Origin of the sequence: Rahnella sp. EDr1-12, assembly GCF_049206505.1 — a bacterium.
Classification (GTDB): Bacteria; Pseudomonadota; Gammaproteobacteria; order Enterobacterales; family Enterobacteriaceae; genus Rahnella; species Rahnella rivi.
This window is the reverse complement of sequence record NZ_JBLZNY010000001.1, coordinates 1,319,873-1,550,558: the sequence shown is the minus strand read 5'-3', so window position 1 is coordinate 1,550,558 and position 230,686 is coordinate 1,319,873. Positions and strand designations below refer to the sequence as shown.

Sequence of the window (230,686 nt, the reverse complement as noted above, 5' to 3'; positions counted from 1 at the left end):
CGAGCCTGTTCATCTGACATCTGCACGTATGAACAGATGATCAGCAGATCGCCGACGCAGGCACAGCGCGCTGCCGCACCGTTGACCGAAATAATCCGCGAACCGCGTTCTGCCGCGATGGCGTAGGTCGAAAAACGCTGACCGTTATCAACGTTATAAATATCAATCGCTTCGTATTCCAGAATGCCTGAGGCATCGAGAAAATCCTGATCGATGGCGCAGGAACCTTCATAGTGCAAATCTGCCTGAGTGACGTGAACCCGGTGCAATTTGCCTTGCAGCATAGTGCGAATCATTGCTTCTACCCTTACTGACGTAAAAAGTCTGAGAATCTGCCGGGCTGAATACTAAAAATCCGATATCCAGCCGGCCAACATCTTTGCTGATTTGATCCGCGCTGTCTACTGCGTCAGATCAACCTGCTGGTTATCAATCAGCCGTGCCTTGCCCAGCCAGGCAGCCATCAGGATCACCGCTGATGTGCTGTCCACCGACAATTCCTGCAAGGTTTTCGCATCACGGATAAACAGTTCGTCCGGTGTGAAACCCGCCTGACGAAGTTGCTGTGCCGTGTCCTGCAACATCTCATCGATATGGCGCTCGCCCTGGCTCAGACGTTCCGCCAGCGCGTTCATGATCCTGTTCAGCTGCGGTGCGAGTTTACGTTCATCACTGGTCAGATAACCGTTACGTGAGCTCAGTGCCAGGCCATCTTTGGCGCGCACAATCGGCACACCGATAATCTCGATGTCATAGCCCATGTCTTCCACCATGGTGCGCAGCAGCGCCAGTTGCTGGAAGTCTTTCTGGCCGAAACAGGCCACCTGCGGTTGCACCAGATTGAACAGCTTGCTGACGATGGTCGAGACGCCACGGAAATGCCCCGGACGGCTCGCACCTTCCAGAATGGTGGAAATTACCGGCACATCGACCTGCGTTTGCGTCGCTAAACCTTTCGGATAGATTTCCGCAGGCGAAGGAGCGAACACCAGATCCACGCCGCGTTTATTCAGCTTCTCGCAGTCTTCCTGCAAGGTGCGCGGGTAGCGTTCGAGATCATCCGGGCGCTCGAACTGCATCGGGTTGACGAAAATACTCACCACCACCACATCGCCACGCGCTTTAGCTTCTTCCACCAGCGTCATGTGGCCTTCGTGCAGATTGCCCATGGTCGGCACAAGGGCGATGCGTTTGTTATTCTTACGAAAATCCCGGATTTCGCGACGCAGCAGCGCCACGCTGTCAATGATCAACACGGATAGTGTCCCCGATTATTTAAAGGAATGTTCTTCGCCCGGATACACGCCTTGCGCGACCTGATCGACGTAAAGGCGGACTGCGCCACGAATATCACCGGCTTCGCTGAGGAAGTCTTTGGCGAATTTCGGCGTGTGACCGCCGGTGATGCCGAACGCATCATGCATCACCAGAATCTGGCCGTCGGTGACGTTACCGGCGCCAATGCCGATCACCGGAATGCTCAGCTCCTCGGTCACGCGGCGCGCCAGTTCAACGGGCACACATTCGAGCACCAGCAGTTGTGCGCCAGCTTCTTCCAGCATCATCGCATCTTTGATCAGCTGGTTAGCGGCAACTTCATCGCGGCCCTGCACCTTATAGCCACCGAAGATATTTACCGACTGCGGCGTCAGCCCCAGATGGCCGCACACCGGCACGGCGCGCTCGGTCAGCATGCGGACTGTGTCACACAGCCAGCTGCCACCTTCAAGTTTGACCATATTGCCGCCCGCGCGCATCAGCACAGCAGCGCTTTCAAACGCCTGCTCCGGCGTGGCGTAACTCATGAACGGCAGGTCAGCCAGCAATAACGCGTGAGGTGCGCCACGACGCACGCAGCGCGTGTGATAAGCAATCTCTTCTACGGTGACCGGCAGCGTGGAATCCTGACCCTGAACGACCATGCCCAGAGAATCGCCAATCAGCATGACGCTGATACCCTGTTCTGCGAACAGTTGCGCGAAACTGGCGTCATAGGCGGTAATGGTCGCAAATTTATGTTTTTCCTGCTTCCATTGGCGAAGCTGGCTCAGCGTGGTTGGTTTCATGAACACTTTCCTTTGAATAATTCATCGGATGAATATGATGCCGGTATTCTACTGTATGTGCTGAAAGGCAAACAGCACGATCAATGCGTGACTCATTGATCCAGCTCTTAAGAAATGATTAAGAAGCGTCACCTATAATGGGAAAAACGGAGGGAACCATGCGAATTCTGTTAGTTGAAGACGACAAAATGATCGGTGACGGTATTAAGGCCGGGCTGACGAAACTGGGGTTTACGCTCGACTGGTTCACCGACGGGCTGACCGGCAAAGTTGCGCTGGACAGCGCGCCTTACGATGCCGTGATCCTTGATTTAAGCCTGCCGGGAATGGACGGGATGCAACTGCTGCGCGAATGGCGAAATGCCGGACGCGATACGCCGGTGCTTATCCTCACCGCGCGGGATGCGCTGGAGCAACGCGTCGGCGGGTTGCAGGCCGGTGCCGATGACTATCTGTGCAAACCCTTTGCGCTGGTGGAAGTGGCGGCGCGTTTACAGGCGCTGATCCGCCGACGTCACGGCGTTGTCACCTCAAAAGTGATCCACGGCGGTATCGAGTTTGATCCTGCTGCGCGCAGCGTCACGCTCAACGGCGACACCGTCACCCTGACGCCGCGCGAAGTGGCGGTGCTGGAACTGTTTCTTAATAACAAAGGCCGCGTGCTGGCCCGTACGCTGATTCAGGAAAAACTCTATAGCTGGGACGATGACGTCAGCAGCAACGCGGTCGAGGTGCACATTCACCATCTGCGCAGCAAGCTCGGCAAAGGGTTTATCCGCACCGTTCACGGCGTCGGTTATACGCTGGGCGATGCGCAATCAGGGGAACCGGTGTGAAAGAGCTGAAAAACCTCAGTCTGCGCCTGCGGCTGATCCTGATTTTTTCAGTGCTGGCGCTGCTTACCTGGCTGATTGCCAGCGGCGTGGCATGGCATCAGACCCGTAAACACATCAACGAAGTGTTCGACACCCAGCAAATGCTGTTTGCCAAACGCCTTGCTGCCACCGGCCTCGGTGAGCGTCTGAATGAGCAGAAAAATACCGAACTGCCGGACACCAAAAAATGGGTGCACAAAGGCTCACGCGGCCATACCGATGATGACGCGCTGACGTTTGCCATCTTCAACCGGCAGGGCGATATGTTGCTCAACGACGGGGAGAAGGGCAGGCACATCCGTTTTGACCGCGACACGCTGGGCTTTAAAGATGTCGAGCTGAAAGGCGATGACGATCTTTGGCGGATGGTCTGGCTGACCTCGCCGGACGGGCAATACCGCGTTGCCGTCGGGCAGGAATATGATTACCGCAATGATATGGCATGGGGGCTGGTCAGCGGCCAGCTGACGCCGTGGCTGGCGTCTCTGCCGGTGCTGCTGCTGGCACTGATTTTGATGGTGACGCTGGAATTGCGGCCGCTTCGCCGTGTGGCAGAAGGCCTGCGGCAGCGTTCGCCGGAAGACGCCACGCCAATCAGTACCGATAAATTGCCGGGTGAAGTCTTGCCGCTGGCGGATGCGCTGAACTCACTGTTTACGCGAACCGGTGAAATGCTGGTTCGCGAGCGTCGTTTCACGTCCGATGCCGCGCATGAGTTGCGCAGCCCGCTGGCCGCGCTGCGGGTGCAAACCGAAGTGGTACAGCTTTCCGGTGACGACACCGAAATGCGCGAACATGCGCTGGAAAATCTGACCACCAGTATCGATCGCGCCACGCGGCTAGTGGATCAGTTGCTGACGCTTTCACGGCTGGAAAGCTTTGCGGAACCGGAAACGCTCGAGCGTGTCGACTGGTCTTCGCTGGTCGTGCAAAGTCTGGCGGAACAGGATCACCGTGCGCACAGCAAAGGGATCGAACTGCGTTTTGAGGATCATGGCACGCCACCGGAAATGCGCGGGCAATCGCTGCTGTTATCGCTGATGGTGAGAAACTTGCTGGATAATGCGATCCGCTATTCGCCTGCCGGGACTTACATCACCATTACGCTGGATGCGCAGGGTTTATGCGTCGCCGATCAGGGGCCGGGGATCACCGGTGAACATCTTGCCAGGCTGGGCGAGCGTTTTTACCGGCCACCGGGACAGGAACAAACCGGCAGCGGGCTGGGGATTTCGATCGTGCAACGGATCGCACAGTTACATCAGATGAAGGTGGTCTACAGGAACAGGGCAGAAGGGGGGCTGGAAGTGCGGGTAAGTCGCTGAGCGACTTACCATTTCGTCAGGCCATTCAGGGGAACGCGTGCGAGCAGGCTTTGCAGCGTTTCACCGTCCGGGAACACCAGTTCGGGTGCCAGATCCGCCAGCGGATAGAGCATGAACTCGCGGTTTTTCATGTCGTAATGCGGCACGATCAACCGCTCGGTGTTGATCACCTGATCGCCGTAAATCAGCATATCGAGATCTAGCGTCCTCGGCCCCCATCGCTCGGCTTTACGCACGCGCCCCTGGTTTTTTTCAATCGCCTGTGTGCAATCGAGCAATTGTTCAGGAGGGAGAAGGGTATCAAGCGCCACCACGGCATTGAGATAATCCGGCTGATCTTGCGGCCCCAGCGGTTTACTGCGGTAAAACGGTGAGGCGGCCACAAAATGGGTGCGCGGCATGTGTGCCAGCGCCTCCAGTGCGCAATTTACCTGGTCCAATGGACGGGCAAGATTACTGCCCAGAGCCAGGTAAACGCGGATCATTGACCGCTATCCTTACGCGGAGCAGCCCGTTTGCGCGGACGGCGGGTGCGTGCACGGCGTGCCGGCACGGCATCTTCACCCAGCGTACCCAGCATCGTTTTCTGGGAGGCCGGAGTGGCTTCCTGGAATTCGCTCCACCATTCGGTCAGGCTTTGCAGCTCGCGATGCTGTTCTACGTCGGCACGCAGTGCCAGTAAATCGAAGGCGGCACGGAACTTAGGATGCTCCATCAGTTTGTGCGCACGCTTGCCCTGACGGCGTGAAAGACGCAGCTGCAATGCCCAGATATCACGCACCAGCGTGGTGATACGTTTAGGAATGGCCAGCGTGCGGCATTGCTCATCCAGCACATCGTTCATCGCCAGAGAGAAGGCGTCGTAATAGGTCAGACCGCCTTCCTGCGCCAGTTTCTGGGCATGTTCAATCACCGGATACCACAGCATGGCAGCGAACAGGAACGCCGGATTGACGCGCTGATCGTTGTGCAAACGGTGATCGGTGTTTTTCAACACCTGCAACAGGATGTGTTCCATCGGGCTGTCGCCGGCTTCAGTAAACTGGCGGGCAATCAGCGGGAACAACGGCTGGAACAGCTGGTATTCGCAAAGCTTCTTGTAGGTGGCGTAGCCGTAACCGGCCTGCAACAGCTTCAGGGATTCTTCGAACAGACGCGCTGGCGGAATTTCCTGCAACAGCGTGGCCAGACGTGGGATCGGCTCGGCAGTTTCCGGGCTGATTTTCATGTCCAGTTTTGCCGCGAAACGTACCGCACGCAGCATACGCACCGGATCTTCGCGATAGCGGGTTTCCGGATCGCCAATCAGACGGATAATGCCGTTTTGCAGATCGCGCAGACCGCCGGTGTAATCACGCACCGTAAAGTCGGCAACCCCGTAGTACAGGCTGTTGATGGTGAAGTCACGGCGCTGGGCATCATCTTCGATGGTGCCGAAAATATTGTCGCGCAGCAGCATTCCGTTCTGAGCCTGCTGGGACACATTCTTGTCGTCAGTTTCTTCGTACTGTTCGTGATGACCACGGAATGTCGCGACTTCGATGATTTCCGGGCCAAACATGACGTGCGCCAGACGGAAACGGCGACCGACCAGACGACAGTTACGGAACAGCTTACGAACCTGATCCGGCGTGGCGTTGGTGGTGATATCGAAATCTTTCGGTTTTTTATCCAGCAGCAAATCGCGCACGCCGCCACCGACCAGGAAGGCTTCAAAGCCAGACTTGTTCAGGCGGTACAGCACTTTCAGCGCGTTTTCGCTGATGTCACGACGAGAGATGTTGTGCTCATCGCGTGGAACAATAGTGATGGCGCGGGTTTCACCGGCATAGTCAAACGACGGACGAGGCTTCTGTACGTGCTCGACGGGGGCGCGTGGCTCACTGCGCTCACCGCGTTGATCGTTGCGTTCGCCGCGAGGCTGATAAGGCGTGGAGCGGCGATTGTTGTTGTTACGGCGCTCGCCCCGGTTCGCGTTGTCTTCCCGGCGGCCGCGATTTTCACGGCGTTGGTCGTTGTCACGACGCTCAGGATTTTTTGCCTTCACATTGCCTTCAGCCACAGGGGAAGGATCACGACGGGAAGTCTCCTCGCGATTAACTTCTGCATGAAGCGGGGCGTCGTCATGAACAGCCTTTTCTTCACGAATGACTTTATCTTCACGAACTAGCACCTTACGGCAAAAATTGGCTACTCGGGTAAAAATGGTACACCTCGATAGTGACTGAAAAATGGCGTGACGCAAAAACAGCGGCTAATCATAGCTCACGACAGGCTCTTTGAGAATGCCGATGTGCTTTTAAGCGTTCTGACGCGGGATATCTGCTGGCGTCCAATGTGTTATCGCCCAGCGTAATAATAAAGGCAACGTATAATCCTGCCAGTTTTCCGGCGAGGTTTGCCCTAAAAAATTCAGTGCGTTAATGATTACCGGACGTGGATCGCCTTCCGGCAAGGCGGGCGCATGATTCTGCTTCGAAAGCTTATCGCCTTTTTCATTGACCGCCAGTGGCAAATGCAGATAACCCGGTTGCGGGTAGCCAAGATGACGATACATCGAGATCTGGCGCACCGTCGGTTCGATCAAATCTGCTCCGCGCACAATGTGATTCACGCCCTGGAAATGGTCATCGACCACCACCGCAAGATTATAGGCGAACAGCCCGTCGCGGCGGCGGATAATAAAATCTTCTTCGGCAAGCGCCGCATTTGCCTGCAAGTGCCCCTGAAAATCATCGTCAAAACCGTATACCGGCAAGGTCTGATGCAGGCGGATCGCGGCGTTCTCTGGGCCTGACCCGAGCGTGCGGCAATGGCCATCATACACGCCGCCGGTGTGCGCAATGCGCTGACGGGTGCAGGTGCAATAATAACTTTTCTGTTGCTGATACAGTGCGTCGAGTACCGCCCGGTAAGCGTCATGCCGCGCCGACTGCCAGAGCACCTCGCCATCCCATTCCAGACCGTAACGCTCAAGCGTCGCTAAAATCCGGCCAGCAGAGCCCGGGACTTCGCGCGGCGGATCGATATCGTCGATGCGAACTTTCCATTGTCCGTGCTGAGCGCGGGCATGCAGATAACTGCCGAGTGCGGCAATCAGCGAACCAAAATGGAGATCACCGGAAGGTGAAGGTGCGAAACGACCAATGTAGGGTTTCAAAGACATGGCAGGGTTTCAAAGAAATCAGCGTGAAGAACGGCTTTATAAAGGAAACGCGGTGCATGACGCACCGCGTGGAACCCTGAATTAACCAGCCATCTGCTTTTCGCGGATTTCTGCCAGAGTTTTACAGTCGATACACAAATCAGCAGTTGGACGTGCTTCAAGACGGCGGATACCGATCTCAACGCCACAGGAATCGCAGTAACCGAAATCCTCGTCTTCTACTTTCTTCAGTGTTTTTTCAATCTTTTTGATGAGCTTGCGTTCGCGATCACGGTTACGCAGTTCAAGGCTAAATTCTTCTTCCTGAGCGGCACGGTCAACCGGATCAGGGAAGTTTGCAGCTTCGTCCTGCATATGCGAAACGGTACGGTCTACTTCATCCCTGAGCTGATTGCGCCATGCTTCAAGAATCTTTTTGAAGTGAGCCAGCTGAGCGTCGTTCATGTACTCTTCGCCCGGCTTCTCTTGATACGGCTGCACCCCAGCGATAGCGAGAATGCTCAAGGACGACGTCTTACGGGTTTGGCCTTCTTGCATGATGCTTCTCCTACATAACACGCACTATGTTCATCCGCCTGTAGATTGCAGTTTTGCTGCAAAGAATCGGGCTTCGAACATTTCGATCCCCAAAGGGGGAAAAAATCAGGCCGCTATAAATAACAGAAGGCAACGAGGTTAGCAATTATTCCTGACAGGTGCTTGACAAGCCTGTGAGGAAAAGCGTATTCGCGACCTGTTTTTTATGCCGCCGACGACGATTAACAGGGTTATCCGAACTGGGTTTATCCGTTTAGTACTTCGTGTCCAGCGGTAATCGTTCTGTGAGGCGGATACCCTCAGCAGAAAGTGCAGCACCGTAGCACATCACTTCTACACCATTATTCTGAACATGTTTGAGTAAATCAGAATATCGCGGATCAATATGGTGTGCGGCGGACACGCTTTCAATGCCTGAATGTAAAACAGCGAAGAAAAGAACGGCTCGCTGCCCCTGTTCTGCCATCGACTGTAACTCGCGCAAATGCTTCTGACCGCGCAGTGTGACTGCATCCGGGAAATATCCCTGCCCTTGATGCAGCAACGTGACAGATTTCACTTCAATATAGCAGTCAGGTTGATTTTCTGCCTGTAACATCAAGTCTATACGGCTATTTTCGGCGCCGTATTTTACTTCTGAAGTCAGTTTACTGTAACCGGATAATTCCGGAATGCGGTCCTGGGTGATGGCTTCGCGCACCAGCTGATTGGCGCGCAGCGTGTTGACGCAAATCCAGTGGTGTTGCTGAGTTTCGGTGAGTTCCCAGCTGTGGGCATACTTGCGTTTTGCGTTGTCAGAGGTGGAATACCAGACGGTATCGCCCGGCGTGGCGCAGCCGGTCATAGCGCCGGTATTGGCGCAGTGCAGCGTGATTTCGCGCCCGTCTGGCGTGATGACGTCAGCAAGAAAACGTTTGTAACGCGTGATCAGAGTGGCAGGTTGCAGCGCAGGCTCGAAGTGCATGACAGTTTCCAGTGAAATAAATTAAAGGGCAGGCGCATCAGCCAGCGGCCAGGTTTGCAGGCAGCGGTAACGCGTGCGCCCCCGCTCCCAGGTGGATTCATACAGGCTGAAGGCGTCGGCCTCCAGCAGCCAGTCGGGCGTCGCCGGAGGAATGGCGACCGGCCGCGTGGCGTTGCGATAAAGCGAAACGTGCGGATGAAACGGCAATGCACTTTGATAACAACCATTGCGCGCCGCGTGGGAGCGCAGCACCGAGGCCAGTTGCAGCAGCGCGTTGGGTGCCCGCCGGGTGCCGACCCACACCACGCCGGAGCCCGGCCAGTGGCCGATGTCATCAAGCCGCAGACTGAATTTATGCGCCTGAATGCGCCCGGCGATGCGGGTCAGGGCGTCGGCTTTCAGCTCACTGATTTCGCCGAGAAACGCCAGGGTGATATGCAGATTAGCGGCCGCAACGGGGCGTCCTGTCTCCGCCGGAAACTGCGCTGCGCGCCACTTTATCACCTGCTTTTGCAGTGCGGGCGGCAGTGACAAAGCGAAAAACAGACGGCGTTCGACAGACATATTCATTCCTGTGGCGGGCATTGCGGGTCATTCACGGCAACATGCCGGATGTGGGGCTAAATGCTACAATGCCCGCCGTTTAAAGTTAACTCTCATGGAGCATTCATTGTCTTCTTTGCCGGTCAGCGCCGTACTCGAACCGCTTTTAGCCGCACTGCAACAGGCGTCGCAGGTACTTTTGCTTGCGCCCACCGGTGCGGGGAAATCCACCTGGCTGCCATTGCAGTTGCTGAAACAGGCGAATCTGCCGGGTAAAATCCTGTTGCTGGAACCGCGCCGTCTGGCGGCGAAAAACGTCGCTTTCCGTCTGGCTCAGCAACTGGGGGAAACGCCGGGGCAAACAGTCGGGTACCGTATGCGCGCCGAAAGCAAGACCAGCGCAGCGACCCGCCTTGAAGTGGTGACCGAAGGCATTCTGACCCGCATGGTGCAGGCTGATCCTGAACTGACCGGCGTGTCGATGGTGATCCTCGATGAGTTCCATGAGCGCAGTTTGCAGGCCGATCTGGCGCTGGCGCTGCTGCTTGATGTGCAAAATGCGCTGCGTGATGATTTAAAACTGCTGATCATGTCGGCCACGCTCGATAATCTTCGCCTCTCTTCTTTACTGCCGGAAGCGCCGGTCATTGAATCCGCAGGCCGCAGTTTTCCGGTCGACCGTCAGTATCTTTCTCTCGCCACGCACGAACGGCTGGACGACGGTGTGGCACGCGCAGTCAGCCGCCTGATGGCGGAAAATCACGGTTCGATGCTGCTGTTTTTACCGGGCGTCGCTGAAATCACCCGCGTTCAAAATCTGCTTAACGGCAGGCTGGCAGATGATGTGGATCTCTGTCCGCTTTACGGCGCGTTGTCGCTGGATCAGCAGCAGAAAGCCATTCAGCCCTCACCGGCCGGACGCCGTAAAATCGTTCTGGCGACCAATATTGCTGAAACCAGCCTGACCATTGAAGGCATCCGTCTGGTGGTGGACAGCGGTCTGGAACGCAGCGCGCAGTTTGACCCGCGCAGCGGCCTGACGCGGCTGGTGACGCAGCGTATCAGCCAGGCGTCGATGACTCAGCGGGCGGGCCGCGCGGGCCGTCTCGAACCGGGGTTGTGCTGGCATCTGTTCAGTAAAGAGCAGGCGGAGCGCGCCAGTGCGCAGGCCGAAGCCGAAATTCTGCAAAGCGATCTCAGCAGCTTCTGGCTGGAGTTGTTGCAGTGGGGCTGTCAGGACGTCGGGCAATTGCAATGGCTGGATACGCCGCCCGTGGCCGCGCTGTCTGCCGCAAAACATCTCTTACACCAGCTCGGCGCGACCGACGGGCAGGGAAAACTCACTGCCGCAGGCCAGCGCATGGCGCAACTCGGCTGCGATCCGCGTCTGGCGGCCATGCTGATTTCTGCTGCGGCGCAGAGCCCGGACGCGCTCGCCACCGCGGCGTTGCTGGCCGCGATGCTCGAAGAACCGCCGCGCGGGGGATTGCCGGATATTGATTACTGGTTCAGCCGTGCGCAGGGAAACTGGCAGCGGCGGGCAAAACAGCTGGCGCAGCGTACCGGTGCGAAAAGCGGAGAGCCGGATGCCTCCCTGGCGCCGTGGCTGCTGGCCCGCGCCTTCAGCGACCGTATTGCCCAGCGCCGCGGTGAAGAGGGGCGTTATCTGCTGGCCAACGGATTAGGCGCGTCTTTGCCGCAGGACGACGGTTTAACCCGCGCGCCGTGGCTGGTCGCGCCGCAATTATTGCAGGGCAACAACAGCCCGGACGCCCGTATTCTGCTGGCGATCTCGCTGGATATTACCCAACTGCCGTCGCGCCTGCCGGACGTCGTTAACGAGCAGACGGCGGTGGAGTGGGATGAAGAAAAAGGCACGCTGCGCGCCTGGCGTCGCTGGCAGATCGGCAGGCTGGTGCTCAAAGCCAGTCCGCTGGCGAAACCGGATGACGACGAACTGCAACAGGCGCTGATTGACTGGATCCGCACGCAGGGATTACAGGCACTCAACTGGTCGGTAGCGGCAGAGCAATTGCGGCTGCGGCTGATGTGTGCAGCAAAATGGCTGCCGGAAGCCCCGTGGCCCGCAATGGATGACGATGCCCTGCTCGACGGGCTGGAAAACTGGTTACTGCCCTCGTTAAAAGGCGTGCGTTCGTTAAAATCGCTGCAACAGGTCGATCTGCATGAGGCGTTGTTAAGACTGCCGGACTGGCAACAGCGGCAGCGTCTGGACAGCGCCTTACCGACTCATTACACCGTGCCGACTGGCAGTCGTCTGCCGATCCGCTATCATGCAGACCTGCCACCGGCGCTTTCGGTGCGGATGCAGGAGATGTTCGGCGAAGAGCGCAGCCCGAGCCTGGCGGAGGGAAGGGTGAATGTGGTGCTGGAATTATTGTCCCCGGCACAGCGCCCGTTGCAAATCACCGCCGATCTGGCGGCGTTCTGGCAGGGCTCATACCGTGAAGTGCAAAAAGAAATGAAAGGCCGGTATCCGAAACATCCGTGGCCGGACAATCCGGCGCAAGCGCTGCCCACGCGGCGTACCAAAAAATATTCAGCGCAATGACGAAATGTGCAGAAAGGAAACAATTTTTCAGACATTTCTTCTGGGCGAAATCCAAAGCGGGGCACAGAGTAAGCGCCTTGCGGTCTGTTTTGCAGGCTTTTTACAGTATCCTTTTGAAATACAATGTTTTTTGAAATTAAAAATGACAATGACTCAGCAAAGCAGAATCATTATGACGAACACAGCAGCACGTTGGGAGAATGACTGATGTCTGGCGATGATCGCGAGCCGATTGGCCGCAAAGGTAAACCTGGCGGACGCAAGCCTTCGCGGGAGCGTCCTGTCCGCCGTAACCGTCGGGATGACGATTACGATGACTATGAAGAAGAAGTGGATGAAGACGTTGAGGATGACGATGACTACGAAGAAGAGCGGGAGTCGCGCATGACCCGTAAAGCTGCACCGCGCAAAGCGAAAAAAGGCGGCAAAAAAAGCCTTAAGCGTCGTTTGTTCTGGCTGATGGTCAAACTTTTCGTCGTTTTTGCCATTCTGCTGGGCATTTACGCGGTGTACCTCAACCGTGAAATTCACAGCCGCATTGATGGCGGCAAAGTCTGGCAACTTCCGGCGGCGGTCTATGGCCGTCAGGTGAATCTCGAGCCGGACATGTCGATCAGTAAAGCGGAAATGGTCGGGCTGCTGGAAGGCACGCAATATCGCGAAGTGACGCGCATCACCCGTCCGGGCGAATTTACCGTTCACGCGAATTACATCGATATGCTGCGCCGGCCGTTTGATTTCCCGGAAGGCAAAGAAGGACAGGTTAACGCCCGTCTGATGTTCGACGGCAACAGCCTGTCAGAAATTAAGAACCTGGATAATCAGCGTGATTTCGGGCTGTTCCGCCTCGATCCGCGTTTGATCACCATGTTGCAGGCGTCCAACGCCAACGGTGAACAGCGCCTGTTCGTGCCGCGTTCCGGCTTCCCGGATTTGCTGGTGGATACGCTGCTGGCCACGGAAGACCGTCACTTCTATGAACACGACGGGATTAACTTCTATTCCATCGGGCGTGCGGTGCTGGCGAACCTGACGGCCGGTCATGCGGTGCAGGGCGGTTCAACGCTGACACAGCAGCTGGTGAAAAACCTGTTCCTGACCAACGAGCGTTCACTGAGCCGAAAAGCGCGTGAAGCCGTGATGGCCGTGCTGCTGGATGCGGATTACAGCAAAGATCGTATTCTCGAGCTGTATCTCAACGAAGTGTATCTCGGCCAGAGCGGGTCGGATCAGATCCGTGGTTTCCCACTGGCGAGCCTGTATTACTTTGGTCGTCCGGTGAACGAACTGAGTCTGGATCAGCAGGCGTTGCTGGTCGGCATGGTGAAAGGGGCGTCGCTGTACAACCCGTGGCGTAACCCGAACATGGCCTTGCAGCGCCGTAATCTGGTGCTGCGCTTGCTGGTCGATCAGAAAGTTATCGATCAGGAACTGTATGACATGCTCAGCGCGCGTCCGCTCGGCGTACAGCCGAAGGGCGGGGTGATTTCACCTCAGCCGGCGTTTATGCAGATGGTGCGCCAGGAGTTGCAGGCGAAACTCGGCGATAAAGTGCAGGATATGTCCGGGGTGAAAATCTTCACCACGCTGGATCCGATTTCACAGGATGCGGCGGAAAAAGCGGTCGAAGAAGGCATTCCGTTACTGCGTAAGAAAAGCGGCCTGAATGACATCGAAACCGCCATGGTGATCGTTGACCGTTATACCGGCGAAGTGCGCGGTATGGTGGGCGGTGCGGAAACGCAGTTTGCCGGTTTCAACCGTGCCATGCAGGCACGCCGTCAGGTCGGTTCTCTGGCAAAACCGGCCACCTATCTGACTGCGCTGTCTCAGCCGGATAAATACCGCCTGAACACTATTCTGGCTGACCAGCCGCTGACGCTGAAACTGGCGAACGGCCAGACCTGGTCGCCGAAAAACGATGACCATCAGTTCCGCGGTCAGGTTCTGCTGGTGGATGCACTGGCACGTTCCATGAACGTACCGACGGTCAATCTGGGTATGGCGGTGGGCCTGGATAACATTACCAAGACGCTGATTGATTTAGGCATTCCGAAAGAATCCCTGAACCAGACTCCGTCGATGTTGCTGGGGGCAATCGCCCTGACGCCGATGGAAGTGGCTCAGGAATACCAGACCATTGCCAGCGGCGGTAATAAAGCGCCTCTGTCGGCAGTGCGTTCGGTGATTGCGGAAGACGGCACCGTGCTGTATCAGAGCTTCCCGCAGGCTGTCCGGGTGATCCCGGCGCAGGCCGCGTATCTGACGCTTTACGCCATGCAACAGGTTGTGCAGGAAGGGACATCGCGCGCGCTGGCGAACAAATTCCCGAAACTGCATCTGGCGGCGAAAACCGGGACCTCGAACGAACTGCGCGACAGCTGGTTCGCCGGTATCGATGGTAATCAGGTCGCCATCACCTGGGTTGGCCGTGATAACAACGGCCCGTCGAAACTGTGGGGCTCAACCGGTGCGCTGGTGCTTTACGGACGTTATCTGGAAAACGGCACACCACAGCCACTGAATCTGCAAATGCCGGAAGGCATCAGCACCATGAACATCGACGGCAGCGGTAACTTTGTTTGCGGCGGCGGTTCAGGTTCAGGCATGCTGAGCGGCGGCGGCGCGGTGCGCTCCATTCCGGTCTGGACCGATTCTCCGGATGCGATGTGTCAGGCGTCTGTGAGCGCTGTTCAGCAGCAGCAACAACAGATGCAGCAGCAGCAACAACAGCAACCTTCCTCTCAGGGGCAGCAGCCACAACAGCAGCAGCAGGATGAGAAGAAAGACAGTAATGGTGTCGCTGGCTGGATCAAGGATATGTTCGGGTCAGGTAACTGATAAACAGCGGATTCGTTAAAGTGAAAAGGCGCAATGAGAGTTGCGCCTTTTTTATTTGTTATTCTTAACCCAAATTCACGCACGCAGATTTACATTCTCCGCAAGCTGGTTACATCCATTCCCGTTTAATTTATAGGCACTTTTACCCATATTTAACATGGGGATAATTTTTATTCATTCAGTCAATCTATGAGTTAAATAGGCTTGCAGATGCGCAAGCATTGCGCATATTATGCGATGTTCATAATAATAATTATCGTTTACATTCCCATTAATAAACATTCCAGAGATAACGCAATGGCTTTTCAGCGCTCCCTTTCTTCATCTAAAGACGTCTTTACACGTCGCACTTTGGCTTTGACTATCACGGCAACGTTGAGCTCCACGTCTTTCTATGCAGGCGCAGCCGTCACGGCTCCCGCAAAAGAAGATACGATCAACGTCACCAGTTCAGCCGCTGCCGAAGCCGCGCCGGAATCTGCGTGGGGCCCTGCGGCGACAATCGCAGCAAAACACAGTGCGACCGGCACCAAAACCGATACGCCGCTGGTGAAAACGCCGCAGTCAGTTTCCGTCGTCACCCGTGAAGAAATGGACATGAAACAGCCTGCTTCGGTAAAAGAAGCGCTGGGCTACACGCCGGGCGTTTTCGCCAGCCGTGGCAGTTCTAACACCATCGACGCCATGGCAATCCGTGGTTTCACCTCGGTGAACACCAATCAGTATCTCGACGGCATCAAACTTCAGGGTGACAACTATTCTGAAGTGTCGATGGATCCGTACATGCTGGAGCGCGTTGAACTGCTGCGCGGGCCGTCTTCCGTTCTCTACGGTAAAAGCAATCCGGGCGGCGTGGTCAGCATGGTCAGCAAGCGTCCGACCACTGAACCGTTGAAAGAAGTACAGTTCAAAATGGGTACGGATAACCTGTACCAGACCGGTTTTGATTTCAGCGATGCCATCGACGATGCGGGCGTGTATTCCTACCGTCTGACCGGCGTGGCGCGCAGTCAGGATACGCAGCAGGAGATGGCGAAAGAAAAACGCTATTCGATTGCGCCGTCTTTCTCATGGCGCCCTGATGATAAAACCGACTTCACCTTCCTGAGCAATTTCCAGAACGATCCGGATGCCGGTTATTACGGCTGGTTGCCACGTGAAGGCACCGTGGTGCCGTACTACGATGCCAACGGTAAAGCACATAAACTGCCGACAGATTTCAACGAAGGTGAAGCGGGCAACCGTATGTCACGCAACCAGAAAATGGTCGGTTACAGCTTCGCACATCAGTTTGATGATACCTGGACGGTTCGCCAGAACCTGCGCTACACCAAACTCGATACCCAATATAAATCAGTTTACGGCTTCGGCTACCTCGGTAACGGCAACATCACGCGCAGCTACGTTCAGTCCAAAGAGAAGCTGGCGAACTTTGATGTCGATACCCAGGCTCAGGCTAAATTCGGCACCGGCGCTGTCGATCACACCCTGCTGATGGGTGTCGATTACATGCGTATGCGTAACGATATTGATGCGGATTACGGCAGCGCAAGTAATCTGAATCTGGCAAATCCGCAATACGGTAACGGCAATGTCTCATTGTACTTCCCGTATGAGATCCTCAATCGTCAGGAGCAAACCGGCCTGTACATGCAGGATCAGGCGGAATGGAATAAGTGGATCCTGACTGTTGGCGGCCGTTACGATTTCGCCAAAAGCTCAACCTTTACGCGCACCACCAACAGCGCTTCGCAGATCAACGATCAGCAGTTTACCTGGCGTGGTGGTCTGAACTATCTGTTCGACAACGGTATTTCTCCGTACTTCAGCTACAGCGAATCCTTTGAACCGAACGCAGGCGCCACCAAACAAGGCCAGCCGTTCGATCCTTCAATAGGTAAACAGTACGAAGCGGGTGTGAAATACATCCCGAACGATCGTCCGATCAGCCTGACGGCAGCGGTGTATCAGCTGACCAAAGATAAAAACCTGACTGCCAACCCGTCTGACGCTAACTTCAGCGTTCAGTCTGGTGAAATCCGTTCCCGCGGTCTGGAACTGGAAGCCAAAGCCGCGGTTAACGCCAACATTAACCTCACGGCGTCTTATACCTATACCGATGCAAAATACACCCACGACACCAATTTCGAAGGCAAGCGTCCTGTTGAAGTGCCGGCAAATATGGCGTCTCTGTGGGCGGATTACACCTTCCACGAAACCGCGCTCAGCGGCCTGACAGTCGGTTCGGGTGTGCGTTACGTCGGGGCCAGCTCCAGCTTCTACACCGCAAACGGTGTGAATGCAGACAAAGCGAATGAAGCCTTTAATGTGTCTTCCTACACGCTGGTGGATGCCACGATCAAATACGATCTCGCGCGCTTTGGCCTGCCGGGCTCTTCCGTTGGCGTGAACGTCAATAACCTGCTGGATCGTGAATACGTCGCCAGCTGCTATCGCGATTACGCCTGTTACTGGGGTTCAGATCGCCAGGTTGTCGCCACCGCGACATTCAGATTTTAATCGTTAGTTTGCATTAACGCTGTGAAATCCGGGCACGCTGGTCGTGCCCGTTTCCTGTTCTTAACCAGATGTCGACGCAGAAAATCTTATGCTTAATAACAACGTACCTCCGTCTTCCTCGCTGCCAGAAAGCGTATTCCGCCTGCAGGATGTCAGTTTTTCTGTCACGGGACGCACACTGCTGGCTCCGCTGTCACTGACGTTCCCCCAGGGACAAGTGTGTGGCCTGATTGGTCACAACGGCTCGGGTAAGTCGACGTTGTTAAAAATGCTGGGGCGGCATCAGTCTGCGACATCCGGCACGATTTTCCTCAATGACACGCCGCTGGCTCAGTGGGACAGCAAAGCCTTTGCGCGTCAGGTGGCGTATCTGCCACAACAACTTCCCGCCGCAGAAGGCATGACCGTGCAGGAGCTGGTGGCAATTGGCCGCTACCCGTGGCACGGCGCATTGGGGCGTTTCAAACATCAGGACAAAGAAAAAGTCGAAGAAGCGATCTCTCTGGTGGGCCTGAAGCCTTTCGCGCACCGTCTGGTGGACAGCCTCTCCGGCGGCGAGCGTCAGCGCGCCTGGCTGGCGATGATGGTGGCGCAGGACAGCCGCTGTCTGCTGCTTGATGAACCCACCTCCGCACTTGATATCGCCCATCAGAAAGACGTCTTGGCGCTGATCCAGCGTCTGAGCCGCGAAAAAGGCTTAACCGTGATTGCGGTTCTGCACGATCTGAACATGGCGGCGCGCTATTGCGACCAGCTGATGGCGCTGCGTGGCGGCGAGATGATCGCTCAGGGCACACCGGAAGAGATGATGCGCGGCGACGTCCTTGAACAAATTTATGGTATTCCGATGGGCATTCTTCCGCATCCGGCGGGCGGTGCGCCTGTGAGCTTCGTATACTGATATGTCTGATTTTCCTCATTTTTCAGGAATAACGCGTCGCCGGATTTTACAGGCGCTGGCGTTATCCCCGCTGCTGGCTTCTATGCCGACGTTTTCCGCATCAACACCCGATCTCAGCCGAATTATTGCGCTGGAATGGCTGCCTGCCGAGTTGCTGATTGCGCTCGGTATCATGCCGATGGCGATTGCTGATATTCCCAATTATGAACTCTGGGTCGAAGAGCCAAAGCTGGCGCCGACGGTCATTGACGTAGGTCAGCGCACTGAACCCAATATGGAGTTTATCCAGCAACTTAAGCCGTCTCTGCTTGTGGTGACTCAGGGCTACGGCCCGAAAACCAGCCAGCTGGAATCCATCGCGCCGGTGGTGGATGTGAAAGCCAACGACGGCAGCGCCAAACCTCTGCAACTGGCGATCCGTTCCCTGCACAAACTGGCGGATTATCTCGGTTTGCCGGAACGCGCGGAACAGCATTTGCAGCTCTATCACCAGCAACTGGCGAAAACCCGCGAGCTGATGAAACCGGCCGCCGGACAGCCGGTGCTGTTAATCACCTTTATCGACACCCGCCATGTGCTGGTGTTCGGCCAGGGAAGCCTGTTCCAGGAAGTGATGGAGGAGGTCGGGCTGACCAATGCCTGGCAGGGCGAAGGCAGCTTCTGGGGCAGCGTGTCTGTCGGGATCGAACGTCTGGCGGCCATCAAAAATGCCCGCGTGCTGTGCTTTGATCACGGCAGCGCCGACATCATGGACGCCGTTGCGCCCACGCCTTTGTGGAAATCGATGCCGTTCGTTCGCAATAATCAGTTCACCGTGGTGCCCGCGGTCTGGTTTTACGGCGCGACGTTTAGCGCCATGCATTTTTGCCGCATTCTTAACAGCACTCTGGGGAAACCGGTATGAACCGCCGCGCACTCAGCGTTTCGCTGATATTTTTGATTCTGCTGACGCTGGCGGCAGGTCTGCTCAGCGTTTACAACCTCCATCAGCAACTGCCTTATCACCAGTGGCGCAGCGCGTTGTGGCAGCCGGACATCGATGATGTTCAGCAGATGCTGTTCCATTACAGCTCGCTGCCGCGTATTGCCGTCGCACTGCTGGCCGGTGCCGGTCTGGGGCTGGTCGGTTTACTGTTTCAGCAGGTTCTGCGCAATCCGCTGGCAGAACCGGCGACGCTCGGTGTTTCTGCCGGTGCCCAGCTCGGTCTGACCATTGCCACGCTGTGGGCGCTGCCGGGGGGCCTTATCACCCAGCAGTTCGCCGCCATGCTTGGCGCGGTGGTGATCGGCGTGCTGGTCTTCGGGATCGCCTGGGGTAAACGACTTTCGCCGGTGACGCTGATCCTCGCCGGGCTGGTGCTCGGTTTGTATTGCGGTGCGGTCAATGGCCTGCTGGGGCTGTTCAACTATCAGCGCCTGCAAAGTTTGTATATGTGGAGCAGCGGGGCGCTGAACCAGCAGGACTGGAATATTGCTTCCTTCCTGTTGCCGCGCGTGATCATCGTCTGGCTGCTGGCCTTCCTGTTGCAACGTCCGATGACCTTACTGGGGCTGGATGACGGTGTGGCAAAAAATCTCGGTCTGGGATTATCCGCTGCCCGCCTCGCGGTGCTGGCGCTGGCGATCCTGATGAGCGCCCAGCTGGTTAACGCCGTAGGCATGATTGGCTTTATCGGTTTATTTGCGCCGTTGCTGGCGAAAATGCTCGGCGCACGTCGCCTGTTTTCGCGGCTGGTCATGGCGCCGGTGATCGGTGCGCTGCTGCTGTGGTTCACCGATCAGGTGATGCAGTGGCTGACACAATACTGGATGGAAATACCGACCGGTGCAGCCACCGCGCTGGTCGGCGCGCCGTTGCTGCTGTGGCTGTTGCCGCGGCTGCGTAACAGCATGACGCCACCACCGATGGATCAGGGCGACAACGTGCCCGATGAGCGTCAGCATCTGGTGCGCTGGGTGTCGCTTGCGCTGCTGGTGTTACTGGCAGGGCTGGCCGTCGCGCTGATGGCCGGGCGCAATGCCACGGGCTGGAGCTGGTCAACGGGCGCAGATTTACAGGCGCTGCTGCCGTGGCGTATGCCGCGGGTGATGGCGGCGCTGGCGGCAGGAATTATGCTGGCGTCATCAGGCGTGCTGATTCAGAAACTGACCGGCAACGCGATGGCCAGCCCCGAAGTGCTGGGGATAAGTTCCGGTGCGGCATTTGGTGTGGTGCTGATGATGTTTATTGTGCCCGGTGATGCCTTTGTCTGGTTGCTGCCCGCGGGCAGTGCCGGTGCGGCGATCACCCTGCTGGTGATCATGCTCGCCTCCGGTTTACGCAGCTTCTCCGCCGAGCGGATGCTGCTGACCGGTATCGCGCTGAGCACCGCGTTCAGCACGCTGCTGACGCTGTTACTCGCCAGCGGTGATCCGCGTATGGGTGGCCTGCTGACCTGGATTTCCGGTTCAACCTATTCCGTGACTTCTGATACCGCATGGCGAACGCTGGTGCTGGCTGCGGTGCTGATGGTGCTGGTGCCGTTCCTGCGCCGCTGGGTCAATATTCTGCCGCTCGGCAGTGTGACCGCGAAGTCTGTCGGAATGGCGCTGACGCCAAGCCGTATGGCGATCCTGATGCTGGCCGCAATCATGACAGCCGCCGCCACGCTGACCGTCGGGCCGCTGAGTTTTATCGGGCTGATGGCACCGCACATGGCACGCATGATGGGCTTTCGACGGGCGATGCCGCAGTGGATGGTCGCCAGTATTCTCGGTGGCTTGCTGATGGTGTTCGCCGACTGGTGCGGCCGGATGTTCCTGTTCCCGAACCAGATCCCGGCAGGGCTGCTCGCGACCTTCATCGGTGCGCCGTACTTTATCTACCTGCTGAGAAAACAGGCGAAATAACGCCGGGACTGATGCAACAAAAAGGGGCCAGAAGGCCCCTTTACATTTCAGTGTCTCCCCTGCACAGGGGCGAGCTGATCTTACAGCTTCGCGAAACAGCGACGTGCCGCGCTGACGGTGCGCTGGATATCTTCTTCGCTGTGCGCCAGCGACATGAAGCCTGCTTCGAAGGCGGAAGGTGCGAGATAAACGCCTTCTTCCAGCATCAGGTGGAAGAAATTTTTGAAGCGCTCAACGTCGCACTTCATCACGTCCTGATAGCAGGTCACGGTGTCTGCATCGGTAAAGAACAGGCCGAACATGCCGCCGACGTGGTTCACCACAAACGGAATGTTTTCCGCTTTCGCCGCATGCAGTAACCCTTCAGCCAGCTGGGTGGTGCGCTCATTCAGAGTCTGGTGCACGCCCGGTTGTGCGACCTGTGTCAGGCAGGCAATACCGGCCGCCATGGCAATCGGGTTACCGGAAAGCGTCCCCGCCTGATACACCGGGCCGGTCGGTGCCAGTGCGTCCATCACGTCGCGGCGGCCACCGAATGCGCCTACCGGCATCCCGCCGCCGATGATTTTACCCAGACAGGTCAGATCCGGCACCACATTGTAATATTCCTGAGCACCGCCGAGCGCGACGCGGAAACCGGTCATCACTTCGTCGATGATCAGCAGCGCACCGAATTCATCACAGAGTGCACGCAGACCCGGCAGGAACGCCGGCAGTGGCGGGATACAGTTCATGTTGCCCGCTACCGGCTCAACAATGATACAGGCGATATCGTCAGGGAACTGTTCGAAAGCGGCGCGTACGGAATCCAGATCGTTATAAGTGCACGTCAGGGTGTGTTTGGCGAAATCCGCCGGTACGCCCGGAGAATTTGGCTGGCCGAGGGTCAGCGCGCCGGAACCGGCTTTCACCAGCAGGCAGTCGGCGTGGCCGTGATAGCAGCCTTCGAATTTGATGATTTTATCGCGATGGGTAAAGCCGCGGGCAAGACGAATGGCGCTCATGGTGGCTTCGGTACCGGAGTTCACCATGCGCACCATGTCCATACTTGGCACCAGTCCGGTAACCAGTTCGGCCATTTTCACTTCCATCTCGGTTGGCGCACCAAAGCTCAGGCCGCGCTGTGCCGCTTCAATCACCGCATTGCGAATGTCAGCGTTGTTGTGGCCGAGCACCATCGGACCCCATGAACCGACGTAGTCGATGTAAGCTTTACCATCGGCATCAAACAAAAAGGCACCGTCAGCGCGCTCGATGAATAGCGGGACGCCGCCGACGCCGGAGAAGGCACGTACCGGCGAATTCACACCGCCCGGGATTAGCGCTTGCGCCTGCGTGAACAGACTTTCTGACTTACTCATTACTCGGCTCCTGGTTTTCTTGATGCTGTATGACATAAGGGATAGCAATGCGCCCATTCTAGTGAACTGCGCGAGGTTATCAAACCGTAAACCGTCGCGGATTTTGTCCTGAGTCCTGTCAGGCGGCCATGTTGTATGATTTAATCCATAAATATTCCATTACCTTTTCTGTATTCCTCCTGATCCGATGAATGAATCAAATACTGATATGCCTGAGCCAGCCTCTGCGCATGGCCCGCGTAAACGCAGTGAAGTGCTGCGTATGTTCCTGCGCCGTGATAAAACGCCGGTCGCAATTCTGATTGTTGCTGCTGTGGTGGGAACCGTCGCCGGTCTGCTTGGCGTGGCTTTCGAAAAAGCGGTGAACGGGGTGATGGCCATGCGGCTTTCGGGCCTCAGTATTTTCAGCGATTACTGGATTTTAATGTGGCCGCTGACCTTTGTGGTGTCAGGCCTGCTGGCGATGTCCGGCTATTATCTGGTCCGGCGTTTCGCGCCTGAAGCGGGCGGCTCCGGCATTCCTGAAATCGAAGGTGCGCTGGAAGAGTTACGTCCGGTGCGCTGGTGGCGGGTGATCCCGGTGAAATTCTTTGGTGGTATAGGCACGCTGAGCGCCGGCATGGTGCTGGGCAGGGAAGGGCCGACCGTGCAGATGGGCGCAAACGTCGGCAAAATGATGGCGGATATTTTCAGGCTGCGCAGCGCCGAAGCCCGCCACTCGCTGCTGGCTACCGGGGCGGCGGCAGGGCTTTCAGCCGCCTTTAACGCGCCGCTGGCCGGTATCCTGTTCATTCTCGAAGAGATGCGCCTGCAATTTCGCTACAGCCTGATTTCTATAAAAGCGGTGTTTATCGGCGTGATTATGTCGAGCATCGTTTTCCGGATTTTCAACGGTGATACGGCCGTGATAGAGGTCGGTAAACTGGCGAATACTTCGCTGAATACCCTGTGGCTGTTTCTGGTGCTGGGGATGGTATTTGGCGTGGTCGGCGTCAGCTTTAACGCGCTGATCTTTCGCACGCAGGATATGTTTGCCCGCATCCACGGTGGTAATCTGCGCAAAATCCTGATTATCGGCGGCGTGCTGGGCGGCGTCTGCGGCCTGATCGGGCTTGTTCAGCCAGAAGCGGCAGGCGGTGGTTTTGCGCTGATCCCGCTGGCGGCGGCAGGGCAATACGGTCTGATGATGCTGCTGTTTATCTTTTTTGTCCGCGTGGTGACCACGGTGCTTTGCTTTGCTTCAGGTGCGCCGGGTGGCATATTTGCCCCGATGTTAGCGCTCGGCACCTTGCTGGGTACGGCATTTGGTACCGCCGCGCTGGTCTGGTTCCCTGAATACGATATTCAACCGGCGACCTTCGCCATTGCCGGAATGGGCGCACTGTTTGCCGCCAGCGTGCGTGCGCCGCTGACCGGCATCGTGCTGGTGCTGGAAATGACCGACAACTATCAGCTGATTTTACCCATGATCATCACCTGTCTGGGCGCGACCCTGCTGGCACAGTTTTTGGGCGGTAAGCCCTTGTATTCAACCATCCTGACCCGCACCTTACAGAGGCAGGAACGCGAAAATGCAGAAAAAGCGCAGGCAGAATCTGTGGGTGAGAGCACCAATAAGCAGGACAGCGCCGCGAAAAATGCCCATACTTGAAGCATCAACTCAGGTATAAGATAATGAGTTCATTATTCAGACAGTCAATCTGGCGGCCTGAACAAATGCGGATTGGGAGTGAGAAATGATGAGTGAAGCGTTAATGAATGAAACAACCGCGTTGCCGTTACAGTTTACTGAGGCTGCGGCGCGTAAGGTGCAGAACCTAATTTCTGATGAAGAAAATCCGAATCTGAAGCTGCGTGTTTACATCACCGGCGGCGGTTGCAGCGGATTCCAGTACGGTTTTACGTTTGACGATAAAATCAACGACGGTGATATGACCATCGAGAAAGCCGGTGTGGCGCTGGTGGTTGACCCGATGAGCCTGCAATATCTGGTGGGCGGTTCGGTGGATTACACTGAAGGTCTGGAAGGTTCACGTTTTATCGTGACCAACCCGAATGCCAAGACAACCTGCGGCTGCGGTTCGTCATTCAGCATCTGATACGCGGCTGAGAGTTTCAGCAGCGTCAAAAAAGCCCGTCTGTGTATGCAGACGGGCTTTTTTAATGGGCTTATTTCCACTCCTAAAAGGCACTCAGGGTAAGTAAGTGCTTACAAGAGGATTACCATTCGACGGTCACCAGCGTGGAATCCACCTTGATGCCGGGCGCTGCTGCCAGTACCGTTTCACTGATATGTGGCGGGCTCATGCTGCGGTTGGTGCAGATCACGGAAGTGCCCGAATGCGCTGCGTTCACCTGGCATGAAGGTAAAATAGTCAGACTGATGTGGATCTCGCCACTTGTCATGCCCGCGACAGCCGCCAGCGGGCTCAGGGCGAGTAACGCACTGAGTAATAAAGCTTTCATTTCTGTTTCCTGCTGGTGTCGTTCAATTTTTAGAGCAATAAAATCAGCGTGGCTGATTAAGGTTATCGGTCTTATTTTTGCGGTCTTTAATCCAAAACGTTTCCGTCCGGGAGCGTCGCCGCTGAGTCGTCGTATCAGATACCGTTATTTTATTATTTCGTTTGTATAACAAAGAGATAATCTTAAAGCGAAGGCAGTCATCGTACGAAGGATTTGACGACGCACATACTAACAGATAAAAGTGGCGGTTCATTGATTTTGGTTAATAAAGCAACGATTCAGAAAAGTGCCATAGCGGCGAGGGGCAAGAAAGTCACTGTACTGTTAGTGAGTATTCACCTCTGAGGCAGGGCCGCAATCCGGGGGCAAAGCTGTTGTGCTGCCAGTAAAATTCGCGGGCCTGCGCGGCTGAACCAGTCTGAATCCAGCGTAATGACCTGTGCGCTGAGCAGGGAACGCCAGTAATCTTCAATGACCTGCTTTTGTGATGGTCCGCCCGCAACCACAATCACCTGCGGATGGCGGTTCAACACCTGCTCCCGGCTGACCTGAGGCCAGGGAACACTGCTGTCTGCGAAAATGTTTTTGGCACCACAGAGTTCCAGCACTTCACTTTGCATCGTCGCCGATGAGGCGGTAAACAGCGGCTGTGTGCCGAACTGAATAAAAGCCGGCACCGGTTTCTCACGGTGATATTTCAGCTTAAGCGCCTGCCATTGCTGACGGAAATCCGTTGCAGCGTGCTGCGCGGTGGCGGGATCGGCACTGTAGGGCGCCAGTTGTTCCAGCGCCTGGGCAATCTGCGCCGCATTTTGCGGATCGAGATACACCACGTTGATACCCAGCGAAGCCAGTTGCTCCAGTGGTCGCTGCGGATTGCCGCCGCGCCAGGCGAGCACCAGATCAGGTTTGAGCGTCACGATGCGTTCAACGTTGATGCCCTGCCAGTTCGCCACCTGCTCAATCTTTGCAGCCTGAGGCGGGTAATCGGAGTAAGCACTCACGCCAACCAGCTTATCGCCCAAACCGGCGGCAAACGCCAGTTCTGTCAGATTAGGTGCCAGAGTGATCACCCGTTGCGCCGGGGCCGCCGCGGCCACCCACGGCAGCATCAGAAAACCCAGAACCAGACAGAACCGGCGCATCATCACTCTTGTGAATCAGCCAGCGTTTTGAGCATAGCATCCACCATCAGGGTGGATTGCTGCGCCGCGGTGACCAGAAACTCTTCGAAGCTCAGGTGCGATTCGCCGTCGGCGACATCAGAAATGGCACGCACCACCACAAATGGTGTATCGAACAGATGACACACGTGGGCGATGGCTGCGGCTTCCATTTCGACGGCTGCCACATTCGGGAAGGTGGCGCGAATGCGGGCCAGCGGGGCGGCGCCGTTGATGAATGCGTCGCCGCTGCACACCAGACCGCGCACGGCGTTCAGATCCAGCTGACGGATACAGGTTTCAGCCAGTTCGATCAGCGCCGGATCGGCCTTGAACGCCGCCGGGCAACCTGCCATCTGGCCGGGTTCGTAACCGAAAGCGGTAACGTCGGCGTCGTGATAACGCACTTCGTCAGACACCACGATATCGCCCACTTTCAGGGTTTTCGCCAGGCCACCGGCGGAACCGGTATTGATGACGACGTCTGGCTGGCAATGCTCCAGCAGCAACGTGGTACCCATCGCCGCCGACACTTTACCGATGCCGGATTTCAGCAGGGCAACGTCCACGCCGTGCAACTGGCCGGTATAGATTTCGCAGCCCGCGCGTTCGATAGTCTTGCGGTTAATGATTTTGTCGCGCAGCAGAGTCACTTCCTGCTCCATAGCGCCGATGATGCCTACTTTCATATGAATACTCGCAGATGTGGGTGAAATGGGCCGCAGCAGAGGCGGAATTGACGCTTTAATACCGAAAACAATGCGCGATAGTCTATCATGGCTAAAGGTAAGAGATAATGCGTTTGGGATGCGGGTTCCGCGTCTGCCGGGCGCGTGAGTGGCTGAAAGGGTGGAAAAGTATGTCCGGGATCGATTTTAAAGCGAAATTCAATTTTCAGCGTCCTTTCAGCTCGCCCATTGAGGCGCGGGATGAGTACGATGTCGTGCGTCAGTTTGAAAGCGATCGTGGCCGTATTATCAACTCCGCCGCGATCCGCCGTTTACAGCAAAAAACCCAGGTTTTTCCGCTGGAGAAAAACGCTGCCGTCCGCAGCCGTCTGACCCATTCTCTCGAAGTTCAGCAGGTAGGCCGTCACATCGCCAAAGATGTGCTGCACCGTCTGCGCAAGCAAGGAAAGCTGGACACCTACGGGCTGACGGAGGTTACCGATCCTTTTGAAAGTGTGGTCGAAATGGCCTGTCTGATGCATGACATTGGCAATCCACCTTTCGGGCATTTTGGTGAATCGGCGATCAACAACTGGTTTGGCAAACGCATGGATACCGCCAGCTGCGGCAAAGAATTTCAGCTGACGGATGCCTGCACTATCGGCTGTCTGCGTCTGGAAAAGAGCGCCGAACCGCTCAATGAACTGCGCAGTAAGATCCGCTACGATCTTTCCAATTTTGAAGGCAACGCCCAGGCGATCCGTCTGGTGTATACCCTGCTTAAACTCAACCTGACCTACAGCCAGACCGCCTGCATCCTGAAATACACCCGCCCGGCCTATTCCACTGAAAAATTGCCTTCGCATGATTATCTGATGAAAAAGCCCGGTTTTTATCTGGCGGAAGAGCCGTTTATCCAGCGTCTGCGCAGCGAGCTGGGGCTGGGCGAGTTCAATCGTTTCCCGCTGACTTACATCATGGAAGCGGCGGATGACATCTCCTATTGCATCGCCGACTTAGAAGATGCGGTAGAAAAGAACATTTTCAGCGTTGAACAGTTGTACGCCTATCTTTGTCGCGAATGGGGGGAGATCGAAAAGGGCGATTTCTTCGATAAAGTGGTGCGCACCGCCTATGAAAAAATGGATAAAGCCAAAACGTTCCGTAATCCGGTGGATTATTTCTTTATGGAGCTGCGGGTACAAACGGTGAAACAACTGGTGCCCCACGCGGCGCGAAGATTCATTGAAAACGTGCAGGAAATTTATGAAGGCACCTTTAACCATGCGCTGCTGGAAGATGACAGTCAGGCAAATCGCTTGCTGGAAATTTATAAACGCGTGGCCTTCAAACAGGTATTCAATCACCCGGAAGTAGAAGAGCTGGAATTACAGGGTTACCGGGTCATCAGCGGTTTGCTGGATATTTACAGCCCGCTTCTCGATATGTCTTTGAAAGACTTTACTCAGTTGGATCAGGAAGATACGCACCGTGCTTATCCGATTGAAACCCGGCTTTTGCATAAGATATCGGCCAAGCATCGTTTAGCCTATACCAATGCAGTGGTGGGGCTGGAAGGCAAACCGGAGAAAGTGTTTGCGGCGCTGGAATTTTATTACCGGGCAAGAATGTTACAGGATTATATCAGCGGGATGACCGATCTCTATGCGTATGATGAATATCGCCGCCTGATGGCCGCAGAGTAATTATCATTCACATCAAAAAAGGAAGACTTCTTTATTCTTCTTTACGAATCTGTCTGAAAAACCATCTTTTGTAAATATCGACAATACTTTTTTACTATTAACCGATCGACCCTGATGAACTTCGCGCTATTAATTACATCTCAGTATCACGACTACCAAGCAATGCAACTATTTTGGTTGCCACAATAATTTTAAGAGATCCTGAAAATGAAAAAATCGAGTTTATTCCTGAGCGCATTAGCGTTAAGTATCGGTATGGCAATGGCCCCGGTTTCTTCTGCACTGGCTGCTGAAACAGCCTCTTCCAGCACGTCACAGCTTCCAAGCCTGGCGCCTATGCTGGAAAAAGTCATGCCCTCCGTGGTGAGCGTGAACGTTGAAGGCAGCGCCCCGTCCAAGACGCCGCGTATGGGCCAGCAGTTCCAGCAATTCTTTGGTCAGAACTCGCCGCTGTGCCAGGACGGCTCGCCGTTCCAGGGTTCACCTGTTTGTCAGGGTGGCGGTCAGGAAGGCCAGCAGCAAGCGCCTGAGCAGAAAGAAGATTTCCGCGCTCTGGGTTCCGGCGTCATCATTGATGCCGCCAAAGGCTATGTCGTGACCAACAACCACGTGGTTGATAACGCCACCAAAATCAGCGTTCAGCTGAACGATGGCCGTAAATTTGATGCCAAAGTGATCGGCAAAGATCCACGTTCTGACATCGCGGTTATTCAGCTGCAGGATGCTAAAAACCTGACCGCCATTAAAATGGCCGACTCCGGTCAGTTGCGCGTCGGTGATTACACCGTGGCCATCGGTAACCCGTATGGTCTGGGTGAAACCGTCACGTCCGGCATCGTTTCTGCGCTGGGTCGTTCTGGTCTGAACATCGAAAACTACGAGAACTTTATCCAGACGGATGCGGCGATCAACCGTGGTAACTCCGGCGGCGCGCTGGTTAACCTGAACGGCGAACTGATCGGTCTGAACACTGCGATCCTGGCGCCGGACGGCGGCAACATCGGTATCGGTTTTGCGATCCCAAGCAACATGGTGCAGAACTTGTCCAAACAGATGATCGAGTACGGCCAGGTGAAACGTGGCGAACTCGGCATCATGGGGACTGAGCTGAACTCCGAGCTGGCGAAAGCGATGAAAGTTGACGCACAGCGCGGCGCGTTCATCAGCCAGGTTATGCCGAAGTCTGCGGCAGAAAAAGCGGGCATCAAAGCTGGTGACGTGATCCTGAGCATGAACGGTAAACCGATCAGCAGCTTTGCGTCGTTCCGTGCGGATATCGGCACCATGCCAATCGGCACCAAAGTGACCCTCGGCCTGCTGCGCGACGGTAAACCGGTGAACGTCGATGTGACCATTGAGCAAAGTACACAGACCGCGAAAGTCGAATCCGGCAATATCTATACCGGTATTGAAGGCGCTGAGCTGAGTAACAATGCCGCTGCCGATAAGAAAGGCGTGAAAGTGGACGAAGTGAAAGCCGGTTCCACCGCGGCGCGTATCGGCCTGAAAAAAGGCGATGTGATCCTGGGTGTTAACCAGCAGAAAGTCGCTAATCTGGGCGAACTGCGTAAAATCCTCGACACCAAACCTTCGGTGCTGGCGCTGGATATCTTACGTGGTGACACCTCAATTTACCTGTTAGCCCAATAATTCTTCCTCCGTGAAATGATAAGGCACGCTCCGGCGTGCCTTTTTTATTTCTGCTTTGCCCCCGCCTCTCATCTTCGGTCCCGCGCGTATCTGTGCAGGTGCATAAAACTGTGACTTTCCCCGCAACTTCAACGGGTTCTCCTGCTCTTTGGGCATTTGCATAATGTCTGGCTGACGGCGACTGAGTATGCTGGTCAAACTAACAAGAACAGCCAAGGCAGGAACCCCATGTCGGCGTATCATCTCGATGCAAAACTGGCGCAGCAAATTGTTGCCCGCACGATGCAAATTATTGATAGTAATGTGAATGTCATGGATGGCCGTGGAAAAATCATTGGCAGCGGCGACGATCAGCGTCTTGGCGAATTGCACGAAGGTGCTTTGCTGGCCATTTCACAGGAACGCATTGTCGATATTGATGAAGGCGTCGCACGGCATTTGCACGGTGTGCGTCCGGGTATCAACTTACCTCTGCGCATCGACGGCCAGATTGTCGGTGTGATCGGCCTCACCGGTAATCCGTTACAGTTGCGTCAGTACGGCGAACTGGTGTGCATGACTGCCGAAATGATGCTCGAACAGGCGCGTTTGCTGCACATGCTGGCGCAGGACAGCCGCTTGCGCGAAGAGCTGGTGCTTAATCTTATCCGGGTAGACGAACTTTCTCCGGCATTGAAAGAGTGGGCGCAGCGTCTTGGTATTGATTTGAACCGTCCACGGGTGGCGGCGGTGGTTGAAGTGGACAGCGGACAGCTGGGCGTGGATTCGGCGATGGCCGAACTGCAACAGCTGCAAACCTTGCTGACCACGCCGGAGCGCGACAACCTGATCGCGATCGTGTCCCTGACCGAAATGGTGGTGCTGAAACCGGCGCTCAACAGCTATGATCGCTGGGATCCGGACGGTCATCGCCAGCGCATCGATCACCTGTTGTCCCGCATGACCGAAACCGGGCGCCTGCGTGTGCGTATTTCTCTCGGCAACTTCTTCACCGGCCCCGGCAGCATCGCGCGTTCATACCGCACAGCGCGCACCACCATGACGGTCGGCAAACAGCGAATGCCGGAACAGCGCTGTTATTTCTATCAGGATCTGATCTTACCCGTGCTGCTCGACAGCCTGCGCGGCGGCTGGCAGGCCGACGAACTGGTGCGTCCGCTGGCGCGTTTAAAAGCCACCGACAGCAACGGCTTACTCCGGCGTACCCTGGCGTCGTGGTTCCATAATAACGTCCAGCCGACAGCCACGTCGAAAGCGTTATATATTCACCGTAATACACTGGAATATCGCCTCAACCGCATCTCGGAATTAACCGGATTAGATTTAGGAAATTTCGACGACCGTCTCCTGCTGTATGTGGCGCTGCAATTAGATAATGATCAGATTTAAATATTATTCCGTTCTGAAAATATTCTCCCTGAGGGTATTTTCAGGATGGTTTATCTTTTCGCTTTTTTATCGGTGTGATGCTCATCACAGCCGTTTCATTTTTTGTGAAACAACTCGCATGGCGCTGGGCATTCGCCTCAAGATAAATGCAAATATGCGCTGATGCCTGGCATTTTGCCTAATGAGTTGGTCACGGGTTGTTCTTATACTGGCAGCGTTCCTTCCTCTCTGAACCCTACAGTTCTGTCGTGCGGAGGAATGGCTTGCCCTTCGGGTCGAGGCATTGTCATTAATTCCGGAGAACACCATGGAAACAATCGTTTCATCAGCCAGTGCCGTAAAAAAAAGAACGAATGCGCGCTACTGGATAGTGGTGATGTTATTTATTGTCACCTCATTTAATTACGGCGACCGTGCGACATTATCTATTGCCGGTTCGGCAATGGCGAAAGATATTGGCCTGGATTCCGTCGGGATGGGCTATATTTTCTCTGCATTTTCCTGGGCCTATGTTATTGGGCAAATACCCGGCGGATGGTTGCTGGATAAATTTGGTTCCAAGAAAGTTTATTTCTACAGTATTTTTATTTGGTCTTTATTTACCTTACTGCAGGGCTTTGTCGATGTATTCAGCGGCTTTGGCATTGTGGTTTCCCTGTTCGCTTTACGTTTCCTGGTAGGGCTGGCGGAAGCGCCGTCTTTTCCGGGCAACAGCCGCATCGTTGCCGCCTGGTTTCCGGCGCAGGAACGCGGCACTGCCGTCTCGATTTTTAACTCCGCACAGTATTTTGCCACCGTCATTTTCGCGCCAATCATGGGCTGGTTGACCCACGAAGTGGGCTGGTCACACGTGTTCTTCTTTATGGGTGGGCTCGGGATCATCCTGAGTTTTATCTGGCTGAAAGTGATCCACGATCCGAAAGATCATCCGGGCGTCAACCAGGCCGAACTCGACTACATGGAAGCCGGTGGCGCGCTGATCAACATGGATCAGAAAACCACTAAAAAAGCCGCCGTCAAAGGCGAAAAACTCTTCCAGATTAAGCAATTAATGAAGTCGCGCATGATGATTGGCATCTACATCGGCCAGTATTGCATCAACGCGCTGACCTACTTCTTCATCACCTGGTTCCCGGTATATCTGGTGCAGGCGCGCGGCATGTCGATCCTCAAAGCAGGCATGGTGGCGTCGGTTCCGGCGATCTGTGGTTTCCTCGGCGGAGTGCTCGGCGGGATCATTTCCGACTGGCTGATGCGCAGAACCCGCAACCTGACGCTGTCGCGTAAGGTGCCGATTGTGGTTGGCATGCTGCTGTCGATGTCGATGATTGCCTGTAACTACGTCGATACCGAGTGGATGGTGGTTGGCATTATGGCCTTCGCCTTCTTCGGCAAAGGTCTGGGTGCACTGGGCTGGGCGGTAATGGCTGACACCGCACCGAAAGAGATCAGCGGGCTGAGCGGCGGGCTGTTCAACATGTTCGGCAACGTTTCCGGCATCGTGACGCCAATCGCTATCGGTTACATCATCGGCACCACAGGATCCTTCAACGGCGCATTGATTTACGTCGGGATCCACGCACTGCTGGCAGTGGTGAGCTATGTATTTATCGTCGGCAAAATCGAACGCATCCAGCTACGCCCGTTCTGATCCCCGGCACAGAAAAGGAGACACATGATGAATACGCAATCCTCGCCGATCATCACTGACATGCAGGTGGTCCCTGTGGCAGGGCACGACAGTATGTTGATGAATATCGGTGGCGCACATGGCGCTTACTTCACCCGCAATATTGTGATCCTCAAAGACAGCGCCGGGAATACCGGCGTGGGGGAAGCGCCGGGCGGTGAAGTGATTTACAACACGCTGATGGAGGCGGTTTCCCAGGTCAAAGGCCAGGAAGTGGCGCGGATGAACCGCCTGGTGCATCAGATTCATACCGGCAATCAGTCGTCGGATTTTGATTCGTTCGGCAAAGGTGCCTGGACGTTTGAGCTGCGGGTCAACGCCGTTGCCGCGCTGGAAGCGGCCCTGTTGGATCTGATGGGCAAGTTTCTCGGCGTGCCGGTGTGCGAACTCCTCGGGCCGGGCAAACAGCGTGATGAAGTGACAGTGCTCGGTTACCTGTTCTATATCGGCGACCGTCAGAAAACCGATTTGCCCTATCAGGAAGGAGAACGCGGCAGCCACGACTGGTATCACCTGCGCCATCAGGAAGCGATGAGCAGCGAGGCGGTAGTGCGGCTGGCCGAGGCGGCGCAGGATCGTTATGGCTTTAAGGATTTCAAACTCAAAGGCGGCGTGCTGCCGGGCGAGCAGGAGATCGACGCGGTGAAAGCGCTGGCAAAACGTTTTCCGGATGCACGTATCACCGTTGATCCCAACGGGGCGTGGCTGCTGGATGAAGCCATTGATTTATGCAAAGACCTGCACGGGATCCTCAGCTATGCGGAAGATCCGTGCGGCGCAGAGCAAGGCTTCTCGGGGCGCGAAGTGATGGCGGAGTTCCGCCGCGCCACCGGTTTGCCGGTCGCCACCAATATGATCGCCACCAACTGGCGTGAGATGCAGCATGCGGTGATGTTGCAGTCGGTGGATATTCCGCTGGCGGATCCGCATTTCTGGACCATGCACGGTGCGGTGCGCGTCGCCCAGCTGTGTGACGACTGGGGCCTGACCTGGGGCTGCCATTCCAACAATCATTTCGACATTTCACTGGCGATGTTTACCCACGTCGGTGCTGCCGCGCCGGGTAAACCCACGGCCATCGATACGCACTGGATCTGGCAGGAAGGCAATCAGCGCCTGACCAAAGAGCCGCTGCAGATCGTCAACGGAAAAATCAAAGTGCCGGAAAAACCGGGGCTGGGCGTGGACGTCGACATGGATCAGATCCATCGCGCTCACGCGTTGCACAAGACGCTGCCGACCGGGGCGCGCAACGATGCTGCCGCGATGCAGTATCTGATCCCCGGCTGGACATTCGATCGTAAGCGCCCGGCAATGGGGCGCGGTTAACGGAATCTGAATTCACTAAGGAGTAAGCATGACCTCTTCATCTGCACCTAAAATTGTCTCCATGCAGGTCATCCCGGTGGCCGGGCACGACAGCATGTTGCTTAACCTCAGCGGTGCGCACGCGCCGTTTTTCACCCGTAACATTCTGATCCTCAAAGACAGCAGCGGCAACACCGGCGTCGGTGAAGTGCCGGGCGGCGAGAAAATCCGCCAGACGCTGGATGATGCCGCGCTGCTGGTGATCGGCAAAACGCTGGGCGAATACAAAAACGTGATGACTGCGGTACGGGAGAAATTCGCCGATCGCGATGCCTCCGGTCGTGGACTACAGACTTTTGATTTGCGTACTACTATCCACGTGGTCACCGCCATTGAAGCGGCGATGCTGGACCTGCTCGGCAAGCACCTGGGCGTGACCGTGGCGTCGTTGCTCGGCGACGGTCAGCAGCGTGATGAAGTCGAGATGCTCGGTTATCTGTTCTACGTCGGTGACCGCAATAAAACGTCGCTGGGCTATCAGAGCCAGCCGGGCGAGAGCTGCGACTGGTATCGCCTGCGCCACGAAGAAGCGCTGACACCCGCAGCGGTAGTGCGGCTGGCGGAAGCCGCGTACGAAAAATATGGCTTCAATGATTTCAAACTCAAAGGCGGCGTGCTGGCGGGCAGCGAAGAAGCGGAAGCCGTGACGGCGCTGGCGCAACGCTTCCCGCAGGCGCGGATCACGCTCGATCCAAACGGTGCCTGGTCGCTGAATGAAGCCATCGCGCTCGGTAAACAACTGCGCGGTGTGCTGGCGTATGCCGAAGATCCGTGCGGCGCAGAGCAGGGCTTCTCCGGGCGTGAAGTGATGGCGGAATTCCGTCAGGCGACCGGCCTGCCGACGGCGACGAATATGATCGCCACCGACTGGCGTCAGATGGGGCATACCATCCAGCTTAAATCGGTGGATATCCCGCTGGCGGATCCGCATTTCTGGACCATGCAGGGGTCAGTGCGCGTGGCACAAATGTGTCACGAATGGGGTCTGACCTGGGGCTCGCATTCCAACAATCACTTTGATATCTCGCTGGCGATGTTTACCCAGGTGGCCGCTGCCGCACCGGGCAAGATCACCGCCATCGACACGCACTGGATCTGGCAGGAGGGCAATCAGCGCCTGACCAAAGAGCCGTTGCAGATCAAAGGCGGCAAAGTGCGGGTGCCGGAACAACCGGGTCTGGGCGTTGAGCTGGATATGGATCAGGTGATGAAGGCCCACGAACTCTACAAAGGCATGGGCCTTGGGGCGCGTGACGATGCGCAGGGCATGCAGTTCCTGGTGCCGGACTGGAAGTTTGATCCGAAAAGGCCGTGTCTGGTGCGTTGATCGCCGGGTGGATCCGCGCCATTAAAAAAGCCTCTCGTCTGAGAGGCTTTTTGTATTCATCACGCGGGGCTAACTGCGCGCATGTACCGCTGCCGCTTCAATCTGTTCATCTGACGGGCGCACGCCGGTGTACAGGACGAATTGCTCGACGGCCTGTAATGTCGCGACTTCCGCGCCGGTGATCACTTTCTTACCGTGATCGCGACCATAACGGATAAGCGGCGTTTCTGCCGGTAAGGCAACAACGTCAAAGACGATGCTGGCGCGGTCGATCACCGCCGGTTCGAAGGCCAGTGAATCCACTTCCGGGCCACCGGCCATGCCGATTGGCGTGACGTTCACCACCATATCGACGGCCAAATCGCCGACTTCTGCTTTCCATTCGTAACCGTATTCTTCTGCCAGGGCGCGGCCATTGGCTTCATTGCGGGCAATAATGTAGCCCTTTTTGAAACCGGCATCACGGATGGCGGCAACCACCGCTTTGCCCATACCACCGCTGCCGCGCAGTGCGAAAACGGCATCACGCGGGACTTTGTGGCTGTCGAGCAGTTTAGCGACCGCAATGTAATCGGTGTTGTAAGCGCGCAGGAAACCCTCGTCATTGACGATGGTATTCACCGACTGAATGGCGGTGGCGGAAGGATCCAGTTCATCGAGGAAAGGAATGCAGGCTTCTTTAAACGGCATCGATACCGCGCAGCCGCGGATGCCCAGCGCACGCACGCCTTTAACTGCGGCTTCGATGTCTTTGGTGGAAAAGGCTTTGTAGACGAAGTTCAGGTCTAACGCCTGATACAGGCTGTTATGAAAACGGGTACCGAAATTTCCCGGACGACCGGAAAGGGACATACACAACTGCGTGTCTTTATTGATTTCCCGACTCATCATGTTCTCCTGATAGGGTATTTAAATCTTCTCGAACCATAGCTGAAACGATACAACCCTACAATAATCCTCTTCCCCGCACGGCTGAATAATGGCGGCGCTAAGCGTGGATGATTACGTTAAAACCTTCTTCCGGTTGCGGCGCAACAAAGTGACGGGATATCAGCTCAAACTGCTCATCGGTGACGCTAAACGGGTGCGTTCCGGCCTGATTGCGTGCCCGCAGCCGGGCTTTACACTCGTCTTCCGGCACGTTCAGATAATGCAGGCGGTGGTCTGCGCCTGACGCCGTGATGAGGCTCATCATCCACTCGCGGTTCGCCACCGTATTGGCCGGGAAATCCAGCACGACCGAGACACCGGCTTTGAGCAGGGAAATGGCATGAGGCGCAATGGCTTGCCTGAGTCTGGCGGCACAGCGCAGATAATCCGCCACGGTGTGCATCTCATCCTGATAAAGATGAGCAAGCCAGGTGTCTTCACTCAGCACCACCGTGCCGGGCTGGCTTGCCAGATTGCGGGACAGGGTGGATTTCCCGGAGGCTATTTTCCCGCATAAGATATGCAGAACCGCCTGATTTTCGGGCATGACATTGTCGGGTCGGGCTGTGGAATTCATGTTACCTCTCATGTTCAGTCGGGGTCTGCGTCGTTAAAACATCGCATTAATTTCTGAATAAGGCGCGGCTTTTTCCAGCATCGGCATCATTTTATCGTGTTGTAAAAATCCGCTGACTAACTGCGCATGGTGCGCCCATAAGGTTTGCGGCAACCAGGAACCGGCGCTCAGGCGGCGTACGCCAAGGGCTGCGAGATCGCTGACCGGCGGCAGTCCCGGCCAGACCGCCACGTTGAGCAGCAAACTTGTGCCCTCGGCAATGGCGCGCATTTCTCCTGCCTCCGTCAGCCCGAGCACGAAAAGCCCGTCGGCACCGGCACTGCGGTAACTCTGCGCCCGCGCCATCACTTCATCCGCTTTATCCGCGGCGCAAACCAGGTGACGCGCGTACACATCGGTGCGCACGTTGATATACAGATCTACGCCGCTTCGGACACTGGCGGCTCTGATGGCCTCTATTTTCCGGCACAACACATGCGGATCGCCTGCGCCGTCCTCAATATTGATGCCCACCACGCCCGTATCCATAAACCGTGAGACGGTTAACGCCACCGTGGCCGGAATATCGCTGTAGCCACCCTCAATATCCGCAGAAAGCGGCACCGAAATCACCCTGGCGATAGACGCCGCGCGGGCGACATAGTCTTCCACCGGCAACTGATTACCGTCGCGATACCCCAAAGACCACGCGACGCCTGCGCTGGTGGTGGCAATTGCGGTGGCACCCAGACTCTCTGTCTGGCGTGCGCTGCCCGCATCCCAGACGTTGGGCAATTTCAGCGGAGCTGCTTGCAGATGAAGTTCGCGAAAGACGCTGGCAGACGTGGTTTTCATAAAATGTTCCTCAAAAAAGAAACATTCTAATCATGCTGAATTTTCTTGATAATAGCCGGAAATAACATTCATTCATTCCGTGAGAGCATCAATGAACGCGCCGTCGCTGCACTTAGTTCAAACGTTTGTTGCGGTTGTTGAACACCATAGTTTTGCCCGTGCGGCCCACGCGCTCGGCATTACGCCGTCGTCGGTCAGCCGTTTTATCAAGACGCTTGAACGGCAACTGGGCGCGACGTTACTCAACCGCACCACGCGGGCGATGTCGCTGACCGAAAGCGGAAAACGGTATTTTGCCGAATGCCATCAGGCACTTTCGCAACTCACTCAGGCAGCTGACATGGTGCGTGACGAACAGACGTTACCCTATGGCGCACTGGTGGTCAGTGCGCCGGTGGCGTTCGGTCATACCCATCTGGTGCCTTATCTGAGTGAGTTTCTGGCGGCGTACCCGCAGGTGCAACTGGATCTGCATCTGACCGATGACTACGTGGATTTGGTGAGTGAAGGCATCATGCTGGCATTTCGCATCGGGCGTATGAAGGATTCGTCGCTGATCGCCCATAAATTGCTGGAGAACCGGCGGATCCTGGTGGCCGCGCCCGCCTACCTGAAAAAGCGTGGCGTGCCTGAGGTGCCGGAAGATCTTTATCAGCACGAGTGCATCGTCTCTTCGGCCAGTCAGGACGGTGTGCTGTGGCGATTATTTTCTGCCGGTGAGGAGCGCACGCTGGCGCCGAAAGGATCGGTCAAGGTCGATAATGCCGATGCGGCACGCAGGCTGTGTATGGATGCGCACGGCATCGCTTTTCACTCGGCGGTCACCATGGCAGCGGCCATAGACGCAGGGGAATTGGTGCAGATATTGCCACAATGGACCGGGCGTGAAACCGGCGTTTACTGTGTGCGGCCAAACCGGCGTATCGGCCCGGCAGCACAGGGGCTTCTCGATTTTTTAACTGCCCGCTGGCAGCAAAAATGACGATCTGGCGACATCCGTTATACTTAACGGACAGGCAAACGCGGAGGCTGACATGAATTTAGATCTTTTTGATCACCCCGATTTCCACCCCAACTGGCGCGAAGATCTGTGCCCCGGCGCGGTGGTGCTGCGCGGTGCGGCGCTGGCAGAGGATGTGGCGTTGCTGGCGGAGATCGACCGCATCGCCGGGCTGGTGCCTTTTCAGTATCGCGCGACGCCGGGCGGTTACGCGATGTCGGTGGCGATGACCAACTGTGGCGATGTCGGCTGGGTGACGGATAAAGCCGGTTACCGTTATCAGGCCATGTCGCCGGAAAGTCATCAGCAATGGCCGCCGATGCCGGAGTTGTTTCGTGCTGTTGCGGTGAAGGCGGCGGAGCAGGCAGGGTTTGCGGGGTTTGACCCGGACGCGTGCCTTATCAACCGCTATCAGCCGGGGGCGAAAATGAGCCTGCATCAGGACAAAGACGAGCACGATTTCGGCCAGCCGATTGTGTCTGTCTCGCTGGGTTTACCGGCTGTTTTCCAGTTTGGCGGCCTGGAGCGCAGCGATAAAACCCAGCGCGTGCCGCTGCTGCATGGCGATATTGTGGTGTGGGGCGGGCCGTCGCGGCTGCGTTATCACGGCGTGTTGCCGCTCAAAGCAGGCGAACACCCGCTGACCGGATCCTACCGGTTTAACCTCACGTTCCGTAAAGCGACGTAATTCCGCAGGCATCAGGCTGTAAAGCACAGGACTTTGTTCTCATTCTGCTTTACACTGCCGCCCTGCAAAAACTGACATGTTGAATAAATAATTACTTAGGCGGTAAGCGATGAACGGCGTAATCACAACCTGGTTTGAAGATAAAGGTTTCGGTTTTATCAAAGATGAAAACGGCGATAACCGTTATTTCCACGTGATTAAAGTTGCAAACCCTGAGCTGATTAAAAAAGATGCAGTGGTCACCTTCGAGCCGACCACTAACAACAAAGGCCTTTCTGCCTTTGCGGTGAAAGTCGAGCCGGAGAGCAAATACATCTTTATCGCCGGTGAGCGCATCAAAATCACCAGCATCAAATCTTTCCTGGCGTTTAACGAAGAAGTGCCGGGAGAGGCGAAGATCGACAAAGAAAACGCCGTGCTTTCTGTTGGCCTGCTGATGAACCGCATCCGCCCGCAGGAAGAAGAGAAAAAAGCGGAGATGCGCACCATGAAAAAGCTGCTCATCACCACCTTCCAGAACAGCACTTATGTGTTCACGGAAGATGAAATTGATGTGGATGCCACCATCAAAACGCTGAAAGCGCTGTAAAAACGGCGTTAAAACCGGTGCACACTCGCTGCACCGGTTCTGTTTTCCCCTTTCTTACTATCCTAATAAGTTACCGTGACTGTCACCGTATCGCTGTACGCGCCCGCGGGCTGATTGCTTTGTGCCAGATTCACCGACGCGGTATACGGGAACGACTGTGATGTGCCGGAGCCGGTCGCGCTGCTGTTGGTTGACGCGCTCCACACCGTGCTGTCGCTTTTAAATATCTGATATTGCAAATAACTGGTGGTGCCGTTGACCGTTGAGGCCATCTGCCGGTACTGGCCGGACCCCGTTACGCTGCTGGTCAGGTTGACGGAATAGCTGGCGTTGAGCGTACAGCGCACACTGAGGGTATTGGCGACCACCGTCGTCAGCCCGGAAGGCAGGGCGGCGCTGCCAAAACCCACGTTCGGCGCGCTGTCGATATAGCAAAAGTTGGTGATGTTGAGCGTCAGGTTGACGGTACCGTTCACGTTGCCGCTGTCGGCAATGCACAATAATGTCCCGATGGCGACCGAACAGATGTTCCACGTCCAGGCGATGGGGACAGTGTCGGTATACGTCCCGGCGGCCAGATTGGACAACGTTTTTGGCATCACATAAATCGGCAGTGTGCTGTTCGGGCCGGTAAACAGCCCGAGCAGGCCGAGTGCGGTGGTGCTGTTCCAGGTAATCACGTCACCCTGGTTATAGACGGTGCCACAACTGCCGTCCTTGCACAGGCTGTACGGCAAATACTGATTGGTGGCTGCACTGTAAAGCCGTGGCTGGGTGCCGCTCGGATGTAGCGTGGCGCCAATTGTTGCCGTCACGATATTGGTGCCGCCAATACTGAGCAAGGGACCGTTACAGCTCAGTCCGCTGCTGCCTTGCGTAATCAGCGGAGAAGTGCTGACCGCAAAGGAGTTCTGTGTGCCGAGCGTAATGGTGCTTGCCGCCGTGGTACAGGCCGCCATCACCTGCCACGATGCGCCCAGCAGCCACATCAGCAATATGCCATGACGTACCCACGGCCTGAAAATTTTCATGATTTATCTCCTGGCGTTGCGCCACCCGGACATGCCAGCGGGCCAACCTGCTCAATGCTGTGACGTTTAGGATCTAAAGTGAAACTGATCCGGCATACCGAACGGTCTTCCTGCCTGATATTCAGCACGTTGTTTTCCTGTAAGTGCGAGAAGTACACCAGCCCGTCGTAACCGGTGACGGTGGTTTGCTGCGTATTCTGTTCGGTGACCAGCGTGCCGGGCTTCAGCGGTTGTCCGGCGGCATCGTGCAGCCTGATATTCGCCGACAGCACTTTCTCGACGTTGAATTTCACCACCACGCCGCTGCCTTGTTTCACTGCGATGCGGTCATTGACGTTATTAGCAACCACATCGGCGGGCAGCGGCAGGGTGTCGATTTCCACTTTGGCCGGATAATACGAACTGACGGTCGGGATCAGCAGGTGACCATTTTTATCGGTTTCGCCCATTTTCTGATTCTCAAACAGGACGGGCACACCGGCGTAGTGATCGGTATCAACCACGATAAAGGCGTCGTTGATCTTGTCGGAAAGGAACCAGTCATTGGCCATAAACACCACGGATCCGCTCAGATCTGCCCAGTTGGTGTAATCGCCCTGATTGCCGTAGAACCCGCCCTGAATCGTCGCGACGCGGGATTTCCAGGTGGCATCGGCCTGCTGATACGGATTATTGCCGCCGCTGTAGGCCAGATTCCAGCCGAGGCCGCCGTCGGTTGGCGTGGCTTTGCTGGCGCCAATCTGCTCCTGATAATTGCCCGCACTGTCACGCTGCACGCCAGCGTTCATGTTGATATTGGTGCCAAGCGGAATGATGAATTGCAGCTGCGCACTGTAACCGTTATCGCCCAGCGTTTTATTGAGCGATAAAAACATGCTGCTTTGCCCCCACAGCGAGCGGCTGTAGGAGAAATTCACCAGACGGGTATGCGAATTGTCATAGGCTTCGACGTCGTAATAGCCGATGCCCATGGTGCCGTTGGCCGGGCCGAACGGCGAGGTGCTGAACGTCACCTGATCCGACTGACGGCTTAAGCGCGTGTCGCTGGTGTAAGAGGTGATGTCCTGATAACCCACCGTGCGTTTTGAGCGCAGCGCCGAGAGGCTGAACACCGTCGAATAGTAGGAATAACCCAGCGTGTACTGGCTGCCGTCTTTTTTATCCGTCACGCTTTCGCCTGTCGGATTGAGGATCTGACCGCCTGAATTCGGGATGCCCGGCATCTGGCCGTTGTTATCGTAATCCGGCGTGTTGAGCGGAGTATCGCCGCTGACCGGCGGGTGATCGGCTTTACTCTGGCTGCCGGAAACGCTCAGCGTGCCCCAGGTGCCGACCGCGATATCTGCGCCGGCACCGCCCAGCGTCAAACCCTGAACCATTTCGGTATGGCCGGAGAGCGTCAGGTAATTGGTCAGCCCGTAACGGTAAATACCGCTGAAGGCCGCATCTGAATAATCGCCGTTGGTGACGCCATAATTGTTGCGCACCGCCCCGAGGGACAAATCGAAATCGCTGAGGTTTTTACGCAGCAGCGTGTTGGAGACGTAAAAAGGGACGCTGGTGGAAATCTGACGCCCGACTGCGTCGGTGGTCACAATGGTCGCTTCACCGGCACCGTTGATATAAGGCACGTTGGTCAGGGTAAACGGCCCGGAATTCAGGTTGTTACTGCTGGCCTTGTAGCCATTAAGGAACAAATCCACCGTGGTTGGCACCGCCGCCGACCCGCTGTATTGCAGTAACGGATAGGTCACCAGATCCGGGCGCACGCCAAAGTTACGGCTGATCCGCACACCGCCCATGCGCGCCGAATTACTCCACGTCAGGGAATCGCTGACGAAATCCCCGACCTGATAGCTGATCAGGTTTTTCTCGTCGGTAAACCGCCAGAAGGTGTCGTAACGCAGATAGCCGTCCTGCGCGGTGCTGCCGCCCGTGTTGCCGTTGCCCGCACTGTCGATGTTATAGCGGTAAGTGCCGGTATTGGTGAGCAACCCGAGGCTGCTGAATAACCGCTGTTCCATCCAGGTGGCGACGGATTTCGGGCCGCCGGGTGGATCGGTGTAGTACGAATCATAGTTAAACAACAGGCCGGTGCTGCTTTGCGACGGCGTGTAGTTCATCAGCGGATCGCCGCTGACAGTCTGATTGGGCAGCCAGGCATCCGGCACGGTTAACACCAGCTGCTGGCTGGCTGAATCGTATTTCGCTTTCACGTCCGGCAGTTCACCGACGTTAATCAGCCCCTGCTGGCCGTTAATGTGGATGTGGTTTTTTGCCAGCACCCCGGCTTCGACGAAATAGGCGTTATTGCGATAGGTCACCGGCACCACCTGATTATCCGTCTGGCCGTTGACCACAATCGACAGATAAAACATGGCGTCCGTGACCACCGGTGCCGCTCGCGGGGCATCGGGCAGGGAACCGTATTCCTGTGCCTGCGCGCTGAACGCACTCAGGCAGATCAGGCACAGGCTTCCCCGGAAACAGAGCGGTCGCTGCTGACCTTCACGGGGAAGACGTCTGATTGGCATGCGTTGCGGCTCCTGCTGTTATTCGCCGCGCGCAATGACAATCGGTTGGGTGTTGTCGGCAATCTGCGCATTCAGCTGCGCCCCCGGCGTCACGCCCGCCGGCACCGGCCAGCGCATCTGCTGCCCCGGCAACACGTACCCCATAAAGCCGCCGACCATGGTTTTTACACCCTGTTTCTGGTTGCAGCTGGCTGACCAGAACACGTTGCTCAGACGTGCGTGAACGATGCCGGTATTGCGCACCTGCAGATAGTTTTTGCCGCCTTCCGAAACGGTGCGCCAGGTGAGGACAGGGCGCGTGGCGGTGGAGGCATCGCGCTTCACATCCGCGCGGTCGTTGGTCCACAAACCGCCGCCATCCATAAACAGCGGCAGCAGATAACGCATCTGCAATTGCAGCCCGACCACCGCTTTGTCCTGACCTTCACCGGCGCTGTTTAGCGGAGAGGGGATCTCGTCAATGATAATCCGGTACGCCTGCTCGGTATTGGCGGGCACCGGCGTGTTGCGGATCAAACGGATCAGCTGGCGCTGGCCCGGCGGCACGGTGGCAAAAGGCGGGCTGGCGACCACGTTGCTCTGATCGGCATACTTCTCATTAAAATTCTCCTGCTTCCAGGCCAGCACGCGCACCTGCAACGACACCGGTTCCGCGCCCCGGTTTTCCAGCCACAGGGCGGATCCGTTCTGATCGGATTCAATAATCTGGTACACCGGCCAGACGAGCACCGAACTGGCGGCGTGCACCGCCGTACCGGAAAACAGCGCCACCGTCAGGGCCGTGGTGGCAATCATGCGTGAGAATATCGTCGTCATAGCTCATATCCTGATGATTAATAAGTGAGAGTCACGGTCACCGTGTCGGTGTAAGTTCCCGCAGTGGGTGACGTCGTGAAAGAAAACAACCGGCCATACACCGGATACGTTTGGGTGGTGGAGGGAAAGCTGCTGATGGTCATTGCCTGCGCGCCGGTTCCCCAAACCACGGTGCGCGCAGCATTCTGATAAAGCTGATAGGCCAGCGTTGCCGTCGCCCCGCTGTTGGCCATATAACGCCGGGCGGCAGATCCGCCGTGGATGCCGTAATCCATGCCAATCGCCACAGTGGTGCCGGGGGTGCAGGTCACCACAACGGAGCCTGCGCCCGACGTACTGACCACATCGACATTGGTGGGAACGGAAGGAAAAGAGCCGAAATTGAGGGTGCCCAGATTGGTGGTCGGGCTGGAAAGCGAGCTGCCGAAAACGCAGCCATTGGTCAGCGTTGCCGTCACGGTAAAGGTGGTGGTGGCCGTGGCGGCCAGCGCTGAGCCGCACAGCATCAGCAGCGGCAACAGCAGCAGACGGCCAGGCATGAACACCTCTACCAGGATACGGTGACATTCACCGTATCCTGATAAACCCCGGCAGCGGGCGTGACCTGCCCCGGAACGCGGCCATACACCGTGCTCCACTGGTCCGCGCCGTTGCCGGTTCCGCTCACGCCGGTGACGTTATCCCACACCGTCGTGCGTGCCGCCGTGGTGTAAAGGTTGTACTGCAGAGTTGCTGCGCTGTTGGTGGTGTTGACCATTCTGCGGGCAGTGACCACGCCGCTGCTGCCGCCATCCATCACGATTTTGTAGGTCAGCCCGTTCACGCAGTTCACGCGGATCGAGCCCGCCAGCTGCGCGCTGGTGGCATTGATGGCGCTGGTGAGCGACGCGTAATTACCAAAGTTCAGCGTACCAAAGCTGGTGCTGCCGGACGTCGTGGTGCCCGCGCTGCAGGCGGGCAGCAACGTGGCACTGATGCCTATCGTGGCTGCCGGACTGAACGGGATGCGCAACTGCATCGACACCAGCAGGGCAGCTGGCAGGAGCAGCAGTACCTTGATGTCCATGATCTTTCCTTCCTTGAATCAAAAGCCAGTCAGAGGCGCAACCGACTCTGATGGAAAACGCTTACCAGGAAAGAGTGGCAACAACGGTATCGTTATAGGTGCCCGCAGCCGGTGTGGTGCTGGTCTGGTCAGCAGGCAGCACGCGGCCATAAATCGGGATATTTTGTGCAGCGGTGCCCGTACCGAGCGTGATCGGCGTATTGATAGCGATCTCGGTGGTGCGTGCGGTATCGGAATAGAGGCGGTAAGGAATGCTGTTGCCGCTGGAGGTCATGGTGCGCAGCCCGCCGGTTGCCGCCAGTCCGCCGTTGAGTGACAGCGTCGGGGTCAGCCCGGTGCTGCAGGTGATGGTGACCACGCCGGTGCCGTCCGCACCAAACACCGTACCGTTGATGACGCTGGTCAAATCGGCGTAATTACCGAAGTTCAGCGTACCCCACTGGTTGGTGCCGCCGGTGGCCGTGCCATTACCGACGGTACACCCGGTACTGATGGTTAACTGAACGCCCACTTGCCCTGTTAAAGTACCGGCCGCCTGTGCGCCTGCGGACAGCGCTAAGGTTGCCGCGGCCAGAATAGCCGGAAATAAAGAATGTTTATCGCCCATGATGACTCCCAATAACTGCTTATACACTGGTGTGCATTCATGCAATCGCGTTGCGGCTGCATGTGGAAATCCTCTGGTGGTCAATTTAAAAGCATAAAAAAAATAAAAAGCATCCGTCATTCAGCCGGGATTTGCGTTTTACCCTCAAGCAAAAGGGATCCCTGACCGCAGGCGCGTGGTGTCCCACGTCGCTACAGTTAAATATAAGTTAATAAATTTACCTTAAGAGGATCTTTACGCCATTTCGATGAATAAGGATAAAAAGACTAAGAAAACAAAATTAATGGTTTTTTATTCCGGTTTAATGGCTTTTTTTATGTTTAATGATGGGCATCACGCCGCGTAACCGTGAGTTTTTTTAACCATTTTTTGAGTGGTGTTATAGGTTTATGATGGCTGCCCTTATCCGACGGAGGCTGCAAATGTTTTCTGACGCTGTGATTAACGATATAAACCGGCTGGCGCGTTTTCTCTCTTTTGATCAGACCGGGGGAAGAGGGCCAGCGGGAACCCCTTCGCTGCTGATCCTGCTGGGTAACGCGATTTTACCGACCGCCGAAGCGGCGTTTCAGGCGCTGGCGCAGGGCCGGGTTTCACGTTTGCTGATTGCCGGAGGCGTCGGCCATTCCACGCAATTACTCTGTCAGACGGTGCAGGCGCATCCGCGTTACCGGCACATTTCCACTGCCGGGCGCAGTGAGGCGGACATTCTTAATGACATCGGCGTGCAGTGTTTTGGCCTGTCGGCGGACCAGATATTGCTGGAAACCGCGTCAACCAATTGCGGCGACAATGCGGTGCAGGCGCGCCGCGTGCTGGAAGCCGCGGGCGATACCCACACCCGGATTACCCTGACGCAGGATCCGCTGATGCAGCTGCGTACCGACGCCAGTTTCCGCCACGTCTGGCGCGACAGGCCGGACATCACCTTCACCAGCTGGCCGACGCTGATCCCGCAGCTTGAGCTGGCAGGCGACGGGCTGCGGTTTGCCGGCGGTCATCAGCAGGGGATGTGGTCGCTGCCGCGATTCGCGTCGCTGCTGCTGGGGGAAATCCCCCGTCTGCGCAATGCGCCGGGCGGTTATGGCCCGCGCGGTGCGGGCTTTATCGCTGAGGTCGACATCCCCGCCGACATCGAAGAAACCTATGCCCGGCTGCGGCCGGTACTGGAAGCCGATTACGGCGACAGATCTTTCTGACCGGCGGCGGTGACCTCGTCGCTTTCCTGATGATTGCCTTTCAGCGCCAGCAACACCACCAGCGCCGAAAACAACGTGATCGCCATCAGGCACAGCAGTAACGGATGCAGAGAGGCGGCATAAAGCTGCTGAAGCTGGGCGGTGCTGGCTTCAGGGATCAGCTGTTGCGTCACCTCCAGATTACCGGTCGCCAGCCGCTGCGCCGCCTGACTGAGTTCGCCGGAGCTGAAATGTGCCGCCAGCGCGCGGTGGCTCATGGCCGCCAGGATCGCCCCGACGATCGCCAGCGAAATGCCTTCTCCCGCCACGCGTGTGGTGCTGAAAATACCGGTCGCCATTCCCGCCCGCTCTTTCGGCACCACGCTGACCGACAATCCATCCATCAGCCCCCACGGCAGGCCGGTGCCGATGCCGATAAGCAGCATCGGGGCGATCATCGCCGTGACGTTTTGCGCCAGCACCGCCTGGCTCAGCCAGCCTAAACCGGCGGCGGCAATCACCAGCCCGGCGGTGCACAGCACGCCGGCTGAAATCCAGCGCGTCAGCCACGCCGCCAGCAACGGCACAATCAGCATCGGCACGGAAAGCGCCATCATCATTAGTCCGGCGCGCTCTTCGCTCAGGCCTCTCACGCCGATGAACAGCATCGGTAAAATCACCAGCAACACCACAAAACAGAAACCGGTCGCCAGCGGCAGCGCCTGTACGCCGATGAAGCGGATATAGCGAAAAAGAGAGAGATCCAGCATCGGCTGTTTGACCCGCAATTCCACCCCGACAAATATCACCAGCAACAGCGCCGCACCCGCCAGCAGCGCAACAACCTGTGTGCTTTGCACGCCGTATTGCGGGATCGCCATCAGCGCCCAGGTGAGCAGCGCCAGCATCGCGGTAAAGGTGACGGTGCCCGGCCAGTCGATGCCGGACGCCTGCGGATTGCGGGTTTCCCGCATTTTCGATGCGCCGGTCAGCAGGGCGATCAGCGCAATCACCGTGGCGGAGAAAAACACCGCGCGCCAGCCGAAATGAGCAATCAACAGGCCCGCGAGAAACGGCCCGAAAGCCAGACCAACGCCAAAACTGCTGCCCATCAGGCTGAACGCGCGGGTGCGCGCCGCGCCGTCGAACTCCTGCGCCAGTGCCGCCGCGCCGCCCGCCAGCGCACCGGCGGCGGCGATGCCTTGCGCGCCACGCAGCACATCCATCCACAGCAAACTGTTGCTGAACGCCTGCAATAACGACAACAGGGCAAACAGCGAAACACCGCTGATGAACACTTTTTTACGGCCAATTTCATCGGCCAGCGCCCCGGCGGCCATCAGAAAACAGCCAAAGGTCAGCATAAAGGAATTGGTTATCCAGCTCAGCGCCTGCGCGCTGCCGCCGAGTTCGCGGGCAATCGCCGGTGTGGCTACCGCGCCGCTGACAAAATTGAGCGGCAGGATCACAGCGGCGATGCACACCGTTACCAGCACCCTGAGGCTGCCAGCCGGATGGGACGAGGATGTATTCATGATTTCTCCAGAAAGTGGTGTATAACGAGGATGATAAAATGTCGGCAATCTGGCGGAAACAGGCTGGAAGTCCGATGATTCAGGACGAAAACGCTCGAATAAACGGGAGTGGAAAATGGAAAACCTGAACGGCCTGCTGGCCTTTGTGCGGGCGGCGCAGAGCCAGAGTTTTGCGGCGGCGGCGGAGCGCATGGGCATATCGGCGTCGGCGGTCGGCAAAAGTGTGGCGCGGCTGGAGGAAAAACTCAGTGTGCGGCTGTTCAACCGCAGCACGCGACGCATCAGCCTGACGGATGAAGGCCAGCTGTTTTTCGAGCGCTGCCAGAATATTGTCGCGCAACTGGAAGACGCCGAGCAGGAGCTGGTGCGGATTTCCGCCGTGCCGCGCGGCAAGTTACGCATCACCGCGCCTGCCATCGGTTACCGCATGTTGTTGCCGCACCTGCCGGAGTTTCGTCAGCGCTACCCGGAGGTCGAACTGGATCTGGATTTCAGCGACCGGATGGTGAATGTCATCGACGAAGGGTTTGATATCGCCATCCGCAGCGGGGAACTGAACAGTTCGCAGATGATGTCACGCCGCCTCGGGCCGTTCCGTTTTGTGATTGTCGGCGCTGCCGGTTATTTTGCCGAACATCCTGTACCGCTTACCCCTGACGATCTTTATCAGCATGCCTGCCTGCGCTACCGGTTTCCGGGCAACGGCCAGTGGCAGGAATGGGAGATGACCAGCGCGATGCCGCCGGAGCTGCCGCTGGCGCTGAGCAGCAACAATCTGGAATCGATTTTACAGGCGACGGTGCAGGGCCTCGGGCTGGCGTATGTGCCGGAATTTATCGTGCGGCCTTATCTGGCCTCGGGCGAGCTGATCCCTGTGTTGTCACCCTATCTGAAAGAGGGCGGCAAATTCTCGGTGGTGTGGCCGAGCAGCCGCCATATGCTGCCAAAAGTGCGGGTGTTTATTGATTTTCTGACTGAAAAGCAGGTGCTGGACTGAGCCGTTTCCCCCTACTGTTTATCCAGCCATTTGCCCATTTCGCCCAGCGCATCGTCGAGATTCTCCCGCCCGAAACCGATGCGCAGGAAATCTTCAGACACGGCGTTGAGCGCTGAACCGTAGGCCACGGAAGGGATCACCATCACTCCGGTTTCATCCACCAGCCGCGTGGCGAACGCTTGCGCCCCTTCTGCGCCGGTGTAACGGGGAAAGGCGAGCACACCGGCTTTCGGCACGCTGAGCGTAAACAAGTGCGGGTATTTCGCCAGAAACGTCGTGAGCGTCGCCAGCTGACGGCGCGAACGTTCCATCACCCGTTCCAGAATGGGCGCACGGGCGTTGAGCGCGAGGGCCGTCAGGAACTCACCGGGCATGGAATTACAGATCGACAAATACTGCTTCATGCGCTCCAGCTCCAGCATCCAGGCTTTATCCTGACAGGCTACCCAGCCGATACGCAGCCCCGGCAATCCGTAAGCTTTCGAGGTCACGTTCAGCGAAATGCCGCGTTCGTAAAGATCAGCGAGCTGCGGCAGCCGGTCAGCAGGGTCAAATTCGGTCAGCCGGTAGACTTCGTCAGAGAAAATCCAGATCCCCCGCTCGCGGCACATTGCGACCAGTTCGTCGAGTTGCGCGCGGCTTATCAGCGCGCCGGTCGGGTTGTGCGGGAAATTTATCACCAGCACTTTGGTGTTGGCGCGCAACGCTGCCCGCACAAGACCGGTATCCAGTGCCCAGTGGTTATTTTCATCCAGCGCCACGCCGGTCACTTCGCAGCGCGACATCGGTACGCTTTCCAGCGACTGATAATTCGGTGTGATGACCACCGCGTGATCGTCCGCGTTCAGCAGCATCTGGAAACTGGCGTAAATCGCTTCATCGGCCCCGGCAAAACTGATCACCTGCTGCGGCGTGATATGCCGGTACGTGGCGGCGATCGCTTCGAGCAGTTCCGGCGTACCGCGCAGGGGCGGGTAATCCAGCTGGGTTTGCATAAACGCCGCGCGATGCTCTTTCCCCGCCAGTTCAAACAACGTATCGATGCTCATCGATTCAGGATAGGAGGAGGACAACGGGAAACGGACGGCGTGTTCGAGGCGCGAGAGATAGCTGATTAAACGAAAATCTTCAGGAAAAGACATGGCGTATCCGTGATGAAAAAGGGCGAAATTAGCGGCGATGGCCTTGTGCAAAACGGCGCTCGAGGCGGCTTTGCAGCAGTTCTAACACAATCGACATGATCCAGTATATCGCGGCGGCGGTGGCCAGCATTTCCATATACCGGTAGGTGCTGCGGCCATAAGACTGCGCCAAAAAGTTAAGTTCCCACAGCCCCATCAGCGACACCAGCGAGGAATCTTTCAGCATCGAGATAAACATCGACCCGGCGGGCGGAATAATGATGCGCAGCGCCTGTGGCGCGGTAACGTGCACGGCCACCGTCCAGCGCGAGACGCCGAGCGCCAGTGCGGCTTCCTGCTGACCGCGCGGCACCGAGAGCACACCGCTGCGGATCGTTTCCGCCAGATACGCGCCGTAGTTCATCGACAGCGCGATAATGCCGGAACTGAGTGCGCCGAGCACAATCCCCACCTGCGGTAACGCCAGATAGATAATCAGTACCTGCACCAGCAGCGGTGTGCCGCGAAACAGCGAGGCGTAAAAGGTCGCGCAGCCAAATGCCAGCGCGTTATCGGACATCCTGCCGAGCGCGGTGATAAGGCCAATCAGCAGACAGAAAAACATCGAGCAGGCGGTGATCATAATGGTCAGCGCCGCGCCCTGAATAAAGCCGTCCGGCGACAGGCGCAGGCCGAGCAGGAACGGCAGTTTCTGGCTAATCAGGCTCCAGTCCAGCCCCATTTTGCTGAACGTGCCGAGCAGCAGGCTGAGCAAAATCAGCCACGTCAGCCCGGTTTTGAATTTAAACGCGTGTGCCTGGTGCCAGCGTTCGGGCGTTTCCACTTTCGGCTGGCTGTCCGGGATTTGTGGCATCAGGGTACCTCGTGGGTGATATCTTCACCCAGCCAGTGCTGGGAGATTTTAGCCAGCGTACCGTCGTCGCGCAGCGATTTGATGGTGTCCGCCACTTTCTTATCCCACTCGGCGTCGCCTTTGTCGGTCGCGACCCAGTTTGGTTCCGCATACAGTTCGGTGACGATTTTGAACATCGGCGCGCGTTTGATGCGTGCGTTAGCGGTGGCTAAATCGGACACCACGCCGTCAAGGCGCACACCCGGCCCGAGTGCCAGATTCTGGAACGCCACTTCTTCATCGCTTGGAATGACATGAACGTTATCAAACGGGAAGTTGATGGACTTGCTGCCGGGGATCACCAGCGTTTTTTGCAGATACGTTTCGTAGGTTGAGCCGATGCCGACACCAATCTTTTTATTGCTCAGGTCGGCCGCCGATTTTATGCGGTCGTCTTTCTTATTGACCACTAACACTGCCGGAGAGTTGTAGTACGGCGTCGGGAAATCCAGCACTTTGGCGCGCTCGCTGTTTGGCGTCATTGAGCAGATACAGGTATCCCAGCGCCCCTGCCATTTACCGCCGACAATGGTTTCCCAGCCCGGCGCGATGATCTCAAGTTTCACGCCCATGCGCTGTGCCACGGCTTTTGCCACATCAACGTCAAAACCGGCCAGCTGGTTGTTGTCATCAATAAAGCCGAACGGCGGATAGTCATTCACGATGGCATTGCGCAGCACACCGGTTTTCGTGACGCGATCCAGCGTGGTGCCTGCCAGCGTGGTGGCGGAAAACAGCGTGGTGGCAAGGAGTGTCAGAGCAACAAACGAAGTGCGCATAAGCAGATCTTTCCTTAAATGTAACCAAACCAGGAGAATATTGTAAAAACCTACACTAAGTTTTAGACGTATAGAAGTCTGAATGCACGGTTTTCCGGCTTATAGTGATCTCTGCCGGAAATTTACCTGATGACAGTGAATTGCTTTGCGCCGCTAGTTTAACAACCCCGCGCCCACGTTAATCGACAGCCCCAGGATCGCCAGATTAAAGACGAAAGAAATCACCGACTGTAACAGGGCAATCTGCCGCATGTCGGTGGTGCCCGTCTCCACGTCGGCAGTCTGCGAGGCCACGGCAATGGTGAAAGAGAAATAGAGAAAATCCCAGTAGCCGGGCAGTTCGGGCTTCTCCGGGAAAATCATCGGCGTCACCTCTTTGCTGCGGCGCAGATAATGATGATGGGCGTAGTGCAAGGCGAAAGAGGTCGGCAACAGCGCCCACGACGCGATAAGTGTGGTCGCAGTGAGCAAAATGTGCAGCACGCGCGGCGTGCCGGTCAGATCTTTCAGCGTACCGAGCTCCATCAGGATCGCCAGAATACTCACCAGACAGGTGAGGGTGACCATGCTCAGCACCAGCGTGGCGCTCTCATCCTGCGTTTTGGCGATGTGCGCAATATCCTTCGCTTCGGTGCGCAACATGCGAAACCACAGGAAAAACAGATACAGCCACGCCAGCACGTTCCAGCTAATCAACAGCCGCTGCAACAGCCCGAGCTGGGCAGGAAGAATAAAAAAACAGACCAGCCCGGCCAGAATCGAGAACAGCAGCCGGGTACGCACCTGAAGGTAATGTTTGAGAGAAAAGCTCATGGTGTTAAGCGCTTAGCAAGGAGGAACCTGTGCTTCAACTGTAGTCGCAGATTGCGGTGTTGTAATGCCACCGGGTGACACTTCCTGACGTCTGCGCAATTTCTTCCAATACCCGCTGTGATGACAGTGATGTAGTGAACTACCTCTCACGCGTACACAGGATTGGAAATCATGTTTACTACGTCATTCTGGCCAGCTGCGGCGGCCTATCAGGTTTCAATGATGGACCTGGATGTTCCGCATCATATCAATCCTAAAGCGGTGCAAACGATCCACTATTGTCTGCGCCTGACCGAGGCGATCAATCAGCTGGAGGTCACCTGCGAAAGTCGTTTGCTGGATGCTTTGCGTGAGGAAATGGCTATCCAGTGTTTCCGCCTCGCGCCGCTGTTTGACGATCCGGATACCCGGCGGGGGCTGTTTCTGCGCGCCGAAATCCTGGCGGACGAATCAAGTGGCAAAACGTTGCTGCCGCAAATTGCCGGTCTGAATGAACAGCAGCTGGTGCTGGGCATTGGCAAAACCTCAACGTGGATTGGAAAATCGAAGCAAAGTTATTACTCGTCGTGGTTCGGCGAGCCCGCGCCGGTGTTGCAGGAAATCTCTGACGTGATGGACAGTCTGTTTCCGGAAAGCCTGCTGTTTCTGCAAAAAGAGATCGCCGCCGATTTACTGGCGCTGCCGGGCTGCGCCTACAAAATCATCACTCTTTTCGGCATTGCCGGAGAAGCCAATACCTATCCGAAACACTTCGCCTATTTCTTCCCGGAGGACGAAGGGCTGAAGCATTCCCCGGTCAAACGCACCGTGGTGTTTGCCAATACCTACCTGCAACTGTTCGAAATGTTCTCCCGTACCGAAGCCGTGCGCCTTGGCTGGGCGGAAGAGGATTTGCCGGAAAGCCACGTCTGCCAGCGTTATCTGATCGCCTGGTTCCGCGGGCATGATCTGGGGCATTCGCTGGTGCGTAACGAAAACGTCTTCCCGATGCTCAGCAAGATTGATCGCTGGGGATCGATGATGGTGCAGGAAGCGCTGGCGGATCAGTTTGGATTGCTGATGTGCCTGACGCCACAGGTGGCTGACGGATTACAGCTCGACAGAAATGTGCTGGCGCGGATCTACTTCCTGGAAATTCTGCGCTATTTGCGTCGCGGGCCGTCGAGCTACCCGGATGCCGGAGCGGCGTGGATCCAGTTTAACTATTTACGTGAGCACGGTTGTATCGAACTCTCGGCGGAGACGATCGGTTTCCACCCTGAGCTGTTCTTTACCCAGATGGCAAACCTGACCCGCATGATGAGCGAAGAATTGCTGGGCGGCGACGCCGCGCGCGCAAAAGAGTTTATGCAGCAGTATTGCCCTCACAACAATCCGGAAGATGTGGAGATCCTGATGGCGCGTCTGGGCACCACCAACGACATGATTGAATACAACCAGATGATCAAGAGAGTCCCGCTATGATGCCGTTTTCCAATGGCTTTTTACTCAGCCTGTCGCTGTGTCTGGACATCGGCATCGCCAATATCGCCATGATCACGCTGGCAATGCAGCGCGGCTATTTTCACGGTTTCTGGCTGGGGATCGGCACCTGCATTGGTGATCTGATCTACGCGGTGCTGGCGCTGGCGGGCATGACGATTTTGCTGCAATACCAGAGCGTGCGCTGGGTGCTGTGGGTGGGCGGCTCGATGATGCTGATGTGGTTCACCTATAAAATGATCCGCGCGGCGATGGCGCCTGCGGAGGATATGTCCGCCGGGGATAACGGCCAGCCGCGGTCGGTGATGCGTAATTTCGGGCGCGGCGTGGTGCTGGCGATGTCATCACCGACGGCGATCCTGTGGTTTGCGGCGGTAGGCGGCGCGCTTATCTCGCGCATGGGGCAGGGCGGCACAGCGGAAGCGTCCTGGTTCCTGACCGGTTTCTTTATTGCCGGTGTGTTCTGGACCATCGTGCTGTGCTGCGTTGGCAGCTGGGGCGGGAAAATGCTCGGCACGAAAATGCTCAAATACTCTTACGTGGCCTCGGCGATCATCTTCTCGTATTTCGCCATCTACGTGGTGATTTCCGGCTATCGCGAATTTATTCTGGTGTGATCAGCCGCGCGCGGCAGAGCCATTGAGCGACTGCGAATACAGGTGGGGAGTGATCCCCATCATTTTTCGGAACGTGTTGATGAAATGGCTTTGATCGTAAAAACCCAGGCTGATGGCGACATCCAGCGCATTGTTATTTTTACGCAACTGATTACGGGCCTCGAGTAAACGCAGCTGCATATGGTATTGCAGCGGCGGCATGCCGATGTGCTGGCGGAACAGCCGCACAAAATGGAACTTACTCAGCCCGCTGACCTGCGCCAGCGTGTCGAGATGGATCTTGCGGGTCAGGTGGTCGCGCATAAAATCGAGCGCCAGCGTGACCGGCCGCAGCGACTGCTCCTGCTCTTTCGCCGGTTCTTCCAGCAATGCGCCCAGCAACCACAATAAATTTTGCTCCTGATCGTCGTCGTTCAGCGTGCGTTTGTAATGGCGCAGCGCGGAAAACAATGCGGGATTACTCAGCACGCCTTCGGTCAGCACCGGCGCGCAGTGATCGGATCGCAGATTGTGATCGACGGATATCTGCCGCAGCAAAGACTGGGGGATGTGCACGCTGAGAAATTCCACTTTCTCATCGCCAAACAGCGATGACTGAACGGTGGACGGATTGTAGATGGTGATTTCGCCGGCACGGACCAGCTCGGTTTTGCCGTGCAGCCAGATCTCTTCCGTTCCCGTCAGATTGGCGCTGATCACGTATTCGTCGTGAGTGTGGCGCGGGAATGAGGAATTGCTCGCGGTCAGATGCGAGCACTCGATATCGTTTGCCATCGTCCATTCAGAAATAGAAAGAGACACGTTACGCTCCACGAAAGATTGCTGTGCTAAAAAGACGACTCAGACATGGCATGGGTTTTTCTTATGCGAAATTTATAGCACAAACTTTTAACAACAAAAGTGAGGAACATTCATCAGGGCCGCCTTACGCCTGCAAACGGATGTCTTCAGTACCCAGCATCACGCCATTCTTTCCGTGATGTTTTATCGCGTACATGGCACGGTCGGCGAGCAGCAGCGCCTCGCTGAAATCACTCTCGCCGGACACTTCATCAATCCCAATCGATGCGCCAATGTGTGCGTTGCCGTTATCAAGTTCAAACGGGATGGTGGCGGCATCCAGACAGGCCTGCGCTACCCGTTTGACCAGCGGATGGTTCAGCCCGTAGGGCATCAGCAACACAAATTCATCGCCGCCCAGCCGCCCCGGAATAATGCCCGGCGGGCAGGCTTCCCTGAACCGCTGACTCAGCCGCATCAGCACCTCGTCACCGCTGCGATGCCCGAGGGTGTCGTTCACATGCTTAAAATTGTCCAGATCGATAAACGCCACACACAACGGACCGCTGTTTTTTAACGCCGTAAATTGCTGGTGTAACGCGTGGCGGTTGGCCAGACCGGTGAGCGGATCGTGATTGGCCAGCGTCGCCAGTTGCTGTTCGTAATGCTTCTCTTTGGTCATGTCGATGTGCGTGCCGGTCACTTTCAGCGGACGCCCCTGGTCATCCCACTCGGTCACCCGGCCACGATCCAGCACCCAGGTCACGGTGCCATTTTTGGCCTGCATCCGGTGCAGCGCTTCGTAAAACGGCGTCTTCCCTTCCAGATGATTGTAAAAAGCCGCCAGCACATCGTCTTTATCCTCAGGGTGTAAATGTTCGCGCCAGACTTCAAAGCGTGCGCTCAGTTCTTTTGGCTGATAGCCCAGCATAGCGCCCCAGCGGCGGTTAAAGATCACCAGTTTCCCGCTGGGCACGTCGAGCTGCCACAGGCAGAGCCCGGTGCCGTCCAGCGCCGCACTGAGCTTATTTTTGGCATCGTGCGCAATCCGTTTCAGCCGGGCGTTATGCTTTTTCAGGTTCTGGAGTTGAAGCTTCAGTGAGGATTCAGACATTTCTTACTTTTAGAGCAAATAATTTTCATTCTTGCCACATGTCTGTCTTTTGTAAACCGGGAAGCCCAAAAAGAGCGTGTCGCGCCAGATTTTCAGATTTTGCCCATACCCTGGTCTGAGGTGGCTGAAGGCGCGGGGGCACAGATGCAATGTTAAATAATGCGTGCGGAGGTTATTTTTTAATGTCCAATGCTGCCGCTTTATAAAAGCAATAACCGGACAATTCTTTTTGTTTTACATATTAAAAACAATTAATAAACCCGCAGGGAAAGGTATTTGGCAATACGTGCCAGATTTCGCTGAGTATTTTATTTAATCCCGGTGTGAGGCCTTCTTCATCTTGTCATTTCCCTGGTTATTAGGGCAAAATATGCGCCCCGCGAATCGGGGATGACCCGTTTAAAAACTTCATTCAAGTACACATTCTTCTTACAAGAAAACATTCAAAAACCAGAGGCCGGGCTTCGTACCGGATAGATATTTACTTTCAAATACCGACAGTCATGTCGCAAGGAAACATAAATGGTGCATCACTCTTTTTATGTGGCGTTCTCCGTCATGGGAATTAAACATCATGTCAGATAACGTCGTCACAGGCAGCACTTCCCGCGTGGAACTGCGTAAAACGCTTACGCTGATTCCGGTTGTGATGATAGGCCTGGCCTACATGCAGCCCATGACCCTGTTTGATACGTTCGGTATTGTCTCTGGCCTGACCGACGGCCATGTGCCTACGGCTTACGCTTTCGCGTTAATCGCCGTGCTGTTTACCGCCCTGAGCTACGGCAAACTGGTGCGCCGCTACCCTTCGGCGGGGTCGGCGTACACCTACGCACAAAAAGCCATTCATCCGGTGATCGGCTTTATGGTCGGCTGGTCGTCATTGCTGGATTATTTATTTGCCCCGATGATCAATATCCTGCTGGCAAAAATCTATTTTGAAGCGCTGGTGCCTTCCGTACCTTCGTGGATATTTGTGATTGTGCTGGTCGGGTTTATGACGATATCGAATTTACGCAGTATTAAAACCGTCGCCAATATTAATACGCTGGTGGTGGTATTGCAGATCATTCTTATTACGGTCATTACCGGCATGGTTATTTACGGCGTGAATCACGGCACCGGCTATGGCACGCTGGCCAGCACCAAACCTTTCTGGGGCGAGCACGCGCATACCGTACCGATGATTACCGGCGCGACCATTCTGTGTTTCTCGTTTACCGGTTTTGACGGTATCAGTAATTTATCCGAAGAGACGAAAGACGCCGAGCGGGTTATCCCGAAAGCGATATTCCTGACGGCGCTGATCGGTGGCGTGATTTTCATCGGCGCGACCTATTTCCTGCAACTCTATTTCCCGGACATTTCCAGCTTCAAAAACCCGGACGCCTCTCAGCCTGAAATCATGTTGCAGGTGGCGGGCCGTGCGTTCCAGTTCGGCGCGCTGATTTTTTCCAGCATCACCGTGCTGGCTTCCGGCATGGCGGCGCACGCGGGGGTTTCCCGCCTGATGTATGTGATGGGGCGCGATGGCGTATTCCCGAACCGCTTCTTCGGTTATGTCCATCCGAAATGGCGCACGCCGTCATTCAACGTGATTCTGGTGGGCGCGATTGCTCTGCTGGCGATCAACTTTGACCTGGTGACTGCCACGGCGCTGATTAACTTCGGTGCGCTGGTGGCGTTTACCTTCGTGAATCTGTCGGTAATTTCCCAGTTCTGGATCCGTGAAAAGCGCAACAAAACGTTGATGGATCACCTCCAGTATCTTTTCCTGCCAATGTGTGGCGCACTGACGGTCGGCGCGCTGTGGCTGAATCTGGAACAAGGTTCGATGATCCTCGGTCTGATCTGGGGCGCTATCGGATTCATCTATCTGGCCTGTGTCACCAAAAGCTTCCGCAATCCGGTGCCGCAGTATGAGGATGTGGCGTAACTTTGCTGCTTTAGAAAATGGCTCCTGAAACGGAGCCATTTTTGTTTCTGCTATTCCACACCGAGCCAGCGCATCAGCGCCGTGACCACCGCCGCCGCAAGAATAATCACGATAAGCGGTGCCTTCCGCCATGCTAAAAACAGCGCCACGCCGACCCCCGTGATGCGGGCGAATCCGGCAAAATGTGCCCCCTCAAACAGTGCCGACGTGGCGGCAACGGCCAGTAATAAAATGGTCGCGGAATCCGATAACATTGTCTGCGTCGCGGGCGACAGCGTCAGGCGCGAACCGAGTCGGTAACCGGCCACGCGCAGGATAAAAGTGCCGGCTGCCAGCAAAGCGATACCGGCCATCCAGAGCGAATGCTGCGTCATTTTTTATGCCTCCAGGCCAGTAATCCGAGCAGGGAAAACAGCACCGGCATGCCGGCTGCCACAAAAGGGACGGCCATCACCGAGATCAGCGCGCCGCAGGACGCCGGGATCAGCGTTCTGCGTTGCTTCAGTGCCGGAAAAATCAGCGCCAGCAGGATGGCCGGGAATACCGCATCAAGGCCGATCGCCCTGATATCGGGAATAAACTGCCCGATGAAAGCGCCGGCAATCACGCTCAGCGGCCAGAACAGGGCGATCCCCAGCCCGCACAGCCAGTAAGCCATTTTACGTTTTTCATGCGAGGGCTGGGAGATGCCGAACACGACGCTTTCGTCGTTCATGAGGTGGCACCCCAGCCAGCTGACGTGTTTGCGGCCAACCAGATCTTTCACGGCAATACCGAAAGGCAAATGCCGTGCGTTAACCAGTAATCCGGCCGCCGCCGCGGCAAACGGGCTGCCGCCACCGCCGACGATGGCGATAAACAAAAATTCCGAAGCGCCGGCGAGCACCAGCAAAGAGAGCGCCAGAGGCACCCACAGCGGGAAGCCACCGGCCACCGCCAGAGAACCATAAGAAATACCGACCAGACCGTCGGCCAGGCAAACCAGAAAGATGGCTTTTACCACATCATTGCCGAGAGGCGCAAAGAGCTGCTTACGCATGATTAAATCCCATAACGAACGAATATCCATTATAATGAACGTATCTGAATCGTTCTTCAAGTCGAACGATCGTTCGTTATGTAAATCAGGGTGTCGCCATGTCTCAACCTATCAGCGTTATTTCTAAAGGTCTGGTGCGCGAACGTCAGCGTACCGGGTTATCACTGGCAGAAGTGGCCCGCCGGGCCGGGATTGCCAAATCGACGTTGTCGCAGCTGGAAGCCGGGAACGGCAATCCGAGTCTGGAAACCCTGTGGGCGCTGTGCGTCGCGCTGGATATTCCTTTTGCGCGGCTGATGGAGCCGGAACTGAGTAAAATGCAGGTGATCCGTCGTGGCGAAGGCCCGACGGTGATCGCAGAAATGGCCGATTACAAAGCGGTATTGCTGGCAACGTGCCCGCCGGGCGCACGCCGGGATATCTATCTGCTGACCACTCAGCCGGGCGCTGACCGCATTTCCAGCCCGCATCCGTCGGGCTCGGTGGAGCACATCATTATCACCCAGGGCCGCGCGCTGGTCGGGCTGGTGGGATCGCCGGTCGAGCTCAATGCCGGCGACTATATTTCCTATCCGGCAGACGTAGCGCACATCTTCAGGGCGCTGGAGCCGGAGACGATGGCGGTGCTGGTGTCGGAGCAGAACTGAAGGCCAGGCTTTTTAAATAGTTCGTGATGCTCCTCGCAAAAAGTCATTTTCGCTGTTGCTGACCTGACAAGGGTATGGCGATACTTCAGGCGCAACGGGTTATCACCGGTTGCCAACGCATTTTTATTGAGGCGTGTTACTGCTCAGGCAGGCAAGACCAAAATAAGAATGCACTTCTCCTTAGGGGAGGTGCATTTTCATTTTGGTCTTTTTTTTTGCTTTTTTTCACCGGGGAAAACCTATGGATTACACACAGCTGGGCAGTGAAATTTTAACGCACGTCGGCGGCAGGCAGAACGTCAATAAACTGACGCATTGCGCCACGCGTTTACGGATGGAATTCAATGATGACGCGAAGGTGAATGCGCAAGCTATCGAAGCGTTGCCGGGGGTGATCAGCGTGGTTCAGCGCGGCGGTCAGTTCCAGATTGTGGTGGGTAACAACGTGCAGCAAACGTTTCGCGCAATGCAAAAAGAGATCGGGGATCTCAGCGGGCAGGCGGGCGGACAGCAAAAACAGAAAGCCAAAGGTGGGATCATTTCGCAGATCATCAGCGTGATTTCCACCACCTTTACGCCGGTTATTCCGGCCATCACCGGTGCGGGGATGATCAAGGCGCTGCTGGCTATTTTGAAACTCACCGGCGTCATGAGCGCCGCCAGCCCGACCTATCATCTGCTCGACACCATCTCTGACGCGGCGTTTTTCTTCCTGCCGGTGCTGCTGGCCTACGGCGCGTCGATCAAATTTGAATGTAACCCAATCCTCGCCATGACCATCGCCGGGGCGCTGTTACATCCCAATCTGGCGCAGATGATGGCCGCCGGAACGGCGATCGATTTCATCGGCATTCCGGTACGTCTCGCCGATTATGCCGGTTCAGTATTGCCGATTATTTTCACCGTCTGGCTGATGTCGTATATCGAACGCTTCGCCGAGAAAGTCTCGCCGACCATGATTAAATTCTTCACCAAGCCGATGATCATTTTACTGGTGACGGCACCGCTGGCGCTGGTGGTGGTCGGGCCGTTCGGCATTTTCCTCAATGACGTGGTTGCCAGCGGCGCGGCCATGATTGATGGCAAAGCCAGCTGGCTTATCCCGATGCTGATGGGCGGATTGCAGCCATTCCTGGTGATCACCGGTACTGCATGGGCCATGACGCCAATTGCGACCGGCCAGCTCAGCAAGAATGGTTTTGAGATGATCAACGGCCCCGGCATGCTGGCTTCCAACATCGCTCAGGGCGCGGCAACGCTGTGCGTGGCGTTTCGCACGAAAAACAAAAACCTGCGTCAGTTAGCTTCTTCGGCCGGGTTTACCGCACTGCTTGGGATCACCGAACCTTCGTTATACGGCGTGACGTTAAAACTGCGCAGGCCGCTTATCGCCGCGATGATCGGCGGCGGATGTGCCGGTATTTATGCCGGGCTGAGCGGGCTGGTGCGCTACGCGTTCGTTTCTCCGGGCCTTGCCGCGTTACCGGCGTTTATCGGTGAAAACCCGATGAACATCGTTCATGCCCTGATTACCTGTGCCATCGCCATCGTGGTGACCTTTGCGCTGACCTGGATTTTAGGCTTCGATGATCCGGTGGAAGAGGCGACTGAACCGCAGGATACGGCACGCCTTTCCGGCGATGCGCAGCAGATCCTCAGCCCGCTGGCCGGTGAAGCCGTGGCGCTGGATCAGGTCAGTGATGATGTGTTCTCACAAGGGCTTCTGGGGCAGGGCATCGCGATTATCCCGCGTGAAGGGCTTTTGCGCGCGCCGGTTGATGGCGAAGTGGTGACCTTCCTTCCCTCCCGCCATGCGGTCGGTATTCGTGGTGATAACGGCGTCGAGATCCTGATGCACATCGGTATTGATACCGTCAGTCTGGGCGGTAAGCATTTTACTTCCGCCCTTCAGGTCGGGGACCGGGTGAAAACGGGCGATGAGCTGGTGCGCTTTGATATTCCTGCTATCACCGCGCTGGGATACGAGATCATCACGCCGGTTCTGGTGGTGAACAGTGAAGCTTATCCGCAGCTGATGTGTCGCCAGCCGGGTGACGTCAGTTTCGGAGAAACCATCATCACGCTGAATACCGCGAAGGAGAACGCATGATTTATCAGAAGCTGCAGGGGTTTCCGGAAGATTTTCTGTGGGGCGCATCAACGTCGGCTTATCAGGTGGAAGGCGCATGGAACGAGGACGGCAAAAGTCCGTCGGTGGTCGATATGCTGGTGCATCCGGCTGACACGGCAGATTTCACCGTCGCCAGCGATCATTACCATCGTTTTCGTGAAGACGTTGCGCTGTTCGCTGAGCTTGGGCTGAAGGCCTACCGCTTCTCGGTGGCCTGGACGCGCATTCTGCCGCAGGGCACCGGCGAGGTTAATCAGGCCGGGCTGGCGTTTTATCAGCAACTGATCGACGAGTTACGCCATCACGGTATTGAACCGGTGGTCACGCTCTATCACTTTGACCTTCCGTATGTGCTCGAACAGCAGGGCGGATGGGCGAACCGGGCGACGATTGAAGCCTTTGTGCAATATGCCGACGTGCTGTTCACCGCGTTTGGCAGCAAAATAAAATACTGGCTGACCATTAATGAACAAAATACGCTGATTCTGCATCCGGGCGCGATCGGCTTGCCCGAGGGCGGGGAGTTACCCACGAAGCAGGTGTTGTACCAGCAAAATCATCACATGATGGTGGCGCAGGCCAGAGTCATGGCGCTGTGTCATCAGCGGTGCCCCGCCGCGAAAATCGGCCCGGCGATCAACACCACCTCGATGTATCAGGAAACCTGCCATCCGCTGGATGCCATCGCCGCCCATAACTGGGAAACCCTGCGCGGCTGGAGTTTTCTGGATGTCGCGGTGCATGGCCGTTACAACGCGCTGGCGTGGCGTTATCTTGAAGATCGCGGCCTGACGCCGGTGATGGCACCGGAAGATGCCGCCATACTGTTGCAGGGGAAACCGGATTACGTCGCCATCAATTACTATTCCACCGCGACCATTGCCGCCAGCCGTGGCGATGCGTCTGATATCAGCGCGCGGGCAGGCGACCAGCAAATTATGCTCGGTGAGCCGGGCGTTTATCGCGCGGCTGACAATCCGTTTGTGGATAAAACGCCGTACGGCTGGGTGATTGACCCGGTGGGCCTGCGGCTGACCTTACGCAAGGTCTGCGAACGCTACCATCTGCCCATTCTGATCACGGAGAATGGCATTGGCGCACCGGACACCTTGCTGCCGGACGGATCGGTGAATGATGATTACCGCATGACGTTTATGCGTCAGCACATTGAGCAGATGCAACTGGCGATTAACGACGGCGTGGCGCTTATCGGGTATTGTCCGTGGGCGGCCATTGATGTGGTCAGCACCCATCAGGGTTACGCTAAACGCTACGGGTTTATCTACGTCAACCGGGGTGAAAAAGACCTGATGGATCTGCGGCGTATCAGAAAAAACAGCTTTGGCTGGTATCAGCGAGTCATTGCCTCAAACGGCGTGCAGCGCGATTAACACAGAGGATGATGGCTGAGAAGATGAAGGTCATTAAGGTACTCAATAATAGCCTGGTGCTATCAACGGATCACGATAACAACGAAGTTATCGTTATGGGCAAGGGTATTGGCTTTGGCAGCAAAGTGGGTGACGTTCTCGACCCGGCCAGCATCGAGAAAATCTATGCAGTACAAGATAATCAGAAAGGCCGTGAATATCTTCGTCTGATTGAAGATACGCCGGAAGCGCATATTGAGATTGTGCAGACGATCTTAAGCCTGGCAAACGCCGGGCTGAAGGGGCGGATCAACGAGCAGATTTTTTTCACGCTGGTCGATCACATCAGTTTTGCCATTGAGCGTTATCACAAGGGCATCACGATCCAGAACCGGCTGCTGTTCGAGGTAAAACGCTTTTATCCGCATGAGTTTAGCGTGGCCACACAGGCGCTGGTGTACATCAACCAGCGCCTGAATATCCAGCTCCCGCAGGAAGAGGCGGGGAATATTGCCTTTCATCTGGTTAACGGTCAGACCGATGTGCAAAACATGGAGCACACCCTGCTGGCGGTGAAAATGCTGAAGGATATTTTCAATATTATCCAATATCACTTTCGTCTCACGCTCGACACGGAGTCGCTCAATTACGCCCGTTTTCTGGTTCATATGCAGTTCTTTATTCAAAGAATGGTGGAGAAACAGCAGGTTGTCTCAAAGGATGATTTTATCTTTTCACAGGTCATTAAAGAGTATCCGCACGTTTACCGCTGCGCTCTGCTGATCCGCGATTATATTAAAAATCTGCTGGAGATGGAGATGTCCAACGATGAGCTGCTGTATCTGGTCATCCACCTGACGCGTATTACGCAAAGTGACGTCTGAACCCTCTCTCATTGCGGCAGTAACGCCGGCGTCAATGAGTCAATAACGTGACCAGGCTGCTGGCCACGTTATTGACTGTCAGCAGGATGGCTCAGGCCAATTTTCCCGCCCGGTAATGTCTCTTTTCCCTTCAATAATCTCCCACCCCGGTTTTATCTCTGTGAGAATATTCATTTGATTATAAAATCCTGAAAATTCTAATAAACAGCAGAACCCCCCTCCCTAAATGAATTTTTATATTAAGAATGCTCTTAGTATTTCACTGACAGATGAAACGACTTATTTCGCCTGACGCCATGAAATAATGGCGAAAATAGCTGATCTCTGCTTAATAAGAATGCTCTTATAAAACAGCCGCTGTTTCAAAATGTCACATCTGTGGTCATAAACAGCATTAAAAGGCTAATGAATTCTGATTCTAAATACTTTTTTAAGAATGTTACCCAGTATCGATAATTTTGTGATTAATTTGCGTAAAAACTTAAACTAAAATTCCGTCTAAAAAAGTTCATTATCCTGTACTAATCAAAAAATACAGTCTAAATCGCGTGTTAATAAAATTATTCTGACCCTGTGAATTGCGCTTAAGAAAGGTCTTAGATTTCAAGCCTTATTAATGCTAAAAGCGTTACATGGCTCACAATTCGAGTGAGAATACGAATGATTACTAGGACAACGCCTAGTGTTGAGTGGGGTAAATAACGATAATAAAGCGTAAATCGATCGGTGAAACCTATTGTTGGGTGTAATAGTGAGCGAGATAAACGATTTGAAGAGTTTTGGCTGCGTATTACTCTACTGGAAGTCACTGGGAAGGAATAAATATGATGTGAGCAATGATGAATAATTTCGTTTTTTTAAGCGTTATGAAAGTGCTCTATTCTTCCCGCTCTGTTAGAGAAGTGTCTGAGCGTTTTTAAAAACCACACTATTAGGCGGCCCAATGCCTCGGGTAATAATCTGGAGTGAGTGCCAGTTTACTAAATTGGCGATAAAAGAAATAATCTCCAAGAAACTGCCTTACGTTAACGGTGTCATTTTTTTTAACCGTGACGATGAGGTGAACTTGTATACAAAAGATTATCTGATTATTGATCCATCGGGAGGCGGCTTTCACAAGTGTTATGAGTTTTTAAACGAAAATATCAATGTGCTGGATCCGGAACGAATACTTATCATTTCTTCAGAAGTAGACATGCTGATGCTGGGGTTACTGCTTAAAAAACAATTCAAATTTCTTAAAAAGAAAAAAGGGCTGTCAGAGATAGTCAGTGCAATACAGCAGTTTATTCAGCTTCAGAACATGACCAGTAACAAGGAGTCGTTTGATTATAAAATCACAAAAATGGAAGAAAAGGTTTTAGTCATGATGATGACCGGTCTTTCTGTGACCAGTATTTCAAACATACTCAAACTTAGCGTTAAAACGGTCAGCGTACATAAGTGTAATTCTCTAAGAAAGATAGGTGTTGATGCCAGCAGTAGTTCGGCTTTGTTCTTTCTGCATAAGCATGCTGTAGGTAACAGAATAACCTGATTGAATTTTAACAGACCAGGCACCTATTGCTGGTTTGGATAATGTCTCTTTGTATTATTTTTACCATGGGGTAAGGGATGCGTACGGTCAAAAGAAGTGATTCCAGTTATCTCTTTGAACCGATAGTGACAGTATCTGGCGGGATACTGGGTTTTGAACTGGTAAAAAAGTCAGCGCATCAGGCTGCCAATAAACAACATCCGCACGACGCGGGGAGCCAGACATTTCATTTATCTGCCGAAGAAAGAATCAAAAACTTCTTCGACGCGGTGACGCTGGCCTGTATTAATGCCGATATCTTTATCCACAATAATTTTTTACTTTCAATACGAGTCGACTACGAGATTGCCAGCCATATCGTGAATAACGCAGCGATGCGCAACGTGTTACAGCAGCACAATTATATAAGACTCACGCTGGATGCGTTTTTCCCCGAGTTCAGTGCCGAACAGGACCGCCCGGTTCTGCACGCGCTGTCAGAGCATGGCCCCTTATGGCTTGACCATTTTGGGGAAGGCAATACCAGCCTTACACTGGTCATGAATGAGAAGTTTGAACATATAAAAATAAGTCAGCATTTTTTTTGGCAACACCAGGGAACCTTATCTTTTCGACAAATTATTGAGCACCTTCAGCCATACAGTCAGGGCGTTATTATTGGCGGCATTGAAAGCGCCCGCCACCTGGAATATTTGAAAGGCAGTCAGATCCAGGGGATGCAAGGCATATTATGGTCGGCCTACAGTCAGGAGGAATTCATCCAGTCTTTTTTCTGACACTGTAAATATCAATAGGCATCAATTTTTTAATTCATTAAAGCAAGAATCGCCATCATCTGAATGCCCAAGGTGAGGGGATCCTGCTGCCCGGATAATTGCACTCTTTTTTTGGCAAATTGGTGGCCGTAAACCAGGGGCGGTAGCGTAGCTGAAAATAACGGCACAATCAAAAAACATGATTATAAAAAAATCCATGCTGACGCCCTGAATCTCAGCATCTTATTCACCATCATATCGTCTCTTTTCGGCTCACTGAAAAGGGAGGTTGATTATTTATTGTGGGGGGTATATGAAATTTCTCACCAGAAATGTTTGCGCCAGTTTATTTCTCGCTTTATCTGACTTCCTCAGTTTCACCCTTTCGCTTTATATAGCGAAGGGCATCCTAAATAATGTCATGACTCACTTTGAGCAACGTATTCCTGATGCTCAGACCGCCGGCTGGATTGTCCTGCATGGCGTACTGGCATTCTGCTGCGTTGCGTGGTTTCACCTGCGCCTCAGGCACTATTATTATCGCAAAACATTTTGGTTCGAGCTGAAGGAGATCCTTCGTACATTGCTGATTTTTGCTCTGATCGAAATCGCGGTGATCGCCTTCGCCAAATGGTATTTCTCGCGCTATCTGTGGGTCCTGACATGGATACTTGTTTTGATTGCGGTCCCTGTGGCGAGAATGCTGACCAAACAGGCGCTGCATGCCTTTGGCTTCTGGCAACGCGATGCCATCATTATTGGCAGCGGCAACAATGCCCGCGAAGCGTATAGCGCCATCAAAAGTGACAGGAATCTGGGTTTACGCGTCACCCAGTTTATTTCCAGTGAAGGTACTGATCAGCCGGGAGATATGATTGAAGGCATACGTATCATGCCCTCTGACGAGAACTGGGTACGGACGCATGTCGATAAAAAAACGCAGTTTATTGTCGCGGTGGAGTCGCATCAGAGCGGCATCCGTAATGCATGGCTGCGGGTATTTATGATCCACGGTTACAGTTCGGTGTCCGTTATCCCGACGTTACGCGGTATGCCGCTGGATAACACCGATATGTCGTTTATTTTCAGCAAGGAAGTGATGATCTTCCGCGTGCATCAGAATCTGGCAAAATTTTCTTCGCGCGTCACCAAACGGCTGTTCGACATCGTCACATCTCTGAGCATCATCATCCTGTTATCGCCTCTGCTTATCTACATTACCCGTAAGGTCCGCAAAGATGGTGGCCCGGCCATCTATGGTCATGAACGCATTGGGCAGTCAGGCAAACCCTTCAAGTGCCTGAAATTTCGCTCGATGGTGATTAATTCCAAAGAGGTTTTGGAAGAGTTGCTGGCAGGTGACGCAGAAGCCCGGGCGGAATGGGACATGACCTTCAAACTCAAAAACGATCCGCGCATAACGTCGATCGGTCATTTCCTGCGAAAAACCAGTCTCGATGAGTTACCGCAACTGTTTAACGTACTTAAAGGTGAGATGAGCCTGGTCGGTCCGCGGCCCATTATTACTGCGGAGCTGGTGCGTTATTACGATGAGGTCGAGTATTACCTGCTGAGCAAGCCGGGAATGACCGGATTGTGGCAGGTCAGTGGTCGCAGTGAGGTGGATTATTCCACGCGGGTTTATCTTGATGCCTGGTATGTTAAAAACTGGTCCATGTGGAATGATATTGCCATTCTGTTCAAAACCATCGGCGTTGTATTGAAAAAAGAAGGGGCCTATTAATTATCCTGTGATCATGGCAAGCATTGAATAACGCATTACCATAATGAGATCTGCAAAATAAATAATCTGACTTTTATTTCATGTCAGCAGAGCTTCTCTGTCTTGGACATGAATTTTTTGATTGTTTTTTAATATCTTCACACAGGAATGATGATTCGCGACTGCCGGAAGGGAATACGGAATTACTCTGGAAGGCAGATTTAACACTAAATAGCAGATGATGTGAGATAATGAAAAATAGCTTTTTTAATATTTCTTTAGTGATATTAACGTCCGGTGTATTGAGTGCGTGCACCGTCATACCCGGACAAAGTTTAAATACAGGGGACAAGCACGTAGTTGAACAACCGGACAGCAATTTTGATATTGATAAACTGGTCAATGTATATCCGTTAACGCCACGACTGGTTGACGGATTACGGCCAGATGCTGTCACGGCGCGCCCCAATCCGGAATTAGATCAGCAGCTTAAAGCCTATCAGTATCGTATTGGTGTGGGCGATGTGCTGATGGTCACGGTGTGGGATCACCCGGAACTCACCACCCCTGCCGGGCAATACCGCAGTGCCAGTGATACCGGCAACTGGGTGAATGCCGATGGCACGATTTTCTATCCCTATATCGGCAAATTAAAAGTCACGGGTAAAACGGTCAGTCAGATCCGGGAAGATATCAGTACCCGCCTGGCGACCTATATAGAGAGCCCGCAGGTGGACGTCAGCATTGCGGCTTTCCGCTCACAGAAAATTTACACCACCGGTGAAGTCATAAAATCCGGTCAGCAGCCCATCACTAACATTCCTCTCACGGTGATTGATGCGATTAACGCGGCGGGCGGATTAGCGCCGGACGCTGACTGGCGCAATGTGGTGCTAAACCACAACGGTAAAGACACGCAGATTTCGCTGCATGCGCTGATGCAAAAGGGTGACCTGACCCAGAACCGCCTGCTTTATCCCGGCGATATTTTATTTGTGCCGCGTAATGATGATCTGAAAGTGTTCGTGATGGGCGAAGTTGTCAAACAAAGCACGCTCAAAATGGATCGCAGCGGCATGACGCTGGCGGAAGCGCTGGGCAGTTCAGACGGTATTTCACAGAGCATGGCTGATGCCTCGGGGATCTTTGTTATCAGGCCGCTGAAAGGCAGCAATCAGGGCAAGATCGCTAACATTTACCAGCTTAACGCCAAAGATGCGGCATCGATGGTAATGAGTACCGAATTCCAGCTGCAACCCTACGATATTGTCTATGTCACCACCGCGCCGATCGTGCGCTGGAACCGCGTGATTTCCCAGATTGTCCCGACCATTACAGGCGTGCATGACATGATTGAGGCCGGTCGTTTCGTGCGGCAGTGGAATCCATAATGTTTGATGCCATTTTGATTGTCTGCACGGGCAACATCTGCCGCTCACCGATAGCTGAAAGGCTGCTGAGGCAGATGTTACCCGATAAGAAAATAGACTCGGCTGGTATGGCGGCGCTGGTGAGTAACCCGGCTGACCCCGGAGCGATACAGGTCGCCAAAAAGCACCTGTTAGCGCTTGAAAACCACCACGCCACCCAGTTCACCTCTGCCCTTGGCCGCCAGTACGACCTGATCCTGGTAATGGAGAAATCTCACCAGGAGCAAATCAGCCGTATCTCACCTGAGGCGCGCGGCAAGATTATGCTGCTGGGGCACTGGCTCGGACAGAGGGAGATCCCCGACCCTTACCGAAAAAGTCAGGAAGCCTTTGAGTCTGTTTACCGGCTAATCGACCAGGCCTGTCAGTCCTGGTTACAAAAACTGAACGGATAACTCCATCAGGGAAATCAACGCATGTCTCCAGTCATATCAAAAACGCCCGCTTCACCCGATTCCGATGAAATAGATTTAAGTCGTTTAATTGGCGAACTTATTGACCACCGTAAATTAATTATTGCCATCACCTCGGTGATTACTGTGCTGGCTATTATTTATGTTCTCTTTGCCACACCGATTTATCAGGCTGATGCTCTGATTCAGGTGGAGCAGAAACAAGGTAATGCGATCCTCGAAAGCCTGAGCCAGGTATTGCCGGACGCCCAGCCTCAGTCAGCGCCTGAAATCGCGTTATTGCAGTCGCGAATGATCCTGGGAAAAACGGTAGATGATCTGAACTTACAGGCCGTGGTGAAACAGAAATACTTTCCGCTGCTGGGCCGGGGATGGGCAAGATTAACCGGCGAAGTACCGGGTAAGCTGTCGATCAGTCGTTTGTATGTGCCTTCGGGCGGCGGCGATGTCCCTAAATTAGTGATTACGGTTATAGATAAAAATAATTATCGGGTCGAAGGCGATAATATCGACATCAAAGGCGTGGTCGGCAGTCTGCTTAATGAGAAAGGGATTTCATTGCTGGTCAATGATATTCAGGCTCCGGCGGGCAGCCGTTTCAACGTCTATTACCTGAGCAGATTACGGGCGATAAACGATTTGCTTGATGCCTTCAGCGTCACTGACCAGGGAAAAGACACCGGCATCCTGAACCTTTCGCTGAACGGCGATAATCAGGAACTGATCTCAGCCATCCTCAACAGCATCAGCCAGAACTATCTCGATCAAAATATCGCCCGTCAGGCTGCGCAGGACGCCAAGAGTCTCGATTTTCTTGATCAGCAATTACCACAGGTGCGCACGGATCTGAACACGTCTGAAGATGCCCTGAATACTTACCGTCGGCAGAAAGACTCCGTCGATCTTTCACTTGAGGCGAAATCCATCCTCGACCAGATAGTGAATGTCGAGAGCCAGTTGAATGAGCTGACATTCCGCGAAGCTGAGATTTCACAGCTCTACACTAAAGATCATCCTACCTACAAAGCACTGTTAGAAAAGCGCCAGACCTTACTGAAAGAACGGGATCGGTTGAACAAAAGTGTTTCCGCCATGCCCGCGACCCAACAGGAAGTGGCCAGACTTAGCCGTGACGCAGAGTCCAACCGCGCCATCTACATGCAACTGCTTAACCGTCAACAGGAACTGAGCATCGCCAAATCCAGTGCAATTGGTAATGTGCGGATCATCGACACGGCCGTGACTGAACCGAAAGCGGTAAAGCCGAAGAAAGTGCTGATTGTATTAATTGGACTGATATTGGGTGCTCTGATTTCAGTTGGATTGGTGCTTCTGCGCGTATTCCTGCGTAAAGGCATTGATTCACCTGAGCAGCTGGAAGAGAAAGGGATCAATGTTTACGCCAGTATCCCGCTTTCAGAATGGCTGACCAGAAACAATAAGTCAGACAAAAAGCGGTCATTGAAGGCAAAAAGAAAAACATCGGCCACTAATTTTCTGGCGGTCGAGAACTCCGCCGATCTGGCGATTGAAGCGATTCGAAGTCTGCGAACCAGCCTGCATTTCGCGATGATGGAAGCCAAGAACAATGTGCTGATGATTTCTGGCCCGAGCCAAAGTGCCGGTAAAACCTTTATCAGCAGCAATCTGGCGGCGGTTATTGCTCAGGCAAACAAAAAGGTTCTTTTCATCGATGCGGATATGCGAAGAGGGTATGCCCACAAATTATTCAAAGTAGATATTGATGAGGGGCTTTCAAGTATTTTATCCGGCAAGACAAGCCCTGATAAAGCCGTCAAGAGTGTTTCCTCCGTGAATATTGATTTCATATCAAGAGGGGAATTACCTCCTAACCCGGCCGAACTTCTGATGCACCCGCGCTTCGAGACACTGATGACCTGGGCATCTGAACATTATGATCTGGTTATTGTGGATACACCGCCAATTCTGGCCGTGACAGATGCAGCAATTATCGGACGTTACGTCGGTACCACCTTGTTGGTTGCGCGTTTCGAAATGAATACCGTCAAAGAAGTGGAAGTCAGTATCAGGCGTTTTGAACAAAGTGGTATACGCGTGAAAGGGTGCATCCTTAACAGCGTTATCCGAAAAGCCAGCAGTTATTATGGCTATGGTTATACAAATTATGATTATTCTTATTCAACCAAAAATGATTAAGTTGATTTGTAAACCAGAAATAACATTGGGTATGATATGAATATTGAAAGATTTGCATTTCCAACTTTCATTTTTTTCATCTTTGTTAAAGCTTTTTCTGGCCCCATTGGCATGGTCGTTCCGTTGGTTAATTACAGTGCCGTGCTTATTATGCTCGTGCTGTTAATTTACAAGTGGATAAAAAATCTGCTGGTTATGCCATCGCTGATCATTATGTCCTGTCTGTTCATCTTTTATATCATGCTGGGCACACTTAACAGTGGCCTGATTCAGACACTGTTTGGTGTGTATATATTTATACCCTTTATGTTTAGCGTGGCGTTTTCCGGTGCAATATTTGATGGATTACTGAATTATTCAAATAAGTATTTCGTTTTTTTTGCTGCCACAAGCGTAATGGGTGTTATGTATGTGAGCAGTTTTGGTGCCCCCTGGCTAGGGGGCATTATGGATATTGGTAGTTATTCTAAGGTAGTATCGCGAGACTGGACAGCGGGAGGGGCTTTACGTAATCCCGGCTTCACCGCAGCATCATTTGATGCTGCGACATTGATGTTAATCAGCTTCTTCTTTTTATTGTATAAGCTGAGAAGTAAAAAAAGATGGATAAGTTACGCGTTGATTTCCGTTATCCCTCTCTATCCAATTTATCTTACAACCACGAAGACCACCATTTTAACCTATGCAATATTAGCATTGGTGATGATCTTACCCTCATTCGCCGCCATAGCTTTCTCAAGAATATCTATCGTATTCAGCGTGTTGTTTTCATATTTTTATATGTTACCAGGACAAGGGCAGACACGTTATGACGAAACCAATACGTTTTTGCAGCGAATGTATGAAACTTGGCCCAAAGCTATGGGGTTACTAAAGGATAATTATGCTTATCTGATAGGTAAGGGTATCGGCGGAATAGGAACACCCTCATTATTATTTTCACCTCAAAGTTATAATCCGGCAGACAATGCATTAGTGTATCTGTATGTGATAAGCGGATCGGTCAGCGTTGTGTTTATTATTCTTTTTCTGTTTAAGTTTTTACTCTCCAGTTTTCATGATAAATATGCCAGAACGGCTTATTATCTGTTTGCCTTTTGCATCTTTACAGGTGGTGTGACGTACAATCTGTTTGAATCTGTATTTTATGCTCCATTTTCAGGAGTATTGGTCGGTGTCATTTTTAATAGCAGGTTCTGTGTGATGCGCAAGTTTAACTCGGTGAATTCGACCAGTGTCAAAATGCAGTAAAAATCATCATCACTGGTTTTACTTATATCCATTAAGGAGTCGATGTGATCCCCAAGGTCATACATTACTGTTGGTTTGGCAGGGCGAAAAAACCAAAATCAGTACAAAAGTATATTGATGCTTTTCATCGTCTTAAACCCGAAGGATATGAAATCATTGAATGGAATGAAGAGAGTTATCCGCTTGAAGGCAACACTTACCTTCTTAACGCGTACAAGCAAAAAAAATGGGCTCACGTGTCCGATTTTGTCAGGCTAGACGTGTTATATAATTATGGGGGAATTTACCTTGATACCGATATTGAAATTGTGGGTGGTTTCGAAGATTTGTTGAATCTTAATCTTTTCATGGGATTTATGTGGGATTGCAATTTGGGAACGGCTGTCATCGGTGTGGCCAAAGGAAACCCGATTATTCAAAACCTCAGGGAAAAGTATCTGAAAGAAGAAATATCGTTGTCTTCACCGAACAATGATTTATTTACCCGATATTTCCTAAGCTCAGTATCCGGGTTTAAACTCAATGGTAAAGAGCAGGTACTGCCAGGAAATATCAAGATATTTGAAAAGTGTGTTTTTGAACATCCTTCATTATTTAAAAGAAAAAACAAAACGATACATCACTTTTCGCAATCCTGGAAAAAAACAAACAAGTTTAAATCCAGACTTAAAGGAATGGTGGTTTCAGTTATGGGGCTATATTTATACAGAAAGTACATATGTAAAAAATCGCTCCGCATTTCACCTTTTTATGAACGCTACAAACATGACCTTAGCACTAAGTGAGTAATAGTATTCAATTAAAGAGAATGTAATGATAACTTGTTACTTATTAGATGAACGATTATGAAAAAATATTTAGCAAACTCACTTTGGGTCTTATCAGAAAAAGTGATACGACTGACCGTCGTATTCTGTCTTTTTTCATACATCTCACAGAAGCTTTCAGTTTACGACTTTGGTGTATTTTCTCTGGCTCAGACCATAGCCTCATTAATGATCGGGATTGTTGCATTTGGATTTGATAATGTACTGATAAAAGAATTTGCAATTTCTGAGAAAGTTAATGAGGTTTTCTCGACCTCTTTCATCTTTAGAATGATGCTTTCAACATTAGTTGTTTTAATTTTCCTAATCTATATTTTGATATCAGATTACAAGGATGTATATAAGGCTGTTTTTTTAATTTCTTCTTTCAGTGTTTTTTTTCAGGTTCAGACAATTTATTACTCTTACTATCAGGCGATATCACGCTCAAAAGTCATTACAAAAACAAGTGTTATAGCATTAGTTATTTCTTCGTTGATTAAACTTGTCATAATTTATCTTAATTTGGGGTTGGTTTACTATACTCTATCATTTTGCCTTGATTACTTATTTTCTTTCTTATTGATTTTTCTTGTTTCCAGAAAAGGTGGATTAATTCTTAGCTTCAAGTTTTTCAATAAAAAGACATTAACCTCTTTATTACGACAGTCATCACCTATTCTCATTTCTACTTTAATCGTAATGATTTATACACGGGTAGATCAGTTCATGATCGCCAAAATGACAGGGATGGAAGATGTTGCCAGATTCAATGTGGCGGTAAGAATCTCAGATGCTTACATGTTTATTCCTCTTGCAATATCAGCCTCATTTTTCCCGATGGTGGCAAACGACAGTTCAGCCAGTAACATAAGAAAATATTTCAACATTACACATTTTTTCACTGTGATATCAGGATTGCTGGTGATTTTGCTAACACCATTTATCGTTAATGCGTTTTTTGGTGAGCGTTATCATGATTCTATTTCTGTGATCTATATTATCGTCATAGCAAATATTATCTCTTCATTAGGTTCTGTCAGTACCAACATACTTATCATCCGTGGAATTACCTATCTGAGAATATACAGAGCGATATACGGTTTAGTGATCAATGTTGTGTTGAATTTTTTCCTGATCCCTAAGTATGGCATGCTCGGTGCAGCCTATGCCTCCCTCTTTAGCCAGATAATTGCAGCATGGGTAAGTAATGCATTCACCAAAAAAACGAGAGACTGTTTTTATTATCAATCGCTTTCTCTGATGACGTTTGGCATTCCTGCAATAAGAGATATTATTAGGGCAATGAGAAAGGTTTAATTCAGTGAGTACGACTCGTAAAGAGTTCACGTAAACAATTATTTGGAAGAAACATGAAGAATGTTCTTTTTGTTATGCCATTTCTTGGCAGGACAGGTGCTGAGCGCGTGATTTGTAATCTCATTAATAATATTGACCCAGGGCTATACCGTCCTCATGTTCTTCTTTATGCCAAGGATCCAGTACGTAATACACTTTTGAAAAGTTTACCAGATGATATTCCTGTCAGTTACCTTAATGTGAGAGGCCGCGCCCGGTATAATTTGCATAAGATTATTTTTGGTATCAGACGTTATTGCAAAGAAAATGACATTGAGACGATGCTAATCAGTGATGGCACAGCGAATGCCTTTATATCACCATTTTTGTTTATATTGGGCAGAAACGTCAAGAAAATTGCCAGAGAATCTAATCTGCCAAGTCTTTACGAAAAAAATCCTCTGGCGAAAATGCTGTATAAATTATGTTATAAAAACTATGACGTTATCATCGTTCAAAGTGATGACATGCTGGCAGATCTCACTTTAAAAATGGGGATACCTGATTCAAAGGTGGTTAAAATAAATAACCCATTAGACATTAAGGTGATAAGGGAAATGTCTTCCCTGAAACTGGAGCATTCATATCCAAAACATAAAGTTAATCTTTTGACTATAGGCAGGCTGACCTACCAAAAAGGTTTTGATATTTTAATTAATGCATTTTCAAAAATTAGTAATGACAATTTTCATCTTACTATTGTAGGTACAGGCGAAGAAAAAGAAAAATTAACTCAGCAGGTAAAATTATTAGGCTTACGTCAAAAAATAACATTTATCCCTTCAACAGAGAATCCTTACGCATTGATGAAGCACGCAGACGTTTTTATCTCCAGCTCTCGCTGGGAGGGATATCCTAATGTCGTTATTGAATCACTAGCCTGTGGTACCCCTGTCGTAGCAAATAACTATCCCGGCGGAATTAACGAGATAATCCACGAAAAAAATGGCTTTATATGTAATTTGGAAACGGAGTTATCCCTGGGGTTAGAGTATGTTACACATTTAACAGACATAGAGTTTGACAACCAAAAAATAATCAAGATATTTAAAGAGTATGAATCATTACTCTAGCTGAATTTTGACGTTTAAAGAGAGCAACAGCGGATGGAACAGATATGATGCCAGCCAAAATTTTAGCCTTAATACTGTTTGTTATCCCCGCCTTTACTAATGCAAGTATGGATATTGGTGTGGCAACCCATCTTAGCGATTACAACCAATCCTCAGATGATTACAGAGATATAATCAAAAGTTTAGGTTTTGATTCTGTGAGAGATGGCTTTTCATGGAATTCTGTTCAAAATGAAGCAGGCAAACTGAATATTTCGAAGCAACGAATAAATTCAGATAACTTTTTTGCTATGAATAGTCGCCAATCTGATGATATCTCGACCCTTTTTGTTCTGGGATATGGCAACAATCTCTACACACATGGTGGGTACCCTCAGAACCGGGAGCAAGTCGATAAGTTTGTAGACTATGTCGCCTGGGTTGCCACACGCTATAAAGGAAAAGTTAAATACTACGAAATATGGAATGAATGGTTGCTTGGAACCGGAGTAGGATCAAAAAGAAATAAACCCGATGATGAAATATTTCTTTATCTTGTTAAAAAATCCTCTGAGAAAATAAAACAAATAGACCCAAGTGCTGTTGTTCTTACCGGCTCTGTTAATCCATTACACAAGAATGAAGTTAATTGGCTAAATGGTCTGATTGATAAAGGATTAATGAATTATGTCGATGGGATTTCAATTCATCCCTATGCCTTCAATGAACCTGCTAGTGTCCGAGATCCGGAAGGGAGTTTTATTGCCCTTGATAGTTTCGAGGCTTCGTTGACAAACAGAGTGGGTAAAGCAGTGTCACTCTATATCACTGAGATGGGCTATCCCACCGGATCAGGATTTACCGGTGGTGTATCGAATATTATTTCTGCACAGAACATGGTCAAATATACGCTTTTAGCGGTTTCAAAAAACTATGTCAAAGGACTGTGGTGGTACGATTTAATGGACGATGGTCCCGACAAGAAAAATAAAGAGCATAATTTCGGATTACTATACCGTGACGGGAGTGAGAAGGAGTCAGCTCAGTTGATCAAAAAACTTCTTCCTCTTATCAGAAATAAAAACTTATTACTCACCAGTAGTGAAAATCAGCACTATGTTATTACCGCGCAAGAAGGTGGCCAGTTGGTATGGGAGCGTGGTCAGAACTATTCTGTTCAGCAATGGCTGATAAAGATAAACGGTCTTAATCATTAACTTCGAGGTGGTTATCGTTGAGGAATATACTGCGTGGACTCTATTTAATAGTGATGAAGTTTTTTAAAGTTATTTACTGTATGTACCATTTCAATGACGGCCGTATAGCACTTTATAGTGAACTTACTATAGGGCTTAAAGTTTTAAAAAATAACAGAACCACACTTCCACATCCCTTCGGCGTAGTTATCGGTAGAGGCGTCAGTATTGGTGTGGACTGCCGAATTTATCAAGGGGTCACCATTGGGTCTAAATTTGAAGATGGTGTCACCTATCCGGTTATTGGTAATAACGTAACAATATACGCTAATAGCGTCATTATTGGGGATGTGAGAATTGGTGATAATGTCATTATTGGCGCGTCGACATTGGTTATACAAGATGTTCCTGAAAATTCAATCATTGTAGGCAACCCTGCAAGAATAATAAGTAAATCTATCTGATATTGCGATGCTTATTTAATTCTCATCAAATTTAATTTAAATAACACTGGGTTAATTTTGTGATGATATATATTAATGGCCGTTTTTTGACTCAAAATATGTCGGGTGTACAGAGATTTGCCGAAGAGATCTCATTGCAGATTGAACATATCAGAGATGATGTGGTTTTTCTTGTGCCTGATATCAAAGCTATAAAGAAACAGTCTTTGCTAAAACGTATCAATGTTGAGGAAGTACCGGGTTTAAAGGGGCACTTGTGGGAGCAGATTACCCTGCCACTCTATTTGTTGAGAAGAAAAAGTCCTTTATTGATCAACTTGTGTAATACAGCACCTGTTTTTTATTCTCATCAGCTTGTCACACACCATGATATCACCTATCTGAAGTATCCAAAGAGTTTCCCTTTCTCTTTTCGTTTGTTATATCGGATTATTTCACCGCTCATAATACGCAACAGTAAGCAGGTTATCACGGTTAGCCAATTTTCTCGTTCTGAAATAGCAAGTCGCTATCGGTGCCCGGATGAAAAAATCAAAATAATTTACAACGCTGTTTCTGATATATTTAAACCCCCAAAAGAGTTAGCGTCTCATACAGATAAACAACGTTATTTGTTGGCAGTATCATCCACTAATTACCATAAAAATTTCCATGGGTTAATTGATGCTTTTTCAGATGCCAATTTAGATATTGATTTGAAAATCATCGGTGGAAGTGCTGATGTTTTCTCAAAATTAGAACTTAAACGTAATCATCCGCGCATTCACTTTGTGGGTAGGGTTAATGATGATGAGTTAGTTAAACTTTATCAGCATGCTACTGCGTTCGTGTTCCCTTCTTTTTACGAAGGATTTGGTATTCCGCCTTTGGAAGCTCAGGCATGTGGTTGCCCTGTAATATCGTCAAATACCGCCTCAATGCCGGAAGTGTTAGGTGAAAGTGTCTTGTATTTTAATCCTGAATCTAAACGCGAATTAATCAATGCATTACGCTTAATTGTCACCGATGCGGAATTAAGGGCACAGTTAGTTGAAAAAGGCTTTAAAAATACAGAGCGATTTTCCTGGGCTAAGTCGGCAGGTAAATTAAACGACATTATCCGGAAATTTAATTTTTAACTATCAACTGTCAAATTTACCAACCGAGGGTAATCATGATCCTTCCCGTCATTATGGCCGGTGGTACCGGTAGCCGTTTATGGCCAATGTCCCGCGAGCTTTATCCCAAACAATTTTTACGCCTTTATGGCGAGCAATCTATGTTGCAGGAAACAGTTACCCGTTTAAAAGGTTTAGAGACTTCTAACCCCCTGGTGATCTGTAATGAAGAGCATCGGTTTCTGGTGGCGGAACAATTACGACAAATTAATCAGCTGTCGAATAATATTATTCTTGAACCTGTCGGAAGAAATACGGCTCCGGCCATTACACTGGCGGCACTTAGCGCTATCGATGAGGATTATGATCCTTTATTACTGGTACTGGCGGCTGACCATGTTATCGAGAATATCGAAGCCTTTCATCAGGCGGTTAACAACGCCATACCTTTTGCCGAACAGGGTAAATTAGTCACCTTTGGTATTGTTCCCACCGGGCCTGAAACCGGCTATGGCTACATTCAACGCGGCACGGAATTTAACAACCCGTCTGCCCCCGTTTTTCGGGTGCAGCGTTTTGTCGAGAAACCTGATTTACAGACCGCTCTGCAATATCTGGAAACCGGAGAATATTACTGGAACAGCGGAATGTTTTTGTTCCGCGCGAAACGCTTTCTGGAAGAGATGGCAACATACCGGCCGGATATTCTCGATGCCTGTCTCAAAGCCATTGAGACAGCGCAACCTGATGAGCAGCAGGAATTTATCCGTGTGGATAAAGCGGCCTTTATCGCCTGCCCGGACGAGTCTGTCGATTATGCCGTGATGGAGAAAACCACCGAGGCTATCGTTGTGCCGCTGGATGCAGGCTGGAACGACGTAGGTTCCTGGGCGGCGCTGTGGGAGGTCAATAATAAAAATCTGAACGGCAATGCTGTGACCGGTGATGTCTTCACTCATAACGCCACAAATTGTTATATCAATACTGATGAGAAATTTATCGCTGCCATTGGTGTTGAGAATCTGGTGATTGTGAATACCAAAGATGCCGTATTGATTATTGATAAATCTCAGGTGCAGGACGTTAAAAAAGTCGTTGAGTTTTTAAAAAATCAGGAGCGCAGGGAATATCGTGTGCATCGCGAGTCATATCGCCCGTGGGGACGAAATGACAATGTGGTGAATACGGTTCGATATCACGTAAACCGTTTAACCGTAAAACCCGGCGGCAAGTCCTCTTTGCAAATGCATCACCATCGCGCTGAACATTGGGTCATTCTTTCCGGAACAGCAAAAGTCTCGCTGGATGATAAAACATATTTACTGACCGAAAACCAGTCCACGTTTATTCCTATCGGTTCGCAACATATGCTGGAAAATCCCGGAAAGATCCCTCTGGAAATATTAGAAATACAGTCCGGCGCCTATCTGGAAGACGACGATATTATTCGTATCAAAGACCATTATGGCCGTTGTTAATTTGAGGGTTAATTATGTCTGGGAAATTGACGTGTTTTAAAGCGTATGACATCAGGGGCGAACTGGGTACTGAATTAAATGAAGATATCGCTTACCGAATCGGACGGGCTTACGGGCAATATTTAAAGCCGACCAAAATGGTTGTAGGGGGCGATGTCCGTTTAACCAGCGAAGCATTAAAACTGGCTCTGGCAAGGGGATTACAAGATTCAGGTACGGACGTGGTGGATATTGGCGTCACGGGGACGGAAGAGATTTATTTCGCAACGTCATACCTCAGTCTTGATGGCGGCATTGAAGTGACCGCCAGCCATAATCCGATGAACTATAACGGCATGAAACTGGTGCGCGAAGAATCAAAACCTGTCAGCGGCGATACCGGGCTTCACGAAATACAGCGTCTTGCCGAGGTGAATCAGTTTACTGATATTGCCCCTGAAAAACGCGGCACCTATGAGCAGGCATCGGTACTTGATGCTTATGTCGATAAACTGATCGGCTATATCGATTTTTCACATTTTCGCCGCCCGCTCAAATTAGTGCTTAATTCAGGCAATGGTGCTGCCGGGCATGTGGTGGATGCGATTGAACAACGTTTTATCGCTGCGGGTGTGCCGGTAGAGTTTATTAAGGTTCATCACAACCCTGATGGCAATTTCCCCAACGGCATTCCTAACCCGTTATTGCCGGAGTGCCGTCAGGATACTACAGATGCCATTATCAAATATCAGGCTGATATGGGTATCGCCTTTGATGGGGATTTTGACCGGTGTTTTTTGTTTGACCACACAGGCGAATTTATTGAGGGTTATTATATCGTCGGCTTGCTCGCCGATGCATTTTTGGAAAAACACCCGGGTTCGCGCATTATTCATGATCCGCGCTTAAGCTGGAATACCATCGATATTGTCACTCAGGCGGGCGGTGTGCCGGTGATGTCTAAAACCGGACATGCTTTTATCAAAGAGCGTATGCGCCTTGAAAATGCCGTTTACGGCGGTGAAATGAGTGCCCATCATTATTTCAGGGATTTTTATTACTGCGACAGCGGCATGGTTCCGTGGCTGCTGGTGGCTGAATTATTGTTAGTGAAAGGCCAGTCATTAAGAACCCTGATTCATGACCGGATCAAGGCCTATCCTGCCTCCGGGGAAATCAACAGCGTTATCCTTCAGCCGAAAGAAGCCATTGGCCGGGTACTGGCCGTGTATGAAAGCGACGCACTGCACGTCGATTATACCGACGGTATCAGCCTTGAATTTGAAGAGTGGCGTTTTAATCTTCGCAGTTCAAACACTGAACCCGTGGTGCGTCTGAATGTGGAGTCACGCGGCAATATCCCCCTGATGCAAAAGCAGACACAAAGTATTCTGGCTATTTTGTGCAAAGAATAATAAAAATTCTGAGGTTTGATTATGTCAAATGATGTAAGTGTTGGAATTGTCGCCGACTGGCTGGTGACATTTGCCGGGGCAGAGAAAGTTATCGCGGAATTTATTAAAATATACCCGGAGTCTGAACTCTATTCCGTGGTGGATTTTTTATCAGATGAGTCGAGAAAATTATTTTATGGCAAAGACTCCACCACCTCTTTTATTCAGCGTCTACCCTTCGCCAAAACAAAGTATCAACACTATCTGCCCTTAATGCCCTTGGCCATTGAACAACTCGACGTGACTAAACATGACATTATTTTGTCCAGCAGCCATGCGGTGGCAAAAGGGGTATTAACCGGCCCTGACCAGTTGCACATCAGCTACGTGCATTCTCCGATACGTTACGCATGGGATTTTCAGCATCAGTATTTACGTGAGGCGGGGTTAAACAAGGGGCTGAAAGGTAAACTGGCCCGCTGGTTTTTACACAAGATAAGGATCTGGGATTACCGCACGGCGAACGGCGTTGATCACTTTCTGGCGAACTCACAGTTCATTGCCCGCCGGATAAAAAAAGTCTACGGGCGTGATGCGGATGTTATTTATCCGCCGGTTGATGTGACGCGTTTTCTGTTGCAGGAAGAGAAAGAGGACTTTTATTTTACCGCGTCCCGCATGGTGCCTTATAAGCGTATTGATCTGATTGTTGAGGCGTTTAGCCAGATGCCGGATAAAAAGCTGGTGGTGATCGGTGATGGCCCGGAAATGGCAAAAATTAAGGCTAAGGCCGAAAAGAATGTCGAGATTTTAGGGTATCAGCCCGATGCCGTTATGCAGGATCATATGCGGCGCGCCAAGGCATTTGTCTTTGCTGCGGAAGAAGATTTTGGCATTACGCCGGTGGAAGCGCAGGCCTGTGGCACACCGGTCATTGCCTTTGGCAAAGGCGGCGTACTCGAAACCATCAGACCTTACGGCGAAACGAAGGCGACCGGGCTGTTTTATGCCGAACAGAGTGTGACATCGGTGATACAGGCCGTGCGGCAGTTCGAGATGATTGGAAATTCTATTCTTGCGCAAGACTGCCGGGACAATGCAATGCGATTTTCTGCAGAACGTTTTCACCGCGAGCTGGAGGAATATATAAAAGGGAAATGGAATGAATTTAGCGAGAGCAAAAAAATAATCTATTAGGTTTTTTATTACGTTCACCTTGTCTTATTTCACCTCTTACGTCTGGTTTGTATTTGTTATTTTTAAGACCTTACAATTCTAATCGTGCATCCAAAAAGATGTGTTCTTTTTAATTGTAATCCAAGGATCCTGTATGTCTAAAGTTGCACTTATTACCAGTATAGCTGGACAAGATGGTTCTTATTTGGCTGAGCTTTTATTAAAAAAAGGCTATACAGTCCATGGTATTAATCGACATATTCCTGTGGTGGCGGGAGAGCAAAATGAATTTCCCGCTGAAGGGCTGATGTTTCAGTCCCCGGATTTTCATCTTCACGATGAAAATTTTTCTGATGATGCCAGTCTGAATGATTTGTTAGCTACCCTGCGGCCAGATGAAATTTATAATCTGGGCAGTCTGCGCCAGACCACCGCGGAATGTCTGCGCGCCTGTTATCCTCCCATGAGGGCGAATATCAGTGCGCTGCGCATGCTGGAAGGGATCCGTTCTCAGGGACTGGCGAATAAAACCCGTTATTATCACGCCTCGCCCTCCGAACTGTGCGGCCTGGTTAACGCCATGACCATCAATGAAATGGTGACCTCCGGGCTTTGTGCGCCACAAACCATTGCGCTGATCTCTGATTTCTGGACCGTGGTGAATTACCGGGAAACGTTCGGCATGTATGCCTGCAACGGCATTCTTTTTAATCATGAATCCCCGCGCCGCAGCGAACATTTTGTCACCCGTAAAATTTCCATCGGGCTGGCGAACATTACGCAGGGGCTGGAGCAGTGTTTGTATCTCGGTAATCTCAATGCGTTGCGTGACTGGGGCCATGCCAGAGATTACGTCAAAATGCAGTGGTCGATGTTGCAGCAGGACAGCCCGGAGGACTTTGTGATCGCCACCGGCGTCCAGTATACGGTGCGTCAGTTCGTCACCTTCGCGGCGCTGGAGCTGGGTATTAAACTGCGTTTCGTCGGGAAAGGCACCGAGGAGAAAGGGGTGATTGCGGCCATTATCAGCCCGATTGCCGCGGCGTTAAAAGTCGGGGATGTGGTCGTGGCCGTTGACCCCCGTTATATCCGCCCGGCGGAAAAGTGCAAAGCTTCCGCCAACCCGGTGAAGGCGCGCCACAAGCTGGGCTGGGGGCCGGAAACCTCATTGCAGGATCTGGTGATTGAGATGGTACAGGCCGATCTGGCCTCTGCCAAAGCCATGGCCCGGCTTAAACTCTATGGATGAAGCACGCTGACTGCTCAACGAACCTTTTCAAAAGCCGAAGAATGCACCTACATTCTTCGGCTTTTTTTATGCCCGTTCAGCCGGTTTCACGGCGGATATTCTCAGAAGGTAATCAGCTTTTTCGTCAGGTTATTTTTCAGCAGCAAGGTGGAAGACACCACCGAGAGCAGGAACGTCAGCAGGATGACGAAGAGTTTCGCGGTCAGTGAGTGAATCGGGATCCACTGGATCAGGATGTTGAAAAAGGTGTAGTGGAGGATATACACGCCGGTCATGGTTTTGCCGAGCGCGCCGACCATTTCGCCGACCGGCCTTTTCACTGCGTCTGCTTTCACGCCGTTGGCCGCAATGATGATCAGCACCACCAGCAGATACACCTGCGAACCGGTCAGGATGAAGCTGTTGCGCTCGAGCCTGAACAGCGAGAAGAAAAAGTGCTTCTCATACAGCCAGGTGAAGATATACACGAAAGGAATGGCGATTGCGGCGAAGGTCGCCACGCGCGGGCGGCCATAAAGCCTGGAAACCGCCGGGTCGAAGAGCAGCTGGCCGGTCAGGTAATAAAGGATCCACGTCCAGATGCGAAACTGCGCGGGCACGGATAACGCCTGATGCGCCGGATAATAGAGCGCCAGCAGATCGTAAGCGAAAGAGAAAATCAGTAAGACGGCAATCACGCACGCCAGCACGCGCGTGCGCTGAGCCAGCCAGTCCACCAGCGTGTGGAAGGTGTAAATGATCACCAGCGAAAAGATAAACCATGGCTGGATCAGATACCCCTTCTGATACGGCTCCCACAGGTAATAGAGGGAGAACCAGAAAATAAACAGGGTTAATATCCCGCGGATCTTTCTCATCTGCCATTCAGAGGTGGTGTCCTCAGAGCAGGAACCGGCGTCCATGTAGCCGTTGACCACAAAAAATAACGGTGTGGCGATGGTGGAGATAAACGTCAGAAAGGCCAATACGGTGTCGTAGTTATAGTTGTAATCGTCGTAAGTGTTGTACAAGGTGAAAAAGGTGACGGCGGTCAGGCAGCCGAGGGTTTTAATAATGTTGAGTCCCGTGGTGTTCATTGTTGGCTGCGTTGTCCTTCACGATGAAAACAGTTGTAAATCACAGGCAGAACCAGAAGTGTCAGCACTGTAGCGAATCCCAGCCCGAACATGATAACAACTGCCATGCTTTGGAAAAATACATCAAGTAACAACGGTGCCAGCCCCAGCACGGTGGTAAAGGCGGTCAGCAGAATAGGGCGCAGGCGCGAGGTGGCTGCGTAAACAATGGCTTCGGCCTGACTCTTCACTTTTTTCTGCTGGTTGATCTCCTCGACCAGCACGATCCCATTGCGGATCAACATGCCGCTCAGACTGAGCAAACCAATCAGCGCCATAAATCCAAACGGAATGCCGGTCAGCAGGAAACCAAAGGTGACGCCGATCAGCGCCAGCGGAACCGTAAGCCAGATGGCGATGGCGTTTTTCAGCGAGCTGAACATCAGTACGGTAATGATAAACATCATCAGGAAGCCGATCGGCAGCGTGGTGAATAACCCCTGTTGCGCCTCGGCGGAGTTCTCCGCATCACCTCCCCACTCAATGCTGTAGCCGTGCGGCAGTTTCAGGGCCTCGACGCTGGGTTTGATGCGCGCCAGCATGTCGCCGGAGGTTTCCCCGGTGGCCGCATCCGGGTCTGTCTGTACCGTCAGCATGCGCATACGGTCGCGGCGCATGATCAGCGGATCTTCCCACTCCACGCGGAACTCACTCACCACATTGCTCAGCGGAATAAACTGCTGACGCGTCTGGCTCCACACCATGATATTGGCCATGTGATCCACATCCAGCCGTTCATCCGCCGGCGGGCGTAACACCACGGGCATCAGCGTGGAACCGTCGCGGTAAATCCCCGCCGTGCTGCCGCTGAAATTCAACTGCAACGCACTGTCGACTTCCGCTCTGTCAACGCCCAGTTCGCGGCCAAGGTACGGCGAGAACGTCGGGCGGACCATTTTGCTGCGGTCCTGCCAGTCGTTACGCACGCCGTCGGCTGCGCCGTCATCCAGGATTATCTGATCCACCTGGCTGGCGATATTGCGCAAGGTGTCGGGATCTGAACCTTTGATCCGCACTTCTATCGCGCTGTCGCCGGAAGGGCCAAACATGATGCGTTTCAGGCGGGCATTCACTTCAGGGAAATTCTGGTGGATCTCCTGCTCGGTGCGCTGGACAAGCCCGGCGATTTTGCGCTGATCGTCCATCCGTACCATGATTTGCGCGTAATTAGAGTACTGGCGCTGGCCGTTGTAGGTCAGAATAAACCGCATTCCTCCCTGGCCGACGGTGGTCACGGTGTTTTCTACGCCTTCCTGCCCGTTGATGTTTTTTTCGATCTCACCGGCGATTTTTGCGGTGTAGTTGATATCGGTACCGTAAGGCAGCCAGAGGTCGACGAAGAAAATCGGCGTGTTCGAGGAAGGGAAAAAGTTCTGCCTGACGAAGCTAAAGCCCCAGACTGAAGCCACCAGCAGCGCTGCCAGCACCACCAGCGTCACGGTCTGGCGGATCAGCAACGCATTAAGCAGGCGGCGGTAAACGCGAAATATCCAGCCGCCGTAAGGGTCTGCCTGTTCATCGGGTTTTTTCTGCGCCACCGGCATGTTGGCAAACGCCCATTTCACCAGCACCGGCGTGAGGGTCAGGGCTGTCACCCAGCTGAGCATCAGCGAAATGAGAAGCACCTGGAACAGCGATTTACAGTATTCGCCGGTGGAATCCTGCGAAAGCCCGATGGGCGCGAAGGCCAGAATGGCGATCACTGTCGCCCCGAGCAACGGCAGGGCGGAGCGCTTAATGATGTGTGAGATGGCGTTCAGTAGCGGATTGCCCTGCTGACGGGAAATCAGCACGCCTTCCACCACCACAATCGCATTATCCACCAGCATACTCAGCGCAATGATCAGCGCGCCGAGGGAAATACGCTGAAGCTCGATACCAAACAAATACATGATAAGTAAGGTGCCGAGCACATTGAGCGCCAGTGACACCGCAATAATTATCCCGCTGCGCAGCCCCATAAAAATCAGCAGCGTACCGACCACAATCGCCAGTGCCATCAGGAAGTTAATGATAAATCCGTCAACGGATTTTTTGACTTCGGCAGCCTGATCGTAGAAGACTTTCAGCTGGATCCCGGCGGGTTTTTCGGCCTGCAAAGCCTTCATTTTGGCTTCGATGGCGTGACCGATGTTCATGACATTGACGCCGGGAATGTAAGAGACGCCGAGGGTCAGCGCGTTACGGCCATTAGCATGATAAATATTGCCCGGATGATCGCTGACACCCTGAGAAATGACGGCGATGTCGCGCAGATAAATGCTGTGCGTCGACCCCGCCGGGCTGATGAGGACATTATTCAGCTCATCAATGTTTTGAAATCCGCCGGTGGGATGCAGGCGGATCGACTCACTGCCGACGGTCATACTGCCGGCATCCGACACCCTGTTCTGCTGGTTAAGCACGGTTGAAAGGCGTGCCAGCGTGACGCCGTACGCCGCCATTTTTGCGCGGGAAATCTCAATCGTGACCTGTTCAGGAAGGATGCCACCGATGGCGACCTTGCCGACGCCCGGCACCAGCACCAGTTCCCTGCGCAGCTGTTCGGCGTATTTGCGCAGCTCAGGATTGGTAAAACTGTCGCCGTAAATCGAGAAAAAATAGCCGTACACATCGCCAAAATCATCATTCACAAAGGGCGCACTGACGCCCGGCGGAAATTGCAGCGTGGCGTCATTCACCCGGCGGCGCAGTTCATCCCAAATCTGCGGAAGTTCGGAGGAGTGATAGCGGGAGTCAATGTTGACGGTGATTTGCGATAAACCGACGGCGGAAATTGACGTGATGTTATCGACGTAAGGCAGGCGTTGCAGGGCGTTCTCCAGCGGCAAGGTCACTTCTTCTTCCACCTGCTGCGACGAGGCGCCAGGATACTGCACCGAGACGACGGCGGTTTTGATGGTAAACGCCGGATCTTCCAGCCGACCGATGTTGAACAATGCAATCAACCCGCCCACGCCGAGCAGCAGGATCACCAGCCATACGCGCGTCGGATTATTGATAAAGCTGTCGTTGATGCCCATTACAGACCCCGTTCCCGCGTCCAGATGCGTACCGGTTGCTGCGCGTGTAATTCACCCACGCCCGCGGCTACCACCCTGTCTCCTTTCTCAAGCCCGGCGGTGATTTCAATCCCCCGCGACGTCATCTCACCCACCGTCACTTTTCGGTCTTCGACGTGCAGTTTGTCGCCTTCTCCGGCAATCAGCCAGACGTGTGCCTGATTACGCTGCTGGCTGTCCGGGTTAAAGACCGCCTCCACCGGGACAACCAGCGTGTTGTCAGGCGTTGCGGTGGCGAGGTTTGCCGGATTGACGGTCACCGTGCCGCTCAGCCCGGCCACTGCCGGGAAGTTTTCCGGGCGCGGCATGGTCAGCGTGACCTGCCACGTTAAAGTATTGGCCTCGCTGCTGGCGGTGTGTTCTTTATAACTGGCGGTGAAATCGCGGCCGGGAAGGGTGTTGATACGCACTAACGGGCGATACTGCGCGTTACGGATATCCAGACTGGTGAACAGGTTTTCCGGCACGCTGAAAATGACATCCAGCACATCGGCGCGGCTGAGCGTGGCGACCGGTTGCCCGGCGGCAATCACCTGATGATTACGCACGTTCAGCCGGGCGATAACGCCGCTGAACGGGGCGACCAGATTCAAATCATTCAGTTCTTCCTGGGCAATTTTCAACGCGGCGAGGGCAGAATCCCGGCTGGCTTTGTGAACTTCCAGTTCGGCCTGTGACACCACGTGCCGGCGGGCCAGCGTCTGGTAACGTTCGAACTGGCGCTGTGCCAGCGTGGACGCACTCCGGCGATCGTTCAGCCGCTGACGGGCATCATTATTGGAAAGGCGGGCGAGAATTTGCCCCTGTTTTACCGCCTGGCCTTCGCGTACGTCTAAGGCATCAAGCTGGCCGGGGCGTTTGAAGGCGATGTCGGTGTTATCACCGGCCAGGATCCGTGCCGGAAAGACCCGCGTACTGGCCAGACTTACGGCGTCTGCCGTTGCCACTTTAACCTGGCGCGGTAAGACCGGCGCATCCGGAGTTTTCTGATCGCAGGCGCTTATCAGTAAAGCGATGACCAGCGTGAGAGAAAAACGAGTTTTCAAAATACTTCCCCTCATTGAACAACGCGCGAAATAATAAATACAAACAATATATGCAGGGATTTACATGTAATCTTACTGACTTATTTCATCATGTCTGCATTCCCTTATGACGGGTGTGAGCTGTTGTTTTTATTTGTTTATTCGTTTTTCCGGGCAGGTAATTAACACTATTTAACACGGTATATTATAGTTTATACAGCTTTACGTATCTTGCCAGAAACCTGCACGATAATTCGTTTGTTATTCTCTTATTCGTGAACCATTTCAGGGGTCAAAGGATTATGGATAATACAACGCCACAGGCTGCACAACCGTCGTCATCGGATAAACTTTGGTATCAGCTGAGCGTAGAAGAAAGCCTCGCTGGCCTGCAATCCGGGCTCTCAGGGCTGACTGCCGAGGAAGCACAAAATAAACTCAGGCAATATGGCCCGAATGTGTTGCCTCAAAAAGAAGGTAAGTCTTTATTTATAAAGTTTATCTCTCACTTCAAAGATATCCTTATTTATATATTACTGGCCGCCGCCGTGGTGACCGGGATCATGGGGCACTGGGTAGACACGCTGGTGATATTAGGCGTGGCAGTCATTAATGCCCTGATCGGTTTTATTCAGGAAAATAATGCTGAGAAATCATTGAAGAGCATTCAGAATATGCTTTCCAGTGAAGCGCTGGTATTACGCAGCGGACAACAAGTTACCGTGGGGACCGATGAAATTGTGCCGGGAGATATTGTTCTGCTGCGTCCCGGTGACAAAATCCCTGCCGATTTGCGCTTGATCGACGTCCATAACCTGCGTGTTGAAGAAGCCATTCTCACCGGTGAATCGACCGTTGTCTCGAAAAAAACCGATTCGCTGGAGGGGGAGAAATCCATCGGCGATCGCAAGAACCTCGCCTTCTCGGGCACTACGGTCAGCTCCGGTACCGCCAGCGGGGTGGTTTTTGCCACCGGCGGCCACACCGAACTCGGCCATATCAATGAGATGCTTTCCTCGATAGAAGACAACAAAACGCCGCTGCTGGTGCAGATCGACAAACTGGGGAAATCCATTTTCGTCATCATTTTGTTCATGATGGCGGCGTTGCTGATTTTCGGTTATTTGCTGCGCGATATTCCGTTCGGTGAACTGCTGCTTTCTGTCATCAGCCTGGCGGTGGCCGCGGTGCCGGAAGGGTTACCGGCCATCATCTCGATCATTCTTTCTCTGGGTGTGCAGGCGATGGCGCGTTCCAAAGCCATCATCCGCAAACTGCCGACGGTGGAAACGCTGGGCGCGATGTCTGTGATTTGTTCAGATAAAACCGGCACGCTGACCATGAACGAGATGACCGTCAAAGCGGTGATTCTGGCGGACAACGTCTGGACGGTGGAAGGCAGCAGTTATGAACCGATGGGGAGTTTCACCCTTGCCGGGCAGGCGACTCCGCAGCCTGCGGACTCTTCGCCGCTGCTGACCCAGTTTCTGCGCACGGTGGATATGTGTAATGACAGCACGCTGTCGCAGGATGCGCAGGGGCACTGGAAAATTACCGGCGGCCCGACCGAAGGCGCGCTGAAAGTGCTGGCCGCCAAGGCGCATCTGCCGGAGGTGGCGCATCAGATCAGCAGTAAAATCCCGTTTGATTCACTCTATAAATACATGGCGATTGCCTGCGAGCGAAACGGCCAGTCACAAGTGATGCTGACCGGCGCGCCGGATGTGCTGCTCAAACTCTGCCAGTTCCAGCAAACACCGGAAGGCGCACAACCGCTGGATCGCGCTTACTGGGAATCGGCGATCACGCAATATGCCAGTGAAGGGCTGCGCATGGTGGCGGCGGCCTGGAAGCCGGTCGATCAACCGGTCACCGCGCTCGATCACCCGGAGCTGAATCAGGGCATGGTGCTGATCGGCATTGCGGGCATGATGGATCCGCCACGGCCTGAGGCGATTGTCGCGATTGCTGAATGTCAGCAGGCCGGGATCCGCGTCAAGATGATCACTGGTGATCATCAGGAAACCGCCATGGCTATCGGCAAAATGCTGGGGATTGGCAACAGCGGCAACTCCATCACCGGCTATGAGCTGGAGCATATGGATGACACGCAGCTCAGAACGGCCGCCGTGCAGTTTGATATCTTTGCGCGCACCAGCCCTGAACATAAACTCCGGCTGGTGAAAGCCTTGCAGGAAACCGGTGAAATCGTCGGGATGACCGGCGACGGCGTAAACGACGCCCCCGCGCTGAAGCAGGCTAACGTCGGTATTGCGATGGGGATAAAAGGGACGGAGGTCACCAAAGAATCTGCCGATATGATCCTGGTTGACGACAACTTTGCCACTATCGCCAACGCGGTCAGGGAAGGGCGTCGGGTTTACGACAACCTGAAGAAAACCATTCTGTTCATCATGCCGACCAACCTTGCGCAAGGGTTGCTGATCATCATCGCGATCCTGATGGGCAATCTTTTGCCGCTGACGCCGGTACAAATCCTGTGGATGAACATGGCGACGTCGGCCACGCTCTCCTTCGGGCTGGCGTTTGAGAAAGCGGAAAGCCGCGTTATGCGTCGCCCGCCGCGTAACGTCAACGCGCATGTTATGGATAAATACGCCATCTGGCGCGTGGCCTTCGTCGGTTTACTGATTTCCATCAGCGCCTTTATCCTTGAGGCGTGGCTGCAACCCCGTGGCTATGAACCGGAATTCATCCGCACCGTGTTGTTGCAAACGCTGGTGACCTCGCAATGGGTTTACATGATCAACTGCCGCGATTCGGATAATTTCTCCCTCAGCCGTGGTCTGCTGCAAAACAAAGGGATCTGGATTGTCACTGTCGTGCTGTTCGCCCTGCAGGCGATCATCATCTACGTCCCGCTGATGAACACACTGTTCGGCACACGTCCGCTGCCGTTCATCTACTGGATCATCGGATTGCTGATCGGCGTCGCGCTGTTTGTGATTGTCGAGATAGAAAAGGTCCTGACACGGGGATGGCGGAAGGCGTGAGTTGTTGACTCCATCAGAAAGCAAAAAACCCGCCATAGGCGGGTTTCTTTAAATAGGGTGCCCGGACTCGGACAAAGGCGCGCAGCGTCTTTGAGCAGCGCTTGCGCTGACCCCGCAGGGGTGAGTCTCAGCATGAGACGAATAATCGAACGCAGTTCGATGGAGAGTCCGCATCTCAGAAAGCAAAAAACCCGCCACAGGCGGGTTTTCTTTAAACAGGGTGCCCGGACTTGGACAAAGGCGCGCAGCGTCTTTGAGCAGCGCTTGCGCTGACCCCGCAGGGGTGAGTCTCAGTATGAGACGAATAATCGAACGGAGTTCGATGGAGAGTCCGCATCTCAGAAAGCAAAAAACCCGCCATAGGCGGGTTTCTTTAAATAGGGTGCCCGGACTCGGACAAAGGCGCGCAGCGTCTTTGAGCAGCGCTTGCGCTGACCCCGCAGGGGTGAGTCTCAGTATGAGACGAATAATCGAACGGAGTTCGATGGAGAGTCCGTATCTCAGAAAGCAAAAAACCCGCCATAGGCGGGTTTCTTTAAATATGGTGCCCGGACTCGGAATCGAACCAAGGACACAGGGATTTTCAATCCCTTGCTCTACCGACTGAGCTATCCGGGCAACGGGGCGCATTAAACCGTATTGGGCATGTGTCGTCAACGGGTTTTTGTGACAACCGCCGGGTTCGTCACCCGACTGATGTTTTTTACGACGATTTGCCGGTTTTCCCTTCATCTCTTTCAGGCACGCGTGAATACCCTGCAAAAACATCAGAATTGACCGCGGCGGGATGTCGCATTCTGTAAGAATTTCACCCAATGTTCAGGGTTGAACAGGGATAAGAAAGATGACATTATTGCGCCGATTTATTAAACAACTCTGATCCCGTTTTCACGCGACAGCTCAAGAGGGTTGCGGCATGGCTGGCTTATCACATCGCGCGGCAGTGGCTTTATGTTCGTGCAGAAAAAATCTGATGATGATCTCCGGGTGCTGTCAACGCCACGATGTCAGTTTTCCTCCTTTTGCAGATCCTTTCATGCGGTAAGCCTACCCTTTGCTCGCTGTCAGGCATGATTAAAAACAGAGAATGACACCCGCCACTCCTCTGATTTTACTGTTGTCTGTCAGACGCGGCTGAGCATGAAACGCGAACTGTCTCCCCATTGCCCTCACGGCAACGTTCCGTCTCACTCAGGCCAGCGTCAATTGCCGGGCTGGACTCTGCGCATTTTCTCTTATGACGTAAGCACCAGCTCATTGCCGTGCCATGTGGCACACCCTCTTACTTAACCGTTTGAGAGTCTGAATGAAACTTTTAAAACTTGCAGCAAGCACCTCCGTTTCCCCTTACCTCCAGACCGCGCGTCTGGTGGCTGACCTGCGTCGCGCCGATTTTGCCGACGTCGCGGCGATCATTATTTCTGTCGGGGATCTGAACCACGGCAGGCTGGCGGAGATCGAAAGCCTGGGGTTTGGCATCCCCGCGTTTGTTGCCGTGCAGGGAACTGAGCAGGTTTCACCTGAGTTTTTACCGGCGCTGAAAGGCGTAATTACCCTGTCTGATGCGAATCAGGCGTTTTATGCTGCGCAGATTGAATCTGCCGCGCAGGCTTATGAAGAAGCGCTGTTCCCGCCGTTTTTCGATACGCTGAAAAAGTATGTCGAAATGGAGAACGCCACCTTTGCCTGTCCGGGGCATCAGGGCGGGGAATTTTTCCGTCGCCATCCGGCGGGGCGTCAGTTCTACGATTTTTATGGCCCGAACATTTTCCGCTCTGATATGTGTAATGCGGACGTCAAACTGGGCGATTTGCTGATCCATGAAGGATCAGCGAAAGATGCGCAAAAATATGCCGCCAAAGTGTTTAACGCGGACAAAACCTATTTCGTGCTCAACGGCACCTCGGCGGCCAACAAAGTGGTCACCAACGCCTTGCTGACCCGTGGCGATCTGGTGCTTTTCGATCGCAATAACCATAAATCCAACCATCATGGCGCGCTGTTACAGGCAGGCGCGACGCCGGTGTATCTGGAAACGGCGCGTAACCCGTTCGGCTTTATCGGCGGAATCGATGCCGCCTGTTTCGATGAAACCTATCTGCGTCAGCAAATCACGCGGGTGGCGCCAGAACGTGCCGGCGAAAAACGTCCGTTCCGTCTGGCCATCATTCAGCTCGGCACCTACGACGGCACGGTCTACAACGCGCGTCAGGTGGTCGATAAAATTGGCCATCTGTGTGATTACATCCTGTTTGACTCCGCATGGGTCGGTTACGAGCAGTTTATTCCGATGATGAAAGAGTGCTCGCCGCTGCTGCTGGAACTGAACGAAAACGATCCGGGCATCATCGTCACCCAGTCGGTGCATAAGCAGCAGGCCGGGTTCTCGCAGACGTCGCAAATCCACAAAAAAGACAATCACATCAAAGGCCAGAAACGTCATTGCAGCCATAAAAAGCTCAATAACGCCTTTATGATGCACGCTTCCACCAGCCCGTTTTATCCGCTGTTTGCCGCGCTGGACGTCAATGCGCGCATTCACGCCGGTGGCAGTGGTAAACACATGTGGATGGAGTGTGTGAAACTCGGCATCGAAACCCGCAAGATGTTGCTCGAACAGTGCACGATGATTTTGCCGTTCGTGCCGCCGGTAGTAGACGGCGTGGCATGGCAGAACCATGACACGCAGCAAATGGCCAATGATGTGCGTTTCTTTGACTTTGTGCCGGGCGAGCGCTGGCATGCTTTTGAAGGTTATGCAGAGAAGCAGTATTTCGTCGATCCGTGCAAGCTGCTGCTGACCACGCCGGGTATCGATGCGACCACCGGTAAATACACCGGGTTCGGGATCCCGGCGACCATTCTGGCGAACTATCTGCGCGAAAACGGCATCGTGCCCGAGAAGTGCGATCTCAATTCCATTCTGTTCCTGCTGACCCCGGCGGAAACCCCGGCCAAAATGCAGCTGCTGGTTGAGGAGATCGCCCGCTTTGAGCAGTACATCGAAGAAGATGCGCCCCTGAGCGAAGTGTTGCCGACGGTTTACCGTAAAAATGAAGACCGCTACCGCAACTACACCATCCGCCAGCTGTGTCAGGAAATGCATAATCTGTACGTCAGTTTTGATGTGAAAGAGCTGCAAAAAGAGATGTTCCGCGAGAAGAGTTTCCCGCCCGTGGTGATGAATGCGCAGGACGCGCACAACGAGTTTATCCGCGACAATATCGAGCTGGTGCCGATTGGCGAAGCCGAAGGCCGCATCGCCGCTGAGGGTGCGTTACCTTATCCGCCGGGTGTGCTGTGTGTGGTGCCCGGCGAACTGTGGGGCGGAGCGGTGCAACGTTACTTTATGGCGCTGGAAGAGGGCATCAACCTGCTGCCAGGTTTCTCACCGGAATTACAGGGTGTGTATATTGAGAAAAAACCGGTCGGCTGGAAGCGTGTGATGGGGTATGTGATTGCGGAGTAATTAACCAGGTGCCCGGATAATAAATTATTTTTTTATTCGGGCATGACTTTTAAGACTTTTAGATCATTATCTAAATAGAATTCTTATTTATATATTCTGGTGCAATGTTGAATAAATTTGTGAACCTCCTCACGTATCCTGCTTATTAACTCCTCTTTTTATAAGATTAAATGACATGAACTCATCACAAAACAGCCAATGTTACTCCTTTCGATAACGATTTATTTTCATTTGTCATGATAAGTTTTAAATATTAAGGCGTGCTTCATCCGCGATGAATTTTCGAGGAGTTGCTTTCGTGAGATTTTTAATATAGCTTAATTGAAATGTAAGTGATTGAACTTAAGGTTTGTTTTTGTCTTTTTGACAGAGGCTCATCAAGTCATTTCTGCCATTACAGTATCTAAAGTGTTTATCAACAATCATTCCTTTGTATAGGTTTTCGGTTGGTCAGGCTTATTGTCTTTGCCTGTCCCAAAGGCGTAAAAAGAATTCTTGAGTGTCATTTTATTCGCCATTATTAATGCCATGGTTTTTATTTATGACTCTGTAAGAATTAAATCAAAAGTAAAGGGTGTCCTTTTCGATAAATAAGTCAGGTTGATGGAAATAATAAAATATAAAATTTCTTCTGCGCTGCTGTCGGCTGCGCTATTACTTTCTGGCTGCCAGTGGGCTCCCGGAAGTCATTTAACGACGTCAGGAAAACATATTATTAACGACCCGGAATATGGCGCGGAAATTAATGCATTGGTGGATGTCTATCCCATTACGCCGCAGTTGATTGACCGTCAGCGCGCAATACCCGTTGTCGCGAAAGCGAATCCGCAACTCGATCACGCTGTACAACATTATCAGTACCTGATCGGTGTCGGTGATGTCCTGAATATCACGCTCTGGGAGCACCCTGAACTGACTCAGCCAGACGGGCAACTGCGTAACAGTGGCGGCAGCGGAAACGCAGTCCACGCTGACGGCACAATATTCTATCCCTACGTGGGCAACGTGGTGGTGAAAGGTAAAACGGCCGCTGAAGTGCGAACGTTGATGAGCCGGCGGCTGGCAACGTTCATTACCTCCCCGCAGGTGGATGTCAGCGTGGCGGAGTACCGTTCGCAAAAAGTCTTTGTGACCGGTGCCGTGGCGCAGAGTGGCAATGTTTCGATTACCAATGTGCCGTTGACCGTGATGGATGCCATCAATCAGGCGGGCGGGATCAGCGAAAATGCGGACTGGAACCATGTGGTATTAACCCGCAACGGAAAAGAGTTGCCACTTTCGCTGGCCGGATTGCTGCAAGACGGTGACCTGACCCAAAACACTCTGCTGACCTCGGGCGATATTCTCTACATCCCGCGTAATGACGACTTAAAAGTGTTTGTGATGGGCGAAGTGAAAAAGCAGGCGACCCTGAAGATGGATCGCAGTGGCATGTCGCTGACGGAAGCGCTGGGCAATGCCGAAGGCCTGGATCAGATAAGCAGTGATGCCAGCGGGATATTTGTTATCCGTTCGCTGCGGGGTAAGAAGCCCGAAAACGCCAAAATAGCGAGTATTTATCAGCTGAACGCAAAAGATGCCACGGCGCTGATTTTGGGCACCGAATTCCGTTTGCAGCCCTATGACATCGTCTATGTCACCACCGCGCCGGTGACCCGCTGGAATCGCGTGATCAGTCAGCTGGTACCCACTATCGCAGGTGTTCACAACATGACGGAATCGGCGCGCTGGACACAAAATTGGGCAGACTGAGTTGTCATCGCATCCTGGTGGTTTGCGTGGGCAATATTTGTCGTTCGCCGCTGGGGGAGCGCTTGTTGCGCCAGTATTTACCTGGCCACGACATCCGGTCTGCCGGGCTGATGGCGCTCAGCGGGCATGACATTGACCGGGATGCCGCCCTTGTTGCTGCGCGTTACGGGATTGATACCGGGGGGCACTGCGCCCGGCAGCTGGATGCGGCGTTATGCCGTCGTCAGGACTTAATTCTGGTGATGGAAAAACATCACATCGCCATGCTGGCACGCATTGTCCCGGAGGCTGAAGGGAAAACCATGCTTTTTAACTACTGGGATTCACAACAAGATATTACCGATCCTTTCAACCGCAGCCTTGCGGTGCATGAACAAATCGCTCAGCAACTCATCACTTCTGCGCAAGGTTGGGGCCGGGCCTTAGACATAAATGACAAATAGAAAAGAAACAGGATCCAGAATGCAGAAGTTGCAGGGTGTCGTAAAGCCGATCAGGGCGGAAGATTATCTGGTCGATGTCCGTTATCTGTGGGGCGTGTTGCTCGACAGTAAAGTGCTGATTGTCGTTTTGACCGCAGCGGGTATCGTGCTGGCATTGATGTGGGGCATCATCTCGCCCCCGGTTTTTCAGGCAGAGGCATTGATCCAGCTTGAAAAAGAAGGCACGGAGAATATTTTCAGTAAGTTGTATGGCCTTCAGCCTGATGACACTTCGTCGGCCAGTACGGAAATAGTGCTGATAAAATCACGTTCAGTCCTGGGTAAATCGGTGGAGGATATGGGGCTCGACATCGAGATCGAGCAAGAGAAATTCCTTAATCTTGCCAAAGCCGGTGCCCGGTTACTGGGGCAAAAAAACGTTCAGGTCACGGTTCCTGTTTTTAACGTACCCGAGGAAAGGTTGGATCAGTCTTTCTCCCTGACGATTCTGGATGAGGGCCGGTTCAGTCTGGCAGGCGACAATGTCGCGATGCATGGCCGGTTCGGGGAAGCCCTGAATGCAGAGGGTATGACGATTGTCGTCAGTCAGAGTGATGCCTCGCCGGGTACCCGTTTCACGCTGACCAAAATCAATCCGTTTAAGGCAATAAAGAACCTCGAGAAAAACCTGAATGTGGTCGAATCGTCGAAGGATACCGGCATGCTGCGGCTCTCGCTGCTGGGCGAAGATCCCAAAACTATCCGGCGGATATTAAGTTCGATCAGTGATAACTATGTGCATAAAAGTATTGATAAAAAATCTGAATCAGCTCGTAAAAGCCTGACGTTTGTTCAGCATCAACTGCCGCTCATCAAAGCTCAGCTGGAAAAAGCAGAATCCCGGCTGAACCTTTTTCGCAAAGAGAGGGGTTCGATCGATTTACCGATGGAAGCCCGCACGATTCTGGATTCCGGTGTGGAAATCGATTCTCAGCTCAGTGCGCTGAAAGTGGAGCAGTCCGACCTCTCAAAACGCTATACCCCGGCACACCCGGCCTTCCGGGCCCTGCTTGAGAAGAAGCAGGCACTGGAAAAAGCCAAAGCCGCGCTGGGCAATAAAATCAGCGCCATGCCGGAAACGCAGCAAAATGTGTTTCGCCTGACCCGCGATGTCCAGTCGGCGCAGGACATTTACATGTTGCTGCTCAATAAACAGCAGGAGCTGAATATTGACACGGTCAGCACGGTAGGGAATGTCCATATTGTTGATGCCGCAGAGGTTTTACCTCAGCCGATCTACCCTAAAAACCGCCAGCTGGTGCTGACGGGAGCGGTGCTCGGCCTGGTGCTTTCCATCGCGCTGGTCTTTATTCGCAATGTTTTCAGGCGCGGGATCAGCGGCTCGGATCAACTCCGGCAAATGGGGTTCAGCGTTTTCAGCAGCATCCCTTATTCGAAAAAGCAGCAAGGTGAACGCAGTGGCGTCAATGAGCCCTTACTGGCCATTTCCGCGCCGGACGACAGCGCCATTGAAGCCATCCGCAGCCTGCGCACCAGCCTGTATTTCCAGCTTAAACAGGCTGAAAATAAAATTCTGATGCTGGCCGGTGCCACCAGCCATATTGGTAAAAGCTTTATCAGCAGTAATCTGGCCGTTGTGTTTGCGCAGTCTGATTTGCGGGTTTTGCTGGTGGATGCCGATATGCGACGCGGCTATCTGCACAACATCTTCAATGTGGGTTATGCGCCCGGATTGTCTGAGTTGTTGTCGTCAGGTTTGGCCTTCGGGCAGGCCATTCATCACACCCGCGTGAGCAATCTGGATGTGATGACGCGGGGAACGGCGCCATCAAATCCTTCAGAATTGCTGCTGACGCCGCGTTTTCCGGCTTTTTGCCAGTGGGCAAGCGAGCATTACGATGTGGTGATTTTCGATACGCCACCGGTGATGGCAGTGGGCGATGCCATGATCATTGCTAATTACTCCGGCGTGAACCTGATGGTGGCGCGTTTTGAAGTCACCACGCCAGATGAACTGGATATTTCCCTGACACAATTCGCCCAGGAAGGGTATGAGGTCAATGGCGTGGTGCTTAACGCCACGCACCGTCGTGCCGCGCAGTTCTTCCGACACGGGCATTATGAGAATTACCAGTACGCCATGAATAAGAAAAGCTGAGCCGGGAAAGATATGTACACATCCAGACAGCAACTCAGCGGAATTTGCCTGATAAAAATTGCCTACGCGTTCTTCGCCGTACTGGTTTTTGCGCGGTTCACTTCGCTTGGCGATACCGGTGATTACCTGAATGGCGAATATCTGGAGCGGAATAATCTGGCCAGTACCGCTTACCTGATGTCACTTATCGGCGCTGCATTGGGGAATATCGGCAGTTATGTTTTTTCTCTGATTTTATCGGTGTGGGGAATGGTGTATCTGCTGGAGAAGGCGGAGTTTTCATCGGGAAATATCCGGCTGGTTTTTGTGCTGATGATGCTGCCTTCATTTGGCGTCTGGACGTCAATTCTGTCAAAAGAAGTGTTTGTGCTGTTTTCGTTCTGCCTGTGTACCGGCGGGCTGATTGATCTTCTCAGTCAGCGAAGGGTGTTTTTCTCGCTGTTTCAGTTGCTGGGTCTGGCGTTGCTGACCTTTATGAAACCGCATTATTCGGTGTGTATTTATCTTTCAGCGCTGGCTATCACAATTTTTCGGATGGGGTTCAGAAGGGAGATTCTTCTGGCGCTGTTAACCATAGCATTGCTGTGCACCGTGGCGGTGGCGATTCACTACGTGGATCTGATTTATGAGTACACCCAGATCATTCCGTTACATTTTTCTGCCAACAGCAGCAGCACCCGCACCAATGATTTTTGGCTGAACGAGTATGACTTTTTTACCTATTTACCCGCGGGATTGCCGGTGTCGTTTATCGGGCCGACGTTGTTTGAAGCTCTGGCCGCGCCGAAGATGCTGCCGTTCTTTCTCGAAGGTATTTTTTTGGCGGGTTTTGTGGTGTTCCAGTGCGCGAGAGCGGCATTTCATCGCGGTTATATCAATGTGCTGAGTCTGACGCTGGTTTTCACCTTTACCTTCGCCCTGCTGATAGCACATTACCCGTTCGGTTTATTTAATCCGGGATCGGCGGTGCGTTATCGCTCAGGTTTTATCTTTCCTATGTGCTTGTTTATTTTATATATAGCGGAAGAAAATCGCCGGTTATTAGACACTTCACCGGCGGGATAGACGCCGGTGAGTCAGCGCGTAACACATGACGAAAAGCATTCTGGCAAAAACAAACATGGCGATCGCGCCGGTGACAGAAAAGAGATAAATCAGCACATAGCCGGTCACGGCAGAAACCAGTGAGACGAACAGAGAGATGTTGCGGAACTCGCGGTCAAGGTGACGGGGAAGAAAATAGCCATAGGAATACGCGGTCAGCATGCCGTTGAATAAAATTCCCGCGCTGAGAAGTTTGAGATAACCCGTGACGTCCGGGTAACCGGAGCCGAGAAAAAGCGTGACGCAACGATCGCCGAACAAAAAGATCACCAGTACCGGCAGCGCTGAAAGCAACACATTGAGCTGCAGCAGGCGGCCAAAAGTGCCTTTGCCTTTTGCAATGATCGGGTAAGCGGCTTTAGAGAGCATAAGTTGCACCGAACCGGCAATGGCCACCAGACGCATCGCGATACTGAAACCGGCAAAAACGGCGGGGCTGACCAGCGATCCGATGATCAGTAGCGGAATATTGCTGTAGAGGTTTGGCGCAAAGTCACCGATAAAGCTGTCCCGGCCTGCACAGAGGCGTGACCACAAACCGGTGAACTCTACATTTTCTCTGAGGCCGGGTTGGGTACGACGACATCTGACGGCGTAAAGCCCGGTAAGCAAATAAGCCAGGGCATTGATGAAGACGGCCAGCAGCATGTCCGCCGGGGAGCGGACCCACAGCAAAAGCGCGACAATGTGTACCAGGCGGGAGAGAAGGGTCGCCACTGCCAGTGCGCTGAGCTGGGAAATACCCTGATGAAACCAGCTGGCTGTCAGGTAATGGCCGGAAACCACAATCAGATAATAGGTGGCAATGACCGGCAGTGAAATGCCCGGAATAACGCAGGCGGTATATGCCGTGAAAATCAGGCAAGAAAATAAGCCAGCGACAAACCGTACAGCCTGATATTGCGCGTAGAGACGCGGCAACTGCCGGGGATCCTTGTTTTTCGCCACGTCACGCACACCGGTTATTTGGGTGCTGTAGTCAGTCATAATGGTGGCGAAGAGAGAAGCGGATATAAAAATAAAATAGTAACCGTAGTGCTCCGGCCCCAGTACACGGGAAAGAAAGGGAATGGTGACTAATGTCACCAGTAAATTAAGTACATTTATTGAGGTGAGGTTGAGCAGATTTTTTGCCACCTCGTTAAGCCGAAGAGTTTTTTTCATCCTGAATGCCTTAAAGCTCACGTTCCATTTTGACGGGGATTTTATCTGGTTGTTTCACCGGTGGACAGTTAAATGATTTTGAATAAGGACATCTATGCTATTAAAAATAAGTATTGGTGAGATATTGCAAGGCAGTGTGCTTAAAACTCTGGGACTGCGTTATGACAACAACGTGATTTATAATGAGCACATCAGGACGCGACGTTTTATTACGCGTTGTAATGATCATGTTGTGATATCTGATAATCTCAGTGAAATAAATGCTGATTCAGACCTGGAAATTAATGCTGATGCGCAAGATTTCTATCTGCGTTATGGGTTTATTGCACCGCCTTTTACGCTGTATAAAAACGTTTATTTGCTGGCGCCTTATATTGGCGTGGTGATGTCCGATCCGCTGACATTTAAGACGCTTTATCCTGTCCGCCACTCTTTCGACAATGAAAATGCGCAGCATCAGGTTGAGACAGGGCCGCAACTTCTGGCGGATCTGCAACATTCGCTCGCGCAAAATGAATCTGATTATCAGGTCTTATTTAGCGGCGGGCTGGATTCCTCGCTGTTACTGGGTATTTCTAATCAGCTGAATAAAACCCGCTGTGCCATCCATTGTTTTATGGCGTCTATGCCGCAAGAAACAACCAAAGCGAAAAAAATGTGTGCAGACACGGCGACAGTATTTAAACACGTTTCGATCGAAAGCGATCTGAGTGACGTCGCCGGTGATTTTATTCGTCTGACCCTTGAACCTGTTGCCGACAAAATTGCACTGGTGATCCCGGCGCTGGTCACGGCGGCAAAAGCCGAAACCGGCCTTGCGGTCCTTGACGGGCAGGGGGCTGATTCCCTGTTCTGCGGGCTTCCGCACGATAAGTTGTACGATCTCTATCGCCGCCGGGGAGTCCGGGCGCTGTCGACATTCGGCACGTTTTTGCCCGTATGGAAAAATAAGAGCAGTCATCTGGGCAGAAAAATCTACCGGGCCACGAAAGTGTTGAAATGTCTGGCCGCCCCCACGCCTGCGGCGATGTTAATTCAGTCATTAGCAGAAGATACCGCGATAATATTGCCGGCGGATAATGAAGTTATACAATATCTGGAGAGTGAACTCGCTGAACTCAGTAAAAATCTTGACGATTTCCATCTCGTGATTCGCTACCTTTTTATGTTCAGAATATTACCCGCCAGAGAAATGCAGAAATATTTACTGGCAGAGTCTCTGAATTATGCCTTTAAATTACCCTTCCTCGAGAAAACGATGGTGGATAAGTATTTTTATCTGGATGCGTCGTGCAGCATTAAACAAGGTATTTATAAATACCCGATAACCTGTCTGGCAAAGACATTCTGGCCTGGTTTTTTAAACAGCAGCAGAACCAGCCCCTTTCAGGTGGAATTTACCACCGAGAAACTGACAGTAAAACAATTCTCCCTGAATTCTATTTTGAAGAAAACACAGTAATCATTGAAAACAAGGAATGTTTATGAAGAAAATCCCGGCTAAACGTATCGCTATTACCGCCAATAGCAGTTGGTATCTTTACAACTTCAGAAAGAACACCATTAAGGCGATGCTTGAACAAGGTTACGACGTCATCGCATTAGCACCTGAAGACGGCTATTCCGGTGTGCTTTCCTCGCTGGGATGCAAATTTATCCCTTTATCCATCGATTCGGGAGGAATAAATCCATTCAAGGATTCGTTGACGATAATGTCAATTTTCTTCATTTTTCTCAGGATGAAGTGTGATCTTGTTTTGAATTTCACCCCGAAAAATAATATCTATTTTTCTCTGGTGGCGTGGCTGTTTCGTAAACCGGTGATAAATAATGTCGCAGGTCTTGGAAATGTTTTCATCAATGGCGGGGCGGTCTGTGTTATTTGCCGTTTGCTGTATAAATTCAGTCAGCGTAGTGCGGCCAGAATATTCTTTCAGAATGAAGACGACCGTACCCTGTTTCTGACGGAAATTATTCCTGGCTATTCGCGAACCGAACGCCTTCCGGGATCGGGGGTTGATCTGGCCCGCTTTGAAATGATGCCCGCGGCTGATGACGGCGTGGTGCGTTTTATCCTGATTGCGCGGATGCTCTATTCAAAGGGCGTGGAACATTATGTCGATGCAGCCCGCAGACTGAAAAGAATTTACGGCGACCGGTGTGAATTCCGTTTGCTGGGTTTTCTCGATGGCAATAATCCGGCGGCGGTGAAAACCGAGAGAATGACGTCGTGGATTGCCGAGGGCATGATTCATTATTTGGGTATTTCCGACAACGTCGAAAATGAGCTGAGACAGATTGACTGCGTGGTCCTGCCCTCGTTTTATCGTGAGGGGGTTCCGAAATCTTTGCTGGAAGCGGGGGCGGCCGGAAAACCGATTATTACCACAGATAATATCGGATGCCGCGAAACGGTGGACGAAGGGGTTAACGGGTATCTGTGCACACCGCAAAGTACGGACAGCCTGGTCGCCTGCATGGAAAAAATGATTAATCTTACCCATGCCGAGCGGCTCGATATGGGGGCGAAGAGCAGGCAGAAAATGGTGCGTGAGTTTGACGAGCACATCATTATCAGCCGTTATCTGAACGCAATAAATGAAGCGCTTTCGCCAAAGACTGAAAAGTGTTCGTTAAGCTAAAAAAAACGGAGACTCAAAGAATCTCCGTTTTCATGCTTCATGCGCTGAATTTTAATCAATACGACGATAACCGCGTTGCGTGTTGTTCACTTTGTAGAGATAACGGCGTGATTCCGCAGACGGGTGTTTGGTGGTCAGTGTGTCGTACACATCACCGGCTGACATATTGTTGATGATGTTAAAGGCCTGCGTTTTATCCCGGGAGAAGACGCGTAACACGCTGCCGGCTCCGCCGTTGTAGGCGGTGATCACCGCATAGCGGCGTGCCGTCGGGTCGTTAATGTTACTCAGATACACCTTCTGCAATATCGCCAGATAAGCAGTACCGGTATTGATATTATTTTGCGGATCAAACAGATAGCTGCGGCTAGGCTTGCCCCATTTTCCTTCGGACTTAAACACATCCACGCCCGCAGTGTGCTGCACAACCTGCATCAGCCCGAGCGCATCGGCATGGCTCACCGCATACGGGTTAAAGGCGGATTCGGTTTGCATGATCGCCAGAATCAGCGACTGATCGACGCCGTATTTGGCCGAAGCTTCGCGGATCATTGGCAGGTATTTATGCGCACGCTGATTCAGGTGGTTCGGCACCATCTGGATGGTGACGGAATAGATGACGTGCAGGCCGGACTGGCGGCGCATCAGTTTGTTTTGAATCAGATAATCGGCAAAGCTGGCGGCACGGCCTTCCCAGCGGATCGGTTTACCGGTGTTGTCGAGCACCTGCCCGTAGAGCATCGGTTCACGGCTGATTTCAATGTCGTTGACATCGGAATAGAGGTCGACGTTGCCCGGATCTTCACCCACAAGTAAGGTGCTGATGATCGCCTGACGCAGGCTGGCAGCCGGATCGGTGCCGGAAATCGTTTCAAGGGTGATGGTACCCGCATCAAAGTTGATGTGGCTGCGGGTGTAATACTGATCGCTATACTTCACGTAGTCTTTCGGACCGGCGATCAGCACTTCATTCATGCCCCAGATGTTCTCGATATTGTGCGCAAACTGGCCCATCAAAATATCGAATCCATTGGTGTCTTTTACGTAAGCTTCGTTGAACTGGTCTTTCTTACTGCCGGAGCAGGAGATCAGCATTGGCGCGATAACCAGCAAAGCTAAAATTTTCTTCATCTTGAAACCATTTCTGGTGAAAGAAGCCGCCACCCGAAAGCGACGGCTTTATTGTTATTGATGATGCTCAGTGATCAGTTTGAAGGCGGCGTATAGCCTTCAATGTGCACATCCTGGCCCTCAAACAGGAAATTCACCATTTCCTGTTCCAGCAGTTTGCGGTCTTCCGGATTCATCATGCTGAGTTTTTTCTCATTGATCAGCATGGTCTGTTTGCTCATCCAGCGTGACCAGGCTTCTTTCGAAATCTCGTTATAAATGCGTTTACCAATCTCACCAGGGTACAGCTGGAAATCCTGCCCTTCGGCATCCTGCTTCAGGAAAGTGCAAAAAATGGTTCTGCTCATACTGATTCCTTATTGATCGTTTTTGGGGACGGTTCTTTTGCCAGCTGAGTCAGCAAACGCTCAACCGGCGCGGCCAGCCCGACGAATTGTGGTTGCGCTAAGTTATACCAGAGACCCGCACCTTCATCCATGCAACCCGCAGATGTTCGCAGATTTAACCACATCGGGACGATATCCAGATGGAAATGGCTGAACGTGTGGCGAAAAGAGGTTTGCTGCTGCAACTGATTTTGCGTCACGCCGTATTTTTTCAGCCCCTGCGTCAGTTCTTCTTCCGTGGAAAATTGCGGGAAGCAGAACAAGCCGCCCCACAGGCCAACGGGCGGACGTTGCTCCAGCCAGACTTTGTCTTCCTGCTGAATCATCAGCATAAACGCGGTTCTTTCCGGCAGGGTTTTCTTGGGTTTTTTGCCGGGATATTTGGCCCAGCTGTTGTGCGCATAGGCTTCGCAGCCCGATTTCACCGGGCACAACTCGCATTTCGGTTTGCTGCGCGTGCAGACCATCGCCCCGAGATCCATCATCGCCTGATTAAACTGGGCAACGTTTTTAGCCGGTGTGACGTCTTCACTTATCGCCCACAACCGGTTCTCGGTTTTCTTCTCGCCCGGCCAGCCGTCCACGGCATAGCAACGGGCCAGCACGCGCTTCACATTACCGTCTAAAATGGGATAGTGCTGATTCAGTGCCAGCGACAACACTGCTCCTGCCGTTGAGCGGCCAATGCCGGGCAGGGCGAGGATCGCGTCAAAGGTCGTCGGGAACACGCCGCCGTGCTGGCTGGCGATGGTCTGCGCGGCCTTATGTAAGTTGCGCGCACGGGCGTAATACCCGAGGCCGGTCCACAGATGCAGCACTTCATCCAGCGGCGCGGCCGCGAGATCGGAAACCGTCGGGAAACGCTGCATAAAGCGTTCAAAATAAGGGATCACCGTCGCAACCTGGGTTTGTTGCAACATCACTTCTGAAAGCCAGACTTTGTAAGGCGTTTTTTCGATTTGCCACGGCAGTGTTTTGCGGCCATAGCGCTGATACCAGTCGAGTACCAGGGGCGAGAAACGGTTGGCTTCCAGGAAACCAGGGGCTTTCATCATGGGTGAATTACAGTCCGGCAGGGTTAAAAGACGGGGCTGATCACATCACAGTTGCCGAGTGGCTGTAAACCGGAACTTTCCGGACTGTATTGACGTATTTCCTGTCCGCAAACCTTGCTTATCGGGAGTAAGTTTGGATAATGCGCCATTCTTCATAGTTAATGACCAAATTACCGCAGCGACCGAATACCCTGTCTTGCCTAACGGAGTGGAAACACCATGAAAAACGACGTCATTTCACCGGAGTTCGACGAGAACGGTCGCGCTATGCGCCGTATCCGTAGTTTTGTCCGCCGTCAGGGCCGTCTGACCAAAGGTCAGCAACACGCGCTGGACAACTTCTGGCCGGTGATGGGCGTGGAATATCAGGCAGAACCGCTGGACATCGATACCCTGTTTGGCCGCGCAGCGCCCGTTGTGCTGGAAATCGGTTTTGGCATGGGCACGTCGCTGGTGACCATGGCGCAGAACAACCCGCAGCAGAACTTTATCGGCATTGAAGTGCACTCGCCGGGCGTCGGTGCCTGCCTGGCTACCGCGCACGAAGAGGGCGTCAGCAACCTGCGCGTGATGTGTCACGATGCGGTGGAAGTGCTGGAAAAAATGATCCCGGATGGCTCGCTCGACATGGTGCAGCTATTCTTTCCTGACCCGTGGCACAAAGCGCGTCATAATAAGCGCCGGATTGTCCAGCCAGCATTCGTTGAACTGCTGCGCAGTAAACTGAAAGTGGGCGGCGTATTCCACATGGCAACCGACTGGGAGCCGTATGCCGAACACATGCTTGAGGTGATGACCAGCTTAGAAAACTGGAAAAACCTCTCGCAGGAAAACAACTATGTACCGCGCCCGGAATCGCGCCCGGTCACCAAGTTCGAAATGCGTGGCCAGCGTTTAGGCCACGGCGTATGGGATCTGATGTTTGAGAGGAAGCAATAATGGCTACAAATCGCAGTCGTCGTTTACGTAAGAAGTTACACATTGCCGAGTTCCAGGAACTGGGCTTCTCTGTAAAATGGCGTTTCCCGGAAGGTACCGCGGTAGAAACCATCGACGAATCACTGGATCAATTTATTGAAGGTGTGATCGAGCCAAACAAACTGGCCTTCGATGGCAGTGGTTATCTGCAGTGGGAAGGTCTGGTTTGCCGTCAGGACATCGGTCATTGCACTGATGAACACCGCGCGCAAATCAAAAAATGGTTAGAAGACCATAAAATGGAAGACGTGGAAGTTTCAGAGTTATTCGATATCTGGTGGGATTGATTCTGCCGGTCAGATGAATTCTGAATCTTTGAAAGGTGCCTTCCGGCACCTTTGTTACATCTGGAGGCAGGACGTTGGGCACCGAACTTGATAACAGTTTGCTGGACGATATTCTTCAGCAGGTCAGGCCGCTTATTGGCCGTGGCAAAGTCGCCGACTATATTCCTGCGCTGGCAGAAGTCAGCTCCGATCATTTAGGGATCGCCGTGTGTACCACGAAAGGAGAAATCTTTCGTGCCGGTGATGCCAATACCCGATTCTCTATTCAGTCGATCTCCAAAGTGCTCAGCCTCACGCTGGCGCTGACCCGTTATCAGGAAAGTGAAATCTGGCAGCGTGTCGGTAAAGAACCTTCCGGTCAGCCCTTCAATTCGCTGGTGCAGCTGGAGCTGGAGCAGGGTAAACCGCGCAATCCGTTCATCAATCCGGGCGCGCTGGTTGTCTGCGATATGCTGCAAACCCGCCTGACTGCGCCCAAGCAAAGAATGCTGGAAGTGGTGCGTCAGCTGGCCGGATCGGCAGATCTCAACTACGATCGGCACGTTGCACGTTCAGAATTCGATCATTCTGATCGCAACGCGGCGATTGCGTACCTGATGAAGTCTTTCGGCAATTTCGAGAATGACGTCATCACGGTGTTGCATACCTATTTTCATTACTGCGCGTTGCGTATGAGCTGTGAAGAACTGGCGCGAACCTTTGTGTATCTGGCGAACAAGGGCCATCCGCTGGGCAGCGAACAGCCGCTGATTGATGCCCGTCAGGCGCGGCAGATTAACGCCATGATGGTGACCAGCGGCATGTACGACGGTGCCGGTGAATTTGCCTATCGCGTAGGCATGCCGGGAAAATCCGGTGTTGGCGGCGGCATTCTGGCCGTGGTGCCCGGAGAGATGTGCATTGCGGTGTGGTCACCGGAACTTGACGCGGCAGGGAACTCTTTGGCCGGTATTGCTGCCTTAGAATTACTGGCGCAACGTATTGGCCGTTCAATTTTTTGAATTTGCTGTTTTAGGGAGAGTACATGTTTGTAAAAAGTGGAGTGGTAAAAACCGGACTTGCTGCCTTGCTGGCGCTGAGTGCGTGGAGCGCGCAGGCGGATTATGAATGCGCCGTCCAGCCAAAAGATGACGTGATCATCAAGCCGCAAACCGTGCAGGTTGTGGGTAACAGCGGCGATTTGCTGATCACACCTAACGGCAATGTGACACTCAACGGCAAAGAGATCACCCTGAGCGCAAAACAGCGTCAGGAAGCCATTGATTATCAGGCCTCACTGCGTCGCGATCTGCCCTGGATCGATCAGGGTGCCACTGCGCATCTGGAAAAAGGCCGTGTGGCCGTTGACCGCGTGATCGTCGATAAACTGGGCAGCAGCAGCAACGTGCGCAACCGTCTGGTCACCCTCGACAAGCAGCTGAAGCAGCAGATGAATCTGATTATCGAACACCGCACCGATGGTCTGACGTTCCATCACAAAGCGGTTGATCAGGTGAAGCAGAATGGTCAGAAGCTGATGGAACAAACCATGGGCGGCGTCATGCAGGACAGCATCAATGAAATGGGCCTGAAACAGGCGGCCAGCGGCGGCAATCCGTTGCAGGCAATGATGGGCAATCTGGGCGGTCTGCAACAGGCGGTTCAGGATGAGTGGAGCAAACAGGAAAAAGAGTTCAAAGCCTTTGGCGATGATGTCTGTAAACGTGTGACTGCGCTCGACACTCAGCACAAAACATTGCTGGCGGATTTGAAGTAAGCTCTGACAATCATCGCCTTTTCGGATCCCCGGAGAGGCGATTGAGAGTGCAATCATTGATACATCGGGATCATATGATAAGAAAGGGAGCTAAGCTCCCTTTGTGAGTAAACAGCAATTACTCTGTATTACCAGGCATATTGCATTCTGAACATCCAGGTTGAAATATCAGGTGAGCCGGACTCCTCGTGAGTGGTATCTGTATAAGCGACAGCCCCGCCAAATTGTGGCGTTAACATAAATCCCAGCGAAGCCCCCAGAACAACGTTCTGTTGCTTATTATCTTGCAGACTGCCATCAATACGCGTCTCGCCTCCTTGACTGAAGGTACTGTCCAGCGATACCCACAACGCCGGATTGAACGTAAAGCTGAAATGTCCTTCGGCAGCATAAAGTGGTCTTTGTGCCAGATGATGGCTACCGAGATAGTCATCATTGTCCTGATAGAATGTCACCATCGGGTTAACTTCAACCCAGAAAGGGCCGACAGGGTAACCGAAAGCTAATTCCGGTTTTATCACCCAACGGTTTCCCCCGATATTGAGCGCTTTCGTTTTATCGTAATCCCCGGTGGGCGCAGTGACCCATATCGCCGAGGTCAAAAACATCTCCGGTGTCCAGAGCCGGAAATCCTGAGAATTAAGCGCGGGTGCGCCAAACAGGTTATAGATCAGCGCGAGTTGTGAATCGCCCATCCCCTGATTCGTATGCGTATCATCCAGCACAGGCGAACCATCCAGTGATGCCCGCAGGTGCGCGACGGGCTGAATCAACTGAATACCTGCAGTGTGCCCGCCGAGATCAAAAGACCGTGCATAACGTATGATATAAAGATCGGCATCCACTGACGCATTATCGACAGGCAGGGAAGAGTCGAGAGATGTATTACTGTTTATGTTCTCGTAGTAACCGAATAAAATATTAATATCATCAGGAACGTTCTGCCAGTCACGGGCGTTATCCGCGTAACTGCTGCAAGGTAAGACAATAGAGAAAATTAAAAAAATCCCTTTGATATTTAACTGCCACTTATATCGCATTTTTATTCCCCTCTGTGCGATGAAATTAACCATAAAAATTTATTTCACAGAGAGTTATGGCGTAACAATATTGAACATTCCCGGAAACACATCCAGCATATCCTGAAGTTCTTTGATTTTTTCCGGGTCACCGGAAATTTTCATTGCTGAACTGGCCATCACATTTTTCAGTGGCTCACCCTGCATGAATAACCGTGAAAAACTCATTTTATCTGCCATTAATACAGCGTCCGCAGGTGCCGTCGATTTATTCATGTTATAGATGATCACTGAGTTTCTCAGTTCTATGCTATATTCAGTACCATTTGGCAGTTTCCAGTTTATATGTATGTTTTTATTGAGTGCTTTATCCGTGTTCAGGCGAACACCCATATAATCTAAAATAAGTTCAGGATCCATTGCCTCCACCATATCTACGCTGGCCGTACTGATCGGAGGATTATTGGGAATGCCATGACGCAATTCATAGGCCCCCATCAGATATTCATTTCTCCATGTTGCATTTTCTGACTGATAACCCAACTGCTCGAAAGCATCTGCCTGCAGGTCACGTGCGGTTTGATTTTTCGGATCGGCAAAGACCACGTGTTTTAAAACTTCAGCAGCCCAGCGATATTCTCCGGCGGCGATCGACTTTTTGGCGTGGGTCAGTACCTGATTTTCTCCGCCCATGAATTCGACATATTTTTTCGCTACTTCAACGGGAGGTAAAGGATTGAGGTCAGCCGGATTACTGTCATACCACCCCATATATCGCTGGTACACAGCCTTAGAATTGTGGCTGACTGAGCCATAGTAACCCCGGTTATACCATTCCTGTGACAAGCCGGATGGCAGGGTCAGCGTCTCAGCAATTTCATTCATCGTCAGACCTTTATTCACCAGATTGAGCGTCCGGTCATGAATGAATTTAAACAGATCCCGCTGATCAGACAGGTATTTTATGATGTTCTGATTTCCCCAGGTCGGCCACTGGTGTTGAGCAATGACGATCTCAACGTCAGTCCTGTGTTCATTAATGGCAAAATTCAGAACCTTCCACCAGGCACTTGCATCCCGTACCTGCGCCCCGCGTAACGTGTAGAGATTATGCAAGGTATGGGTGGCATCTTCGGCGGTATCCAGCATCTTGAATTGCGGGAACCAGATGAGCATTTCCGTGGGCGCCTCGGTATCTTCGGCCATCTGGAATTGCATCTTAATCCCGCCAATGTCCCGCGTTTCCCCGGTTTTACTGACGGTGTCGGTGGGAGGGATCAGCGTAAATGTTCCAATTGACGTGGTTTTTCCTAAACCGGCATCAACCTGACCGTGCGCACTGCGCGGTAACATCACCCCATATTGATACAGCGTTCTTCTGCTCATGGCATTTCCCGCCAGGACATTCTCACTGACGGCTTCTTTCATGAATCCTTCCGGGGCAATAATACTGACTTTACCCGCCGCGAGATCTTTTTCATCCACCACACCACGTACGCCGCCATAATGATCCGCGTGGCTGTGCGTATAAATGACCGCGATGACGGGTTTAAAAGGACGGTGTGCGTAGTAGAGTTTTAATCCGGCACGGGCAACCTCGGTGGTGACCAGAGGATCAATGATAATAATGCCTTTTTCAGCCTCAATAATGGTCATATCCGAAAGATCAAATCCTCTGATCTGATATACGAAGTCGGTAACTTTAAATAAACCGTTGAGTAAGTTTAATTTAGCAATACGCCACAGGCTGGGGTTAACCGTGTCAGGTGCATCACCTTTAATAAAACCATAGTTTTCCATATTCCACGATATTCCTCCCGCAGAATCTTTAATCACTGTTGGCGTCAGTGTTGCTATAAAACCTTTACTGGCATTTTGAAAATCCGTCTGGTCAGAAAAAGGTAAGCCCTTATAGACTGCCTGATTTAAGGCTTTGGTATATGAGCTGGCATCCTTTGGTAATTCAACAGAAAAGACAGAGTAACTGCTCATTGTCAGCGCCAGTGCCAGCGCAGTTTTTGATATTTTCATTTGATTCCTTAACAAAAGTGATAATTGCATTTATTGCGGCACTTAAATTAATTGAAGCTGTTTTATTTGTTAAGGATCTAAAACATCTAACAACATTAGCTGACTACTAATGCCGATTATAATAATAACAATTGAAATTAGTACCAAGCACATTTGTTATTTATATTAGTAAATTGGCGGTAATTTTTAACAAAGATGAATTTCATGAGGTTAATATTTAAATATTGAATTGTTTATTTTCACACTGTTTCACTGAGTGCCCGTCAGGTGGCAGTTCTTCTAAATAAAAGAGTGAAAATATCAGGGAAAGGAAAATTTCAATATAAACAGAAGGTGGTGACAAAATGATTCGTAGTGTATGGAAGTATTAATGAAATGTGCCCCTTATCAGCTGACAGAGGCTTATTTTTGTTTGTACCTGAACATAAAAAAAGGTGAAGTCAGATCAGTGACTTCACCTTTTTTAATGTTAATCATAAATATTCGGAATCAATTACCCGGCCAAAAACAGCTCAAGCAGCGAATTCAGGAACAGTTTGCCTTTGCGGGTGATCTGCCAGTGCGTATCGGTTTCCACCAGATATTCTTTGGCCATCGCTTCGTCCAGCTGCGCGCGGATCACCGATTCATCAAGTCCGGTATAAAACCCAAATTCTTCACGCGGAGCGGCTTCCAGCAGGCGAAAACGGTTCATGAAAAATTCAAACGGCAAATCGTCGGTTTCGACCTGATGCTGTTTGTCCATGTAACGCCCCCGCATGTAACCGCGCGGGTGTTTCGTTTTCACGGTTCGCAGGATTTGCCCGTCAGGCTGCGTCAGTTTGCCGTGCGCGCCACAACCGATGCCGAGGTAATCCCCGAAACGCCAGTAGTTGAGGTTGTGCTGGCACTGATAGCCCGGTTTGGCATACGCCGAGGTTTCATACTGCTGATAACCGGCTGTGGTGAGCAGCTTGTCGCCTTGCTCGAAAATGTCCCACAGCGCGTCGTCATCCGGCAGTTTTGGCGGACGCGAGGCGTACAGGGTGTTGGGCTCGATTGTCAGCTGATACCACGACAAATGCGGTGGATTGAGCGCGATGGCCTGGCGTAAATCATCCAGCGCCTCTTCCAGGGTCTGATCCGGCAAGCCGTGCATCAGATCCAGATTGAAACTGCGCAGGTTCAGGCCGGTGGCGAGATGCGCCGCGCGCCGCGCTTCTTCCGGGCCATGAATGCGCCCCAGACGCTCCAGCTTGAGGGCATCGAAACTTTGCACACCAATCGAGATACGGTTCACCCCGGCGCGCTGATACGCGCTGAAACGGTCTGCTTCAACGGTACCAGGGTTGGCTTCCATGGTGATTTCGGCATCGGCATCGAGGGGTAAACGCGCCCGCACGCCGTCGAGCAGGTTTTGCATCGCTTCGCTGCTCAGCAGGCTTGGTGTTCCGCCGCCGATAAAAATTGTCCCTACGCTGCGATCGCCCACCAGAGGCAGATCCGCATCCAGATCGGCCAGCAGATGTGCGACATAATCGTCGTGCGGCACTTCGCCCTTTAACGCGTGCGAGTTGAAATCGCAGTAAGGGCACTTTTGCACGCACCACGGGATATGAATGTAGAGACTCAGCGGCGGTAACTTACGCATTCTTTTGGACAGCCTCTTTCATCGCGGCAAGCAGCAGTTTCAGCGCCTGACCACGGTGAGATACCGCGCTCTTTTCTTCGCGCGTCAGTTCCGCTGCGGTTTTGCCCAGCTCAGGAACGTAGAAAATCGGATCATAACCAAAACCGCCCGCGCCTGCTTCGGCAAAAGTAATCTCACCAGCCCAACTGCCGTGGCACACCAGCGGCGTGGGGTCTTCTGCGTGGCGCATGTAAACCAGTACGCAGTGGAACTGCGCATTGCGCTGGCCCTGCGGCACGTCTTTGAGCGCTACTAACAGCTTATCGAGGTTTTGCTGATCGCTGGCATCGATTCCTGCGTAGCGGGCGGAGTAAATCCCCGGCGCGCCTCCCAGAAAATCCACGGCCAGACCGGAGTCATCGGCAATCGCCGGTAAACCGGTTTCGGCTGCGGCGTGACGGGCTTTCAGGATGGCGTTCTCAATGAACGTCAGACCGGTTTCTTCTGCCGATTCAACACCGAGTTCAGTTTGCGCGACCACGTCCAGCCCGAAATCGGCCAGAAGATGTGCGAGCTCACGCACTTTACCGGCGTTGCCGGTAGCTAATACGACTTTCTGCATGGGAGAGTCCTGACGTAAACGTTATTCTGCGAGCAGTACCGCGACCTCAGTCGGGATATTTTGCGGATGGATAATGCGGACTTGTTTATGGCGGCCCAGCTCGCCCTTTTCAATACTGACCTGACTTTTGGCGACTTTAAACTGTTTGGCGAGAAATTTCACCAGGTGCGTATTCGCCTGACCATCAACCGGCGGTGCGGTGATGGCGACTTTAAGTTCGTCGCCATGCAAACCGACCAGGCTGTCACGGCTGGCTTTGGGCTGGATAACCAGCCGCAAAACCAGGTCGTCTGACTGCCAGTAAACCGGGGAGAGGCCTGATGTCATTGAGCGAGCAGGGCATTCGAGGTGAAGAAATCCTGCGTCCAAAGCCCGCCGAGCAGATCCATACCGAGATAGTTCAGCATGTAGAGAATCAAAATCACAATCATCGCTGAAAAATCAATCCCGCCCATGGCCGGCAAAACGCGGCGGATGGGTGCCATCAGGGGTTCAGTAAGCTGCATCAGCAGAAAATCCATTGGTCCGCGCCCCTGGCTTACCCAACTCATCAGTGAGCGGATAATAATCAACCAGAAGACCAATAACCCGGCAGCCTTCACCAGGCTAATCAGACCCACAAGTAACATGATGGGTTCTAACGGGAAAACCCCGTACTTGATCAGGAAAAATAACGGTAATTTCAGCGTGGTAATGATGAAAGCCAGCAACAAGCTCGCGCTGTCAATTGGCCCAAGCGGTGGAAGAATCCGACGCAATGGCCGGATGACCGGTTGTGTAATCTTCACCACAAACTGAGAAAACGGATTATAAAAATCAGTACGAGCCCACTGCATCCAGATGCGCAGCAGTAAAACCATGACGTAGAGGTCAATCAATGTGTTGACCAGGAAAGTCAGCGTTAACATGCGTTACCTTTGATATGTAAATTAAAACAGTTTTTCCATTTCCTGCGCGCGGGTAATGGCGGCCTGCATGGCCACGGAGACAATCTCCGGTAATTTGCGATCGTTGAAAACTTTCAGTGCTTCAAAGGTGGTGCCGCCTTTGGAGGTCACATTCTCACGCAGTTGTGACAATGGCGTGTCCGGGCTGGCAGCCACTAACGCGGTCGCGCCGCTGGCGGCCTGTTCAACCAGCATCCGTGCGGCATCTGCGCTGAAACCTAAACGCTGCGCTTCAGCCTGCATTGCTTCCATAAACAGGAAGAAATAGGCCGGGGCGCTGCCTGCGGCGGCAATAATGTGGTTGATACCTTCTTCGGTATCGACCCAGCAGATTTTGCCGACCGCGGTCATCAGTTCACCGCTGTAATCGCGGTCTGCCTGTGAAACCTGTTCCGGTGCGTAAAGCCCGCTCATGCCTTTCCCGACAAGGGATGGCGTGTTCGGCATGATGCGCACAATGTTCAGATCCTCTCCCAGCAACTCACAAAAACGAGCGACGCTGACGCCTGCGGCAATCGACAGTACCAGTTTGCCGCTAAAATCCACGTCTTTTTGCAGTGCTTTACACACGTCAGCCATCATTTGTGGTTTGACTGAGAGCACAATGACATCCGCTTCTTTGGCGCAGCCACTGTTATCGCTGCTGCTCTTCACGCCGTACTTTTCAGCCAGCGCATCGCGATGTGTGGTCGACGGGGCACAGACGCTGATAAGCGTCGCCGGATAACCACTTTCGACCAGACCCGAAATGATCGCACCAGCCATGTTACCTGCGCCGATGAAACAGAGTTTACGGTGTTGCATAAGTGCTCCTCGTTTTATGGGGACTTCATTGAGCCATTCAAGAGTAAAGCAGTAAACCGCCTCAGGCCGGTGATTGCTTTTCGCTGTAATCACGGGCCCCAAAAATGGCGGTACCGATACGAACCAGGGTGCTGCCTGCGGCAATCGCGGCGGGCATATCATCGGTCATGCCCATGGACAGCGTATCGGCCTGCGGGCAGACAGCCTGTAAGGTGTTCAGCGCGTCGCGCATCTGACCGAAGACTTCGGTTTGCCGTGCATAATCGGTTTCTGCGGCAGGGATCGCCATCAGACCGCGCAGCGTCAGGTTGGGCATCGACATGATTTGCGTCGCCAGTTCGGTGATTTCACCCACGCGAATGCCGGATTTGCTGGCCTCATCGCTGATGTTCACCTGAATCAATACCTGTAACGGCGGCAAGCCCGCCGGGCGCTGATCGTTGAGGCGCTGGGCGATTTTCAGCCGATCAATGGTGTGGCACCAGTCGAAGTTTTCCGCCACTAAACGGCTTTTGTTCGACTGCAGAGGGCCAATAAAGTGCCAGGTCAGCGCAGGCTGATGCCCGGCGAAGTGGGCAATTTTATCCACCCCTTCCTGCACGTAGTTTTCACCAAACACATACTGACCGGCAGCGATCGCTTCTTCGACAGCGCTCGCAGGTTTGGTTTTGCTCACTGCAAGCAAGGTAATTTCTTCTGAAGGCCTGCCGCAAAGCTGTGCAGCGGCTGCGATTTTCTCGCGGACATTCTGTAAATTCTGCGCAATAGCGTTTTGCTGACTAAGGCTCATAGGGACTCAGGAGGATTTCAACATGGATATTGATGGATTAGTGGTGCGTAGTGTAAAGCAAAATGCCTCCGATCTGCACCTTTGTACCGGCTATCCGCCGATGTTGCGCATTGATGGCGAATTATGTTGCTGCGACGACATGCCGGTGCTTAAGGCTTCGCAGATGCAGGCGCTCAGTGGCCAGTGGCTGGACGACGCGCAACAGGAGACGCTGCAACAGGCCGGACAGGTCGATAAAGCCCTGACGCTGGGCGGTGGCGTACGGATGCGGCTCAACGTTTTCCGCCAATGGCACGGGCTGTCTGCCGCGCTGCGGCCAATCCCCGCCCGTTGCCCCGATCTGCACATGCTGCTGGCGCCTGAAATCTTGCAGCAAATCATCTTGCAGGAGGATGGCCTGATTCTGGTCACCGGTGCCACGGGAAGCGGTAAATCCACCACGCTGGCGGCGTTGATTGATCATCTGAACAGCCATGTAAAGCGCCATATCATTACGCTGGAAGATCCTATCGAGCTCATTCACACCAGCAGGCAATGTCTGATCCAGCAGCGCGAACTCGGGCTGCATACGCGTTCCTTCGGCGAAGCCGTGCGGGGTGCGCTGCGTGAAGATCCGGATGTGCTGTTACTCGGCGAACTGCGGGACAGCGACAGTATCCGGCTGGCGCTGACGGCGGCGGAAACCGGGCATCTGGTACTGGCGACCTTACATACGCGCAATGCGACGCAGGCTATCGACCGGATGGTTGACGTGTTCCCGGCAGAAGAAAAAGCGTTTGTGCGGGCGCAGCTGGCGGGCAGTTTGCGGGCGGTGGTTGCGCAGAAACTGGTGCTGACAAAGGCTGGCGAAGATAAAAAAGCGGGCAGGGTGGCGTTGTTTGAGGTGCTGACATCGACGCCAGCGGTGTGCAATTTGATCCGGGAGGGGAAAACGCATCAGCTGGCCGACATCCTGCAAACCGGCGCTCAGGCCGGAATGCAGACTTTTGCACAAAGCCGCCAGCAGCGGCAGAGTGCCGGATTACTGGCGCAAGATCAGGACTGACTCCATTGCTTTTCAAACCAGCTTTCCAGAATGATCACCGCAGAAGCGGCATCGACGCTGCCTTTGTCGAGTGCGCGAAAACCGCCACGGTCGAACAAATCGGCGCGTGCTTCCACGGTGCTCAGGCGTTCGTCGTGCAGCTCTACCTGGACGCCAAACCGGCCATGCAGCCGGTTAGCAAATTTGCGCGCGCGGGCGGTCAGCGGCTGTTCGGTGCCGTCCATATTCAGCGGCAGGCCAACCACCACGACATCCGGCAGCCACTCTTTCAGCAGTTTTTCAATCTTCTGCCAGTCGGGTGTGCCGTCCTGCGCTTTAAACGAGGTCAGCGGACGTGCGGTGCCCGTGACTTCCTGACCAATGGCCAGGCCGATACTTTTGGTACCAAAGTCGAAGGCAAAAACCGTGCGGTTAGCCATTATGCGTGCCCTGCGTGGGTGGCGAGCTGGCTCACATCAATGCCGATCATTTTTGCGGCTTCACGCCAGCGGTCGGCAATCGGTGTGCGAAACAGAATATCGCTGCTGGCTTCAATGGTCAGCCAGGCATTATCCAGCAGTTCTTTTTCCAGCTGTCCCTGTTCCCATGCGGCGTAACCGAGCGCCACCAGCACATCTTTTGGCTGGTCCGGCGTACCCAGTGTTTCCAGCACGTCTTTGGAGGTGGTGATCATGGTGCTGTCAGAGATGCGAATGCTGGAGCCAAAACCTTCGCGCGGCGTATGCAGGATAAAACCGCGATCGTCGGCCAGCGGGCCGCCGGAAAACACCGGACGATCGAGGCGAATAGTAGGGTCGCGGGGTTCCGGGCTGATATCCAGCTTATCGAGGACATTTTCAATGGTGAAATCATCGACCAGCTTGTTGATCACCAGACCCATTGCGCCATCTTCATTATGTTCGCAGATATAGACAACAGAACGTTTGAACTGGGGTTCATCCAGCCCGGGCATCGCAATAAGAAAGTGATGTTGTAGATTCATGGTATGCAGGATGGTTAACCTCAGGAAAATGATGGCGCAGCCAGCCGCGCCATCGTGTAGCAAAGAACGTTAGCGCGCAGCCAGACGCTTTTCAATGGCATCCATCAGCATGCCCGTCACCGAGATCGGGAAGGCGGCTTCGATTTCACGCGCACAGGTTGGGCTGGTGACGTTAATCTCGGTCAGACGATCGCCGATGATATCCAGACCGACAAAGATCAGGCCTTTCTGCTTAAGGATTGGCGCGACGGTGCGGGCAATCGCCCAGTCACTTTCGCTCAGCGGACGCGCTTCACCACGGCCACCGGCGGCCAGATTACCACGGGTTTCGCCCTGCGCAGGAATACGTGCCAGACAGTAAGGCACCGGTTCGCCATCGACCACCAGCACGCGTTTGTCACCGTCTTTGATCGCTGGCAGGTAGTTTTGCGCCATACAGAAACGGCTGCCGTGTTCGGTCAGGGTTTCGATCACCACAGAGACGTTCGCGTCTTCCGGTTTCAGACGGAAAATAGACGCGCCGCCCATGCCGTCGAGCGGCTTGAGGATCACATCAGTGTGTTCTTTGTGGAAGGCTTTCAGCTGGGCCGAGTTGCGGGTCACCAGCGTATCCGGCGTCAGTTCCGGGAACCATGCGGTGAACAGCTTTTCGTTACAGTCGCGCAGGCTCTGCGGTTTGTTGACGATGAGCGTGCCTTTTTCTTCAGCGCGTTCGAGGATATAAGTCGCATAAATGAATTCGGTATCGAATGGCGGATCCTTACGCATCAGGATCACGTCCAGTTCCTGCAGGGCGATATCCTGCTCAGTACCAAACTCATACCAGCCGTCGTAATCCTGCTTCACGCTAAGCTTTTTAGTGGTCGCACGGCCTTCGCCGCCGCGCAGATACAGGGAATTCATTTCCATGTAGTGCAGTTCGTAACCACGACTCTTCGCGTCCAGCAACATAGCGAAACTGGTGTCTTTTTTGATGTTGATGGATGAAATCGGGTCCATCACGATGCCAAGCTTAATCATTTGGTCTCCTCTTAACCCAGATCGCCGAAACGAACCTGTAAGGCCGTTATCGCGGTGAGTGCTGTGGTTTCTGTACGCAGAACGCGGGGTCCCAGCAGGATATCAGTAAATCCGTAGCCGGAGGTCATTGCAATTTCGTCGGCGGATAAACCGCCTTCCGGGCCAATCAGCAGGCGAACATGTTTCACCGGCAGCGGCAGGGTATTAATGCTGTGACTGGCGCGCGGATGCAGGTTCAGCTTCAGGCTGTCATCCTGCTCGGCACACCAGGCTTCGAGCTGCATCGCCGGGCGAATTTCCGGGATGCGGTTGCGGCCACATTGCTCGCAGGCGGCAATGGCGATTTTCTGCCACTGCTGCAATTTTTTCTCCAGACGCTCGCCGTCCAGTTTGACGCCGCAACGTTCCGAGAACAGCGGCGTAATGGTGTTCGCACCCAGCTCAATGGATTTCTGAATGGTGAATTCCATCTTGTCGCCGCGCGAAATCACCTGTCCGAGATGCAGATTCAGCGGTGATTCGTTGTCCGACAACACACCTTCACTCAGGCTGACGCGCACACTCTTCTTATCCACCTGCGTAATGCTGGCCTCGAAGACCTGATTGCTGCCGTCAAATAATTGAATCGCCTGACCGGGCTGCATACGCAGAACGCGTCCGACGTGGTTAGCGGCGTCTTCGCACAGCGCAATGTCGCTGTGGGCGGTCAATGTTTCCGGGTGATAAATGCGGGGGATGCGCATGTGTGGCAGCTGTCCTTAACGTGTTTGAGCGGGCTATTTTGTCGTGATTAGCCCGCATTGTCGCGAGCTAATGTGCCCTGATGATGTGTTTAATACTAAGTTAGCCTTTTCGCTCAGCGCAAGCCTGCTGAACGTACGGGTTATGATTTCCCTGCACACTGGCGATACGGTTATCGCGCTCACATTCCCAGGCCGTCACCGGATACTGACGGTTCCACGCGGTGAACAGCTGGGTTTGCTGGCGGGAAAGATTCAGTTTGTACTGATCACGCATATAGAAATAGGTGCGGGCGATGGCGCCACGGGCGCGGGCTGGCGGCTCAGCGGCCTTGGCTTTGAAATCGACTTTCATCTCGCAGCGCCCGTACTGGCCTTCGCCGCCGTTCCACTGGCTGTACATGAAGTTATTGCGGTCGCCGTTCACTTCGCCGATCGCCGGTTCCAGGTTGTGCAGGTCAGTTTCTATCTGACGGTAATCGGCGTTTTTCGCACAATTTTTACGACCGCCATCCTGCCAGCATTGCATCTGGTGGCCAAACTGCCATGCGGGCATCACGTGCTCCCACTCGATCCGGCTGGCGCGTTGTTCGCTTTTGCGCACCGCGTACCCGCAGGATTTGAGATCAGGCGTGCCTTTTTTGCCCTGCCAGCTGATGTCACAGCCGCAATAAAAAGAGGGGGCACCCTGATTAATTTTCACCGCAGCGGCTTTGGCCTGGCTGAAATTATTGATGGCGTTGCCGGACTGGCTGAAGGCGCTGACCGGTGCGAGTACTGCGATAAACAGAAAGGCTGAAAGTGTTTTGCGAAACATGTTTCTGAATGACCTGATGTGAAAAGGTCGGAAGGGTAACGGATGCGGCGCGGCGTGACAATCGGACATTGATGCTATTGAGTGATTGAATTTTCAGCCATTAGTGGTGCCTTTAGCATTGAAATGTAACAGCTCGCCGCAATGACGGCAGCGATATTCCGACTCTTTGCGCATCACTTTATTGTGGCGGCGCACGGTCAGATGGTGATCGCGGCAGGCGCATAAATACGGATAGGTTTTGCTCTGTACGGACGCCACTTCGAATTTGTGCGTGCGGCTGGCGCTGACGCCAAGCACATGCTCCATCATCCAGCGCCACTCCTTGCCATGCGGGGCCGGCGCGCGGCCAAACCGGCGGTAAACCAGAAGGTGCGCCAGTTCGTGCGGCACCACTTCATCAATAAAAGGCTGCTGATTTTCCTGTAATAACACCGGATTCAGCCGGATTTGCCAGTGTTGCAGGTACGCGCTGCCCGCGCTGGTGCCGCGTTGCTGGTAGGTGATTTCCGGTTCCGTATAGTCGGTGCCAAAAAACTGATTTGCCATCAGGAGTTTTTCCCGCAGGCAGCGCATAACCGCTTGTTGCAGGGCGATGGGGAGACGTGAGGTTTTCATCTGGCGAAGGATAAATCTGCAGGGGGAGAGATGCAATATGGAATTCCTCCCCTTTGCAGGGGAGGAATTTGACGCTTACTTACCGATGTCGCGCAGTGCTTCGCCTTTCATCAGATTGCGTTCGATGTGTTCCAGAGACACGTTCTTCGTCTCAGGGATCAACGCAATGGTGATGAAGATGAAGACCACGTTCAGCGCGGCGTACACCCAGAAGGTGTTGGCGTTGCCCAGGCTTTCCAGCATGGTCAGGAAGGTGGCACCGACGATCATATTGGCAATCCAGTTGGTCGCGGTAGAGACAGTGATACCAAAATCACGGCCTTTCAGCGGCTGAATTTCAGAACACAGTACCCAGATCAACGGACCGGCACTCATGGCGAAGCCCACGATGAACATCAGCAGCATCGCGATGGAGAAATATTTCGCAAAGTCTGATTCCACGCCGATATGCAGCATTGTCCCCAGAATACCCATGCCCACAGCCATTACCAGGAAGCCCAGTTTCAGCGTCGGTTTACGACCCCAGCGGTCAACCAGACCAATGGCAATGAAGGTCGCCAGAACGTTGACCAGACCGACGATCACCGTGCCCCACATCTGCTGCGAGGTACTGGCGAAACCGGCAATGCCGAAGATTTTCGGAGCGTAATACATGATGACGTTCATACCGGTGAACTGCTGCATCACCTGCAACAAAATCCCGAGGTAGACCGCACGACGGAAGTTTTTGTTATTGATGAACAAACCCCAGCCGCTCTGTTTAACTTTCAGGCTTTCGCGGATTTCATCCAGTTCGCTTTTTGCCTGCGCCGTGGAGTCACGCAGTTTTTCCAGTACGCGGCGGGCTTTGTCGTCATTGCCACGTGCGGCGAGCCAGCGCGGGCTGTCCGGCAGGAAGAACACGCCGACCAGCAACAGCAGGGCAGGGATGGTGATCACGCCCAGCATCCAGCGCCATGCGCCGGTGTAGCTGAAGGCGGTATCGGACAGGTACGCCGCCAGAATACCGATGGTAATCATCAGCTGGTACATGGAAATCATGCTGCCACGGATTTTCTCGGGAGCGATTTCTGACAGGTAAATAGGCGCGGTGTAAGACGCGACACCCACCGCCAGACCCAGCAGCACGCGGGCGACGATCAGCACTTCAGTGTTTGGCGCAAAGGCGGAACACAGTGAACCGACAACGAACAGCACTGCGCCGATCATCAGGCTGTATTTACGCCCCAGACGGAAGTTGAGCCAGCCACTGCCGACCGCACCGACCGCAGCACCAAACATCATTGAGCTGACCACCCACTCCTGCTGATGGTTAGTGATCTGAAAATCATGGCTGATAAAGGGCAGTGCGCCAGCGATGACACCAATATCCAGACCGAACAAAAGCCCGGCCAGTGCAGCGAGAAAACAGACAAAGAAAGTCACGCTTTTGTTTGAGCGTTTTCCTTTGGTCGACGTTGAGTTGTTCATCCGGTCTCCAAAATAGTGCAATCGTTTAGTGTTTGTAATAATGCTTAGGCTGTTATGTTATTAACCCTGCTCCCAGCTTAACGTGAACCCGGTCACAGTGTTGTAATCGTTTACACTAATGGCGATGTTCAGGATTGTTGTTTTGGAAGGGATTCAAAGAGATGCAAAGCAGGAAGGGGTTAAGCAGACCAATTAATAGTGCATAAATTGATATATATCAATCAAAATTCTGTTTCAAACTTTTACCTATTGAAATAATGCATTGGTTAATAACGAATTATTATCTGTAACCGTTTTCATTGAACAGGGCATGGGTGATTTTTTCAGACTTTTTACCGGAAAAAGAGCAATAAAAAACCCTGCCACAAGGGCAGGGTCAGGCAGGCAGAATTGTCTGAAAAGGGAATTACAGACCTGCAGCGTCACGCAACTGAGCGGCACGGTCGGTTTTTTCCCAAGGGAAATGTTCGCGACCAAAGTGACCGTACGCAGCGGTTTCTTTGTAGATTGGGTGCAGCAGATCCATCATCTGGATCAGACCGTATGGACGCAGATCGAAGAACTCGCGCACCAGTAAGGTCAGTTGCTCGTTGGAAATTTTACCGGTACCGAAGGTTTCCACCATGATGGAAGTCGGTTCCGCCACGCCGATGGCGTAAGACACCTGGATTTCACAACGATCGGCCAGACCCGCAGCCACGATGTTTTTCGCAACGTAACGCGCAGCGTAAGCCGCTGAACGGTCAACTTTAGACGGATCTTTACCTGAGAACGCACCGCCACCGTGACGGGCCATACCGCCGTAAGTATCAACGATGATTTTACGACCGGTCAGACCGCAGTCACCCATAGGGCCGCCGATAACGAAACGGCCAGTCGGGTTGATGTGGTATTTGGTGCCCGCGTTCAGCCATTCTGCCGGAAGAACAGGTTTGATGATTTCTTCCATCACCGCTTCCTGCAACTCTTTCAGCGCGATGTCTTCAGAGTGCTGAGTGGACAGCACAACCGCATCGATACCGACAATTTTTCCTTCGTCATACTGGAAAGTGACCTGGCTTTTCGCATCAGGGCGCAGCCATGGCAAGGTGCCGGATTTACGGACTTCAGCCTGACGCTGCACCAGACGGTGTGCGTAAGTGATCGGTGCTGGCATCAGCACGTCGGTTTCGTTGGTGGCATAACCAAACATCAGACCCTGGTCGCCCGCGCCTTGTTCCAGCGGATCCTGACGGTCAACGCCCTGATTGATGTCCGGCGATTGCTTACCGATAGCACTCAGTACGGCACAGGAATTGGCATCGAAGCCCATCTGAGAATTGACGTAGCCAATTTCACGGATGGTCTGACGGGTGATTTCCTCTACGTCGACCCAGGCGGAAGTGGTGATTTCACCGCCCACCAGGACCATGCCGGTCTTGACATAAGTTTCACATGCAACACGTGCTTTCGGGTCTTGTTCTAAAATCGCGTCCAGTACGGCATCGGAAATCTGGTCAGCAATTTTATCTGGATGTCCTTCGGAAACTGATTCGGACGTGAAGAGGTGTTTAGCCATTATGTTCTTTACCTTCATACGACGGGTTAGATATCACTGCATAGCACTGGGGAGACTGGCAGATGAGGAGCTATGCTCGCCATTGTCGCAATGCGTCCTGCATGTCCCCATAAGGCAAAGCCTTGAAGCAGTTTGACGGTCAATCCTTGATCCCCTGTAATGCGAATGGTCGGGGGGTGTTACGGACGGATTAACATCTGGACGGCTATTTTAGGATAGCAGGTGTTCTGAAAGCCAGTCATTTTTGTGATGAAGATGGCGTTTTTGTGCGCCATGGCAGTGATATTCACGTGCTGAAACCATCCCGGCCGCATTTTCATTTTGCATTTACAGCAGGTTGCCGGTATAAACGGCGCGCGCCCGGCACTTTCTCGACGCCAGCGTATCCCAGTAATTACTGTTTTCTCAGCTCGAATGCCCGCGGGTGATGCGTGGCACGTGTGGAGGTGGTTAGGTTAATGACCCACTTTTTACCGATTGTTACATTTCAACAGCATCCCCGGCAGACACTGTTCATTGCTGCTGCACGCCTTTCTGAAAAATTTCTGTCATCAATCCGATGTTATAAACACTCTGTCCGCCGGACAGCCGCGTTTATGCAGCCTGACTATAGACAGCTCAGTTTGCGACATCCGGACGCTACTCAGCCAAATCGGGCCGGTTAACAGCCGCTTCCCCCATAAAACTGACGTAGCCTGCAACCTTAGGGGCATTATTCCTATTGGTTTCTTCTGACCCGTTCCACGGAGTCTAATGATGAATTCTATAATCACATGAGTGAAAAACAGTTTGCGAACCCTGGCGCGCAGGTTTTTATCCTGTCTGAAAGCCAGCCTTGCGGGTTGTTCTCACCTGTTGTTACTGCGATAGTGGCTGGCCATGTTGTCAGTGTAGAAAGAGGATTTACCTATGTCTGATGACATCCAGTCCCACCGTCCGTCACATGCGGGCGATACCGTTTCTTTGCGCTCCATGCAGGAGGTTGCCGTGAACGATCGTGATGCCAGCAAGATGCTGCGCACTTACAACGTTGCCTATTGGGGTAACAATTATTATGACGTCAACGAACTGGGCCACATCAGTGTTTGCCCGGATCCGGATGTCCCTTCCGCACGCGTGGATTTGGCGCAACTGGTGAAAGACATGCGCGAGCAGGACGGCCAACGTCTGCCAGCGCTGTTCTGTTTCCCACAAATTTTGCAGCACCGTCTGCGTTCGATTAACGCGGCGTTTAAACGCGCCCGTGAATCGTTCGGCTATGAGGGTGATTACTTCCTGGTTTACCCGATCAAGGTTAACCAGCATCGCCGCGTGATCGAATCTCTGGTGGAATCCGGCGAACCGCTGGGTCTGGAAGCCGGTTCGAAAGCTGAACTGATGGCGGTTCTGGCCCATGCGGGCATGACCCGTTCGGTGATTGTTTGTAACGGCTATAAAGACCGTGAATACATTCGTCTGGCGCTGATCGGCGAGAAGCTCGGCCACAAGGTGTATCTGGTTATCGAGAAGATGACTGAGATTAAGCTGGTGCTGGAAGAAGCGGAACGTCTGAACGTCATCCCGCGTCTGGGTGTGCGTGCGCGTCTGTCTTCGCAAGGTTCGGGCAAATGGCAGTCCAGCGGCGGCGAAAAATCCAAATTCGGTCTGGCGGCATCTCAGGTTCTGCAACTGGTTGAAATGTTGCGTGACGCAGGGCGTCTGGAAAGCCTGCAACTGCTGCACTTCCACCTGGGTTCTCAGCTGGCGAATATCCGTGATATTTCCACCGGCGTGCGTGAATCTGCGCGTTTCTATGTGGAACTGCACAAACTGGGCGTCAACATTCAGTGCTTCGACGTTGGCGGCGGTTTGGGTGTGGATTACGAAGGGACCCGCTCGCAGTCTGACTGCTCGGTGAACTACGGCCTGAACGAATATGCCAACAACGTGATCTGGGGGATCGGCGATGCCTGTAATGAACACGGCCTGCCGCATCCGACGGTCATCACCGAGTCTGGCCGCGCCGTCACCGCGCACCACACCGTGCTGGTGTCGAACATCATCGGCGTTGAGCGCAACGAGTTTAAAGATCCGGTTCAGCCTGAAGCTGATGCGCCACGTGCGCTCAGCAGCATGTGGGATACCTGGAATGAAATGCACGATCCGGAAAACCGCCGCTCGCTGCGTGAATGGCTGCATGACAGCCAGATGGATCTGCACGATGTTCATTCGCAATATGCGCACGGGATTTTGGATCTGACGCAGCGCGCCTGGGCGGAAGACATCTACCTGAATATCTGCAACAAAATTCAGGATCAGCTGGATCCGAGCAACCGTGCACACCGTCCGATCATCGACGAATTGCAGGAACGTATGGCGGACAAACTGTACGTCAACTTCTCGCTATTCCAGTCAATGCCGGATGCGTGGGGTATCGATCAGCTGTTCCCGGTTCTGCCGCTGGAAGGTCTGGATAAACCGCCGGTGGGTCGCGCTGTGCTGCTCGACATCACCTGTGACTCCGACGGGACTATCGATCACTACATCGATGGCGACGGCGTGGCGACCACCATGCCGATGCCTCCGTATGACCCGGAAAATCCGCCAGTGCTGGGCTTCTTTATGGTCGGTGCTTATCAGGAAATTCTCGGCAACATGCACAACCTGTTCGGTGATACCGCCGCGGTGGACGTGTTCGTCTTCCCTGACGGCAGCATTGAGGTGCAGCAGTCTGATGAGGGCGATACCGTTGCCGACATGCTGGAATACGTTCAGCTGGATCCGAACGTTCTGCTGGCCCGTTTCCGCGATCAGGTGAAAGAAACCGATCTGGATGCCGATTTGCAGGCGCAGTTTGTTGAAGAGTTTGAGGCCGGTTTATACGGTTACACGTATCTGGAAGAAGACGAGTAAGCGTGCGCACTCATCAGGTTTGAAAGTAAGCCGGCTTGAAGCTAAGCCGGATTAAGGTAAAATTCGCGCCAACGGGCGTCTTTTGCTGCGCAGCATGAATTCCATAAATCCCTTTCTCGTCGGGCTAACGACGCGATGGGGATTTTTTTTCATCTATACTTCATCACGTTGTGTCGCAGCAGGCGTCACAACGATGTTAAAAGAGGACATTGTTTATGAGCAAATTAGTGAGCACCTTAGGCAATCAGCCTGATAACTCTCTGGTTTCCAACGCATTTGGTTTTCTGCGTTTTCCGCTGAACTTCCAGCCGTACACTGCGGAAGCTGACTGGGTCATCACCGGTATTCCTTTCGACATGGCCACATCTGGTCGCTCAGGCGCACGCCTTGGCCCTGCGGCTATCCGTCAGGTTTCTGTGAATCTGGCCTGGGAAGGTCAGCGCTGGCCGTGGGATTTCGATCTGCGCGATCGTCTGAATGTCATCGACTGCGGTGATCTGGTGTTTAACTTCGGTGATGCACAGGATCTGACAGACAAACTGCAACAGCATGCAGAAAAAGTGCTGGCATCCGGCAAGCGTATGCTCTCTTTCGGCGGCGACCACTTTGTGACCCTGCCACTGCTGCGCGCACACGCCAAACACTTTGGCAAAATGGCGCTGGTGCATTTCGATGCCCACACCGACACCTATTCTAACGGCAGCAAATTCGACCACGGCACGATGTTCTTCCATGCGCCGAACGAAGGCCTGATCGATGCTGACCACTCAGTGCAGATCGGCATCCGTACCGAATTTGATAAAAATCTGGGCTTCACCGTTCTGGATGCTGCACAAGTTAACGACCGCACCGTGGATGATATCCTGGCGCAGGTGAAGCAGATCGTCGGCGATCTGCCGGTTTACCTGAGCTTCGACATTGACTGTCTGGATCCGGCGCACGCACCGGGCACGGGCACACCGGTTATCGGCGGCCTGACTTCTGATCGCGCGCTGAAACTGGTTCGTGGCCTGAAAGATCTGGATCTGGATATCGTGGGTATGGATATCGTGGAAGTGGCTCCGGCTTACGACCAGTCAGAAATCACCGCTCTGGCCGCTGCGACACTGGCGCTGGAAATGCTGCACGTGCAGGCTTCTAAAAAAGGCTGATTGTCAGACGCTGTCATCTCGTTTAAAGGCACCTTTCTGGTGCCTTTTTTATTTTTATCATGAATATTTAAATTGAAATCAATTCATGAGTTTTATAAAAAAGTCATCTTCCCGGTTATTTTATTGCCTTTGTTTATCTCCCGTTCCGCGAGTCCGGACAGGTTACACCACGGCTGAACATTCTTTGGCTCATAAAAAACGCAGAGCTTACTCAGCTCTGCGCTGCCATTCATTTTGCCACAGGCGTTATTTATCCTGAGCCATACGCTCTTTCATATGATCGGCACGTTCCTGTGAAGGCGGATGCGAGCTGAATAAACTCTTCTCACTGCCAGCGCTCATTTTCGCCAGCTTCTCAAATGCTGTTACCAGCCCTTTTGTCGACAGGTTGCGCTTTTTCAGCAAGTCATAAGAATAATCATCCGCGTCAGATTCCTGTTTCTGTGAGAACTGCGCGTTGATAAGTTCCTCACCCAGATCTGCCAGCTGGGTACTGGAAAGTTGCCCGGCGACACCTCCGGCGGCGCCCGCGGCATTGTGTGCGGCAGAGGCGCTGTAGGCGACTTGCATGGCTTTTCTGGTATGGCCCAGTGCGACGTGGCCCATTTCGTGGCCCAGTACGCCTTCGACTTCGTCGTCGGTCATCATGTCCATCAGCCCGCTGTATACACGGATACAGCCGTTCGCCATCGCCCACGCGTTCACGTCGCTGGTGAGGTAAACTTTATAATTCGCGGGTGTGCCGTTGATGTTGTCGCCGAGATTTTTGGCGATTTTATTCAGGCGTTTGGTGTATTTGCTTTTTGTTGAAGCAATTTTTGATTCAGAATCCATGGCTTTACAGGCGCCGTCGGTCATATTTCTGACATCCTGATCGGTCAGCGTGGCCGCCTTATAAGCATCCGAACCGGACTTCATTAATGCGTCGGTATTGACTGATCCGTTCTGGCAACCACTTAATAATAAAGCCACGCCTAGCGCGACTGAGGTAATACGAAATTTCATAATCCATCTTCCTTTGACAGTTAAATAAAAATAATGCGCAGGAAGAATAACCAAACAAAGTCACTAAGCGAGAAAAACAGACGGAAGGGAATTATTTTCAGATTCAGTGCAGAGTACTTTTATTTAATTGGAAAATTAAGGAATTTTCAGAAAGTGTTTTATGAAGTAATAAAAGAGATGCACCTGATCATGCATCTCTTTTTTTATATTATTTGCCAGCAGCAATACGCTCGCGAATATGTTTTGCACGGGCTTCTGAAGAAGGGTGATCGTCAAACCAGCCAATACTGCTGCCCTGATCGAGTTTTGCCAGTTTCTCAAAGCTGGTCGCCAGACCCGTTGGATCGATGCCGCGTTTTTTCAGCAGATCGAACGAGTAATCATCGGCTTCGGATTCCTGCTTCTGGGAGAACTGTGCGTTAACGTATTTCTCGCCCAGATCCGCCAGCTGTGATTGCGACAGGGTGGCACTGACGCCGCCCAGCGAGGAAATCGCGGAACGCGCAGCGGTAGCGCTGTACGCCACCTGCATGGCTTTACGGGTGTGGCCGAGTGCGACGTGGCCCATTTCGTGGCCGAGCACGCCCTCAACTTCGTTATCGTTCATCATGTCCATCAGACCGCTGTAAACGCGAATACAGCCGTTGGCCATCGCCCAGGCATTGACGTCTTTCGTCAGGTACACCTTGTAGTTGGCCGGCGTGCCGTTGATGTTATCACCCAGTGCCGCCGAGATTTTTTTCAGGCGCTGAGCATATTCGCTGCTGTCTGGCGCGATTTGCGCTTTTTTATCCATTTCTTCACAGGACTGGACGCTGAGGGTTTTCACATCAGCATCGCTCAGGGTGTAAGCCTGATACGCCTGTGCGCCGGATTGCATTAAGGTATCGGTATTCACTGTCGCACAACCGCTCATCAGCGTGGTGGCCAACAGGCTCAACATAACAGGACGAAATTTCATCAATTCAGATTCCCAGAAAAAGTGAACAAAACAGGTAATGCAGCCCAAAACAGGCTCTCATTGTAAGAATAGCGTTAAGGTAGGATTTTCGCAGTGCCCGATCTATAGTGTAAGTCCGAAAAAACGCACTGATTTAAAAGCGTATTCTGTGAACTTCATCACGTGAGTGATTAGAGATTGCCGATTTAATGCCGAGTCTGAGAAAATGACTTCCTTGACTGCTTTATTAATCCGACCTGGAGTAGAACATGTCCTCTCGTAAAGAGCTTGCGAACGCAATCCGCGCACTTAGTATGGATGCCGTGCAGAAAGCGAATTCCGGCCACCCTGGCGCCCCTATGGGCATGGCTGACATTGCCGAAGTCCTCTGGCGTGACTACCTGAACCATAACCCGACCAACCCAAACTGGGCTGACCGCGACCGCTTCGTGCTGTCCAATGGTCACGGTTCAATGCTGATTTACAGCCTGCTGCATCTCACAGGTTATGATCTGCCAATCAGCGAACTGGCGAACTTCCGTCAGTTGCATTCCAAAACCCCAGGCCACCCTGAGTACGGTTATACCGCGGGCGTAGAAACCACGACCGGCCCGCTGGGTCAGGGCATCGCGAATGCCGTCGGTTTTGCCATTGCAGAACGCACGCTGGCTGCGCAATTCAATAAACCAGGCCACGACATTGTTAACCACCAGACCTATGCGTTCCTGGGTGATGGTTGCATGATGGAAGGTATTTCTCACGAAGTATGTTCACTGGCCGGTACCATGAAACTCGGGAAACTGACCGCGTTTTATGATGACAACGGTATTTCCATCGATGGCCACGTTGAAGGCTGGTTCACCGATGATACCGCAGCGCGTTTCGAAGCTTACGGCTGGCACGTCGTGCGTGGCGTGGATGGTCACAACCCTGACGCCATCAAAGCGGCTATCGAAGAAGCACACAACGTCACCGATAAACCTTCCCTGCTGATGTGCAAAACCGTGATCGGTTTCGGTTCGCCGAACAAAGCCGGTACGCATGATGTGCACGGCGCGGCGCTGGGTGCTGCTGAAGTGGCAGCAACCCGTGAAGCACTGGGCTGGAAATACGCTGCCTTTGAAATTCCACAGGATATTTACGCGCAGTGGGATGCTAAAGAAGTCGGTAAGGCTAAAGAAGCCGCATGGGATGAGAAATTCGCAGCCTATGCCAAAGCCCATCCTGAACTGGCAAAAGAGTTCAAACGCCGCGTGAACGGCGAGCTGCCAGCAAACTGGGAAGCTGACGCGCAGAAATTTATCGAAGAGTTGCAGGCTAATCCTGCCAACATCGCCAGCCGTAAAGCGTCTCAGAATGCGCTGGAAGCGTTCGGTAAAGTGTTGCCTGAATTCCTGGGTGGCTCTGCTGACCTGGCACCAAGTAACCTGACTATGTGGTCTGGTTCCAAGTCTATCGGCGACGATCAGGCGGGTAACTACATCCATTACGGTGTGCGTGAATTCGGTATGACCGCCATCACCAATGGTATCGCGCTGCACGGCGGTTTCCTGCCGTACTCTGCGACCTTCCTGATGTTTGTCGAATATGCGCGTAACGCCGTGCGTATGGCTGCGCTGATGAAAATCCGCAACGTGTTCGTTTACACCCATGACTCTATCGGTCTGGGCGAAGACGGCCCGACGCACCAGCCGGTTGAGCAAATCGCCAGCCTGCGCGTGACGCCAAACATGAGCACCTGGCGTCCGGCGGATCAGGTTGAATCTGCCGTGGCATGGAAATACGCGATTGAGCGTAACGACGGCCCGGTTACCTTGATCTTCTCCCGTCAGAACCTGACCCAGCAACCACGTACTGCTGAGCAACTGGCAAACGTGGCACGCGGCGGTTATATCCTGAAAGATTGCGACGGTACGCCGGAAGTGATCCTGATTGCGACCGGTTCTGAAGTCGGTATCACCGTGGAAGCGGCTGATAAGCTGGCGGCAGCGGGCACTAAAGTACGCGTTGTGTCCATGCCATCTACTGATGCCTTCGACAAACAGGATGCGGCTTACCGTGAATCTGTCTTGCCGAAAGCCGTTTCTGCACGTGTTGCGGTTGAAGCCGGTATCGCTGACTACTGGTTCAAATACGTGGGCCTGAATGGCGCAATCATCGGTATGCATAGCTTCGGCGAATCTGCTCCGGCAGACCTGCTGTTCAAAGAGTTCGGTTTCACTGTAGACAACGTCGTTGCTCAGGCACAGGCGCTGTTGAAGTAATTCTGCTCATAACGATTTCTTAAAAGCACCTTCGGGTGCTTTTTTTTTACGTCAAAATGCATGGGTGGTACGCCGTTTTCCCGCCAAATGACACAGGTCAAACCCTTCTGGCGCAAACCCCGGTAAACTCGCACCCTTCTGAAAGTGTTTCAATCTGTCGGTTTTTGAGAATAATCACTGTTCGAAAAGTGATGAAAAAGTAAAATCACTGTGAATACGCGGATTTGCATGACGTTTTTTTAAGCGATTGACGCGATTCGCACAGCGAAATTCGGGGAATTATTCCTTTTAGACAGGGTTTGGTTTATTCTCAGCTGAACCGTTTCAGTCAGGCTAATTGAGCTTAACGTCGTGACCACGCTGTTAACGTGTCGGAAACCGATAATTTTCTGCTGTACCTATCGTGCGGGCAGATGATGATGGTGATTCACCGTAAACGCACGCTGCATTACTATAGGTGTTACTGATATTGAGTAACAACCGTGTAACAGGGAGAAGTATGCCAATACGTATTGCAATTAATGGCTTTGGTCGCATTGGCCGTAGCGTATTGCGCGCGTTATACGAATCCGGGCGTCGGGCGGAAATCTCCGTTATCGCTATCAATGAACTTGCCAGCCCTGAAGGGATGGCCCATCTGCTCAAATACGACTCCAGCCACGGGCGCTTCGCCTGGGATGTCCGCCAGGAAGGTGAAAACCTTTACGTCGGCGATGACTCAATCCGTCTTTTCCATCAGCCAGATGCCAGCCAGTTGCCATGGGGCGAACTGAGCATTGACGTGGTGCTGGATTGCACCGGCGTTTACGGCAGCCGCGAAGACGGCGAAACCCAGCTTGCGGCCGGTGCCAAAAAAATTCTGTTCGCGCATCCGGGCGGTCATGATCTTGACGCCACCGTCGTTTACGGTGTGAACCACCAGTTGCTCGAACGTCAGCACCGCATTGTCTCCAATGCGTCCTGCACCACCAACTGTATTATCCCTGTGATCAAGCTGCTTGATGATGCCTACGGCATTGAGTCCGGCACGGTGACAACCATCCACTCCTCAATGAATGACCAGCCGGTTATTGATGCGTACCATGCGGATTTACGCCGTACGCGCGCTGCCAGCCAGTCCATTATTCCGGTGGATACCAAGCTTGCCGCAGGGATCACGCGCATCATGCCGAAGTTCTGCGATCGCTTTGAAGCGATCTCCGTGCGCGTGCCGACCATCAATGTCACAGCCATTGATCTGAGCGTATTTGTCGAGGGTTCTGTGACGGTAGCGGAGGTGAACCAGCTGCTGCAAAAGGCCGCAACAGGTGCTTTTCGTGGTATAGTTGACTATACCGAACTACCATTAGTCTCGACAGATTTTAACCACGATCCCCACAGCGCCATCGTAGATGGAACGCAAACGCGGGTAAGTGGAAAGCACCTGATAAAAACATTGGTCTGGTGCGATAACGAGTGGGGTTTTGCTAACCGAATGTTGGATACAACATTAGCAATGTCCGCTAGCGGTTTCTAGTACGGTTGTTCCGGCCTCCCTGGCCGAAACCGCCTTCAAGCAACTTTAAAGAGAATCAACGAGAGGATTCACCATGTCTGTTATTAAGATGAGCGATCTGGATTTAGCAGGTAAGCGCGTATTGATCCGTGCGGATCTGAACGTGCCGGTTAAAGATGGCAAAGTAACGTCAGATGCACGTATCCGCGCTTCTTTACCTACCATCGAAATTGCCCTGAAACAAGGCGCACGCGTGATGGTTACCTCGCATCTGGGTCGTCCGACTGAAGGCGAATATAACGAAGAGTTTTCTCTGCTGCCGGTTGTTAACTACCTGAAAGAACATCTGAAATCACCAGTTCGTCTGGCGAAAGATTATCTGGATGGCGTGGAAGTTGCCGAAGGCGAGCTGGTTGTTCTGGAAAACGTTCGCTTTAACAAAGGCGAAAAGAAAGACGACGAAGCACTGTCTAAAAAATATGCTGCACTGTGTGACATCTACGTGATGGATGCATTCGGTACCGCGCACCGCGCGCAAGCTTCTACCCACGGCGTGGGCAAATTTGCTCCAATCGCCTGTGCGGGCCCTCTGCTGTCTGCAGAGCTGGAAGCACTGGGCAAAGCGCTGGGTAACCCGGCACGCCCGATGGTGGCTATCGTCGGTGGTTCTAAAGTCTCCACCAAACTGACCGTTCTGGATTCCCTGTCCAAAATCGCTGACCAGCTGATCGTTGGCGGTGGTATCGCTAACACCTTCGTTGCCGCACAAGGCAACAACGTCGGCAAATCCCTGTACGAAGCTGACCTGGTGGATACCGCAAGCAAACTGCTGGAAACCTGCGACATTCCGGTTCCTACGGATGTTCGTGTAGCCACTGAGTTCTCTGAAACTGCCGTTGCTACCGTGAAGTCTGTCAAAGACATCAAAGATGACGAACAAATTCTCGACATGGGCGACGAGTCTGCTTACCGCCTGGCTGAGATCATCAAAAACGCTAAAACCATTCTGTGGAATGGTCCTGTAGGCGTATTCGAGTTCCCTAACTTCCGCAGAGGAACCGAAATTGTGGCGCAGGCCATTGCTGATAGCGAAGGTTTCTCTATCGCAGGCGGCGGCGACACCTTGGCGGCTATCGACCTGTTCGGTATCGCTGACAAAATTTCCTATATCTCCACTGGCGGTGGCGCATTCCTGGAGTTCGTTGAAGGGAAAGCACTGCCAGCGGTTGTGATGCTGGAAGAGCGTGCTAAGAAGTAATGAACCCTGAACAGGAAGCATAGGGTTTCCTGTTCTTCTTTGCCGCGCGAGGGGCTGCACAGTGGAACTCGCGCGACATAGCAAACCGATTCAATCCATCTACGGCCGACGAATACAGGACAAAGAACTATGTCTAAAATTTTTGATTTCGTAAAACCAGGCGTTATCACTGGTGATGATGTACAGAAAGTTTTCGCTATCGCTAAAGAAAACAAATTTGCTCTGCCAGCGGTTAACTGCGTAGGCACCGACTCTATCAACGCCGTTCTCGAAGCTGCTGCGAAAGTCCGTTCCCCGGTTATCGTTCAGTTCTCTAACGGTGGCGCTGCGTTCATCGCAGGTAAAGGCCTGAAAACTGACGTGCCACAAGGCGCGGCAATCCTGGGCGCAATCTCTGGCGCGCACCACGTGCACCAGATGGCAGAACATTACGGCGTGCCAGTTATTCTGCACACCGACCACTGCGCGAAAAAACTGCTGCCATGGATCGACGGTCTGCTGGACGCGGGTGAAGCTCACTTTGCTAAAACCGGCAAACCACTGTTCTCTTCTCACATGATCGACCTGTCTGAAGAATCTCTGGAAGAAAACATCGAAATTTGCAGCAAGTATTTAGCTCGCATGGCAAAACTCGATATGACTCTGGAAATCGAACTGGGTTGTACCGGTGGTGAAGAAGATGGCGTGGACAACAGCCATATGGATGCATCTGCACTGTACACTCAGCCACAAGACGTTGATTACGCATACGAAAAACTGAACGCAATCAGCCCGCGTTTCACTATCGCTGCGTCATTCGGTAACGTACACGGTGTTTACAAACCAGGTAACGTGAAACTGACTCCAACGATCCTGCGTGATTCTCAGGAATACGTGTGCAAAAAACACAACCTGCCACACAACAGCCTGAACTTCGTGTTCCACGGCGGTTCCGGTTCTACTGCAGCAGAGATCAAAGAATCTGTAGGCTACGGTGTTATCAAAATGAACATCGATACCGATACCCAGTGGGCTAACTGGGACGGCATCCTGCAGTTCTACAAGAAAAACGAAGCTTACCTGCAAGGTCAGTTGGGTAACCCGGAAGGCGCGGACAAACCTAACAAGAAATTCTATGACCCACGCGTATGGCTGCGTTCTGCACAGTCTTCCATGGTGACGCGCCTGGAACTGGCATTCAAAGAACTGAACGCAATCGACGTACTGTAATTCTTACGCTTCCGGTGCTTGACCACCGGAATGTGAGGATCCTAACCAAAGGGGCTTCGGCCCCTTTTTTATTGTCTGCTTTCCGGCCACAATAGCCCGTCATACACAATCCCGCCTGAATCCCCGAAGAGAGAGCCATGAAGCCAAAATCTGTCACCCTGGATGATGTTGCGCGCCACGCCGGTGTTTCCTATCAGACCGTTTCGCGCGTGCTCAATCAGGCGGCGCATGTCTCGTCAAAGACCCGCGATAAAGTCGAGAAGGCGATGGCGGCGCTGAACTATGTGCCGAACCGTGTTGCACAGCAGCTGGCCGGTAAACAAAGTTATACGCTGGGGCTGGCGACCACTGAACTGGCGCTGCATGCGCCGTCGCAGATTGCGTCTGCGGTGAAGACCCGCGCGAATCAGTTAGGGTTTAACGTGGTGATTTCGATGACCGACAATCTGAGCCTCGCCGCCTGCCGGACGGCGGTGAGCGAGCTGATGTCACAGCGCGTCGATGGCATCCTGATCAACGTGCCCTTGTCGAACGACAGTGCCGATGCCATTGCACAGATGTGCGGCACCTTGCCGGCGCTGTTTCTGGATGTGGATCCCCAGGCGGATGTGTTTAAAATTCTCTTCGATCCGCATTGCGGCGCAGAGCAGGGCGTTGAGCATCTGCTGGCGCTCGGGCATCAGCAGATTGCCGTGCTGACCGGCCCGCTGGAGTCTGTTTCTGCGCGGCTGCGCTATGAAGGCTGGCTGGAAACGCTGAAAAAGCATCAGGTGACGCCCTGTGCGGTTCAGCACGGCGACTGGAGCGCGGCATCCGGCTACCAGCAGGCATTGTTATTGCTGAACCAGCCTGCGCGGCCTACCGCGATTCTGGTGGCTAACGATCAGATGGCATTGGGCGTGCTGCGCGCGGTGCACGAATTCGGCCTGCGCGTACCGGAGCATATTTCTGTTATCGGCTATGACGATACCGAAGACAGCGCTTTTTTCTTCCCGCCGCTCAGTACCATCAAACAGGATTTCCGCCTGCTGGGGCATGAAAGCGTCAACCGCCTGGTTGATCATCTGCATACCCATGGCGACAGCCGCCGTTCATCGCTGTTGCTGCCGACATCGCTGGTTGAACGCCACACCACGGCACCTGTCGGCGAAGCGAGCGTTTCTCAGGAAGCGTTATCGCAGGAGCTGATCCGCATCGCACGTCAGCTCAGCGCGCTGTAATTCTCAAAATCTGAACGACCCGACGCGGAATCTGTGATCCGCGTCCCTTTCCTGCACCCCTCTGCTTTACTTACTGCGCTATGTTACGCATGTTGACTTATATTGTGAGCGCATAACAATTTTTGCAGAGGATAAATGATGAGTACATCAGCGGACGAAAAGCTGTCATCACTGGCCGCCGTTCTGGCCCGTCGTGACTGGGAAAAACCGGCATCCACGCAGTACAACCGCCTTGCGGCGCACCCGCCCTTCAACAGCTGGCGCGATGAAGCCCAGGCCAGCCAGGGCAGTGCATCGCCGAATATCCGATCGCTGAACGGTGAGTGGACCTTCAGCTATTTCACCCGCCCCGAAGCGGTGCCTGAACACTGGCTGAAGCAGGATCTGGCGGGAGCCGACCGCGTACAGGTACCGTCTAACTGGCAACTTGCCGGGTATGACGCGCCGATTTACACCAACGTTCAGTATCCCATTCCGGTCAATCCGCCGTTTGTGCCCGAAGAAAATCCTACCGGTTGTTACTCGCTCACAGTTTCTGTGGATAATGCCTGGCTGAACAGTGGCCAGACGCGCATCGTGTTCAACGGCGTCAATTCTGCCTTCTATTTATGGTGTAACGGCCAGTGGATCGGGTATTCGCAGGACAGCCGTTTACCGGCCGAGTTCGATCTCAGCGGCGTATTGCAGGCGGGTGAAAACCGTCTGGCGGTGATGGTGCTGCGCTGGAGCGACGGCAGCTATCTGGAAGATCAGGACATGTGGCGCATGAGCGGGATCTTCCGTGACGTCAGCCTGCTGCATAAACCCTTTGAACAGATCACGGATTACCAGGTGCGCACGCATCTGTTCTACGGCTTTACGCAGGCCGAACTGGAAGTGCAGGTCAGCGCCGCCGTGCCGCAGGAAAACGCGGCTGATTATCAGGTGCGCGTCCAGCTCTGGCAGGGCGATAAATCGATCGCAGAACATCAGCAACCGCTCGGCAGCGACATTATTGATGAACGCGGAGCCGCGTATGACCGCACCACGTTGCGTCTGCCGGTCAGCCAGCCAGCATTGTGGAGCGCGGAACAACCTGCGCTTTACCGTGCGGTGGTGTCCCTGATTTCTCCGCAGGGCGAGCTTATTGAAGCCGAAGCCTGTGACGTCGGATTCCGTCAGGTGGAAATCAGCAACGGGCTGCTGAAAGTGAACGGCCAGCCGGTGCTGATCCGCGGCACTAACCGCCACGAACATCATCCTGAAAACGGTCAGGTGATGGATGAGGCGACCATGCGTCGCGACATCGTGCTGATGAAACAGCACAACTTCAACGCCGTGCGCTGTTCGCATTATCCCAACCATCCGTTGTGGTACAAACTTTGCGACGAATACGGCCTGTATGTGGTCGATGAAGCCAATATTGAAACCCACGGCATGCAGCCGATGAACCGTCTGTCGGACGATCCGGTATGGTTTAACGCCTTCAGCGAACGCGTCACGCGCATGGTTCAGCGAGATCGCAACCATCCGTGCATCATCATCTGGTCACTGGGCAACGAATCCGGCCATGGCGCAAACCATGACGCGATGTACTGCTGGATCAAATCTGTCGATCCGACCCGCCCGGTGCAGTACGAAGGCGGCGGCGCCAACAGCGCAGCAACCGACATTATCTGCCCGATGTATTCCCGCGTTGAGCAGGACCAGCCGTTCCCGGCGGTGCCTAAATGGTCCATCAAAAAATGGATCAGCATGCCCGACGAAACGCGTCCGCTGATCCTTTGCGAATATGCCCATGCCATGGGTAACAGTTTTGGCGGCTTCGACAAATACTGGAAAGCGTTCCGCCAGTTCCCGCGTCTGCAGGGCGGTTTCGTCTGGGACTGGGTCGATCAAAGTCTGCTGCGCACCGGCGAAGACGGCGAGCGTTACATGGCTTACGGCGGTGATTTTGGCGATACGCCAAACGACCGTCAGTTCTGCATGAACGGTCTGGTATTCGCCGATCGCACGCCGCATCCTTCCTTGTTCGAAGCGCAGCGCGCCCAGCAGTTCTTCCAGTTCACGCTGACCGGCACCTCGCCGCTGACGGTGGATATTCAGAGCGAATACCTGTTCCGTCACAGCGATAACGAGCAGCTGGTCTGGCGCATTGAACGTGACGGCGAAGTGGTGTCGCAGGGCGAAGCCGTGCTCAATATCGCGCCGAACGGCACACAAACTCTGAATCTGGGGGCAATTCCGCAGGCGGAAGGGGATTTGTGGCTGAACGTCGCGGTGCATCAGCCGCAGGCGACCGCGTGGTCAGAAGCCGGACATCGCACCGCATGGGATCAGTGGCAACTTCCGCTGGCGCTAAGCCTGCCGGTGCCGGAGAAAATCTCCGCCGCTGCGCCGGTTCTGGATCAGCAGGGCGATGTGATTTCTGTGGTACACGGTGCGCAGTGCTGGCAGTTCAGTCAGCAAAGCGGTTTGCTGGAGCAATGGTTTGATGGCGAAACGCCGCGCCTGCTTTCTGCGCTGCGTGATCAGTTTGTCCGTGCGCCGGTGGATAACGACATCGGCGTCAGTGAAGTCACGCGAATCGATCCGAATGCCTGGGTGGAGCGCTGGAAAGCCGCCGGAATGTATCAGCTGGAATCGCGTCTGCTGAATATCTCCGCCGATCAGTTGCAGGACGGTGTGGCTATCGTCACCACGCACGCTTTCCTGGCGGGAGAGGAAACGCGCCTGTTAAGCCGCAAAACGTACCGCATCGACAATCAGGGCGAACTGCATATCAGTGTGGATGTGCGCGTGGCGTCGAACGTCCCGTCACCGGGGCGCATCGGGCTGACCTGTCAGCTGGCAGACACCGCCGAAAAAGCGAGCTGGCTGGGCCTCGGGCCGCATGAAAACTACCCGGACCGCCGTCTGGCTGCCCTGCACGGGCGCTGGACGCTGCCGCTCGGCGATCTGTACACCCCTTACGTCTTCCCGACGGAAAGTGGTTTACGCCAGAACACCCGTGAGCTTGATTACGCCGGATGGCAGTTGCGCGGCAATTTCCACTTTGGCCTGAGCCGCTACAGCCTGCAACAGCTGATGGACACCAGCCATCGCCACCTGTTGCGTGAAGAGCAGGGCACCTGGCTGAACATCGACGGCTTCCATATGGGGGTCGGCGGCGATGATTCGTGGAGCCCGAGCGTCAGCCCGGATTTCCTGCTGACCGCCGGTCAGTACCATTACGCCTTCACCTGGAAACGCATCTGACATCCCGCGCCGTGGCGTTAATACGCTGCGGCGCAGCATTCAGTCGCAAGGAAACTGCAAATGAATTACATGAAAAATACCAATTTCTGGATGTTCGGGCTGTTCTTCTTTTTCTACTTTTTCATCATGGGGGCCTATTTCCCGTTCTTCCCGATCTGGCTGCATGACATCAATCAGATCAGTAAAAGTGACACCGGCATTATCTTCGCCAGCATCTCGCTGTTCTCATTATTGTTCCAGCCGGTGTTCGGTTTACTCTCAGATAAACTGGGGCTGAAAAAGCATCTGTTGTGGATCATTACCGGCATGCTGGTGTTGTTTGCGCCGTTCTTTATCTACGTGTTCGGCCCGCTGCTGAAAGTGAATATTTATCTCGGATCCGTGGTCGGCGGCATCTATCTCGGGCTGATTTACAATGCCGGTGCGCCCGCCATTGAAGCCTACATTGAGAAAGTCAGCCGTCGCAGCAGCTTCGAATTTGGTCGTGCGCGGATGTTCGGCTGTGTCGGCTGGGCGCTGTGTGCGTCGGTGGTCGGCATTATGTTTACCATCAACAATGAGTTTGTGTTCTGGCTTGGCTCCGGCTGTGCGGTGATCCTCGCGATTCTGTTGCTGATCGCCAAACCGGAAGTCACTTCCAGCGCCCGCGTCGCCAACGATCTGGGCGCGAATACCAAACCGTTCAGCCTGAAGATTGCCCTTGAACTGCTGAAGGACCGCAAGCTGTGGTTCCTGGCGCTGTATGTTATTGGCGTCTCCTGCACTTATGACGTCTTCGATCAGCAGTTTGCTAACTTCTTTACCTCGTTCTTTGCGTCTTCATCAGAAGGAACACGGGTCTTCGGTTATGTCACCACCATGGGCGAACTGCTGAATGCCTGCATCATGTTCTTCGCGCCGCTTATCGTGAACCGCATCGGGGGCAAAAATGCGCTGTTGCTGGCGGGGATGATTATGTCAGTGCGCATCATCGGTTCCTCCTTTGCCTCTTCGCCGGTTGAAGTGGTGGTGCTGAAAACCCTGCACATGTTTGAAGTGCCGTTCCTGATTGTCGGTTGCTTCAAATACATTACGTCGGTGTTTGAAGTGCGTTTCTCCGCGACGATTTATCTGGTGACCTTCTGCTTCTTCAAACAGGTGGCGATCATGTTTATGTCGGTATTCGCCGGCAACATGTATGACCGTATCGGTTTCCACGGGACTTATCTTATCCTCGGTCTGGTGGCGCTGACGTTCACCGTCATTTCAGCCTTTACGCTCACCGGACGCGGTCCGTTGCAGGCGTTCAAAACGCCGGAGCCGTTGAAAAATCACCCTGCAAATTCCTAATTTCACGGGGTTATTGCCCCGGAAATTGGCACTTCATCGCATTGTTAGTTAACCTTAAAGTACAGTTGCTGCCCGTTAATCGGGCAGCTTTGGTTTCTTAAAACCCGTCAGGGTATTTTTTTGGGGTACTTTAAATGGATGATTTGAACGTTGTGGGCAGCATTAACAATGCGGGAAACTGGCTGGTGAGAAATCAGGCTTTACTGCTGCATTACGCCGTCAACATCGTCGCGGCAATCTTTATTCTGATTGTGGGGATGATTGTCGCCCGCATCGTTTCCGGTGCCGTCAGCCGGGTCTTAAAAGTTCGTGGCATTGATATCACGGTTTCCGATTTCCTTTCCGCCATGGTGCGCTACGCGATTATCGCGTTCACGCTGATTGCGGTGCTGGGGCGGATTGGCGTGCAAACCACGTCCGTGATCGCGGTCATCGGTGCCGCCGGTCTGGCCGTCGGCCTGGCATTGCAGGGGTCGCTGTCTAACTTTGCGGCGGGCGTTCTGCTGGTGATTTTCCGTCCGTTCCGTGCCGGTGAATATGTCGATCTCGGCGGTGTGGCGGGTACGGTGACTCAGGTACAAATTTTCTCGACCACCCTGCGCACACCGGACAACAAAATCATTGTGGTGCCAAACGGTAAAATCATCGCCGGTAACATCATCAACAATTCACGCGAACCGACCAGCCGTATCGACCTGACCATCGGCGTGGGTTATGACTCTGACGTTGATCTGGTGAAGAAGATCCTGTCCGATATCGTGACCGCCGACCCGCGTGTTTTGAAAGATAAAGACGTTGTGGTTCGCCTGAACGAAATGGCGGCTTCAACCCTGAATTTCATCGTGTACGCCTGGACCAGCAACGGTGATGCGCAGAGCGTGAAATGGGATCTGCTGGAATCGTTCAAACGCGCGCTGGATGAAAACAACATCAATATTGCTTACCCGCAGATGGATGTTCACCTTTATCAGGTGGCGAAAGCGGCAGCCCAGCCGCAGGAAGAACGACGCACTTTCGACTAACCGATCCTTCCCGGATTCAGATTTTTTCAGGCGCCTGCGGGCGCCTTTTTCATGCCTGAAATATCACCGGGTTGATGATAAGCCGTTCTAATGGGTGATTAGAATTATCCATTTCCTCTTATGGCTGCAAAGCCCTTACACTGCGCGCATTCTCTGTTAATGACTGTTTGAAGGATAACAACGTGCTGGCAATTTTCCTGCAAGGACTGGCGATGAGCGCCGCGATGATTTTACCGATCGGCCCGCAGAATGCGTTTGTGATGAACCAGGGCATCCGCCGTCAGTATCACCTGATGATTGCCGGATTATGCGCTCTGAGCGACATTGCGCTGATTTGCGGTGGCATCTTTGGCGGCAGCGCGCTGCTGAGTCAATCCCCGACATTGCTGTTGCTGGTGAGCTGGGGCGGCGTGGCATTTTTACTGTGGTATGGCTGGGGCGCATTTCGTACGGCATTCAGCAAAAATCCTGAACTGGCGCAGGCGGAAGTGGCGAAGCAAAGCCGCTGGAAAATTGTGGTCAGCATGATGGCTGTCACCTGGCTCAATCCGCACGTTTATCTCGATACGTTTGTGGTGCTCGGCAGTCTGGGCGGCAGCCTGAACGCAGATGAACGTTCGTGGTTTGCACTCGGCGCAGTCAGCGCATCCATTATCTGGTTCTTCGGGCTGGCGATACTCGCCGCCATGCTCGCCCCCTGGCTTAACACCGGCAAAGTACAGCGGGTGATTAACGCGGTTGTCGGCACCATCATGTGGGGAATCGCTATTCAGCTGGCGCGCCAGACCGGGATCTTTTAAGTTTTATGACAGAGTAAGTTTTTGTCACTAATCTTAGTTTCTGTTGTAATGGATTATGCTACGGTTTCGCAGTTAATACGTTTATTGCCATATCTTTGATGATTAATGGAGGCACTGTGAAACTGAAAGCATTGACTGTTGCAGCGATGTTGGGATTAGGGACATTACCGCTGGCGTTGCAGGCGGCAGAATTACCTGCCGGGCCGCACGTCGTGACCTCAGGAACGGCGAGCGTTGACGCCACGCCGGATATCGCCACGCTGGCGATTGAAGTGAACGTCTCTGCGAAAGATGCCGCCAGCGCCAAGAAACAGGCTGATGAGCGAGTGGCAGAGTACTTTGCTTTCCTGCAGAAAAACGGCATTGAGAAGAAAGACATCAATGCAGCGAATTTACGTACTCAGCCGGAGTATGACTACCTGAAAGACGGAACGTCACAGCTGAAAGGCTACCGCGCCGTGCGTCAGGTTCAGGTCACCTTGCGTCAGCTGGATAAACTGAACGAACTGCTGGATGGTGCGCTGAAATCCGGCCTGAATGAAGTGCGTGCCGTTGAGCTGGGCGTGGCGAATCCGGATCGTTTCCGCGATGAAGCGCGTCAGAAAGCCATTGATAACGCCACGCAGCAGGCAAAATCGCTGGCCGAAGGTTTCCACACCACGCTGGGGCCGGTCTACAGCATCCGTTATCACGTGGCTAACTACCAGCCGATGCCGGTGGCGCGCATGTATAAAACTGCCGAAGCCGCAGGGCAGAGCGATGTCGCGCAAACCTACGAGCAGCAAAGCATTCACTTCGACGACCAGGTCGATGTGGTGTTCGAATTGCAGCCTCAGGCACCCGCAGCACCCGCACCTGCACCTGCTCAGTAAGAATGATTCTGTAGAAATGAAAAAACCCGCTCAGGCGGGTTTTTTCATTTTTGGTTGAGCAGGAAGGTCAGTCCTGGCGCAGAACCTGATGCCCGTGGGCCAGCAGCGCGTCGGTGACTTTACGCATCATGCGGCTTTCCGGCGCAAAACGGTGCCAGTAAAGCATACGGCGCTGGAACAGGCCCGGCGTCAGGTCGATCAGTTCGCCGCTCTCCAGTTCTTTCTCGATTTGCAGATGCGGGATCATGCAACAGGTAGTGCCCTGACGCGCCAGCTGCACGAAGGCTTCCGACGAGTTAACGATATGGCACGGCACACTGCCCGGCGACAAATCGAAGTTCTGTTGCAGGAAGGCCTGATGCATATCGTCGAGGTGGTCAAACGCCACCGCAGGCGCTTTCAGCAAGGCGGAGCGGGTGACGCCGTTCGGGAAGTAGCGATCGGCAAAGGGTTTGGAACCGACAAACAGATAGTCCAGCGCGCCCAGTTGATCGACCAGACAGCTCGGCAGCGGCTGTGGCTGAATACTCACCGCACCGACCACTTCACCGCGACGCAGACGTTCCTGCGTGCGTGTTTCATCTTCGACCTGCAAATTCAGGCGGATAGGGGAGTCGACCAGCACCGATTTCAGCGCGGGTAACAACCAGGTCGCCAGACTGTCGGCGTTGACTGCCAGCGAAAGCAGCAGTGGCGTATCATTACTGTCGCTGTTGCTGTCACTGCCCAGCCACTCTTCTTCCAGCAATTCCACCTGATGCAGCAAGGCCAGTAATTTCTGTCCCTGCTCGGTCGGGCGGGGTGGAACGGTACGCACCAGCAGCGGTTGGCCGAATAAATTTTCCAGTTGCTTAATACGCTGAGAGACGGCCGATTGTGTGATGCAAAGCTTCTGTGCGGCGCGTTCAAAACCGCGCTCACGGATGACCGCGTCCAGTGCCTGCAACGTTCTATAGTCCGGGCGTTTCATCGGAGTTCTGTCCCTTGGGTTCAATATTATCCGGACACTATGCCACAGTTTGTCAGTTTTTGTGGTGAGGAAAATCTTGGTGTTTGCAGCGCAATTGCACTTAATAAGTGTGAGCTTGTCACGCTCTTGGCTGCCCAATCTGCCGGGACATGCTTTATAATCACCGGCACAATTCGTTTCACCGAACTATTCACGCCACTTTCGGGTTATCAGACAGAGAAGCCATTATGACGCAGGAAGAATTGAAGAAAGCAGTCGGCTGGGCCGCACTGGATTACGTCACGCCGGGCACCATTGTCGGTGTTGGTACCGGATCCACCGCCGCGCATTTCATTGATGCACTGGGGTCCATCAAAGGCCAGATCGAAGGCGCAGTCTCCAGCTCCGACGCGTCTACCGCAAAACTGAAAAGCCTTGGCATCCATGTTTTCGACAGTAACGAAGTCGATTCGCTGGATGTGTATGTCGACGGCGCAGATGAAATCAACGGTTCAATGCAAATGATTAAAGGCGGCGGCGCAGCGCTGACCCGCGAAAAAATCATTGCGGCGATTGCCAAAAAATTCATCTGTATTGTGGATGCCTCCAAGCAGGTCGATGTGCTGGGTAAATTCCCGCTGCCGGTGGAAGTGATCCCGATGGCGCGCTCCTATGTTGCACGTGAGCTTGTGAAACTCGGCGGCCTGCCGGAATACCGTCAGAATGTGCTGACAGATAACGGTAACGTGATCCTCGATGTGCATAACCTGAACATTCTGGATGCCGTCGCGATGGAAAATAAGATCAACAGCATTGCCGGTGTGGTGACCGTTGGCCTGTTCGCCAACCGTGGCGCAGACGTGGCGCTGGTCGGGACTTCCGAAGGCGTGAAAACCGTTAAACTGAAGTAATGACGATATAAGCAGAAGATCTGGCTGCTTTAGCCCAAAGCAGCCAGCCTCCGCCTTGTCATCCCGCTGTCATAACGCAATGTTATGAAGATGATAATTTTCTGGTTGAATCATCTTTTCTTCAAAGGCTTTAATTTGGTGACTTATGTCACATTTCAGTATTTCTCCTCCTGAACGTCTGGCGCTGTAAAATCTAACCAGCATGAAATGCTAAAAACCAACAGGCATGGTGAGCCTTCTGCTGCCTGGCAGGCAATCGTTTGTATTGATGATGGCGGATTTTTTGTTATGTTGGCTGTGAGCAATCACCTCGCAGTTCGAATTCAGCCAGAAAATATAGGGTCGGGAAATGGCAAAAGTATCACTTGAGAAAGACAAGATTAAATTTTTGTTAGTGGAAGGCGTCCACCAAAGTGCGGTTGATACACTCCGTGCCGCGGGTTACACCAATATTGAATTTCACAAAGGTGCTTTAGATACAGAATCGCTCAAAGAGTCGATTCGTGATGCGCACTTTGTTGGACTCCGATCGCGTACTCAGCTGACCGAAGAAGTGTTCCAGGCAGCAGAAAAACTGGTGGCTGTTGGGTGTTTCTGTATCGGGACCAATCAGGTTGATCTGAAAGCCGCCACGCGTCGCGGTGTTCCGGTGTTCAACGCACCGTTTTCTAACACCCGCTCAGTAGCCGAAATGGTGCTGGGTGAAATGTTGCTGATGATGCGCGGTATTCCTGAAGCGAATGCGAAAGCGCACCGTGGTATCTGGAACAAGCTGGCCGTCGGTTCATTTGAAGCACGCGGCAAACGTCTGGGTATCATCGGTTACGGCCATATCGGTACGCAGCTGGGCATCCTGGCAGAAAGCCTCGGGATGCGCGTGTTCTACTACGACATCGAAAGCAAATTGCCGTTGGGTAATGCGCAGCCAATTGCTTCGTTGCAGGAACTGCTTAATACCAGCGACGTCGTGACGCTGCATGTGCCCGAAACCGCCGGGACAAAAGACATGATTTCTGAAGTGCAGCTGGCGCAGATGAAGCCGGGCGCGCTGCTGATCAACGCCTCGCGCGGCACGGTCATCGACATTCCTGCTCTGTGCAATGCACTGCGCAGCAAACATCTTTCTGGTGCGGCGATCGACGTCTTCCCGGAAGAGCCAGCGACCAACAGCGATCCTTTCAATTCTCCGCTGTGTGAATTCGACAACGTGCTGCTGACGCCGCACATTGGCGGTTCGACCATGGAAGCGCAGGAAGGTATCGGCCTCGAAGTGGCAGGCAAACTGGCGAAATACTCTGACAACGGTTCAACACTGTCAGCGGTTAACTTCCCGGAAGCCTCTTTGCCAGCACACACTGAGAAAGCCAGCCGTCTGTTGCATATCCACGAAAACCGTCCGGGCGTGCTGACCAGCATCAACCAGATTTTTGCGGAGCAGGGCATCAACATCGCCGCGCAGTATCTGCAAACCAGCCCGGAAATTGGTTATGTGGTTATCGATGCGGAAACAGATATCGCGACGCTGACTACCGCGTTACAGCTGATGAAAGCGATCCCGGGAACCATTCGTGCCCGCTTGCTCTACTGATCGTATCAGCCATAAATGACAAAGCCGCCGAAAGGCGGTTTTTTTGTGTCTGGATAAAGTGGTGTGTCAGGTTTTTAAGCGTCCTGGAAGGCGCTTCATGTTTCAGAAGTAAAAGGAGAGGGTGATCAATCCGCAGAGGATCATGGATGAAAAGGTGATTTCGAACAGGTAGCGGCGCAGCATCATCTGTCAGTACCTCCGGATAGACACTGAAGAAAAAAACACCCGGCGAACCGGGTGTTAAATTATTCAGTCTTGATAAATGTGAGCAGATGCGTTCACAAAGACTTCTGGTTTACTTCTTATGCTGCTGGTGTTGCTTTTGCAGCCGGAGCAGCTTTCTTAGCATGTTTCACGTGTTTCTTGGCAGCCTGGGCTTTCTGAGCAACCGGAGCCGCTTTCTTAGCGTGTTTCACGTGTTTCTTGGCAGCCTGGGCTTTCTGAGCAACCGGAGCTGCTTTCTTAGCGTGCTTCACGTGTTTTTTAGCCGCTTGTGCTTTCTGAGCCACTGGCGCTTTTTTGGCTGCTTTTTTGTGTTTCTTGGCTGCCTGAGCTTTCTGAACAGGTTTCTTGTGGGCTTTATGCTTGGTGGCATGAGCCGGAGCCGCCGTTGTTGTGGTCGCAGCAGGCGCCGGAGTTGCTGTAGTTTCAGCAGCGAAAGCGACAGAAGACAGGCCCATTGCAGCGGCTACAACCAGAGCTAATACTTTTTTCATCGTTTATTCCTCAAGAATTTTGGTTTGTGTGTCTACCCCACTGCGGGGCCGATGAGAGAATAGTATGCGTGTCGGCTCAGGTTGTCCGTGAGTGAATGGTTTCGGCGTGTAACGCTATGTATAAATGAAAAATAACATGTATTTCAATGCGTTGATTGGGTTGTATGTATTGTGGCTGGTTTTTTAGAGACTTAGTTACAACATACTGAAGAGGGTGATACGCTGTCATGTGCAGGCATCAGGATCCGGGACGGTTTTTTACCACGTCCATATTTTTCCGGGTGTAATGACTTCCGGCAAAGGTACGTCCCAGTGCTCGGCTGGCAACGCATCGACCTGCTGACAGTCATGCGCTAACCCAATCGGATAGGGCCCGCCATCCTGCCAGTGCTCCAGCGTGCGGTCATAAAAACCTCCGCCCATACCCAGGCGCTGCCCGTGATTGTCGAACGCAACCAGCGGCGTCAGGATAATATCCAGTCGTGAGAGTGGAATCACCTGCGTGACATCCAGACCTGGTTCGAGGATCTTCAGACGATTGCGAACCAGCGGTGTATCCGGCGCATAGCGCAGAAACAATAAATGATGAGGCGAAAACGGATGCAGAACCGGCAGGCAAAGTTGTTTGCCTTCCTGCCATAAACGCGCAATCAACGGGGCGGTATCCAGCTCACCGTCAAAAGACAGAAACACAGATACTGTTTTAGCTGCCTGAATTTTGGGATGCGAAACGATACGTTCTGCCGCCTGAAGGGCGAAATCAGCTTGCTGCTCGGGTGTCAGGTTTTTTCTGCGTTGGCGTATTTCGGTGCGAAGGTGTTGTCTTGCTGAAGCGTACTGGGGTGTGTGCGACATAGATACATTGACCAGGATGGGATGTACCGAAAGAAAGGGGAATCTCCGAGATGCCGTCGCAGGCTGTAACCCTTGAACCCATGGTTCAAGGTGAACGTGCTGTCGCAATCTTTAGGCTTCTCGGACGGACCGAGCATGCGCACCGATTACGGATCATCACATTCTGTTGGTACTAATTATCGGCTCAGGGGACGGGCCCGCTGGCGAACATCTCAGAGAAATTTTTTACCGTTTCTGACGACCTGTGACCAGTCAGTCAGCAACGCGTGTTATTCGAAAGGCGCCCCTTCACGTTCAGAGATCCGGCCTTGTTCGAGCAGTGCCTGCTCGATGGTTTGTTGCAGCATCCGGATACGTTGTTCCATATTGGATGCGTAATCGCGAGTTTTCAACCTTTCCTGAGCAAGTTCGTGACATACGTTCAATGCCGCGATGAAAACCAGTTGCTCTGTATTGGTGACTCTAGTGCGAACTTTCAGATCTTGCAACCGCTGATTAAGATCTTCAGCTGCCAGATTCAGTGCTTCCTGTTGTTCTGGCGGACAATTCACTCGTAAAGAGCGACCAAAAATTTGAATATCTACCGGTTGTGCAGACATGCCACCTTCCTGCTAATTTATTCGTCCGCCCCAACGTGACCACTACGACCTGGCGCAGGATGTTGGAAGCGGGCGCCACTATAACTATCTCAATACCAGGTTACAACCCCATGGCTGGCTGACTGCTGCCCGATTGTTCAGAGCAGGTCATTCATACCTTAGTACGCCCAATCACAGGCTGCTAATCTGGTACTACGACAGACCTTGGTGGTAGCATAACACGAACTTATCCAGCCAACGATGGCGAATGCGCATGTCTATTGAGAATACTTACCCTACTTACGATTCGTTGGATCAAAACCTGAAACAACAATCGGTTGCTTTAACAGCGGCAGAAATGCACGGGCTGATCAGTGGTTTACTGTGCGGTGGCAACCGCGACGGTAGCTGGTTGACTCTTGTGCATGATCTTACCAACGAAGGCATGGCCTTCCCACATACGCTGGCCGATTTGCTGCAGCAATTGCGTAAAGTGACGTCAGATACGCTGGAAGACGACAGTTTCGAATTCAAAATCATGATGCCTGACGATGAAAAAAGCATCTTCGAACGCGCGGATGCGCTGGCCGGCTGGGTCAACCATTTCCTGCTAGGTCTGGGCATGATGCAACCTAAACTCGCCAAAGTGAAAGGCGAAGTCGGTGAAGCCATCGACGATTTGCGCAGCATCGCGCAATTAGGTTACGACGAAGATGAAGATCAGGAGCAATTAGCGCAGTCTTTAGAAGAAGTTGTGGAATACGTCCGCGTGGCGGCCATTCTGTGCTTTGGCGAATTTGGCCACAGCCTGCCGACCGCCCCGGAAAGTCCGCGTACATTGCATTAAGTTTTTCATGAATTGTTTCATAACAACACATTAAAACGATTTCAGGAGAGCAGGTGAGATGACTCAGCAAGAATTTGAGAATCGTCGTCAGGCGCTTTTAGCAAGGATGGCTCCGGGCAGCGCAGCAGTGATTTTTTCCGCCCCCGAAGCACCGCGCAGCGCTGACAGTGAATACCCGTATCGTCAGAGCAGTGATTTCTGGTATTTCACCGGTTTCAACGAGCCGGAAGCGGTACTGATTCTGGTCAAAAGTGATGAAAATCATAACCACAGCGTGCTGTTCAACCGCGTGCGCGATCTCACTGCTGAAATCTGGTTCGGGCGCCGTCTGGGGCAGGATGCTGCACCGGCGAAGCTTGGTGTCACCAAAGCGCTGCCTTTTGATGACATCAATGACCAGTTGCATCTGCTGCTCAACGGCCTCGATGTGGTTTACCACGCGCAGGGCGATTACGCTTATGCCGATGAAATCGTTAACCGTGCAATGGAAAAACTGCGCAAAGGCTTCCGTCAGAACTTGTCTGCACCGGCTACCGTCACTGACTGGCGTCCGTGGGTACATGACATGCGTTTGTTCAAATCTGTTGAAGAAATCAGCGTGATGCGCCGCGCAGGGCAGATCACCGCCCTGGCTCATACCCGTGCGATGGAAAAGTGTCGCCCTGGCATGTTTGAATACCAGCTTGAAGGCGAAATTCATCACGAGTTTACCCGTCACGGTGCGCGTTATCCTTCCTACAACACCATCGTAGGCGGCGGCGAAAACGCCTGCATCCTGCATTACACCGAAAACGAATGCGAACTGCGCGACGGCGATTTAGTGCTGATCGACGCCGGTTGTGAGTACAAAGGCTACGCAGGTGACATCACCCGCACCTTCCCGGTAAACGGCAAGTTCAGCAAAGCACAGCGCGAAATCTACGACATTGTGCTGGCATCTGAATACAAAGCGCTGGACGTGTTAGGGCCCGGCAGCAGTATTCAGGCCGCCACCGAAGCCGCTGTTCGCGTGATGATTGAAGGTTTGGTCAAACTCGGCGTAATGAAAGGCGACGTTGAGACGCTGTTCGCCGAGCAGGCACATCGCCAGTTCTTCATGCACGGTTTATCTCACTGGCTGGGGCTGGACGTTCATGACGTCGGCCACTACGGCTCTGTTGACCGCAGTCGTACGCTGGAACCGGGCATGGTGCTGACCGTTGAACCGGGGCTGTATATCGCGCCGGATGCGGACGTACCGGAAGCGTACCGCGGCATCGGTATCCGTATTGAAGACGACATTCTGATCACCGCCACCGGCATTGAAATCCTGACCGGCGATGTAGTGAAAGAAGCCGATGATATTGAAGCATTAATGGCGGCGGCACAGAAATAATATGAGCATCGTAATTGTTGGCGGCGGAATGACCGGTGCAACATTGGCGCTGGCGATTTCCTCGCTGACGCAGGGGCGTTTGCCGGTGCATCTGGTGGAAGCCACTGCGCCGGAAAACCACGGGCATCCGGGGTTTGATGCCCGCTCGATCGCACTGGCGCAGGGAACCTGTCAGCAACTGGCTCGCGTGGGCATCTGGCCTGCGCTGGCGAAAATTGCCACGCCAATCCGTGATATTCACGTCAGCGATCGCGGCCATGCGGCTTTTGTGCATCTCAATGCCGCCCATTACGGCGTCGAAGCGCTGGGGCAGGTGGTTGAGCTGCATGAAGTCGGCAAGCGTCTGTTTACCTTACTGAAAAACGCGCCCGGCGTGACGCTGCACTGTCCGGCGAAAGTGACCGATGTCGCGCGTTCGCAGGACTCCGCCAGTGTCACGCTCGACAGCGGAGAAACGCTGACCGCGCAACTGCTGGTGGCCGCCGACGGTTCGCACTCTTCGCTGGCAAAAGCCTGCAACATTGGCTGGCAGCGTGAGGATTATGGTCAGGTCGCCGTCATCGCCAACGTGGCAACCAGCGAACCGCACAACCATCGTGCTTTCGAGCGTTTCACTCAGCACGGGCCGCTGGCGCTGCTGCCAATGTCCGATGGCCGCAGTTCTCTGGTCTGGTGTCACCCGCGCGAAGCGAAAGAAGAAATCGATAACTGGAGCGAAGCGCAGTTCCTCAGCGAGTTGCAAAAAGCCTTCGGCTGGCGTCTCGGCACCATGAAACAGGCCGGAAAACGTTTCAGTTATCCGCTGCAATTACAAAGAGCCAACAGCCATATCAGCCACCGTCTGGCGCTGGTGGGCAACGCGGCACAAACGCTGCACCCGATTGCCGGGCAGGGCTTTAACCTCGGCCTGCGCGACGTTATGACGCTGGCGGAAACGCTGGCCAATGCGGCGATGACGGGCACTGACGTCGGCAGTTACCGCGTACTGAGCGATTATCAGCAGCGTCGTCAGCCCGATCAGCAGGCAACCGTCGGCGTGACCGATGGCCTGATCCACCTCTTTGCCAACCGCTGGCTGCCATTAATGGTCGGACGCAATCTCGGTTTACTGGCGATGGAAGGCATTACGCCGCTACGCGATGCGTTCACCCGCCGGACCTTAGGTTGGGTAGACCGTTAAGCCTTACAGGAAAAATTATGCAATCTTTTGATGTGGTTATCGCCGGTGGCGGAATGGTCGGTCTGGCGCTGGCATGTGGTTTACAGGGCAGCGGTTTACGCGTTGCTGTGCTGGAAAATCAGCAACCGGATCTCGATTCACCGTTGCCGGAACAGCCGGGTTTACGGGTTTCGGCGATCAACGCTGCCAGTGAACGCCTGCTGAAATATATCGGCGTCTGGGACAGCATCATTGCTCAGCGTGCCAATGCCTATCAGGGGATGGAAGTCTGGGATCGCGACAGCTTCGGTAAAATTGCATTTCGTGGCGAAGAATATGGTTTCAGTCATCTCGGTCACATCATTGAAAATCAGGTGATCCACCGTGCTTTATGGCAACGTGCGGAAAAATCTTCCGACATCACCCTGCTGGCACCGGCAACCCTGAAGAATGTGGCGTGGGGCGAAAATGAGGCATTCATTACCCTCAATGACGATCGCCAGCTCACCGCGCGGTTAGTGGTCGGCGCAGATGGCGCACAGTCGTGGCTGCGTCAGCACGCCGACATCCCTCTGACCTTCTGGGACTACCGTCACCATGCACTGGTGGCGACCATCCGCACGGAAGAACCGCACCAGTCTGTTGCACGCCAGGTCTTCCACGGCGACGGCATTCTGGCTTTTCTGCCGCTGGCAGATGCGCATTTGTCTTCCATCGTCTGGTCAGTATCGCCTGAGGAAGCGCAGCGACTGAGCGCGCTGGCGCCGGAAGAGTTCAACAAAATTCTCGCCAGCACCTTTGACTTGCGCCTGGGTGTTTGCGCGGTAGAAAGCGAGCGCGTGACCTTCCCGCTGACCGGCCGTTATGCCCGCAGCTTTGCCGGTCAGCGTCTGGCGCTGGTCGGCGATGCGGCGCACACCGTGCATCCGCTGGCCGGTCAGGGCGTGAACTTAGGCTTTATGGATGCCGCGGAACTGGCGTCTGAAATCAAACGCCTGCAAAAAGAAGGCAAAGATTTCGGCCAGCACATGTACCTGCGCCGTTACGAGCGCCGCCGCAAACACAGCGCAGGGCTGATGCTTGCCGGGATGCAGGGTTTCCGCGAACTGTTTGCCGGGGACAATCCGGCCAAAAAACTGCTGCGCGATATTGGCCTGACACTGGCGGATTCGCTGCCGGGCGTGAAACCGAAACTGGTCCGTCAGGCGATGGGGTTGAATGATTTGCCGGAGTGGTTACAGGACGATTCGCTTCGATTGAAATAATCTAATTTCAGCCAGGTTTTTCCATTACATTTTCTAATCCGGGGCCGGGTTTCTCATTCTGCAAATGGTGAGAAATTCGGCCTTGTCGTTATATAACATCGATACTTTTGATGTTTATTTGTAGATTTTGCGCCACAAACCCCAGTTTACCAGTCAAAAACTCTGCACAATGCCCTTGTGAAATCACTGACATTCCTTCTGCTCCACCTATTTTAACTTATGGTTAGTGAGCTTATTCAGTGGTAAGTTCGAACAAAGGGTATCGTTTGCGCTCCCTGTCATTTTCAACTTTCAGGCAGCCTTTTCGTCATGAGGAATAAGATGGTTAAGCAGACTCAGCTTTATGAACAACATGTTGCATGCGGCGCGCGTATGGTCGATTTCCACGGCTGGATGATGCCTTTGCATTACGGCTCCCAGCTGGATGAACACCACGTTGTGCGTCAGGATGCCGGTATGTTTGACGTCTCTCACATGACCATTGTTGACCTCCACGGTGCCCGTACCCGTGAATTCCTCCGTTACCTGCTGGCGAACGATGTCGCCAAACTCACCGTACCGGGCAAAGCGCTTTACACCGGCATGCTCAATGCGTCCGGCGGCGTGATCGATGATCTGATTGTTTACTTCCTTACCGAAGATTATTTCCGCCTGGTGGTCAACTCCGCCACCCGTGAGAAAGATCTGGCATGGATTTCGCAGCATGCAGAACCTTACGGCGTTGAACTGACCGTGCGTGACGATCTGGCGCTGGTTGCCGTGCAGGGGCCGCAGGCGAAAGAAAAAGCAGAAACCTTGTTTAGCGCCGAACAAAAAAACGCTGTCGCGGGCATGAAACCTTTCTTCGGCGTACAGGCAGGCGATCTCTTCATCGCCACCACCGGTTACACCGGCGAAGCGGGTTATGAAATCGCGCTGCCGCAAGAGCAGGTGGCGGATTTCTGGCAGAAACTGCTGGCGGCAGGCGTGAAACCGGCCGGTCTGGGCGCGCGCGATACGCTGCGTCTGGAAGCTGGCATGAATCTTTACGGTCAGGAAATGGACGAAGGCGTTTCACCGCTGGCGGCCAACATGGGCTGGACCATCGCCTGGGCACCGGAAGACCGCAATTTTATTGGCCGTGACGCACTGGAAAGACAGCGCGAGCAGGGCACCGAACAGCTTGTAGGACTGGTTCTGACCGAAAAAGGCGTATTGCGTAACGAGATGCCGGTGCATTTCACCGACGCCGCAGGCAACACGCATCAGGGCGCGATCACCAGCGGTTCTTTCTCTCCGACGCTGGGCTACAGTATTGCACTGGCGCGCGTTCCGGCAGGCATTGGCGAACAGGCCATTGTACAGATCCGCAATCGCGAAATGCCGGTAAAAGTCACCAAACCAGGGTTTGTCCGTAACGGCAAACCGCTGGTGCAGTAACGTATTTAATTGAGCAGAAATAGAAAAATTTAAAACGTTTTCAGGAGATTATCGATGAGCAATGTCCCGTCAGATTTGAAATACGCGTCATCCCACGAGTGGGTACGTTCAGAAGGTAACGGCGTTTACACCGTAGGCATCACCGAACACGCTCAGGAATTACTGGGCGACATGGTTTTCGTTGATCTGCCTGAAGTTGGCCGTGAAGTTGCCGCAGGCGAAGACTGCGCCGTGGCGGAATCCGTTAAAGCGGCTTCAGACATTTACTCGCCAATCAGCGGCGAAATCGTCGCGGTTAACGGTGAACTGGAAGGTTCCCCGGAGCTGGTCAACAGCGAGCCCTACGGCACCGGTTTCCTGTTCCAGATTAAAGCGTCAGACGAAAGCGAACTGGCTAACCTGCTTGATGCAGAAGCCTATGCCGCCTCTGTCGAAGAATAAACAAGACTGCACGACCGCCCCGTAACCCGCTTGCGGGGCAAATCAAAACCAGTAGCTTTTGTCAGTATCCCAAGACACCTCCAGCAGATTCCAGGAATGCGTAGCAAATGACTCAGACTCTCAGCCAACTCGAACACAGCGAAGCCTTTATTGGCCGCCATATCGGCCCGTCTTCTCAGCAGCAGCAACAGATGCTGGAAGCGGTCGGCGCGGATTCCTTAAACGCGCTGATCCAGCAGATCGTTCCGGTCGATATCCAGTTGCCGGAGCCACCGGCCGTCGGCGACGCCGTAACGGAACATCAGGCGCTGGCTGAGCTGAAAGCCATTGCCAGCCAGAACCAGCGTTATAAATCCTACATCGGTATGGGTTACAGCGCGGTGCTGACACCGCCGGTTATCCTGCGCAACATGCTGGAAAATCCGGGCTGGTATACCGCGTACACCCCGTATCAGCCGGAAGTGTCTCAGGGCCGTCTTGAAGCGTTGCTCAACTTCCAGCAACTGACGCTGGATCTGACCGGTCTGGATCTGGCTTCTGCCTCTTTGCTCGACGAAGCAACTGCCGCCGCCGAAGCCATGGCACTGGCAAAACGTGCCAGCAAACTGAAAGACGCTAACCGTTTCTTCGTGGCTGACGACGTGCATCCGCAAACGCTGGACGTGGTGCGCACCCGTGCAGAAACCTTCGGTTTTGACATCATCGTCGATAAAGCCGAAAAAGTGCTCGAGCTGGAAGGCGTGTTCGGCGTGCTGTTACAGCAGGTGGGCACCACCGGCGAAGTGCACGATTACACCGCGCTGCTGGGCGAACTGAAATCCCGCAAAATTATTACCAGCGTCGCCGCTGACATTATGGCGCTGGTGCTGCTGGCCGCACCGGGCAAGCAGGGCGCAGACGTGGTCTTTGGTTCCGCACAACGCTTTGGTGTGCCGATGGGCTACGGCGGTCCGCACGCGGCTTTCTTCGCGTGTGTAGATGAATTCAAACGTTCCATGCCGGGCCGTATCATCGGGGTTTCCCGTGATGCTGCGGGCAAAACGGCACTGCGTATGGCGATGCAGACCCGCGAGCAACATATCCGCCGCGAAAAAGCCAACTCCAACATTTGTACCTCGCAGGTGTTACTGGCCAACATTGCCAGCCTGTATGCGGTATTCCACGGCCCTGAAGGCCTGAAACGCATTGCCTCACGCATTCACCGTCTGACCGACATTCTGGCCACTGGCCTGAAACAGGGCGGCCTGACGCTGCGCCACAACACCTGGTTCGATACGCTGACCGTGGAAGTGAAAGACAAAGCCGCCGTGCTGGAACGCGCGCTGAGCTTCGGTCTGAACCTGCGTACTGACATTCACGGCGCAGTGGGTATCACGCTCGACGAAGCGACTTCCCGCGAAGATGTGCAGATCCTGTTCGCCGCCCTGCTGGGTGACGACAACGGTCTGGATATCGATAAGCTGGACAAAGCGGTATCCACCGACAGTAACTCGATTCCTGCGGCGATGCTGCGTGTGGATCCGATCCTGACCCATCCGGTATTCAATCAGTACCACAGCGAAACCGAGATGATGCGTTATATGCATCGTCTGGAGAAAAAGGATCTGGCGCTGAATCAGGCGATGATCCCGCTGGGTTCCTGCACCATGAAACTGAATGCTGCAGCCGAAATGATCCCGATTACCTGGCCGGAATTCGCTGAACTGCACCCGTTCTGCCCGACCGAACAGGCTGGCGGCTATCAGCAAATGATTGGTCAGCTGTCACAATGGCTGGTTCAGCTCACCGGTTACGATGCGGTGTGTATGCAGCCAAACTCGGGTGCGCAGGGCGAATATGCCGGTCTGCTGGCAATTCGTCGCTACCACGAAAGCCGTAACGAAAGCAGCCGTCATATCTGTCTGATCCCAAGCTCCGCGCACGGTACCAACCCTGCATCCGCGCAGATGGCGAGCATGACCGTGGTGGTGGTGGCTTGTGACAAACAGGGCAACATTGATCTGAGTGACCTGCGTGAGAAAGCCGCGAAAGCGGGCGATGAGCTCTCTTGTATCATGGTGACGTACCCGTCAACGCACGGCGTTTACGAAGAAACCATCCGCGAAGTTTGCCAGATTGTGCATCAGTACGGCGGTCAGGTTTACCTCGACGGCGCGAACATGAACGCACAGGTCGGCATCACCACGCCGGGTTACATCGGCGCGGACGTTTCGCACCTTAACCTGCATAAAACCTTCTGTATCCCGCACGGCGGCGGCGGCCCAGGCATGGGTCCGATTGGCGTGAAATCCCATCTGGCTCCGTTTGTTCCGGGTCACAGTGTGGTGCAGATTGACGGCGTCCTGACGCAAAACGGCGCGGTTTCTGCGGCTCCGTTCGGCAGTGCTTCCATTCTGCCTATCAGCTGGATGTACATCCGCATGATGGGCGCGGAAGGCCTGAAACAAGCCAGCCAGGTCGCTATCCTGAATGCGAACTACATCGCCACCCGTTTGAAAGACGCGTATCCGGTGCTGTATACCGGCCGTGATGGCCGTGTGGCGCACGAATGTATTCTGGATATTCGTCCGCTGAAAGAAACCACCGGCATCAGCGAAATGGATATCGCCAAACGCCTGATCGACTACGGATTCCACGCCCCGACCATGTCCTTCCCGGTGGCCGGTACGCTGATGGTTGAGCCAACCGAATCCGAAAGCAAAGTGGAACTGGATCGCTTTATCGATGCGTTGCTGGCAATCCGCAGCGAAATCGACCGCGTGGCGAAAGGCGAATGGCCGCTGGAAGACAACCCGCTGGTGAACGCACCGCACGTGCAGAACGAGCTGGTCAGCGACTGGAACCACCCGTACACCCGCGAAGTGGCGGTATTCCCGGCCGGTTACGACAACAAATACTGGCCGACCGTGAAACGTCTTGATGACGTGTACGGGGACAGAAACCTGTTCTGTTCCTGCGTGCCGATGTCAGATTACGAGTAAGATTTCCGTCGGCTCTCTCCCTTTCACGGGGAGGGAGCCGATTGCATTTCTGGCCCCCGTTTTTGCCGTTCTGGCAGCACACCCCGCTCAATTTTGTTCAGTAACATTCGCTTATTTTTCATTCAAGTAACCATCACATTCCCGCCATGTGACTGACATAAATTCAGGACAGGATAGGCACCTTAATTCGCTGACCGGTATCCTGTAATGCGCCGCATGTTGTTCCCCTATCTGATTTTGCTGCCGACGCTGATTTTTCTGTTTTTATTCACCTATTACCCCTTATTTCAGTCAGCGACGGACAGCCTGTTTGACAGCCGTCTGTCGTCGGATGCCCCGCCGTTTGTCGGCCTGCAAAACTATCTGCGTCTGATTCAGGATTCGGTGTTCTGGCGTGCGCTGCTTAATAACCTCGCCTACATCCTGATGACCGTCGTGCCCGGTATCGTGCTGGCGCTGCTGCTGGCGGTGGCGCTGTGGGAAAACACTTCGCTGAACCGCTGGCTGCGTACCGCATTTTTCTTCCCGATGATTATCCCGCTGGTCAGCGCCGCCACCTTGTGGCTGTTCATTTTCATGCCCGGCATGGGGCTGCTGGATTACACCCTGGCGAAAGTGTTCGGGCCGATGAATAACAATTATCTCGGCATGAGCAACAGCGCGCTGATTGCGCTGAGCGTGATTGGCGTGTGGAAATTCGCCGGTTATTACATGCTGTTTTTCCTCGCCGGATTGCAGTCAATCCCGGCCTCAGCCCGCGAAGCTGCGCTGATGGAAGGGGCGTCGCGTCCACAGGTTTTCTTCTACATTACGCTGCCGCTGCTGCGCCCGACCATCAGCTTTGTGGTCACCATCGCGCTGATTTATTCCATTACGCAGATCGACCACGTCGCGGTGATGACGCAGGGCGGACCGAATAACGCCACCACCGTGCTGCTGTATTACATCCAGAGTCTGGCCAATGACACCCACGATTTAGGCAAAGCCTCGGCGGCGACCTTCCTGACGCTGGTGTTGCTGTTTGGTTTTTCGATGCTGAACCTGCGGGTGCTGGAAAGAGGGGCGCACTATGAGCGTTGAAACGTCTGAAGTGCCGGTGATGACCGGCAAAAAATCGCGGGCGGCTGCACGTTCGCCGTCGATGTTATTGCGCGGTGCGCGTCGTTCGACGCTGCCGGTTTTACTGCTGTGCGCGGCCTTTTTATGGATGGCGCCTTTCCTGTGGATGTTGTCTTCGGCGTTCAGCGAAAGCAGTTTCTCGCCGGATATGGCCTCGCTGCTGCCGCGCCTCCCGCTGACGCTGCAAAACTTCCGCGATGCGTGGGACAGCGCCGACTGGCTGCGGCTTTACGCCAACACGATCTTCTTTTCCTTCGGCACCTTTCTGGTTCAGCTGGTGACCATCACCACCGCCGGTTACGTGTTCGCGTATCACGAATTTCGCGGCAAACAGACGCTGTTCTACCTGCTGTTGATCCAGCTGATGATCATGCCGGTCATCATGATGGTGCCGAACATGATGATCCTTAAACAGTTCGGCCTGCTCAACACATTGACCGGCGTGATGATGCCGTACTTCGCGTCGGCGTTTGGCGTGTTTCTGATGCGTCAGGCGTTTCTCAGTATTCCCCGTGAGATCGAAGAAGCCGCGCTGATGGAAGGTTGCCGCTGGTGGCAGGTGGTGTTCCGCGTACTGATCCCGATGTCGTGGCCCGCCATTCTCGCCTTTGCCACCGTCAGCATTACCTATCACTGGAATGAATATCTCTGGCCGCTGATGGTGCTTAACGATCCGGACAAACAGGTGCTGACCGTCGGGCTGGTATCTTTTGCGATGGGCGCGGAATCGGGCGGGCAGTGGGGCTTAATCACCGCCGGAACGCTGATGGTGTGCCTGCCGCTGATGCTGGCGTTCATTATTTTTCAGAAACAGTTCCTGAAAAGTTTCGGCTTTTCCGGGATCAAATAAAGGGGTCATCCATGTTTTTAGCTCAGATTTCTGACATGCACTTTCGCAGCCAAGGCCGCAAACTGTATGACTTTATCGATGTGAACGGCTGTAACGCTGAAGTCGTCAGCCAGCTGAATGCGCTGGAAGAACAACCGGATGCGGTGGTGATCACCGGCGATATCGTCAACTGCGGTCTGCCGCAGGAATACGAGGTGGCGCGCCGCACGCTGGGTAATCTGCGTTATCCGCTGTTTATCATTCCCGGCAACCACGACGACAAAGCCCAGTTTCTGGAAGCGCTGCATTCGTTGTGTCCGCAGCTCGGCACCGACCCGCAGAATATGCGTTACGCCATCGATGATTTCGCGATGCGTCTGCTGTTTGTCGATTCCAGCCTGGCGGGAGAATCGAAAGGATTCCTGACGCTGGAAACGCTGGCGTGGCTGGAAGGTCAGCTGGAGCAGGGCGGTGATAAACCGACGGCGGTGTTTATGCACCATCCGCCTGTGAAAGTCGGTTCGGCGCAGATGGACGCCATTTCCTGCGAAAACGGCGACCAGTTGCTGGCGCTGATCGACCGCTTCCCGTCGCTGGTTCGCGTGTTCTGCGGCCATACGCATCGCCTGATTTTCACCCAGTACAAACAGGCAATCATCACCACCATTCCCGGCACGGTGCATCAGGTGCCGTATTATCACCACAATCCGGCGCCGTTTTATAACCTCGAACCGGCGGCCTGCGTCATGCACCGTCTGGTGGATCAAACCGGGCTGGTCAGCTATCTGCACCCGCTGTCGCAGTATCCGGGGCCGTATCTTTACGACGCACAAATCAGTTGCCCGGTGGATGATCAATGATGTCTGGCATTCGTCTGGAAAATATCACCAAACAGTTTGAAGGCAGCACGGCGGTGAATCAGCTGTCGCTGGAGATCGCCGACGGGGAATTTCTGGTGCTGGTCGGGCCGTCGGGTTGCGGAAAAAGCACCCTGCTGCGTCTGCTGGCGGGGCTGGAAGAGGTCAGCGACGGGCGCATTATGCTCGACGGCAATGACATCTCTGCGCTGCCGCCGCGCGAACGTAATTTCTCAATGATCTTCCAGAACTACGCACTGTTCCCGCACATGACCGTTGAGCAAAACATCACGTTCGGTATGCGCATGCGCAACGAACCGAAAGATCAGCATCAGGCGCGTGTGGATCGCGTGGCCGGACTCTTGCAGCTGGAGCCACTGCTTAAACGCAAACCGGGCAAACTCTCCGGCGGGCAGCGCCAGCGTGTGGCGATGGCGCGCGCCATTGTGCGCGATCCGAAGCTGTTTCTGATGGATGAACCGCTGTCCAATCTTGATGCACGGCTGCGTACGGAAGTGCGCGACGGCATCATGCAGCTGCACCAGCAGCTGAAAACCAGCACCGTTTACGTCACGCACGATCAGATGGAAGCCATGACTATGGCGGACAGGATCGCCGTGCTGGATAAAGGCCATTTGCAACAAATCGGCGCACCGGAAACGCTGTACGCGCATCCGGCCAACCTGTTTGTCGCTGGATTTATCGGCACGCCGTCAATGAATCTGTTTTTGCTGCCGTGCGCCGCTGGCGTGCTGACAGTCGAAAACCAGCCGGTACGTCTGCCGCAGACGGAACATGCGCAGGCGCTTGCTGACGTGTATCTGGGCATCAGACCCGAACACATCAGCGACCGGCCGGTGGAAGGCGAAAGTCTGCAATTGCAGGCGACGCTGACCTATCGCGAACTGCTCGGCGCGGAGTATCTGTGCCACGCCGACACGTCGCTTGGCAAAATTCGTTATGTTCGTAAAAACCAGCTGCGGGAAAACAGCCGGGACATTCCGCAACCCGGCGACCGCATCACCTTGTATTTCTCTTTGCACGACCTTCATCTTTTTTCAGGCCAAAACCAGCAGAATCTGCACCAGGAGAATCACCTTCATGCGTAAAACTCATGCGCTGGCGCTCGCCATCGGCTTCATTGCCGCAGGCACGGCGTCCGCCAAGGAAAATATCGATTTCATGTTCCCTGCGCCGGTTGACGGCAAGCTGACCATGGAAATGACCCGCGTTATCAAAGAGTTCAACCAGTCACAAACGGATATCGAGGTGCGCGGGATTTTCACCGGCAACTACGACACCACCAAAGTCAAAGCCGAAGCGGCGGCCAAATCCGGTCAGCCTCCGGCACTGGTGATCATGTCTGCCAACTTCACGGCGGATCTGGCGATCAAAAACGAAATTCTGCCGATGGACGAACTGTTCAGATTCGGCGATCAGAAAGCCACGCCGTTCCTGACGCAAAACTTCTGGCCCGCCATGCGCCAGAACGCCCAGCTTAACGGCGTGACGTACGCGATCCCGTTCCATAACTCGACGCCAATCCTCTATTACAACAAAGACATGTTCGCCAAAGCGGGCATTACCGCGCCGCCGAAAGACTGGGATGAATTGCTGGAAGACTCGAAAAAGCTGACGGATGCGGCAAAAGGGCAGTGGGGCATCATGTTGCCATCGACTAACGATGACTACGGCGCCTGGATTTTATCCGCGCTTACCCGTGCCAACGGCGGTCAGTATTACAACGCCGATTATCCGGGCGAAGTGTATTACGACAAACCGTCCACGCTGGGTGCGCTGCACTTCTGGCAGAATCTGGTGTATCGCGACAAAGTGATGCCGTCGGGCGTGCTCAATTCTAAACAAATCAGCGCGGCGTTCTTCTCCGGTAAACTCGGCATGACCATGCTCAGCACCGGGGCGCTGGGCTTTATGCGTGAAAACACCAAAGATTTCGAACTGGGCGTGGCGATGATGCCCGCTAAAGTGCGCAACGGCGTGACCATCGGCGGAGCGAGTCTGGTGAGCTTTAAAGGCATTTCTGACGGACAGAAAAAAGCGGCTTACACCTTCCTGCAATATCTGGTCAGCCCGAAAGTGAACGGCGCCTGGAGCCGTTTTACGGGCTATTTTTCACCGCGCATGGCGTCTTATGACACACCGGAAATGAAGGACTATCTGGCGAAAGACCCACGAGCGGCGATTGCGCTGGAACAACTGAAATACGCCTATCCGTGGTATTCGACCTATGAAACCGTGGCAGTGCGTCAGGCGATGGAAAATCAGCTGGCGGCACTGGTGAATGACGAGAAAGTCACACCGGAAGCCGCAGCCGCACAGGCACAGAAAGACGCCGACACCCTCATGAAACCTTACGTGGAATCGACGTCGCTGGCCGTGCCGAAGTAGTTGTTCTTGCGCCTTCCCCTCTCACGAGGGGAAGGTTTTATTACTTCAGCCAGCCCTGCTGATGGGCGTTATCCAGATGGCCGCGGATGTGCTGCCACAGTTCAGGATGGATATCGGCGATAAAGGCATTACGCGCTAACACCTGCTCCAGACGGATATTATTTTCCACCCAGCTCTGGCCCTGATTACTCAGGTTCATGACCATCGGCATCACGCGGTCGATCACCAGCGCAAAGCGCGCTTCTGCGGTTTCGCCCGCTTCGTATTCATTCCATAACGCCAGGAACTGCGTATTCAGCGGCGCGGGCAGCAGGCCGAACAGGCGTTTTGCGGCAATGATTTCCTGATCGTGAACCGCCGCGCGGGCAGCGAGATCGTAAACCAGCACATCACCGGCATCGATTTCGACGATATCGTGGATCAATGCCATACGAATGACCTTGTTAATATCAACGTCTTGTGGCGCATAAGGCGCCAGAGACATCGCTGCCACGGCGAAATGCCAGCTGTGTTCCGCGGAGTTTTCCTGACGATCGGTGCCTAACACTTTGGTGCGACGCTGCACGCTTTTCAGCTTGTCGATTTCCATCAGGAACTGAAAAACGTCGGTCATGGCGCCGAAATTCAGCGGGGAAGTTGCTACAGACATGGTCAAACCTTAGTCATATTGACGGCATTGTTAATGGCGTTATCAGAGATTTCCGGTACACCTTAATCCCTTGATGACAAAAAATCATGTTTTTGGGTGCGGAATAATCCGTCATCTGAAGAATGTAATAGGGAGGGATTATAAACAAAGTGAATAAATTGAAGGGGCTCCGGTGATGAGCATCCTGAAATGATGATCCTGCTAAGAGCCTGTTACAGGAGGAAATACTCCATTTTAGCGTACAGGTGTACACTGGAATCATTCTCAGCTACTCTGCGGGTCAGGATATTTTATAACCTGCCATTTTATTGTTATGCCTCGAGGGTTTTCATCGTATGGGTAAGACGTCTCCATCACCACAGGGATATCCGTGGGCTGAAGAGATTGCCAACAGCCTGAGTCACGGCGTTGGTTTGGTTTTTGGGATTGTCGGGCTGGTGCTTTTGCTGGCTCAGGCTCTGGCTGATAACGCCAGCGCCGTCGCAATCACCAGTTACAGCGTGTACGGCGGCAGCATGATTTTGCTGTTTTTAGCCTCCACGCTCTATCACGCCATTCCGCATCAGAAAGCGAAATACTGGCTGAAAAAGCTGGATCACTGCGCCATTTACCTGCTGATTGCCGGAACTTACACGCCGTTCCTGCTGGTCGGCTTAAACTCCCCGCTGGCGAAAGGGATGATGGCGGTGATCTGGGGGCTGGCGCTATTTGGCGTGATTTTCAAACTGGTATTCGCCCACCGGTTTGAAGTGCTTTCATTGATCACCTATCTGACCATGGGCTGGTTGTCGCTGGTGGTGATTTATCAGCTGGCGATGAAACTGCAGCCTGGCGGCGTCTGGTTGCTGGCGATTGGCGGCGTGGTGTACACGCTGGGCGTGATTTTCTATGCCTCGGAAAGGATCCGCTACGGTCATGCCATCTGGCACGGATTTGTGCTCGGCGGGAGCGCCTGTCACTTTCTGGCGATCTATTTCTACGTGTAGCGTTTAAGCCGCAAGAGAGAAGCGGAGCCGTGGCTCCGCTTTTTTGTGCCTGCTATTTACCTGCCCACCACTGCACCAGCGAAGGCACCAGTTGCAAATCGTAATGCGCTTCCCCCAGCAGATGATTGAGGATTTTCGCCGAGCGCCAGGCGGTCAGCGTCAGTTGCCCTTCCGCGCTGCCATGGCTGTGAATACCGGCATTAACCGCGTAAATGCGGTTCTGTTCAGGGCCGTCCCAGCGCAGATTGAAATTCGGCTGCAGCGGCAAATGCTGCTCCCGATCGTAAGGGATCCTCCCGAGCATGGGCGCGAGATAGTCCGGTAAACCGGGGCGATAGCCGGTCGCCAGGATCACAATATCGGCACTGAAATGTTCTTCGCAGTTTTCCAGCCCGTGTCTTGCCTGCAAACTGAAATCTCCTGCGGCATTGCGCGCGATATGATCGAGCGCGCGGTGCGGCAGTAAACGTACATTGCGCGGCTGATGCAGGACGTCAAAACGGTGATAAAGCTGCTTATAGATATCTTCCAGCGTGTGGTAACTGATGCCGTCGGAAGGCAGTTTTTGCGTGGCAATCTCCCGCTCGCGCACCTCTTCGGGCAGGGTATAAAAATAATTCACATATTCAGGCGTGAAGTATTCGTTGGTGAAAATCGATTCATCCAGCGGCTGAAAATTCGGGCGTCTCGACAGCCAGCTCAGCTCGGCGAATTCGCCCCAGTGGCCGCTTAGGGCATTGAGAATGATATCGGCACCACTTTGCCCGCCACCGACGACGGCAATACGTTTGCCGGTGAAATCGGGTTCACGCAGTTCAATTTCAGCGGCATGAAAACAATTCTCCCCCAGCGCCGCGCGGGCCGCTTTGGGGATCCACGGCGCATGACCGGTGCCGAGACAAATATTGCGTGCGCGGTGCTCGCCTTTTTCACTCTGCACCACAAACTCCTGCCGCTTATCGTCGAAATCGATACTTTCTACCGGCGCAGAGAAGTGCAAATTGGGGATGCGGTCGCACGCCCAGCGCAGGTAATCGGAAAACTCATCGCGGCTGATGATCAGCTGTTCCGTTGCCAGAAAGCGGTAAATTTTCTTCTGTTCCACCAGATAATTGATGAAAGAAAATTCGCTGCGTGGGGCGACGGTGGTCACCAGATCTTGTAAGACATAGGTCTGCATGGTGGCGGTTGGCAACAACATGCCAGGGTGCCAGCTGAATTCCGGGTTTGCATCAAAGAAGGCGGTGTTAAGTTTCTCCGTATCTTTTGCCATCGCGGCCAGGCTCAAATTGAAGGGGCCGATGCCAATACCGATCAAATCCTTCGCGGGCATCTTTCTGTTCCTTGTGTTTTATTAAATGTTTTGGAAAGTGCCTTAAGCATAGATCAGCCATTGGCGACTGACATTTTTCTCGATAACTTATCGAAATATTCCTAAACTCAGTCACTTCGCTATTTATTCCTCAATGATTAAAAAGGATTAGCTATGACCCGCCTGCGCCGTTTTAAACAAGTTGATGTGTTCACCGCCGAGCCGCTCAAAGGCAATGCGCTGGCTGTGATCCTGGATGCCGAAGGTCTGACAGACGACGACATGTTCGCCATGGCCCGCTGGACCAACCTTGCGGAAACGGCATTTGTGCTCACACCCACGTCACCGGAAGCTGATTACCGTGTGCGGATTTTCACCACCGATAAAGAGCTGCCATTCGCCGGGCACCCGACTCTGGGCACGGCGTATGCGCTGTTACAAAGCGGGCTGAAACCAAAGAATTCAGGCTATCTGGTGCAGGAATGCGGTGTCGGGCTGGTGCAGGTGAAACAGCTGGCAGAAGGCGGACAGGCATTTTCCGCGCCTCCGGCGGTGCTCAAACCGCTGGAAGAAGAGCACTTCGCCTTGCTGGCGACCGCACTGCGCGGGGGCAAAATCCAGGCCGATGTGACGCCGGTTACGGTCGACATGGGTATCATCTGGCTGGTGGTGCGGATGGAAAGCGCGCAGGATTGCCTGAATATTTCTGCCGATGCAGCAGCCGTCAGTCAGCTCCAAAAACAGCTGGGAGTTAACGGCATCGCGGTTTACGGTTTGCACGATGACAGCGTTGCGGCAGATTATGAAGTGCGGGCGATTATTGATGAAGACGGTGTGCTGAAAGAAGACCCGGTCACCGGCAGCGCCAATGCCTGTCTGGCAAGGGTTCTGAAAGCGGCAAACTTCCCGGATGGCGCACACATGGCAGACACCTACCTCGTACGGCAGGGCACAAAACTTCAGCGCGAGGGCCGCGTGACGGTCACTTTCGTTGACGGCGAACCCTGGATCGGAGGGGATTCCGTTACCCTGATCGACGGCACGTTAGACCTGTAATCCGCCGTCAGTCTGACGTCGCACGGCGACTGCTCACGCATGACCGGCCAGAAGCGTCATGCGTGTTCGCTGGCATGGCTGAATGAGAAAGCAAGAGCCGGAGGGCAGGCGGCAGATCCCCGGTTTATGCTGATGTTCATCCAGTCAGTCAATGTGAGGCAAAAAATGTCAGGCAAAACTGAAATCCTTCCCCGGTCAGTAACGATCAACAATGACAGCATCCAGAGTGAGGATCCGCGCTGGCTGGCGGTGATTAACTGCGATGCCAGCGCAGATGGCAAATTTGTATACGCGGTAAAAACCACCGGTATTTACTGCGCGCCTTCCTGCCCGTCGCGACAGCCTAAAGCGGAAAATATTGTCTATTTCGACAGTGCTGAAGATGCCGAGCAGGCAGGCTTCAGGCCCTGTAAACGCTGTCGCCAGGGGCTGATTTCACTGGCGCAATTTCACGCGCAGCGTGTGGCGCAAGCCTGCCGTCTGCTGGAGACATCAACAGACGTACTGACGCTGGATCATCTGGCCGGCACTGTTGGCATCAGCGCTTACCATTTCCACCGTCTCTTCAAAGCCCACACAGGTGTGACGCCGAAAGAGTATCAGCAGGCGCAGCGTGCGCGCCGTGTACGCGAAAAGCTGACGGATACAGCCACGGTCACCGAGGCCATTCACGCGGCCGGATACCCTTCCGACGGGCGTTTTTATGAGGCGTCCGCGGCGACGCTGGGCATGACGCCGCAGGCTTTCCGCTCGGGTGGGCGTGATGTGCGCGTCTGGTTTGCGATTGCAGAATCTTCGCTCGGCGCGATCCTGATCGCTGAAAGCCAGCGGGGGATTTGCGCGATCTTACTCGGCGATGACCCGGCGGCGTTGATCATTGAGCTGCAAAATCGCTTTCCGCAGGCTGAATTGCTGGGCGGCGACCCGGACTTTGAACAGCGTATCGCTTCGGTCATTGGTTTCATCGAAGCGCCGCAGTTGGGGCTGGATCTGCCGCTGGATATTCGCGGCACGGCATTTCAACAGCGAGTCTGGCAGGCATTGCGCGAGATCCCGGTCGGCTCCACTGCCAGTTACGCGGATATTGCCCGCAAAATTGGCGCACCCAAGTCAGTTCGCGCCGTGGCCGGAGCCTGTGCCGCAAACGTGCTGGCGGTGGCGATCCCCTGCCATCGGGTGGTAAAAACCGACGGTCATATTTCTGGTTATCGCTGGGGCGTCGAGCGCAAGCGTAGTTTGCTGGCGCGCGAGGAAAAAAGCTGACTATACTGGCCTGAGCGTTATTTTTCCGATACTTACCCAGATAAAGTGAGGGATCCTGTGCCTGTTTTAACATTCCGTTTTGCGCAGCCAGCCGATATTGATGCGCTGGCTGCATTACACGTTGCTATCTGGCGTGATACCTATCGCTCTCTGGCACCCGCAGAGGCGTTTTCCGCGCTCGACGTGCCGCGTCGTAAAATCTTCTGGCAGGACAAGTTTGAACATCCCGCTGAATCACAATGCATTTTACTGGCCGAGGCTGACGGAAAACTGGCGGGATTTTGTCTGGCGTCTGCTTCATCCAATCCTGAATTTGGGGAAATGGCTGAAATTAAATTCCTGTATGTTTCTGGTGATTTTAAACGTCAGGGCATAGGCAAGCGTTTAATCAGCGACGCTGCCCGCTATCTCGCGTCTGCGGGCTATCGCGCTGCCGGGCTGGGCGTGGTAGAGGGCAACGAATCCGCCATCCGTTTTTATGCCGCTCTGGGTGGCCGGGAGGCCGGACGCTATACCGATGCCGGGCCACTCTGGCGTTCACGCAATATCATTTATGCCTGGCCAGATATTACAGTACTTTCCGCCAGGCAATAATCTTTTGCTATCACATGTCCCGCGTCAGTGAAAATGCGGGACCTGTTTTACTTTCTCAGTGTTTCCAGTCGCTGTTTCTGCTGGCCTTCAGGTGTGAAATTCTCCGCGCTCAACCACTGTTCAAACATGCTTTTTGACGCGGGCCATTCATGATCAAGCAGCGAGAACCAGAGAGTGTCGCGATTGCGACCTTTATTGACCAGCGCTTGCCTGAATGTCCCTTCGTATTGAAACCCAAAACGCTCCGCAGCCAGTTTTGACGGTTCATTTAGGCTGTGACATTTCCACTCACAGCGGCGATATTTAAGGGTTTCAAACAGATAGCGTTGCAACAGGTAAATAGCTTCCGTGCCAAAACGTGAGCGTTTCATCAGTGGGGACCAGTTTACCCAACCAATTTCCGCAACGCCGTGGACGGCATCGATACGCATCAAAGCAACGCTGCCGATTGCCCGTTGTGTGGCGAGGTCGATGACGGCGAAAAACAGCGGATCCTGGCTTTTCTCCTGCTGAGCAATAAACGCATCACAATCTGACTGCGTGGCAGGACGATCCACCGAAAAATAAGTCCAGTCACGGTTGTCATCAATGCTATGCCAGGCGTTAAACAGATCCTGACTGTGGCGTTCACTTTTCAGTGGCTCAAGGCGGCACCAGAGGCCATCAAGCTGGACGTGCGTCGGTTTTTCTCGCGGTTGCCAGTCGGGCAGGGCATCGCCGATGGGCTGACCAAAGTGGTTGAGCGTTGTCATAGCGGTTTCCATTCACTTTCGAAGAACACCCATAAAATCAGAACGTATTGATGGCTGCAACCGGCGCGATAATAAAAGTCTGGTAAGCGGAGAAATCTCTCCGCTTTGTTTCCTTATCCCGCTCGCTGAGTGAGCCGGTTTATGAACGCTGGCACTTATAATCGCCCGGCACTCCCGCAAATTCTGATCTTCTCCTCGACCACTTTCTGCATGGCACGTTTTCCCGGCACAATGTATTTACGCGGATCGTTGGCGTCAGGATGTTCAGAAAAATACCCTTTTACCGCATCGGCAAAGGCGATCTTCAGCTCCGTGGCAACATTGACTTTACAGATCCCCAGTTCAATCGCCTGATGGATCATATGCTCCGGGATCCCCGAGGCACCGTGTAACACCAGAGGAATATCGACCTGCTGGCGAATTTGCCCCAGCCGGGTGAAATCCAGTTTGGGCTCTCCCTGATACAAGCCGTGAGCAGAACCGATCGCGACGGCGAGCGAGTCAATACGGGTCGTTTCCACAAAGTGTTTTGCCACAACCGGATCGGTGAAAAAGCTGTCGCCGTCTTCCACCACCAGATCGTCTTCCTGCCCGCCAAGACGCCCGAGCTCAGCCTCTACGCTGGCGTCAAATGCGTGACAAAAGCGTACCGTCTGGCAGACCTTTTCGATGTTTTGCGCCAGGGGAAGGTGTGAAGCATCGACCATGACGGAGCGGATCCCTGCACGGACTTTTGTCTCTATATCGGTCTGTTCTTCATGGTGATCCAGATGCAGCGCCAGCGGAATGCCATATTGGCGTGCCGCTTCCTGACATATCGACATCAGATAATCGGTTCCCGCATAGCTGAATGTTCCCGGTGTTCCCGCCAGAATCACTGGCGAGCTCATGGCCGCTGCGGTTTCTGCCACCACCTGAACGGTTTCGAGATTGTGGACGTTAAAAGCTGGCACCGCATAACCTTCGCGTTGTGCCGCCAGCAGCATTTCCCTGTTTGAAATGAGATACATTGCTTCAGCTCCCTGTCATATCCAGCAGAATTTTTCCGGTCATGGGTTTGCCCGCCAGTGCAGTCACATCCGCAACGAACTCCTGCGGATTGCCAACGCTCGCGATAAGCGGCTCAAGGTTCAATTTGTTTTCGGCAAACAGCTGCGTTGCCTGCTGCCATTCACTGCCTGGCCACGGCGCAGAGTAATTCATCCAACTGCCCAGCAACGTCAGCTCTTTGCGCAGGATATGGCTGAAGGTGGCGACGTTAAGCGTCAGTTCTTTATGCAAGGTACCGACCAGAACGACCTGTGCTTTGGGACCGGCTATATCCAGCGAGAGTGCCACGGTCTGCGGGGTACCGGCGGTTTCAATGATCAACTGGTCAAAGCGACGTTCGTGGTTATGCTGACGGATTTCCTCCGCATTCATTTCAGCGCTGTTGCAGGCATGGCTGGCGCCGGTTCTCAGTGCCAGATCCAGGCGTTGCTGATTGATATCAATCGCTGTCACGGATTTTGCGCCTGATGCCGCAGCCGCCTGGATGATCAGCTGGCCGATAGTGCCCGCTCCAATCACGATCACCTCTTTGCCCTCACATCCCCCCGCGAGTTTTAATGCGTGCAGGCCGACGGTAATAGGTTCCAAAAATGCGCCCTGAATAAGGGAAGAACTTTCGGGAAGCCGGAATAAATTTTTACGGGAAACCACGACAAACTCTGCGTGGCCGCCGTCGCGGCGTGAACCAATAAACTGATAGTGCTTACACTGTGAATAAGCCTCTTTGCGGCATTCTTCGCACTTAAAACAGGGTAATAACGGCACGCAAGCCACAGCATCACCTTCCTGAATATCATCAACATCTTTTCCGATACTGACCACGTGGCCGCTAAATTCATGTCCCAGCGTAATGGGATAAAAATGTGCACCCTGTGAGAAAATACGTGGAATGTCGGATCCACAGAGGCCGGAATAGGCAATGCGCACCAGCACATCATCCGGGGCGTTCAGCACAGGCATCGGGCGTTCTTCCACGATCATCGCCCCGCCAGCATTTACAACGACAGATTTCATAGTCGATTTCCTTATGGCGGGGGAATTCCCCCGCCGGATGAAGATTTACGCGTTAGCCTGAGCTGCGGCCAGTTTTTCAGTTTTGGTGAAGTTGTGGGCACGACGCCATGTGAGGAATACTCCAATGGCATAAAGCGTGCCGATGATGCTCAGCCCGGCAACGTTTTTCAGTGTGCAAAGTTGAATCAACAGATAGGTGACAGGTGACCCGCCCTGATCCATCGACGCCACTCTGCCGCCTGCGCTTAGCGCACCGGCATTTGCAGCCAGCTGGGTGTGCAAATCGATAGTTTGCGTGGCAATCCACAGCGTGATGCTCATGATGATGCAGCCTGAGATCAGCGTGCGGAACAGGTTGCCCTGATGTACAGCAACGGCGATGGCGACAAAGAAACCGATGGTGGCGAGGTCCCCAAACGGAAGCACCTGATTTCCCGGAACCAGCACGGCGATCAAAATTGTCAGCGGGATAAAGATCAGGCTGGCTGAGACGACGGCGGTATGACCGAGTAACAGCGCCGGATCCAGACCAATCAGGAACTCTTGTCCTCCAAAGCGCGCCTGCAGGCGGGTACGGGCATGGCGTGCAATCGGCGTTAAACCGTCCATGATGGGTTTGATCACCCGTGGCATCAGCAACATAACCGCCGCCGTTTTAACGGCCAGCTGTAATACACCCTTGATGTCATATCCGGCGAGATAACCGATGATCAGGCCCATCACAAAACCGACAGTGACCGGCTCGCCAAACGGACCAAAGCGTTTCTGGACATCATCTGCGCTGAAGTGGATCTTGTTCAGCCCTGGGATTTTATCAATGAGAGTATCTACCAGCACGGCGATCGGGCCGAGATAGGCCGAGGAGCCGTGAGGAATAGCGATACCTTCGAGGTTGAAGAAGTCCCGCGTATCTTTGGCAAACCAGTCACCCAGCTTGTAGATAAACGCCGCATGAACCACCACACCCATGATCCCCAGCCAGTACGAGCCCGTCGCGAGATGCAACATTGCGCCGGTGAAGGTCATATGCCAGATGTTCCAGATATCCACGTTGACCACGCGCGTCATGCGGGTCAGCAACATAATGATGTTCACACCGATAGCAATCGGAATAGCAACCAGCGCAATTTGCGATGCCCAGGTCATCGGTGACGATCCCGGCCAGCCGATATCCACGACTTGTAAATTGATTTCAAAATGCTCAGCCATCGCTTTCGCTGCAGGCCCGATTGAATCCAGCATCAGACCAATGACCAGCCCGATACCCACAAACCCAATGCCAATGTGAATGGCAGATTTAAACGAATCACCTAATTTCATCCCTAATATCAGCGAGAAAATGATGATTACGCCGGGCAACATGACGGTTGGCCCGAGATCGAGGATGTAGCGCATTATTTCGGTAAACATGGCTCACTCCTGCAGCAGGGTCAGTATTTGTTCGCGCAAAGCATCCATACCGACGCCGGAAATAAACGGCATGCCATGTACGACGGGAATGCTGCCGAACGTGCGGTCAACTTTGGCCGTGGTACAAATCAGGTGGACGCCGTCCATGTAGGTTTCAATTTCCGTCACGCGGCACTGCACGAGATCCACTTTGATGCCGTGTGCTTCGCATAACTCTTTGATTTCTTCTGCCGCCAGGGTCGAGGTGGCAACGGCTCCGCCACAGGCAACAATAATTTTTCGTTTCACGGTAAGGCTCCTTGATGGTCTGTTTTTTGGTGTTATTTTTTTGTAAGGCTTTGGGTACAGTTTGAGTTACAGGGGATTCAGGTTTACACCGCGGCAGCTTTCTCCGGCGCCGTGACAAAAACGTGTTGTTTAAACAGTTCTGCCAGCTGGTCTTCAGGCACAGTAAGCAGGCTTTCGTAAAACGTGGGTTCCTGCAGCTGGCTGAATAATTTGCGCAATAACACCAACTGCTCAGAGGGATGGGTGACGATCAACGCAATAATCAGCGAAGCCGCGACAGTGCCTTCATCATCAGCCTGGAAAAACTCCACCGGTGCGTCCGGACGGATCAGATAAATGGACGGGGTGCGGGCGTGCATGGCTTCGCAATGCGGAATAGCCACCGCATGGTGTTCGAGCTGAATGCCGGTTGGAAATTCCGCTTCACGAATCAATAACGCCTGCGGATAGCTGGTCTGTACAACGCCCGCCTGCACCATAGATTCACCGATGTGCGTCAGTGCTTCGTGGCAATCCTCGAAGGCGATGCCTGTTTTTACAAATACCTGGCAGTTATGCATGGTTGCATTCCCCACAGGCCTTCACTTGTGGCGTGCAGCCGAAGTGATAGGCACGTAATACATCCTGGATTTTGTCGATGATCAGTTCATGAGGATGGCTGGCAAGTTCACCGGACATCACCCGTTCGAACTGAGCTGGCAGGTACTGACTCAGTAAACCAAGTGGGATATCAAGCGACTGGAGATTACCGATCAGGACTTCCATCGCGCGATTAATACGGGCATGTGGCCAGTAGTAGCGAATGCGATCGGAAAGGCTGAAGTGCAGGTCGATAAGTGACAGGCTGAACGTCGGGTTGTAATACTTCTTCCAGTAGCCCGGCTCATCAAGCATCACGCCGTCGATCACTGTGAGGATCTGGCTGCGGGATTCAGGTGCAACCAGGACTTGTTCGATATTGGCCAGCGCGAATACAGCCTCACGCAGCGCAAACGTCAGTGCCGGACCCACTTTGAGGATCGCGTAATGGTCTTTTACCAGATGTCGGTATGAATCACGGGTCTGGTAATCGGTAGAGTGCGCTTCATAAACCAGCGGGGTGTCATCGATAAAGGCTGATAAATCCTCTGCCAGAGTGGGCTGATAGTGGATCACGCGGCTGTGATCAAATTCAACTCCCGGCTGAACAACGACGGCGATAATCCGATCAATGGCACTTTCCAGCCCTGCTTCACGGAATGCCTGATAGTGCATATCCAGCGTCGCTTTGGCATCTTTGGCTTCGGTCACATGAACATGCTTAATCGCGGACGCTTCGCCACCGGGTACCGGAACTTCTGTCCCGATAACGTACGTCAGCACCTGTTTCTGCTGTGGTGTCGCGACCTTTTCCGCGACCTTGCATAAACGGGCTGCGCGCTGAGTCACAACGAGAGGATCAAGCGGGACAGGATCGTCCGCACAGGACATCGAGGCATCGAGATGGATCTTGCTGAATCCGGCTTCGACGTAGCGTGCGATCAAGACTTCCGCTTTGCTCATCGCACTTTCAGCATTTTCACTCTGCCAGCAATTTGGCCCGAGGTGGTCACCTCCCAAAATAAGACGCTGAACCGGAAACCCCAATTTCTCCGCTATTGCGAGAACAAAATCGCGAAAATCAATCGGCAGCATACCGGTGTAACCGCCGTACTGATTAACCTGATTAGATGTAGCTTCAATCAGCACCTTACGACCACTGTGCAGATCTTCTCTTAGCGCGGCCTCGATCACTAAAGGATGAGCTGAGCAGACTGAGCATATCCCGATACTTTCGCCACTCTTATGCTTCCTGATTATTTCTTTCATTTTTCCTCCGTTTGTTTTCGAAGATATTCGTGTCTTTTCGAAAGTCTAACAATAGCGTTGTTTGTGTTTCGTGATGATGATCGTAATATTTCGTAAGTCATTTCATTCGTTTTCTTTCATTTTGGATTGAGTGGCGAGAGAGGGGGATGCTTTCTGGCGAGGCCGGCGGCAAGCTAAGCGTGCTGTATTTCACATCCCCGTTAATTTTTTATCCTCACTTCGATATCTTTTGTTTACACTGTGCGAAATAGGACGTTTTGGACTAAACAGGATGAATACTTACGATCGTCGCAATAAAATTGTTGAATTAGTGAATCAGAAAGGCACCGTTCAGGTTGCTGAGCTTTCGAATGCTTTCGGTGTGTCTGAGGTAACTGTTCGTGCGGATCTGACCCTGCTGGGGCAAAAAGGCGAACTCACCCGGTTTCATGGCGGCGCAGCAAAACGTGAAGACAAGGCAAGTGACGGGCAGGATAAGCCGCAGGACGAATTGATTCTCGAAGAGCGTTATCTTCAGGCCAGCGATCCTAAAAAGCGCATTGCGCAGGCTGCGGCAGGCATGGTGAAGCCCGGCGATACGGTGATCCTTGATAGCGGTAGCACCACTATGTTGCTGGCTGAGGAACTGGTGAAATCCGGCGATATCACGGTCATTACTAATAACTTACCGGCGGCTTTTGTATTGTCTGAGAACCCGGATATCACGCTGGTTGTTTGTGGCGGAACGCTGAGGCACAAAACGCGTTCATTGCATGGCAACATCACGGAGTATGCCTTGCAGGGCATCGTGGCTAACCTGATGTTCGTGGGAGCCGATGGTCTGGATGCGGCGACCGGAATCACGACGTTTAATGAGGGCTACAGCATCAGCGGGATTATGGCCGATGCCGCTCAGCGCGTTGTCGTCGTCACCGATTCCACTAAATTTGGTCGTCGCGGGTATAACCTGGTGCTGCCGATGGAAAAAATCGACACCATCATTACGGACACGGATATCAGCGATGAGGCCCAACAGGCTCTCAGAGACACAGCGATAGACCTCATTCTTGTTTAACTCCTTTCAGGTTGCAGACGTCTTCCTGGTGATGAATGTAAGCCAACCCGAGAAACTGGGGAACGGGCAGTTTCTGACGCTGCGTTGAGTATCGAAAACAATGTGAGTCGTTGCAGCAGCAGGCAGATTAATTTGAGAGATAAATTCAGGAAAGTGTGGCCGCCGCGTTGTTTCTGTGCGGCTGCAAAGAGGGGAGCCGATATTTTTTAAACCTTAGGCGAAGTCTTTCTGTTCGTATTTGATATGTGACATGGAGTTCACCCTTTTTCAGCCGCAGGCTTTGCACGGTCGTTCCTGGATTTAGCAGTGAACGATGGCCACGGTTTACTTTTCAATGATTCAGCTGTTGGCAGAGTGAGTTCATTCCTTTACGCTTACATTTTTAGTCGGCGTTTGCTGGTCATCTGGAGTGGAATATGTTGCGCGTTATCGATACGGAAACCTGTGGATTGCAAGGTGGTGTGGTTGAAGTTGCTTCTGTCGATATCGTAGATGGACAGATCGTCAATCCGATGAGCGATCTGGTGCGTCCCGACCGTCCTATTAGCTATCAGGCGATGGCAATTCATAAAATAACCGAAGCCATGGTGGCCGATAAACCCTGGATAGAGGACATCATTCCTCGTTACCACGGCAGCCCATATTATGTTGCCCATAACGCCAGCTTTGACCAGCGTATGCTCCCTGAGATGTCAGGTGAATGGATTTGTACTGTCAAACTTGCGCGACGTTTATGGCCTGGCATCAAGTACAGCAATATGGGGTTATACAAATCCCTCAAGCTGCAAGTGGAAACGCCTGCGGAGCTTCATCATCACCGTGCGCTTTTTGACTGCTATATCACGGCGGCGTTATTGATTCGGATTATGGATGAGTCAGGCTGGACACCTGAACAGATGGTGACGCTCACCGGGCGTCCTGCGCTGGTGAGCACAATGATGTTCGGTAAATATCGTGGTAAAAAAATTGAGGAAATCGCGCAAGATGATCCGGCATATTTGCGCTGGATGCTTAATAACATCAAAGAATTAACGCCAGATTTGCGAATGACGCTCAAGCACTATTTAGAAGCACAGTAAATGCTCTGCCAATATGCTTCCTTCGCAACGAAGGACAGATGTGAAAATAATCACTGGCACTAACTGCACAGAAAGCCGTACATCTCACGGGCTGCGGCTTTTTTAAAAACCCCATACTTATTTTTTAATCCTGTTCCACGGCATGTTGGAAAGCAGGATCGCCATTCCACACCAGCCGCTGATACCCGCAAAAAGAAGGCCCGCACCGACGAATCCGGACAAAAGAAATAAGCTTGTATCGATTGTGTATCCCATCAGGATCCCGATAAGGATAAGCGTTCCGGCTGCGATTTGAACTTGTCGCATAATCGGAGAGGCTGTTTTTTATCCTCTACGGTTGGAAGATTTGCGCTTTTCCAGGCGTTAATTCCTCCTGAAAGCAACAGAACCGGGACGGGTGCCGCAGCTCTGACAAGTGCCTCGGCATTTTGAGTTGTCCGGGAGCCTGCTAAACAGTGAAAAATGACAGGATGTTGTATCGGAAGATTTTTAATGCTTTTTCCCAATACGATGTCAGACAGCGGGAAAGAGTGTGCTCCGGGCACGTGTTCACGCAAAAATTCTGCAGGTTCACGGATATCGATCAATGTGCTGCCATTGTTCATAAGCTCTTGTGCTTCAGATGGAGTTACGGTCTTCACGATCATTTGACATCCTCAGGGCAGTAAATGTCCTTTAACGTTGCGATAACTTTTCGAATCAATTCATTTTTGATGAAGTAATTCCTTCTTTGCTCATCTCTGGAACATTCAATCAAATCCTCTTCCTTCATCCTTGCCAGATGCTGGGAGGTCGCGGAAGGACTCAACCCGGTCAACCTGCTCAGATCGCCCGCAGAAGTGCCTGGCGAGTCAATGAGCATGCAAAGAATCATTAATCTATTGGTGTTACTCATGGACTTAAGAAGTTGTGCCGCCTGAGCAGCACCTTCTTGCAGAAAACGGATTTCGGTATTTTTCATATTTTAATTTAGAGTTTACTAATTTAAGTAAACTCTAAATTAACCGAAGAAATAGATCAATGAAATTTTCTGGGGCGTAAGGGATACCAATGGGGTTTGAAAACAGGCAATAAAAAAGCCGCAAACCCTTGCAGGCTGCGGCTTTCTTTGCGGTAACGGTCTTATCTGGTAATAACCGAAACCTTGTTTGGGCTGGGGGAAGTTGAGGAAATTAGCTAACTTAATGTTTTAACTAGTTAATTACGAATTCAGGTTTGTGGTGTATACCTAAACGTATACCAATGCAGATAATCGTACTTCGTTATGTTCATATTTTGAACGCTTTGAGTAGGATACCTCTGACTAGCCTACGCGATACAAAAAGATTTATAGAAAAACTGGTCACAGTGTTCACTTTTGCATTAATGATTATAATAAACAGTTAGTTATGCGGTGATTAGTAGATGAAATCAGTTCACTATAAGTGACGAGTTGATGGTCTGCACATTAAATGAACTTGCAGTTTTCGAGTCTTATAAGTTAATCGTTTTGCTTAAATTCTTAGGACAGGTGCTATCAAAGATAACCTGTCCATAAATCAACCAATAGTTCCAGAACTTCATAAAGAGGATGTTTTCTCTATACTTAAATTTAACGTATAACCTTTTATTGAACCTTCAAAATTTTCTCTGGTAACTGAAATTCTATAATTACTCTGTTCTATTTTCATGTCCTTTGAATGATTAACTAAGTTATCTATGTCTACATTGATTTCTGGAGCTGCTTGAGAAATTAGTTTCGTGCAGGCTAGTTTTAGAAAATCAAGTGTTATATTTGATATCGGTAAATTATTAATATGTGATCGTATCTTGAATTTTTTTACTGAGTTCTGGTTTCCGTAAATATAAAATGCAATATTATCTTTAATGATTTCTCCTTCTCCAATTTCAATCATGGGGCTATATGCCCACCATTCATCTTCTGAAGGATGATAATCATTAGTCACTAAACCAATTTTAGATAGTAAGTTTTTGGCAATAAATGGTGACCATGTGCCGTATTGTCTATTTATTGATGCGTCGGATTGGTTTTTAATTCTTTCTTTTATCTCATGTATTTTATCATTAAGTTGATCGATGTTATTAATGTGATTTAATTCCCGAATAAGAATGCGCATGTTATTAACATCGTTTCTGAATTTCATGATGATTAGAAGCTTGGCTTTTTTTAAAATTTCTTTGTTATCGAATCTAAACTCCAAGCTAACAAAGGCAGTTTCATAGGCTTGAGCTAAATAGAATATGTAAACGAAAGGTAAAAACATCAATGATAGAGTTATAGGGGTTAGAAACTCAGTTAAGTTATTTTTTGAAAATGTCTCCAAGGGAGATTGTAGGGATATATATAATGAGTGAATGAAGTAAAAAATGACAAAAATAGATAATAAATATTTAATAATGGTGCTGACTTTTTTAGTTTCTTCTTTTATATCGCCTACTACTATAAGTAGGGATAAGAAAGTGATTATAGGCAGTATGATCATTTCTGAGATAAAAGAGAATGTTTGTAACTCCATTATGAAAATCAATATTACAGTAATGCTCAGTGTATTTTTAACTTGTTTTTTGAAGAAGTATTTTTCTTCTTCAACTTTTTTTATTTCAAATAAAGATGCAAATGCAAAGGTTATGCTCCACACAATAGTGGTTTTAAGATTGTTGATACTCCAAATCCCTAGATTATTTAAAACTGTTATGCAAACCATTACCCACCCCGCTGCCATCATTAGTGGGTAAAGTATTTTCCTATGCATAAATAATCGTAACATCTCAAAAAGCAATTCCCTGATGTTCCTTTTTGTAAAAAAAACAGGAATAGAATGAGCGTGTAAATGATCACCGCATATTCTCTGTTGTTGATTTCCATGTTCATACCCGCCAGAGTTATAGGTTTTGTTGATTTTAGAAAAAAGTAAAATATTTTGTCATAGATTTATTTAGTAAAATACTAGTTTTATTAATAGGCATTCAATGAATGCGTTTCCCTTACCTATGGGACAAAAGGCCTGCAAGCAGGCCAAAATATCAATCTAAATGCACAGTGATTTCATACAGTACAAATTCACGTTAGCTTAAGGCGTTTCGCACTTCGGCAACCAATCCGCCTCACTGTCATCGTTTAAGGTGAGGTTGGTCTGCATTCCCTGATTAGTCTTCCGCTTCAAAAATTCAATTTCATACTCCCTTAACGTTTGCGGTACAGCCCGACCAAAGGCCGTCAGGCTCATAGGGCGCTGATGCCCTCGCGCTTCCATAAACGACAGGTATGCGTGATAGAGATACTTGCGCGGGTTAGCCGGAATAATGTTGGCGTTGCCAATATAAAGGCCGTTTGGTGTGCTGACAGCGAGCAGGTAACCGCAGAAATCTACCAACGGATCGGCACTGCGTTTTATTTCCAGTGCTTCATCGGAATTCTGCTGTTGCTGTAACAGCTCGCGTGCTTCACTAGGAACGGCAAAGCGTTGCATCAGGTGGCGAACGATGACGGCCAATTCCTGACCTATTTTCTCTATCAGTCGTGGATCTCGTTCATTCGTGGGTATCACCTCGGGGAACGTGATGATCACGCGCCTACGCGAGACACCGCCGCTGCGGTCACTGAACTGCATTGGATTATTGTTCACTGCCAGAATAACCGCCGGAATATGTGTTGAATAAGCATCACGATATTTCGGGTCAATCGCTACTGCATCGCCGCCAGTGATGGCTTTAATTCCTGCGCCGTCGCCGCTCCATTTCTCCTGGTCGGGCAACACAATCAGTGAGTATCCGACCACAGAAGCACGCTCACGTGCGGATTCCAAAGTCTCAATGCTTGCGGAAGTAGTGTTGTCTTCTCCCGCAAGCATGCGCGCTATGGCTGCCATGACGCTTTTACCGCTGCCGCCTGGTCCTGTCACTTCAAGGAACAGTTGCCAGTCGTAACGGTTTGCCAGAACCATGAAAAGCGCCGCGAGAATGCGCTCTTGCTTATCGCTTTGCCGGTTTGCCGCCCGCGTCAGCCATTGCCAGAAGTGAGGGGCATGCTCTGCAAGGTTTTCACCGGCTTTAGGTTGTGTGTAATCAACACTGTTTACGGTTCGCAGCCAGTTGTTCGGGCTGTGGGGACTAAAATGTCCTGTGGCGGTATCAAACACTCCATTGCGGAAACCTATCAATCTTCTCGCCGGTTTCCCTGTTTGAGGCACCATCAGCTTCAAGGTATCAATAATCCCGCTAATACCAGGTGCAGAGAAGGGCGCGCGGATTTTTTGAAATAAAGCGGCGATCTCTCGGCTAAGAATGCCGTGGGGCAATACTTGCCACGCGCCATTCTCATAGCGGCAGAGGTCTTCACCCACCTGCGGTACCGCTAACCGTTGTTCATAATGGGTTATTAATAGTTCCGCTTTCTCGCTTGCGCTCATGGATTTAAGGTCTGCGTCACTGACCGTATCGAAAGGACTCCGTGGGGATTGCTGAGTAAAGACGCGAAGCTGTTTCAGCGTATTGTCACGACCTTCCTGCATGAATACATCGTTCCAGTCACCGGCGATTAAGGGGATCGCAACCTTCCCGTTGACCAGATTTGCGGCTTCTTTCGCTTTCTTCTGCCCTGTACCGTTAACATCATTATCTGCTGCCATTAGCAGCACGGCGTCAGGGTATTTCTTACGCAGACACTCAGCCAGATGAGGGAAGTTATTGGCACTCAGTGCCACATACACGGTTTCGCCGGTCAGCGCATGTATTGTCAGACCGGTTGCATAGCCTTCTGCCATCCAGATAACAGCGTTGTCGTTCCCTTCAGAATGATGAGCGGCACCGGTAACCTGCCCACCCGCAAGCATGTGTTTTTCCCCCGACCCGTTAATGAGCTGGGCGTTGACCAGGTTGCCTGACAAATCATAAAGCGGAATGACCAGGTCACCCGCCGCGAAATCTAAGCCGCCCACGCGCAGGCCGTTACCCTGTAAGGTTAGTGCCTCCTTATCCGCCCAGCCTTTTTTCTCCAGATAGGCATTACCGGAAGCTTTGCGGGCGGCATTCACCAACATTTTCGCCTGCGCGGCTGCCTTCTGGCGGGCATCGTCTTTTTGCTGCTTTACTGCGGCCTCGTCGTGATGAACTGCAAGTGGCTGAGCCTCTCCCAGAATCTCAGCCACCTTCACGGCGGCTTCTTTCGTGGTGATATCCAGCGTTTTCGCAACCAGATTTAATCCGTCACCGGCACCGCAGTGGTTACATATCCAGGTTCCTCTTCCTGCCTGATTATCGAAGCGAAAGCGGTCTTTGCCCCCGCAAACGGGGCAGGCGGAATGATGCCCGTGAGGGGCAACGGTTATACCCAACGCGGGCAGAAGCTGAGGCCAGCGCCCTGTCGCGGCGCTCACGGTGTTTTGAACAATCATTTGTGTCATATGCGCCTCTGTCAGTGCAGCGTGGTTTCAGGAGTGGTGTGAAGACAAGGCCGGAACAGCTCGTCCATCATGGATTCTCCGAGCGGTGTCAGGCGGGGTTTTGCCACCAGAATATCGGGCTGCACCATATCGCGGAGCATGGCGCAGGCGATGTCCATCCCTAGCTGTGCGCCGTGCTGACGGACGTAATAGCTTTCGACTGCTGCCGCGATGGTCATTTGCAGTTCATCAAGCGTGTAGCCGGTTTCAACGCCGTAGGCGGTACAGGCGTCGAGATAGGCCTGTGCCAGTGCGCGCCGGTAGAGTGCGGTGAGCACTTCAACCGGCAGACAGGACTGCTGAGTTATATTCATTCGTAGACATCCTCCATTTGCGTTTTTATGGCTGTTTCGCAGGTGTCTACCACTTTGCCGAGCTGGTCAGTCAGCAGTGCAACCATTGAGGCCATGGAATTCAGCTGATCCCCGCTGGGTACATGCCCGAAGGTGTCCTGCGTATCAAGCATGTCGAGGAACATCACGCCGACGTTGTGCGCGTGTTGCAGGCGCAGGAAATCAGCATGCGGAATAGGGTAATGGGTGTTGGGGAAGTAGAAGGAAGCGAGCTTGTTCATGCGGCCTCCTGAGCGGGCAGGCGACCGGCAAAACATAGCACGTAGTCACGGGCAAACAGGCGACGGGCAGAATGTTCATTGTCGGCAGCGGAGCGCAGCATGCAGATTGGCGCTTTAGGTTCAGCGCGGCGAACGGCGGCAAACAGGAACGTAAATTTAGGGTGTTGCGTGGTGAGGGTTGTAGCCATGGTGGCAGCCTCCAATAAGTATTGGTTATTGCTACCACCGAAGTTTCCACGCTTATGGGTGGTAGCCCAGACGGGGGTGGAAATACCGGCCTTATTGGAAACCGGCCTGACCGAGGTCAGCCCCGCCTGAGCCACCATTGCTAGATAAGCACAACGGTTAAGAAACCACTGTGCAGATAACAGGTGCGCAAAGGCATCGACATAAAAAAACACGCATGGCGCGTGTTGTGTCGCCAATAAGTAACTCGGGTTTCCACGCCCGGCTGCCGATTTTGCGGCAGCACAAAAACTATAAAGCAGGGGCTCGCCAGAGAAAAGCCTTTTTTGCTGCATGGGCGCTTTCTCCTTAGCAATCGGTCAGGACTTGATCGGACTGCTGCGGATTTGATCGGAAGTGCAAATCATCCTCTGAGTTAATGCTTTCGGTTGTTACGGATAACACGCCCAGGGTATTGCTGGTAAACGCAGGTAAAGGGTTCTTTCTGCCGCAGGCGGCAGCCATCAGACCTTCAGCCAGATAGGCCGCCTCTTGTGTATTGAGCTGGATATTATGATGACCGACAGACAGAGAAATCATTGCATGGTCTCCTGAACGCGTGCGGCGATGCGGTCATTCATCCAGCCCTCAATCTCGGAGGCCAGCCAGGCCACGTTCTTGCCACCGAGAGAAATCTGGGCAGGAAATTGCTGACGGCTGATTAAGTCGTAGAGGGTGGAGCGGGAGAGGCCGGTGGTGTGGATTACTTCCGGCAGTCGCATAAAGCGATCGCGTGGATAGGCCGGTGGTATCACAGGGGCAGAAGAAGGGGGCGTATTTTGAGCGGTGGAGAGCATGGTGCTACCTCATATTTGTATCCGGCTGGACGCGACCAGTACCGGCTGTTTCGTTAAGGAGCCCCCTATTGTGATAATATTTTTGCGTTTAGCAACAAGCCCCCGCGCCGCTCAATTGTGCATTAACAAGGCGGAATGGAACGATGGCAATCATTGGCAAACGTTGTCATGCAATGTAATGCAGTGATGTGCATGTTGTGTTTTTATTTATAGTTTTTTTACCGTTTCTATATTTATTAATAGGAATAAACATTCATTTATTTTGGGCTAGCCAGAAAAAGGGCTTTTGAAGACAGTGAACAGTCGTGAACAGTGAGTGGATACCTTTAGATGAAGTGTTCACTTCTTAAATTAATGATTTTATTATTTTTTATTTTAAAGTGAACAGTAGTGAATAGTATTTATAGAAATATAAACTCTTTGCACTTTCCTGGTTTACTTCCCTGCCCGTTGTACCAGCGCTGAGTAAACGCCATCAGATAGAAATGTTGTGCCAGCCTCCCCACAATATCCTCAAATTGACAACACATTGCTGAGGTATGCCATGAAACCCGATTCAACCAAAACCGTCGAAGCCGTTATCCAGGACTTTCTTCAGGTCAAAGCCGGTCACAACGAAAAGCCATCATCAGGAAACGCGGAAGGTGCTATCCAACACTTTGAGCAGGCCAAAGCGGCGTTTGCTGAGAAAAAGCGTGCACTTGATGAAATTGAAAGTTCGATTGCCCGATGCGCCCAGGAAAAAGAAACGGCGAACAGCGAAATCAAAGAGAACGAAGAGAGCTGGCGTTCGCGTTTTCGCAAGTCACGCGGGGTTATGACTGACGAACTCAGGAACGCGCACAGTCAGCGGGCTATTCAGCAGGGATTAGTTAAAGAGTTCGATGACCTGATTGAAGAATTGAATGTCGAGAAACAGTCGGCGATGTTGCATTGTGCTAATGCTGGGGGAGCGTTAATTAGCGCACACCGCAGCGCACTGAATGCCTATGCTGATACACAGTGGCGCATGGCCATCAACTATCTCAGTCCGGCGCTGGTACGCGCTGTAAAACTGAAACTTCTGGCGTTATCCACCGTAAGTTATCAGGAAACACAATCCAGTCATTATGTAGAGCCCGCCAAAATTGTCAGCGCTGAAGTTGGCGAGGCGCTTGTCGGGGCGGCTCGCATCGGTCAGTTCAACATGGATGCTGAACCTATGTTGGAGAAAATCGGGATGCATTCTCCTGCGCTGCCTGGTGTCGATATGGGGCTGCTGCATAGCCCGATAAAAAGACAATTACTGGCTCAAAAACTCTCCCAGCGTATCGATTCAAATAAGGAGTAATAGCAAATGATGCGCTGCCCGCTTTGCAGCTCAGTTTCTCACATTCGCACAAGCCGTTATATCACCGAACAGACAAAGGAGTCTTATTATCAGTGCACCAGGCTGGAGTGTTCATGCGCATTTAAAACAAATGAAAGTGTCAGTAAAATTGTTAAAAGAGAAAATATGAAGCGGGAAATATAAATTTAGGCTCGCTTTCAATTCCCAAAAAAATTATCTCAAGTGCCGCTTTCGAATAAGGCGGCATTTTTCATTATGCAGTGAAAAACCGCCTCTCCTGACAGCCTTTTCTCTGGCTAGCCTGTCCTTGCGAGCTCTGCATACATAGGGTGCATGGTTTTGCATGCAATCGGGAGTGCTCAAAATGGCTCAGAACCCTTGCTACACTGGCCTTCAGAGGCTTTACTTCATGCATTAAAACCAGTGAACTAAGTCAGCAGCGGGCAGGCGGGGAGAATTGCGCGCGCAGGTGTTTAATGGGTTTAATGTTTAACTAAAAGTAGAAGGGATTGGAGTGGGAGTATTGCGTGCAGACAAGTAAAAAGTGTTTATAACACCCATCAAATTGTTAAAGTATTATACCTTCATGCTTTTTGAATAAATTTCCCGGTCTTGAAGTGTTTATATTAATTTTTTTATAGGCTAGATTGTTAGCGCGAAAGTTTAATAAAAATAAACAGACGCGCCATTCGAATTTCTATTGATTCACTCATTAATCTCGAAAGATAAATCTTTCAAGGATGCATTGGGTTTTCTAAGTGATTCTATAGATTTGTTAAATCTATCTTTTAGTTTTATGACTTGCAACTTAGCTCTTTGTGTTTTAGCTTCACTTTCAGCCTCAAGAATGCACCTGTGAGCATTTTTGAATATAAATGCCCTGATGTCGCCATGATCTACTAATTCCATCATGAAGTTATAAGACTGAACCCAGCTAATTGACATGTCATTTTCTAAATTCTTCCAAATAAGATTGTGTATCTCATTTGATTCTGATTTGTGCTCGTCTTTATTTTTATTTTGTGGGTCTTTTATAGCTTTAGATAAATAGATGCTTGCATCAGTTAAATCAGTTATTTTATCAACGCCAGTGCGAAGTGATGACCGAAAAACTAAACTTTTAGCTAAATAATAAGACCATTTGTACGTTTTGAATTTATCTATACTTAGAGCAATTTTTGAAACCTCAATTTCACCAGCTGTTGATCCTAAGATATTTTCACAGTTATACCAAAAATCAAAAAGCATTTCTTTGTCTTGACCATTATCGTAGGCGCTTCTTAATATTTTTCTTGCCTCTTCATAATCTGGTTTCCTCGATTGAATAATGCATCTAGCATGTGCTAGTAATAAGTCAGGGTTCTGAGGTTGCCTTTGCAGTTCTGTGGTAATAGTTTTTATCGCTTCGGGTTCTCTATCTTCTTTCATAAGTGCGATTGCTTGGCTAATTGCTAATCCAATACGTTTAGTATTCCCTTTCTTACCAGTAGTATTTAGACCAAGTCTTGATTTTTGAATATTTGATTTTAGTTTGGCATGGTCAGTTGCAAGTTTTTCTTGAATTCCTTTAATAATTAATTTTGTTGTTGTTGAAATGGAAAATCTATCTTCATTGTCAATGAATTTTGGTGCATTCACGAGAAACAAAGAATGAAGTTCCATAAGTACATCATTTAATCTTAACTTGCCAAATCCACATGCTTGCTGTAATTCAGTTTTTGAACAGCTATCAAAATAGAAGATGCATAATATAACTCTCTTGGAATCAAAACTTAACCCCATTATTTCTCTTTGTAAGGCTGCGCTTCGTGCATCTTCACCAGCCTGTCCTTTCCATTCAGTAACGGCGGAATCAAAACTATCTCCAAGCCTACACAGTCTAAGAATAGATTGAGTTAGTAAAGGTGAACCATCAGTAGCGGAATATATGTTTTGTGCTTGTCTATTTGTAGGTTTTTGGAGATTGTATTTTATAACATTTGAATCCAAGAACTCTTCATAATCATCTTTTTCAAGCCCTCGAATTTCAATGCATGAATCGTCTGAGTAAGAAAATCTGTTGCGTGTTGTGATCAAAAATCGAATGTTATTTTGACCGAACTGTCTGCAAGCATCAACAATCTGTAATTGTTCTTTTTGCTCAAGAGAGTCAACGTTATCGACTATTATCAGGCTGGGGAATATTGGTAAAGCACTTCTAAGTTTTATTTTTATATTCTGAATCGAAGTTGATTCGAGCTCATCTGTATCAAGTGCACAATACTCTGCAAGAGCTAATAAAAAGCTATTATAATCTGAAAAATCCACTTGCCTTAATTCGTAAAAGCTATCATCTATACCAGAGAATTGTTTATCCTTGGCACTTAACCATACTATTCGTTCAAAACCAATAGGTGTTGATTCTAAGAAGTCTTGGCAAAATCTATAAGCGATGGATGTTTTACCTTTGCCACCATCACCTGCTAGTATTTTTGTGTATTCAAATGGATCGGATAACCATTCCCATAGTTGGGAAAGAGTATCCTTTCTTCCAACGAAGTCTGAGAAAATCATTTTTTTGTCTGGGAGGTTATGATCTATAGTTATATTTATTTGCTTGGTTTTTAATAGAGTTAGTTCCCTACTAGAGAACAAAAACTGCCAATCCTCAGAGTATACTGCTTTTTTACATTCATCGAGTTTTCTAAAATAAACATCATTCTCATTAAAAATTAATTTTTTATCCGGTGTGGATTGATTGTTCTTTGAATTTTTTATCATTTTAGCTGGAGATCTATCCTCTTTATCCCTTTTAGGAATATGGATGACTCCAATATTGAACTCGTCACTTCCAATTGAAATTGTTGTTTCAGTATAAGAAAAATCGACAGTTTTATCCAGATAGTTACTCAATAGGCTCCGTATCTGTGCAATGTTTATTTTCTCCAAATCAATCGAGACAGGTATGAATTTTTTATCTTTTACTATCTCTTGGACTCCATAGATAATGTATCCCCCATGGCTATTGTAAAAGCTACTTATCTGCTTTATCACTTTTGAGAGAGAAGCATCATCATTTTCAAGTTCATATTTATAGTCCCACAAAGCAGACTCTTTACTGACAAATTGATTGCCTAAAAATAGTAATGACATTATCTCAGGAGCTGAGGCGCCTTTCTTGATACATTCATATATACTACTTTTAATTTCGCTAATGCTATATTCCGTATTCATTTCAGCTCATTTTATAATTTTTAATTAATAATGCCCACCAATCCATCAACTCTTTACGTTGCTCTAGATAAACTGAGCGATTGTAGGCTCGTCTTACTTCGTTTCTATCATAATGGGCTAGAGATGCTTCAATTACATCAGCATTTAAACCAGCTTCATTCATTGCTGTACTAGCAATAGAACGTAGACCATGTGCGACTAATTTTCCACCATAACCAATACGTTTCAAAGCGGCATTTGCGGTTTGGCTATTCATTGGCTTGCGCGGATCATTACGGCTAGGGAATACGTACTGATGATTGCCACTGATTGGGCGCATGATTTCCAGCAGCTCTAAAGCTTGTTCTGATAAGGGAACGATATGCTCGCGCTTTGCCTTCATCCGTTCTGCCGGAATACACCACTGCTTATTCTCTATATCGATCTCTGCCCAAGCTGTTGCTGAAGCTTCAGCGGGGCGTATGAGCGTCAGTAACTGCCACTCAAGCAGACAGCGAGTTGGTACTGATAAATTACTCATAGCTATTGTGCGCATTAGCTTGGGCAGTTCTTCAGGCCGTATGGTCGGCATATGCTGCTTCTTCGGGCGCTCGAAAGCATTACCAATACCTGAAGCTGGGTTTGCCTCAATCAGTCCAACATTCACCGCATAAATCATTATCTCGTTGATGCGCTGAACCAACCGCCTGACCGTCTCTAATGCTCCGCGTGCTTTGATTGGTTCCAACACTTGGATCAAAGTGCGTGCTTTCAGCTCCTGAACAGGAACATATTGAATACTTGGCAGGATGTCTTTCTCAATGGAACGCCAGATATCATTAGCGTGGTCTGCGCTAACGTGACTTTGCTTAAGCTCGAACCATTTACGGGCAACATTTACGAAAATGCTTTCCTGAGCGATTTGCAGCTTCTCAGCTTCTTCCCCAGCTCTTGCTTGTGGATCAATTCCTTTGACTAACATCGCAAGCTTTTCTGCACGCACTTCTCTGGCATCAGCCAGTGAAAGGGCAGGATAAGCGCCGAGGCTAATCATTGTGCGTTTTGAAGTGCCAGGCACCTGATAGCGAAAGCGCCAAATTTTCTTGCCGGTGGTTTTGACCAGGAGAAAGAGTCCGTCACCGTCATGCAAGGTGAGGTCTTTATCGGTGGCTTTGGCTTTTTGTACTTCGGTGTGGGTGAGGGGGCGTGTAGTCCGCGCCATGCAAGGATCTTCCCTAATTGGTATACGTTTATTGGTATATATCTTAGCGTATACCAATTCGTATACCAATAGACGCCGGTTTCAGGCGGATCTTCTCGGACTTCTAAATACACAAAAAAGCCCGCAAACCTAGAAGGGATGCGGGCTTTCAGGACTTCTCCGGACTTATCTGGTAATACCCGGATCATTATTTGGTGGAGCTGGGGGGATTTGAACCCCCGTCCAGAATTACTACACCGTCGGCACTACATGCTTAGTCCAATCTTTACATTCGCCGGTTAGCTGCGGATGGACACGCCACTAACAAACTATCCTGATTGGGTTTAACGCTTTCACCCCAGGCAAGGTGTCCACGCGATCTCTTTTGGGTTTGACCTCTCTTGATCCCCGTCCTAAGAGCGGAGGCTAGGGAGAGAGGGCTCTAAGCAGGGTATTAAGCTGCTAGGGCGTAGTTTTCGTCGTTTGCGACTATTTTTTTGCGGCTTTTTACGAGGCCAACCGCCCCTCGGCATGCTCCTTGGGCTTCGCAAATCCTGTCGAATCCAGAATCAGCCCCAAGTACTATTTCGCAGTATACCAGAAAAACACCAAGCTAAGCCAGAGACTTAGCGATTTGCGTGCTTCATGATACGTGCTTTGTCTACTTTCCACTCACGATCTTTAATGTCATCGCGCTTGTCGTGCTCTTTCTTACCTTTAGCCAGACCGATTTTTACTTTCGACCAGGCATTTTTCCAATACATGGAAAGTGCGACGACGGTGTAGCCATCGCGACTGACTTTACCGAACAGCGTTTCAAGTTCACGTTTGTTCAGCAGTAATTTTCTTGTACGTGTAGGGTCGCAGACGATATGACTCGACGCCACATTAAGAGGTTGAATGGTTGCGCCAAACAAAAAGGCTTCACCGTCGCGGAATGTGACGTAGCTGTCAGTGATGTTTGCCTTACCAGCGCGCATCGATTTGACTTCCCATCCCTGCAAAGCAAGCCCCGCCTCGAATTCATCTTCGATGATATATTCATGGCGAGCGCGTTTGTTCATCGCGATAGTCGCGGAACCGGGTTTATGTGCTTTTTTCTTTGTCATAGTGATACTTATTATACTGTAAGCGTTGCCGAATGAAATCCCCACGCGTCTGAGACTGTGGTTTTTCCTGTTTTGGCTCCCTGTGCTTCGTAGTTTTTATTACCGGGCGGATAAATGGTATTATCTGTACGTTTTATGACACCTGGAAAATGATATGCCACAGATAAGTCGTTCTGCGCTTGTGCCGTTTAGCGTGGAGCAGATGTACACGTTAGTGAATGATGTTGATGCTTACCCGCAGTTTCTGCCGGGTTGCACTGGTAGCCGTATTTTGGATAACAGTGATACGTCGATGACCGCCGCTGTTGACGTCTCGAAGGCGGGTATCAGCAAAACCTTTACGACGAAGAATACGTTAATCAGTAATAAGCGTATTGATATGCAACTGGTTGATGGTCCATTTCGTAAGCTTACCGGGGGCTGGGATTTTATCGAGCTTAGCCCGGAAGCCTGTAAAGTGCAGCTCAGCCTTGATTTTGAGTTTACGAATAAACTGATCGAATTAGCATTCGGTAAAATCTTTAAGGAACTTGCTGGCAGTATGGTTCAGGCATTCACCCTGAGGGCAAAAGAGGTCTACAGTGTCTGAGATCCGTGTTGAAGTGGTGTACGCGTTACCGGAGCGTCAGTATCTGCGTACCGTTAAGCTGGAAGAGGGGTGTAATGTTGAACATGCGCTGCAGGCCTCGGGCTTACTTGAATTACGCAAAGATATAGACCTGAAAAAGAACAAATTCGGTATCTACAGTCGCCCGGTGAAACTGACGGATATCGTCAATGATGGCGACCGTATCGAAATTTACAGGCCGCTGATTGCTGACCCGAAAGAGTTACGGCGCATTCGCGCAGAACGCTCCAAAAAATAAGGCGCCTCAGGCGCCTTATTTTTTTACCCTGAAAGATGATGTTTGGTGATTACCAACGACCATCACACCGGGCGATTATTTTTGGTCGGACAATGTCGGTTTGTTATCGATATTAGTCAGCGTGCCTGATGCGTTAAAGGTCAGAGTCAGGGTTTGCTGAGTGACGCCTTCATGGCCCGGTTCCTGACGGAACACGTAGAACCAGACATCGCTGCCAAACGGGTCGTGCAGCATCGGTGTGCCAAGAACATAAGCCACCTGCTGCTTAGTCATACCGGTGTGAATTTTTTGAACATCAGCAGGAGACAGGTAATTCCCCTGGTTAATGTCAGGCCGATAAACCACCTTTTCCAGAGTGGAACAGCCCGCAGTAAGCATTACAAGAGCTACAGCGGCGGCAGTTAGCGTTTTACAGCGCATAGTCATTACATTCCTTTAGGGCATAAGATGCCGATGATAATAGACCTTTCATCAGTTTGAAACCTTTGCGGGGCACCTGTATGACCGCTGAACTGTAAAAAAGTTGAGCTTTTTACGCTGCGAGCAACTCTTTTGCATTAGCCAGGGTGTTTCGGGTGACTTCACTTCCGCCCAGCAGACGCGCCAGTTCCTGCAAACGCGCCTTTTTATCCAGGCGATTCATTTGCGTTTCTGTCATTTCGCCGTCGGTTTCTTTGCTAACAAAATAATGCTGATGACCACAACCTGCAACCTGCGGTAAGTGCGTCACGCACATCACCTGTGTTGATTCACCTAACTGACGCAGTAAGCGACCTACAATGGCAGCCGTAGGACCACTGATACCCACATCCACTTCATCAAAGATCAATGCCGGCGTTTCCATTTTCTGCGCGGTGATCACCTGAATAGCCAGCGCGATACGTGAAAGCTCGCCGCCGGATGCCACTTTTGCTAAAGCCTGCAATGGTTGACCCGGATTGGTAGTGACCTGGAACTCAAGGCGATCAGCGCCTTCCATATTTAAATGCTCAGGCTCGAACTGGACCTGAATTTTAAATTTACCGTGCGGCATGGACAATGCCTGCATGCTTTGCGTGATCAGGTGCGTTAACTCATCAGCAAAATACTGACGTTTTTCGTGCAACTGCCCGGCAATCGCGATGGCCTGCTGATAATGATGTTGGACTGCCTCACTCAGTTCTGCCTGATTGGTTTCCTGATCATCAAGCGCCTGCTGTTCTTCGAGTAACTGGCGGTGATGCTCCGGTAACTCCTCTGGCCGGACATGATGTTTGCGCGCTAAATTCATCTGGCGGGATAAGCGCTGTTCAAGTTCAAACAAGCGGTTTGGATCCATATCCAGACGTTCACTGTAGTGGCGAAGTTCGTCGCTGGCCTCGCTGATTTGAATCGAGGCATCATCCAGCATGACGATCAGCTCATTCATTTTGCTGTCGAGCTCGGCCAGTTCGGCGAGTTGATGACGAGCGGTGTAAAGCAGGCTGACAATATTCTGGTCTTCGCCATCTGCCAGCAAGTACAGCGCACTCTGACTGAGTGAGAGGAGCTGCCCACTGTTTGCCAGGCGCTTGTACTCTTCATCAATTTGCTCGTATTCACCCGCTTGCGGTGAGAACTCATTGAGCTCTTTCAGCTGATATTGCAATAACTGACGGCGGGATTCACGTTCGTTGATTTGTTGCTGATACAGCGCCAGCTGGCGGCAACTCTGATGCCAGTTGTGATATGCCTGACGCATTTCAGCCAAGAGCAAAGGTTGATCGGCGTAGGCGTCCAGCAGATGTTTTTGATGCTCGGGTTTGAGCAGAAGCTGATGAGCATGCTGGCCATGGATTTGAATCAGGTGCTGGCCCAGCTCACGCAACTGTGACAGGGGCACCGGTGTACCATTGATAAAACCACGCGAGCGTCCGTCATTACTGATTGTACGACGCAGCAGGCAATCATGCCCTTCATCAAGCTGATTTTCCGCCAGCCAGACTTTAGCGGAAGGGGTGTCGGCAAGGGTGAAGCGCGCGCAGATATCTGCGCGGCTTGCACCCAGGCGTACCATACTGCCGTCGGCGCGATTCCCCAGACAGAGTCCGAGCGCGTCAATAGCAATGGACTTACCAGCACCGGTTTCCCCGGTGATTGCCGTCATCCCTGCATGAAAATCGATTTCTAACTCACGGACAATAGCAAAGTTACTGATAGTTAATTGCGCCAGCATGATCACCTTCCTGTACATAACAACAGACCTGTAATTACATACAGTATAAACTGGTTTTATATACAGTAAAGGGGCTGGCGAATTATTTTTTAGGGATCAAAACAATTTTTTCGACCATCCGAGTTTAGTGCTCAATGTATTGAAATAGCTGTAATCTTTCGGATGAATCAGGTTTAAATGGAACTCACTGCGGCGGATCACCACTTCTTCGCCTGGTTGAATTGGCAACGCGATTTGGCTGTCACAGCTGATTTCCAGGTCGGTACTCATGTGCGAGAAGCGCAGGCAAATCGTGCTGTTACTGTTGATCACCAGCGGTCGGGCTGAGAGCGTATGCGGGAACATGGGCACCAGCGCTATCGCTTCGAGAGTCGGGGTCAGGATTGGCCCGCCGCCGGACAGCGAATACGCGGTCGAACCGGTCGGTGTTGAAATAATCAGCCCGTCCGAACGTTGTGAAAATGCGAATTTGTCGTCGATATAGACTTCAAATTCAATCATGTGCGCGACTTTTCCGGGGTGCAGAACCACTTCGTTGATGGCCGTGCTCACACGACATTGCTGATCTTTGCAGCGCACCATCGCTTCGAGCAGGAAGCGTTGCTCGCTGATATATTCGCCCTGCAGAACGTCATCCAGTTGCTGTAACGCGTTATCGGGATCCAGATCGGTCAAAAATCCCAGATTGCCGCGGTTGATGCCGATAACTTTGATGTCGTAACGCGCCAGCACGCGGGCTGCTCCCAGCATATTGCCGTCGCCACCCACCACCACGGCCAGATCTGCTAATTTACCGATTTCTGCCAGACTACCGGTTTGTGCGCCTTCAAGAGCTAAATCTTGCGCCACCTGCCGCTCGACAATCACCTGATAATTTTTTGAAATTAGCCAGTGATAGAGCATTTCGTGGGTGGCAAGTGCGGAAGGATGGCGAGGGTGTCCGACGATCCCAATGCACTTAAATTTTTTATTCATCGCTGTGGTTATCCTCAGCAGGGTGTGATGACTCCTGCATTATGACCGGTTTCATTCAAAACCAAACCTTGAAACCCCGGTTTTGATCCCCATAATAAGCCAACTAGCAAGATTAATGCTAAAACGCGGAGATATTCATGAGTAGTAAAGAACATAAGACACCTGACGAGCAAGTCTCTGAAGAACTGAATCAGGAACAAGAGCTGCATGCGGAAGCGGAAACTCAGGCGGCAGATGTCGTTGACCCGCGCGATGAACGCATTGCTGAATTAGAAGCACAGCTGAAAGAAGTCCAGCAGCGTGAGCGTGACAGCCTGCTGCGTGCTAAAGCGGAAGTGGAAAACGTCCGTCGTCGCACCGAGCTGGATATTGAGAAAGCACATAAATTCGCCCTGGAAAAATTCTCCGGCGAATTGCTGCCAGTGATTGATAACCTGGAACGTGCGATCGATTTGGCTGATAAATCTAACCCTGAGCTGACTGGTCTGATTGAGGGGGTAGAACTGACCCTGAAATCAATGCTGGATGCGGTTCGTAAGTTCGGTATGGAAGTGGTGGGTGACATTCACGTTCCATTCAACCCAGAACTGCACCAGGCGATGACGATGATGGAATCCGAAGAGCTGGAACCTAATCACGTTATCATGGTGATGCAGAAGGGTTATACGCTGAATGGCCGTCTGTTACGTCCTGCGATGGTTGCGGTGTCTAAAGCCAAGGCCTGATTCTGTTTTAACAGACTGATTTAATGAGAGAGGCACCTTTGCGGGTGCCTCTTTTTTATGCCTGCTCGGGTAATACCGGCGTCCAGTTAATCGGCGCGAGGCCTTGTTGTTCGAGTAAAGCATTCGCCTGTGAAAAATGCTTACATCCCAGAAACCCCCGGTGTGCAGAAAGTGGGGAAGGGTGTGGCGCTTTCAACACATGATGACGGTTTCGGTCGATAATATTGCCCTTCTTCTGCGCGTGAGAACCCCAGAGTAAAAAGACAATCCCTTCGCGATTTTCATTCAGCGCCGCAATGACCCGATCGGTGAACGTTTCCCAACCCAGCTTGGCATGTGAATGTGCCTGTCCGCCTTCCACGGTTAATACCGTGTTGAGCAGCAGCACGCCCTGATCGGCCCAGCTCTGTAAGTAGCCGTGGCCTGGGCGCTCAAACCCCGGAATATCGGTCACCAGCTCTTTATAAATATTCACCAGCGAAGGAGGAGCAGGAATGCCGGGACGCACTGAAAATGATAGTCCATGAGCCTGATTTGGCCCGTGGTAAGGATCCTGCCCGAGAATGACGACTTTCACATCCGCCAGTTCCGCTGAACGGAATGCATTAAACACATCCTGCTGCGGTGGATAAATGGTCTTGCCTGCAGCCCGTTCCGCTGCGACAAACTTCAATGTATCAATGAAGTAAGGTTTTTCTTTTTCCTGACCAATCACGTCATGCCAGGTGAGAGTGGTGGACATTGACGCTCTCCTTTTTAAGGTTATTTTGATGGGCGTAGCTTACCTGCTCGTTCATCACAGTGAAACCCGCACCTCCCTTTACCCATAGTTATCTGCGGTTTGAGGATTTGTATGCAAATTTTATTGATAATTTACAAAAATAATTTAAGCGAGAGGCTTGGAAAAATTGATGTAAAACATAAATATGCCGTGATGATGAAATGACCACACTGAAAAGATTGATATTAGTCAAAGATTGCGGGGTGTAGTGCTGTTATATCTGAGAGCAGGAACAACAGATTGCTGTAAGAATCTGATACCCACCAATTAACAGTATCGTAGCCAATTATGGAGGCAATATATGATCACCGGGATCCAAATTACCAAAACCAACAACGAAGCACTGAAAAACTCTTTCTGGTTGCTGGATGATGAAAAAGCGGAAGCTCGCTGCGTATGTGCGAAAGCAGGTTATGCGGAAGACCAGATCGTGGCTGTAAGCGAACTGGGCCAGTTTGAATACCGTGAAGTGCCAATGGAAATTCAACCGACTGTACGCGTGGAAGGGGGTCAACACCTGAACGTAAACGTACTGCGTCGCGAGACTCTGGAAGATGCTGTGAAGCATCCTGAAAAATACCCACAGCTGACTATCCGCGTTTCCGGCTATGCGGTGCGCTTCAACTCACTGACTGCAGAACAGCAGCGTGACGTTATCACCCGTACCTTCACAGAAAGCCTGTAATTAAAGGGTTTTCCGGGTGTGATGCCCATAAAAAAACCGCCTGAAAAGGCGGTTTTTTTTCATCTGTATCAGATAACTAACGGATACTTATTTTGACGTGTCTTTCGCAGCATCAGGTTTTACGCGGCGTTTGCCGACATTTTTACTGTCGCGATGGCGAACTTTGACTTTCACTTTCGATTTTTCCTGCGACGCTTTCTGCTTCTCTTTGCGCTTCGCCAACACTTTCTTCGATGGCTTACCGGTAGTCTTCTCGCTTGGCGCTTTCGTTTTCGGGCGAAGTTCATCAATCACGCGGGCTTTCAATGGCTCGTTCAAATAACGCCCAATTTTGCCCAGCAGCAGATGGTCATGCGCTTCAACGAATGAAATGGCTGTGCCTTTACGGCCCGCACGACCGGTACGGCCAATACGGTGCAGATAGATATCCGCAGTCAGTGGCAGGTCGAAGTTAAAGACGTGGCTGATGTCATTGATATCCAAACCGCGCGCGGCGATATCAGTGGCAACGAGCACGTTCACGCGGTCTTCAACCATGCGCTTAACGGCTTCAGTACGCTTGACCTGAACCATCTCGCCTTCCAGATAGCAGGAGTTGATCCCTGCTTCACGCAGCCATGCAACCAGTTCGTGTACCCGTTCACGCTTACGCACGAAGATCACTGATTTAGTGACATCTTCCTGTTTGAGCAGGTGGATCAACATCTGTGTTTTGTGTGGCACATCATCGACGCGGTAATACCATTGCAGGATCTTCTTGCGCTCGCGACGTGACGGATCGGCTTCGATCTCGACCGGCTCGGTCAGGATGCGTTCGGCGAATTCACGGATGGCTTCCCCTTCCAGCGTTGCGGAGAACAGCAACGTCTGTTTACGCCAGCGTGCTTCGGCTGAAATCGTTTCGATATCCTGAGCAAAACCCATGTCCAGCATGCGATCGGCTTCATCAAGGATCAGCGTTTCAATGGCGCGGCAATCGAAGTTTTCTTCTTTGATGTATTGCAGCAAACGGCCTGTCGTCGCAACGACGATGTCCTGGTTTTCACTGAAGACTTCAGCGTGGTTCATATAAGCCACACCGCCGGTGATCGTTGCTATATCCAGATCGGTATGCTTTGCCAGTTCGCGGGCCTGATCGGCAACCTGCATGGCCAGTTCACGCGTTGGCGTGAGGATCAGAATACGTGGCGGACCAGATTTCTTACGCGGGAAATCCAGCAAATGCTGCAATGCAGGCAACAGGAATGCCGCTGTTTTGCCGGTGCCGGTAGGAGCCGAACCCAACACATCGCGTCCGTCCATTGCAGGCGGAATTGCCTCTGCCTGAATGACAGTCGGGCGGGTATAGCCTTTTTCGCCTAAGGCGTCTAACAGGCGTTCATCGAGTTCGAGTTCGGAAAAATTCGTTACAGTCATGGTCTACCTCTACTTGGGGCGCCGATTATAGACGTGTTAGACGCGATCTTCACCTATTTAAGCGGTTTGTGTGCCTTTTCCTCTGCATCTCTTTGCCCTATGCTACGTCAGTTTTCGTTCACAGGCCTGATGGCAGGCGCAATTACGGTGAAATTAGTGACAAAAGAAGCCAGTTCCACACAGCCTTTACGGCGTAATGGATTTACCTTTAAACAGTTCTTTGTCGCCCATGACCGTTGTGCGATGAAAGTCGGTACAGACGGTGTCCTGCTGGGCGCTACAGCCCCCGTGACGCAGGCACGACGTATCCTGGATATCGGCTGCGGCAGCGGTCTTATTGCGTTGATGCTGGCACAGCGCAGCGGCCCGCAAACGCAAATTGATGCGGTTGAACTGGAATCCGCCGCCGCCGGACAGGCCGCTGAGAATTTCCATGAGTCTTGCTGGGCGAAAAGGCTGGCTGTGTTTGAGCAGGATATCAATCTCTTTGCAGAAGCACACCCCGCAACCTATGACCTGATCGTCAGCAATCCGCCGTATTTTGAGTCGGCAGTGGCCTGCCGCGATGAGGCCCGTAATGCGGCGCGCTATACCGAAACGCTGACCCACGATGCTCTGCTTGAGTGCGCCGCAAAGCTCATCACGCCTGACGGTGTGTTCAGCGTTGTGCTGCCTTATGAAATTGGTATGGCATTTGAAACCATGGCGCATCAGAAAGGCTGGTTCAGCCACTGGCGGATGGCCGTACGGGATCGTCCGGGTAAACCTTTAAACCGGCTGCTGCTCACGCTCTCAAAGCAACCCGCAGAATTGCGGGATCAAGAACTGGCACTGCGAAAATCTGAAGGGATCTACAGCGAAGAATTTTGCGCATTGATCACGGATTTTTATCTGAATTACTGAGAAGAGTGCAATTAAAGGCAAAAATGAGAAAAGTGCGTTCCTTCGCACTTCGCGCCATCAGGGCTGGAGGATCGTTGGCTGTGGATTTTCCTGTAAATCAGGATAATCCAGCGTGTAGTGCAGCCCGCGGCTTTCCTTACGTTCCATGGCGCTACGCACAATCAGTTCGGCGACTAACACCAGATTGCGCAACTCGAGCAGGTTATTTGAAATGCGGAAGTTTGCATAATACTCATCAATCTCCTGTTGCAGGGTCATGATGCGACGCAGCGCGCGTTCGAGGCGTTTCGTGGTACGCACGATCCCGACATAATCCCACATAAACAATCGCAACTCATGCCAGTTATGCTGGATCACGACCTGTTCATCGGAGTTGTCCACACGGCTTTCGTCCCATTGCGGCAGGTTTTTCGCCAGTTTGACGTGAGGCAGGCGCTTGATGATATCTTCAGCCGCTGACCAGCCGTAAACCACGCATTCCAGTAATGAGTTCGAGGCCAGACGGTTTGCGCCATGCAAACCGGTGTAACTGACTTCACCGATAGCGTAGAGGCCGTCAAGATCGGTTCGCCCATGCTGATCAACCATTACGCCGCCACAGGTGTAGTGCGCGGCAGGAACAATCGGAATCGCTTCTTTGGTCAAATCAATGCCCAGTGAGCTCAGTTTTTCATCAATCATCGGAAAGTGATGTTTGATGAATTCCGGTGGGCGGTGGCTGATATCCAGATACATACAATCTGCACCGAGACGCTTCATTTCATGGTCGATAGCTCTGGCGACCACATCGCGCGGAGCCAGTTCGCCACGTGCATCAAAGTCCGGCATAAAGCGTGAGCCGTCGGGGCGTTTTAGCACGGCACCTTCGCCGCGCAGGGCTTCAGTCAGAAGGAAATTGCGTGCCTGAGGATGATAGAGGCAGGTCGGATGAAACTGGTTGAATTCGAGATTAGCAACACGACAGCCCGCGCGCCAGGCCATGGCAACGCCATCGCCGGAGGAAATATCCGGATTGGTGGTGTACTGATACACTTTTGCTGCACCGCCCGTTGCCAGAACGACGGCTTTGGCTCGCAGCGTCTCGACATGTTCTTTATCACGGTTCCAGACGTACGCGCCCACCACCCGCTGAGTACCGGCTAATCCAACTTTGCTGGAGGTAATTAAATCCACCGCATTATAGCGTTCCTTAACACAAATATTGGGGTGCGCTCTTGCTTTACTTACCAGCGTAGTTTCTACTTCTTTACCTGTTGCATCAGCAGCATGCAGGATCCTGCGGTGGCTGTGGCCACCTTCCCGGGTCAGGTGATAACGCTCTTCTGAGCTGGCGTTCGTTTCGGTATCAAACAGGACTCCCTGGTCGATTAACCATTGAACACAATGGCGTGCATTGCTGGCGATAAACTCAACAGCTTCTTTATCGCATAAACCTGCGCCAGCAATTAATGTGTCTTCGACGTGTGAGGCAATGCTGTCTGCTTCATCGAAAACGGCGGCGATACCACCCTGAGCGTAAAATGTGGAACCTTCGTTGAGGGGGCCTTTACTGAGAACAGTAACGTGACAGTGGTCTGCAAGTCGCAAAGCCAAAGAAAGGCCCGCAGCACCACTTCCGATTATCAATACATCGCTAACAAATTCAGATGAAGGTTGCATAACGTATGATGTTTGCAGAAGAAGAGGGAAATTCATGTTAGCCTAAACCTCCGTGCAAAAGCCACGGGCATGAGACTTCAATAGAAAAAACAATGGCGATGTGGAACTTAAGGTTCCATGTGAACTCCAAGCAGTACTTGCTCAGGAATATAATGATGAAAGCTGGCAGTACGACTTTATGCGCGGAGATAGTTTTGGGGAGATTTTACCTCGGATGAGCGAGCAGTTAGCCGATCAAGTTCTGGTTGAGCGGGTCCAGAAGGGTGATCAAAAATCGTTCAATTTACTGGTTATCCGTTACCAGCATAAGGTAGCGAGCCTGGTATCCCGCTACGTGCCACAGGGCGATGTGCCTGATGTGGTTCAGGAATCTTTCATTAAAGCCTATCGTGCGCTGGAATCTTTCCGTGGCGACAGTGCTTTTTATACCTGGCTGTATCGAATTGCAGTCAATACAGCGAAAAATTATTTAGTCGCTCAGGGACGGCGTCCACCATCGAGTGATGTGGATGCAAACGAAGCCGAAAATTTCGAAAGTGGCGGCGCCCTGAAAGAAATATCGAACCCTGAGAACTTGATGTTGTCAGAAGAGTTACGGCAAATAGTTTTCCGTACTATTGAAGCACTCCCGGAAGATCTTCGCATGGCGATTACTCTGAGGGAGCTGGATGGATTAAGCTACGAAGAGATAGCGACCATCATGGACTGTCCGGTGGGTACGGTACGATCCCGAATATTCCGTGCCCGGGAAGCAATTGATAACAAAGTTCAACCGCTCATCCAGCGTTAGAGATGACGGACACAGGAAGGGTACTTAGGCATGCAGAAAGAAAAGCTTTCCGCTCTGATGGATGGTGAAGCCATTGATTCCGAACTGTTAAGTTCGTTATCAACAGACCGTGCGCTTCAACAAAACTGGCAGAGTTATCATTTGATACGCGATACCTTGCGTGGTGATATTGGGAATGTGGTGCATCTGGATATCGCAGATCGTGTGGCCGCTGCGCTGGCAAACGAGCCGGTTAAACTGGTGCCTGGCTCTGCAACCGAATCGCAACCTCAGCCTCATACCTGGCAAAAAATGCCGTTCTGGCAGAAGGTGCGGCCTTGGGCAAGCCAGCTGACTCAGGTCGGTGTCGCAGCCTGTGTGTCGCTGGCGGTGATTGTCGGTGTTCAGCACTACAATCAGCCTGACGCTACCGGTGCTTCGCCAGAAACCCCGGCGTTCAATACCCTGCCTATGATGGGCAAAGCTTCCCCTGTCAGCTTCGGTGTACCAAGCGAAGGTAACTCGGCCAGCGGGCAACAGAACGTGCAGGAACAACGCAAGCGTATCAACGCTATGTTGCAGGACTACGAATTGCAGCGCCGCTTGCACTCTGAGCAGCTACAACTTGAGCCTGTTACTCCACAGCAAGCCGCTGTTCAGGTCCCTGGAAATCAGTCTTTAGGAACGCAAACGCAGTAATGAAGCAAATTTGGTTTGCCGTTTGTTTAGTGACAGGCGGCCTGCTTTCTTCTGGTATCGCCTCGGCTGAATCACCTACCGAGGCTTTATTACAAGAGATGGGCAAGGCCAGCCAGTCACTGAATTATGAAATGGGTTTCATCAACATCACGAAGCAAGGAATTGATTCCTATCGCTATCGTCATGCTATATCTAACCGAAGCTCTCTGGCTCAGTTAGTGTTGATGGATGGTCCGCGCCGTGAAATTGTCCAGCGTGGAAAAGACATCAGCTACTTTGAAACCGGGTTACAACCCTTCACCCTGGATGGCGATCATATCGTTGATTCGCTGCCTTCAATTGTTTTCAGTGATTTCTCCCTGCTCTCAAAATATTACGATTTTATCGCAGTAGGGCGTGCGCGTGCCGCTGACCGTTTGAGTCAGGTCATCCGCGTCGTTTCTCGCGATGGAACTCGTTTTAGCTATGTGATTTGGGTGGATGAAGAAACGAAATTGCCGATGCGCGTTGATCTGTTGGATCGCGATGGCGAAACGCTCGAACAATTCCGGGTCATCAGTTTCAGTGACGCTGATAAACAAGTCATCACCTCCTTAGGCGATCTCGAGAAAGCAAATCTGCCTCCTGTGCTTTCCTTACCCGCTTCCGAGCAGGTGAAATTTGCATGGCAGGTTAAATGGCTTCCGGCGGGTGTCACCGAAGTGGCGAGCAGTCGCAGAACCTTGCCAAATATGCCGGTGACGATAGAGTCTCGTTTGTATACTGATGGGCTTTTCAGTTTCTCTGTTAACGTCAGTGCAACCACCAATGGCCCTTCTGAGCAGTTGATCAGGCAGGGGCGAAGAACAGTGCAAACAGAAATACGTAATGGAAATGAAATCACGGTTGTGGGTGAATTACCGCCTTCAACGGCCAAACGTGTTGCTGACAGCATAGTCTTCGCGGCAAAATAACGCTTTCTACTAAAGAATTTTCGGGTGATCACATGATGAAAGAATGGGCCACGGTAGTTTCGTGGCAAGACGGCATTGCTACACTGCGTTGCGAAACGCAGGCGGGGTGCAGTAGTTGCCATTCACGGTCAGGCTGTGGTGCCCGTGTGCTCAACGAATTAGGGCCGCAAACCGAACATAATTTGCAGGTCAACATCTCCGAACGCCTTGAGCCAGGGCAAAAAGTCGAACTGGGTATTCCTGAAGGAAGCCTGCTGCGTTCTGCTTTTCTGGTGTATATGACGCCTCTGTTTGGTGTGATACTGGGTGGCGGTGTGCTGCAGTCACTGATGAAAGCGGATGTTTACGCAGTGGTTGGGGCGGTACTTGGCGGCGGGCTTGGTTTTTTGATTGCTAAAACCCTGGCAGCTAAAGTCGATGGCAAGTCAGGTTATCAGCCCGTTATTTTGCAGGTGGGTCTTCCCCCCAATGCATTCCGTTATGCCACAGATCACGATCAGCAAATTCCTTCCTGATTTGAGGCCGTTATATCGGGTGATATAACGGCCTTTATATTCTCACTCTAATGCCTGACCGGGATCCGGTTCTGAATCATATGTTCGATCAGTGCGATAAAAAGATCGGCGCTGGACAATGATGTGTAGGGCACGGAGAACAAAATTCTGCCATGTTTATCGAGCAGTCTGACCAGCGGACTGTTGCTGCCACCACTGATAAACTGAATATCCTCTATCGGTACTGTTTTACCGCCATCTGCATTGAGTGCCAGCGCGCTAAGTCTGATTTTTTTCTCATTCATCATCATAAGCTTATTACTGAAAAACCGTTTTAAGCCGCAGTGTGAATGGGTCATGCTGGTGAAATGGATATCCCCGCCCTGAGCCAGAGTATTTAATGCCCACGGGCCCCGAAAAATCAGTTGTTCGGTTTTAATGATCTCGATTAACCGTTCTGAGTTCGCAATATTTGGGGTGATACGGTGCCAGATTCTGCTATTTTCTTCGCGAAACAGCATGGTATTTAAAATCCGTCGCGTATATTTTCCCGTCCTGAAACGATATATATCCATAATCCTTTCAAAAGGGATGAACCTGTTTTTCTTATCTTCCTGACTTATAACCAAAATGCCATTTTCATGCAGCTGATATATTTGCTGAGGCCTGATCAGGCGTCGTAAAAAAATCAGCACAACGCCCAGCGCAATACTCAGCAGTGCAGTAAAGAAAACGCTGTAGAGACTGTTAGTTGAGTGATCAACGGTCAGCAGTAAGGCAAGTTGCACTGCTCCGGCGACCAGTAAGAGAATTGACAGGACCAGAGTGATCCACGAGTTGGCTTTGGCAAAGCCATGCTGACTGAGCAGCCGCCCTTCATTGATCATGATGATAACCTTGTGACCGGATTGAGTTAAAAAATAAAAGATGCTTAAGGAAGAATGGGGCAGTTGAATGATATTTTTGAAATCATATTTTCTTTTTATAACAACATATTAGGTTTTAATAATGCATTTTGTATATGGGTATTTTCCTAAAGCGTATGTTGTCTTAGGGTGATGCGCAGAGGTTCGCAGTAAAATCGTGAGGTCCCTTTCGGGGAAGCTGGCAGGAGGGATCCGCTGTCAATGTGAGTTCAGCCCGTTGGCAAAGCTTGCATAATCTGGACTTAGGGGATGTCGAGACTAGGTTTTCACAGTGCTGGCATGTAGAATGCTGCGACTCAGGCGAAAGACAGCCAACCTACAAACCGTCGCTGTATGTTCATGGCGAATGATCCAGAAATACCAAGGCAGAAAAACTTTTATAATGAAGCATATACGAAATTTCTCCATTATTGCCCACATTGACCACGGTAAGTCGACGCTGTCCGACCGTATTATTCAAATTTGCGGTGGGTTGTCCGACCGTGAAATGGAATCGCAGGTCCTCGACTCGATGGATCTGGAGCGTGAGCGTGGCATCACCATCAAAGCCCAAAGCGTGACCCTCGATTACAAAGCGAAAGATGGTCAGGTCTATCACCTGAACTTTATCGACACGCCGGGCCACGTTGACTTCTCTTATGAAGTTTCCCGTTCACTGGCGGCGTGTGAAGGCGCGTTGCTGGTCGTGGATGCAGGGCAGGGCGTAGAGGCTCAGACCCTGGCTAACTGCTACACCGCGATGGAAATGGATCTGGAAGTCGTTCCTGTTCTGAACAAAATCGACCTGCCAGCCGCCGATCCCGATCGCGCTGCTCAGGAAATCGAAGATATCGTGGGTATCGATGCGACGGATGCGGTGCGTTGTTCCGCAAAAACCGGTGTTGGTGTCCCTGAAGTGCTCGAACGTCTGGTGCGTGATGTTCCCCCGCCAGAGGGCGACCCTGACGCGCCTTTACAGGCTCTGATCATCGACTCCTGGTTCGATAACTATCTTGGTGTCGTCTCTCTGGTGCGTATCAAAAACGGCACCATGAAAAAAGGCGACAAGATTAAAGTGATGAGTACCGGACAGGTTTATAACGCCGACCGTCTGGGTATTTTCACGCCAAAACGTGTCGATAAAGATATTCTTAATTGTGGTGAAGTGGGCTGGCTGGTGTGTGCGATTAAAGACATCCTCGGCGCACCGGTGGGCGATACTCTGACACTGCAACGTAATCCTGCGGATAAAGTCCTGCCTGGTTTTAAGAAAGTGAAGCCACAGGTTTATGCCGGTCTGTTCCCGGTCAGCTCCGACGATTATGAAAACTTCCGTGACGCGCTGGGCAAACTCAGCCTGAACGATGCTTCTCTGTTCTATGAACCAGAAAGTTCTACAGCGTTAGGCTTCGGTTTCCGTATTGGTTTCCTGGGTCTTCTGCACATGGAAATCATTCAGGAACGTCTCGAACGTGAATACGATTTAGACCTGATCACCACGGCTCCGACGGTAGTTTACGAAGTGGTGACCACAAGTAACGAAACCATTTACGTGGACAGCCCGTCTAAACTTCCTGCGCTGAATAATATTCAGGAACTGCGTGAACCTATTGCTGAATGCCACATGCTGATGCCTCAGGAATATCTGGGTAGCGTTATTACGCTGTGCATTGAGAAACGTGGTGTTCAGACCAACATGGTTTACCACGGCAACCAGGTTGCGCTGACCTACGAGATCCCTATGGCGGAAGTGGTTCTTGATTTCTTTGACCGTCTGAAATCAACATCCCGCGGTTATGCTTCTCTTGATTACAATTTCAAACGTTTTCAGGCTTCTGACATGGTACGTGTTGATGTTCTAATCAACGGCGAACGTGTGGATGCCCTGGCGCTGATTACTCACCGTGGTAACTCACAAGGTCGCGGTCGCCAGTTGGTTGAGAAAATGCAGGAACTCATCCCGCGTCAGCAGTTTGATATTGCTATCCAGGCGGCGATTGGTGCACATATCATCGCCCGCTCAACGGTTAAACAGTTACGTAAAAACGTTTTGGCGAAGTGCTACGGCGGTGACGTAAGTCGTAAGAAGAAACTGTTGCAGAAACAGAAAGATGGTAAGAAACGCATGAAGCAAGTGGGTAACGTCGAGTTGCCTCAGGAAGCGTTCCTGGCCATTCTCCATGTGGGCAAAGACGGCAATAAATAAATCCTTAATTGAGTTGTAGGGAGTATGCATGGCTAACATGTTTGCCCTGATTCTGGCGATTGCAACGCTGGTGTCAGGGATTATTTGGTGCCTTGATCGTTTTAAACTGGCACCCGCTCGTCGGGCTAAAATTGCGAAAATTAAGGCCGAAACCGGCGGTGCCGTTGACGATACAACGCTGAACAAGGTGGCGAAGCAGCCAGGTTGGGTAGAAACCTGTGCTTCAGTATTCCCGGTTTTGCTCGTCGTGTTTGTGGTGCGTTCATTCATTTATGAACCCTTCCAGATCCCGTCAGGCTCCATGATGCCTACGCTGTTGATCGGCGATTTCATCGTGGTAGAAAAATATGCCTACGGTCTGAAAGATCCTATTACTCAGACTAAACTTATCGAAACGGGCGAGCCGAAACGCGGCGACGTGGTGGTGTTCAAATATCCGCTGAATACCAAGGTGGACTATATTAAACGTCTGGTGGGCTTGCCGGGTGATCGTGTGACTTACGATCCTTTCAGTAAGCAAGTGACTATTCAGCCAGCCTGTCAGAGCGGCAGTAATTGTAATACCGCGCTGGCTGTGACTTACGACACTGGCGTTGCCAGTGATTTCATTCAGACATTTGGGCAGTCTTCGGGTGGCGAAGCAAGCAGTGGCTTCTTTGAAACACCGCCAACGGCGAATGTTCCTCAGGACGGCGTCCGTTTGGTGCAGTTTAATGAAACACTGGGAAATGTGACGCACCACATTCTGACTGTGCCTGGCGCACGTGACCAGTTGGGTGCTTATTACCGCCAACCAGGGCAGCCAATGGGCACCTGGGTTGTCCCTGCCGGCCATTATTTCATGATGGGCGATAACCGTGATAACAGCGCAGACAGCCGTTATTGGGGCTTTGTGCCAGAAAAGAATTTAGTGGGTAAAGCGTCTGCCATTTGGATGAGCTTTAAAAAACAGGAAGGTGAATGGCCTACCGGCGTTCGTTTAAGCCGTATCGGTGGAATTCATTAACGCCTGTTGCTGCCCCTGAGTTATTCGAGTTGCAGGAGGATAATACCCCTGCAACTTCAGTGATCGCGGGCACATTAGCGCAGCATTAAATGTCCACACGTTGTAGAATAACCCTTCGGGCGATAAAAGTTGGCTCTCCTGATTTTAATTTTTTATTAAAAAGCACTGAGAGCCACTGCAAACGAAACAGCTTTGGATTGGCTTAGGGCGAAGCAGGCCTGTTCCGTATGCTGAAGTTTTTGACGCATTCTTGATCTATTGGTAACTCATGAATCCCATCGTAATAAACAGGCTTCAGCGGAAGCTGGGCTACACTTTTCAACAGCAGGAACTTTTATTGCAGGCACTGACTCACCGCAGCGCAAGCAGTAAACACAATGAGCGTTTAGAGTTCCTGGGTGATTCCATTCTTAGTTATGTGATTGCTAACGCGTTGTACCAACGTTTTCCTCGTGTTGACGAGGGCGATATGAGTCGTATGCGAGCCACGCTGGTTCGTGGAAATACGTTAGCTGAAATGGCACGTGAATTCGATCTCGGTGAATGCTTGCGTTTAGGGCCGGGCGAATTAAAAAGTGGTGGTTTCCGCCGTGAGTCAATTCTTGCGGATACGGTGGAGGCACTCATTGGCGGCGTGTTCCTGGACAGTGATATCCAGAACGTCGAAAAGCTGATTCTCGATTGGTACCGTAGTCGTTTAGACGAAATCAGTCCCGGTGATAAGCAGAAAGACCCAAAAACCCGTTTACAGGAGTTTTTGCAAGGTCGTCATCTGCCGTTGCCTTCTTATCTGGTTGTGCAGGTTCGCGGTGAAGCGCACGACCAAGAGTTTACCATCCACTGCCAGGTCAGTGGCTTGAGCCAACCGGTTGTAGGAACCGGCTCAAGTCGCAGAAAAGCCGAGCAGGCGGCAGCGGAACAAGCGCTGATACAGCTGGAGCTTGAATGAGCGAAGAAAAGAATTACTGTGGTTTTATAGCCATTGTTGGCCGACCAAACGTCGGCAAATCAACCTTGCTGAACGAATTACTGGGGCAGAAAATCTCCATTACTTCGCGTAAACCGCAAACCACCCGTCACCGGATCATGGGGATCCATACTGAAGGCCCATATCAGGCCATCTATGTTGATACCCCGGGGCTGCACATGGAAGAAAAGCGGGCGATTAACCGCCTGATGAACCGTGCTGCGAGCAGTTCCATCGGTGATGTTGAGCTGGTTATTTTTGTTGTTGAAGGCACCCATTGGACGCCTGACGACGAAATGGTCGTGAACAAACTGCGCGATATCAAAGCGCCTGTGCTGCTGGCGATCAACAAAATCGATAATGTCACTGACAAATCGAAGCTGTTGCCGCACCTGCAGTTCCTCAGCGAGCAGATGAACTTCATCGATATCGTCCCAATGTCGGCGGAAAAACGTATCAACGTGGATACCATTGCCAGCATTGTTCGTAAGCGTCTGCCGGAAGCGATTCATCACTTCCCTGAAGATTACATTACTGACCGTTCACAACGCTTTATGGCTTCTGAAATCATCCGTGAAAAACTGATGCGTTTCCTCGGCGAAGAGCTGCCTTACTCAGTGACCGTTGAAATCGAACGTTTCGTGAGTAACGAGCGCGGCGGTTACGATATCAATGGCCTGATTCTGGTAGAACGTGAAGGCCAGAAAAAAATGGTTATTGGTAATAAAGGCTCAAAAATCAAGACGATCGGTATCGAGTCACGCCAGGACATGGAAAACATGTTTGAAGCGAAGGTTCATCTTGAATTGTGGGTTAAGGTCAAATCCGGCTGGGCAGATGATGAACGTGCGCTGCGTAGCCTGGGTTATGTAGACGACTTATAATAAGGTCCGCGCCTATGGAAGGCTGGCAACGCGCATTTGTTTTGCATGGGCGACCTTACAGTGAAACCAGTCTCATGCTGGATTTATTCACTGAGGGACAAGGGCGGGTACGCATACTGGCTAAGGGTGCGCGTGGCCGCCGGTCCAATCTGAAAGGCTGCCTGCAGCCTTTTACGCCATTACTGGTTCGCTGGAGCGGGCGGGGAGAAGTGAAAACCCTGCGTAACGCCGAGCCGGTGTCTCTGGCACTTCCTCTGTCTGGTTTGATGCTTTACAGCGGCCTCTATGTCAATGAGCTGGTTTCCCGTGTTCTTGAGCAGGAAGCTAACTACTCCTCGTTATTCTTCGATTATCTCAATTGTTTGCAAAATCTTGCGGGCGCCACGGGCTCTCCGGAATATGCCTTGCGGCAGTTTGAACTCGCGCTATTGCACCATCTTGGCTATGGCGTCGATTTCCTGCATTGTGCAGGCAGCGGCGAAGAAGTCACTGACACCATGACCTACCGTTATCGCGAAGAGAAAGGGTTTATCGCCAGTCTGGTTATCGACAATACCAGTTTCACCGGCAAAGACCTGAAGGCGCTTGCCAGCCGTGATTTCCCCGACGTCGCTACCTTGCGTGCCGCCAAACGTTTTACGCGCATCGCATTGAAGCCGTATCTCGGCGGTAAGCCACTGAAAAGCCGTGAGCTGTTTCGCCAGTTTCAGGTTAAAAAACCCGTTGCACCTTCTGACAATTCTGCCAGCTAATTTCCCCCCCGCACTACACGCCGTAGCGTTCAAGGGTGTAAACTGCGGGAATGGTTTTTTGATCCACCCGTAAATTAATCCATTCTAAAATCTGGAGTTGTTATGGCCGAGTTGCTGTTGGGCGTTAACATTGATCATGTCGCGACACTGCGTAATGCACGCGGTACGGCTTACCCTGATCCCGTTCAGGCTGCGTTTATTGCAGAACAAGCGGGTGCTGATGGCATCACCGTTCACCTGCGCGAGGACCGCCGCCACATCACCGATCGCGATGTGCGCCTGCTGCGTCAGACTATTCAGACCCGCATGAATCTCGAAATGGCAGTGACGGATGAGATGGTTGGCATTGCCTGTGAAATCCTTCCGCACTTCTGCTGTCTTGTGCCGGAAAAGCGTGAAGAAGTGACCACGGAAGGCGGTCTGGACGTTGCAGGGCAGATTGATAAAATGACCGTCGCCGTGTCGCGACTGAGTGAGGCCGGTATTCTGGTTTCTCTGTTTATTGATGCGGATTTACGTCAGATCGATGCCGCGGTTGCCGTCGGTGCTCCTTATATCGAAATTCATACCGGCGCATACGCAGAAGCAAAAACGGATCTTGAGCGTGAGGCAGAACTTCATCGCATCAAACAAGGTGCTGCATATGCCGCAGGTAAAGGGCTGAAAGTGAATGCCGGCCACGGGCTGACATATCACAACGTACAGCCGATCGCCGCGATGCCGGAAATGCACGAACTGAACATTGGTCATGCGATTGTTGGTCAGGCCGTGATTGATGGTTTGTCAGGTGCAGTGCGCGAGATGAAAAATCTGATGCGGGAAGCACGTCGTTAATGACTATTTTAGGTTTAGGTACGGATATCGTTGAGATAACCCGTATCGAAGCAGTGATTGAACGCAGTGGCGACCGGCTGGCAAAACGTATTTTATGCGCCAGCGAATGGGCTGTTTATCAGCAGCATCAGCAGCCGGTTCGCTTTCTGGCAAAACGTTTTGCCGTCAAGGAAGCCGCCGCCAAAGCGCTGGGAACGGGGATCCGTAACGGTCTGGCGTTTGAGCAGTTCGAAGTGGTAAACGACGTGCTGGGAAAACCGGGGCTGATTTTTCATGCCCGCGCGGCTGAAATGGCGGCGGAACTCGGGGTAAAAGCCGTACACGTGACGCTGGCCGATGAACGCCGTTATGCCTGTGCTACCGTGATTATCGAAAACTGATTTACACGGCGTGATGCAGCACCACAAATTTATCCCACAGCTGCTCGTTGGATTCGGTGTGTTGCGGATTGATGATAATCGTATTATCGATCGGGCAGACACTCTGGCAGGTCGGCTTATCGTAATGGCCGACACATTCTGTACAGCGATCGCTGTCAATTTCGTAAATCTCGTTGCCCATCGAGATTGCCTGATTCGGACACTCCGGTTCGCACATGTCGCAATTAATGCATTTGTGTGTGATCAGCAGGGCCATAATGTCTCTCATCTCTCAATAATCAGGGCGCGCAGTATATCAGAATTGCGCTGGCGTAGGTTCCACGCCAGCGCCTATCCTTGTCTGAACTGATCCTGATCAAATCAGCTTCTTTACCAACTCTTCGCTGTGGCGGATACGCTCCGGCGCATGCTCGGTATCCTGCTGAACCAGCGCCACAAACAGCAAATCGGTCAGGGAATATTGCGCCGTCGTGGCAGAGAGCGCGGCACCACGAGTCGCCGGCAATTCGGCAACGGTGTACAGGCAGTGATCGGCCTGTTGTTGCAGCGTATTCGGCGTAAAACCGGTGATCGCCAGCACTTTAGCCCCACTTTCTCTGGCCACCCGCGCCGCCAGATTAATCTCGCTGCGCTCACCGCTGGAGGAAATCGCCAGCAGTAAATCTTTTTTAGACAGCGCCTGAACCGTCGCGATAAGCACGTGGGTGTCTGATTCCGCGATGGCCGTTACGCCAATTTTCAGCAGTTTATAGGCCAGATCTTTCGCCACCAGACCTGATGCGCCGATCCCCGTCAGCACGATTTTTCTGGCCTCGCTCAGCATCGACAACCCGATTTGTAGCCGTGGCTCGCCGTTGATATCCAGCGTGGCGCGCAACGCCGCCTGTTTTTCCGCCAGCAGTTTCTCTCCGACCACCTGCAGACTGTCGGTGCTCAGGATCTGATTATGTACCGTGACCGGCGGGCTGTTTTTAGGTGATGCCAGGGATTCGCTCATCGCCAGCTTCAGCGCCGGAAAACCTTTATATCCCAACTTCTGCGCGAATTTCACCACGCCTGACTGGCTGACGCCTGCCATCTCAGCCAGCTTCTGTGAACTCAGATGGCGCGCTTCTTCCGGCTGATCCAGTAAAAAATCAGCCAGCTTGCGATCATTTTGTGCCAGCGATGGGTAAAGCTGGCGGATCCGAATCATACAACTCATGGTGGGTTATCCCCGTGCCTCAAAATACCAACATCACGTTTTACTGATTATGTTATCTAAAGTAGCAAATATTCCTCGCATTGATGAATAAAATATTCAAGTATTGGATGATTATTTTGAATTAAAAATTCAGGAGTGTGCCATGAGCAATGCCATGAACTTAGGTTCCCTTATCTCAGAAAGCCGTAATCCGGAAACAATGAATCTGGATGAGATGTCCACGCTGGAGCTGGTGACCTGCTTTAATCACCAGGATCGCAAAGTGCCCGAGGCGATAAGCCTCGTTCTGCCAGCCATTGCTCAGGCCGTTGACCACGCCGCGGCCTCTTTGACTGCCGGGGGACGCCTGATTTATCTCGGTGCAGGCACCAGCGGTCGTCTGGGCGTGCTGGATGCGTCAGAGTGTCCGCCGACGTTTGGCGTACCGCATGGCGTGGTTGTCGGGCTGATAGCCGGTGGGCCCGGTGCCATGCTCAAAGCCGTAGAAGGCGCTGAAGACGATGAAAATCTGGGCATTGAAGATTTAAAAAATCTAAACCTGACGGCGAAAGATACCGTAGTCGGACTGGCGGCCAGCGGACGCACGCCGTATGTGATTGGCGCGCTGCGTTATGCCACGACGCTGGGGTGTGCGACGGTAGCGATTTCCTGTAACCCTGACTCACCGATTGCCCGCGAAGCCAATATCGTCATTTCCCCGGTGGTAGGCCCGGAGGCGCTGACCGGCTCCACCCGTCTGAAATCCGGTACCGCACAGAAACTGGTACTGAATATGATTTCAACCGGTGCCATGGTGAAAACGGGCAAGGTTTATCAGAACCTGATGGTGGATGTGAAAGCGACCAACGTCAAACTGGTGGATCGTGCCTGCCGGATTGTGGTGGAGGCCACCGGCGCGGAACGAACTGCTGCAGAACAGGCGCTCGCGCAAACTGATTTTGAAGTAAAACCGGCGATTCTGATGCTGCTGGCAGGCATTGATGCGCAACAGGCGCAAGCACGCCTGACCAGACATAACGGATTCCTGCGTCTGGCTCTGGCCGATTAAGCATAAGGGGATAAGTATGGCGACGGAGATGAATAAAACACACCTGCTGGCTTCCAGAATTTTGCAGGGTGTGGGCGGCGAAGCAAACATCAGCAAGCTGGAAAACTGCATGACGCGCGTGCGTGTGGAAGTGCTGGATGAGCAGCTTTTAGATCTGACCAGCCTGAAAACGCTCGACGGCATTAAGGGCTATCTTAAGCAGGGCGATCAGCACCAGTTTATTGTCGGGCCGGGTGCGGCGGCAAAAGTCGTCGACGCCATGCGCTTACAGCTGACGCCTGCCCGCCAAAACGGCGGTGGTGAAACGGACATTGCCCGTAACAAGGCGAATGCAAAAGCCAAATACTCCGCGCCGATGAGCGGGGCGCTGCGAAAGCTTGCCGACGTCTTTATTCCGCTTATCCCCGCATTCATTGCTTCCGGTCTGATCATGGGCATCATCAACCTGCTCAAGCGCCCCGACATCGCAGGATCGATTGCCACCGATTACCCGAATATTCTTGGATTACTGGCCGTGTTCGGAGGGGCCGTTTTTGCCATCATGAACATTCTGGTCGGTGTCAATGCGGCGCGGGTGTTCGGGGGTTCGCAGGCGATGGGCGGCGTGATGGCCGGTATTCTCTCCAGCCCTGCGCTGGCGCAGATCACCTTATTCGGCGAAACGTTGCAGCCCGGTCGCGGTGGGGTGATTGCCGTACTGCTGGTGGTGGCGCTGATGTGCTGGCTGGAAAAACGTCTGCGTGAGGGGTTACCGGAGTCCGTGGAGCTTATCCTCAACCCGCTTATCACCACGCTTATCACCGCGACACTGGCGATTATTATCCTGCAACCGCTCGGGGGGTACATCTCGGACGGCATTGCTCACGGTGTCAATATTGCTATCGATAAAGGCGGTTTACTGGTCGGCGCCATTCTGGCCGGGGCATTTTTGCCGCTGGTACTGTCAGGTTTGCATCAGGGATTAGTGCCGATCCACGTAGAACTGATTCAGGCTCACGGTTCTAATCCTTTGCTGCCGATTCTGGCAATGGCGGGTGTCGGGCAGGTGGGCGCGGCGATCGCCGTTTATATGAAAACCCGTAATGCCCGTCTGAAAAAAGTGATTAAAGGTGCGTTACCGGTCGGGATCCTGGGGATTGGCGAACCGTTGATTTTCGGTGTCACGCTGCCTCTCGGGCGGCCTTTTATCGGCGCCTGTCTGGGCGGTGCTGTCGGCGGCGCACTCATCTGTTACTGGAAAGTCGCCACGGTGATCACCTTCGGGATTTCAGGATTGCCGCTGGCACTGACGATCGTTTCTGGAAAAGTGATGTTGTATCTGGCAGGTTTAGTCATTACGGTATTAGCTGGTTTTATATTTACCTGGATGATGGGGTTCAACGATCCCGAGGAGTAACGGATTGACTACGAAGCCTGACCAACGGGTAGTTTTTTTTGATCTTGATGGCACATTGCATCAGCAGGATATGTTTGGTTCCTTTCTGCGCTTCCTGCTTTGGCGTATGCCGCAAAATCTGATTCTGGTGGTGCCCTTATTGCCGCTGATTGGGCTGGGGCTATTTTTTCAGGGGCGCGCCGCGCGCTGGCCTATGAGCCTGCTGCTGTGGGCAATCACTTTCGGGCACAGCGAGGCGCGTTTAAAGGCGCTGGAATTACAGTTTGTTAACGCCTTCCGCCAGAAGGTGGTGGAGTTCCCGGTTGTGCAGCGGCGCCTGCGCGAATATCTCGAGAGTGATGACACTGAGGTTTGGCTTATCACCGGCTCGCCGGAAAATCTGGTGCGACAGGTTTATGACACGTCGCTGTTTCTGCCGCAGGTAAAACTGGTGGGCAGCCGGATCGCCCGTGCGAAAGGGGGATGGGTGTTGCCGTTACGTTGTCTGGGAGAAGAGAAGGTTGTGCAACTGGAAAGCCGGATCGGTTCGCCGCTGAAACTCTACAGCGGCTACAGCGACAGCAAACAGGACAATCCGTTGCTGTTCTTTTGTGAGCACCGCTTTCGTGTCAGCAAGCAGGGGGAATTACAACAGCTGGAGTAAAGCGTGACGTTCTGTTTCGCGCAAAAAGAAAAGGCCGGTTATCCGGCCTTTTCTGCACTTTCTTTCCCTCAACGCCCCCGTCAAGTTCGAGAAATTCTTTCAGTGAATCACATTGCTGCTTTAAAAATACCGACAATGTCCTGATGTGTCCCCTGAATCGGGTTAGTCAGCGCACAGGCATCGTTGAGGGCATTGGTCGCCAGCGTATTAAAATCTTCCTCTTTCACCTTCAAATCGCGCAACCCCGCTGGGATCCCCACGTCGCGTGCCAGCTGGCGGATGGCATCGATACAGGCTTTGGCACCTTGCTCATCACTCATGTCCGCCACATCGATATGCATCGCCGCGGCCACTTCTTTCAGGCGCGGGCTGGCGACGCGGGCATTGTATTCCTGCACGAACGGCAGCAGCACAGCGTTACAAACACCGTGTGGCAGGTTATAGAAACCGCCAAGCTGATGCGCCATGGCATGCACGTAGCCGAGTGACGCATTGTTAAAGGCCATTCCGGCGAGGAACTGCGCGTAAGCCATGTTTTCACGGGCCTGCATATTGGCGCCGTCTTCCACGGCGGTACGCAATGACTCTGCAATCATGGTGACGGCTTTCAGTGCGCAGGCATCCGTTATCGGGTTCGCCGCGCTGGAGACGTAAGCTTCAATGGCATGAGTCAGGGCATCCATCCCGGTGGCAGCCGTCAGACCTTTAGGCATTCCGACCATCAGATGAGGATCGTTGACGGACATCAGCGGTGTGACGTTTTTATCAACGATAGCCATTTTGATGTGGCGTTCTTCATCAGTGATGATGCAAAAACGGGTCATTTCTGACGCAGTACCGGCTGTGGTGTTAATGGAAATCAGCGGCAACTGAGGTTTTGCCGAGCGGTCTACGCCCTCATAATCTTTAATGTCACCGCCATTGGTGGCGAGCAGCGCAATGCCTTTAGCACAGTCATGCGGAGAGCCGCCGCCGAGTGAAATCACGCAGTCACAGCCATCGCGTTGCAGAACGTCCAGACCTTCGCGCACATTGCGGGTGGTTGGGTTAGGGTGCGTACCGTGGTAAACGCTGCTTTGCACATCGCTTTGCGCCAGTAATTCCTGAACCTGTTTAACGACGCCGATATCGAATAACACTTTATCGGTAACGATCAATGCATGATGAAAACCGTGTTGGGAGATGGCGGCGGCCGCCTCGCTGAGTGCGCCGGAACCGATGACATTGACAGAAGGGATAAAGAAAGTTGCAGTAGCCATAATGTATTTCCTTATTGTTAATTCTTAGTGGGTACAAGGAAATCTTATGATTGTTACCGGTAACACGATTTGATCTGACGCAATATTTGCTGTTTTTAATCGCAAAAAGCCAGTGATAATCCTCATGAATATTAAGGTTATTATCTGTTTAGCTCAGTGTTTTTCAAAGCGAGTCTGCGATGTGGCATCAGGTAAACTCCATCAGAGATATTACTCATTCATCAGATCCCTTTGTTTGGCTGAATACACCTGGCTGGCGTGGGCGGGGAGGCTGAACAAAGGTATAATGGCCGCAGGAAATACTGACTGAGGTTGAAGTGACAGAGACAGTGATGAACGAGACAAATGGTGACGAAGAATGGATGCAATATGCCATGACTCTGGCTCTGAAAGCGCAGGATGAAGGCGAAGTGCCGGTGGGCGCTGTATTGGTTTTGGATAACCGGGTCATTGGCGAAGGCTGGAACCGTTCCATCGGACATCACGATCCGACTGCACATGCCGAAATTATGGCGTTGCGCCAGGGCGGCTGCGCGGTGCAAAACTATCGCCTGATCGATGCCACGCTGTATGTCACTCTGGAGCCTTGCGTGATGTGTGCCGGCGCGATGATTCACAGCCGGATCCGCCGTGTGGTGTATGGCGCGGCAGATGCTAAAACCGGTGCCGCCGGATCACTGCTCGACGTGCTGCGCCATCCGGGCATGAATCATCAGATAGAGATCACCTCCGGCGTTCTGGCGCAGGCGTGTTCGGAACAGCTGAGCGCTTTTTTCCGTTATCGTCGCAGTCAGAAAAAAGCCCTCAGACTGGCGCAACGCGCTGCTGAACAAGGCGCAGAGCCGAAATAACCCCGCCTGCCTTACTCTGCCAGCGCTTCCTTCGCTTCCACCGCCGGATAGCCCTGGCCTAACTGGGCCTGCAATGCCGCCTGCTGCGCCAGCTGTTTCTCTTTTTCCGTCAGATATCCCACCAGACTGAGCTGATAGCGGCGGATATTTTCCACGTAATTATAAGCCTGCGTCCCGCGCGCATACCCGTAGGTGGTGCGGCCCGCGTAGCGCTTCTGATTGAGCATAGGCAGACGCTGCTTCACATCCGCCCAGCTGTCGGGGTTGCCTTTCTGCTGCGCCGTCAGTTTGCGGGCATCCAGCATGTGGCCGTAACCCATGTTATAGGCGGCAAGGGCAAACCAGATTTTCTCGTCCTGCGGAATGCTGTCCGGCATTTTCTCCATCAGTCGCGACAGATAGAGCGCGCCGCCACGGATACTTTGCTCAGCATCGGTCCGGTCATCCACGTCCAGCCCCGAGGCGGTGGCACGGGTTAGCATCATCACACCGCGCACGCCGGTGGGTGATTTGGCCTGCGGATCCCAGTGTGATTCCTGATACGCGATGGCGGCGAGTAAGCGCCAGTCGATATCCTGCGCGTATTTTTCGAACAATGGCTGCAAGTCAGGCAGCGTTTTGTCGATGGCGTTCAGGAAAGTGCGTGTATCGACGTAATCGAAATCGCCGACGTGGCCGAGGTATTTCTCCTCGAGCTTTTGCAGAGTGCCGTCGTCGGCAATCTGGCTGAAAAAGTCGAGCATCGCGGCGGACAGGCTGTCGTCGTCGGGCTGCTTGCGGTAATACCAGGTGACGGGTTCATCTTCGGTAACGTCAAACGCGACGGCAAGACGTGGATAGACACGCTGCATCAGCGCGATAGTCACTGAATCGCCCAGCGTGTAATCCAGTTTGCCATTTTCCACCTGCTGCAGAAGGTCGCGTGGCGACATCTTGTCAGTGGTGCTCCACGTCAGGTTGGGGAATTTTTTGCCTGCGGCTTCCAGTGTCGGGATGTGCGCGGTTCCGGCGGAAACCACCAGCGTGCCTTTAATGTCGGCAAAACTTTTTGGCCGGACGGAGCCCTGCCGGTAAACCAGTTGCTGGGAGATGGAATAGTATTCCGGCCCGGCGCGGTAGTTTTTCAGCCGTTCATTGTTGTAGACCAGACCGGACGCCAGCATGTCGGCTTTATCGTGATCGAGTTCGTTGAACATCGCGTCGACGGTGGTGTGCTGAGAGACGACGAGCTTCACCCCCAGATAATCTGCGAAGCGTTTTGCCAGTTCGTAATCGAAGCCGAGATTACCTTCCGGTGAGTCCATAAAAGTCAGTGGAGAATTGAGCGTGCTGACGCGCAATTCTCCACGGGATTTTATTTGATCCAGCTGGTCACCTTCACCCCGATGCCACGGCACGGCAGGCCATAAGGCCAGCGCCAGCAACAGGGCGGCAATTCCCATGAGGAAATAATTAAATTTTAGTCGCTTCAAATAGTTATCTCGCTGCGGCGCTCTTGTTTTTTTACGATATGCTGTGCAGTTTGTATGGTTATATCCCCAGTGCTGACGCATTTTGCTCAACAAAACGACAGTCTGCAACTTTATTCATAATACCCGCACGAAATGCCTGCCTATAAATGAATATCAATATTCACTGCGCAAACGGTTTCGTCAGGCGAAGGCTTTCTTTATAATAGGCCGCGTTTTCCCCCTGTTGCGCCCAATGAAGCACTGTGGTCAGTGTCTTCGAAGACGAGAGATCTGTGATTATGGAAATACTGCGTGGTTCGCCCGCTTTGTCGGCTTTTCGCATTAACAAATTGTTGTCCCGCTGTCAGGATGCCCGCCTTCCGGTCAGCGATATCTACGCCGAATATGTACACTTTGCCGATGTCAGCGCGCCGCTGAGTTCGGACGAACAAACCAAGTTACAACGCCTCCTGAAATACGGTCCTTCTCTCGCTGAACACGCTCCAACCGGTCGTTTACTGCTGGTCACGCCACGCCCTGGCACCATTTCTCCCTGGTCTTCCAAAGCCACTGACATTGCACACAACTGCGGTTTGTCGCAGGTTCTGCGTCTGGAGCGCGGTCTGGCCTTCTACGTTCAGGCACCGCAGCTGACCGAAGCGCAGTGGGCACAGCTGGGCGCTTTATTGCATGACCGGATGATGGAAACACTCTTCGGCAATCTGGAAGACGCGAGTGCGCTGTTTGCACAGCATCAGCCTGCGCCGGTGCAGCACGTTGATATTCTCGGCGAAGGCCGCAGCGCGCTGGAAACGGCCAACATCAAACTGGGTCTGGCGCTGGCGCAGGACGAAATTGATTACCTGATGGAAGCCTTCACGTCGTTGGGGCGCAACCCGACTGACATCGAGCTGTATATGTTCGCGCAGGCTAACTCCGAACACTGCCGTCATAAAATCTTCAACGCTGACTGGATTATTGACGGCGAAACGCAGCCGAAATCCTTGTTCAAGATGATCAAGAACACCTTCGAACAGACGCCCGATCACGTGCTGTCCGCGTATAAAGACAACGCCGCCGTGATGGAAGGTTCGCAGGTCGGTCGTTTTTACGCCGATGCGAAAGATGGCCTGTACGATTTCCATCAGGAGCAGGCGCACATTCTGATGAAGGTCGAAACGCATAACCACCCGACGGCGATTTCTCCCTGGCCGGGTGCGGCAACCGGCTCCGGCGGTGAAATCCGTGACGAAGGCGCAACCGGTCGCGGTGCAAAACCGAAAGCCGGTCTGGTCGGTTTCTCCGTTTCCAACCTGCGTATTCCGGGCTTTGAACAGCCGTGGGAAGAAGATTTCGGTAAGCCGGATCGTATCGTGACCGCGCTGGATATCATGACCGACGGCCCGCTGGGCGGCGCTGCGTTCAACAACGAATTCGGTCGTCCGGCGCTGCTGGGCTACTTCCGTACTTATGAAGAAAACGTCAACAGCCACAACGGCCCTGAACTGCGCGGTTACCACAAGCCGATCATGCTGGCCGGGGGTATCGGCAACATCCGTGCCGATCACGTGCAGAAAGGTGAAATCACCGTTGGCGCGAAACTGATTGTGCTCGGCGGCCCGGCGATGAATATCGGTCTGGGCGGCGGTGCGGCTTCTTCGATGGCCTCAGGTCAGTCGGATGCGGATCTGGATTTTGCTTCCGTACAGCGCGATAACCCGGAAATGGAACGTCGTTGCCAGGAAGTGATCGACCGCTGCTGGCAGCTCGGCGAAGACAACCCGATTCTGTTTATCCATGACGTCGGTGCCGGTGGTTTGTCCAACGCCATGCCGGAACTGGTCAGTGACGGCAACCGTGGCGGCCGTTTCCAGCTGCGCGACATCCTCAACGACGAACCTGGCATGAGCCCGCTGGAAGTCTGGTGTAACGAATCTCAGGAACGTTATGTCATGGCCGTCGCACCGGCACAGCTGGCGCAGTTTGATGCCATCTGTAAACGTGAGCGCGCACCTTACGCGGTGATCGGTGAAGCCACTGAAGAAATGCATCTGACTCTGGAAGACAGCCATTTCGACAATCAGCCGATTGATATGCCGCTCGACGTTCTGCTGGGTAAAACGCCAAAAATGACCCGCGACGTCACCACGCTGAAAGCCAACGGCGACGACCTGAATGCGGAAAATATTCAGATTGCTGAAGCGGTAAACCGCGTTCTGCATCTGCCGGCGGTTGCCGAGAAAACCTTCCTGATCACCATCGGCGACCGTACCGTCACCGGTATGGTGGCGCGCGACCAGATGGTGGGGCCGTGGCAAATCCCGGTTGCTGACTGCGCGGTCACGACCGCCAGCCTCGACAGCTACCACGGTGAAGCGATGTCACTGGGCGAACGTGCGCCAATCGCCTTACTGGACTTCGCCGCCTCGGGTCGTATGGCCGTGGGCGAAGCGCTGACCAACATCGCCGCTGTCGAAATCGGCAGCCTGAAACGCGTTAAGCTTTCAGCGAACTGGATGTCTGCCGCCGGTCACCCTGGCGAAGATGCCGGGTTATATGCCGCGGTGAAAGCGGTGGGTGAAGAGCTTTGTCCGGCGCTGGGCATCACCATTCCGGTGGGCAAAGACTCCATGTCGATGAAAACCCGCTGGCAGGAAGGCAATGAACAACGCGAAATGACCTCACCTCTTTCTCTGGTGATTACGGCATTTGCCCGCGTTGAAGACGTGCGCCACACCGTGACGCCGCAACTGCGCACGGATAAAGGTGACACCGCGCTGCTGCTGGTGGATCTGGGTGCCGGCCATAACGCACTGGGTGCGACGGCGCTGGCGCAGGTTTACCGTCAGCTGGGCAACACGCCTGCTGATGTGCGAAGCGCAGAGCAACTGGGTGGCTTCTTCAACGCCATGCAGGCGCTGGTGTCTGAGCAAAAATTACTGGCTTACCATGACCGTTCCGACGGTGGTCTGCTGGTGACGCTGGCTGAAATGGCCTTCGCCGGGCATTGCGGCCTGACTGCCGATATCGCGGCGCTGGGTAACGATTCGCTGGCAGCCTTGTTCAACGAAGAACTGGGCGCGGTGATCCAGGTGCGTGCATCAGACCGTGAAGCGGTTGAGAAAACGCTGGCTGATTTTGGTCTGGCGGATTGCACACATTATCTCGGCACCGCAGAAACCGGCGATCGCTTCATCATTTCTTCCGGCAGCAAGCCGGTGTACAGCGAAAGCCGTACCACGCTGCGTACCTGGTGGGCAGAAACCACCTGGCAGATGCAGCGTCTGCGCGATAACCCGGAATGTGCCGATCAGGAACATCAGGCCAAAACTCAGGATCTCGATCCGGGTCTGAACGTCAAACTGACATTTGCTCCTGACGAAGACGTGGCGGCGCCGTACATCGCGAAGGGCGCGCGTCCGA

The 230,686-nt window shown here is 52.5% G+C and carries 204 protein-coding genes, 1 tRNA gene, 2 other RNA genes and 1 pseudogene (2 of these 208 cut by a window edge); 113 read left to right on the top strand and 95 right to left on the bottom strand.

Annotated features, from left to right (window positions below):
• The 3 genes from panD to panB form a co-directional block, all read right to left on the bottom strand.
• Positions 1 to 296, bottom strand: the 5' portion of a protein-coding gene (gene panD, locus ACO0U8_RS07255; protein ID WP_056774729.1) for an aspartate 1-decarboxylase. Its footprint begins 85 nt before the window's first position; only the first 296 of its 381 coding nucleotides appear in the window; its start codon is at positions 294 to 296; its stop codon lies off the left edge, out of view.
• 105 nt (positions 297 to 401) lie between these two features.
• The gene (panC, locus tag ACO0U8_RS07250) at positions 402 to 1,256 is read right to left on the bottom strand and encodes a pantoate--beta-alanine ligase (protein WP_183848620.1); all 855 of its coding nucleotides are present in this window, start codon (positions 1,254 to 1,256) and stop codon (positions 402 to 404) included.
• Between the two features lie 15 nt (positions 1,257 to 1,271).
• Positions 1,272 to 2,066, bottom strand: coding sequence for a 3-methyl-2-oxobutanoate hydroxymethyltransferase (gene panB / locus ACO0U8_RS07245; protein WP_112287803.1), 795 nt, complete (start codon positions 2,064 to 2,066; stop codon positions 1,272 to 1,274).
• 158 nt (positions 2,067 to 2,224) lie between these two features.
• On the opposite strand from panB, the gene qseB reads away from it, so the two are divergent.
• Both qseB and qseC read left to right on the top strand, forming a co-directional pair.
• Positions 2,225 to 2,902 carry a quorum sensing response regulator transcription factor QseB gene (qseB, locus tag ACO0U8_RS07240; protein WP_217202829.1) on the top strand — a complete coding sequence of 226 codons (678 nt, stop codon included), beginning with the start codon at positions 2,225 to 2,227 and terminating at the stop codon, positions 2,900 to 2,902.
• Between the two features lie 5 nt (positions 2,903 to 2,907).
• A complete protein-coding gene (qseC, locus tag ACO0U8_RS07235) occupies positions 2,908 to 4,266 on the top strand; it encodes a quorum sensing histidine kinase QseC (RefSeq protein WP_217202857.1) in 1,359 nt (452 codons plus the stop codon).
• A gap of 5 nt (positions 4,267 to 4,271) precedes the next feature.
• Here the strand turns inward: qseC and folK are convergent, their stop codons facing one another.
• From folK to thpR, 6 genes are all read right to left on the bottom strand, one after another.
• A complete protein-coding gene (gene folK, locus ACO0U8_RS07230; protein ID WP_122094117.1) occupies positions 4,272 to 4,751 on the bottom strand; it encodes a 2-amino-4-hydroxy-6-hydroxymethyldihydropteridine diphosphokinase in 480 nt (159 codons plus the stop codon).
• Positions 4,748 to 6,076, bottom strand: a complete 1,329-nt coding sequence (gene pcnB, locus ACO0U8_RS07225) for a polynucleotide adenylyltransferase PcnB (RefSeq protein WP_217202858.1) — start codon at positions 6,074 to 6,076, stop codon at positions 4,748 to 4,750. Before pcnB ends, folK begins: the two co-directional genes overlap by 4 nt.
• Before the next feature lie 489 nt (positions 6,077 to 6,565).
• Positions 6,566 to 7,432: a tRNA glutamyl-Q(34) synthetase GluQRS gene (gluQRS, locus tag ACO0U8_RS07220; RefSeq protein WP_217202830.1), complete on the bottom strand. Its 867-nt coding sequence runs from the start codon at positions 7,430 to 7,432 to the stop codon at positions 6,566 to 6,568.
• A gap of 81 nt (positions 7,433 to 7,513) precedes the next feature.
• The gene (dksA, locus tag ACO0U8_RS07215; RefSeq protein WP_013576943.1) at positions 7,514 to 7,969 is read right to left on the bottom strand and encodes an RNA polymerase-binding protein DksA; all 456 of its coding nucleotides are present in this window, start codon (positions 7,967 to 7,969) and stop codon (positions 7,514 to 7,516) included.
• Positions 7,970 to 8,222: 253 nt separating this feature from the next.
• Positions 8,223 to 8,933 (bottom strand): DNA/RNA nuclease SfsA, encoded by a 711-nt coding sequence (gene sfsA, locus ACO0U8_RS07210; RefSeq protein ID WP_056774757.1) that lies wholly within the window; start codon positions 8,931 to 8,933, stop codon positions 8,223 to 8,225.
• A 21-nt stretch (positions 8,934 to 8,954) separates the two neighbouring features.
• The gene (gene thpR / locus ACO0U8_RS07205; protein ID WP_421670539.1) at positions 8,955 to 9,497 is read right to left on the bottom strand and encodes an RNA 2',3'-cyclic phosphodiesterase; all 543 of its coding nucleotides are present in this window, start codon (positions 9,495 to 9,497) and stop codon (positions 8,955 to 8,957) included.
• Positions 9,498 to 9,603: 106 nt separating this feature from the next.
• Here thpR and hrpB point away from each other — a divergent pair, with 106 nt between their 5' ends.
• The 6 genes from hrpB to fhuB all read left to right on the top strand — a co-directional run bounded on the left by hrpB (position 9,604) and on the right by fhuB (position 21,199).
• On the top strand, positions 9,604 to 12,048 hold the full coding sequence (gene hrpB, locus ACO0U8_RS07200; RefSeq protein WP_421670687.1) for an ATP-dependent helicase HrpB: 2,445 nt from the start codon (positions 9,604 to 9,606) through the stop codon (positions 12,046 to 12,048).
• Between the two features lie 207 nt (positions 12,049 to 12,255).
• Positions 12,256 to 14,889: a bifunctional glycosyl transferase/transpeptidase gene (gene mrcB / locus ACO0U8_RS07195; protein ID WP_390974313.1), complete on the top strand. Its 2,634-nt coding sequence runs from the start codon at positions 12,256 to 12,258 to the stop codon at positions 14,887 to 14,889.
• A 297-nt stretch (positions 14,890 to 15,186) separates the two neighbouring features.
• Positions 15,187 to 17,409: a ferrichrome porin FhuA gene (fhuA, locus tag ACO0U8_RS07190; protein ID WP_056774774.1), complete on the top strand. Its 2,223-nt coding sequence runs from the start codon at positions 15,187 to 15,189 to the stop codon at positions 17,407 to 17,409.
• An 88-nt stretch (positions 17,410 to 17,497) separates the two neighbouring features.
• Positions 17,498 to 18,310, top strand: coding sequence for a Fe3+-hydroxamate ABC transporter ATP-binding protein FhuC (gene fhuC, locus ACO0U8_RS07185; protein ID WP_421670538.1), 813 nt, complete (start codon positions 17,498 to 17,500; stop codon positions 18,308 to 18,310).
• Position 18,311: 1 nt separating this feature from the next.
• Positions 18,312 to 19,214, top strand: coding sequence for a Fe(3+)-hydroxamate ABC transporter substrate-binding protein FhuD (gene fhuD / locus ACO0U8_RS07180; protein WP_421670537.1), 903 nt, complete (start codon positions 18,312 to 18,314; stop codon positions 19,212 to 19,214).
• Positions 19,211 to 21,199, top strand: coding sequence for a Fe(3+)-hydroxamate ABC transporter permease FhuB (gene fhuB, locus ACO0U8_RS07175; protein WP_056774783.1), 1,989 nt, complete (start codon positions 19,211 to 19,213; stop codon positions 21,197 to 21,199). The genes fhuD and fhuB overlap by 4 nt, the downstream gene beginning before the upstream one ends.
• An 80-nt stretch (positions 21,200 to 21,279) precedes the next feature.
• Here fhuB and hemL read toward each other — a convergent pair whose 3' ends face one another.
• Positions 21,280 to 22,560, bottom strand: coding sequence for a glutamate-1-semialdehyde 2,1-aminomutase (hemL, locus tag ACO0U8_RS07170; RefSeq protein WP_421670536.1), 1,281 nt, complete (start codon positions 22,558 to 22,560; stop codon positions 21,280 to 21,282).
• Between the two features lie 187 nt (positions 22,561 to 22,747).
• Here hemL and clcA point away from each other — a divergent pair, with 187 nt between their 5' ends.
• Together clcA and erpA are read left to right on the top strand one after the other, a co-directional pair.
• The gene (gene clcA, locus ACO0U8_RS07165; RefSeq protein ID WP_056774792.1) at positions 22,748 to 24,211 is read left to right on the top strand and encodes a H(+)/Cl(-) exchange transporter ClcA; all 1,464 of its coding nucleotides are present in this window, start codon (positions 22,748 to 22,750) and stop codon (positions 24,209 to 24,211) included.
• A 103-nt stretch (positions 24,212 to 24,314) separates the two neighbouring features.
• Positions 24,315 to 24,659 carry an iron-sulfur cluster insertion protein ErpA gene (erpA, locus tag ACO0U8_RS07160; protein WP_056774928.1) on the top strand — a complete coding sequence of 115 codons (345 nt, stop codon included), beginning with the start codon at positions 24,315 to 24,317 and terminating at the stop codon, positions 24,657 to 24,659.
• A gap of 121 nt (positions 24,660 to 24,780) precedes the next feature.
• Here erpA and ACO0U8_RS07155 read toward each other — a convergent pair whose 3' ends face one another.
• The 3 genes from ACO0U8_RS07155 to mtnN form a co-directional block, all read right to left on the bottom strand.
• Entirely contained in the window at positions 24,781 to 25,026 is a 246-nt protein-coding gene (locus tag ACO0U8_RS07155) for a hypothetical protein (RefSeq protein WP_390974325.1), read from the bottom strand.
• A gap of 335 nt (positions 25,027 to 25,361) precedes the next feature.
• Positions 25,362 to 26,174: a vitamin B12 ABC transporter substrate-binding protein BtuF gene (gene btuF, locus ACO0U8_RS07150; RefSeq protein ID WP_421670535.1), complete on the bottom strand. Its 813-nt coding sequence runs from the start codon at positions 26,172 to 26,174 to the stop codon at positions 25,362 to 25,364.
• Entirely contained in the window at positions 26,174 to 26,878 is a 705-nt protein-coding gene (gene mtnN, locus ACO0U8_RS07145) for a 5'-methylthioadenosine/S-adenosylhomocysteine nucleosidase (RefSeq protein ID WP_056774803.1), read from the bottom strand. The genes btuF and mtnN overlap by 1 nt, the downstream gene beginning before the upstream one ends.
• 170 nt (positions 26,879 to 27,048) lie before the next feature.
• On the opposite strand from mtnN, the gene dgt reads away from it, so the two are divergent.
• The 6 genes from dgt to gudD all read left to right on the top strand — a co-directional run bounded on the left by dgt (position 27,049) and on the right by gudD (position 35,987).
• Entirely contained in the window at positions 27,049 to 28,563 is a 1,515-nt protein-coding gene (dgt, locus tag ACO0U8_RS07140) for a dGTPase (RefSeq protein ID WP_056774931.1), read from the top strand.
• Between the two features lie 207 nt (positions 28,564 to 28,770).
• Positions 28,771 to 30,213: a serine endoprotease DegP gene (gene degP, locus ACO0U8_RS07135; protein ID WP_056774806.1), complete on the top strand. Its 1,443-nt coding sequence runs from the start codon at positions 28,771 to 28,773 to the stop codon at positions 30,211 to 30,213.
• A gap of 228 nt (positions 30,214 to 30,441) precedes the next feature.
• On the top strand, positions 30,442 to 31,602 hold the full coding sequence (locus tag ACO0U8_RS07130; RefSeq protein ID WP_056774812.1) for a CdaR family transcriptional regulator: 1,161 nt from the start codon (positions 30,442 to 30,444) through the stop codon (positions 31,600 to 31,602).
• 307 nt (positions 31,603 to 31,909) lie between these two features.
• The gene (locus ACO0U8_RS07125) at positions 31,910 to 33,253 is read left to right on the top strand and encodes an MFS transporter (protein WP_390974332.1); all 1,344 of its coding nucleotides are present in this window, start codon (positions 31,910 to 31,912) and stop codon (positions 33,251 to 33,253) included.
• 24 nt (positions 33,254 to 33,277) lie between these two features.
• Entirely contained in the window at positions 33,278 to 34,621 is a 1,344-nt protein-coding gene (locus tag ACO0U8_RS07120) for an enolase C-terminal domain-like protein (RefSeq protein WP_421670534.1), read from the top strand.
• 28 nt (positions 34,622 to 34,649) lie between these two features.
• Positions 34,650 to 35,987, top strand: a complete 1,338-nt coding sequence (gudD, locus tag ACO0U8_RS07115) for a glucarate dehydratase (protein ID WP_390974336.1) — start codon at positions 34,650 to 34,652, stop codon at positions 35,985 to 35,987.
• A gap of 69 nt (positions 35,988 to 36,056) precedes the next feature.
• Here the strand turns inward: gudD and ACO0U8_RS07110 are convergent, their stop codons facing one another.
• From ACO0U8_RS07110 to ACO0U8_RS07100, 3 genes are all read right to left on the bottom strand, one after another.
• Complete coding sequence (locus tag ACO0U8_RS07110) at positions 36,057 to 36,875, bottom strand: shikimate 5-dehydrogenase (RefSeq protein WP_421670686.1); 819 nt, start codon at positions 36,873 to 36,875, stop codon at positions 36,057 to 36,059.
• A 100-nt stretch (positions 36,876 to 36,975) separates the two neighbouring features.
• Positions 36,976 to 37,494: an AAA family ATPase gene (locus ACO0U8_RS07105; RefSeq protein ID WP_421670533.1), complete on the bottom strand. Its 519-nt coding sequence runs from the start codon at positions 37,492 to 37,494 to the stop codon at positions 36,976 to 36,978.
• 33 nt (positions 37,495 to 37,527) lie between these two features.
• Positions 37,528 to 38,328, bottom strand: coding sequence for an isocitrate lyase/PEP mutase family protein (locus ACO0U8_RS07100; protein ID WP_421670532.1), 801 nt, complete (start codon positions 38,326 to 38,328; stop codon positions 37,528 to 37,530).
• A 91-nt stretch (positions 38,329 to 38,419) separates the two neighbouring features.
• Between ACO0U8_RS07100 and ACO0U8_RS07095 the strand changes: the two genes are divergently transcribed.
• The 3 genes from ACO0U8_RS07095 to ACO0U8_RS07085 all read left to right on the top strand — a co-directional run bounded on the left by ACO0U8_RS07095 (position 38,420) and on the right by ACO0U8_RS07085 (position 40,605).
• Positions 38,420 to 39,310 (top strand): LysR family transcriptional regulator, encoded by an 891-nt coding sequence (locus ACO0U8_RS07095; protein WP_217202840.1) that lies wholly within the window; start codon positions 38,420 to 38,422, stop codon positions 39,308 to 39,310.
• A gap of 52 nt (positions 39,311 to 39,362) precedes the next feature.
• Positions 39,363 to 40,016 (top strand): DNA oxidative demethylase AlkB, encoded by a 654-nt coding sequence (alkB, locus tag ACO0U8_RS07090; protein ID WP_421670531.1) that lies wholly within the window; start codon positions 39,363 to 39,365, stop codon positions 40,014 to 40,016.
• A gap of 109 nt (positions 40,017 to 40,125) precedes the next feature.
• Complete coding sequence (locus ACO0U8_RS07085; protein WP_056774844.1) at positions 40,126 to 40,605, top strand: cold shock domain-containing protein; 480 nt, start codon at positions 40,126 to 40,128, stop codon at positions 40,603 to 40,605.
• A gap of 62 nt (positions 40,606 to 40,667) precedes the next feature.
• Here the strand turns inward: ACO0U8_RS07085 and ACO0U8_RS07080 are convergent, their stop codons facing one another.
• The 6 genes from ACO0U8_RS07080 to ACO0U8_RS07055 all read right to left on the bottom strand — a co-directional run bounded on the left by ACO0U8_RS07080 (position 40,668) and on the right by ACO0U8_RS07055 (position 46,659).
• A complete protein-coding gene (locus ACO0U8_RS07080) occupies positions 40,668 to 41,636 on the bottom strand; it encodes a spore coat U domain-containing protein (protein ID WP_421670530.1) in 969 nt (322 codons plus the stop codon).
• Positions 41,633 to 44,170, bottom strand: coding sequence for a fimbria/pilus outer membrane usher protein (locus ACO0U8_RS07075; protein WP_421670529.1), 2,538 nt, complete (start codon positions 44,168 to 44,170; stop codon positions 41,633 to 41,635). The genes ACO0U8_RS07080 and ACO0U8_RS07075 overlap by 4 nt, the downstream gene beginning before the upstream one ends.
• 18 nt (positions 44,171 to 44,188) lie before the next feature.
• Positions 44,189 to 44,986, bottom strand: coding sequence for a molecular chaperone (locus ACO0U8_RS07070; RefSeq protein WP_421670528.1), 798 nt, complete (start codon positions 44,984 to 44,986; stop codon positions 44,189 to 44,191).
• A 17-nt stretch (positions 44,987 to 45,003) separates the two neighbouring features.
• Complete coding sequence (locus ACO0U8_RS07065; RefSeq protein ID WP_056774939.1) at positions 45,004 to 45,525, bottom strand: Csu type fimbrial protein; 522 nt, start codon at positions 45,523 to 45,525, stop codon at positions 45,004 to 45,006.
• Between the two features lie 8 nt (positions 45,526 to 45,533).
• Positions 45,534 to 46,052 (bottom strand): Csu type fimbrial protein, encoded by a 519-nt coding sequence (locus ACO0U8_RS07060; RefSeq protein ID WP_122096330.1) that lies wholly within the window; start codon positions 46,050 to 46,052, stop codon positions 45,534 to 45,536.
• 61 nt (positions 46,053 to 46,113) lie between these two features.
• A complete protein-coding gene (locus ACO0U8_RS07055; RefSeq protein WP_421670527.1) occupies positions 46,114 to 46,659 on the bottom strand; it encodes a spore coat U domain-containing protein in 546 nt (181 codons plus the stop codon).
• 422 nt (positions 46,660 to 47,081) lie between these two features.
• On the opposite strand from ACO0U8_RS07055, the gene ACO0U8_RS07050 reads away from it, so the two are divergent.
• Positions 47,082 to 47,858 carry a YdcF family protein gene (locus tag ACO0U8_RS07050; RefSeq protein WP_421670526.1) on the top strand — a complete coding sequence of 259 codons (777 nt, stop codon included), beginning with the start codon at positions 47,082 to 47,084 and terminating at the stop codon, positions 47,856 to 47,858.
• On the opposite strand, the gene ACO0U8_RS07045 is transcribed toward ACO0U8_RS07050, so the two are convergent.
• Positions 47,837 to 49,372 carry an MFS transporter gene (locus tag ACO0U8_RS07045; RefSeq protein ID WP_421670525.1) on the bottom strand — a complete coding sequence of 512 codons (1,536 nt, stop codon included), beginning with the start codon at positions 49,370 to 49,372 and terminating at the stop codon, positions 47,837 to 47,839. The genes ACO0U8_RS07050 and ACO0U8_RS07045 overlap by 22 nt on opposite strands.
• Positions 49,373 to 49,487: 115 nt before the next feature.
• On the opposite strand from ACO0U8_RS07045, the gene ACO0U8_RS07040 reads away from it, so the two are divergent.
• Positions 49,488 to 50,369, top strand: a complete 882-nt coding sequence (locus ACO0U8_RS07040) for a LysR substrate-binding domain-containing protein (protein ID WP_122096364.1) — start codon at positions 49,488 to 49,490, stop codon at positions 50,367 to 50,369.
• A gap of 11 nt (positions 50,370 to 50,380) precedes the next feature.
• Here the strand turns inward: ACO0U8_RS07040 and ACO0U8_RS07035 are convergent, their stop codons facing one another.
• The 4 genes from ACO0U8_RS07035 to ACO0U8_RS07020 form a co-directional block, all read right to left on the bottom strand.
• The gene (locus tag ACO0U8_RS07035) at positions 50,381 to 51,511 is read right to left on the bottom strand and encodes an aminotransferase class I/II-fold pyridoxal phosphate-dependent enzyme (protein ID WP_421670524.1); all 1,131 of its coding nucleotides are present in this window, start codon (positions 51,509 to 51,511) and stop codon (positions 50,381 to 50,383) included.
• A gap of 28 nt (positions 51,512 to 51,539) precedes the next feature.
• A complete protein-coding gene (locus ACO0U8_RS07030) occupies positions 51,540 to 52,364 on the bottom strand; it encodes an amino acid ABC transporter permease (RefSeq protein ID WP_056774879.1) in 825 nt (274 codons plus the stop codon).
• The gene (locus ACO0U8_RS07025; RefSeq protein WP_421670523.1) at positions 52,364 to 53,182 is read right to left on the bottom strand and encodes a transporter substrate-binding domain-containing protein; all 819 of its coding nucleotides are present in this window, start codon (positions 53,180 to 53,182) and stop codon (positions 52,364 to 52,366) included. Before ACO0U8_RS07025 ends, ACO0U8_RS07030 begins: the two co-directional genes overlap by 1 nt.
• 153 nt (positions 53,183 to 53,335) lie before the next feature.
• The gene (locus ACO0U8_RS07020; RefSeq protein WP_122096336.1) at positions 53,336 to 53,995 is read right to left on the bottom strand and encodes a DUF1345 domain-containing protein; all 660 of its coding nucleotides are present in this window, start codon (positions 53,993 to 53,995) and stop codon (positions 53,336 to 53,338) included.
• 171 nt (positions 53,996 to 54,166) lie between these two features.
• Between ACO0U8_RS07020 and ACO0U8_RS07015 the strand changes: the two genes are divergently transcribed.
• Together ACO0U8_RS07015 and ACO0U8_RS07010 are read left to right on the top strand one after the other, a co-directional pair.
• On the top strand, positions 54,167 to 55,459 hold the full coding sequence (locus ACO0U8_RS07015; RefSeq protein ID WP_056774890.1) for a hypothetical protein: 1,293 nt from the start codon (positions 54,167 to 54,169) through the stop codon (positions 55,457 to 55,459).
• Positions 55,456 to 56,094 (top strand): LysE family transporter, encoded by a 639-nt coding sequence (locus tag ACO0U8_RS07010; RefSeq protein ID WP_056774892.1) that lies wholly within the window; start codon positions 55,456 to 55,458, stop codon positions 56,092 to 56,094. The genes ACO0U8_RS07015 and ACO0U8_RS07010 overlap by 4 nt, the downstream gene beginning before the upstream one ends.
• Here the strand turns inward: ACO0U8_RS07010 and ACO0U8_RS07005 are convergent, their stop codons facing one another.
• Together ACO0U8_RS07005 and ACO0U8_RS07000 are read right to left on the bottom strand one after the other, a co-directional pair.
• Positions 56,095 to 56,895, bottom strand: a complete 801-nt coding sequence (locus tag ACO0U8_RS07005) for a helix-turn-helix transcriptional regulator (RefSeq protein WP_056774947.1) — start codon at positions 56,893 to 56,895, stop codon at positions 56,095 to 56,097.
• Positions 56,896 to 57,019: 124 nt separating this feature from the next.
• Positions 57,020 to 57,988 carry a GGDEF domain-containing protein gene (locus ACO0U8_RS07000; RefSeq protein ID WP_421670522.1) on the bottom strand — a complete coding sequence of 323 codons (969 nt, stop codon included), beginning with the start codon at positions 57,986 to 57,988 and terminating at the stop codon, positions 57,020 to 57,022.
• A gap of 574 nt (positions 57,989 to 58,562) precedes the next feature.
• On the opposite strand from ACO0U8_RS07000, the gene ACO0U8_RS06995 reads away from it, so the two are divergent.
• A complete protein-coding gene (locus ACO0U8_RS06995; RefSeq protein ID WP_217202849.1) occupies positions 58,563 to 59,924 on the top strand; it encodes an APC family permease in 1,362 nt (453 codons plus the stop codon).
• A gap of 50 nt (positions 59,925 to 59,974) precedes the next feature.
• Here ACO0U8_RS06995 and ACO0U8_RS06990 read toward each other — a convergent pair whose 3' ends face one another.
• Positions 59,975 to 60,298, bottom strand: coding sequence for an AzlD domain-containing protein (locus ACO0U8_RS06990; protein ID WP_056774901.1), 324 nt, complete (start codon positions 60,296 to 60,298; stop codon positions 59,975 to 59,977).
• Entirely contained in the window at positions 60,295 to 60,963 is a 669-nt protein-coding gene (locus ACO0U8_RS06985; RefSeq protein ID WP_414071562.1) for an AzlC family ABC transporter permease, read from the bottom strand. The genes ACO0U8_RS06990 and ACO0U8_RS06985 overlap by 4 nt, the downstream gene beginning before the upstream one ends.
• A gap of 98 nt (positions 60,964 to 61,061) precedes the next feature.
• Here ACO0U8_RS06985 and ACO0U8_RS06980 point away from each other — a divergent pair, with 98 nt between their 5' ends.
• The 21 genes from ACO0U8_RS06980 to ACO0U8_RS06880 all read left to right on the top strand — a co-directional run bounded on the left by ACO0U8_RS06980 (position 61,062) and on the right by ACO0U8_RS06880 (position 86,532).
• On the top strand, positions 61,062 to 61,610 hold the full coding sequence (locus tag ACO0U8_RS06980; protein ID WP_122096339.1) for a helix-turn-helix domain-containing protein: 549 nt from the start codon (positions 61,062 to 61,064) through the stop codon (positions 61,608 to 61,610).
• A 241-nt stretch (positions 61,611 to 61,851) separates the two neighbouring features.
• Positions 61,852 to 63,720: a beta-glucoside-specific PTS transporter subunit IIABC gene (locus ACO0U8_RS06975; RefSeq protein ID WP_421670521.1), complete on the top strand. Its 1,869-nt coding sequence runs from the start codon at positions 61,852 to 61,854 to the stop codon at positions 63,718 to 63,720.
• Positions 63,717 to 65,132: a glycoside hydrolase family 1 protein gene (locus ACO0U8_RS06970; protein WP_112164130.1), complete on the top strand. Its 1,416-nt coding sequence runs from the start codon at positions 63,717 to 63,719 to the stop codon at positions 65,130 to 65,132. Before ACO0U8_RS06975 ends, ACO0U8_RS06970 begins: the two co-directional genes overlap by 4 nt.
• A gap of 23 nt (positions 65,133 to 65,155) precedes the next feature.
• Positions 65,156 to 65,995: a BglG family transcription antiterminator LicT gene (gene licT, locus ACO0U8_RS06965; protein ID WP_217202853.1), complete on the top strand. Its 840-nt coding sequence runs from the start codon at positions 65,156 to 65,158 to the stop codon at positions 65,993 to 65,995.
• A 943-nt stretch (positions 65,996 to 66,938) separates the two neighbouring features.
• Positions 66,939 to 67,532, top strand: a complete 594-nt coding sequence (locus ACO0U8_RS06960) for a helix-turn-helix domain-containing protein (RefSeq protein WP_056773360.1) — start codon at positions 66,939 to 66,941, stop codon at positions 67,530 to 67,532.
• A 77-nt stretch (positions 67,533 to 67,609) separates the two neighbouring features.
• The gene (locus ACO0U8_RS06955; RefSeq protein WP_421670520.1) at positions 67,610 to 68,308 is read left to right on the top strand and encodes an EAL domain-containing protein; all 699 of its coding nucleotides are present in this window, start codon (positions 67,610 to 67,612) and stop codon (positions 68,306 to 68,308) included.
• 292 nt (positions 68,309 to 68,600) lie between these two features.
• On the top strand, positions 68,601 to 70,031 hold the full coding sequence (gene wbaP / locus ACO0U8_RS06950; protein WP_056773356.1) for an undecaprenyl-phosphate galactose phosphotransferase WbaP: 1,431 nt from the start codon (positions 68,601 to 68,603) through the stop codon (positions 70,029 to 70,031).
• A gap of 230 nt (positions 70,032 to 70,261) precedes the next feature.
• Positions 70,262 to 71,401 (top strand): polysaccharide export protein, encoded by a 1,140-nt coding sequence (locus tag ACO0U8_RS06945; RefSeq protein WP_056773354.1) that lies wholly within the window; start codon positions 70,262 to 70,264, stop codon positions 71,399 to 71,401.
• A complete protein-coding gene (locus tag ACO0U8_RS06940; protein WP_390974375.1) occupies positions 71,401 to 71,835 on the top strand; it encodes a low molecular weight protein-tyrosine-phosphatase in 435 nt (144 codons plus the stop codon). Before ACO0U8_RS06945 ends, ACO0U8_RS06940 begins: the two co-directional genes overlap by 1 nt.
• 21 nt (positions 71,836 to 71,856) lie before the next feature.
• A complete protein-coding gene (locus tag ACO0U8_RS06935; RefSeq protein ID WP_421670519.1) occupies positions 71,857 to 74,031 on the top strand; it encodes a polysaccharide biosynthesis tyrosine autokinase in 2,175 nt (724 codons plus the stop codon).
• Positions 74,032 to 74,067: 36 nt separating this feature from the next.
• Entirely contained in the window at positions 74,068 to 75,282 is a 1,215-nt protein-coding gene (locus ACO0U8_RS06930; protein ID WP_421670518.1) for a hypothetical protein, read from the top strand.
• A 44-nt stretch (positions 75,283 to 75,326) separates the two neighbouring features.
• Positions 75,327 to 76,067, top strand: coding sequence for a glycosyltransferase family 32 protein (locus ACO0U8_RS06925; RefSeq protein ID WP_421670517.1), 741 nt, complete (start codon positions 75,327 to 75,329; stop codon positions 76,065 to 76,067).
• 60 nt (positions 76,068 to 76,127) lie between these two features.
• Positions 76,128 to 77,408 carry a flippase gene (locus ACO0U8_RS06920; protein WP_421670516.1) on the top strand — a complete coding sequence of 427 codons (1,281 nt, stop codon included), beginning with the start codon at positions 76,128 to 76,130 and terminating at the stop codon, positions 77,406 to 77,408.
• A gap of 53 nt (positions 77,409 to 77,461) precedes the next feature.
• Positions 77,462 to 78,520, top strand: coding sequence for a glycosyltransferase (locus ACO0U8_RS06915; RefSeq protein WP_421670515.1), 1,059 nt, complete (start codon positions 77,462 to 77,464; stop codon positions 78,518 to 78,520).
• 44 nt (positions 78,521 to 78,564) lie between these two features.
• Positions 78,565 to 79,716 (top strand): family 1 glycosylhydrolase, encoded by a 1,152-nt coding sequence (locus ACO0U8_RS06910; protein WP_421670514.1) that lies wholly within the window; start codon positions 78,565 to 78,567, stop codon positions 79,714 to 79,716.
• Positions 79,717 to 79,769: 53 nt separating this feature from the next.
• Entirely contained in the window at positions 79,770 to 80,159 is a 390-nt protein-coding gene (locus tag ACO0U8_RS06905; RefSeq protein WP_421670685.1) for a serine O-acetyltransferase, read from the top strand.
• A 62-nt stretch (positions 80,160 to 80,221) separates the two neighbouring features.
• Complete coding sequence (locus tag ACO0U8_RS06900) at positions 80,222 to 81,277, top strand: glycosyltransferase family 4 protein (RefSeq protein ID WP_421670684.1); 1,056 nt, start codon at positions 80,222 to 80,224, stop codon at positions 81,275 to 81,277.
• A 35-nt stretch (positions 81,278 to 81,312) separates the two neighbouring features.
• A complete protein-coding gene (locus tag ACO0U8_RS06895; protein ID WP_122096353.1) occupies positions 81,313 to 82,734 on the top strand; it encodes a mannose-1-phosphate guanylyltransferase/mannose-6-phosphate isomerase in 1,422 nt (473 codons plus the stop codon).
• A gap of 14 nt (positions 82,735 to 82,748) precedes the next feature.
• Positions 82,749 to 84,128, top strand: a complete 1,380-nt coding sequence (gene cpsG / locus ACO0U8_RS06890; protein ID WP_122096354.1) for a phosphomannomutase CpsG — start codon at positions 82,749 to 82,751, stop codon at positions 84,126 to 84,128.
• Between the two features lie 21 nt (positions 84,129 to 84,149).
• Positions 84,150 to 85,304, top strand: a complete 1,155-nt coding sequence (locus tag ACO0U8_RS06885; RefSeq protein ID WP_056773331.1) for a glycosyltransferase family 4 protein — start codon at positions 84,150 to 84,152, stop codon at positions 85,302 to 85,304.
• A gap of 133 nt (positions 85,305 to 85,437) precedes the next feature.
• Complete coding sequence (locus ACO0U8_RS06880; protein WP_421670513.1) at positions 85,438 to 86,532, top strand: GDP-mannose 4,6-dehydratase; 1,095 nt, start codon at positions 85,438 to 85,440, stop codon at positions 86,530 to 86,532.
• A 101-nt stretch (positions 86,533 to 86,633) separates the two neighbouring features.
• Here the strand turns inward: ACO0U8_RS06880 and ACO0U8_RS06875 are convergent, their stop codons facing one another.
• The 3 genes from ACO0U8_RS06875 to ACO0U8_RS06865 are packed head-to-tail and all read right to left on the bottom strand — an operon-like array spanning position 86,634 to position 91,755.
• Entirely contained in the window at positions 86,634 to 87,608 is a 975-nt protein-coding gene (locus ACO0U8_RS06875) for an acyltransferase (RefSeq protein WP_421670512.1), read from the bottom strand.
• On the bottom strand, positions 87,605 to 90,670 hold the full coding sequence (locus ACO0U8_RS06870; RefSeq protein ID WP_421670511.1) for an efflux RND transporter permease subunit: 3,066 nt from the start codon (positions 90,668 to 90,670) through the stop codon (positions 87,605 to 87,607). Before ACO0U8_RS06870 ends, ACO0U8_RS06875 begins: the two co-directional genes overlap by 4 nt.
• On the bottom strand, positions 90,670 to 91,755 hold the full coding sequence (locus ACO0U8_RS06865) for an efflux RND transporter periplasmic adaptor subunit (RefSeq protein WP_122096358.1): 1,086 nt from the start codon (positions 91,753 to 91,755) through the stop codon (positions 90,670 to 90,672). Before ACO0U8_RS06865 ends, ACO0U8_RS06870 begins: the two co-directional genes overlap by 1 nt.
• A 281-nt stretch (positions 91,756 to 92,036) precedes the next feature.
• Here ACO0U8_RS06865 and ACO0U8_RS06860 point away from each other — a divergent pair, with 281 nt between their 5' ends.
• Positions 92,037 to 94,748 (top strand): cation-transporting P-type ATPase, encoded by a 2,712-nt coding sequence (locus ACO0U8_RS06860; protein ID WP_421670510.1) that lies wholly within the window; start codon positions 92,037 to 92,039, stop codon positions 94,746 to 94,748.
• Positions 94,749 to 95,290: 542 nt separating this feature from the next.
• Here the strand turns inward: ACO0U8_RS06860 and ACO0U8_RS06855 are convergent.
• Positions 95,291 to 95,366: transfer RNA gene (locus ACO0U8_RS06855), tRNA-Phe, on the bottom strand.
• A gap of 688 nt (positions 95,367 to 96,054) precedes the next feature.
• On the opposite strand from ACO0U8_RS06855, the gene speF reads away from it, so the two are divergent.
• The 5 genes from speF (at position 96,055) to ACO0U8_RS06830 (ending at position 103,635) form a co-directional block, all read left to right on the top strand.
• Positions 96,055 to 98,217, top strand: coding sequence for an ornithine decarboxylase SpeF (gene speF, locus ACO0U8_RS06850; protein ID WP_136377455.1), 2,163 nt, complete (start codon positions 96,055 to 96,057; stop codon positions 98,215 to 98,217).
• A 603-nt stretch (positions 98,218 to 98,820) separates the two neighbouring features.
• Positions 98,821 to 99,969 carry a polysaccharide export protein gene (locus ACO0U8_RS06845; RefSeq protein ID WP_136374744.1) on the top strand — a complete coding sequence of 383 codons (1,149 nt, stop codon included), beginning with the start codon at positions 98,821 to 98,823 and terminating at the stop codon, positions 99,967 to 99,969.
• A complete protein-coding gene (locus tag ACO0U8_RS06840) occupies positions 99,957 to 100,412 on the top strand; it encodes a protein tyrosine phosphatase (RefSeq protein WP_421670509.1) in 456 nt (151 codons plus the stop codon). Before ACO0U8_RS06845 ends, ACO0U8_RS06840 begins: the two co-directional genes overlap by 13 nt.
• A 19-nt stretch (positions 100,413 to 100,431) precedes the next feature.
• Positions 100,432 to 102,570 (top strand): polysaccharide biosynthesis tyrosine autokinase, encoded by a 2,139-nt coding sequence (locus tag ACO0U8_RS06835; RefSeq protein WP_421670508.1) that lies wholly within the window; start codon positions 100,432 to 100,434, stop codon positions 102,568 to 102,570.
• A gap of 12 nt (positions 102,571 to 102,582) precedes the next feature.
• Positions 102,583 to 103,635 (top strand): hypothetical protein, encoded by a 1,053-nt coding sequence (locus ACO0U8_RS06830; protein WP_421670507.1) that lies wholly within the window; start codon positions 102,583 to 102,585, stop codon positions 103,633 to 103,635.
• On the opposite strand, the gene ACO0U8_RS06825 is transcribed toward ACO0U8_RS06830, so the two are convergent.
• A complete protein-coding gene (locus ACO0U8_RS06825) occupies positions 103,621 to 104,838 on the bottom strand; it encodes an oligosaccharide flippase family protein (RefSeq protein ID WP_421670506.1) in 1,218 nt (405 codons plus the stop codon). The genes ACO0U8_RS06830 and ACO0U8_RS06825 overlap by 15 nt on opposite strands.
• Positions 104,839 to 105,070: 232 nt before the next feature.
• Between ACO0U8_RS06825 and ACO0U8_RS06820 the strand changes: the two genes are divergently transcribed.
• Together ACO0U8_RS06820 and ACO0U8_RS06815 are read left to right on the top strand one after the other, a co-directional pair.
• A complete protein-coding gene (locus ACO0U8_RS06820) occupies positions 105,071 to 106,300 on the top strand; it encodes an asparagine synthase-related protein (protein WP_421670505.1) in 1,230 nt (409 codons plus the stop codon).
• Positions 106,301 to 106,322: 22 nt separating this feature from the next.
• The gene (locus ACO0U8_RS06815; RefSeq protein ID WP_183848714.1) at positions 106,323 to 107,480 is read left to right on the top strand and encodes a glycosyltransferase family 4 protein; all 1,158 of its coding nucleotides are present in this window, start codon (positions 106,323 to 106,325) and stop codon (positions 107,478 to 107,480) included.
• Between the two features lie 51 nt (positions 107,481 to 107,531).
• Here the strand turns inward: ACO0U8_RS06815 and mltC are convergent, their stop codons facing one another.
• From mltC to mutY, 3 genes are all read right to left on the bottom strand, one after another.
• On the bottom strand, positions 107,532 to 108,611 hold the full coding sequence (gene mltC, locus ACO0U8_RS06810) for a membrane-bound lytic murein transglycosylase MltC (protein WP_056773294.1): 1,080 nt from the start codon (positions 108,609 to 108,611) through the stop codon (positions 107,532 to 107,534).
• A 74-nt stretch (positions 108,612 to 108,685) separates the two neighbouring features.
• Positions 108,686 to 108,958, bottom strand: a complete 273-nt coding sequence (locus ACO0U8_RS06805) for an oxidative damage protection protein (RefSeq protein WP_056773291.1) — start codon at positions 108,956 to 108,958, stop codon at positions 108,686 to 108,688.
• Positions 108,955 to 110,049, bottom strand: a complete 1,095-nt coding sequence (gene mutY / locus ACO0U8_RS06800) for an A/G-specific adenine glycosylase (protein ID WP_421670683.1) — start codon at positions 110,047 to 110,049, stop codon at positions 108,955 to 108,957. Before mutY ends, ACO0U8_RS06805 begins: the two co-directional genes overlap by 4 nt.
• Before the next feature lie 222 nt (positions 110,050 to 110,271).
• Here mutY and trmB point away from each other — a divergent pair, with 222 nt between their 5' ends.
• The 4 genes from trmB to ACO0U8_RS06780 all read left to right on the top strand — a co-directional run bounded on the left by trmB (position 110,272) and on the right by ACO0U8_RS06780 (position 113,073).
• On the top strand, positions 110,272 to 110,991 hold the full coding sequence (trmB, locus tag ACO0U8_RS06795; RefSeq protein ID WP_390974409.1) for a tRNA (guanosine(46)-N7)-methyltransferase TrmB: 720 nt from the start codon (positions 110,272 to 110,274) through the stop codon (positions 110,989 to 110,991).
• Positions 110,991 to 111,317, top strand: a complete 327-nt coding sequence (locus ACO0U8_RS06790) for a YggL family protein (protein ID WP_056773283.1) — start codon at positions 110,991 to 110,993, stop codon at positions 111,315 to 111,317. Before trmB ends, ACO0U8_RS06790 begins: the two co-directional genes overlap by 1 nt.
• A gap of 74 nt (positions 111,318 to 111,391) precedes the next feature.
• Positions 111,392 to 112,318 carry a glutaminase B gene (gene glsB, locus ACO0U8_RS06785; protein WP_421670504.1) on the top strand — a complete coding sequence of 309 codons (927 nt, stop codon included), beginning with the start codon at positions 111,392 to 111,394 and terminating at the stop codon, positions 112,316 to 112,318.
• Between the two features lie 23 nt (positions 112,319 to 112,341).
• The gene (locus ACO0U8_RS06780; protein WP_056773277.1) at positions 112,342 to 113,073 is read left to right on the top strand and encodes a DUF2884 domain-containing protein; all 732 of its coding nucleotides are present in this window, start codon (positions 112,342 to 112,344) and stop codon (positions 113,071 to 113,073) included.
• Positions 113,074 to 113,201: 128 nt separating this feature from the next.
• Here ACO0U8_RS06780 and ACO0U8_RS06775 read toward each other — a convergent pair whose 3' ends face one another.
• From ACO0U8_RS06775 to ACO0U8_RS06740, 8 genes are all read right to left on the bottom strand, one after another.
• Positions 113,202 to 114,146 carry a transporter gene (locus ACO0U8_RS06775; protein ID WP_421670503.1) on the bottom strand — a complete coding sequence of 315 codons (945 nt, stop codon included), beginning with the start codon at positions 114,144 to 114,146 and terminating at the stop codon, positions 113,202 to 113,204.
• Positions 114,147 to 114,167: 21 nt separating this feature from the next.
• Complete coding sequence (locus tag ACO0U8_RS06770) at positions 114,168 to 116,123, bottom strand: alkyl/aryl-sulfatase (RefSeq protein ID WP_421670502.1); 1,956 nt, start codon at positions 116,121 to 116,123, stop codon at positions 114,168 to 114,170.
• A gap of 493 nt (positions 116,124 to 116,616) precedes the next feature.
• On the bottom strand, positions 116,617 to 117,753 hold the full coding sequence (hemW, locus tag ACO0U8_RS06765) for a radical SAM family heme chaperone HemW (RefSeq protein ID WP_421670501.1): 1,137 nt from the start codon (positions 117,751 to 117,753) through the stop codon (positions 116,617 to 116,619).
• Entirely contained in the window at positions 117,746 to 118,354 is a 609-nt protein-coding gene (locus ACO0U8_RS06760; RefSeq protein ID WP_122096080.1) for an XTP/dITP diphosphatase, read from the bottom strand. The genes hemW and ACO0U8_RS06760 overlap by 8 nt, the downstream gene beginning before the upstream one ends.
• Positions 118,355 to 118,375: 21 nt before the next feature.
• Positions 118,376 to 118,681, bottom strand: a complete 306-nt coding sequence (gene yggU / locus ACO0U8_RS06755; protein WP_056773258.1) for a DUF167 family protein YggU — start codon at positions 118,679 to 118,681, stop codon at positions 118,376 to 118,378.
• Positions 118,678 to 119,262: a YggT family protein gene (locus tag ACO0U8_RS06750; protein WP_122096078.1), complete on the bottom strand. Its 585-nt coding sequence runs from the start codon at positions 119,260 to 119,262 to the stop codon at positions 118,678 to 118,680. The genes yggU and ACO0U8_RS06750 overlap by 4 nt, the downstream gene beginning before the upstream one ends.
• 21 nt (positions 119,263 to 119,283) lie before the next feature.
• Positions 119,284 to 120,105 (bottom strand): pyrroline-5-carboxylate reductase, encoded by an 822-nt coding sequence (gene proC, locus ACO0U8_RS06745; protein WP_217205044.1) that lies wholly within the window; start codon positions 120,103 to 120,105, stop codon positions 119,284 to 119,286.
• Between the two features lie 61 nt (positions 120,106 to 120,166).
• Entirely contained in the window at positions 120,167 to 120,895 is a 729-nt protein-coding gene (locus ACO0U8_RS06740; RefSeq protein ID WP_217205043.1) for a YggS family pyridoxal phosphate-dependent enzyme, read from the bottom strand.
• 22 nt (positions 120,896 to 120,917) lie between these two features.
• On the opposite strand from ACO0U8_RS06740, the gene ACO0U8_RS06735 reads away from it, so the two are divergent.
• Positions 120,918 to 121,940 carry a type IV pilus twitching motility protein PilT gene (locus ACO0U8_RS06735; RefSeq protein WP_056773245.1) on the top strand — a complete coding sequence of 341 codons (1,023 nt, stop codon included), beginning with the start codon at positions 120,918 to 120,920 and terminating at the stop codon, positions 121,938 to 121,940.
• On the opposite strand, the gene ruvX is transcribed toward ACO0U8_RS06735, so the two are convergent.
• The 8 genes from ruvX to metK all read right to left on the bottom strand — a co-directional run bounded on the left by ruvX (position 121,931) and on the right by metK (position 129,142).
• Positions 121,931 to 122,359, bottom strand: a complete 429-nt coding sequence (gene ruvX, locus ACO0U8_RS06730; protein ID WP_056773242.1) for a Holliday junction resolvase RuvX — start codon at positions 122,357 to 122,359, stop codon at positions 121,931 to 121,933. The genes ACO0U8_RS06735 and ruvX overlap by 10 nt on opposite strands.
• Positions 122,359 to 122,922 carry a YqgE/AlgH family protein gene (locus tag ACO0U8_RS06725; protein ID WP_056773239.1) on the bottom strand — a complete coding sequence of 188 codons (564 nt, stop codon included), beginning with the start codon at positions 122,920 to 122,922 and terminating at the stop codon, positions 122,359 to 122,361. Before ACO0U8_RS06725 ends, ruvX begins: the two co-directional genes overlap by 1 nt.
• Positions 122,923 to 122,991: 69 nt before the next feature.
• Positions 122,992 to 123,942 (bottom strand): glutathione synthase, encoded by a 951-nt coding sequence (gshB, locus tag ACO0U8_RS06720; protein ID WP_421670500.1) that lies wholly within the window; start codon positions 123,940 to 123,942, stop codon positions 122,992 to 122,994.
• Between the two features lie 11 nt (positions 123,943 to 123,953).
• Positions 123,954 to 124,685: a 16S rRNA (uracil(1498)-N(3))-methyltransferase gene (rsmE, locus tag ACO0U8_RS06715; RefSeq protein ID WP_056773235.1), complete on the bottom strand. Its 732-nt coding sequence runs from the start codon at positions 124,683 to 124,685 to the stop codon at positions 123,954 to 123,956.
• A 100-nt stretch (positions 124,686 to 124,785) separates the two neighbouring features.
• Positions 124,786 to 125,499, bottom strand: coding sequence for a deoxyribonuclease I (endA, locus tag ACO0U8_RS06710; protein WP_421670499.1), 714 nt, complete (start codon positions 125,497 to 125,499; stop codon positions 124,786 to 124,788).
• 93 nt (positions 125,500 to 125,592) lie between these two features.
• Complete coding sequence (locus ACO0U8_RS06705) at positions 125,593 to 126,114, bottom strand: SprT family zinc-dependent metalloprotease (protein WP_056773229.1); 522 nt, start codon at positions 126,112 to 126,114, stop codon at positions 125,593 to 125,595.
• A gap of 75 nt (positions 126,115 to 126,189) precedes the next feature.
• The gene (locus ACO0U8_RS06700) at positions 126,190 to 127,584 is read right to left on the bottom strand and encodes a sugar porter family MFS transporter (protein WP_056773228.1); all 1,395 of its coding nucleotides are present in this window, start codon (positions 127,582 to 127,584) and stop codon (positions 126,190 to 126,192) included.
• Positions 127,585 to 127,990: 406 nt separating this feature from the next.
• Entirely contained in the window at positions 127,991 to 129,142 is a 1,152-nt protein-coding gene (gene metK, locus ACO0U8_RS06695) for a methionine adenosyltransferase (RefSeq protein ID WP_056773225.1), read from the bottom strand.
• Positions 129,143 to 130,051: 909 nt separating this feature from the next.
• Here metK and speA point away from each other — a divergent pair.
• Together speA and speB are read left to right on the top strand one after the other, a co-directional pair.
• Entirely contained in the window at positions 130,052 to 132,034 is a 1,983-nt protein-coding gene (gene speA, locus ACO0U8_RS06690; RefSeq protein WP_056773221.1) for a biosynthetic arginine decarboxylase, read from the top strand.
• 227 nt (positions 132,035 to 132,261) lie between these two features.
• Complete coding sequence (speB, locus tag ACO0U8_RS06685) at positions 132,262 to 133,185, top strand: agmatinase (protein WP_056773366.1); 924 nt, start codon at positions 132,262 to 132,264, stop codon at positions 133,183 to 133,185.
• A gap of 246 nt (positions 133,186 to 133,431) precedes the next feature.
• Here speB and ACO0U8_RS06680 read toward each other — a convergent pair whose 3' ends face one another.
• Positions 133,432 to 134,190 carry a M48 family metallopeptidase gene (locus ACO0U8_RS06680; protein WP_421670498.1) on the bottom strand — a complete coding sequence of 253 codons (759 nt, stop codon included), beginning with the start codon at positions 134,188 to 134,190 and terminating at the stop codon, positions 133,432 to 133,434.
• 208 nt (positions 134,191 to 134,398) lie between these two features.
• Positions 134,399 to 135,151: a M48 family metallopeptidase gene (locus ACO0U8_RS06675; protein WP_122096072.1), complete on the bottom strand. Its 753-nt coding sequence runs from the start codon at positions 135,149 to 135,151 to the stop codon at positions 134,399 to 134,401.
• Positions 135,152 to 135,399: 248 nt separating this feature from the next.
• Here ACO0U8_RS06675 and tkt point away from each other — a divergent pair, with 248 nt between their 5' ends.
• The 10 genes from tkt (at position 135,400) to ACO0U8_RS06625 (ending at position 149,836) form a co-directional block, all read left to right on the top strand.
• Positions 135,400 to 137,394 (top strand): transketolase, encoded by a 1,995-nt coding sequence (gene tkt / locus ACO0U8_RS06670; RefSeq protein ID WP_056773212.1) that lies wholly within the window; start codon positions 135,400 to 135,402, stop codon positions 137,392 to 137,394.
• 499 nt (positions 137,395 to 137,893) lie between these two features.
• On the top strand, positions 137,894 to 138,910 hold the full coding sequence (epd, locus tag ACO0U8_RS06665; RefSeq protein WP_122096071.1) for an erythrose-4-phosphate dehydrogenase: 1,017 nt from the start codon (positions 137,894 to 137,896) through the stop codon (positions 138,908 to 138,910).
• Positions 138,911 to 138,983: 73 nt separating this feature from the next.
• Positions 138,984 to 140,147: a phosphoglycerate kinase gene (pgk, locus tag ACO0U8_RS06660; protein WP_056773202.1), complete on the top strand. Its 1,164-nt coding sequence runs from the start codon at positions 138,984 to 138,986 to the stop codon at positions 140,145 to 140,147.
• A 129-nt stretch (positions 140,148 to 140,276) separates the two neighbouring features.
• Positions 140,277 to 141,356 carry a class II fructose-bisphosphate aldolase gene (gene fbaA / locus ACO0U8_RS06655; protein ID WP_056773197.1) on the top strand — a complete coding sequence of 360 codons (1,080 nt, stop codon included), beginning with the start codon at positions 140,277 to 140,279 and terminating at the stop codon, positions 141,354 to 141,356.
• A gap of 137 nt (positions 141,357 to 141,493) precedes the next feature.
• The gene (locus tag ACO0U8_RS06650; RefSeq protein WP_122096070.1) at positions 141,494 to 142,576 is read left to right on the top strand and encodes a LacI family DNA-binding transcriptional regulator; all 1,083 of its coding nucleotides are present in this window, start codon (positions 141,494 to 141,496) and stop codon (positions 142,574 to 142,576) included.
• Between the two features lie 138 nt (positions 142,577 to 142,714).
• The gene (locus ACO0U8_RS06645; protein ID WP_421670497.1) at positions 142,715 to 145,813 is read left to right on the top strand and encodes a beta-galactosidase; all 3,099 of its coding nucleotides are present in this window, start codon (positions 142,715 to 142,717) and stop codon (positions 145,811 to 145,813) included.
• 60 nt (positions 145,814 to 145,873) lie between these two features.
• Complete coding sequence (locus ACO0U8_RS06640; protein ID WP_056773190.1) at positions 145,874 to 147,142, top strand: MFS transporter; 1,269 nt, start codon at positions 145,874 to 145,876, stop codon at positions 147,140 to 147,142.
• Positions 147,143 to 147,276: 134 nt separating this feature from the next.
• A complete protein-coding gene (mscS, locus tag ACO0U8_RS06635) occupies positions 147,277 to 148,164 on the top strand; it encodes a small-conductance mechanosensitive channel MscS (RefSeq protein WP_421670496.1) in 888 nt (295 codons plus the stop codon).
• 182 nt (positions 148,165 to 148,346) lie between these two features.
• Positions 148,347 to 148,964: an arginine exporter ArgO gene (gene argO / locus ACO0U8_RS06630; protein WP_122096068.1), complete on the top strand. Its 618-nt coding sequence runs from the start codon at positions 148,347 to 148,349 to the stop codon at positions 148,962 to 148,964.
• 116 nt (positions 148,965 to 149,080) lie between these two features.
• Positions 149,081 to 149,836: an oxidative stress defense protein gene (locus ACO0U8_RS06625; RefSeq protein WP_122096067.1), complete on the top strand. Its 756-nt coding sequence runs from the start codon at positions 149,081 to 149,083 to the stop codon at positions 149,834 to 149,836.
• Positions 149,837 to 149,903: 67 nt separating this feature from the next.
• Here the strand turns inward: ACO0U8_RS06625 and ACO0U8_RS06620 are convergent, their stop codons facing one another.
• A complete protein-coding gene (locus ACO0U8_RS06620) occupies positions 149,904 to 150,806 on the bottom strand; it encodes a LysR family transcriptional regulator ArgP (protein ID WP_056773177.1) in 903 nt (300 codons plus the stop codon).
• A 227-nt stretch (positions 150,807 to 151,033) separates the two neighbouring features.
• Here ACO0U8_RS06620 and rpiA point away from each other — a divergent pair, with 227 nt between their 5' ends.
• Together rpiA and serA are read left to right on the top strand one after the other, a co-directional pair.
• The gene (rpiA, locus tag ACO0U8_RS06615) at positions 151,034 to 151,696 is read left to right on the top strand and encodes a ribose-5-phosphate isomerase RpiA (RefSeq protein ID WP_013576792.1); all 663 of its coding nucleotides are present in this window, start codon (positions 151,034 to 151,036) and stop codon (positions 151,694 to 151,696) included.
• Between the two features lie 349 nt (positions 151,697 to 152,045).
• Positions 152,046 to 153,284: a phosphoglycerate dehydrogenase gene (serA, locus tag ACO0U8_RS06610; protein ID WP_122096066.1), complete on the top strand. Its 1,239-nt coding sequence runs from the start codon at positions 152,046 to 152,048 to the stop codon at positions 153,282 to 153,284.
• 302 nt (positions 153,285 to 153,586) lie between these two features.
• Here serA and asr read toward each other — a convergent pair whose 3' ends face one another.
• The 4 genes from asr to zapA all read right to left on the bottom strand — a co-directional run bounded on the left by asr (position 153,587) and on the right by zapA (position 155,454).
• Positions 153,587 to 154,000, bottom strand: coding sequence for an acid resistance repetitive basic protein Asr (asr, locus tag ACO0U8_RS06605; protein WP_015698458.1), 414 nt, complete (start codon positions 153,998 to 154,000; stop codon positions 153,587 to 153,589).
• A gap of 258 nt (positions 154,001 to 154,258) precedes the next feature.
• Entirely contained in the window at positions 154,259 to 154,855 is a 597-nt protein-coding gene (locus tag ACO0U8_RS06600; RefSeq protein WP_390974434.1) for a 5-formyltetrahydrofolate cyclo-ligase, read from the bottom strand.
• A 38-nt stretch (positions 154,856 to 154,893) separates the two neighbouring features.
• Positions 154,894 to 155,077: non-coding RNA, 6S RNA (gene ssrS, locus ACO0U8_RS06595), on the bottom strand.
• A gap of 47 nt (positions 155,078 to 155,124) precedes the next feature.
• On the bottom strand, positions 155,125 to 155,454 hold the full coding sequence (zapA, locus tag ACO0U8_RS06590) for a cell division protein ZapA (RefSeq protein WP_013576788.1): 330 nt from the start codon (positions 155,452 to 155,454) through the stop codon (positions 155,125 to 155,127).
• Between the two features lie 253 nt (positions 155,455 to 155,707).
• On the opposite strand from zapA, the gene ACO0U8_RS06585 reads away from it, so the two are divergent.
• From ACO0U8_RS06585 to ACO0U8_RS06530, 12 genes are all read left to right on the top strand, one after another.
• Positions 155,708 to 156,280 (top strand): YecA family protein, encoded by a 573-nt coding sequence (locus tag ACO0U8_RS06585; RefSeq protein WP_056773168.1) that lies wholly within the window; start codon positions 155,708 to 155,710, stop codon positions 156,278 to 156,280.
• Positions 156,281 to 156,338: 58 nt separating this feature from the next.
• On the top strand, positions 156,339 to 157,655 hold the full coding sequence (gene pepP, locus ACO0U8_RS06580) for a Xaa-Pro aminopeptidase (RefSeq protein WP_122096064.1): 1,317 nt from the start codon (positions 156,339 to 156,341) through the stop codon (positions 157,653 to 157,655).
• A gap of 1 nt (position 157,656) precedes the next feature.
• Positions 157,657 to 158,835 (top strand): 2-octaprenyl-6-methoxyphenyl hydroxylase, encoded by a 1,179-nt coding sequence (gene ubiH, locus ACO0U8_RS06575; protein WP_421670495.1) that lies wholly within the window; start codon positions 157,657 to 157,659, stop codon positions 158,833 to 158,835.
• Positions 158,836 to 158,852: 17 nt separating this feature from the next.
• Positions 158,853 to 160,079 (top strand): FAD-dependent 2-octaprenylphenol hydroxylase, encoded by a 1,227-nt coding sequence (ubiI, locus tag ACO0U8_RS06570; protein ID WP_421670494.1) that lies wholly within the window; start codon positions 158,853 to 158,855, stop codon positions 160,077 to 160,079.
• A gap of 321 nt (positions 160,080 to 160,400) precedes the next feature.
• A complete protein-coding gene (gene gcvT / locus ACO0U8_RS06565) occupies positions 160,401 to 161,498 on the top strand; it encodes a glycine cleavage system aminomethyltransferase GcvT (RefSeq protein ID WP_136376107.1) in 1,098 nt (365 codons plus the stop codon).
• 54 nt (positions 161,499 to 161,552) lie between these two features.
• Positions 161,553 to 161,939: a glycine cleavage system protein GcvH gene (gene gcvH, locus ACO0U8_RS06560; protein ID WP_056773158.1), complete on the top strand. Its 387-nt coding sequence runs from the start codon at positions 161,553 to 161,555 to the stop codon at positions 161,937 to 161,939.
• 107 nt (positions 161,940 to 162,046) lie between these two features.
• Positions 162,047 to 164,920, top strand: coding sequence for an aminomethyl-transferring glycine dehydrogenase (gcvP, locus tag ACO0U8_RS06555; protein WP_421670493.1), 2,874 nt, complete (start codon positions 162,047 to 162,049; stop codon positions 164,918 to 164,920).
• A gap of 207 nt (positions 164,921 to 165,127) precedes the next feature.
• Positions 165,128 to 166,000 carry a carbohydrate ABC transporter permease gene (locus ACO0U8_RS06550; protein WP_056773152.1) on the top strand — a complete coding sequence of 291 codons (873 nt, stop codon included), beginning with the start codon at positions 165,128 to 165,130 and terminating at the stop codon, positions 165,998 to 166,000.
• Positions 165,990 to 166,889, top strand: a complete 900-nt coding sequence (locus tag ACO0U8_RS06545) for a carbohydrate ABC transporter permease (protein WP_421670492.1) — start codon at positions 165,990 to 165,992, stop codon at positions 166,887 to 166,889. Before ACO0U8_RS06550 ends, ACO0U8_RS06545 begins: the two co-directional genes overlap by 11 nt.
• Positions 166,890 to 166,900: 11 nt before the next feature.
• A complete protein-coding gene (locus ACO0U8_RS06540; protein ID WP_421670491.1) occupies positions 166,901 to 167,728 on the top strand; it encodes a phosphodiesterase in 828 nt (275 codons plus the stop codon).
• Entirely contained in the window at positions 167,728 to 168,834 is a 1,107-nt protein-coding gene (locus ACO0U8_RS06535) for an ABC transporter ATP-binding protein (protein WP_200930285.1), read from the top strand. Before ACO0U8_RS06540 ends, ACO0U8_RS06535 begins: the two co-directional genes overlap by 1 nt.
• Positions 168,827 to 170,134, top strand: a complete 1,308-nt coding sequence (locus ACO0U8_RS06530; protein WP_421670490.1) for an ABC transporter substrate-binding protein — start codon at positions 168,827 to 168,829, stop codon at positions 170,132 to 170,134. The genes ACO0U8_RS06535 and ACO0U8_RS06530 overlap by 8 nt, the downstream gene beginning before the upstream one ends.
• A 40-nt stretch (positions 170,135 to 170,174) precedes the next feature.
• On the opposite strand, the gene ACO0U8_RS06525 is transcribed toward ACO0U8_RS06530, so the two are convergent.
• A complete protein-coding gene (locus ACO0U8_RS06525; RefSeq protein ID WP_056773134.1) occupies positions 170,175 to 170,783 on the bottom strand; it encodes an HD domain-containing protein in 609 nt (202 codons plus the stop codon).
• A gap of 335 nt (positions 170,784 to 171,118) precedes the next feature.
• Here ACO0U8_RS06525 and trhA point away from each other — a divergent pair, with 335 nt between their 5' ends.
• Positions 171,119 to 171,769: a PAQR family membrane homeostasis protein TrhA gene (gene trhA, locus ACO0U8_RS06520; RefSeq protein ID WP_056773133.1), complete on the top strand. Its 651-nt coding sequence runs from the start codon at positions 171,119 to 171,121 to the stop codon at positions 171,767 to 171,769.
• Positions 171,770 to 171,821: 52 nt separating this feature from the next.
• Here trhA and ACO0U8_RS06515 read toward each other — a convergent pair whose 3' ends face one another.
• Entirely contained in the window at positions 171,822 to 173,102 is a 1,281-nt protein-coding gene (locus ACO0U8_RS06515; protein ID WP_421670489.1) for a lysine N(6)-hydroxylase/L-ornithine N(5)-oxygenase family protein, read from the bottom strand.
• A gap of 153 nt (positions 173,103 to 173,255) precedes the next feature.
• Here ACO0U8_RS06515 and ACO0U8_RS06510 point away from each other — a divergent pair, with 153 nt between their 5' ends.
• The 3 genes from ACO0U8_RS06510 to ACO0U8_RS06500 all read left to right on the top strand — a co-directional run bounded on the left by ACO0U8_RS06510 (position 173,256) and on the right by ACO0U8_RS06500 (position 175,994).
• Positions 173,256 to 174,137, top strand: a complete 882-nt coding sequence (locus ACO0U8_RS06510; protein WP_421670488.1) for a PhzF family phenazine biosynthesis protein — start codon at positions 173,256 to 173,258, stop codon at positions 174,135 to 174,137.
• Positions 174,138 to 174,302: 165 nt separating this feature from the next.
• Positions 174,303 to 175,400 carry a bifunctional DNA-binding transcriptional regulator/O6-methylguanine-DNA methyltransferase Ada gene (ada, locus tag ACO0U8_RS06505; RefSeq protein ID WP_421670682.1) on the top strand — a complete coding sequence of 366 codons (1,098 nt, stop codon included), beginning with the start codon at positions 174,303 to 174,305 and terminating at the stop codon, positions 175,398 to 175,400.
• 57 nt (positions 175,401 to 175,457) lie between these two features.
• Positions 175,458 to 175,994, top strand: a complete 537-nt coding sequence (locus tag ACO0U8_RS06500) for a GNAT family N-acetyltransferase (protein WP_421670487.1) — start codon at positions 175,458 to 175,460, stop codon at positions 175,992 to 175,994.
• 47 nt (positions 175,995 to 176,041) lie between these two features.
• Here ACO0U8_RS06500 and ACO0U8_RS06495 read toward each other — a convergent pair whose 3' ends face one another.
• The 7 genes from ACO0U8_RS06495 to gatZ all read right to left on the bottom strand — a co-directional run bounded on the left by ACO0U8_RS06495 (position 176,042) and on the right by gatZ (position 182,356).
• Positions 176,042 to 176,746, bottom strand: a complete 705-nt coding sequence (locus ACO0U8_RS06495; RefSeq protein WP_421670486.1) for a GNAT family N-acetyltransferase — start codon at positions 176,744 to 176,746, stop codon at positions 176,042 to 176,044.
• 155 nt (positions 176,747 to 176,901) lie between these two features.
• The gene (locus ACO0U8_RS06490; protein WP_421670485.1) at positions 176,902 to 177,756 is read right to left on the bottom strand and encodes a tagatose bisphosphate family class II aldolase; all 855 of its coding nucleotides are present in this window, start codon (positions 177,754 to 177,756) and stop codon (positions 176,902 to 176,904) included.
• Positions 177,757 to 177,760: 4 nt separating this feature from the next.
• Positions 177,761 to 178,810: a galactitol-1-phosphate 5-dehydrogenase gene (gene gatD, locus ACO0U8_RS06485; RefSeq protein ID WP_421670484.1), complete on the bottom strand. Its 1,050-nt coding sequence runs from the start codon at positions 178,808 to 178,810 to the stop codon at positions 177,761 to 177,763.
• Between the two features lie 45 nt (positions 178,811 to 178,855).
• Positions 178,856 to 180,220, bottom strand: a complete 1,365-nt coding sequence (locus ACO0U8_RS06480; RefSeq protein ID WP_056773116.1) for a galactitol-specific PTS transporter subunit IIC — start codon at positions 180,218 to 180,220, stop codon at positions 178,856 to 178,858.
• Between the two features lie 3 nt (positions 180,221 to 180,223).
• A complete protein-coding gene (gene gatB, locus ACO0U8_RS06475) occupies positions 180,224 to 180,508 on the bottom strand; it encodes a PTS galactitol transporter subunit IIB (RefSeq protein ID WP_056773114.1) in 285 nt (94 codons plus the stop codon).
• An 83-nt stretch (positions 180,509 to 180,591) separates the two neighbouring features.
• A complete protein-coding gene (gatA, locus tag ACO0U8_RS06470; protein ID WP_421670483.1) occupies positions 180,592 to 181,068 on the bottom strand; it encodes a PTS galactitol transporter subunit IIA in 477 nt (158 codons plus the stop codon).
• On the bottom strand, positions 181,061 to 182,356 hold the full coding sequence (gene gatZ / locus ACO0U8_RS06465) for a tagatose-bisphosphate aldolase subunit GatZ (protein WP_421670482.1): 1,296 nt from the start codon (positions 182,354 to 182,356) through the stop codon (positions 181,061 to 181,063). Before gatZ ends, gatA begins: the two co-directional genes overlap by 8 nt.
• 271 nt (positions 182,357 to 182,627) lie before the next feature.
• On the opposite strand from gatZ, the gene ACO0U8_RS06460 reads away from it, so the two are divergent.
• Together ACO0U8_RS06460 and exoX are read left to right on the top strand one after the other, a co-directional pair.
• Positions 182,628 to 183,410: a DeoR/GlpR family DNA-binding transcription regulator gene (locus ACO0U8_RS06460; RefSeq protein WP_056773108.1), complete on the top strand. Its 783-nt coding sequence runs from the start codon at positions 182,628 to 182,630 to the stop codon at positions 183,408 to 183,410.
• A 416-nt stretch (positions 183,411 to 183,826) separates the two neighbouring features.
• Positions 183,827 to 184,489, top strand: coding sequence for an exodeoxyribonuclease X (gene exoX, locus ACO0U8_RS06455; protein ID WP_421670481.1), 663 nt, complete (start codon positions 183,827 to 183,829; stop codon positions 184,487 to 184,489).
• A 117-nt stretch (positions 184,490 to 184,606) separates the two neighbouring features.
• Here the strand turns inward: exoX and ACO0U8_RS06450 are convergent.
• The 9 genes and pseudogenes from ACO0U8_RS06450 to ACO0U8_RS06410 all read right to left on the bottom strand — a co-directional run bounded on the left by ACO0U8_RS06450 (position 184,607) and on the right by ACO0U8_RS06410 (position 191,526).
• Positions 184,607 to 185,136, bottom strand: a pseudogene (locus tag ACO0U8_RS06450) (rhodanese family protein).
• Entirely contained in the window at positions 185,133 to 185,450 is a 318-nt protein-coding gene (locus ACO0U8_RS06445) for an ArsR/SmtB family transcription factor (RefSeq protein ID WP_421670480.1), read from the bottom strand. The pseudogene ACO0U8_RS06450 and the gene ACO0U8_RS06445 overlap by 4 nt, the downstream one beginning before the upstream one ends.
• 598 nt (positions 185,451 to 186,048) lie before the next feature.
• Positions 186,049 to 187,257, bottom strand: a complete 1,209-nt coding sequence (locus tag ACO0U8_RS06440) for a hypothetical protein (RefSeq protein ID WP_421670479.1) — start codon at positions 187,255 to 187,257, stop codon at positions 186,049 to 186,051.
• Positions 187,258 to 187,560: 303 nt separating this feature from the next.
• Positions 187,561 to 189,891: a primase-helicase zinc-binding domain-containing protein gene (locus ACO0U8_RS06435; RefSeq protein ID WP_421670478.1), complete on the bottom strand. Its 2,331-nt coding sequence runs from the start codon at positions 189,889 to 189,891 to the stop codon at positions 187,561 to 187,563.
• An 11-nt stretch (positions 189,892 to 189,902) separates the two neighbouring features.
• On the bottom strand, positions 189,903 to 190,244 hold the full coding sequence (locus ACO0U8_RS06430) for a DUF5375 family protein (protein ID WP_421670477.1): 342 nt from the start codon (positions 190,242 to 190,244) through the stop codon (positions 189,903 to 189,905).
• On the bottom strand, positions 190,241 to 190,504 hold the full coding sequence (locus ACO0U8_RS06425) for a hypothetical protein (RefSeq protein ID WP_379671613.1): 264 nt from the start codon (positions 190,502 to 190,504) through the stop codon (positions 190,241 to 190,243). Before ACO0U8_RS06425 ends, ACO0U8_RS06430 begins: the two co-directional genes overlap by 4 nt.
• Positions 190,501 to 191,025, bottom strand: a complete 525-nt coding sequence (locus tag ACO0U8_RS06420) for a host cell division inhibitor Icd-like protein (protein ID WP_421670476.1) — start codon at positions 191,023 to 191,025, stop codon at positions 190,501 to 190,503. Before ACO0U8_RS06420 ends, ACO0U8_RS06425 begins: the two co-directional genes overlap by 4 nt.
• A 13-nt stretch (positions 191,026 to 191,038) precedes the next feature.
• Positions 191,039 to 191,269: a hypothetical protein gene (locus ACO0U8_RS06415; RefSeq protein WP_421670475.1), complete on the bottom strand. Its 231-nt coding sequence runs from the start codon at positions 191,267 to 191,269 to the stop codon at positions 191,039 to 191,041.
• Positions 191,266 to 191,526, bottom strand: coding sequence for a helix-turn-helix transcriptional regulator (locus ACO0U8_RS06410; RefSeq protein WP_421670474.1), 261 nt, complete (start codon positions 191,524 to 191,526; stop codon positions 191,266 to 191,268). Before ACO0U8_RS06410 ends, ACO0U8_RS06415 begins: the two co-directional genes overlap by 4 nt.
• Before the next feature lie 544 nt (positions 191,527 to 192,070).
• Between ACO0U8_RS06410 and ACO0U8_RS06405 the strand changes: the two genes are divergently transcribed.
• Positions 192,071 to 192,856: a capsid protein gene (locus ACO0U8_RS06405; RefSeq protein WP_421670473.1), complete on the top strand. Its 786-nt coding sequence runs from the start codon at positions 192,071 to 192,073 to the stop codon at positions 192,854 to 192,856.
• 6 nt (positions 192,857 to 192,862) lie between these two features.
• On the top strand, positions 192,863 to 193,039 hold the full coding sequence (locus tag ACO0U8_RS06400; RefSeq protein WP_095924867.1) for an ogr/Delta-like zinc finger family protein: 177 nt from the start codon (positions 192,863 to 192,865) through the stop codon (positions 193,037 to 193,039).
• 522 nt (positions 193,040 to 193,561) lie between these two features.
• On the opposite strand, the gene ACO0U8_RS06395 is transcribed toward ACO0U8_RS06400, so the two are convergent.
• The 4 genes from ACO0U8_RS06395 to smpB form a co-directional block, all read right to left on the bottom strand.
• Positions 193,562 to 196,069, bottom strand: a complete 2,508-nt coding sequence (locus ACO0U8_RS06395) for an NB-ARC domain-containing protein (protein ID WP_421670472.1) — start codon at positions 196,067 to 196,069, stop codon at positions 193,562 to 193,564.
• Position 196,070: 1 nt separating this feature from the next.
• Positions 196,071 to 197,270 (bottom strand): integrase domain-containing protein, encoded by a 1,200-nt coding sequence (locus tag ACO0U8_RS06390; protein ID WP_421670471.1) that lies wholly within the window; start codon positions 197,268 to 197,270, stop codon positions 196,071 to 196,073.
• A gap of 192 nt (positions 197,271 to 197,462) precedes the next feature.
• Positions 197,463 to 197,826: a transfer-messenger RNA gene (gene ssrA, locus ACO0U8_RS06385) on the bottom strand.
• 49 nt (positions 197,827 to 197,875) lie between these two features.
• The gene (smpB, locus tag ACO0U8_RS06380; protein ID WP_015698410.1) at positions 197,876 to 198,358 is read right to left on the bottom strand and encodes an SsrA-binding protein SmpB; all 483 of its coding nucleotides are present in this window, start codon (positions 198,356 to 198,358) and stop codon (positions 197,876 to 197,878) included.
• 154 nt (positions 198,359 to 198,512) lie between these two features.
• Here smpB and ACO0U8_RS06375 point away from each other — a divergent pair, with 154 nt between their 5' ends.
• Both ACO0U8_RS06375 and ACO0U8_RS06370 read left to right on the top strand, forming a co-directional pair.
• Positions 198,513 to 198,947 carry a type II toxin-antitoxin system RatA family toxin gene (locus tag ACO0U8_RS06375; RefSeq protein WP_056770801.1) on the top strand — a complete coding sequence of 145 codons (435 nt, stop codon included), beginning with the start codon at positions 198,513 to 198,515 and terminating at the stop codon, positions 198,945 to 198,947.
• A complete protein-coding gene (locus ACO0U8_RS06370) occupies positions 198,940 to 199,224 on the top strand; it encodes an RnfH family protein (protein WP_136374701.1) in 285 nt (94 codons plus the stop codon). Before ACO0U8_RS06375 ends, ACO0U8_RS06370 begins: the two co-directional genes overlap by 8 nt.
• 75 nt (positions 199,225 to 199,299) lie before the next feature.
• Here ACO0U8_RS06370 and bamE read toward each other — a convergent pair whose 3' ends face one another.
• From bamE to nadK, 3 genes are all read right to left on the bottom strand, one after another.
• Positions 199,300 to 199,644: an outer membrane protein assembly factor BamE gene (bamE, locus tag ACO0U8_RS06365; protein ID WP_056770807.1), complete on the bottom strand. Its 345-nt coding sequence runs from the start codon at positions 199,642 to 199,644 to the stop codon at positions 199,300 to 199,302.
• A gap of 112 nt (positions 199,645 to 199,756) precedes the next feature.
• Positions 199,757 to 201,418, bottom strand: a complete 1,662-nt coding sequence (recN, locus tag ACO0U8_RS06360; RefSeq protein ID WP_421670470.1) for a DNA repair protein RecN — start codon at positions 201,416 to 201,418, stop codon at positions 199,757 to 199,759.
• 96 nt (positions 201,419 to 201,514) lie between these two features.
• Entirely contained in the window at positions 201,515 to 202,393 is an 879-nt protein-coding gene (gene nadK, locus ACO0U8_RS06355; RefSeq protein ID WP_056770813.1) for an NAD(+) kinase, read from the bottom strand.
• Between the two features lie 137 nt (positions 202,394 to 202,530).
• Between nadK and grpE the strand changes: the two genes are divergently transcribed.
• Entirely contained in the window at positions 202,531 to 203,118 is a 588-nt protein-coding gene (gene grpE / locus ACO0U8_RS06350; RefSeq protein ID WP_056770817.1) for a nucleotide exchange factor GrpE, read from the top strand.
• A 55-nt stretch (positions 203,119 to 203,173) separates the two neighbouring features.
• On the opposite strand, the gene ung is transcribed toward grpE, so the two are convergent.
• The gene (gene ung, locus ACO0U8_RS06345) at positions 203,174 to 203,860 is read right to left on the bottom strand and encodes a uracil-DNA glycosylase (protein WP_421670469.1); all 687 of its coding nucleotides are present in this window, start codon (positions 203,858 to 203,860) and stop codon (positions 203,174 to 203,176) included.
• Between the two features lie 340 nt (positions 203,861 to 204,200).
• On the opposite strand from ung, the gene grcA reads away from it, so the two are divergent.
• Entirely contained in the window at positions 204,201 to 204,584 is a 384-nt protein-coding gene (gene grcA / locus ACO0U8_RS06340) for an autonomous glycyl radical cofactor GrcA (RefSeq protein WP_056770823.1), read from the top strand.
• 87 nt (positions 204,585 to 204,671) lie between these two features.
• Here the strand turns inward: grcA and srmB are convergent, their stop codons facing one another.
• Complete coding sequence (srmB, locus tag ACO0U8_RS06335) at positions 204,672 to 206,000, bottom strand: ATP-dependent RNA helicase SrmB (protein ID WP_056770826.1); 1,329 nt, start codon at positions 205,998 to 206,000, stop codon at positions 204,672 to 204,674.
• A 129-nt stretch (positions 206,001 to 206,129) separates the two neighbouring features.
• Here srmB and trmN point away from each other — a divergent pair, with 129 nt between their 5' ends.
• Entirely contained in the window at positions 206,130 to 206,903 is a 774-nt protein-coding gene (trmN, locus tag ACO0U8_RS06330) for a tRNA(1)(Val) (adenine(37)-N(6))-methyltransferase TrmN (RefSeq protein WP_421670468.1), read from the top strand.
• Positions 206,904 to 206,960: 57 nt separating this feature from the next.
• Here trmN and nadB read toward each other — a convergent pair whose 3' ends face one another.
• On the bottom strand, positions 206,961 to 208,562 hold the full coding sequence (gene nadB, locus ACO0U8_RS06325) for an L-aspartate oxidase (RefSeq protein WP_183848757.1): 1,602 nt from the start codon (positions 208,560 to 208,562) through the stop codon (positions 206,961 to 206,963).
• A gap of 214 nt (positions 208,563 to 208,776) precedes the next feature.
• Here nadB and rpoE point away from each other — a divergent pair, with 214 nt between their 5' ends.
• Genes rpoE through rseC form a run of 4 tightly spaced genes read left to right on the top strand, consistent with a single transcriptional unit; the run spans position 208,777 to position 211,498 of the window.
• On the top strand, positions 208,777 to 209,352 hold the full coding sequence (gene rpoE / locus ACO0U8_RS06320; RefSeq protein WP_056771962.1) for an RNA polymerase sigma factor RpoE: 576 nt from the start codon (positions 208,777 to 208,779) through the stop codon (positions 209,350 to 209,352).
• Positions 209,353 to 209,382: 30 nt separating this feature from the next.
• Positions 209,383 to 210,030 carry an anti-sigma-E factor RseA gene (rseA, locus tag ACO0U8_RS06315; RefSeq protein ID WP_056770831.1) on the top strand — a complete coding sequence of 216 codons (648 nt, stop codon included), beginning with the start codon at positions 209,383 to 209,385 and terminating at the stop codon, positions 210,028 to 210,030.
• On the top strand, positions 210,030 to 210,983 hold the full coding sequence (gene rseB, locus ACO0U8_RS06310) for a sigma-E factor regulatory protein RseB (protein WP_183848759.1): 954 nt from the start codon (positions 210,030 to 210,032) through the stop codon (positions 210,981 to 210,983). Before rseA ends, rseB begins: the two co-directional genes overlap by 1 nt.
• A 32-nt stretch (positions 210,984 to 211,015) precedes the next feature.
• A complete protein-coding gene (rseC, locus tag ACO0U8_RS06305; protein ID WP_414071506.1) occupies positions 211,016 to 211,498 on the top strand; it encodes a SoxR-reducing system protein RseC in 483 nt (160 codons plus the stop codon).
• 47 nt (positions 211,499 to 211,545) lie between these two features.
• On the opposite strand, the gene ACO0U8_RS06300 is transcribed toward rseC, so the two are convergent.
• Complete coding sequence (locus tag ACO0U8_RS06300; protein WP_056770839.1) at positions 211,546 to 212,364, bottom strand: hypothetical protein; 819 nt, start codon at positions 212,362 to 212,364, stop codon at positions 211,546 to 211,548.
• Between the two features lie 421 nt (positions 212,365 to 212,785).
• On the opposite strand from ACO0U8_RS06300, the gene lepA reads away from it, so the two are divergent.
• The 7 genes from lepA to acpS all read left to right on the top strand — a co-directional run bounded on the left by lepA (position 212,786) and on the right by acpS (position 219,411).
• A complete protein-coding gene (lepA, locus tag ACO0U8_RS06295) occupies positions 212,786 to 214,588 on the top strand; it encodes a translation elongation factor 4 (RefSeq protein ID WP_056770843.1) in 1,803 nt (600 codons plus the stop codon).
• A 28-nt stretch (positions 214,589 to 214,616) separates the two neighbouring features.
• The gene (lepB, locus tag ACO0U8_RS06290; RefSeq protein ID WP_421670467.1) at positions 214,617 to 215,594 is read left to right on the top strand and encodes a signal peptidase I; all 978 of its coding nucleotides are present in this window, start codon (positions 214,617 to 214,619) and stop codon (positions 215,592 to 215,594) included.
• 268 nt (positions 215,595 to 215,862) lie between these two features.
• Positions 215,863 to 216,543, top strand: a complete 681-nt coding sequence (gene rnc, locus ACO0U8_RS06285; RefSeq protein ID WP_056770851.1) for a ribonuclease III — start codon at positions 215,863 to 215,865, stop codon at positions 216,541 to 216,543.
• Positions 216,540 to 217,445 carry a GTPase Era gene (era, locus tag ACO0U8_RS06280; protein ID WP_056770854.1) on the top strand — a complete coding sequence of 302 codons (906 nt, stop codon included), beginning with the start codon at positions 216,540 to 216,542 and terminating at the stop codon, positions 217,443 to 217,445. The genes rnc and era overlap by 4 nt, the downstream gene beginning before the upstream one ends.
• A 14-nt stretch (positions 217,446 to 217,459) precedes the next feature.
• Positions 217,460 to 218,197 carry a DNA repair protein RecO gene (recO, locus tag ACO0U8_RS06275; protein ID WP_056770858.1) on the top strand — a complete coding sequence of 246 codons (738 nt, stop codon included), beginning with the start codon at positions 217,460 to 217,462 and terminating at the stop codon, positions 218,195 to 218,197.
• A gap of 102 nt (positions 218,198 to 218,299) precedes the next feature.
• Entirely contained in the window at positions 218,300 to 219,031 is a 732-nt protein-coding gene (pdxJ, locus tag ACO0U8_RS06270; protein ID WP_421670466.1) for a pyridoxine 5'-phosphate synthase, read from the top strand.
• Complete coding sequence (acpS, locus tag ACO0U8_RS06265) at positions 219,031 to 219,411, top strand: holo-ACP synthase (RefSeq protein WP_056770863.1); 381 nt, start codon at positions 219,031 to 219,033, stop codon at positions 219,409 to 219,411. Before pdxJ ends, acpS begins: the two co-directional genes overlap by 1 nt.
• A 1-nt stretch (position 219,412) precedes the next feature.
• On the opposite strand, the gene ACO0U8_RS06260 is transcribed toward acpS, so the two are convergent.
• Together ACO0U8_RS06260 and ACO0U8_RS06255 are read right to left on the bottom strand one after the other, a co-directional pair.
• Positions 219,413 to 219,667 (bottom strand): YfhL family 4Fe-4S dicluster ferredoxin, encoded by a 255-nt coding sequence (locus ACO0U8_RS06260; RefSeq protein WP_056770866.1) that lies wholly within the window; start codon positions 219,665 to 219,667, stop codon positions 219,413 to 219,415.
• A gap of 99 nt (positions 219,668 to 219,766) precedes the next feature.
• Positions 219,767 to 220,615: a MurR/RpiR family transcriptional regulator gene (locus tag ACO0U8_RS06255; protein WP_122096037.1), complete on the bottom strand. Its 849-nt coding sequence runs from the start codon at positions 220,613 to 220,615 to the stop codon at positions 219,767 to 219,769.
• A gap of 154 nt (positions 220,616 to 220,769) precedes the next feature.
• On the opposite strand from ACO0U8_RS06255, the gene murQ reads away from it, so the two are divergent.
• Genes murQ through yfhb form a run of 3 tightly spaced genes read left to right on the top strand, consistent with a single transcriptional unit; the run spans position 220,770 to position 223,702 of the window.
• Positions 220,770 to 221,663: an N-acetylmuramic acid 6-phosphate etherase gene (gene murQ, locus ACO0U8_RS06250; RefSeq protein WP_421670681.1), complete on the top strand. Its 894-nt coding sequence runs from the start codon at positions 220,770 to 220,772 to the stop codon at positions 221,661 to 221,663.
• A gap of 28 nt (positions 221,664 to 221,691) precedes the next feature.
• Positions 221,692 to 223,059 (top strand): PTS transporter subunit EIIC, encoded by a 1,368-nt coding sequence (locus ACO0U8_RS06245; RefSeq protein ID WP_122096127.1) that lies wholly within the window; start codon positions 221,692 to 221,694, stop codon positions 223,057 to 223,059.
• Between the two features lie 4 nt (positions 223,060 to 223,063).
• The gene (gene yfhb, locus ACO0U8_RS06240) at positions 223,064 to 223,702 is read left to right on the top strand and encodes a phosphatidylglycerophosphatase C (RefSeq protein ID WP_056770871.1); all 639 of its coding nucleotides are present in this window, start codon (positions 223,064 to 223,066) and stop codon (positions 223,700 to 223,702) included.
• 107 nt (positions 223,703 to 223,809) lie between these two features.
• On the opposite strand, the gene yiaY is transcribed toward yfhb, so the two are convergent.
• Positions 223,810 to 224,961, bottom strand: coding sequence for an L-threonine dehydrogenase (yiaY, locus tag ACO0U8_RS06235; RefSeq protein WP_421670465.1), 1,152 nt, complete (start codon positions 224,959 to 224,961; stop codon positions 223,810 to 223,812).
• 332 nt (positions 224,962 to 225,293) lie between these two features.
• Between yiaY and tadA the strand changes: the two genes are divergently transcribed.
• Positions 225,294 to 225,812 (top strand): tRNA adenosine(34) deaminase TadA, encoded by a 519-nt coding sequence (gene tadA / locus ACO0U8_RS06230; RefSeq protein WP_421670464.1) that lies wholly within the window; start codon positions 225,294 to 225,296, stop codon positions 225,810 to 225,812.
• An 11-nt stretch (positions 225,813 to 225,823) separates the two neighbouring features.
• Here the strand turns inward: tadA and mltF are convergent, their stop codons facing one another.
• Entirely contained in the window at positions 225,824 to 227,284 is a 1,461-nt protein-coding gene (gene mltF / locus ACO0U8_RS06225; protein WP_056770884.1) for a membrane-bound lytic murein transglycosylase MltF, read from the bottom strand.
• Between the two features lie 278 nt (positions 227,285 to 227,562).
• Here mltF and purL point away from each other — a divergent pair, with 278 nt between their 5' ends.
• Positions 227,563 to 230,686, top strand: partial view of a phosphoribosylformylglycinamidine synthase gene (gene purL / locus ACO0U8_RS06220; protein ID WP_421670463.1) — the 5' portion only. The gene runs 767 nt beyond the window's last position; 3,124 of the gene's 3,891 nt are visible here — the first part of the coding sequence; its start codon is at positions 227,563 to 227,565; its stop codon lies beyond the right edge, outside the window.

Excerpts from the sequence above, each read along its gene's own strand:
- panB (WP_112287803.1), bottom strand. The coding sequence starts at position 2,066 with ATGAAACCAACCACGCTGAGCCAGCTTCGCCAATGGAAGCAGGAAAAA.
- qseB (WP_217202829.1), top strand. The coding sequence starts at position 2,225 with ATGCGAATTCTGTTAGTTGAAGACGACAAAATGATCGGTGACGGTATT.
- folK (WP_122094117.1), bottom strand. The coding sequence starts at position 4,751 with ATGATCCGCGTTTACCTGGCTCTGGGCAGTAATCTTGCCCGTCCATTG.
- gluQRS (WP_217202830.1), bottom strand. The coding sequence starts at position 7,432 with ATGTCTTTGAAACCCTACATTGGTCGTTTCGCACCTTCACCTTCCGGT.
- dksA (WP_013576943.1), bottom strand. The coding sequence starts at position 7,969 with ATGCAAGAAGGCCAAACCCGTAAGACGTCGTCCTTGAGCATTCTCGCT.
- sfsA (WP_056774757.1), bottom strand. The coding sequence starts at position 8,933 with ATGCACTTCGAGCCTGCGCTGCAACCTGCCACTCTGATCACGCGTTAC.
- thpR (WP_421670539.1), bottom strand. The coding sequence starts at position 9,497 with ATGTCTGTCGAACGCCGTCTGTTTTTCGCTTTGTCACTGCCGCCCGCA.
- mrcB (WP_390974313.1), top strand. The coding sequence starts at position 12,256 with ATGTCTGGCGATGATCGCGAGCCGATTGGCCGCAAAGGTAAACCTGGC.
- fhuA (WP_056774774.1), top strand. The coding sequence starts at position 15,187 with ATGGCTTTTCAGCGCTCCCTTTCTTCATCTAAAGACGTCTTTACACGT.
- fhuC (WP_421670538.1), top strand. The coding sequence starts at position 17,498 with ATGCTTAATAACAACGTACCTCCGTCTTCCTCGCTGCCAGAAAGCGTA.
- fhuD (WP_421670537.1), top strand. The coding sequence starts at position 18,312 with ATGTCTGATTTTCCTCATTTTTCAGGAATAACGCGTCGCCGGATTTTA.
- fhuB (WP_056774783.1), top strand. The coding sequence starts at position 19,211 with ATGAACCGCCGCGCACTCAGCGTTTCGCTGATATTTTTGATTCTGCTG.
- hemL (WP_421670536.1), bottom strand. The coding sequence starts at position 22,560 with ATGAGTAAGTCAGAAAGTCTGTTCACGCAGGCGCAAGCGCTAATCCCG.
- clcA (WP_056774792.1), top strand. The coding sequence starts at position 22,748 with ATGAATGAATCAAATACTGATATGCCTGAGCCAGCCTCTGCGCATGGC.
- erpA (WP_056774928.1), top strand. The coding sequence starts at position 24,315 with ATGAATGAAACAACCGCGTTGCCGTTACAGTTTACTGAGGCTGCGGCG.
- ACO0U8_RS07155 (WP_390974325.1), bottom strand. The coding sequence starts at position 25,026 with ATGAAAGCTTTATTACTCAGTGCGTTACTCGCCCTGAGCCCGCTGGCG.
- btuF (WP_421670535.1), bottom strand. The coding sequence starts at position 26,174 with ATGATGCGCCGGTTCTGTCTGGTTCTGGGTTTTCTGATGCTGCCGTGG.
- mtnN (WP_056774803.1), bottom strand. The coding sequence starts at position 26,878 with ATGAAAGTAGGCATCATCGGCGCTATGGAGCAGGAAGTGACTCTGCTG.
- dgt (WP_056774931.1), top strand. The coding sequence starts at position 27,049 with ATGTCCGGGATCGATTTTAAAGCGAAATTCAATTTTCAGCGTCCTTTC.
- degP (WP_056774806.1), top strand. The coding sequence starts at position 28,771 with ATGAAAAAATCGAGTTTATTCCTGAGCGCATTAGCGTTAAGTATCGGT.
- ACO0U8_RS07130 (WP_056774812.1), top strand. The coding sequence starts at position 30,442 with ATGTCGGCGTATCATCTCGATGCAAAACTGGCGCAGCAAATTGTTGCC.
- ACO0U8_RS07125 (WP_390974332.1), top strand. The coding sequence starts at position 31,910 with ATGGAAACAATCGTTTCATCAGCCAGTGCCGTAAAAAAAAGAACGAAT.
- ACO0U8_RS07120 (WP_421670534.1), top strand. The coding sequence starts at position 33,278 with ATGATGAATACGCAATCCTCGCCGATCATCACTGACATGCAGGTGGTC.
- gudD (WP_390974336.1), top strand. The coding sequence starts at position 34,650 with ATGACCTCTTCATCTGCACCTAAAATTGTCTCCATGCAGGTCATCCCG.
- ACO0U8_RS07110 (WP_421670686.1), bottom strand. The coding sequence starts at position 36,875 with ATGAGTCGGGAAATCAATAAAGACACGCAGTTGTGTATGTCCCTTTCC.
- ACO0U8_RS07105 (WP_421670533.1), bottom strand. The coding sequence starts at position 37,494 with ATGAATTCCACAGCCCGACCCGACAATGTCATGCCCGAAAATCAGGCG.
- ACO0U8_RS07100 (WP_421670532.1), bottom strand. The coding sequence starts at position 38,328 with ATGAAAACCACGTCTGCCAGCGTCTTTCGCGAACTTCATCTGCAAGCA.
- ACO0U8_RS07095 (WP_217202840.1), top strand. The coding sequence starts at position 38,420 with ATGAACGCGCCGTCGCTGCACTTAGTTCAAACGTTTGTTGCGGTTGTT.
- alkB (WP_421670531.1), top strand. The coding sequence starts at position 39,363 with ATGAATTTAGATCTTTTTGATCACCCCGATTTCCACCCCAACTGGCGC.
- ACO0U8_RS07085 (WP_056774844.1), top strand. The coding sequence starts at position 40,126 with ATGAACGGCGTAATCACAACCTGGTTTGAAGATAAAGGTTTCGGTTTT.
- ACO0U8_RS07080 (WP_421670530.1), bottom strand. The coding sequence starts at position 41,636 with ATGAAAATTTTCAGGCCGTGGGTACGTCATGGCATATTGCTGATGTGG.
- ACO0U8_RS07075 (WP_421670529.1), bottom strand. The coding sequence starts at position 44,170 with ATGCCAATCAGACGTCTTCCCCGTGAAGGTCAGCAGCGACCGCTCTGT.
- ACO0U8_RS07070 (WP_421670528.1), bottom strand. The coding sequence starts at position 44,986 with ATGACGACGATATTCTCACGCATGATTGCCACCACGGCCCTGACGGTG.
- ACO0U8_RS07065 (WP_056774939.1), bottom strand. The coding sequence starts at position 45,525 with ATGCCTGGCCGTCTGCTGCTGTTGCCGCTGCTGATGCTGTGCGGCTCA.
- ACO0U8_RS07060 (WP_122096330.1), bottom strand. The coding sequence starts at position 46,052 with ATGGACATCAAGGTACTGCTGCTCCTGCCAGCTGCCCTGCTGGTGTCG.
- ACO0U8_RS07055 (WP_421670527.1), bottom strand. The coding sequence starts at position 46,659 with ATGGGCGATAAACATTCTTTATTTCCGGCTATTCTGGCCGCGGCAACC.
- ACO0U8_RS07050 (WP_421670526.1), top strand. The coding sequence starts at position 47,082 with ATGTTTTCTGACGCTGTGATTAACGATATAAACCGGCTGGCGCGTTTT.
- ACO0U8_RS07045 (WP_421670525.1), bottom strand. The coding sequence starts at position 49,372 with ATGAATACATCCTCGTCCCATCCGGCTGGCAGCCTCAGGGTGCTGGTA.
- ACO0U8_RS07040 (WP_122096364.1), top strand. The coding sequence starts at position 49,488 with ATGGAAAACCTGAACGGCCTGCTGGCCTTTGTGCGGGCGGCGCAGAGC.
- ACO0U8_RS07035 (WP_421670524.1), bottom strand. The coding sequence starts at position 51,511 with ATGTCTTTTCCTGAAGATTTTCGTTTAATCAGCTATCTCTCGCGCCTC.
- ACO0U8_RS07030 (WP_056774879.1), bottom strand. The coding sequence starts at position 52,364 with ATGCCACAAATCCCGGACAGCCAGCCGAAAGTGGAAACGCCCGAACGC.
- ACO0U8_RS07025 (WP_421670523.1), bottom strand. The coding sequence starts at position 53,182 with ATGCGCACTTCGTTTGTTGCTCTGACACTCCTTGCCACCACGCTGTTT.
- ACO0U8_RS07020 (WP_122096336.1), bottom strand. The coding sequence starts at position 53,995 with ATGAGCTTTTCTCTCAAACATTACCTTCAGGTGCGTACCCGGCTGCTG.
- ACO0U8_RS07015 (WP_056774890.1), top strand. The coding sequence starts at position 54,167 with ATGTTTACTACGTCATTCTGGCCAGCTGCGGCGGCCTATCAGGTTTCA.
- ACO0U8_RS07010 (WP_056774892.1), top strand. The coding sequence starts at position 55,456 with ATGATGCCGTTTTCCAATGGCTTTTTACTCAGCCTGTCGCTGTGTCTG.
- ACO0U8_RS07000 (WP_421670522.1), bottom strand. The coding sequence starts at position 57,988 with ATGTCTGAATCCTCACTGAAGCTTCAACTCCAGAACCTGAAAAAGCAT.
- ACO0U8_RS06995 (WP_217202849.1), top strand. The coding sequence starts at position 58,563 with ATGTCAGATAACGTCGTCACAGGCAGCACTTCCCGCGTGGAACTGCGT.
- ACO0U8_RS06990 (WP_056774901.1), bottom strand. The coding sequence starts at position 60,298 with ATGACGCAGCATTCGCTCTGGATGGCCGGTATCGCTTTGCTGGCAGCC.
- ACO0U8_RS06985 (WP_414071562.1), bottom strand. The coding sequence starts at position 60,963 with ATGCGTAAGCAGCTCTTTGCGCCTCTCGGCAATGATGTGGTAAAAGCC.
- ACO0U8_RS06980 (WP_122096339.1), top strand. The coding sequence starts at position 61,062 with ATGTCTCAACCTATCAGCGTTATTTCTAAAGGTCTGGTGCGCGAACGT.
- ACO0U8_RS06975 (WP_421670521.1), top strand. The coding sequence starts at position 61,852 with ATGGATTACACACAGCTGGGCAGTGAAATTTTAACGCACGTCGGCGGC.
- ACO0U8_RS06970 (WP_112164130.1), top strand. The coding sequence starts at position 63,717 with ATGATTTATCAGAAGCTGCAGGGGTTTCCGGAAGATTTTCTGTGGGGC.
- licT (WP_217202853.1), top strand. The coding sequence starts at position 65,156 with ATGAAGGTCATTAAGGTACTCAATAATAGCCTGGTGCTATCAACGGAT.
- ACO0U8_RS06960 (WP_056773360.1), top strand. The coding sequence starts at position 66,939 with ATGCCTCGGGTAATAATCTGGAGTGAGTGCCAGTTTACTAAATTGGCG.
- ACO0U8_RS06955 (WP_421670520.1), top strand. The coding sequence starts at position 67,610 with ATGCGTACGGTCAAAAGAAGTGATTCCAGTTATCTCTTTGAACCGATA.
- wbaP (WP_056773356.1), top strand. The coding sequence starts at position 68,601 with ATGAAATTTCTCACCAGAAATGTTTGCGCCAGTTTATTTCTCGCTTTA.
- ACO0U8_RS06945 (WP_056773354.1), top strand. The coding sequence starts at position 70,262 with ATGAAAAATAGCTTTTTTAATATTTCTTTAGTGATATTAACGTCCGGT.
- ACO0U8_RS06940 (WP_390974375.1), top strand. The coding sequence starts at position 71,401 with ATGTTTGATGCCATTTTGATTGTCTGCACGGGCAACATCTGCCGCTCA.
- ACO0U8_RS06935 (WP_421670519.1), top strand. The coding sequence starts at position 71,857 with ATGTCTCCAGTCATATCAAAAACGCCCGCTTCACCCGATTCCGATGAA.
- ACO0U8_RS06930 (WP_421670518.1), top strand. The coding sequence starts at position 74,068 with ATGAATATTGAAAGATTTGCATTTCCAACTTTCATTTTTTTCATCTTT.
- ACO0U8_RS06920 (WP_421670516.1), top strand. The coding sequence starts at position 76,128 with ATGAAAAAATATTTAGCAAACTCACTTTGGGTCTTATCAGAAAAAGTG.
- ACO0U8_RS06915 (WP_421670515.1), top strand. The coding sequence starts at position 77,462 with ATGAAGAATGTTCTTTTTGTTATGCCATTTCTTGGCAGGACAGGTGCT.
- ACO0U8_RS06910 (WP_421670514.1), top strand. The coding sequence starts at position 78,565 with ATGATGCCAGCCAAAATTTTAGCCTTAATACTGTTTGTTATCCCCGCC.
- ACO0U8_RS06905 (WP_421670685.1), top strand. The coding sequence starts at position 79,770 with ATGAAGTTTTTTAAAGTTATTTACTGTATGTACCATTTCAATGACGGC.
- ACO0U8_RS06900 (WP_421670684.1), top strand. The coding sequence starts at position 80,222 with ATGATATATATTAATGGCCGTTTTTTGACTCAAAATATGTCGGGTGTA.
- ACO0U8_RS06895 (WP_122096353.1), top strand. The coding sequence starts at position 81,313 with ATGATCCTTCCCGTCATTATGGCCGGTGGTACCGGTAGCCGTTTATGG.
- cpsG (WP_122096354.1), top strand. The coding sequence starts at position 82,749 with ATGTCTGGGAAATTGACGTGTTTTAAAGCGTATGACATCAGGGGCGAA.
- ACO0U8_RS06885 (WP_056773331.1), top strand. The coding sequence starts at position 84,150 with ATGTCAAATGATGTAAGTGTTGGAATTGTCGCCGACTGGCTGGTGACA.
- ACO0U8_RS06880 (WP_421670513.1), top strand. The coding sequence starts at position 85,438 with ATGTCTAAAGTTGCACTTATTACCAGTATAGCTGGACAAGATGGTTCT.
- ACO0U8_RS06875 (WP_421670512.1), bottom strand. The coding sequence starts at position 87,608 with ATGAACACCACGGGACTCAACATTATTAAAACCCTCGGCTGCCTGACC.
- ACO0U8_RS06870 (WP_421670511.1), bottom strand. The coding sequence starts at position 90,670 with ATGGGCATCAACGACAGCTTTATCAATAATCCGACGCGCGTATGGCTG.
- ACO0U8_RS06860 (WP_421670510.1), top strand. The coding sequence starts at position 92,037 with ATGGATAATACAACGCCACAGGCTGCACAACCGTCGTCATCGGATAAA.
- speF (WP_136377455.1), top strand. The coding sequence starts at position 96,055 with ATGAAACTTTTAAAACTTGCAGCAAGCACCTCCGTTTCCCCTTACCTC.
- ACO0U8_RS06845 (WP_136374744.1), top strand. The coding sequence starts at position 98,821 with ATGGAAATAATAAAATATAAAATTTCTTCTGCGCTGCTGTCGGCTGCG.
- ACO0U8_RS06835 (WP_421670508.1), top strand. The coding sequence starts at position 100,432 with ATGCAGAAGTTGCAGGGTGTCGTAAAGCCGATCAGGGCGGAAGATTAT.
- ACO0U8_RS06830 (WP_421670507.1), top strand. The coding sequence starts at position 102,583 with ATGTACACATCCAGACAGCAACTCAGCGGAATTTGCCTGATAAAAATT.
- ACO0U8_RS06825 (WP_421670506.1), bottom strand. The coding sequence starts at position 104,838 with ATGAAAAAAACTCTTCGGCTTAACGAGGTGGCAAAAAATCTGCTCAAC.
- ACO0U8_RS06815 (WP_183848714.1), top strand. The coding sequence starts at position 106,323 with ATGAAGAAAATCCCGGCTAAACGTATCGCTATTACCGCCAATAGCAGT.
- mltC (WP_056773294.1), bottom strand. The coding sequence starts at position 108,611 with ATGAAGAAAATTTTAGCTTTGCTGGTTATCGCGCCAATGCTGATCTCC.
- ACO0U8_RS06805 (WP_056773291.1), bottom strand. The coding sequence starts at position 108,958 with ATGAGCAGAACCATTTTTTGCACTTTCCTGAAGCAGGATGCCGAAGGG.
- mutY (WP_421670683.1), bottom strand. The coding sequence starts at position 110,049 with ATGAAAGCCCCTGGTTTCCTGGAAGCCAACCGTTTCTCGCCCCTGGTA.
- trmB (WP_390974409.1), top strand. The coding sequence starts at position 110,272 with ATGAAAAACGACGTCATTTCACCGGAGTTCGACGAGAACGGTCGCGCT.
- ACO0U8_RS06790 (WP_056773283.1), top strand. The coding sequence starts at position 110,991 with ATGGCTACAAATCGCAGTCGTCGTTTACGTAAGAAGTTACACATTGCC.
- ACO0U8_RS06780 (WP_056773277.1), top strand. The coding sequence starts at position 112,342 with ATGTTTGTAAAAAGTGGAGTGGTAAAAACCGGACTTGCTGCCTTGCTG.
- ACO0U8_RS06775 (WP_421670503.1), bottom strand. The coding sequence starts at position 114,146 with ATGGTTAATTTCATCGCACAGAGGGGAATAAAAATGCGATATAAGTGG.
- ACO0U8_RS06770 (WP_421670502.1), bottom strand. The coding sequence starts at position 116,123 with ATGAAAATATCAAAAACTGCGCTGGCACTGGCGCTGACAATGAGCAGT.
- hemW (WP_421670501.1), bottom strand. The coding sequence starts at position 117,753 with ATGCGTAAGTTACCGCCGCTGAGTCTCTACATTCATATCCCGTGGTGC.
- ACO0U8_RS06760 (WP_122096080.1), bottom strand. The coding sequence starts at position 118,354 with ATGCAGAAAGTCGTATTAGCTACCGGCAACGCCGGTAAAGTGCGTGAG.
- yggU (WP_056773258.1), bottom strand. The coding sequence starts at position 118,681 with ATGACATCAGGCCTCTCCCCGGTTTACTGGCAGTCAGACGACCTGGTT.
- ACO0U8_RS06750 (WP_122096078.1), bottom strand. The coding sequence starts at position 119,262 with ATGTTAACGCTGACTTTCCTGGTCAACACATTGATTGACCTCTACGTC.
- proC (WP_217205044.1), bottom strand. The coding sequence starts at position 120,105 with ATGCAACACCGTAAACTCTGTTTCATCGGCGCAGGTAACATGGCTGGT.
- ACO0U8_RS06740 (WP_217205043.1), bottom strand. The coding sequence starts at position 120,895 with ATGAGCCTTAGTCAGCAAAACGCTATTGCGCAGAATTTACAGAATGTC.
- ACO0U8_RS06735 (WP_056773245.1), top strand. The coding sequence starts at position 120,918 with ATGGATATTGATGGATTAGTGGTGCGTAGTGTAAAGCAAAATGCCTCC.
- ruvX (WP_056773242.1), bottom strand. The coding sequence starts at position 122,359 with ATGGCTAACCGCACGGTTTTTGCCTTCGACTTTGGTACCAAAAGTATC.
- ACO0U8_RS06725 (WP_056773239.1), bottom strand. The coding sequence starts at position 122,922 with ATGAATCTACAACATCACTTTCTTATTGCGATGCCCGGGCTGGATGAA.
- gshB (WP_421670500.1), bottom strand. The coding sequence starts at position 123,942 with ATGATTAAGCTTGGCATCGTGATGGACCCGATTTCATCCATCAACATC.
- rsmE (WP_056773235.1), bottom strand. The coding sequence starts at position 124,685 with ATGCGCATCCCCCGCATTTATCACCCGGAAACATTGACCGCCCACAGC.
- endA (WP_421670499.1), bottom strand. The coding sequence starts at position 125,499 with ATGTTTCGCAAAACACTTTCAGCCTTTCTGTTTATCGCAGTACTCGCA.
- ACO0U8_RS06705 (WP_056773229.1), bottom strand. The coding sequence starts at position 126,114 with ATGAAAACCTCACGTCTCCCCATCGCCCTGCAACAAGCGGTTATGCGC.
- ACO0U8_RS06700 (WP_056773228.1), bottom strand. The coding sequence starts at position 127,584 with ATGAACAACTCAACGTCGACCAAAGGAAAACGCTCAAACAAAAGCGTG.
- metK (WP_056773225.1), bottom strand. The coding sequence starts at position 129,142 with ATGGCTAAACACCTCTTCACGTCCGAATCAGTTTCCGAAGGACATCCA.
- speA (WP_056773221.1), top strand. The coding sequence starts at position 130,052 with ATGTCTGATGACATCCAGTCCCACCGTCCGTCACATGCGGGCGATACC.
- ACO0U8_RS06680 (WP_421670498.1), bottom strand. The coding sequence starts at position 134,190 with ATGAAATTTCGTATTACCTCAGTCGCGCTAGGCGTGGCTTTATTATTA.
- ACO0U8_RS06675 (WP_122096072.1), bottom strand. The coding sequence starts at position 135,151 with ATGAAATTTCGTCCTGTTATGTTGAGCCTGTTGGCCACCACGCTGATG.
- tkt (WP_056773212.1), top strand. The coding sequence starts at position 135,400 with ATGTCCTCTCGTAAAGAGCTTGCGAACGCAATCCGCGCACTTAGTATG.
- epd (WP_122096071.1), top strand. The coding sequence starts at position 137,894 with ATGCCAATACGTATTGCAATTAATGGCTTTGGTCGCATTGGCCGTAGC.
- pgk (WP_056773202.1), top strand. The coding sequence starts at position 138,984 with ATGTCTGTTATTAAGATGAGCGATCTGGATTTAGCAGGTAAGCGCGTA.
- fbaA (WP_056773197.1), top strand. The coding sequence starts at position 140,277 with ATGTCTAAAATTTTTGATTTCGTAAAACCAGGCGTTATCACTGGTGAT.
- ACO0U8_RS06650 (WP_122096070.1), top strand. The coding sequence starts at position 141,494 with ATGAAGCCAAAATCTGTCACCCTGGATGATGTTGCGCGCCACGCCGGT.
- ACO0U8_RS06645 (WP_421670497.1), top strand. The coding sequence starts at position 142,715 with ATGAGTACATCAGCGGACGAAAAGCTGTCATCACTGGCCGCCGTTCTG.
- ACO0U8_RS06640 (WP_056773190.1), top strand. The coding sequence starts at position 145,874 with ATGAATTACATGAAAAATACCAATTTCTGGATGTTCGGGCTGTTCTTC.
- mscS (WP_421670496.1), top strand. The coding sequence starts at position 147,277 with ATGGATGATTTGAACGTTGTGGGCAGCATTAACAATGCGGGAAACTGG.
- ACO0U8_RS06620 (WP_056773177.1), bottom strand. The coding sequence starts at position 150,806 with ATGAAACGCCCGGACTATAGAACGTTGCAGGCACTGGACGCGGTCATC.
- rpiA (WP_013576792.1), top strand. The coding sequence starts at position 151,034 with ATGACGCAGGAAGAATTGAAGAAAGCAGTCGGCTGGGCCGCACTGGAT.
- serA (WP_122096066.1), top strand. The coding sequence starts at position 152,046 with ATGGCAAAAGTATCACTTGAGAAAGACAAGATTAAATTTTTGTTAGTG.
- asr (WP_015698458.1), bottom strand. The coding sequence starts at position 154,000 with ATGAAAAAAGTATTAGCTCTGGTTGTAGCCGCTGCAATGGGCCTGTCT.
- ACO0U8_RS06600 (WP_390974434.1), bottom strand. The coding sequence starts at position 154,855 with ATGTCGCACACACCCCAGTACGCTTCAGCAAGACAACACCTTCGCACC.
- zapA (WP_013576788.1), bottom strand. The coding sequence starts at position 155,454 with ATGTCTGCACAACCGGTAGATATTCAAATTTTTGGTCGCTCTTTACGA.
- ACO0U8_RS06585 (WP_056773168.1), top strand. The coding sequence starts at position 155,708 with ATGTCTATTGAGAATACTTACCCTACTTACGATTCGTTGGATCAAAAC.
- pepP (WP_122096064.1), top strand. The coding sequence starts at position 156,339 with ATGACTCAGCAAGAATTTGAGAATCGTCGTCAGGCGCTTTTAGCAAGG.
- ubiH (WP_421670495.1), top strand. The coding sequence starts at position 157,657 with ATGAGCATCGTAATTGTTGGCGGCGGAATGACCGGTGCAACATTGGCG.
- ubiI (WP_421670494.1), top strand. The coding sequence starts at position 158,853 with ATGCAATCTTTTGATGTGGTTATCGCCGGTGGCGGAATGGTCGGTCTG.
- gcvT (WP_136376107.1), top strand. The coding sequence starts at position 160,401 with ATGGTTAAGCAGACTCAGCTTTATGAACAACATGTTGCATGCGGCGCG.
- gcvH (WP_056773158.1), top strand. The coding sequence starts at position 161,553 with ATGAGCAATGTCCCGTCAGATTTGAAATACGCGTCATCCCACGAGTGG.
- gcvP (WP_421670493.1), top strand. The coding sequence starts at position 162,047 with ATGACTCAGACTCTCAGCCAACTCGAACACAGCGAAGCCTTTATTGGC.
- ACO0U8_RS06550 (WP_056773152.1), top strand. The coding sequence starts at position 165,128 with ATGCGCCGCATGTTGTTCCCCTATCTGATTTTGCTGCCGACGCTGATT.
- ACO0U8_RS06545 (WP_421670492.1), top strand. The coding sequence starts at position 165,990 with ATGAGCGTTGAAACGTCTGAAGTGCCGGTGATGACCGGCAAAAAATCG.
- ACO0U8_RS06540 (WP_421670491.1), top strand. The coding sequence starts at position 166,901 with ATGTTTTTAGCTCAGATTTCTGACATGCACTTTCGCAGCCAAGGCCGC.
- ACO0U8_RS06535 (WP_200930285.1), top strand. The coding sequence starts at position 167,728 with ATGTCTGGCATTCGTCTGGAAAATATCACCAAACAGTTTGAAGGCAGC.
- ACO0U8_RS06530 (WP_421670490.1), top strand. The coding sequence starts at position 168,827 with ATGCGTAAAACTCATGCGCTGGCGCTCGCCATCGGCTTCATTGCCGCA.
- ACO0U8_RS06525 (WP_056773134.1), bottom strand. The coding sequence starts at position 170,783 with ATGTCTGTAGCAACTTCCCCGCTGAATTTCGGCGCCATGACCGACGTT.
- trhA (WP_056773133.1), top strand. The coding sequence starts at position 171,119 with ATGGGTAAGACGTCTCCATCACCACAGGGATATCCGTGGGCTGAAGAG.
- ACO0U8_RS06515 (WP_421670489.1), bottom strand. The coding sequence starts at position 173,102 with ATGCCCGCGAAGGATTTGATCGGTATTGGCATCGGCCCCTTCAATTTG.
- ACO0U8_RS06510 (WP_421670488.1), top strand. The coding sequence starts at position 173,256 with ATGACCCGCCTGCGCCGTTTTAAACAAGTTGATGTGTTCACCGCCGAG.
- ada (WP_421670682.1), top strand. The coding sequence starts at position 174,303 with ATGTCAGGCAAAACTGAAATCCTTCCCCGGTCAGTAACGATCAACAAT.
- ACO0U8_RS06495 (WP_421670486.1), bottom strand. The coding sequence starts at position 176,746 with ATGACAACGCTCAACCACTTTGGTCAGCCCATCGGCGATGCCCTGCCC.
- ACO0U8_RS06490 (WP_421670485.1), bottom strand. The coding sequence starts at position 177,756 with ATGTATCTCATTTCAAACAGGGAAATGCTGCTGGCGGCACAACGCGAA.
- gatD (WP_421670484.1), bottom strand. The coding sequence starts at position 178,810 with ATGAAATCTGTCGTTGTAAATGCTGGCGGGGCGATGATCGTGGAAGAA.
- ACO0U8_RS06480 (WP_056773116.1), bottom strand. The coding sequence starts at position 180,220 with ATGTTTACCGAAATAATGCGCTACATCCTCGATCTCGGGCCAACCGTC.
- gatA (WP_421670483.1), bottom strand. The coding sequence starts at position 181,068 with ATGCATAACTGCCAGGTATTTGTAAAAACAGGCATCGCCTTCGAGGAT.
- gatZ (WP_421670482.1), bottom strand. The coding sequence starts at position 182,356 with ATGAAAGAAATAATCAGGAAGCATAAGAGTGGCGAAAGTATCGGGATA.
- ACO0U8_RS06460 (WP_056773108.1), top strand. The coding sequence starts at position 182,628 with ATGAATACTTACGATCGTCGCAATAAAATTGTTGAATTAGTGAATCAG.
- exoX (WP_421670481.1), top strand. The coding sequence starts at position 183,827 with ATGTTGCGCGTTATCGATACGGAAACCTGTGGATTGCAAGGTGGTGTG.
- ACO0U8_RS06445 (WP_421670480.1), bottom strand. The coding sequence starts at position 185,450 with ATGAAAAATACCGAAATCCGTTTTCTGCAAGAAGGTGCTGCTCAGGCG.
- ACO0U8_RS06440 (WP_421670479.1), bottom strand. The coding sequence starts at position 187,257 with ATGTTACGATTATTTATGCATAGGAAAATACTTTACCCACTAATGATG.
- ACO0U8_RS06435 (WP_421670478.1), bottom strand. The coding sequence starts at position 189,891 with ATGACACAAATGATTGTTCAAAACACCGTGAGCGCCGCGACAGGGCGC.
- ACO0U8_RS06430 (WP_421670477.1), bottom strand. The coding sequence starts at position 190,244 with ATGAATATAACTCAGCAGTCCTGTCTGCCGGTTGAAGTGCTCACCGCA.
- ACO0U8_RS06425 (WP_379671613.1), bottom strand. The coding sequence starts at position 190,504 with ATGAACAAGCTCGCTTCCTTCTACTTCCCCAACACCCATTACCCTATT.
- ACO0U8_RS06420 (WP_421670476.1), bottom strand. The coding sequence starts at position 191,025 with ATGCAGCAAAAAAGGCTTTTCTCTGGCGAGCCCCTGCTTTATAGTTTT.
- ACO0U8_RS06415 (WP_421670475.1), bottom strand. The coding sequence starts at position 191,269 with ATGATTTCTCTGTCTGTCGGTCATCATAATATCCAGCTCAATACACAA.
- ACO0U8_RS06410 (WP_421670474.1), bottom strand. The coding sequence starts at position 191,526 with ATGCTCTCCACCGCTCAAAATACGCCCCCTTCTTCTGCCCCTGTGATA.
- ACO0U8_RS06405 (WP_421670473.1), top strand. The coding sequence starts at position 192,071 with ATGAAACCCGATTCAACCAAAACCGTCGAAGCCGTTATCCAGGACTTT.
- ACO0U8_RS06400 (WP_095924867.1), top strand. The coding sequence starts at position 192,863 with ATGATGCGCTGCCCGCTTTGCAGCTCAGTTTCTCACATTCGCACAAGC.
- ACO0U8_RS06395 (WP_421670472.1), bottom strand. The coding sequence starts at position 196,069 with ATGAATACGGAATATAGCATTAGCGAAATTAAAAGTAGTATATATGAA.
- ACO0U8_RS06390 (WP_421670471.1), bottom strand. The coding sequence starts at position 197,270 with ATGGCGCGGACTACACGCCCCCTCACCCACACCGAAGTACAAAAAGCC.
- smpB (WP_015698410.1), bottom strand. The coding sequence starts at position 198,358 with ATGACAAAGAAAAAAGCACATAAACCCGGTTCCGCGACTATCGCGATG.
- ACO0U8_RS06375 (WP_056770801.1), top strand. The coding sequence starts at position 198,513 with ATGCCACAGATAAGTCGTTCTGCGCTTGTGCCGTTTAGCGTGGAGCAG.
- bamE (WP_056770807.1), bottom strand. The coding sequence starts at position 199,644 with ATGCGCTGTAAAACGCTAACTGCCGCCGCTGTAGCTCTTGTAATGCTT.
- recN (WP_421670470.1), bottom strand. The coding sequence starts at position 201,418 with ATGCTGGCGCAATTAACTATCAGTAACTTTGCTATTGTCCGTGAGTTA.
- nadK (WP_056770813.1), bottom strand. The coding sequence starts at position 202,393 with ATGAATAAAAAATTTAAGTGCATTGGGATCGTCGGACACCCTCGCCAT.
- grpE (WP_056770817.1), top strand. The coding sequence starts at position 202,531 with ATGAGTAGTAAAGAACATAAGACACCTGACGAGCAAGTCTCTGAAGAA.
- ung (WP_421670469.1), bottom strand. The coding sequence starts at position 203,860 with ATGTCCACCACTCTCACCTGGCATGACGTGATTGGTCAGGAAAAAGAA.
- grcA (WP_056770823.1), top strand. The coding sequence starts at position 204,201 with ATGATCACCGGGATCCAAATTACCAAAACCAACAACGAAGCACTGAAA.
- srmB (WP_056770826.1), bottom strand. The coding sequence starts at position 206,000 with ATGACTGTAACGAATTTTTCCGAACTCGAACTCGATGAACGCCTGTTA.
- trmN (WP_421670468.1), top strand. The coding sequence starts at position 206,130 with ATGGCAGGCGCAATTACGGTGAAATTAGTGACAAAAGAAGCCAGTTCC.
- nadB (WP_183848757.1), bottom strand. The coding sequence starts at position 208,562 with ATGCAACCTTCATCTGAATTTGTTAGCGATGTATTGATAATCGGAAGT.
- rpoE (WP_056771962.1), top strand. The coding sequence starts at position 208,777 with ATGAGCGAGCAGTTAGCCGATCAAGTTCTGGTTGAGCGGGTCCAGAAG.
- rseA (WP_056770831.1), top strand. The coding sequence starts at position 209,383 with ATGCAGAAAGAAAAGCTTTCCGCTCTGATGGATGGTGAAGCCATTGAT.
- rseB (WP_183848759.1), top strand. The coding sequence starts at position 210,030 with ATGAAGCAAATTTGGTTTGCCGTTTGTTTAGTGACAGGCGGCCTGCTT.
- rseC (WP_414071506.1), top strand. The coding sequence starts at position 211,016 with ATGATGAAAGAATGGGCCACGGTAGTTTCGTGGCAAGACGGCATTGCT.
- ACO0U8_RS06300 (WP_056770839.1), bottom strand. The coding sequence starts at position 212,364 with ATGATCAATGAAGGGCGGCTGCTCAGTCAGCATGGCTTTGCCAAAGCC.
- lepA (WP_056770843.1), top strand. The coding sequence starts at position 212,786 with ATGAAGCATATACGAAATTTCTCCATTATTGCCCACATTGACCACGGT.
- lepB (WP_421670467.1), top strand. The coding sequence starts at position 214,617 with ATGGCTAACATGTTTGCCCTGATTCTGGCGATTGCAACGCTGGTGTCA.
- rnc (WP_056770851.1), top strand. The coding sequence starts at position 215,863 with ATGAATCCCATCGTAATAAACAGGCTTCAGCGGAAGCTGGGCTACACT.
- era (WP_056770854.1), top strand. The coding sequence starts at position 216,540 with ATGAGCGAAGAAAAGAATTACTGTGGTTTTATAGCCATTGTTGGCCGA.
- recO (WP_056770858.1), top strand. The coding sequence starts at position 217,460 with ATGGAAGGCTGGCAACGCGCATTTGTTTTGCATGGGCGACCTTACAGT.
- pdxJ (WP_421670466.1), top strand. The coding sequence starts at position 218,300 with ATGGCCGAGTTGCTGTTGGGCGTTAACATTGATCATGTCGCGACACTG.
- acpS (WP_056770863.1), top strand. The coding sequence starts at position 219,031 with ATGACTATTTTAGGTTTAGGTACGGATATCGTTGAGATAACCCGTATC.
- ACO0U8_RS06260 (WP_056770866.1), bottom strand. The coding sequence starts at position 219,667 with ATGGCCCTGCTGATCACACACAAATGCATTAATTGCGACATGTGCGAA.
- ACO0U8_RS06255 (WP_122096037.1), bottom strand. The coding sequence starts at position 220,615 with ATGAGTTGTATGATTCGGATCCGCCAGCTTTACCCATCGCTGGCACAA.
- murQ (WP_421670681.1), top strand. The coding sequence starts at position 220,770 with ATGAACTTAGGTTCCCTTATCTCAGAAAGCCGTAATCCGGAAACAATG.
- ACO0U8_RS06245 (WP_122096127.1), top strand. The coding sequence starts at position 221,692 with ATGAATAAAACACACCTGCTGGCTTCCAGAATTTTGCAGGGTGTGGGC.
- yiaY (WP_421670465.1), bottom strand. The coding sequence starts at position 224,961 with ATGGCTACTGCAACTTTCTTTATCCCTTCTGTCAATGTCATCGGTTCC.
- tadA (WP_421670464.1), top strand. The coding sequence starts at position 225,294 with ATGAACGAGACAAATGGTGACGAAGAATGGATGCAATATGCCATGACT.